This is a genomic window from Bacillus sp. 165 (assembly GCF_017742235.1).
Taxonomy (GTDB): Bacteria; Bacillota; Bacilli; order Bacillales; family Bacillaceae_G; genus JAGHKQ01.
The window spans coordinates 1-230,686 of the sequence record NZ_JAGHKQ010000004.1 but is presented as its reverse complement, the minus strand read 5'-3'; the positions used below and the strand labels follow the sequence as shown (position 1 = coordinate 230,686).

254 protein-coding genes, 4 tRNA genes, 4 pseudogenes, 4 riboswitches and 2 other annotated features (1 of these 268 cut by a window edge) are annotated in these 230,686 nt (G+C 37.9%); of the genes and pseudogenes, 56 read left to right on the top strand and 206 right to left on the bottom strand.

Annotated features, from left to right (window positions below; all coding sequences use genetic code 11):
- The 10 genes from corA to spoIIM all read right to left on the bottom strand — a co-directional run.
- Positions 1 to 372, bottom strand: partial view of a magnesium/cobalt transporter CorA gene (gene corA / locus J7Q84_RS08885; protein WP_209094163.1) — the 5' end (the start) only. Its footprint begins 579 nt before the window's first position; 372 of the gene's 951 nt are visible here — the first part of the coding sequence; its start codon is at positions 370 to 372; the stop codon falls past the left edge of the window.
- 162 nt (positions 373 to 534) lie between these two features.
- A complete protein-coding gene (locus J7Q84_RS08880) occupies positions 535 to 1,839 on the bottom strand; it encodes a pyrimidine-nucleoside phosphorylase (RefSeq protein ID WP_209094162.1) in 1,305 nt (434 codons plus the stop codon).
- 12 nt (positions 1,840 to 1,851) lie between these two features.
- Positions 1,852 to 2,679, bottom strand: a complete 828-nt coding sequence (locus J7Q84_RS08875; RefSeq protein WP_209094161.1) for a purine-nucleoside phosphorylase — start codon at positions 2,677 to 2,679, stop codon at positions 1,852 to 1,854.
- Positions 2,680 to 2,692: 13 nt separating this feature from the next.
- A complete protein-coding gene (gene deoB / locus J7Q84_RS08870) occupies positions 2,693 to 3,877 on the bottom strand; it encodes a phosphopentomutase (RefSeq protein ID WP_209094160.1) in 1,185 nt (394 codons plus the stop codon).
- 280 nt (positions 3,878 to 4,157) lie between these two features.
- Entirely contained in the window at positions 4,158 to 4,805 is a 648-nt protein-coding gene (locus tag J7Q84_RS08865; RefSeq protein ID WP_209094159.1) for an N-acetylmuramoyl-L-alanine amidase family protein, read from the bottom strand.
- 75 nt (positions 4,806 to 4,880) lie between these two features.
- Positions 4,881 to 5,606, bottom strand: coding sequence for a FixH family protein (locus J7Q84_RS08860; RefSeq protein ID WP_209094272.1), 726 nt, complete (start codon positions 5,604 to 5,606; stop codon positions 4,881 to 4,883).
- Positions 5,607 to 5,758: 152 nt separating this feature from the next.
- Positions 5,759 to 6,649, bottom strand: a complete 891-nt coding sequence (xerD, locus tag J7Q84_RS08855) for a site-specific tyrosine recombinase XerD (RefSeq protein ID WP_209094158.1) — start codon at positions 6,647 to 6,649, stop codon at positions 5,759 to 5,761.
- Between the two features lie 7 nt (positions 6,650 to 6,656).
- A complete protein-coding gene (locus J7Q84_RS08850; protein WP_209094157.1) occupies positions 6,657 to 6,887 on the bottom strand; it encodes a YqzK family protein in 231 nt (76 codons plus the stop codon).
- Between the two features lie 134 nt (positions 6,888 to 7,021).
- Positions 7,022 to 7,486 (bottom strand): ferric iron uptake transcriptional regulator, encoded by a 465-nt coding sequence (gene fur, locus J7Q84_RS08845; RefSeq protein WP_209094156.1) that lies wholly within the window; start codon positions 7,484 to 7,486, stop codon positions 7,022 to 7,024.
- An 83-nt stretch (positions 7,487 to 7,569) separates the two neighbouring features.
- Positions 7,570 to 8,220 carry a stage II sporulation protein M gene (gene spoIIM, locus J7Q84_RS08840; RefSeq protein WP_209094155.1) on the bottom strand — a complete coding sequence of 217 codons (651 nt, stop codon included), beginning with the start codon at positions 8,218 to 8,220 and terminating at the stop codon, positions 7,570 to 7,572.
- Between the two features lie 133 nt (positions 8,221 to 8,353).
- On the opposite strand from spoIIM, the gene J7Q84_RS08835 reads away from it, so the two are divergent.
- Positions 8,354 to 8,914 carry a GNAT family N-acetyltransferase gene (locus J7Q84_RS08835; protein ID WP_209094154.1) on the top strand — a complete coding sequence of 187 codons (561 nt, stop codon included), beginning with the start codon at positions 8,354 to 8,356 and terminating at the stop codon, positions 8,912 to 8,914.
- A 10-nt stretch (positions 8,915 to 8,924) separates the two neighbouring features.
- On the opposite strand, the gene J7Q84_RS08830 is transcribed toward J7Q84_RS08835, so the two are convergent.
- Positions 8,925 to 9,467: an NUDIX hydrolase gene (locus J7Q84_RS08830; RefSeq protein WP_209094153.1), complete on the bottom strand. Its 543-nt coding sequence runs from the start codon at positions 9,465 to 9,467 to the stop codon at positions 8,925 to 8,927.
- A gap of 74 nt (positions 9,468 to 9,541) precedes the next feature.
- Here J7Q84_RS08830 and mciZ point away from each other — a divergent pair, with 74 nt between their 5' ends.
- The 3 genes from mciZ to J7Q84_RS08815 all read left to right on the top strand — a co-directional run bounded on the left by mciZ (position 9,542) and on the right by J7Q84_RS08815 (position 11,695).
- On the top strand, positions 9,542 to 9,679 hold the full coding sequence (mciZ, locus tag J7Q84_RS08825) for a Z-ring formation inhibitor MciZ (RefSeq protein ID WP_209094152.1): 138 nt from the start codon (positions 9,542 to 9,544) through the stop codon (positions 9,677 to 9,679).
- 100 nt (positions 9,680 to 9,779) lie between these two features.
- Positions 9,780 to 10,685: an aldo/keto reductase gene (locus J7Q84_RS08820; protein ID WP_209094151.1), complete on the top strand. Its 906-nt coding sequence runs from the start codon at positions 9,780 to 9,782 to the stop codon at positions 10,683 to 10,685.
- 593 nt (positions 10,686 to 11,278) lie between these two features.
- On the top strand, positions 11,279 to 11,695 hold the full coding sequence (locus tag J7Q84_RS08815; RefSeq protein ID WP_209094150.1) for a RidA family protein: 417 nt from the start codon (positions 11,279 to 11,281) through the stop codon (positions 11,693 to 11,695).
- Positions 11,696 to 12,064: 369 nt separating this feature from the next.
- Here the strand turns inward: J7Q84_RS08815 and J7Q84_RS08810 are convergent, their stop codons facing one another.
- The 11 genes from J7Q84_RS08810 to J7Q84_RS08760 all read right to left on the bottom strand — a co-directional run bounded on the left by J7Q84_RS08810 (position 12,065) and on the right by J7Q84_RS08760 (position 20,809).
- On the bottom strand, positions 12,065 to 12,898 hold the full coding sequence (locus J7Q84_RS08810; protein WP_209094149.1) for an aldo/keto reductase: 834 nt from the start codon (positions 12,896 to 12,898) through the stop codon (positions 12,065 to 12,067).
- 69 nt (positions 12,899 to 12,967) lie between these two features.
- Positions 12,968 to 13,795 carry an aldo/keto reductase gene (locus J7Q84_RS08805; protein WP_209094148.1) on the bottom strand — a complete coding sequence of 276 codons (828 nt, stop codon included), beginning with the start codon at positions 13,793 to 13,795 and terminating at the stop codon, positions 12,968 to 12,970.
- Positions 13,796 to 13,957: 162 nt separating this feature from the next.
- A complete protein-coding gene (locus tag J7Q84_RS08800; RefSeq protein WP_209094271.1) occupies positions 13,958 to 14,476 on the bottom strand; it encodes a GrpB family protein in 519 nt (172 codons plus the stop codon).
- Between the two features lie 63 nt (positions 14,477 to 14,539).
- Positions 14,540 to 14,791, bottom strand: coding sequence for a YqkE family protein (locus tag J7Q84_RS08795; RefSeq protein ID WP_209094147.1), 252 nt, complete (start codon positions 14,789 to 14,791; stop codon positions 14,540 to 14,542).
- A gap of 256 nt (positions 14,792 to 15,047) precedes the next feature.
- A complete protein-coding gene (locus J7Q84_RS08790) occupies positions 15,048 to 15,494 on the bottom strand; it encodes a CopG family transcriptional regulator (protein WP_209094146.1) in 447 nt (148 codons plus the stop codon).
- A 57-nt stretch (positions 15,495 to 15,551) separates the two neighbouring features.
- Positions 15,552 to 16,355, bottom strand: a complete 804-nt coding sequence (locus tag J7Q84_RS08785) for a DUF6414 family protein (RefSeq protein WP_209094145.1) — start codon at positions 16,353 to 16,355, stop codon at positions 15,552 to 15,554.
- Positions 16,356 to 16,671: 316 nt separating this feature from the next.
- Positions 16,672 to 17,826, bottom strand: coding sequence for a phosphatidylglycerol lysyltransferase domain-containing protein (locus J7Q84_RS08780; protein WP_209094144.1), 1,155 nt, complete (start codon positions 17,824 to 17,826; stop codon positions 16,672 to 16,674).
- A gap of 168 nt (positions 17,827 to 17,994) precedes the next feature.
- Entirely contained in the window at positions 17,995 to 18,882 is an 888-nt protein-coding gene (gene rbsK / locus J7Q84_RS08775) for a ribokinase (RefSeq protein WP_209094143.1), read from the bottom strand.
- Positions 18,879 to 19,820, bottom strand: coding sequence for a LacI family DNA-binding transcriptional regulator (locus J7Q84_RS08770; RefSeq protein ID WP_209094142.1), 942 nt, complete (start codon positions 19,818 to 19,820; stop codon positions 18,879 to 18,881). The genes rbsK and J7Q84_RS08770 overlap by 4 nt, the downstream gene beginning before the upstream one ends.
- Positions 19,821 to 19,927: 107 nt before the next feature.
- A complete protein-coding gene (locus J7Q84_RS08765; protein WP_209094141.1) occupies positions 19,928 to 20,413 on the bottom strand; it encodes a DUF4352 domain-containing protein in 486 nt (161 codons plus the stop codon).
- Positions 20,414 to 20,566: 153 nt separating this feature from the next.
- Positions 20,567 to 20,809: a DUF2552 family protein gene (locus J7Q84_RS08760; protein ID WP_209094140.1), complete on the bottom strand. Its 243-nt coding sequence runs from the start codon at positions 20,807 to 20,809 to the stop codon at positions 20,567 to 20,569.
- 156 nt (positions 20,810 to 20,965) lie between these two features.
- Between J7Q84_RS08760 and J7Q84_RS08755 the strand changes: the two genes are divergently transcribed.
- The 6 genes from J7Q84_RS08755 (at position 20,966) to ribH (ending at position 24,887) form a co-directional block, all read left to right on the top strand.
- Positions 20,966 to 21,181, top strand: coding sequence for a CDGSH iron-sulfur domain-containing protein (locus J7Q84_RS08755; RefSeq protein ID WP_209094139.1), 216 nt, complete (start codon positions 20,966 to 20,968; stop codon positions 21,179 to 21,181).
- 52 nt (positions 21,182 to 21,233) lie between these two features.
- On the top strand, positions 21,234 to 21,620 hold the full coding sequence (crcB, locus tag J7Q84_RS08750) for a fluoride efflux transporter CrcB (protein WP_209094138.1): 387 nt from the start codon (positions 21,234 to 21,236) through the stop codon (positions 21,618 to 21,620).
- Complete coding sequence (gene crcB / locus J7Q84_RS08745; RefSeq protein WP_209094137.1) at positions 21,617 to 21,967, top strand: fluoride efflux transporter CrcB; 351 nt, start codon at positions 21,617 to 21,619, stop codon at positions 21,965 to 21,967. Before crcB (J7Q84_RS08750) ends, crcB (J7Q84_RS08745) begins: the two co-directional genes overlap by 4 nt.
- A gap of 115 nt (positions 21,968 to 22,082) precedes the next feature.
- A riboswitch (FMN riboswitch) is annotated at positions 22,083 to 22,221 on the top strand.
- 256 nt (positions 22,222 to 22,477) lie between these two features.
- On the top strand, positions 22,478 to 23,116 hold the full coding sequence (ribE, locus tag J7Q84_RS08740; protein WP_209094136.1) for a riboflavin synthase: 639 nt from the start codon (positions 22,478 to 22,480) through the stop codon (positions 23,114 to 23,116).
- Between the two features lie 75 nt (positions 23,117 to 23,191).
- Positions 23,192 to 24,385: a bifunctional 3,4-dihydroxy-2-butanone-4-phosphate synthase/GTP cyclohydrolase II gene (locus J7Q84_RS08735; RefSeq protein WP_209094135.1), complete on the top strand. Its 1,194-nt coding sequence runs from the start codon at positions 23,192 to 23,194 to the stop codon at positions 24,383 to 24,385.
- A gap of 16 nt (positions 24,386 to 24,401) precedes the next feature.
- Positions 24,402 to 24,887, top strand: a complete 486-nt coding sequence (ribH, locus tag J7Q84_RS08730) for a 6,7-dimethyl-8-ribityllumazine synthase (protein ID WP_209094134.1) — start codon at positions 24,402 to 24,404, stop codon at positions 24,885 to 24,887.
- Between the two features lie 201 nt (positions 24,888 to 25,088).
- Here the strand turns inward: ribH and J7Q84_RS08725 are convergent.
- From J7Q84_RS08725 to J7Q84_RS08710, 4 genes and pseudogenes are all read right to left on the bottom strand, one after another.
- Positions 25,089 to 25,394 (bottom strand): annotated as a pseudogene (locus J7Q84_RS08725) (hypothetical protein); the annotation flags it as partial.
- Between the two features lie 173 nt (positions 25,395 to 25,567).
- Positions 25,568 to 26,299, bottom strand: a complete 732-nt coding sequence (gene bioB / locus J7Q84_RS08720) for a biotin synthase BioB (protein ID WP_209094133.1) — start codon at positions 26,297 to 26,299, stop codon at positions 25,568 to 25,570.
- A 620-nt stretch (positions 26,300 to 26,919) separates the two neighbouring features.
- Positions 26,920 to 27,435, bottom strand: a complete 516-nt coding sequence (locus J7Q84_RS08715; protein WP_209094132.1) for a hypothetical protein — start codon at positions 27,433 to 27,435, stop codon at positions 26,920 to 26,922.
- 134 nt (positions 27,436 to 27,569) lie between these two features.
- Complete coding sequence (locus tag J7Q84_RS08710) at positions 27,570 to 28,274, bottom strand: DUF554 domain-containing protein (RefSeq protein WP_209094131.1); 705 nt, start codon at positions 28,272 to 28,274, stop codon at positions 27,570 to 27,572.
- A gap of 148 nt (positions 28,275 to 28,422) precedes the next feature.
- Positions 28,423 to 28,643 (top strand) — a binding site (T-box leader).
- Between the two features lie 46 nt (positions 28,644 to 28,689).
- Positions 28,690 to 28,912, top strand: a binding site (T-box leader).
- A gap of 149 nt (positions 28,913 to 29,061) precedes the next feature.
- Here J7Q84_RS08710 and nhaC point away from each other — a divergent pair.
- Positions 29,062 to 30,438, top strand: a complete 1,377-nt coding sequence (gene nhaC / locus J7Q84_RS08705) for a Na+/H+ antiporter NhaC (protein WP_209094270.1) — start codon at positions 29,062 to 29,064, stop codon at positions 30,436 to 30,438.
- 38 nt (positions 30,439 to 30,476) lie between these two features.
- Here the strand turns inward: nhaC and J7Q84_RS08700 are convergent, their stop codons facing one another.
- Both J7Q84_RS08700 and J7Q84_RS08695 read right to left on the bottom strand, forming a co-directional pair.
- A complete protein-coding gene (locus J7Q84_RS08700) occupies positions 30,477 to 31,601 on the bottom strand; it encodes a GerAB/ArcD/ProY family transporter (protein WP_209094130.1) in 1,125 nt (374 codons plus the stop codon).
- An 80-nt stretch (positions 31,602 to 31,681) separates the two neighbouring features.
- Positions 31,682 to 32,269 (bottom strand): class D sortase, encoded by a 588-nt coding sequence (locus J7Q84_RS08695; RefSeq protein WP_209094129.1) that lies wholly within the window; start codon positions 32,267 to 32,269, stop codon positions 31,682 to 31,684.
- A 276-nt stretch (positions 32,270 to 32,545) separates the two neighbouring features.
- Here J7Q84_RS08695 and J7Q84_RS08690 point away from each other — a divergent pair, with 276 nt between their 5' ends.
- The 4 genes from J7Q84_RS08690 (at position 32,546) to J7Q84_RS08675 (ending at position 35,692) form a co-directional block, all read left to right on the top strand.
- Entirely contained in the window at positions 32,546 to 33,322 is a 777-nt protein-coding gene (locus J7Q84_RS08690) for a GDSL-type esterase/lipase family protein (protein ID WP_209094128.1), read from the top strand.
- A 351-nt stretch (positions 33,323 to 33,673) separates the two neighbouring features.
- Positions 33,674 to 34,789 (top strand): CapA family protein, encoded by a 1,116-nt coding sequence (locus J7Q84_RS08685; protein WP_209094127.1) that lies wholly within the window; start codon positions 33,674 to 33,676, stop codon positions 34,787 to 34,789.
- Positions 34,786 to 35,097 carry a YbjQ family protein gene (locus tag J7Q84_RS08680; RefSeq protein WP_209094126.1) on the top strand — a complete coding sequence of 104 codons (312 nt, stop codon included), beginning with the start codon at positions 34,786 to 34,788 and terminating at the stop codon, positions 35,095 to 35,097. Before J7Q84_RS08685 ends, J7Q84_RS08680 begins: the two co-directional genes overlap by 4 nt.
- A 142-nt stretch (positions 35,098 to 35,239) precedes the next feature.
- Positions 35,240 to 35,692 carry a MarR family winged helix-turn-helix transcriptional regulator gene (locus J7Q84_RS08675; protein WP_209094125.1) on the top strand — a complete coding sequence of 151 codons (453 nt, stop codon included), beginning with the start codon at positions 35,240 to 35,242 and terminating at the stop codon, positions 35,690 to 35,692.
- A gap of 114 nt (positions 35,693 to 35,806) precedes the next feature.
- On the opposite strand, the gene J7Q84_RS08670 is transcribed toward J7Q84_RS08675, so the two are convergent.
- From J7Q84_RS08670 to argC, 7 genes are all read right to left on the bottom strand, one after another.
- Positions 35,807 to 35,995 carry a hypothetical protein gene (locus J7Q84_RS08670; RefSeq protein WP_209094124.1) on the bottom strand — a complete coding sequence of 63 codons (189 nt, stop codon included), beginning with the start codon at positions 35,993 to 35,995 and terminating at the stop codon, positions 35,807 to 35,809.
- 94 nt (positions 35,996 to 36,089) lie between these two features.
- The gene (locus J7Q84_RS08665) at positions 36,090 to 36,632 is read right to left on the bottom strand and encodes a DUF2062 domain-containing protein (protein WP_247739154.1); all 543 of its coding nucleotides are present in this window, start codon (positions 36,630 to 36,632) and stop codon (positions 36,090 to 36,092) included.
- Positions 36,633 to 36,783: 151 nt separating this feature from the next.
- Positions 36,784 to 37,722: an ornithine carbamoyltransferase gene (gene argF / locus J7Q84_RS08660; RefSeq protein WP_209094268.1), complete on the bottom strand. Its 939-nt coding sequence runs from the start codon at positions 37,720 to 37,722 to the stop codon at positions 36,784 to 36,786.
- 86 nt (positions 37,723 to 37,808) lie between these two features.
- The gene (locus J7Q84_RS08655) at positions 37,809 to 38,969 is read right to left on the bottom strand and encodes an acetylornithine transaminase (RefSeq protein WP_209094123.1); all 1,161 of its coding nucleotides are present in this window, start codon (positions 38,967 to 38,969) and stop codon (positions 37,809 to 37,811) included.
- The gene (argB, locus tag J7Q84_RS08650) at positions 38,966 to 39,739 is read right to left on the bottom strand and encodes an acetylglutamate kinase (RefSeq protein ID WP_209094122.1); all 774 of its coding nucleotides are present in this window, start codon (positions 39,737 to 39,739) and stop codon (positions 38,966 to 38,968) included. Before argB ends, J7Q84_RS08655 begins: the two co-directional genes overlap by 4 nt.
- 17 nt (positions 39,740 to 39,756) lie before the next feature.
- Positions 39,757 to 40,980 (bottom strand): bifunctional glutamate N-acetyltransferase/amino-acid acetyltransferase ArgJ, encoded by a 1,224-nt coding sequence (gene argJ, locus J7Q84_RS08645; protein WP_209094121.1) that lies wholly within the window; start codon positions 40,978 to 40,980, stop codon positions 39,757 to 39,759.
- Positions 40,981 to 40,994: 14 nt separating this feature from the next.
- Positions 40,995 to 42,032 carry an N-acetyl-gamma-glutamyl-phosphate reductase gene (gene argC, locus J7Q84_RS08640; protein WP_209094120.1) on the bottom strand — a complete coding sequence of 346 codons (1,038 nt, stop codon included), beginning with the start codon at positions 42,030 to 42,032 and terminating at the stop codon, positions 40,995 to 40,997.
- Positions 42,033 to 42,239: 207 nt separating this feature from the next.
- On the opposite strand from argC, the gene J7Q84_RS08635 reads away from it, so the two are divergent.
- Together J7Q84_RS08635 and J7Q84_RS08630 are read left to right on the top strand one after the other, a co-directional pair.
- A complete protein-coding gene (locus J7Q84_RS08635; RefSeq protein WP_209094119.1) occupies positions 42,240 to 42,434 on the top strand; it encodes a YqzH family protein in 195 nt (64 codons plus the stop codon).
- A 78-nt stretch (positions 42,435 to 42,512) separates the two neighbouring features.
- Positions 42,513 to 42,926 carry a hypothetical protein gene (locus tag J7Q84_RS08630; protein WP_209094118.1) on the top strand — a complete coding sequence of 138 codons (414 nt, stop codon included), beginning with the start codon at positions 42,513 to 42,515 and terminating at the stop codon, positions 42,924 to 42,926.
- Positions 42,927 to 43,012: 86 nt separating this feature from the next.
- Here J7Q84_RS08630 and J7Q84_RS08625 read toward each other — a convergent pair whose 3' ends face one another.
- Together J7Q84_RS08625 and J7Q84_RS08620 are read right to left on the bottom strand one after the other, a co-directional pair.
- Positions 43,013 to 43,804 carry an SDR family NAD(P)-dependent oxidoreductase gene (locus J7Q84_RS08625; RefSeq protein WP_209094117.1) on the bottom strand — a complete coding sequence of 264 codons (792 nt, stop codon included), beginning with the start codon at positions 43,802 to 43,804 and terminating at the stop codon, positions 43,013 to 43,015.
- A gap of 12 nt (positions 43,805 to 43,816) precedes the next feature.
- The gene (locus tag J7Q84_RS08620; RefSeq protein ID WP_209094116.1) at positions 43,817 to 44,764 is read right to left on the bottom strand and encodes an MBL fold metallo-hydrolase; all 948 of its coding nucleotides are present in this window, start codon (positions 44,762 to 44,764) and stop codon (positions 43,817 to 43,819) included.
- Positions 44,765 to 45,055: 291 nt separating this feature from the next.
- Here J7Q84_RS08620 and proI point away from each other — a divergent pair, with 291 nt between their 5' ends.
- On the top strand, positions 45,056 to 45,898 hold the full coding sequence (gene proI, locus J7Q84_RS08615) for a pyrroline-5-carboxylate reductase ProI (RefSeq protein WP_209094115.1): 843 nt from the start codon (positions 45,056 to 45,058) through the stop codon (positions 45,896 to 45,898).
- Positions 45,899 to 45,911: 13 nt separating this feature from the next.
- On the opposite strand, the gene rnz is transcribed toward proI, so the two are convergent.
- The gene (rnz, locus tag J7Q84_RS08610) at positions 45,912 to 46,847 is read right to left on the bottom strand and encodes a ribonuclease Z (protein WP_209094114.1); all 936 of its coding nucleotides are present in this window, start codon (positions 46,845 to 46,847) and stop codon (positions 45,912 to 45,914) included.
- Positions 46,848 to 47,115: 268 nt separating this feature from the next.
- Between rnz and J7Q84_RS08605 the strand changes: the two genes are divergently transcribed.
- Positions 47,116 to 47,367: a DUF3932 family protein gene (locus tag J7Q84_RS08605; protein WP_209094113.1), complete on the top strand. Its 252-nt coding sequence runs from the start codon at positions 47,116 to 47,118 to the stop codon at positions 47,365 to 47,367.
- 93 nt (positions 47,368 to 47,460) lie between these two features.
- On the opposite strand, the gene J7Q84_RS08600 is transcribed toward J7Q84_RS08605, so the two are convergent.
- The 3 genes from J7Q84_RS08600 to mce form a co-directional block, all read right to left on the bottom strand.
- Positions 47,461 to 48,579 (bottom strand): tripeptidase T, encoded by a 1,119-nt coding sequence (locus J7Q84_RS08600; protein WP_209094112.1) that lies wholly within the window; start codon positions 48,577 to 48,579, stop codon positions 47,461 to 47,463.
- Between the two features lie 113 nt (positions 48,580 to 48,692).
- Complete coding sequence (locus tag J7Q84_RS08595) at positions 48,693 to 50,243, bottom strand: acyl-CoA carboxylase subunit beta (RefSeq protein ID WP_209094111.1); 1,551 nt, start codon at positions 50,241 to 50,243, stop codon at positions 48,693 to 48,695.
- Positions 50,244 to 50,246: 3 nt separating this feature from the next.
- The gene (gene mce, locus J7Q84_RS08590) at positions 50,247 to 50,654 is read right to left on the bottom strand and encodes a methylmalonyl-CoA epimerase (protein ID WP_209094110.1); all 408 of its coding nucleotides are present in this window, start codon (positions 50,652 to 50,654) and stop codon (positions 50,247 to 50,249) included.
- Between the two features lie 191 nt (positions 50,655 to 50,845).
- Between mce and prli42 the strand changes: the two genes are divergently transcribed.
- Positions 50,846 to 50,935 carry a stressosome-associated protein Prli42 gene (gene prli42 / locus J7Q84_RS08585; protein WP_247739153.1) on the top strand — a complete coding sequence of 30 codons (90 nt, stop codon included), beginning with the start codon at positions 50,846 to 50,848 and terminating at the stop codon, positions 50,933 to 50,935.
- A 231-nt stretch (positions 50,936 to 51,166) separates the two neighbouring features.
- On the top strand, positions 51,167 to 52,063 hold the full coding sequence (locus J7Q84_RS08580; protein ID WP_209094108.1) for a DMT family transporter: 897 nt from the start codon (positions 51,167 to 51,169) through the stop codon (positions 52,061 to 52,063).
- Positions 52,064 to 52,088: 25 nt separating this feature from the next.
- On the opposite strand, the gene J7Q84_RS08575 is transcribed toward J7Q84_RS08580, so the two are convergent.
- From J7Q84_RS08575 to J7Q84_RS08475, 21 genes are all read right to left on the bottom strand, one after another.
- Positions 52,089 to 52,598 (bottom strand): L,D-transpeptidase, encoded by a 510-nt coding sequence (locus J7Q84_RS08575; RefSeq protein ID WP_209094267.1) that lies wholly within the window; start codon positions 52,596 to 52,598, stop codon positions 52,089 to 52,091.
- Between the two features lie 21 nt (positions 52,599 to 52,619).
- Positions 52,620 to 53,582 carry an aromatic acid exporter family protein gene (locus J7Q84_RS08570; RefSeq protein WP_209094107.1) on the bottom strand — a complete coding sequence of 321 codons (963 nt, stop codon included), beginning with the start codon at positions 53,580 to 53,582 and terminating at the stop codon, positions 52,620 to 52,622.
- 84 nt (positions 53,583 to 53,666) lie between these two features.
- On the bottom strand, positions 53,667 to 54,389 hold the full coding sequence (locus J7Q84_RS08565) for an amino acid ABC transporter ATP-binding protein (protein ID WP_209094106.1): 723 nt from the start codon (positions 54,387 to 54,389) through the stop codon (positions 53,667 to 53,669).
- Positions 54,382 to 55,041: an amino acid ABC transporter permease gene (locus J7Q84_RS08560; RefSeq protein WP_209094266.1), complete on the bottom strand. Its 660-nt coding sequence runs from the start codon at positions 55,039 to 55,041 to the stop codon at positions 54,382 to 54,384. Before J7Q84_RS08560 ends, J7Q84_RS08565 begins: the two co-directional genes overlap by 8 nt.
- Positions 55,042 to 55,136: 95 nt before the next feature.
- Positions 55,137 to 55,898: a transporter substrate-binding domain-containing protein gene (locus J7Q84_RS08555; protein ID WP_209094105.1), complete on the bottom strand. Its 762-nt coding sequence runs from the start codon at positions 55,896 to 55,898 to the stop codon at positions 55,137 to 55,139.
- A 388-nt stretch (positions 55,899 to 56,286) separates the two neighbouring features.
- Complete coding sequence (locus J7Q84_RS08550) at positions 56,287 to 57,210, bottom strand: anti-sigma factor domain-containing protein (protein WP_209094104.1); 924 nt, start codon at positions 57,208 to 57,210, stop codon at positions 56,287 to 56,289.
- The gene (sigI, locus tag J7Q84_RS08545; RefSeq protein ID WP_209094103.1) at positions 57,203 to 57,922 is read right to left on the bottom strand and encodes an RNA polymerase sigma-I factor; all 720 of its coding nucleotides are present in this window, start codon (positions 57,920 to 57,922) and stop codon (positions 57,203 to 57,205) included. Before sigI ends, J7Q84_RS08550 begins: the two co-directional genes overlap by 8 nt.
- Positions 57,923 to 57,998: 76 nt before the next feature.
- Complete coding sequence (locus J7Q84_RS08540) at positions 57,999 to 58,928, bottom strand: DUF5667 domain-containing protein (RefSeq protein WP_209094102.1); 930 nt, start codon at positions 58,926 to 58,928, stop codon at positions 57,999 to 58,001.
- Between the two features lie 98 nt (positions 58,929 to 59,026).
- On the bottom strand, positions 59,027 to 59,464 hold the full coding sequence (locus J7Q84_RS08535; RefSeq protein ID WP_209094101.1) for a BrxA/BrxB family bacilliredoxin: 438 nt from the start codon (positions 59,462 to 59,464) through the stop codon (positions 59,027 to 59,029).
- A 76-nt stretch (positions 59,465 to 59,540) separates the two neighbouring features.
- A complete protein-coding gene (meaB, locus tag J7Q84_RS08530) occupies positions 59,541 to 60,653 on the bottom strand; it encodes a methylmalonyl Co-A mutase-associated GTPase MeaB (RefSeq protein WP_209094100.1) in 1,113 nt (370 codons plus the stop codon).
- Positions 60,654 to 60,656: 3 nt separating this feature from the next.
- A complete protein-coding gene (gene scpA, locus J7Q84_RS08525; protein ID WP_209094099.1) occupies positions 60,657 to 62,807 on the bottom strand; it encodes a methylmalonyl-CoA mutase in 2,151 nt (716 codons plus the stop codon).
- Positions 62,804 to 64,831, bottom strand: a complete 2,028-nt coding sequence (locus J7Q84_RS08520; RefSeq protein ID WP_209094098.1) for an acyl-CoA mutase large subunit family protein — start codon at positions 64,829 to 64,831, stop codon at positions 62,804 to 62,806. The genes scpA and J7Q84_RS08520 overlap by 4 nt, the downstream gene beginning before the upstream one ends.
- A 220-nt stretch (positions 64,832 to 65,051) precedes the next feature.
- Complete coding sequence (locus J7Q84_RS08515; protein ID WP_209094097.1) at positions 65,052 to 65,516, bottom strand: NUDIX hydrolase; 465 nt, start codon at positions 65,514 to 65,516, stop codon at positions 65,052 to 65,054.
- Positions 65,517 to 65,721: 205 nt separating this feature from the next.
- The gene (locus J7Q84_RS08510) at positions 65,722 to 67,002 is read right to left on the bottom strand and encodes a dihydrolipoamide acetyltransferase family protein (RefSeq protein WP_209094096.1); all 1,281 of its coding nucleotides are present in this window, start codon (positions 67,000 to 67,002) and stop codon (positions 65,722 to 65,724) included.
- A gap of 18 nt (positions 67,003 to 67,020) precedes the next feature.
- Complete coding sequence (gene bfmBAB / locus J7Q84_RS08505; protein WP_209094095.1) at positions 67,021 to 68,004, bottom strand: 3-methyl-2-oxobutanoate dehydrogenase subunit beta; 984 nt, start codon at positions 68,002 to 68,004, stop codon at positions 67,021 to 67,023.
- Positions 68,005 to 68,017: 13 nt separating this feature from the next.
- Positions 68,018 to 69,022, bottom strand: a complete 1,005-nt coding sequence (locus tag J7Q84_RS08500; protein ID WP_209094094.1) for a thiamine pyrophosphate-dependent dehydrogenase E1 component subunit alpha — start codon at positions 69,020 to 69,022, stop codon at positions 68,018 to 68,020.
- A gap of 19 nt (positions 69,023 to 69,041) precedes the next feature.
- Positions 69,042 to 70,463: a dihydrolipoyl dehydrogenase gene (gene lpdA, locus J7Q84_RS08495; RefSeq protein WP_209094093.1), complete on the bottom strand. Its 1,422-nt coding sequence runs from the start codon at positions 70,461 to 70,463 to the stop codon at positions 69,042 to 69,044.
- A gap of 5 nt (positions 70,464 to 70,468) precedes the next feature.
- Positions 70,469 to 71,572, bottom strand: a complete 1,104-nt coding sequence (buk, locus tag J7Q84_RS08490; RefSeq protein ID WP_209094092.1) for a butyrate kinase — start codon at positions 71,570 to 71,572, stop codon at positions 70,469 to 70,471.
- A 64-nt stretch (positions 71,573 to 71,636) separates the two neighbouring features.
- On the bottom strand, positions 71,637 to 72,731 hold the full coding sequence (bcd, locus tag J7Q84_RS08485; protein WP_209094091.1) for a branched-chain amino acid dehydrogenase: 1,095 nt from the start codon (positions 72,729 to 72,731) through the stop codon (positions 71,637 to 71,639).
- 23 nt (positions 72,732 to 72,754) lie between these two features.
- On the bottom strand, positions 72,755 to 73,654 hold the full coding sequence (gene yqiS, locus J7Q84_RS08480) for a phosphate butyryltransferase (RefSeq protein ID WP_209094090.1): 900 nt from the start codon (positions 73,652 to 73,654) through the stop codon (positions 72,755 to 72,757).
- 196 nt (positions 73,655 to 73,850) lie between these two features.
- Entirely contained in the window at positions 73,851 to 75,926 is a 2,076-nt protein-coding gene (locus tag J7Q84_RS08475; protein WP_209094089.1) for a sigma-54 interaction domain-containing protein, read from the bottom strand.
- Positions 75,927 to 76,061: 135 nt separating this feature from the next.
- On the opposite strand from J7Q84_RS08475, the gene J7Q84_RS08470 reads away from it, so the two are divergent.
- On the top strand, positions 76,062 to 76,295 hold the full coding sequence (locus tag J7Q84_RS08470; protein ID WP_209094088.1) for a DUF2627 domain-containing protein: 234 nt from the start codon (positions 76,062 to 76,064) through the stop codon (positions 76,293 to 76,295).
- A gap of 25 nt (positions 76,296 to 76,320) precedes the next feature.
- Here J7Q84_RS08470 and J7Q84_RS08465 read toward each other — a convergent pair whose 3' ends face one another.
- Positions 76,321 to 77,049: a glycerophosphodiester phosphodiesterase gene (locus J7Q84_RS08465; protein ID WP_209094087.1), complete on the bottom strand. Its 729-nt coding sequence runs from the start codon at positions 77,047 to 77,049 to the stop codon at positions 76,321 to 76,323.
- 128 nt (positions 77,050 to 77,177) lie between these two features.
- On the opposite strand from J7Q84_RS08465, the gene J7Q84_RS08460 reads away from it, so the two are divergent.
- Entirely contained in the window at positions 77,178 to 77,324 is a 147-nt protein-coding gene (locus tag J7Q84_RS08460; RefSeq protein ID WP_209094086.1) for a YycC family protein, read from the top strand.
- Positions 77,325 to 77,496: 172 nt separating this feature from the next.
- On the opposite strand, the gene J7Q84_RS08455 is transcribed toward J7Q84_RS08460, so the two are convergent.
- From J7Q84_RS08455 to nusB, 12 genes are all read right to left on the bottom strand, one after another.
- Positions 77,497 to 78,006, bottom strand: coding sequence for a hypothetical protein (locus J7Q84_RS08455; RefSeq protein WP_209094085.1), 510 nt, complete (start codon positions 78,004 to 78,006; stop codon positions 77,497 to 77,499).
- Positions 78,007 to 78,164: 158 nt separating this feature from the next.
- A complete protein-coding gene (spo0A, locus tag J7Q84_RS08450; protein WP_209094084.1) occupies positions 78,165 to 78,956 on the bottom strand; it encodes a sporulation transcription factor Spo0A in 792 nt (263 codons plus the stop codon).
- Between the two features lie 383 nt (positions 78,957 to 79,339).
- Positions 79,340 to 80,653, bottom strand: a complete 1,314-nt coding sequence (gene spoIVB, locus J7Q84_RS08445; RefSeq protein ID WP_209094083.1) for a SpoIVB peptidase — start codon at positions 80,651 to 80,653, stop codon at positions 79,340 to 79,342.
- Positions 80,654 to 80,753: 100 nt separating this feature from the next.
- On the bottom strand, positions 80,754 to 82,493 hold the full coding sequence (recN, locus tag J7Q84_RS08440; protein ID WP_209094082.1) for a DNA repair protein RecN: 1,740 nt from the start codon (positions 82,491 to 82,493) through the stop codon (positions 80,754 to 80,756).
- A gap of 162 nt (positions 82,494 to 82,655) precedes the next feature.
- Positions 82,656 to 83,105 (bottom strand): transcriptional regulator AhrC/ArgR, encoded by a 450-nt coding sequence (gene ahrC / locus J7Q84_RS08435; RefSeq protein ID WP_209094081.1) that lies wholly within the window; start codon positions 83,103 to 83,105, stop codon positions 82,656 to 82,658.
- A 269-nt stretch (positions 83,106 to 83,374) separates the two neighbouring features.
- The gene (locus J7Q84_RS08430; protein ID WP_209094080.1) at positions 83,375 to 84,202 is read right to left on the bottom strand and encodes a TlyA family RNA methyltransferase; all 828 of its coding nucleotides are present in this window, start codon (positions 84,200 to 84,202) and stop codon (positions 83,375 to 83,377) included.
- Between the two features lie 3 nt (positions 84,203 to 84,205).
- Entirely contained in the window at positions 84,206 to 86,098 is a 1,893-nt protein-coding gene (gene dxs / locus J7Q84_RS08425; protein WP_209094079.1) for a 1-deoxy-D-xylulose-5-phosphate synthase, read from the bottom strand.
- Positions 86,099 to 86,637: 539 nt separating this feature from the next.
- Positions 86,638 to 87,531, bottom strand: a complete 894-nt coding sequence (locus J7Q84_RS08420) for a polyprenyl synthetase family protein (protein WP_209094078.1) — start codon at positions 87,529 to 87,531, stop codon at positions 86,638 to 86,640.
- Between the two features lie 2 nt (positions 87,532 to 87,533).
- On the bottom strand, positions 87,534 to 87,764 hold the full coding sequence (locus J7Q84_RS08415; RefSeq protein WP_209094077.1) for an exodeoxyribonuclease VII small subunit: 231 nt from the start codon (positions 87,762 to 87,764) through the stop codon (positions 87,534 to 87,536).
- The gene (gene xseA / locus J7Q84_RS08410) at positions 87,739 to 89,112 is read right to left on the bottom strand and encodes an exodeoxyribonuclease VII large subunit (protein ID WP_209094076.1); all 1,374 of its coding nucleotides are present in this window, start codon (positions 89,110 to 89,112) and stop codon (positions 87,739 to 87,741) included. The genes J7Q84_RS08415 and xseA overlap by 26 nt, the downstream gene beginning before the upstream one ends.
- A 78-nt stretch (positions 89,113 to 89,190) precedes the next feature.
- A complete protein-coding gene (gene folD / locus J7Q84_RS08405) occupies positions 89,191 to 90,054 on the bottom strand; it encodes a bifunctional methylenetetrahydrofolate dehydrogenase/methenyltetrahydrofolate cyclohydrolase FolD (RefSeq protein ID WP_209094075.1) in 864 nt (287 codons plus the stop codon).
- A 35-nt stretch (positions 90,055 to 90,089) separates the two neighbouring features.
- Positions 90,090 to 90,482: a transcription antitermination factor NusB gene (gene nusB / locus J7Q84_RS08400; RefSeq protein ID WP_209094074.1), complete on the bottom strand. Its 393-nt coding sequence runs from the start codon at positions 90,480 to 90,482 to the stop codon at positions 90,090 to 90,092.
- Positions 90,483 to 90,915: 433 nt separating this feature from the next.
- On the opposite strand from nusB, the gene J7Q84_RS08395 reads away from it, so the two are divergent.
- Entirely contained in the window at positions 90,916 to 91,419 is a 504-nt protein-coding gene (locus J7Q84_RS08395) for a GNAT family N-acetyltransferase (protein WP_209094073.1), read from the top strand.
- Positions 91,420 to 91,532: 113 nt separating this feature from the next.
- On the opposite strand, the gene J7Q84_RS08390 is transcribed toward J7Q84_RS08395, so the two are convergent.
- The 3 genes from J7Q84_RS08390 to accB form a co-directional block, all read right to left on the bottom strand.
- Positions 91,533 to 91,928 (bottom strand): Asp23/Gls24 family envelope stress response protein, encoded by a 396-nt coding sequence (locus J7Q84_RS08390; RefSeq protein WP_209094072.1) that lies wholly within the window; start codon positions 91,926 to 91,928, stop codon positions 91,533 to 91,535.
- A gap of 19 nt (positions 91,929 to 91,947) precedes the next feature.
- A complete protein-coding gene (gene accC / locus J7Q84_RS08385) occupies positions 91,948 to 93,300 on the bottom strand; it encodes an acetyl-CoA carboxylase biotin carboxylase subunit (RefSeq protein ID WP_209094071.1) in 1,353 nt (450 codons plus the stop codon).
- A gap of 77 nt (positions 93,301 to 93,377) precedes the next feature.
- Complete coding sequence (gene accB, locus J7Q84_RS08380) at positions 93,378 to 93,863, bottom strand: acetyl-CoA carboxylase biotin carboxyl carrier protein (RefSeq protein WP_209094070.1); 486 nt, start codon at positions 93,861 to 93,863, stop codon at positions 93,378 to 93,380.
- 310 nt (positions 93,864 to 94,173) lie between these two features.
- Between accB and J7Q84_RS08375 the strand changes: the two genes are divergently transcribed.
- The gene (locus J7Q84_RS08375; protein WP_209094069.1) at positions 94,174 to 94,365 is read left to right on the top strand and encodes a hypothetical protein; all 192 of its coding nucleotides are present in this window, start codon (positions 94,174 to 94,176) and stop codon (positions 94,363 to 94,365) included.
- Positions 94,366 to 94,631: 266 nt separating this feature from the next.
- On the opposite strand, the gene J7Q84_RS08370 is transcribed toward J7Q84_RS08375, so the two are convergent.
- The 13 genes from J7Q84_RS08370 to J7Q84_RS08310 form a co-directional block, all read right to left on the bottom strand.
- Positions 94,632 to 95,183, bottom strand: coding sequence for a SpoIIIAH-like family protein (locus tag J7Q84_RS08370; RefSeq protein WP_209094068.1), 552 nt, complete (start codon positions 95,181 to 95,183; stop codon positions 94,632 to 94,634).
- Between the two features lie 13 nt (positions 95,184 to 95,196).
- Positions 95,197 to 95,856 (bottom strand): stage III sporulation protein AG, encoded by a 660-nt coding sequence (spoIIIAG, locus tag J7Q84_RS08365; RefSeq protein WP_209094067.1) that lies wholly within the window; start codon positions 95,854 to 95,856, stop codon positions 95,197 to 95,199.
- Positions 95,849 to 96,484 carry a stage III sporulation protein AF gene (gene spoIIIAF, locus J7Q84_RS08360; RefSeq protein ID WP_209094066.1) on the bottom strand — a complete coding sequence of 212 codons (636 nt, stop codon included), beginning with the start codon at positions 96,482 to 96,484 and terminating at the stop codon, positions 95,849 to 95,851. Before spoIIIAF ends, spoIIIAG begins: the two co-directional genes overlap by 8 nt.
- A 12-nt stretch (positions 96,485 to 96,496) precedes the next feature.
- Positions 96,497 to 97,669, bottom strand: a complete 1,173-nt coding sequence (gene spoIIIAE / locus J7Q84_RS08355) for a stage III sporulation protein AE (protein ID WP_209094065.1) — start codon at positions 97,667 to 97,669, stop codon at positions 96,497 to 96,499.
- Positions 97,670 to 97,689: 20 nt separating this feature from the next.
- Positions 97,690 to 98,076, bottom strand: a complete 387-nt coding sequence (gene spoIIIAD, locus J7Q84_RS08350) for a stage III sporulation protein AD (protein WP_209094265.1) — start codon at positions 98,074 to 98,076, stop codon at positions 97,690 to 97,692.
- A 21-nt stretch (positions 98,077 to 98,097) separates the two neighbouring features.
- Entirely contained in the window at positions 98,098 to 98,301 is a 204-nt protein-coding gene (spoIIIAC, locus tag J7Q84_RS08345) for a stage III sporulation protein AC (RefSeq protein ID WP_209094064.1), read from the bottom strand.
- A 13-nt stretch (positions 98,302 to 98,314) separates the two neighbouring features.
- Complete coding sequence (gene spoIIIAB / locus J7Q84_RS08340) at positions 98,315 to 98,830, bottom strand: stage III sporulation protein SpoIIIAB (protein WP_209094063.1); 516 nt, start codon at positions 98,828 to 98,830, stop codon at positions 98,315 to 98,317.
- Positions 98,827 to 99,756, bottom strand: a complete 930-nt coding sequence (gene spoIIIAA / locus J7Q84_RS08335) for a stage III sporulation protein AA (protein WP_209094062.1) — start codon at positions 99,754 to 99,756, stop codon at positions 98,827 to 98,829. The genes spoIIIAB and spoIIIAA overlap by 4 nt, the downstream gene beginning before the upstream one ends.
- 22 nt (positions 99,757 to 99,778) lie before the next feature.
- A complete protein-coding gene (locus J7Q84_RS08330) occupies positions 99,779 to 100,060 on the bottom strand; it encodes a YqhV family protein (protein ID WP_209094061.1) in 282 nt (93 codons plus the stop codon).
- A 142-nt stretch (positions 100,061 to 100,202) separates the two neighbouring features.
- Entirely contained in the window at positions 100,203 to 100,760 is a 558-nt protein-coding gene (efp, locus tag J7Q84_RS08325; RefSeq protein WP_209094060.1) for an elongation factor P, read from the bottom strand.
- 21 nt (positions 100,761 to 100,781) lie between these two features.
- Positions 100,782 to 101,843, bottom strand: a complete 1,062-nt coding sequence (pepQ, locus tag J7Q84_RS08320; protein ID WP_209094059.1) for a Xaa-Pro dipeptidase — start codon at positions 101,841 to 101,843, stop codon at positions 100,782 to 100,784.
- A 2-nt stretch (positions 101,844 to 101,845) separates the two neighbouring features.
- Positions 101,846 to 102,289: a type II 3-dehydroquinate dehydratase gene (gene aroQ / locus J7Q84_RS08315; protein ID WP_209094058.1), complete on the bottom strand. Its 444-nt coding sequence runs from the start codon at positions 102,287 to 102,289 to the stop codon at positions 101,846 to 101,848.
- Positions 102,290 to 102,363: 74 nt separating this feature from the next.
- Entirely contained in the window at positions 102,364 to 102,858 is a 495-nt protein-coding gene (locus tag J7Q84_RS08310; RefSeq protein WP_209094057.1) for a YqhR family membrane protein, read from the bottom strand.
- A gap of 182 nt (positions 102,859 to 103,040) precedes the next feature.
- Between J7Q84_RS08310 and J7Q84_RS08305 the strand changes: the two genes are divergently transcribed.
- Both J7Q84_RS08305 and J7Q84_RS08300 read left to right on the top strand, forming a co-directional pair.
- A complete protein-coding gene (locus tag J7Q84_RS08305) occupies positions 103,041 to 103,964 on the top strand; it encodes a DUF1385 domain-containing protein (RefSeq protein WP_209094056.1) in 924 nt (307 codons plus the stop codon).
- An 81-nt stretch (positions 103,965 to 104,045) separates the two neighbouring features.
- Positions 104,046 to 104,450 (top strand): SA1362 family protein, encoded by a 405-nt coding sequence (locus J7Q84_RS08300; RefSeq protein WP_209094055.1) that lies wholly within the window; start codon positions 104,046 to 104,048, stop codon positions 104,448 to 104,450.
- An 18-nt stretch (positions 104,451 to 104,468) separates the two neighbouring features.
- On the opposite strand, the gene J7Q84_RS08295 is transcribed toward J7Q84_RS08300, so the two are convergent.
- Positions 104,469 to 104,657 carry a hypothetical protein gene (locus J7Q84_RS08295; protein ID WP_209094054.1) on the bottom strand — a complete coding sequence of 63 codons (189 nt, stop codon included), beginning with the start codon at positions 104,655 to 104,657 and terminating at the stop codon, positions 104,469 to 104,471.
- A gap of 435 nt (positions 104,658 to 105,092) precedes the next feature.
- Between J7Q84_RS08295 and J7Q84_RS08290 the strand changes: the two genes are divergently transcribed.
- A complete protein-coding gene (locus tag J7Q84_RS08290) occupies positions 105,093 to 105,356 on the top strand; it encodes a hypothetical protein (protein ID WP_209094053.1) in 264 nt (87 codons plus the stop codon).
- An 8-nt stretch (positions 105,357 to 105,364) separates the two neighbouring features.
- Here the strand turns inward: J7Q84_RS08290 and mntR are convergent, their stop codons facing one another.
- Together mntR and splB are read right to left on the bottom strand one after the other, a co-directional pair.
- Positions 105,365 to 105,793 (bottom strand): transcriptional regulator MntR, encoded by a 429-nt coding sequence (mntR, locus tag J7Q84_RS08285; protein ID WP_209094052.1) that lies wholly within the window; start codon positions 105,791 to 105,793, stop codon positions 105,365 to 105,367.
- A gap of 145 nt (positions 105,794 to 105,938) precedes the next feature.
- Positions 105,939 to 106,964, bottom strand: coding sequence for a spore photoproduct lyase (splB, locus tag J7Q84_RS08280; RefSeq protein ID WP_209094051.1), 1,026 nt, complete (start codon positions 106,962 to 106,964; stop codon positions 105,939 to 105,941).
- Between the two features lie 294 nt (positions 106,965 to 107,258).
- On the opposite strand from splB, the gene J7Q84_RS08275 reads away from it, so the two are divergent.
- A complete protein-coding gene (locus tag J7Q84_RS08275; protein ID WP_209094050.1) occupies positions 107,259 to 108,059 on the top strand; it encodes a hypothetical protein in 801 nt (266 codons plus the stop codon).
- Positions 108,060 to 108,092: 33 nt separating this feature from the next.
- Here the strand turns inward: J7Q84_RS08275 and J7Q84_RS08270 are convergent, their stop codons facing one another.
- Entirely contained in the window at positions 108,093 to 108,929 is an 837-nt protein-coding gene (locus tag J7Q84_RS08270) for a lipoate--protein ligase family protein (RefSeq protein WP_209094049.1), read from the bottom strand.
- 366 nt (positions 108,930 to 109,295) lie between these two features.
- On the opposite strand from J7Q84_RS08270, the gene J7Q84_RS08265 reads away from it, so the two are divergent.
- Complete coding sequence (locus J7Q84_RS08265) at positions 109,296 to 109,619, top strand: rhodanese-like domain-containing protein (protein ID WP_247739169.1); 324 nt, start codon at positions 109,296 to 109,298, stop codon at positions 109,617 to 109,619.
- Positions 109,620 to 109,744: 125 nt separating this feature from the next.
- Here J7Q84_RS08265 and J7Q84_RS08260 read toward each other — a convergent pair whose 3' ends face one another.
- The 8 genes from J7Q84_RS08260 to gcvT form a co-directional block, all read right to left on the bottom strand.
- Entirely contained in the window at positions 109,745 to 110,035 is a 291-nt protein-coding gene (locus tag J7Q84_RS08260) for a hypothetical protein (RefSeq protein WP_209094047.1), read from the bottom strand.
- 3 nt (positions 110,036 to 110,038) lie between these two features.
- Positions 110,039 to 110,566 (bottom strand): BsuPI-related putative proteinase inhibitor, encoded by a 528-nt coding sequence (locus J7Q84_RS08255; RefSeq protein WP_209094046.1) that lies wholly within the window; start codon positions 110,564 to 110,566, stop codon positions 110,039 to 110,041.
- Between the two features lie 460 nt (positions 110,567 to 111,026).
- Positions 111,027 to 111,596 carry a GNAT family N-acetyltransferase gene (locus J7Q84_RS08250; protein ID WP_209094045.1) on the bottom strand — a complete coding sequence of 190 codons (570 nt, stop codon included), beginning with the start codon at positions 111,594 to 111,596 and terminating at the stop codon, positions 111,027 to 111,029.
- Between the two features lie 378 nt (positions 111,597 to 111,974).
- Positions 111,975 to 112,166 carry a hypothetical protein gene (locus tag J7Q84_RS08245; RefSeq protein ID WP_209094044.1) on the bottom strand — a complete coding sequence of 64 codons (192 nt, stop codon included), beginning with the start codon at positions 112,164 to 112,166 and terminating at the stop codon, positions 111,975 to 111,977.
- 47 nt (positions 112,167 to 112,213) lie between these two features.
- Complete coding sequence (locus J7Q84_RS08240; protein WP_481747539.1) at positions 112,214 to 112,432, bottom strand: DUF3929 family protein; 219 nt, start codon at positions 112,430 to 112,432, stop codon at positions 112,214 to 112,216.
- A 368-nt stretch (positions 112,433 to 112,800) separates the two neighbouring features.
- Positions 112,801 to 114,261 (bottom strand): aminomethyl-transferring glycine dehydrogenase subunit GcvPB, encoded by a 1,461-nt coding sequence (gene gcvPB, locus J7Q84_RS08235; protein ID WP_209094043.1) that lies wholly within the window; start codon positions 114,259 to 114,261, stop codon positions 112,801 to 112,803.
- Positions 114,258 to 115,601, bottom strand: coding sequence for an aminomethyl-transferring glycine dehydrogenase subunit GcvPA (gene gcvPA / locus J7Q84_RS08230; protein ID WP_209094042.1), 1,344 nt, complete (start codon positions 115,599 to 115,601; stop codon positions 114,258 to 114,260). The genes gcvPB and gcvPA overlap by 4 nt, the downstream gene beginning before the upstream one ends.
- Positions 115,602 to 115,632: 31 nt before the next feature.
- A complete protein-coding gene (gcvT, locus tag J7Q84_RS08225; protein WP_209094041.1) occupies positions 115,633 to 116,733 on the bottom strand; it encodes a glycine cleavage system aminomethyltransferase GcvT in 1,101 nt (366 codons plus the stop codon).
- Positions 116,734 to 117,019: 286 nt separating this feature from the next.
- Here gcvT and J7Q84_RS08220 point away from each other — a divergent pair, with 286 nt between their 5' ends.
- Both J7Q84_RS08220 and J7Q84_RS08215 read left to right on the top strand, forming a co-directional pair.
- Complete coding sequence (locus tag J7Q84_RS08220; protein WP_209094040.1) at positions 117,020 to 118,702, top strand: DEAD/DEAH box helicase; 1,683 nt, start codon at positions 117,020 to 117,022, stop codon at positions 118,700 to 118,702.
- Positions 118,689 to 119,486: a YqhG family protein gene (locus J7Q84_RS08215; protein WP_209094039.1), complete on the top strand. Its 798-nt coding sequence runs from the start codon at positions 118,689 to 118,691 to the stop codon at positions 119,484 to 119,486. The genes J7Q84_RS08220 and J7Q84_RS08215 overlap by 14 nt, the downstream gene beginning before the upstream one ends.
- A 137-nt stretch (positions 119,487 to 119,623) precedes the next feature.
- Here the strand turns inward: J7Q84_RS08215 and J7Q84_RS08210 are convergent, their stop codons facing one another.
- The 11 genes from J7Q84_RS08210 to comGA all read right to left on the bottom strand — a co-directional run bounded on the left by J7Q84_RS08210 (position 119,624) and on the right by comGA (position 125,541).
- The gene (locus J7Q84_RS08210) at positions 119,624 to 119,770 is read right to left on the bottom strand and encodes a hypothetical protein (protein ID WP_209094038.1); all 147 of its coding nucleotides are present in this window, start codon (positions 119,768 to 119,770) and stop codon (positions 119,624 to 119,626) included.
- A gap of 120 nt (positions 119,771 to 119,890) precedes the next feature.
- Positions 119,891 to 120,118, bottom strand: coding sequence for a hypothetical protein (locus J7Q84_RS08205; protein WP_209094037.1), 228 nt, complete (start codon positions 120,116 to 120,118; stop codon positions 119,891 to 119,893).
- A gap of 690 nt (positions 120,119 to 120,808) precedes the next feature.
- A complete protein-coding gene (locus J7Q84_RS08200; protein WP_209094036.1) occupies positions 120,809 to 121,009 on the bottom strand; it encodes a YqzE family protein in 201 nt (66 codons plus the stop codon).
- A gap of 52 nt (positions 121,010 to 121,061) precedes the next feature.
- On the bottom strand, positions 121,062 to 121,559 hold the full coding sequence (locus J7Q84_RS08195; protein WP_209094035.1) for a shikimate kinase: 498 nt from the start codon (positions 121,557 to 121,559) through the stop codon (positions 121,062 to 121,064).
- Between the two features lie 4 nt (positions 121,560 to 121,563).
- Positions 121,564 to 121,944: a competence type IV pilus minor pilin ComGG gene (gene comGG / locus J7Q84_RS18345; RefSeq protein WP_209094034.1), complete on the bottom strand. Its 381-nt coding sequence runs from the start codon at positions 121,942 to 121,944 to the stop codon at positions 121,564 to 121,566.
- Positions 121,941 to 122,384: a competence type IV pilus minor pilin ComGF gene (gene comGF, locus J7Q84_RS08185; RefSeq protein ID WP_209094033.1), complete on the bottom strand. Its 444-nt coding sequence runs from the start codon at positions 122,382 to 122,384 to the stop codon at positions 121,941 to 121,943. The genes comGG and comGF overlap by 4 nt, the downstream gene beginning before the upstream one ends.
- Positions 122,368 to 122,706 carry a type II secretion system protein gene (locus J7Q84_RS08180; protein WP_209094032.1) on the bottom strand — a complete coding sequence of 113 codons (339 nt, stop codon included), beginning with the start codon at positions 122,704 to 122,706 and terminating at the stop codon, positions 122,368 to 122,370. The genes comGF and J7Q84_RS08180 overlap by 17 nt, the downstream gene beginning before the upstream one ends.
- Positions 122,696 to 123,142, bottom strand: a complete 447-nt coding sequence (gene comGD, locus J7Q84_RS08175) for a competence type IV pilus minor pilin ComGD (protein WP_209094031.1) — start codon at positions 123,140 to 123,142, stop codon at positions 122,696 to 122,698. Before comGD ends, J7Q84_RS08180 begins: the two co-directional genes overlap by 11 nt.
- Complete coding sequence (gene comGC / locus J7Q84_RS08170) at positions 123,139 to 123,450, bottom strand: competence type IV pilus major pilin ComGC (protein WP_209094030.1); 312 nt, start codon at positions 123,448 to 123,450, stop codon at positions 123,139 to 123,141. The genes comGD and comGC overlap by 4 nt, the downstream gene beginning before the upstream one ends.
- An 11-nt stretch (positions 123,451 to 123,461) precedes the next feature.
- Positions 123,462 to 124,502 carry a competence type IV pilus assembly protein ComGB gene (gene comGB / locus J7Q84_RS08165; RefSeq protein WP_209094029.1) on the bottom strand — a complete coding sequence of 347 codons (1,041 nt, stop codon included), beginning with the start codon at positions 124,500 to 124,502 and terminating at the stop codon, positions 123,462 to 123,464.
- Entirely contained in the window at positions 124,495 to 125,541 is a 1,047-nt protein-coding gene (gene comGA, locus J7Q84_RS08160) for a competence type IV pilus ATPase ComGA (protein WP_209094028.1), read from the bottom strand. The genes comGB and comGA overlap by 8 nt, the downstream gene beginning before the upstream one ends.
- Positions 125,542 to 125,941: 400 nt before the next feature.
- Here comGA and J7Q84_RS08155 point away from each other — a divergent pair, with 400 nt between their 5' ends.
- From J7Q84_RS08155 to J7Q84_RS08145, 3 genes are all read left to right on the top strand, one after another.
- The gene (locus J7Q84_RS08155) at positions 125,942 to 126,181 is read left to right on the top strand and encodes a DUF2626 domain-containing protein (protein WP_209094027.1); all 240 of its coding nucleotides are present in this window, start codon (positions 125,942 to 125,944) and stop codon (positions 126,179 to 126,181) included.
- 547 nt (positions 126,182 to 126,728) lie between these two features.
- On the top strand, positions 126,729 to 128,126 hold the full coding sequence (locus J7Q84_RS08150; protein WP_209094026.1) for an L-cystine transporter: 1,398 nt from the start codon (positions 126,729 to 126,731) through the stop codon (positions 128,124 to 128,126).
- Between the two features lie 332 nt (positions 128,127 to 128,458).
- The gene (locus J7Q84_RS08145; protein WP_209094025.1) at positions 128,459 to 128,785 is read left to right on the top strand and encodes a hypothetical protein; all 327 of its coding nucleotides are present in this window, start codon (positions 128,459 to 128,461) and stop codon (positions 128,783 to 128,785) included.
- 128 nt (positions 128,786 to 128,913) lie between these two features.
- On the opposite strand, the gene J7Q84_RS08140 is transcribed toward J7Q84_RS08145, so the two are convergent.
- The gene (locus J7Q84_RS08140) at positions 128,914 to 129,138 is read right to left on the bottom strand and encodes a DUF3912 family protein (protein WP_209094024.1); all 225 of its coding nucleotides are present in this window, start codon (positions 129,136 to 129,138) and stop codon (positions 128,914 to 128,916) included.
- A gap of 230 nt (positions 129,139 to 129,368) precedes the next feature.
- Between J7Q84_RS08140 and J7Q84_RS08135 the strand changes: the two genes are divergently transcribed.
- On the top strand, positions 129,369 to 129,680 hold the full coding sequence (locus J7Q84_RS08135; RefSeq protein WP_209094023.1) for a hypothetical protein: 312 nt from the start codon (positions 129,369 to 129,371) through the stop codon (positions 129,678 to 129,680).
- Positions 129,681 to 129,709: 29 nt separating this feature from the next.
- Here the strand turns inward: J7Q84_RS08135 and J7Q84_RS08130 are convergent, their stop codons facing one another.
- Together J7Q84_RS08130 and J7Q84_RS08125 are read right to left on the bottom strand one after the other, a co-directional pair.
- Complete coding sequence (locus J7Q84_RS08130; RefSeq protein WP_209094022.1) at positions 129,710 to 130,213, bottom strand: hypothetical protein; 504 nt, start codon at positions 130,211 to 130,213, stop codon at positions 129,710 to 129,712.
- 159 nt (positions 130,214 to 130,372) lie between these two features.
- Positions 130,373 to 130,903, bottom strand: a complete 531-nt coding sequence (locus tag J7Q84_RS08125; RefSeq protein WP_209094021.1) for a class I SAM-dependent methyltransferase — start codon at positions 130,901 to 130,903, stop codon at positions 130,373 to 130,375.
- Positions 130,904 to 131,148: 245 nt separating this feature from the next.
- On the opposite strand from J7Q84_RS08125, the gene J7Q84_RS08120 reads away from it, so the two are divergent.
- A complete protein-coding gene (locus J7Q84_RS08120; protein ID WP_209094020.1) occupies positions 131,149 to 131,586 on the top strand; it encodes a DUF4937 domain-containing protein in 438 nt (145 codons plus the stop codon).
- 83 nt (positions 131,587 to 131,669) lie between these two features.
- Here the strand turns inward: J7Q84_RS08120 and J7Q84_RS08115 are convergent, their stop codons facing one another.
- The 3 genes from J7Q84_RS08115 to J7Q84_RS08105 form a co-directional block, all read right to left on the bottom strand.
- The gene (locus J7Q84_RS08115) at positions 131,670 to 131,861 is read right to left on the bottom strand and encodes a DUF3966 domain-containing protein (protein ID WP_209094019.1); all 192 of its coding nucleotides are present in this window, start codon (positions 131,859 to 131,861) and stop codon (positions 131,670 to 131,672) included.
- Positions 131,862 to 131,996: 135 nt separating this feature from the next.
- Positions 131,997 to 132,482: an HIT family protein gene (locus J7Q84_RS08110; RefSeq protein ID WP_209094018.1), complete on the bottom strand. Its 486-nt coding sequence runs from the start codon at positions 132,480 to 132,482 to the stop codon at positions 131,997 to 131,999.
- A 90-nt stretch (positions 132,483 to 132,572) separates the two neighbouring features.
- Positions 132,573 to 133,577: an NADP-dependent oxidoreductase gene (locus tag J7Q84_RS08105; protein WP_209094017.1), complete on the bottom strand. Its 1,005-nt coding sequence runs from the start codon at positions 133,575 to 133,577 to the stop codon at positions 132,573 to 132,575.
- A gap of 117 nt (positions 133,578 to 133,694) precedes the next feature.
- Here J7Q84_RS08105 and J7Q84_RS18690 point away from each other — a divergent pair, with 117 nt between their 5' ends.
- Both J7Q84_RS18690 and J7Q84_RS18685 read left to right on the top strand, forming a co-directional pair.
- The gene (locus tag J7Q84_RS18690; protein ID WP_348519838.1) at positions 133,695 to 133,922 is read left to right on the top strand and encodes an HD domain-containing protein; all 228 of its coding nucleotides are present in this window, start codon (positions 133,695 to 133,697) and stop codon (positions 133,920 to 133,922) included.
- Positions 133,919 to 134,074, top strand: a complete 156-nt coding sequence (locus tag J7Q84_RS18685; protein WP_348519837.1) for a hypothetical protein — start codon at positions 133,919 to 133,921, stop codon at positions 134,072 to 134,074. The genes J7Q84_RS18690 and J7Q84_RS18685 overlap by 4 nt, the downstream gene beginning before the upstream one ends.
- Positions 134,075 to 134,096: 22 nt before the next feature.
- Here the strand turns inward: J7Q84_RS18685 and J7Q84_RS08095 are convergent, their stop codons facing one another.
- From J7Q84_RS08095 to J7Q84_RS08085, 3 genes are all read right to left on the bottom strand, one after another.
- Positions 134,097 to 135,155 carry an undecaprenyldiphospho-muramoylpentapeptide beta-N-acetylglucosaminyltransferase gene (locus J7Q84_RS08095; RefSeq protein ID WP_209094016.1) on the bottom strand — a complete coding sequence of 353 codons (1,059 nt, stop codon included), beginning with the start codon at positions 135,153 to 135,155 and terminating at the stop codon, positions 134,097 to 134,099.
- Positions 135,156 to 135,267: 112 nt separating this feature from the next.
- Positions 135,268 to 138,666 (bottom strand): methionine synthase, encoded by a 3,399-nt coding sequence (gene metH, locus J7Q84_RS08090; protein WP_209094015.1) that lies wholly within the window; start codon positions 138,664 to 138,666, stop codon positions 135,268 to 135,270.
- On the bottom strand, positions 138,663 to 140,498 hold the full coding sequence (locus J7Q84_RS08085) for a bifunctional homocysteine S-methyltransferase/methylenetetrahydrofolate reductase (protein WP_209094014.1): 1,836 nt from the start codon (positions 140,496 to 140,498) through the stop codon (positions 138,663 to 138,665). The genes metH and J7Q84_RS08085 overlap by 4 nt, the downstream gene beginning before the upstream one ends.
- A gap of 169 nt (positions 140,499 to 140,667) precedes the next feature.
- Positions 140,668 to 140,775: riboswitch (SAM riboswitch) on the bottom strand.
- 182 nt (positions 140,776 to 140,957) lie between these two features.
- Positions 140,958 to 141,068, top strand: a riboswitch (SAM riboswitch).
- Between the two features lie 64 nt (positions 141,069 to 141,132).
- Here J7Q84_RS08085 and J7Q84_RS08080 point away from each other — a divergent pair.
- Entirely contained in the window at positions 141,133 to 142,245 is a 1,113-nt protein-coding gene (locus J7Q84_RS08080) for a methionine biosynthesis PLP-dependent protein (protein WP_209094013.1), read from the top strand.
- Complete coding sequence (gene metC / locus J7Q84_RS08075; RefSeq protein ID WP_209094012.1) at positions 142,242 to 143,411, top strand: cystathionine beta-lyase; 1,170 nt, start codon at positions 142,242 to 142,244, stop codon at positions 143,409 to 143,411. Before J7Q84_RS08080 ends, metC begins: the two co-directional genes overlap by 4 nt.
- A gap of 46 nt (positions 143,412 to 143,457) precedes the next feature.
- Here the strand turns inward: metC and J7Q84_RS08070 are convergent, their stop codons facing one another.
- Positions 143,458 to 144,339, bottom strand: coding sequence for a sulfite exporter TauE/SafE family protein (locus J7Q84_RS08070; protein ID WP_209094011.1), 882 nt, complete (start codon positions 144,337 to 144,339; stop codon positions 143,458 to 143,460).
- A 129-nt stretch (positions 144,340 to 144,468) separates the two neighbouring features.
- Here J7Q84_RS08070 and J7Q84_RS08065 point away from each other — a divergent pair, with 129 nt between their 5' ends.
- The gene (locus tag J7Q84_RS08065; RefSeq protein ID WP_209094010.1) at positions 144,469 to 145,356 is read left to right on the top strand and encodes a LysR family transcriptional regulator; all 888 of its coding nucleotides are present in this window, start codon (positions 144,469 to 144,471) and stop codon (positions 145,354 to 145,356) included.
- Between the two features lie 160 nt (positions 145,357 to 145,516).
- Entirely contained in the window at positions 145,517 to 145,807 is a 291-nt protein-coding gene (locus tag J7Q84_RS08060; protein ID WP_209094009.1) for an ArsR/SmtB family transcription factor, read from the top strand.
- 70 nt (positions 145,808 to 145,877) lie between these two features.
- Here the strand turns inward: J7Q84_RS08060 and J7Q84_RS08055 are convergent, their stop codons facing one another.
- The 3 genes from J7Q84_RS08055 to J7Q84_RS08045 form a co-directional block, all read right to left on the bottom strand.
- Complete coding sequence (locus tag J7Q84_RS08055; protein WP_209094008.1) at positions 145,878 to 146,273, bottom strand: ferritin-like domain-containing protein; 396 nt, start codon at positions 146,271 to 146,273, stop codon at positions 145,878 to 145,880.
- Between the two features lie 119 nt (positions 146,274 to 146,392).
- Positions 146,393 to 147,511: a class I SAM-dependent methyltransferase gene (locus J7Q84_RS08050; protein WP_209094007.1), complete on the bottom strand. Its 1,119-nt coding sequence runs from the start codon at positions 147,509 to 147,511 to the stop codon at positions 146,393 to 146,395.
- A 10-nt stretch (positions 147,512 to 147,521) separates the two neighbouring features.
- Entirely contained in the window at positions 147,522 to 148,151 is a 630-nt protein-coding gene (locus J7Q84_RS08045) for an MBL fold metallo-hydrolase (RefSeq protein WP_209094006.1), read from the bottom strand.
- Between the two features lie 188 nt (positions 148,152 to 148,339).
- Between J7Q84_RS08045 and J7Q84_RS08040 the strand changes: the two genes are divergently transcribed.
- Positions 148,340 to 148,519 carry a DUF2759 domain-containing protein gene (locus J7Q84_RS08040; RefSeq protein ID WP_209094005.1) on the top strand — a complete coding sequence of 60 codons (180 nt, stop codon included), beginning with the start codon at positions 148,340 to 148,342 and terminating at the stop codon, positions 148,517 to 148,519.
- A gap of 230 nt (positions 148,520 to 148,749) precedes the next feature.
- Here J7Q84_RS08040 and J7Q84_RS18570 read toward each other — a convergent pair whose 3' ends face one another.
- The 21 genes from J7Q84_RS18570 to J7Q84_RS07940 all read right to left on the bottom strand — a co-directional run bounded on the left by J7Q84_RS18570 (position 148,750) and on the right by J7Q84_RS07940 (position 168,097).
- A complete protein-coding gene (locus J7Q84_RS18570) occupies positions 148,750 to 148,875 on the bottom strand; it encodes a hypothetical protein (RefSeq protein WP_280635574.1) in 126 nt (41 codons plus the stop codon).
- 346 nt (positions 148,876 to 149,221) lie between these two features.
- Entirely contained in the window at positions 149,222 to 150,196 is a 975-nt protein-coding gene (locus J7Q84_RS08035; RefSeq protein ID WP_209094004.1) for an ROK family glucokinase, read from the bottom strand.
- A gap of 25 nt (positions 150,197 to 150,221) precedes the next feature.
- Positions 150,222 to 150,428, bottom strand: coding sequence for a YqgQ family protein (locus J7Q84_RS08030; protein WP_209094003.1), 207 nt, complete (start codon positions 150,426 to 150,428; stop codon positions 150,222 to 150,224).
- A gap of 126 nt (positions 150,429 to 150,554) precedes the next feature.
- Positions 150,555 to 152,009 (bottom strand): spore germination protein, encoded by a 1,455-nt coding sequence (locus J7Q84_RS08025; protein ID WP_209094002.1) that lies wholly within the window; start codon positions 152,007 to 152,009, stop codon positions 150,555 to 150,557.
- A gap of 63 nt (positions 152,010 to 152,072) precedes the next feature.
- A complete protein-coding gene (locus J7Q84_RS08020; protein ID WP_209094001.1) occupies positions 152,073 to 153,626 on the bottom strand; it encodes a rhomboid family intramembrane serine protease in 1,554 nt (517 codons plus the stop codon).
- An 87-nt stretch (positions 153,627 to 153,713) separates the two neighbouring features.
- Positions 153,714 to 154,307: a 5-formyltetrahydrofolate cyclo-ligase gene (locus J7Q84_RS08015; RefSeq protein WP_348519836.1), complete on the bottom strand. Its 594-nt coding sequence runs from the start codon at positions 154,305 to 154,307 to the stop codon at positions 153,714 to 153,716.
- An 82-nt stretch (positions 154,308 to 154,389) separates the two neighbouring features.
- Entirely contained in the window at positions 154,390 to 154,539 is a 150-nt protein-coding gene (gene rpmG, locus J7Q84_RS08010; RefSeq protein ID WP_209093999.1) for a 50S ribosomal protein L33, read from the bottom strand.
- A 69-nt stretch (positions 154,540 to 154,608) separates the two neighbouring features.
- Positions 154,609 to 156,996 carry a sugar phosphate nucleotidyltransferase gene (locus tag J7Q84_RS08005; protein WP_209093998.1) on the bottom strand — a complete coding sequence of 796 codons (2,388 nt, stop codon included), beginning with the start codon at positions 156,994 to 156,996 and terminating at the stop codon, positions 154,609 to 154,611.
- A gap of 4 nt (positions 156,997 to 157,000) precedes the next feature.
- The gene (locus tag J7Q84_RS08000) at positions 157,001 to 158,194 is read right to left on the bottom strand and encodes a glycosyltransferase family 4 protein (RefSeq protein WP_209093997.1); all 1,194 of its coding nucleotides are present in this window, start codon (positions 158,192 to 158,194) and stop codon (positions 157,001 to 157,003) included.
- A gap of 261 nt (positions 158,195 to 158,455) precedes the next feature.
- Positions 158,456 to 159,112, bottom strand: coding sequence for a phosphate signaling complex protein PhoU (gene phoU, locus J7Q84_RS07995; RefSeq protein WP_209093996.1), 657 nt, complete (start codon positions 159,110 to 159,112; stop codon positions 158,456 to 158,458).
- A 27-nt stretch (positions 159,113 to 159,139) separates the two neighbouring features.
- Positions 159,140 to 159,961, bottom strand: coding sequence for a phosphate ABC transporter ATP-binding protein PstB (pstB, locus tag J7Q84_RS07990; RefSeq protein WP_209094263.1), 822 nt, complete (start codon positions 159,959 to 159,961; stop codon positions 159,140 to 159,142).
- A 37-nt stretch (positions 159,962 to 159,998) separates the two neighbouring features.
- The gene (gene pstA / locus J7Q84_RS07985) at positions 159,999 to 160,877 is read right to left on the bottom strand and encodes a phosphate ABC transporter permease PstA (protein ID WP_209093995.1); all 879 of its coding nucleotides are present in this window, start codon (positions 160,875 to 160,877) and stop codon (positions 159,999 to 160,001) included.
- Positions 160,877 to 161,785, bottom strand: a complete 909-nt coding sequence (gene pstC / locus J7Q84_RS07980) for a phosphate ABC transporter permease subunit PstC (protein WP_209094262.1) — start codon at positions 161,783 to 161,785, stop codon at positions 160,877 to 160,879. The genes pstA and pstC overlap by 1 nt, the downstream gene beginning before the upstream one ends.
- Before the next feature lie 121 nt (positions 161,786 to 161,906).
- On the bottom strand, positions 161,907 to 162,863 hold the full coding sequence (locus tag J7Q84_RS07975; RefSeq protein WP_209093994.1) for a PstS family phosphate ABC transporter substrate-binding protein: 957 nt from the start codon (positions 162,861 to 162,863) through the stop codon (positions 161,907 to 161,909).
- A 257-nt stretch (positions 162,864 to 163,120) separates the two neighbouring features.
- Positions 163,121 to 165,247 carry a peptidoglycan D,D-transpeptidase FtsI family protein gene (locus J7Q84_RS07970; RefSeq protein WP_209093993.1) on the bottom strand — a complete coding sequence of 709 codons (2,127 nt, stop codon included), beginning with the start codon at positions 165,245 to 165,247 and terminating at the stop codon, positions 163,121 to 163,123.
- A gap of 106 nt (positions 165,248 to 165,353) precedes the next feature.
- Positions 165,354 to 166,631, bottom strand: a complete 1,278-nt coding sequence (locus tag J7Q84_RS07965) for an MFS transporter (protein WP_209093992.1) — start codon at positions 166,629 to 166,631, stop codon at positions 165,354 to 165,356.
- A 263-nt stretch (positions 166,632 to 166,894) separates the two neighbouring features.
- Positions 166,895 to 167,506 (bottom strand): superoxide dismutase [Mn], encoded by a 612-nt coding sequence (gene sodA, locus J7Q84_RS07960; protein WP_209093991.1) that lies wholly within the window; start codon positions 167,504 to 167,506, stop codon positions 166,895 to 166,897.
- A gap of 265 nt (positions 167,507 to 167,771) precedes the next feature.
- Positions 167,772 to 167,864, bottom strand: a tRNA-Ser gene (locus J7Q84_RS07955).
- 2 nt (positions 167,865 to 167,866) lie between these two features.
- A tRNA-Ile gene (locus J7Q84_RS07950) sits at positions 167,867 to 167,940 on the bottom strand.
- A 7-nt stretch (positions 167,941 to 167,947) separates the two neighbouring features.
- A tRNA-Met gene (locus J7Q84_RS07945) sits at positions 167,948 to 168,021 on the bottom strand.
- A gap of 1 nt (position 168,022) precedes the next feature.
- Positions 168,023 to 168,097: transfer RNA gene (locus J7Q84_RS07940), tRNA-Asn, on the bottom strand.
- Positions 168,098 to 168,279: 182 nt separating this feature from the next.
- Here J7Q84_RS07940 and J7Q84_RS07935 point away from each other — a divergent pair.
- The 3 genes from J7Q84_RS07935 (at position 168,280) to ispG (ending at position 170,698) form a co-directional block, all read left to right on the top strand.
- Positions 168,280 to 169,056, top strand: coding sequence for a DUF1189 domain-containing protein (locus J7Q84_RS07935; RefSeq protein ID WP_209093990.1), 777 nt, complete (start codon positions 168,280 to 168,282; stop codon positions 169,054 to 169,056).
- 99 nt (positions 169,057 to 169,155) lie between these two features.
- A complete protein-coding gene (locus J7Q84_RS07930; RefSeq protein ID WP_209093989.1) occupies positions 169,156 to 169,485 on the top strand; it encodes a LysM peptidoglycan-binding domain-containing protein in 330 nt (109 codons plus the stop codon).
- A 121-nt stretch (positions 169,486 to 169,606) separates the two neighbouring features.
- Positions 169,607 to 170,698: a flavodoxin-dependent (E)-4-hydroxy-3-methylbut-2-enyl-diphosphate synthase gene (gene ispG, locus J7Q84_RS07925; RefSeq protein WP_481747538.1), complete on the top strand. Its 1,092-nt coding sequence runs from the start codon at positions 169,607 to 169,609 to the stop codon at positions 170,696 to 170,698.
- Positions 170,699 to 170,747: 49 nt separating this feature from the next.
- On the opposite strand, the gene J7Q84_RS07920 is transcribed toward ispG, so the two are convergent.
- The 4 genes from J7Q84_RS07920 to J7Q84_RS07905 form a co-directional block, all read right to left on the bottom strand.
- Positions 170,748 to 171,155, bottom strand: a complete 408-nt coding sequence (locus tag J7Q84_RS07920; protein ID WP_209093988.1) for a Fur family transcriptional regulator — start codon at positions 171,153 to 171,155, stop codon at positions 170,748 to 170,750.
- Positions 171,156 to 171,168: 13 nt separating this feature from the next.
- Complete coding sequence (locus J7Q84_RS07915) at positions 171,169 to 172,002, bottom strand: metal ABC transporter permease (RefSeq protein WP_209093987.1); 834 nt, start codon at positions 172,000 to 172,002, stop codon at positions 171,169 to 171,171.
- Positions 171,999 to 172,775 carry a metal ABC transporter ATP-binding protein gene (locus J7Q84_RS07910; protein WP_209094260.1) on the bottom strand — a complete coding sequence of 259 codons (777 nt, stop codon included), beginning with the start codon at positions 172,773 to 172,775 and terminating at the stop codon, positions 171,999 to 172,001. Before J7Q84_RS07910 ends, J7Q84_RS07915 begins: the two co-directional genes overlap by 4 nt.
- Before the next feature lie 220 nt (positions 172,776 to 172,995).
- Positions 172,996 to 173,811, bottom strand: a complete 816-nt coding sequence (locus J7Q84_RS07905; RefSeq protein ID WP_209094259.1) for a YitT family protein — start codon at positions 173,809 to 173,811, stop codon at positions 172,996 to 172,998.
- Positions 173,812 to 174,023: 212 nt separating this feature from the next.
- Between J7Q84_RS07905 and J7Q84_RS07900 the strand changes: the two genes are divergently transcribed.
- A complete protein-coding gene (locus tag J7Q84_RS07900; RefSeq protein WP_209093986.1) occupies positions 174,024 to 174,278 on the top strand; it encodes a DUF2624 domain-containing protein in 255 nt (84 codons plus the stop codon).
- 24 nt (positions 174,279 to 174,302) lie between these two features.
- Here J7Q84_RS07900 and J7Q84_RS07895 read toward each other — a convergent pair whose 3' ends face one another.
- Both J7Q84_RS07895 and J7Q84_RS07890 read right to left on the bottom strand, forming a co-directional pair.
- The gene (locus J7Q84_RS07895) at positions 174,303 to 175,196 is read right to left on the bottom strand and encodes a deoxyribonuclease IV (protein ID WP_209094258.1); all 894 of its coding nucleotides are present in this window, start codon (positions 175,194 to 175,196) and stop codon (positions 174,303 to 174,305) included.
- Positions 175,197 to 175,266: 70 nt separating this feature from the next.
- Positions 175,267 to 176,574 (bottom strand): DEAD/DEAH box helicase, encoded by a 1,308-nt coding sequence (locus J7Q84_RS07890; RefSeq protein WP_209093985.1) that lies wholly within the window; start codon positions 176,572 to 176,574, stop codon positions 175,267 to 175,269.
- A gap of 159 nt (positions 176,575 to 176,733) precedes the next feature.
- Between J7Q84_RS07890 and vrrA the strand changes: the two genes are divergently transcribed.
- Positions 176,734 to 177,462: a VrrA/YqfQ family protein gene (gene vrrA / locus J7Q84_RS07885; RefSeq protein ID WP_209093984.1), complete on the top strand. Its 729-nt coding sequence runs from the start codon at positions 176,734 to 176,736 to the stop codon at positions 177,460 to 177,462.
- A 259-nt stretch (positions 177,463 to 177,721) separates the two neighbouring features.
- Positions 177,722 to 178,663, top strand: coding sequence for a 4-hydroxy-3-methylbut-2-enyl diphosphate reductase (locus J7Q84_RS07880; RefSeq protein ID WP_209093983.1), 942 nt, complete (start codon positions 177,722 to 177,724; stop codon positions 178,661 to 178,663).
- A gap of 30 nt (positions 178,664 to 178,693) precedes the next feature.
- On the opposite strand, the gene J7Q84_RS07875 is transcribed toward J7Q84_RS07880, so the two are convergent.
- From J7Q84_RS07875 to gpr, 32 genes and pseudogenes are all read right to left on the bottom strand, one after another.
- Positions 178,694 to 179,815 (bottom strand): Nif3-like dinuclear metal center hexameric protein, encoded by a 1,122-nt coding sequence (locus tag J7Q84_RS07875; RefSeq protein WP_209093982.1) that lies wholly within the window; start codon positions 179,813 to 179,815, stop codon positions 178,694 to 178,696.
- Entirely contained in the window at positions 179,812 to 180,519 is a 708-nt protein-coding gene (locus J7Q84_RS07870; RefSeq protein ID WP_209093981.1) for a tRNA (adenine(22)-N(1))-methyltransferase, read from the bottom strand. Before J7Q84_RS07870 ends, J7Q84_RS07875 begins: the two co-directional genes overlap by 4 nt.
- Positions 180,520 to 180,645: 126 nt before the next feature.
- Positions 180,646 to 181,005 (bottom strand): cytochrome c550, encoded by a 360-nt coding sequence (gene cccA / locus J7Q84_RS07865; protein ID WP_209093980.1) that lies wholly within the window; start codon positions 181,003 to 181,005, stop codon positions 180,646 to 180,648.
- A 459-nt stretch (positions 181,006 to 181,464) separates the two neighbouring features.
- Entirely contained in the window at positions 181,465 to 182,583 is a 1,119-nt protein-coding gene (gene rpoD / locus J7Q84_RS07860) for an RNA polymerase sigma factor RpoD (RefSeq protein WP_209093979.1), read from the bottom strand.
- 34 nt (positions 182,584 to 182,617) lie between these two features.
- Positions 182,618 to 184,420, bottom strand: a complete 1,803-nt coding sequence (gene dnaG / locus J7Q84_RS07855) for a DNA primase (protein ID WP_209093978.1) — start codon at positions 184,418 to 184,420, stop codon at positions 182,618 to 182,620.
- Positions 184,421 to 184,461: 41 nt separating this feature from the next.
- The gene (locus J7Q84_RS07850) at positions 184,462 to 184,920 is read right to left on the bottom strand and encodes a YaiI/YqxD family protein (protein WP_209093977.1); all 459 of its coding nucleotides are present in this window, start codon (positions 184,918 to 184,920) and stop codon (positions 184,462 to 184,464) included.
- A 322-nt stretch (positions 184,921 to 185,242) separates the two neighbouring features.
- A complete protein-coding gene (locus J7Q84_RS07845; RefSeq protein ID WP_209093976.1) occupies positions 185,243 to 186,052 on the bottom strand; it encodes a pyruvate, water dikinase regulatory protein in 810 nt (269 codons plus the stop codon).
- A gap of 27 nt (positions 186,053 to 186,079) precedes the next feature.
- Entirely contained in the window at positions 186,080 to 186,718 is a 639-nt protein-coding gene (gene ccpN / locus J7Q84_RS07840) for a transcriptional regulator CcpN (protein WP_209093975.1), read from the bottom strand.
- A gap of 275 nt (positions 186,719 to 186,993) precedes the next feature.
- Positions 186,994 to 187,746, bottom strand: a complete 753-nt coding sequence (recO, locus tag J7Q84_RS07835) for a DNA repair protein RecO (RefSeq protein WP_209093974.1) — start codon at positions 187,744 to 187,746, stop codon at positions 186,994 to 186,996.
- Between the two features lie 31 nt (positions 187,747 to 187,777).
- Positions 187,778 to 187,921 (bottom strand): YqzL family protein, encoded by a 144-nt coding sequence (locus J7Q84_RS07830; protein WP_209093973.1) that lies wholly within the window; start codon positions 187,919 to 187,921, stop codon positions 187,778 to 187,780.
- Between the two features lie 103 nt (positions 187,922 to 188,024).
- On the bottom strand, positions 188,025 to 188,933 hold the full coding sequence (era, locus tag J7Q84_RS07825; protein WP_209093972.1) for a GTPase Era: 909 nt from the start codon (positions 188,931 to 188,933) through the stop codon (positions 188,025 to 188,027).
- Complete coding sequence (locus tag J7Q84_RS07820; protein ID WP_209093971.1) at positions 188,926 to 189,324, bottom strand: cytidine deaminase; 399 nt, start codon at positions 189,322 to 189,324, stop codon at positions 188,926 to 188,928. The genes era and J7Q84_RS07820 overlap by 8 nt, the downstream gene beginning before the upstream one ends.
- 29 nt (positions 189,325 to 189,353) lie before the next feature.
- Entirely contained in the window at positions 189,354 to 189,710 is a 357-nt protein-coding gene (locus J7Q84_RS07815; protein ID WP_209093970.1) for a diacylglycerol kinase family protein, read from the bottom strand.
- Positions 189,707 to 190,177 (bottom strand): rRNA maturation RNase YbeY, encoded by a 471-nt coding sequence (gene ybeY, locus J7Q84_RS07810; RefSeq protein ID WP_209093969.1) that lies wholly within the window; start codon positions 190,175 to 190,177, stop codon positions 189,707 to 189,709. Before ybeY ends, J7Q84_RS07815 begins: the two co-directional genes overlap by 4 nt.
- A pseudogene (locus J7Q84_RS07805) lies at positions 190,177 to 192,252 on the bottom strand (HD family phosphohydrolase); the annotation flags it as partial. The pseudogene J7Q84_RS07805 and the gene ybeY, both read right to left, overlap by 1 nt.
- Before the next feature lie 150 nt (positions 192,253 to 192,402).
- Complete coding sequence (locus tag J7Q84_RS07800; protein ID WP_209093967.1) at positions 192,403 to 193,365, bottom strand: PhoH family protein; 963 nt, start codon at positions 193,363 to 193,365, stop codon at positions 192,403 to 192,405.
- 3 nt (positions 193,366 to 193,368) lie between these two features.
- Entirely contained in the window at positions 193,369 to 194,568 is a 1,200-nt protein-coding gene (gene yqfD, locus J7Q84_RS07795; RefSeq protein ID WP_209093966.1) for a sporulation protein YqfD, read from the bottom strand.
- Positions 194,569 to 194,587: 19 nt separating this feature from the next.
- Positions 194,588 to 194,866: a sporulation protein YqfC gene (yqfC, locus tag J7Q84_RS07790; RefSeq protein ID WP_209093965.1), complete on the bottom strand. Its 279-nt coding sequence runs from the start codon at positions 194,864 to 194,866 to the stop codon at positions 194,588 to 194,590.
- Positions 194,867 to 194,971: 105 nt separating this feature from the next.
- A complete protein-coding gene (locus J7Q84_RS07785) occupies positions 194,972 to 195,418 on the bottom strand; it encodes a GatB/YqeY domain-containing protein (RefSeq protein WP_209093964.1) in 447 nt (148 codons plus the stop codon).
- Positions 195,419 to 195,432: 14 nt separating this feature from the next.
- A complete protein-coding gene (gene rpsU / locus J7Q84_RS07780) occupies positions 195,433 to 195,606 on the bottom strand; it encodes a 30S ribosomal protein S21 (protein WP_000048061.1) in 174 nt (57 codons plus the stop codon).
- Between the two features lie 259 nt (positions 195,607 to 195,865).
- Positions 195,866 to 196,531 (bottom strand): deoxyribose-phosphate aldolase, encoded by a 666-nt coding sequence (deoC, locus tag J7Q84_RS07775; RefSeq protein ID WP_209093963.1) that lies wholly within the window; start codon positions 196,529 to 196,531, stop codon positions 195,866 to 195,868.
- A gap of 179 nt (positions 196,532 to 196,710) precedes the next feature.
- Positions 196,711 to 198,048: a tRNA (N(6)-L-threonylcarbamoyladenosine(37)-C(2))-methylthiotransferase MtaB gene (gene mtaB / locus J7Q84_RS07770; RefSeq protein ID WP_209093962.1), complete on the bottom strand. Its 1,338-nt coding sequence runs from the start codon at positions 198,046 to 198,048 to the stop codon at positions 196,711 to 196,713.
- Positions 198,049 to 198,052: 4 nt separating this feature from the next.
- Entirely contained in the window at positions 198,053 to 198,802 is a 750-nt protein-coding gene (locus J7Q84_RS07765) for a 16S rRNA (uracil(1498)-N(3))-methyltransferase (protein ID WP_209093961.1), read from the bottom strand.
- A gap of 59 nt (positions 198,803 to 198,861) precedes the next feature.
- The gene (gene prmA, locus J7Q84_RS07760; protein ID WP_209094257.1) at positions 198,862 to 199,800 is read right to left on the bottom strand and encodes a 50S ribosomal protein L11 methyltransferase; all 939 of its coding nucleotides are present in this window, start codon (positions 199,798 to 199,800) and stop codon (positions 198,862 to 198,864) included.
- Positions 199,801 to 199,905: 105 nt separating this feature from the next.
- Complete coding sequence (gene dnaJ / locus J7Q84_RS07755; protein WP_209093960.1) at positions 199,906 to 201,015, bottom strand: molecular chaperone DnaJ; 1,110 nt, start codon at positions 201,013 to 201,015, stop codon at positions 199,906 to 199,908.
- Between the two features lie 200 nt (positions 201,016 to 201,215).
- Positions 201,216 to 203,042 carry a molecular chaperone DnaK gene (gene dnaK / locus J7Q84_RS07750; protein ID WP_209093959.1) on the bottom strand — a complete coding sequence of 609 codons (1,827 nt, stop codon included), beginning with the start codon at positions 203,040 to 203,042 and terminating at the stop codon, positions 201,216 to 201,218.
- Between the two features lie 29 nt (positions 203,043 to 203,071).
- Positions 203,072 to 203,650 carry a nucleotide exchange factor GrpE gene (gene grpE / locus J7Q84_RS07745; protein WP_209093958.1) on the bottom strand — a complete coding sequence of 193 codons (579 nt, stop codon included), beginning with the start codon at positions 203,648 to 203,650 and terminating at the stop codon, positions 203,072 to 203,074.
- A gap of 63 nt (positions 203,651 to 203,713) precedes the next feature.
- Positions 203,714 to 204,742, bottom strand: a complete 1,029-nt coding sequence (gene hrcA, locus J7Q84_RS07740; RefSeq protein ID WP_209093957.1) for a heat-inducible transcriptional repressor HrcA — start codon at positions 204,740 to 204,742, stop codon at positions 203,714 to 203,716.
- A gap of 97 nt (positions 204,743 to 204,839) precedes the next feature.
- A complete protein-coding gene (gene hemW, locus J7Q84_RS07735) occupies positions 204,840 to 205,979 on the bottom strand; it encodes a radical SAM family heme chaperone HemW (RefSeq protein WP_209093956.1) in 1,140 nt (379 codons plus the stop codon).
- A 113-nt stretch (positions 205,980 to 206,092) separates the two neighbouring features.
- On the bottom strand, positions 206,093 to 207,919 hold the full coding sequence (gene lepA / locus J7Q84_RS07730; RefSeq protein ID WP_209093955.1) for a translation elongation factor 4: 1,827 nt from the start codon (positions 207,917 to 207,919) through the stop codon (positions 206,093 to 206,095).
- A gap of 296 nt (positions 207,920 to 208,215) precedes the next feature.
- Positions 208,216 to 208,560 (bottom strand): YqxA family protein, encoded by a 345-nt coding sequence (locus J7Q84_RS07725; RefSeq protein WP_209093954.1) that lies wholly within the window; start codon positions 208,558 to 208,560, stop codon positions 208,216 to 208,218.
- Between the two features lie 45 nt (positions 208,561 to 208,605).
- Positions 208,606 to 209,709 (bottom strand): GPR endopeptidase, encoded by a 1,104-nt coding sequence (gene gpr, locus J7Q84_RS07720; RefSeq protein ID WP_209093953.1) that lies wholly within the window; start codon positions 209,707 to 209,709, stop codon positions 208,606 to 208,608.
- A 192-nt stretch (positions 209,710 to 209,901) separates the two neighbouring features.
- On the opposite strand from gpr, the gene rpsT reads away from it, so the two are divergent.
- Positions 209,902 to 210,168, top strand: coding sequence for a 30S ribosomal protein S20 (gene rpsT / locus J7Q84_RS07715; RefSeq protein WP_209093952.1), 267 nt, complete (start codon positions 209,902 to 209,904; stop codon positions 210,166 to 210,168).
- Between the two features lie 77 nt (positions 210,169 to 210,245).
- Here rpsT and holA read toward each other — a convergent pair whose 3' ends face one another.
- A complete protein-coding gene (gene holA / locus J7Q84_RS07710; RefSeq protein ID WP_209093951.1) occupies positions 210,246 to 211,262 on the bottom strand; it encodes a DNA polymerase III subunit delta in 1,017 nt (338 codons plus the stop codon).
- Between the two features lie 275 nt (positions 211,263 to 211,537).
- Here holA and J7Q84_RS07705 point away from each other — a divergent pair, with 275 nt between their 5' ends.
- Positions 211,538 to 211,672, top strand: coding sequence for a YqzM family protein (locus tag J7Q84_RS07705; protein WP_209093950.1), 135 nt, complete (start codon positions 211,538 to 211,540; stop codon positions 211,670 to 211,672).
- 29 nt (positions 211,673 to 211,701) lie between these two features.
- Here the strand turns inward: J7Q84_RS07705 and J7Q84_RS07700 are convergent, their stop codons facing one another.
- The 3 genes and pseudogenes from J7Q84_RS07700 to J7Q84_RS07690 form a co-directional block, all read right to left on the bottom strand.
- Positions 211,702 to 214,017, bottom strand: coding sequence for a DNA internalization-related competence protein ComEC/Rec2 (locus J7Q84_RS07700; RefSeq protein WP_209093949.1), 2,316 nt, complete (start codon positions 214,015 to 214,017; stop codon positions 211,702 to 211,704).
- Between the two features lie 161 nt (positions 214,018 to 214,178).
- Positions 214,179 to 214,596: pseudogene (locus tag J7Q84_RS07695) on the bottom strand (ComE operon protein 2); the annotation flags it as partial.
- Positions 214,597 to 214,659: 63 nt separating this feature from the next.
- Positions 214,660 to 215,241 (bottom strand): helix-hairpin-helix domain-containing protein, encoded by a 582-nt coding sequence (locus J7Q84_RS07690; RefSeq protein ID WP_209093947.1) that lies wholly within the window; start codon positions 215,239 to 215,241, stop codon positions 214,660 to 214,662.
- A 99-nt stretch (positions 215,242 to 215,340) separates the two neighbouring features.
- On the opposite strand from J7Q84_RS07690, the gene comER reads away from it, so the two are divergent.
- Positions 215,341 to 216,165 carry a late competence protein ComER gene (gene comER, locus J7Q84_RS07685; RefSeq protein ID WP_209093946.1) on the top strand — a complete coding sequence of 275 codons (825 nt, stop codon included), beginning with the start codon at positions 215,341 to 215,343 and terminating at the stop codon, positions 216,163 to 216,165.
- A 202-nt stretch (positions 216,166 to 216,367) separates the two neighbouring features.
- Here comER and J7Q84_RS07680 read toward each other — a convergent pair whose 3' ends face one another.
- Genes J7Q84_RS07680 through J7Q84_RS07645 form a run of 8 tightly spaced genes read right to left on the bottom strand, consistent with a single transcriptional unit; the run spans position 216,368 to position 221,383 of the window.
- A complete protein-coding gene (locus J7Q84_RS07680) occupies positions 216,368 to 217,111 on the bottom strand; it encodes a class I SAM-dependent DNA methyltransferase (protein ID WP_209093945.1) in 744 nt (247 codons plus the stop codon).
- The gene (rsfS, locus tag J7Q84_RS07675; RefSeq protein WP_209093944.1) at positions 217,108 to 217,464 is read right to left on the bottom strand and encodes a ribosome silencing factor; all 357 of its coding nucleotides are present in this window, start codon (positions 217,462 to 217,464) and stop codon (positions 217,108 to 217,110) included. The genes J7Q84_RS07680 and rsfS overlap by 4 nt, the downstream gene beginning before the upstream one ends.
- The gene (yqeK, locus tag J7Q84_RS07670) at positions 217,461 to 218,030 is read right to left on the bottom strand and encodes a bis(5'-nucleosyl)-tetraphosphatase (symmetrical) YqeK (RefSeq protein WP_209093943.1); all 570 of its coding nucleotides are present in this window, start codon (positions 218,028 to 218,030) and stop codon (positions 217,461 to 217,463) included. Before yqeK ends, rsfS begins: the two co-directional genes overlap by 4 nt.
- A complete protein-coding gene (locus J7Q84_RS07665) occupies positions 218,008 to 218,589 on the bottom strand; it encodes a nicotinate-nucleotide adenylyltransferase (RefSeq protein WP_209093942.1) in 582 nt (193 codons plus the stop codon). The genes yqeK and J7Q84_RS07665 overlap by 23 nt, the downstream gene beginning before the upstream one ends.
- 17 nt (positions 218,590 to 218,606) lie before the next feature.
- Complete coding sequence (gene yhbY / locus J7Q84_RS07660; RefSeq protein WP_209094256.1) at positions 218,607 to 218,900, bottom strand: ribosome assembly RNA-binding protein YhbY; 294 nt, start codon at positions 218,898 to 218,900, stop codon at positions 218,607 to 218,609.
- Positions 218,901 to 218,903: 3 nt separating this feature from the next.
- Entirely contained in the window at positions 218,904 to 219,737 is an 834-nt protein-coding gene (gene aroE / locus J7Q84_RS07655) for a shikimate dehydrogenase (RefSeq protein ID WP_209093941.1), read from the bottom strand.
- A 20-nt stretch (positions 219,738 to 219,757) separates the two neighbouring features.
- Entirely contained in the window at positions 219,758 to 220,864 is a 1,107-nt protein-coding gene (yqeH, locus tag J7Q84_RS07650) for a ribosome biogenesis GTPase YqeH (RefSeq protein ID WP_209093940.1), read from the bottom strand.
- A 3-nt stretch (positions 220,865 to 220,867) separates the two neighbouring features.
- Positions 220,868 to 221,383 carry a YqeG family HAD IIIA-type phosphatase gene (locus J7Q84_RS07645; protein WP_209093939.1) on the bottom strand — a complete coding sequence of 172 codons (516 nt, stop codon included), beginning with the start codon at positions 221,381 to 221,383 and terminating at the stop codon, positions 220,868 to 220,870.
- A 325-nt stretch (positions 221,384 to 221,708) separates the two neighbouring features.
- On the opposite strand from J7Q84_RS07645, the gene sda reads away from it, so the two are divergent.
- Positions 221,709 to 221,849 carry a sporulation histidine kinase inhibitor Sda gene (gene sda / locus J7Q84_RS07640; RefSeq protein ID WP_209093938.1) on the top strand — a complete coding sequence of 47 codons (141 nt, stop codon included), beginning with the start codon at positions 221,709 to 221,711 and terminating at the stop codon, positions 221,847 to 221,849.
- A 78-nt stretch (positions 221,850 to 221,927) separates the two neighbouring features.
- Here sda and J7Q84_RS07635 read toward each other — a convergent pair whose 3' ends face one another.
- Positions 221,928 to 222,707 carry a phosphatidylserine decarboxylase gene (locus tag J7Q84_RS07635; protein WP_209093937.1) on the bottom strand — a complete coding sequence of 260 codons (780 nt, stop codon included), beginning with the start codon at positions 222,705 to 222,707 and terminating at the stop codon, positions 221,928 to 221,930.
- Positions 222,708 to 222,817: 110 nt separating this feature from the next.
- On the opposite strand from J7Q84_RS07635, the gene pssA reads away from it, so the two are divergent.
- Positions 222,818 to 223,357 carry a CDP-diacylglycerol--serine O-phosphatidyltransferase gene (gene pssA, locus J7Q84_RS07630; protein ID WP_209093936.1) on the top strand — a complete coding sequence of 180 codons (540 nt, stop codon included), beginning with the start codon at positions 222,818 to 222,820 and terminating at the stop codon, positions 223,355 to 223,357.
- Between the two features lie 40 nt (positions 223,358 to 223,397).
- Here the strand turns inward: pssA and sigK are convergent, their stop codons facing one another.
- The 3 genes from sigK to J7Q84_RS07615 form a co-directional block, all read right to left on the bottom strand.
- On the bottom strand, positions 223,398 to 224,090 hold the full coding sequence (sigK, locus tag J7Q84_RS07625; RefSeq protein WP_481747544.1) for an RNA polymerase sporulation sigma factor SigK: 693 nt from the start codon (positions 224,088 to 224,090) through the stop codon (positions 223,398 to 223,400).
- Positions 224,091 to 224,308: 218 nt separating this feature from the next.
- Complete coding sequence (locus J7Q84_RS07620) at positions 224,309 to 224,584, bottom strand: DUF3986 family protein (RefSeq protein ID WP_209093934.1); 276 nt, start codon at positions 224,582 to 224,584, stop codon at positions 224,309 to 224,311.
- A 58-nt stretch (positions 224,585 to 224,642) separates the two neighbouring features.
- Entirely contained in the window at positions 224,643 to 225,515 is an 873-nt protein-coding gene (locus J7Q84_RS07615; protein ID WP_209093933.1) for a phosphotransferase, read from the bottom strand.
- A gap of 158 nt (positions 225,516 to 225,673) precedes the next feature.
- Between J7Q84_RS07615 and J7Q84_RS07610 the strand changes: the two genes are divergently transcribed.
- Positions 225,674 to 226,177 (top strand): DinB family protein, encoded by a 504-nt coding sequence (locus tag J7Q84_RS07610; RefSeq protein ID WP_209093932.1) that lies wholly within the window; start codon positions 225,674 to 225,676, stop codon positions 226,175 to 226,177.
- A gap of 279 nt (positions 226,178 to 226,456) precedes the next feature.
- Here J7Q84_RS07610 and J7Q84_RS07605 read toward each other — a convergent pair whose 3' ends face one another.
- From J7Q84_RS07605 to J7Q84_RS07590, 4 genes and pseudogenes are all read right to left on the bottom strand, one after another.
- Positions 226,457 to 227,542 carry a DUF3626 domain-containing protein gene (locus tag J7Q84_RS07605; protein ID WP_209094255.1) on the bottom strand — a complete coding sequence of 362 codons (1,086 nt, stop codon included), beginning with the start codon at positions 227,540 to 227,542 and terminating at the stop codon, positions 226,457 to 226,459.
- A gap of 327 nt (positions 227,543 to 227,869) precedes the next feature.
- Positions 227,870 to 228,316 carry a GNAT family N-acetyltransferase gene (locus J7Q84_RS07600; RefSeq protein ID WP_247739144.1) on the bottom strand — a complete coding sequence of 149 codons (447 nt, stop codon included), beginning with the start codon at positions 228,314 to 228,316 and terminating at the stop codon, positions 227,870 to 227,872.
- A 379-nt stretch (positions 228,317 to 228,695) separates the two neighbouring features.
- Positions 228,696 to 229,460, bottom strand: a pseudogene (locus J7Q84_RS07595) (5'-methylthioadenosine/S-adenosylhomocysteine nucleosidase); the annotation flags it as partial.
- 296 nt (positions 229,461 to 229,756) lie between these two features.
- Positions 229,757 to 229,860, bottom strand: a riboswitch (purine riboswitch).
- A gap of 482 nt (positions 229,861 to 230,342) precedes the next feature.
- Positions 230,343 to 230,686, bottom strand: a 344-nt coding sequence (locus tag J7Q84_RS07590; RefSeq protein WP_209093930.1) for a malate:quinone oxidoreductase, incomplete at its 5' end; no start/stop codon positions are given.

The following is a 230,686-nucleotide window of genomic DNA, read 5'->3' as shown; positions in this document are numbered from 1 at the left end:
GTCTCGTTCCTCAATTCTCTCCCACGTTCGTTCAATTCCTTTGTTTTCATGAAAATGAAACGAAACGACAAAGCGCTCTCCTATAAACAAATCAACTTCATGCGGCTCCATCTCTTCTCCGTCAATAGAATGGAGTACTAAAAAATGATATCCATTATAAAAATCTACCTTAGGCCGCTGTACGTATTCCAAGCAATCTTCAATCGTTAAAGGGTGAAACTGAAAATATTCTTTTAACACATATGTATACTCTTCTTCCGTCGGTGAGGCCAAATCGACCCAGTACCATTCTATATCTTCACGCTCCACATCTTCTAAACATAAATTATACAGCACTGTTTTATCTTTTCTTATCCCGCAAATCCGAATCATACGTGCCTCCTCCCTTTTTTCTTAGTATAGACTTCATACAAAAAGATTGATACCAAAAATGTTTTCTTCTCTTTTCGTAAAAAAGCACACCTGTAAAGCATGCGCATTGTCACCATAGAGTAAAAAAAGCCCCTTACATCAAGTGCAAGGAGCTTTGTATATTTATTCTGTTACCGTATCGTGCACTAACGGTGGTGCTTCAACATGATTTTTAGAAATTTTGATGTTTTCATAAATCTTATTCTTTACATTTTCAACATCTTGGCTGTTAGCATGCATCGTGACTAATGAATCACCCTTTTTCACAGCATCACCAATTTTCTTGCGAAGGAGTAATCCTACTGCTAAGTCAATCTCTGATTCTTTTGTAGCGCGCCCAGCTCCTAACAACATGGCTGCTGTACCTATTTCATCCGCTATAATTTCAGACACATACCCATCTTCCTTCGCTTCAACCTCTATAATATACTTTGCAGCTGGCAGCTTTTCTGGATTATTTACAACAGAGCCGTCTCCGCCTTGCGCTTCCAAAAATACTTTAAACTTCTCAAGCGCTTTACCATTGTTCATAACCTCGATAAGCTTTTGACGTGCGTCATCCAATGAAGACGCTTGTCCTGCTAAATACACCATCTTGCTCCCCAGTACTAAGCATAGCTCCTCTAAATCTTTCGGACCTTTTCCCTGCAATGTATCAATTGCTTCTTTCACTTCCAGTGCATTTCCGATTGCAAATCCAAGCGGTTGACTCATATCAGAAATAACAGCCATCGTTTTCCGTCCAACATTGTTTCCGATGCGTACCATTGCTTGTGCAAGCGCTCTAGCATCTTCTGTCGTTTTCATGAACGCACCTGCTCCTGTTTTTACATCCAAAACAATCGCATCAGCGCCAGCGGCAATTTTTTTACTCATAATAGAGCTTGCAATCAATGGAATGGAATCCACTGTTGCAGTAACATCACGAAGGGCATACAACTTTTTATCAGCTGGTGTCAAGTTTCCACTTTGTCCAATAACAGCAATTTTATTTTTGTTTACAAGATCGATAAATTGCTGATTTTCAATTTCAACATGAAAACCCTCAACTGCTTCTAATTTATCAATGGTCCCCCCTGTATGGCCTAATCCCCGTCCGGACATTTTTGCTACGGGCACATCAAGTGCAGCTACTAATGGACCCAACACCAAAGTAGTCGTATCTCCGACACCGCCAGTGGAGTGCTTATCCACTTTTATTCCTTCAATTGCAGATAAATCAATGGTATCGCCACTGTTGACCATGGCCATCGTTAAGTCTGCACGTTCTTGATCATTCATATCCTTGAAAAAAACAGCCATGGCAAATGAACTCATTTGATAATCCGGTATTTCTCCGTTCGTATAGCCTGTAATGATGAATTGAATTTCCTCTGTTGTCAATGCATGTCCGTCACGCTTTTTGGCAATTAAATCTACCATTCTCATCTGAAATCCCCCTTACTTCACACTTTTCATTTCGCTTATTATGCCTTTTACTAACGATAAAAAGTTGACTTTAACGCGTTCCGTCGTCTCTATTACCTCTTCATGATTTAACGGCTGATCTAAAATGCCTGCAGCCATGTTCGTAATACAAGAGATACCAAGCACCTTCATCCCAGCGTGACGAGCTACAATAACCTCTGGAACTGTAGACATACCTACCGCATCTGCTCCAAGCGTACGAGCCATGCGGATTTCAGCAGGAGTTTCATATGTAGGACCAGACATTGCAAGATAGACGCCTTCTTGCACTTTTAAATTTAAGCCTTCTGCAACCTTTCTTGCTTGCTGACGAAGATTTTTACAATATGCTTCTGACATATCTGGAAAGCGGAAACCAAGCTCTGAATCATTCGGTCCAATTAACGGATTGGCACTCATAAAATTAATATGATCAGAAATTAACATTAAGTCCCCAGTTTCAAAGGAAGTGTTCACTCCGCCAGCTGCATTTGTTACAACCAGCTTCTCTACCCCCAATGCTTTCATAACACGAACAGGGAAGGTTACTTTTTGCATAGCATACCCTTCATAGTAATGAAAGCGCCCTTGCATAGCCATTACCGTTACACCTTGCAATGTTCCAAACACCAATTGTCCTGCATGACCTTCAACCGTAGATACTGGAAACTCAGGAATTTCATTGTATGGTACTTTCACTGGATTCTCAATTTCATCAGCCAGTACACCAAGTCCTGATCCTAAAATTAAACCGACTTCAGGCGTCCGATCAAATTTTCCTTTTAAATAAGAAGCTGCTTTTTCAATTAACTGTTTATCCACTTTCAATTCCTCCTTACTCTAGCTCGTTTAAAAAGCTTTTGCCGTAATCTGGCATCTTTACGCCGAAATTTTCAGCAACAGTAGCACCTATATCAGCAAATGTTTGACGAAGCGGTAATTCTTTTCCGCCATTTCTCATACTTGGACTGTATGCCAATAGCGGTACATACTCGCGTGTATGATCCGTACCATGATGAATTGGGTCATTTCCATGATCTGCTGTAATAATAAGCAAATCATCATCCTTTAACTTTTCCATTACTTCAGGCAAACGGGCATCATATTCTTCTAAGGCTTCTCCATAGCCCTGCGGGTCACGGCGATGACCGAATAATGCATCAAAATCAACCAAGTTTACAAAGCTAATACCTGTAAAGTCCATATCTGCTGTATCAGCCATCTTATCCATTCCATCCATATTAGATTTGGTACGAAGGGACTTTGTGACACCCTCTTCATCATAAATATCGGATATTTTTCCAATGGCAATGACATCAAAATCTCCATCCTGTAATTCATTCATAACCGTCCGGCCGAATGGTTTCAACGCATAATCATGACGGTTTGGCGTACGCTGGAAATTACCCGGCTCTCCGACAAATGGACGCGCAATCACGCGGCCAACCATATACTTTTCATCTAAAGTCAATTCCCTGCATATTTTACAAATATCATACAATTCTTCAAGAGGAACTATTTCTTCATGAGCAGCAATTTGCAGTACAGAATCTGCAGAAGTGTATACAATCAACGCCCCTGTTTCCATATGTTCTTTTCCCAATTCATCAAGAATACCCGTTCCAGATGCTGGTTTGTTCCCAATTACTTTGCGACCTGTGCGACTTTCGATTTCATCAATTAATTCTTTCGGAAATCCTTCAGGGAATACTTGAAACGGTGTATCAATATACAACCCCATTATTTCCCAATGACCTGTCATCGTATCCTTTCCGGCTGATTTTTCTTGCATTTTTGTATAATAACCAAGCGGTTGATCTACCTTGGAAATGCCGTTCATTTCACGGATATTTCCAAGACCAAGCTTTGCCATATTAGGCATATGTAATCCCTTCATGTGATCTGCAATATGTCCAAGCGTATCAGCACCTATATCCCCATACTTCTCGGCGTCAGGTGCTTCCCCGATTCCAACAGAATCCATCACGATTAAAAAAATACGTTTATATTTCTGGCTCACAACTGTCCCTCCTACTTTATTCCATTACTAAAATAGTATGTCCTAAAAAAATACAAAAAGTTGCCATTTTATAAAGTCAGATGTCAGACTTTATAAAATGGTGTTAGCCTGCATTTTTAGTATAAGAAGCCACATAGAACTCTTTTCTTCTCCTCTATCATAATATACTAACCTGCATTTTTCCACAAACTATGAAGAGGCTTGTGAAAAAATACAGGCACCCTCTGTTGTTCTATAAAACAATCCTTTGACAAGCTCACTACGGCTGAACTGTTGACCATTATTTATGTAAAAATACTTCAATTCCCTTTGCAATGCCAATGGCGGTTTTTCGTTTAAACTCATCTATCTGCAGCAACTTTGCATCTTCTTCGTTCGTTAAATAACCAATTTCAATAAGAGTACTTGGTACAATGGATTCCCGCAGTACACGATAATTGGCGAATTTCGTAAATCGAATCGGCATTCCCGTTTCTTTAGATAATGAGCGGGCGATCGCATGCGCTGCTTCCTTATCCTGAAAAGGAGTAAAATAAAATGTTTCGATTCCTCGCACTTCTGAATTTTTTACAAATGCATTCGCATGAATGCTAACAAACAAATCCGCTCCCATTTTTCGAGCAAACTTAGGCCGGCATGTCAAATCCTCTTCATAGCCTTTTTTGCTGCACTCTGTATCTCCATCTCTCGTTACATATACTTTATATCCTTTTTTCTCTAGTTCTTCTTTGAGATACTGTGATACACCCCATACCACTTCTTTTTCTACAATTGTTTTATTAGAAAATCCCGGATATTTCCCCCCGTGCCCTGGATCAAGAACCACAACTGTCTCATCGGTATGCTTTTTCATTTTCACATAGCCAAAATAAAAAGCAACAGCAAGCAGGAAAAGTATTCCTGCAATAATAATAATCGTTCGTTTCATCTACGTCTCCTTTTGACATCAATCTCCTTTACAATATTCTATAGGCAAAAGAAAAAACCTTCACAAATGTGAAGGCTACTTAACCTGAACCGTTTCTTCTTGATGATCGTGAATATCACCCTTCATCACGTGTACCTTTACGTGATAAGTACCTGTGTCTTTAAATGTAGTCATAGCAGTATATTTACCGCTTTGTCCTTCTTTTGCCGGGACATATTCATGTTTCTCAGAAGAATCATTCCAAATTTCAAACTGTACATCAGCACCGGCTAATGCTGCATTATCATGTTGAATATGGGCCATCAGTTCTGTTTCAGCATTTGCTTGAATGTCTCCAGCCATGAAATGAATAGCCACCCCCCCATGCTCGTGCTCATCATGATGCTCATCTGACTCAGTAGAGTCCTCTATGTTTCCTACTTTTATTTCCACTTTCGGCATTACATGCATGCCACGCGCAGTCGTATGTGCAACTATATCATAAATACCATCTTCCGAAAAAGTTGTTTCAGCTGTATATACTCCTTTGCCTGCATGCTTCGCTTCAATCATTTGACTATCCTCTTCGCCTTGCTTCATTACTTCAAATTTCACTTCATCCGCATCAGTTACAGCTTCTTTCCCTTGCATCACAACTGCTTGCAGTTCCACTTTTTCATGCGGCTTCAATTCTTTCGGATTCGTTTTCACTTCTACTTTGACTTCTTGTGGAAGTTCATTTTTATCTGTATCTTTATTCTCGCTACATCCTGTGAATGCGAAAACCAACATTAATATTAGCATAAAAAATTTTTTCATTATAATTCCTCCTTCACTCTATTTAAGTATAGAGAATGATAGAGTGCACTGTCTATGTATTCTATTGCAAATTATATGCGAAGAATTTGTGAAGTTTCTGTGAAAAACAATTTGCACAGTTTCTCTCTCATTCAAACAAAAGAACCTAGATTTCTCTAGGCTCTCGGATGAAACTGCTTATACACATCTTTCAATCTTGCTTTTGAAACATGTGTGTAAATTTGAGTCGTTGAAATATCTGCATGTCCAAGCATCTCTTGTACAGCACGAAGATCTGCCCCATTTTCTAACAGATGTGTAGCAAAAGAATGACGCAAGGTATGCGGAGTTAACTCTTTTTGAATATTTGCTTCAGCAGCCAACTTCTTTAAGATTTTCCAAAAGCCTTGACGCGATAATCGCTGCCCTTGACGATTTAAAAAAAGCGCATCAGATGCTTTTTTCCCCATTAACTTCTTTCTTCCCAGTTGAATATACTTGTCCGTCGCTTCCATTGCCAGTCGCCCAAGAGGAATAATCCGCTCTTTGTTCCCCTTTCCGAGACAACGCACAAACCCCATGGTGAGATGCACGTCTGATAAATCAAGATTAATAAGTTCAGAGACACGAAGCCCAGTAGCATATAACATCTCCAGCATAGCCTTATCTCGAAGTCCGAATGCCGTATTTCCCTGGGGAGCTTGCAGCAAAGCTTCTACTTCAGCAATAGACAGCACCTTAGGCAATTTCCGTTCAGCCTGCGGTGTTTCAATATGTACAGACGGGTCGTGCTCTACCACGTGCTCACGCAATAAAAACTGATGAAACGAACGAATCGAAGCAATATGTCTAGCAAGTGTTTTCGATGACTTGTTGGCCTCTTTCAGATGATGAAGAAAATTAACAATATGTAGCCGTGTGACAGCGTGTAACGAGGAAAGCTGCTCAACCTTTTGTATATACTTTAAATAACTTTTTAAATCTCGTTCATACGATATAACTGTATTACGAGCTAATCCTTTTTCTACAATCAAATAATGAATAAAATCTTTAACTTGATCCTCCAATAGTCCTCTACTCCCCGTTTTCATAGAAAAAAATCATGCGCTGCATCCAATTGTCGACCGTCATCCCTTGCTCCTCAGTTGTAACTTTAACGGCTGAATCTTGTTTCGGTGCATCATAGCGATGATAGTTTTGATATTCCTCATTTATCCATAGTATAGCGAAATAAAACAAAACCGTACAACCCGTAAATAACAAAAATACTTTTACAACATCAAAGGTAAATTTGATTGCTCTCATAGCACTGCCTCCAAGTCTAAATAATAGTCTTAGTACAACATATGCCAGATAAGACAAACTTTATACATAGAAAAGCCTGTTATGCCTTCTCACTAAGATGAAACCAAATCATCCAAACAAAAAACCCTTTCCTTCTATACAGGAAAAGGTTGTTCGGCTTCTTTTTGTTGACATACTTGACATACTCCATAAAATGTCAATCTATGATCTTTTACTTTAAATTTCCAATTAGTTTCAACTGTTTTTTCAACCTCTCCAAGAAGATCTTCTTGGATTTCTTCAACAGAACCACATTGTGTGCATACAAGGTGGTGATGGAAACGAGCTGCTCCCTCTTGGCGTAGATCATAGCGCGATACACCGTCTCCAAAATTAATTTTATCAACGATTTTTAATTCGGTTAACAGTTCCAATGTGCGGTAGACTGTTGCTAATCCGATTTCTGGCGATTTTTCTTTCACAAGGAGGTATACATCTTCCGCGCTTAAATGATCTTCTTCATTTTCTAGAAGCACTCGAACTGTTGCCTCACGTTGTGGTGTTAATTTATAACTAGCTGAATGTAGTTGCTTCTTAATTCGATCGATTCTGCTTTCCATTTATTACCCTCCTCGCCACTCTTACACTATTATACCAAAAGAAGAGAGGGTGTCAAAAGAAAATAATGATTACTATATTATAATCATTTTTGGCTCATAGCCTCTACAACTATTTTCATCAGTTTCGGAGATGCATATGCTTCAAAAAACGAAGCGGCTGCCATTCCCAAGCCAACAATTAGAAAAAAGCAGGTATACCGAACAAAAAGCGGTAAAATGGGTTCATTGCTGCGCCGTATAAACTGGTGACGAATCATACGTAAAGAAAAATTGACCGATACCGTTGTCACAATAATAAAAGCTGGAATAACAATTAAATTTTGGGGCAGCACAGATACGAATGATAGAAGGAACCCTTGCCATCCCAGCTGATTGACTAAAAATCCAACCGTAAACCCTACTACGATTCCTTTTAAAAACAGAAGAACTAATATAATGGGCAAACCGATAATAGAAATGCCCAGAACCCATATAAAGCCGATATATTTTAAGTGAGAAAAATAGCTTTGTTCAAACATTTCGTTAGACGCAGCAAACTTGCCTTCTGATACTTGTCCGAAAAAGCGACTCAAATATGTATATAATTCTTGCTTTTGACCGCCCTGTAAGCTATTTACAGTCACAGCACCGAATATAACGCCCATAAGCAAAAGAATAGAAACAAATAAATAAACAGAAGAATGCTCTTGTATATGATAGGCAATGCGATCTTGCATCGTCGGTTTTCGCAACATTTCTTTCTCCCCCTATAACTCTCTTACTAGATTGTATGATGGGAATGAAATTCTATGACTCGGCTGTTTTGGAAATTGAAATTACTATTTTTAATTTGATACACTAGAGGTAGAGATGAGGGAGGGATATTTTATGAATCCATTACTGCTTGATTTTCCGACAATGTTTCAAACAAAACGTTTGCTCATCCGCAAACCGTTTCCTGGAGATGGGATGGAAGTATACGAGGCCATCCAATCTTCTAAATCAATTCTGGATCTTTGGATGCCTTCAGTATCAACCATTTCCTCTGAGGAACAAGCGGAAGCACTCATCAGAGAAGAGCATGCCCGGTTTTTATTGAGAGAACATCTCACATTCCATATGTATCACAGAGAAGAAGGTTTTTTTATAGGAGCTCTAACATTAATCCCTGCATGGAATATACCGAAATTCGAGCTACGTTTTTGGCTGCACAGTAAGCACCGCAGGCAAGGATTTATGAAAGAAGCTTTAGCAGGAGCTGTTAATTTTGCTTTTGAAAAACTGGATGCAAAGCGCGTAGAGATTCGTTGCGATGCCGCTAACGAACAGGCCCGGTCTACAGCGGAAAGTACAGAATTTGTATTAGAGGGTATTTTACAAAACGAAAGACTATCTGCTGATAATGAATTACGTGATACCTGCATATATGCAAAGGTAAAAAATCGATAGACACATCTGTCTATCGATTTTTTAATTGCAAGTATTGTACTGCTAGTATTGTTTTCGCATCATGAATACGCTTCTCTTGTATTAAGTGTAGCGCTTCCTCAAGCGAGACTTCCATTAACTCTACAAATTCATCTTCATCTAAAGCCGCTTTCTCTTCTTTCTTCTCCAATCCAGTCGCTTCATAAAGATAGACGATTTCATCACAAAAACCTGGTGCTGTATAAAATGAAGCGATAAGTTCCATATCTGCTGCTATGTAACCCGTTTCTTCCTCTAATTCACGATGCGCTGTCGATAAAGGTTCTTCACCAGGTTCCAATTTTCCTGCGGGCACCTCGATAATCGATTTTTCCATCGCCTTGCGATATTGCTCAACTAAAACCAGTTTATTTTCTTTTGTAACGGCTACTATTGCGACCGCGCCGGGGTGCTTTACAATCTCACGTTTGCTTGTATTTCCATTTGGCAGTGTCACTTCATCTACCTGAATAGTAATAACTTTCCCTTGAAAAACAGGTGTCGTAGAAATCGTTTTCTCTTCAAACTTTTTCAACACTCTCAGCTCCTTGTTCTAATTACAATTCTCTCTTCATACATTCTATCACAAACCATACCGGAGGGATTGTCATGAAAATATATATAGCAAAAGACCGGATTAGGCTTGTAGGGAAAGCATGGGAGGTACGCCGACAATTAAAAGAATACAGCAAGCAGTATGAAACGGTGCAAGACTGGATTCGGGGTGAACGCCGAAAATTCAAATAGAGGGAAAGAAAGGATTAATCCCCCATACAATTTGAATAAAACTATTTGAAAAAGACTCCCTTATAGCGTTACTATTAAAATAATACAAAGGGGGATTGCTATGAATCAACGTCAATTAGGTTGCTCTGATTTATACGTTAGTGAAATAGGGTTGGGCTGTATGTCACTCGGAACAACGGAAGCAGAAGCCATTCGCATCATTCATACTGCTATAGATCAAGGTATCAATTTCTTGGATACCGCCGATTTATACAATTATGGTTTGAATGAATCCTTCGTTGGTAAAGCATTAAAAGGCAAACGCAAAGATATAGTTCTCGCCACTAAAGCAGGCAATCGCTGGACCGAAGAAAAAAATGGCTGGTTTTGGGATCCATCTAAACAATACATAAAAGAAGCAGTAAAAAATAGCCTCCTTCGTCTTCAAACAGACTATATTGATCTATACCAGCTGCACGGGGGCACGATTGAAGACAATATAGAAGAAACCATCGAAGCATTTGACGAATTGCAGCAAGAAGGTCTCATTCGGTACTATGGGATTTCCTCGATTCGTCCAAATGTCATTAAGGAATACGCATCTCGTTCGAATATTGTCAGCGTGTTAATGGAATACAACATATTAAATCGCCGTCCAGAAGAATTATTTTCATACTTACAAGAATATAATATAAGCATCATTGCACGCGGACCATTAGCCAAAGGACTCTTAACACACGCAAATGAACGAAAGCTTGAAAAGGCAAGAGAGAAGGGATACCTCTCCTACTCCATTGAGGAACTGGAACGTACTCTTCATATGCTGCATTCCGATCGTCCCCTGCAAGACACCGCTATTCAATATTGTTTGCACAACCCTATTGTAGCTTCGGTCATACCAGGTGCAAGCTCTGAAAAGCAAGCTGTAGAAAATGCGAAAGCTGCCAACGCTGCTCCGCTTACAGAAGATGAATATGAATTTATTCAAGAGGTTACAAAACAAGATAAATATGAACAACACTGTTAGGAAAAAAGGCCGCATATGAAGTTTAAGTAGTTCAGTTATTATGGAGAAACATTAGAAATAACATACTAATTTTAAGACCAAATCGCATAGTGATTTGGTCTTTTATTTTTATTGATATATCAATGTTTTGAGTGTAAAAAGGTATAAAATAGCAATAGAAATAGAAATAGCATACTAAATAGCAGAGTGACAATAACTATCGACACATTGGAAATTAAGGTGCTAAAACAGTTGTTATTTTCTATGCTAATTGTATTACCGATTTAAGGAGTGAAAGTAAAATGCAATTCATATAACCTAAAAATAATAATGCAGATAATGTTGATTGGCTAATTTCAGAACAAGTCAGAGAAATAGTGAAGTATTACGCGGAATATTGTCAATATACCGAGAGTGAAGTAGTGGATATGGTCTTAAAAAACCTCTTAACTGATGACGGATTTCTTAAGTGGATTGATGGGGTACGAAATAATAAAAGAATGTTAAGGAAAATAGGTTTGGAAGAAGCAGCGGAGGGAAAAAACTTGGATTTAATAAGAAAAATTTGAAATTGTAATATAATAACTTTTTTTGAAAGGAAGGAAGGAATCAAAATGAATAAGAAAATATCTTTAATCCATTCTTCAAATTTAGCTTCCGTTGATTACGCTTACGCTAGTAGAATACCTTCTGGTATGGATATATTTTTTTTAGCTGGGGCATGTCCACTAAATAAAGAAGGTGAAGTCCAAAATTCAAATGATTATGAGTTTCAGGCTAAACTTTGTGTAGAGAACTTGAAAGAAGCATTAAAAGAATGTGGTGCATCATTAGAAAACGTAGTTTATACGAGAATTCTAGTTGCATCTCAAAATAGAGCGGACTTAGCCACTGCATGGAAAACAATAAGAAAAGAGTTTGGGAATCATGATGTCCCAAGTACCTTATCTGGTGTTACTGTATTAGGATATACAAATCAATTAGTGGAAATCGAAGCTGTAGCAGCAGTAAAAAACCAACATGACAATTAAAACTTGTACTTTCTAGTCTTAGGAGCATAAAGCGTGGAAAATGAATTCTATCCTGTAACAAGAATGGGATTCTTAAATAACTGGATATTTTACTTTCACTTTTATTGTCGAAATTTAAAATTGAGAACAAACGATTTATCATTTTAGGAGTTAAAGTTAGTAAATCTTTGTTGAACTAACACATACGTTAGTTCAACAAGGAAATATAGCTAATATAAAAACGCTTGGATTTGTTCCAAGCGTTTTTATATGCTAAATATACTTATAAATGAAATGCCAATCTTATTGCTAATTGGTATGGAATTTATACTGTTATTTTAAGTTTTCTCCACATTATCTGAACTACTTATATGAAGTTACGGCCTTTTTTTATAACGTATCATACTTTTCCGGATTCGTTCCAACCCTTTTGTTTTCGTTAACGGAATCTATTTTCTGCATATCCTCCTGAGAAATTGTAAAATCGAAAATATCACTGTTTTCTTTTATACGGGAAGGTGTAACCGATTTTGGAATGGTCACAATTCCACTTTGAATATCCCATCTCAAAATAACTTGAGCTGGTGTTTTTTCATACTTTTTCGACAACTGTTGAATAATTGGATGTTGAAATATCTCTCCGCCTCTCATCAAAGGGCTCCACGCTTCCATTTGGATGCCATTTTCCTTACAAAAATTACGCAAACCTACTTGTGCCAACATTGGATGTAGTTCTACTTGATTGACCATCGGCTTAATATTACAACTATCTAGCAATGCTTCTAAATGATGAATATGAAAGTTGGACACTCCTATCGCACGAACACGCCCGTTTTCATATAACTTTTCAAGAGCTCGATACGTTTCGATAAACTTACCTCGCACCGGCCAATGTACTAGATACAAATCTACATAATCCATTTGGAGCTTCTGCAAGCTTGTTTCAAAAGCCTTTAATGTGGATTCATATCCTTGGTCATCATTCCATACCTTCGTTGTAATAAATATGTCTTCACGAGAAATACCGACTTCCCGTATGGCTTCCCCGACTCCTTCTTCATTCTCATAAATGGCAGCCGTATCAATGGCACGGTATCCTGTTTCCAATGCAGCATGTACCGCACGCTTCACTTCATCGCCTTCTTGTGCTTTGTACACACCAAGGCCAAACCACGGCATGTTGACACCATTACTTAAGGTAACGGTAGATTGAATATCATACATAGTTCTCACCTCTTACACTAAAATTCAGAAACAACCAAAGAACTTATCCGGTTCTTTGGTTGTATACGATTAAAAATCAAAATTATCAGGATCTGGTCCAATGCGACGCTTCTCATTCAGTGCATTGATTTTTTCCATATCTTCAGCTGATAGCTCAAAATCAAATACTTGACAGTTTTCTTGAATACGAGACGGTGTAATTGATTTAGGAATAGTTACAATCCCGCTTTGGACATCCCAACGCAGAATAATTTGCGCCGGTGTCTTGCTATACTTTTTCGCAAGTTCGCAAATTATTTCGCTTTCAAAAATTTCACCGCCTTGCATTAGTGGGCTCCATGCTTCAATTTGGATATCATGCTTACGGCAAAACTCTCGAAGTTCTACCTGTGCCATTTTCGGATGAAGCTCCACTTGATTCACCATAGGCTTTACTTCACAACCATTCATCACATCTTCTAAATGATGGATGTTAAAATTTGATACACCAATAGCCCTTACTTTCCCATCTTTATATAATTTCTCTAATGCACGATATGTATCAACATATTTTCCCTTTACCGGCCAATGAACCAAGTATAAATCCAAGTAGTCCAATCCCAGCTTTTGCAGGCTTGTTTCAAACGCAGCCAATGTAGATTCATATCCTTGGTCACTGTTCCATACCTTTGTCGTAATAAACAAGTCTTCACGAGGAACACCAGCTTCTCGAATTGCTTCTCCCACACCTTCTTCGTTTTGATATACAGCAGCTGTATCAATAGCACGATAGCCTGCTTGTATCGCTGCCTTTACCGCCGTTTTTACTTCTTGTCCTTCTTTTACCCGCCATACTCCGAGTCCTAATATCGGCATCTCTACACCATTATGCAATGTAACAGTTGGAATGCTTATCATATATTCTCCTCCTTTTAGTAAAACAAATTAATCTTTTGTTCGCTCGTCAAGACCAGTTCGTATAAGTACTTTGTATTTAAAGATGCAGAAGCACATTGATACATACAATATTGCTTCATTTTATTTAACCAACTTTATCTATTACTAGTCAAAGAAATCGGCTTATCCTTGCTCCCTCAGCCACTCTTCTGTTTTTCGATCAACTTCTTTTATAAAAGCGTCTTTTCCTGCGATATAGCTTTCAATGTCATATGTAAACTTCATAGCAAGCTCCTCCTTTAAAGTTGCATATGCTTCCATTTCTTCACAATTTTCCATCATATAATCCCGAAACGCAAGATGTCTTTTAATTCGTGGGTCTCCACTTTGAAATACATGTAAATGATGGGTATGAGTACCTTGACTTTGCTTCACAAAGTATCGTCTGCCGCTAATGCCATTCTCTCCTCTTGGTTCATAGCCGACTCTCTCCAAAACACTGTCCCACTCATCCACTTTCAGGATACTTTCTACCTCCATAATCATGTCAATAATTGGTTTAGCCGCAAGACCTGGGACAGAAGTGCTGCCAATATGATGCATTTTTATTTTTTCTGGAATGATTTCCTTTAGCATTGCTGCTTCTTTCTGAAACAGCTCACACCATTTATTATCATACGGTACAACTTCTACTTTTCTCACATGCATTTTCATACCCCCTTTTTCTTTTATTGTATGAAAAAAAAAGCTGGCTACTCAGCCAGCTCATTTAAAATCCTTCCATGATATATTGCTTTCATTCAGAAGTTCTTCAAACGATTTATTTTTTTCGCGTTCGCGCTGCTCTTTGCGCTTCCGTTCTAACTCGTCTTGTTTCTTTTTTTCTTCCTGTTCTAAAAGAAGCTTCTGCTTTTGCTTCAATTGCTGCAAAATGCTGCTGTTTAAATAGTCTCCGAGACTAACACTTTCCTTTTCCTGCTTCTGAGGATTGGTTTTTGCATTCTTTTTCTTTGCCATACTGCTCACCCATCATTCATTTTTCCATCATTATATCATGAAAAAAGACCAAGGATAAACGCCTAACCCTATTATTTCACTATAAGAATCACCGCAGTTTTTGAACAAAAAAAGACTGATGCGATAAGCATCAGCTATACGGAAGGTCTAGTGTCTTTTTTATTTTAGCATATATAAATAGCATTTTCATCATTTTTTCTTAAATTTTCATAATATTTTAATAAAAATAAAGATTTTGTAAAATTTCCAACAATATTTAATACTCCTCATATTTGTTCAAAAATTCTACCATAGCTTGTTCAGCCAGCTTAGACTTCGTAATCCCTTGTTGCTTGGCAAATCTGTCCCATCTTTCCAATACTGCTTTGCTGATAGAGAACGTTCGTTTTGCTTTCTCGCCTTGCAAAACCGAAACAGGAAGCAATGTTTTTGTTTGGAACATTAAGCGAATGGCCCGCAACTCCTCATAAATAAGCTTATTATAATCCTCTTCTGCTGCAAAAGATTTCACTTCTGTAATATCTAACTCCCTAGGTTCATCCCCGTCCCCCAAATACACCCTTTTTTTCTGCACACTGTCGTATTCATACCCGATTATACGCAGCTTTTTTGATAAAGTATACGGCGTCATACCCAACTTTTTAGCAATGATGGAAAGCGGCTCTTTTTTATTCAACCTATCAATAATCTCTCCAACCAGCATATGCTCACCCTCAAAAAAATCTCTTTACTTCAACATAAGCAAAAGAGTAAAAATCTGTTACCGATATATAGCCAATACTTTGATTACAACGGCAGGAGCTGTAACAAAACAATCCTGTTCCGCTATCTTATCCGGATAAAAAAACGGAGCCATAGAATCGAAAATTGGGTATCTCTCTTCTGCTCCGATTAGATGCTCGATACGTGCTGTTATAGTATAGCTTCCATTTTGTAGATCAGAGAGGGCCGCTCCTAAAAAGAAAGATTGATGGAGAGGTGCTGTAAATAGGAATGGTTCTGGAGAACGAACAGGATGGAGCATTACATGATGCATTTGCTTTTCTAAGATTTTCTTTCCATATTTAACACCATGTTCTAATATAGTTTTATCTTGTACTGGAAGATGCAATTCTTTGGCAAATGTAAGAAAATCAGCTGCCTCATTCAACATGACGCTCATCGTATAAGCTGCCGGCAATTCAATCTTGCATGTACAAGTAATAAATTCACCAATAGTCAAGCTGTTCCATTCCTCTTGTGTGACTTCTGTGAGAGTATTCATAACTGGCTCCAAGTACTTGCAGAGCTTCATAAATTGTGACTCTACTGTAGGCTCCTTTGAAGCTTGAAAAGTCACAGTCGTATTCGCACTTTCTCTTTTATAAGCAAGGGCTGGAACTGGAAGTCCAAGTTTGCAAAGCAATTTTTGAAAATCACCTGCCGAAAACTCCAGGTGATGCTTTGGAGATACACCAGTTACTGATTGCTGAATTGTTTGTAAAACACCTTCTTCGATAACGGATAAATAATTAAGTAAGCTGCGCTGATCAATGTAATAGAAATCTCGCAATCTCTCTAACATAACATCACCCTTCATTTAATTATAAGAACGTTCGTTCTGATTATTTTACCATATTTACCCAAATGTATACAACATGTACATAAAACAAATCCCATTAAAAGGTTCACTTCTCCCCCTGTTAAACCATTAGCAAAGCGAGGAGTTTTATGTTACGTCTAAAGCCTATTTGATCACACTAAGTTCCTCACGTTTCACTGGAGCATCCAGCAAAAAAAGAACCCGCTATTTCGGATTCTTTTTTCTTACTGCCGCAAAAATACCCTAAGGTTTTTGGTTAACAGTACTTTATAAGTTTGTTTTATAACGCCACTTTCTTTTATCCTGCTTTTCGTTTAATTCTCTCCATAATTGGAAAGGATTGCTGCACACTTTTTGGTCCGGTTCGAATCAGAAATATTAATTGTATTACAATTATCGCTAACGGCAAGCCCCGGTAAGCTAAATATTTCGGCTCCCAATCGGTCGCGAATTTCCCTTTATATTCATGCAGTCCTTTAAATTTATAAAAATAATCTCCATACAAAAATGCTCTTCTAGCTAGCTTTTCACTCCATAAAGAATATGCAAATGTACCAACGTTCGATAGAGGCGACATACCTAAACTGCATTGACGGTAGCCTTTAGCCTTACCCCAGAAAAAAACAGACAAAAACAGCATGTCCATCGTTCCATGCTCTCTATCCTTACCATGTCTCATTAAATCGATGCTGATCGTATTTGTATTCTCATTCATATCATGTGCCAAAGTGGCAAATGCTGCAATATCTCCTTCTGGATTATAAAGAAGGGCAACTGGAAAATAAGATACATACTCTTCTCTAAAATGGCTTACAGAAAATCCTTTTTCCTTTCGATTATTGAGCCAGGAATCAGAAATGCGGCGCAATTCCCCTAACAAATGAGCGGAATGAGGAGGATTCCTCACTTCAAAATAGTATCCTTTTCTTTCAAACTTATTTTTTCTCGTTCGCAGTTTTGCTCCCTTCTTTCCATCAATAGAAAACTGCGGCAAATCAACTTTGGCTTCTTCTCCAAGCTTAAAAAACTTATATCCTGCTTCATGATAAAAAGACATATAATCTGGATTTACTTGATAAAAAACAGGCTTCATGCCATGTGATTCGCTAAAATGCTGAAACTCAACAATTGCCTTTTGAATATACTCTCTATGTCCAATTGGGTCCGCCAATACAACCAATGAGTTTCCTATCTTTTTATAGGAAATCAGCACTTGCTTCTTCACCGCCCAAAATAACTCTTTATCCTGTAAAAACAGCAAATGTGAGGAGGTATTTCCTCCTTGCTTCCGTAAAAATTCGTATACTTCATCATAATCTATCTCAACATTCGACATGCGTATTTGCTTCGGCTGCCTATTAAATCGTGCAGTAAAGACTGCGAGTAACAAATACCCAAACAAAGTAAATACATGATGCTCAGAAAATCCTACTCCTTGCCATGAATCAATCATAGTACTCTCCTTCCCAAAATGTAATTCCAAAAGTAAACGATACCATAGTTTAAAACCCAAGTCGACACGAACTTTATTCAACTATACACGGTGCTTCCTTCAACAGATGCCACAACTCATGCAACACCCTTTAAAGTAAAAAATGACAAACCTCAACGGCTTGTCATTTTACTTATCATGTTCACTTTCTTTTACTTCTTGCAGCAAAGGCATTCCGCCCTGAGCGCCTAATTTCGTTACGGACAATGCAGCCGCAATATTAGCAAAACGAATGGCTTCTCCTAATGAACGGCCTGATGATAACGCTACAGCAAGGGCACCGTTGAACGTATCTCCCGCACCTGTAGTATCCACTACACTTACCTTCTTAGTCGGAACTTGTATTACTCTTTCCCCATCATAAAAGCGAGCCCCTTTGTCCCCTTCTGTCATAATGAGTTTATTAGGATAACGCCATAATAGCGTATTGATATCCTCGGTATCGAACAGTAATTGACATTCATGTTCATTTGGAGTTATGTATGTTGCTTTTGCTATTATGTTATCGCTTAGCTTCTGTGCAGGTGCAGGATTAAGGATTATCGGCACTTGATGCTCATCACACAACTCCACAACATATTCTACTGTTTCAAGAGGTATTTCAAGCTGAATCAGCACTATATCCGCACTGACTACTTCATCCTTTATCTTGTCCACTAAAGAAACAGTGACTGCTTGATTTGCCCCCTGTACAATAATAATGCTGTTATCTCCTTCCGCTACAACAATATGAGCAATTCCTGTTACTCTATTCGATACTTCTGCTACATATTGTGTATTAACACCTTCATTTTGAAAATTTTCTAAAATGAAACGACCGTAATCATCCGTGCCAACAGCACCTATCATAGCAACATTTGCTCCAAGACGGGCAGCGGCAACAGCCTGATTCGCTCCTTTTCCGCCTGGAACAGACAAAAAGCTTTCTCCGATAACTGTTTCTCCCGCTTTAGGCCGTCTGTGGGACACGGCGACTAAATCTATAGAGCTGCTGCCAATCACAACAATTTTATTCATTTAGTTGACTCCCGCTCGATTATCTTCGTTGTAAGTACATATGAAAAGCTTCCTATCTCTTTTCCTTCAATCCGACGAATGAGCATCGTTGCGGCGACGCTTCCTTTTTGAAACAATTGCTGAGATACAGTTGTAAGCGATGGATACAGGATTTCCCCTTGCTTAATACCATCAAAACCAATTACCTGTAAATGCTCTGGCACCTGAATACCATGCTTCAGCGCAGCACGTATGACGTCTATTCCTGCTTCATCATTCCAAGCAAATATACCGTCTATATACGGTGCTTTCTCTAAAAAGCTATAAATCGCCTGCTCACCGCTTCCGGTAATGCGGTAAGAAATTCCTTCATCCAATACTGCATCTAAAAACCCTTCATATCGATCATTTGCTTCTTTGTACGTTTCCGGTCCGCGTATATGCGCTAGGAAGTTACAACCTTTTTCCATTAGTAACTGGACGGCTTGTTTTGCTCCTTCGTAACTATTACAGGAAACAGAAGGGACATCTGCTTTAACACTCTCTAACACCACGCATGGGATATTGTTTACCTTCATATGAACCTTGTCATATATTTCTTGCGTCACGAGCAGTCCCGCAACATTATTTTGCATCAAGATGTCTATATAATGATCTTTATCTTCCTGCATTTGACACAGGATAACTTGATACCCTGCTTGAAAGGCTGTTTGTTCTATTGCATGAGCTAGTTCAGAATACAATGGATGTGTGAAGTCTGGGAGGAGCAGTCCTAGGAGAGTTGAAGATTTTTTAAATAGTGATTTTGCGACCGCATTTGGTTTATATTGAAGCTTATCTATGGCGCTTCGTACTTGCTTAACTGTATCTTCATGAACATAGCCCTTTTGGTTTAACACGCGTGAAACCGTGGCGACTGATACACCTGCTAATTTCGCTACTTCTCGAATGGTTGCCATGCTGGTCCCCCTTTATTTGTAATCGGTTACACTTCTACCGTAAAACAAATATCGACCAGCGTCAAGATATCATTGCATCCTTTCTCAAAATAGAAACTATATTCAAATTATTCGAAATGAATGGTTATTTTTCTCTTTTTTGCAAAGCTTGGGACGTACGTCAATTCATTATAAGGTTCACTACTTAAAACCTCAAACACTATATCCCTTATTACGGATTGCCCTTGTGTTAATACTGTATAATGCAAGAACTTTTCACTTCCCTCAGTTTTAAACGCCCCCATAATTTTACCCGTTGCACTGCTTATATTAAATTCTGAAGGCGAAATCGCAATGCTTTCTCCTTGATGATTTGTTGCAGAAATATGAAATATAAAAAATTTATACCCTTGTTTCGCACGTAAGGTATGATAACGAGTGGAAGACTCTTCTTTTTTTATATTTATTTTTACATCGTCAATAATAAACGGTTCCCCAAAAGAATAACCGATGGTTCCTGTTCCTTTCGGCTTGCTCCCAATCTTTTTTATGCCTCCGCTGCAACTTGCAAGCAAACAAACTATAAAAAACAAACATAAGATCCGTTTGTACAAATATGCCTACCTTCTTTCTTCATTCGTACCTGTAGCGTTTGTCTCTTATTAATTTTTATTCAATACTCCTCTTGAATAGCAGCGGCTCTACCCCTTTTACCAGCCAAAAATGTATAATCTTAATAAAAAAGCTTGCACAATTCATGCAAGCTTTTACCCTAAAACATCAGTTACATCGTTCATATTCTTACCGATCCATTGAACAGCTTCATCCAAAGACGGAAACTCTGTAGTTTGAAATGTTACTTCATCTTGAAGAAGCCAAACATCCTTGGCATCCTGATTGATTCCCGCGATAGACCAATGAAGCAGGCTATATGGATGATTATTATTTAAAAATGACACCCAAGTACGATCTACAGCAATATTTTTGATTGACTTTAACTTTTTATTCATCTTTCTTCTCACCTAATTTTATGTACTATTCTTGTCGTCTTTTCATTATACCATTTTCCTACGAGATAAATACAAGCTTTTATGACTTAGGAGACATTGAAAACTGTTTCATTTAACTATATTATTAAAGATGATACTCGTATAGGAGGGATACATATGTCAAAAGTGCAAATCAAGGTGAATGACAATGGTTCGTTTCGCGTAACAGGGGACGTGGAACTAATTGATGCAGAGGGCAACGTATATCCTGCAAAGCCTGCATTCTCTCTCTGCCGCTGCGGTTTATCAACAAACATGCCGTATTGCAGCGGAGCTCACAAAGGAAAATTTGAATCCGTTGTAAGAGCGCCAAAGCCAGAAGAAACAGAGTAAACCAATTCCTTGTGAATTGGTTTTTCTATTTTTAGTACCGGAGGGATCTTGGATGAATTTTATTGCAGTAGCTTTAGGAGGGTTTTTAGGGGCTCTCTCCCGATTTATTATCTCACAAACAATTCCCACAGATGCAGGAGCTTTTCCTCTCTCAACTTTTCTCGTTAATATTACAGGGTGTTTTTTGCTTGGCTGGTTTTTTACAAAAACAAATAGGAAGTGGCATGTCCCTTCCTATATTCGGCTAGGATTAGGAACAGGTTTTACCGGATCATTTACAACTTTTTCCACGTTTTCTGTAGAAAGTGTCAGATTAATGGAGAGTGATAAAACGATGATTGCTGTATCTTACATTGCATCAAGTATACTCATTGGTATCGGTCTGTCTCTTTTAGGAGCACGGATTGCCGCTTCTTCTGTAAAGGAGGAAATGGAATGATGACCATCGGCATAGGTGGAGCCCTTGGTGCTCTTACAAGATTTCTTCTCAGTAAATGGATTGGCTCGAAAGTTAAAACATTTCCACTAGCAACTGGGCTAATTAATATCACAGGAGCTTTCCTGCTCGGATACATTACAATGCTTCATATGAACGAAGAGTTAAATAAATCACTGTATCTATTTTTAGGCTCTGGTTTTTTAGGTTCATATACAACTTTTTCCACTTTTGGCTTTGAAACGATTGGATTTCTCGAAAAAAAAGAATATAAAAAAGCAGCATGGTATGTAGGTACTACTTTAATTTTTGGAATTCCATTTGCTTACCTTGGCATGCTGCTAGCCTAGAAGAATAACGCAAACTATGCTGTTAAGCCCATCAAAGCCACATATATTTTTCTAGCAATCTGTTTTTTTGTGCTATAATGAAATCACTTTAACCGATATCGGTTAAATACAACACAATATCCTTCGGGGTCGGGTGAAAGTCCCAACCGGCGGTGATGAAGCAATTCTAAGTCCGTGACCCGGTTGCGCATGCAAACGGTGGATCTAGTGTGAATCTAGAACCGACAGTATAGTCTGGATGGGAGAAGGATGAGGTTTCTACAAATACATACGGGTTACGTCTGCCCACAGTATACTGATAAAAATTTTTTTCAGTATGCTTATTTCGTTATACTCTAATAAATATCCATGTTATTAGGTTTATTTCGTCATGCATTCGTAGCCATGTAGGTAATGAAACACGTCTCCCAACCCTCGAGGACATATTTCCTCGGGGGTTTTTTGAGTCTAGTAGGAGAGGTGAAAGTATGAGAAAAAAGAAGCACAGCTGTAAAGAAAGGAGTGAGGTTTATGTTTACAGGAATTATTGAAGAAATGGGTACCATTCAACACATCAACCAGACAGGACAAGCTATCGTACTGCACATTGCTGCTAAAACCATTCTAGCTGATGTTCATCTTGGGGATAGCATAGCTGTGAATGGTGTATGCTTAACCGTCACTTCTTTTACAAGCAGCTCCTTTACAGTTGATGTTATGCCAGAAACCGTGAAAGCCACTTCTTTACAATCGCTGAAACAAGGTTCAACTGTAAATCTTGAGCGGGCGATGAGCGCAAACGGACGATTTGGCGGTCATTTCGTCAGCGGTCATGTAGATGGTGTTGGCACCATTATCCAAAAGAAACAGCAGCATAATGCAGTTTATTATAAAATCCAACTGCCCAAATCACTCTTACACTATTGTATTTATAAAGGATCAATCGCCATCGACGGCACAAGCCTTACAATATTTGGAACAGATGAATCCTCCATCACAATTTCCTTGATTCCACATACGATGGAAGGCTCTGTTATCGGTACTAAAAATGTTGGAGATATCGTTAATATCGAATGCGATATGGTAGGAAAATACATTGAGCATTTCGTGAAAAAGCAGCCCTCTTCCAGCATCACGGAAGGGTTTTTATCAGAACATGGATTTATCTAACAAAACGATTAAGGAATCTATATCAGGAAGAAAAACACTGAGGAAGGCACCACTTTATGTGAAGGAGGAAAGACAATGTTCCATTCTATAGAAGGAGCTCTCGAAGATTTAAAAAACGGAAAGGTTATCATTGTGTGTGATGATGAGGATAGAGAAAACGAAGGTGACTTCATCGCGCTTGCAGAAACCATCACACCAGAAACGATAAACTTTATGGTCACACACGGCCGCGGCCTCGTTTGTGTTCCTATTACGGAAGAGTATGCAAACAGGCTACAACTTGAACCGATGGTGGGCAATAACACAGATGCACATGGTACAGCTTTCACTGTAAGCATTGACCATATTTCCACTACTACTGGCATCAGTGCTTTTGAGCGCGCTGCTACAGTACTAGAAATGATTCAGCCAGCTGCCAAGCCAAATGATTTCAAACGTCCAGGACATATTTTTCCGTTAATCGCAAAAGATGGCGGTGTCCTTCGCCGTGCGGGGCATACAGAGGCTGCCGTTGACTTAGCTCGTTTATGTAACACAAAGCCAGCTGGCGTCATTTGCGAAATCATGAATGAAGACGGAACAATGGCACGTGTATCTGATTTAGCCAAGATTGCTGAGCAATTTAATATAAAAATGATTACAATTCAGAGTCTAATTCAATATCGCCGCCAGCATGAAACATTAGTAAAACGAGAAGTGGAAATCACGCTCCCAACACAATTTGGTACTTTCCGCACGATTGGTTACTCGAACTCGCTTGATAAAAAAGAACATATCGCCCTGATCAAAGGCGAAGTCAACCCAAGCGAACCAATTCTTGTACGAGTTCATTCTGAATGCTTAACAGGTGATGTGTTCGGCTCCTTCCGATGCGATTGTGGTCCGCAGCTTCATGCCGCATTATCTCAAATGGAAGCAGCAAAAAACGGGGTTCTATTATATATGCGCCAAGAAGGAAGAGGAATCGGGCTGCTAAATAAACTGAAGGCCTATAAACTGCAAGAAGAAGGATACGATACAGTAGAAGCAAATCATAAGCTCGGATTCGTTGCTGATCTGCGTGATTACGGAATTGGCGCTCAAATATTACGCGACTTAGGTGTTCGCCAAATTCGACTGCTTACAAATAATCCGCGGAAAATTGCGGGATTGCAGGGCTATGACCTTGAAGTTATCGAACGTGTACCACTGCAGATGCCGGCGCATCAGGAAAATCAACAATATTTACAAACAAAATACGAAAAATTAGGGCATTTATTACACTTGTAAAAAGGGGAGAAATAAAATGATATTTGAAGGACATTTAGTTGGTACTGAGTTAAAAATTGGAGTAGTAGTAGGACGATTCAACGAATTTATTACAAGCAAACTATTGAGTGGCGCTTTAGATGCATTAAAACGTCACGGCGTAGAAGAGCAAGATATTGACGTAGCATGGGTGCCTGGTGCATTCGAAATTCCACTAATTGCAAAAAAAATGGCAGAGAGCGGAAAATATCATGCAATCATCACATTGGGCACCGTAATTCGAGGCGCAACAACTCACTATGATTATGTATGTAACGAAGTTGCAAAAGGAGTAGCATCTATCTCTCTGTCTTCAGACATACCAGTTATTTTCGGTGTATTAACAACAGAAACTATTGAACAAGCTATTGAGCGTGCCGGCACAAAAGCAGGCAATAAAGGATGGGAATGTGCAACTGCAGCGATTGAAATGGCAAACTTAAATCGACAATTCCAAAAAGAACCTTTTCTACTTTCAAAATAGACCATTGTTTTATCAACGAAAAGGAAGATCCTGAGCTGTTTATAAAAAACGCGGTCATATTTGACCGCGTTTTTAGTGCTTATTGATTTCTTCTTGCAAGCGCTCAATTTCTTCTAGCAGTCGCTTCGTTGTTTTTCCACGCGTATTAATCCCTACCTGCTCTGCGGCTTCACTTATGTATAGCTGTTCTTCTTCCTTCACTTGCCTTATTTCTTCTGCAAGTTCTTTCCATGACTTTCCATTTATATGCACATGGAATTTCTGCGCTTCTCGTATGATGTACTCTTGGCGCTTTCGTTCCTTTACAATATGAATCTCTTTTCGAACTTGTTTTAAATCCTTGCCCTCTGCTTGAATACCAAGCTCTTCTGCTTTTTGACGATAATGCTCCTCAATACGAATCTGCATCGCTTTTGGAGCCTGCTCTGTCTCTGCTTTTGCTGTATCACAGCTTAGAGCCTTAAATAAGATAAGTGCTATCATAGTAGCTAAGACATACTTTTTCATACCTTGCCTCCTGATGTGTTGTGTTGTCTTGTATTTACTATGCGCGATTCATTTATGGAAAATTCAACCATAACATATTTGTAATTATTTTTTATAAATAATGTAATACACACAACAATATTAGTTTCTATCCTTCCTCTCTAAAAGAAAGTAATTAGATAAAAAGCTTTTTATTACAACGCACATTCCTCAATCTCAAATCCTAAATCCTCAATCATATTCCAATCCGATGTAGGTTCCTGCCCAACAGTTGTTAAATAATCCCCTACAAAGATAGCCCCGGAGCATGGAGAAATGCCTGCTGCTTTCACTTGTTCCACAGTGTCAATACGATCATCATAGGTATGAGTTGAACAGATGCTTTCATAGTTTTCCACATGTGTATTTAAATTATGATTGTAACGGTGTATCCCTGCTTCACCTAATCGTGCCGCTTGTTCTTCCTTTAAAAAACCAAGGCATGCACAAATTTTTAAATCGGTTGTATCACGAATTTCTTTCACAGCTCCAATAACATGCTCGACTTCTTTATCAGTGGGTCGGCGCCCAGAGGCTACTATACAATAAGTACCCGCTTTTCGTCGAATAACTTCATGGGCCCCTTCTACAATTTTTTCTTTTGTTACCCACGCATACTTATCAATTGGTGCCTCAGACACAATCGATTGAGAGCAATATCCGCAGTCTTCCGGACATAAACCAGATTTTGTATTAATAATCATGTTAAGCTTTACTTTTTTGCCATAGAAATGATGACGAATTCTATAAGCTGCGTCCAGCAGCTCCAAAACCTCGTCATCAGATATTCGTAACATTGCCAATACCTGCTCTTTCGTTATATCAATACCTTCAAGCACTTGATTCGCCAATGCCTTCCAATTGTACTTGATTTGTATCTTATCCATTCATGTTCTCTCGCTCTTTTTGTAATGAAATAAACAATATTTGATATGTGGTCATGGTTTGATTTTCTTGATGAAAATCCCTATTGTAATTGTGTATCCTAGCCCTCATAATACTTGAGTTTTGATATTAGAAATCTGTAGTGCTGTTCGTTGTACCAATTTTTAAAATTGACTCAAAAATCCTCTTAAGCTTGCAGCTTCCCTTTGTGAAAAAGATGCCAGACATATTTTTCTTCGCCAATTCTTCATATGTAAACGAGAAATGCTTTTTCTTATTCATGTTCTACAGTCTTCAATGTTAACATTTTTTTATTAAAGGTTAACATTAAGAAAAAACCACTGTCAACATTATATAAATATATCTTTATGAATTTCTTTATTGTTAAATAGCTAAAACACTGAGAAGAGTCCTAAAACTGGATTCGCACAGTTCCTTAATCAGAAATAAACGTAAAAATTTAACCATATCCATAACACTACAAATTATAACAGTACGTATCTTAAGACAGATTCCCCCCGATTAAGACGCTTTGATTCCGAGAAATCTGGACGATTTGCATAAATTTGACTTGCAGATAACAAGTGTTAAAAAAACCTGCCTTTATCGACAGGTTCTCTTCTTATTTCGTTTCTGCTGCTTTTTTTAATTCATTCCAAATTTGTTCTCGTGTTTTTCCTTCTGTTTGAATACCAAGCTTTTTAGCAAGGCCCTTTAATACTTGCTCATGTTCTTTCTTCCATGCCTCACGAACCTCTTTCTGCAGTTCAAAATCATTTTTCCCTTCAACAGAAATACCAAATCGCTTTGCTTTCTCTAGTAAACGTTCATGTCTTTTTCCGAGTAGCTCCTTATGAATTTGCTCATCTGTTTTCCCTTTTGTATCGATACCTTGCTTTTGAGCAATATGTATCAGCATATCATGCTTCTTCGCTTGAAGCTCTTTCCGAATTTGGTCCTCTGTTTTCCCTTCTGTTTTAATGCCAAAGTGCTCTGCCATTCGAAATAAATGATCGTGATGATTATGCACAGCAGTCTGGCTCTTCATTGCATCTTCATTCGCAAACGCTTTACTTACACCTGTTGCTCCTCCCATTATCAACATGCCTGTTAATGCTGCTGCAATCATTTTTTTCATTGTTGTTCCTCCTTATTTGTAATAGATTACACTTTTATCATTTCCATATTTTGTGTATTCTTTGTGAATTCCATGTGTATTTATAGAAAAATTGGTAAGTTTTATCCATAAAAAATAAGGGAGACCTCTCTCCCTTATTTCGTAATATGTAATACTAGAACGAAGATGACTGTCAACAATAGACTGGGTAGCATATTAGCGACACGAATCGTAACTGCCTTTATAATGTTTAACCCGATTGCAATGATTAAGATACCTCCAGTTGCTGTCATTTCCACAATAATCTGATCCATAACCTCTTTTGGCACAAGGGTATGTATTTGCGTAGCAAACAGTGCAATGATTCCTTGATACAGCAACACAGGAACAGCAGAAAACGCAACTCCAATACCTAAAGCAGAAGTAAAGATAATCGCTGATATACCGTCTAACAAAGATTTTGTATATAAAACTGCATGGTCTTGACGCAGTCCGCTATCTAACGCCCCGACAATTGCCATGGCTCCTACTACATATACGAGCGTTGCTGTGACGAATCCCTTTGCGACGTTCCCCTTTTCCTTTGCTCCTACTCTTCTCTCTAGCCAAATTCCTAGTCTATTGAGCTTATCTTCAATATCCAAAAACTCTCCCAAGGCTGAACCAACAGCAATACTGATAATTACGACTAAAAACTGCTCACTTTTTAATCCCATTCCAATTCCAAGCACAATCACTGCAAGTCCAATCCCTTGCAGCACCGTTGTTTTCATATTTTCAGAAATATTCCGAAACACAAGCCCAAGCAAACTTCCTACAACAATTGCAACAGCATTTACAACAGTTCCTACGAGCGGCATCTCTATTCATTCCCCTCCAAACCTTTCATATTTTCTTATCATAGGAGATGAGATTCTTTATTTCAAGAATTATTTGTTATCTCTCACCAAAAAAATTATGTTGACATATTAATAACATCCATGTTAAAAATGTAACTATCAAATATATGAATCGGCAATGACAGGACACAGTAGCATTTCATGTTTTGCTTTCAGAGAGCTGATGGTCGGTGCGAATCAGTACAAACATAAATGTGAAATACACCCTCGAGCTTCTTTTGCAAACAGCACAAGCTTAGTAGTGAAAGACGGACTTTCCGTTATCTGAATGAAGTGGCAAAGCATATGCTTTGCAAGTGAGGGTGGTACCGCGTATTTTACGTCCCTGCAGTTTCTGCAGGGGCGTTTTTTATTTGCCTAAATAATAATTATATAACTATAAGTGATGACAGGGATTCAGTAATGTTTATTTTCTTGCTTTCAGAGAGCTGATGGTTGGTGTGAATCAGTACAGAAGTAAACATGAAATACACCCCTCGAGCTTCTTTTGCGAACGGCGCAAGCACAGTAGTGAAAGACGGACTTTCCGTTATCTGGTTAAAGCGGCAAAGCATATGCTTTGCAAGCGAGGGTGGTACCGCGTATATTACGTCCCTGCAATTTTTGCAGGGGCGTTTTTTATTTATAAAGGAGGGGTATGACATGAGAAAATTTCATGCTTATGGAGGAATCGCACGATATTGCAGTACACTGCTTCTGCTATGTAAAACGTAAAACACACACTGGAGGAAAAATAATGAAGCAATCAATAGCGTCAAAAACAGAATCGATAATTATAACCACAGTAATTTTACTTTTAATCGGGTCGTTTATTATAGGGCTGCAAGCACCTCCCCATATTCCAATTTTATTTGGCTTTATGCTCTTAATTGGATTTGCCTTCTGGAAGCGTGCACCTTGGACCATTGTCGAAAAAGGAATACGAGATGGCATTTCATCAGGGATTCCATCAATTTTTATCTTTATTCTTGTAGGAGTGCTCATCAGTATCTGGATGGCATCAGGTACGATTCCAACAATGATGGTATTTGGTTTTAGCATGGTCTCTGATAAATTTTTTCTGGCTACTGTATTTGTTGTTTGCACAATTGTCGGCACAAGTATCGGAAGTGCCTTTACAACAGCTGCAACAGTCGGTATTGCTTTTATTGGGATAGGTACTGCACTTGGATATGACCTTCCTCTTATTGCCGGCGCCATCATTTCTGGTGCATTTTTTGGAGATAAAATGTCGCCTTTATCCGATACTACAAACTTAGCTCCGGCCGTTTCCGGAGTGGATATGTTCGAACATATTCGGAACATGCTTTGGACAACATTGCCAGCATTTATTATCTCTTTTATATTATTTCTTATATTTGGTCATGAAACTAACAGCTCTGCTAATTTCCATGAATTTCAATCTGCTTTAGAAAAACAGACAACCATTTCCTGGGTAACACTGCTTCCAGTTGCAATCGTCCTAATCCTTGCGTTAAAACGAGTGCCTGCTATTCCAACACTGTTGGCAGGCATTGTATCAGGTATCGTACTACTATTCGTGTTTCACCCCGATACAACTATGCAAAGCTTAGTATCGATTATACAAGACGGGTTCAAATCAGATACAGGAATAAAAGAAATTGACAGGTTGCTGACACGCGGCGGTATCCAAAGCATGATGTGGTCTGTGTCGCTTATTCTTCTTTCTCTTGGAATGGGTGGTTTATTATATGAATTTGGAATGATAGAACAGCTTATTCAAGCAATCGCTCAACTTGTTCGCTCAACCGGCAAACTTATTTGCTCAACAGCATTTACTGCAATTGGAATCAACATTTTGCTTGGAGAGCAGTACCTATCTATTATTTTAACAGGTCGTGCTTTTGGGGAATCCTTTGATAAACTGGGACTAGAACGGAAGAATTTATCTCGTGTTCTTGAGGATGCAGGAACAGTTGTCAATCCATTAATTCCTTGGAGTGTAAGCGGGATCTTTCTATCAGGCATTCTTGGAGTTTCTGTAATGGAGTATCTTCCATTTACCTTCTTCTGCTTGTTATGCCCGGTTATTACGATGCTGTTAGGCTTTACTGGCATCGGCATTTCTAAAGTGAATCCACTTAAACAACAAAAAGCAGTTTAATATAAAAGCTCCTCTCTTTGCATGTACTGAGAGGAGCTTTATTGTATGAGTTGCTTATCTGATTTGTTATGTGTTTTTAGTTTGTCTATTACTGAGGAAAAAATAAATAATACATACGGATAAATAAATACTACATAAAAAGCTGCTTTATTAAAATAAGTTCCTGCCATGAATACTTCTGTCCGTGTTTGAAATAAAAAAGCAACAACGGATATAACGCCGCATATTACATATAATGCTGTTCTTTGCTTCATATAAAATAACTTTTTCATCCCCTTAGTCAAGCTCCATAAATACATGCACAAAATAGGTCCAACAGCAACCATGAAAACACAAAGCACAATCACTTGATATTGCTCCAAAAATGGAAAGCGAATCATATTAAACATCGTCAAAGTTGGCCAGGCTGCTTTGATTAAATCTTTCCCCCCAAAGAACCCAAGAGACAAAATAATTATATATAGAAAGATGCTGTTCGTAATTAAAATCCCCAGTTGTCCAAAACGCTGCGCTTTTTCAGGATTCCTCACATACGGATAATACACATAAATCAATTCAAAACCAGCTAAGGAAAGAGACATTTGATATGTAGATTTTAGCAGCTGCTTTGGCGACGCTTCCAGTAATGGAAAAAAGTGAGACATGTTAAAATAAGGGAATAATTGGTACAAAACAAATAAGATGCTTGTAGAAATAATTACGCTAAAAAAACATAACCCTATTATAACACGAATGCCCCCGACTATAGCATATATACATAGGGGAAAAAATATAGCCAACACAAACCACATAGGAGCATTTTCAAACAAATAAGAACAAAGCACCTCACGATATGTCACGATTACCATTAATACTGCATATGTACAATAGGTAATAAATATAGCATTTAATACTGTACCTAACCATTTTCCAAACAAAAGATGATGAATCTCATATAAATCTTTATTTTTATATTTTTGCAAGGTTTTTGTAATAACAAACATAGTAAGATGTGCATACAGCCCGGCTAGAATGACACCAATCCAAGCATCCTGCTTTGCTTCGATATACACAAATCGCTGAAAAACAAAAATGCCAATACCAAATTGAGTGGCTATAACAGCAAACATAATTAAATACCCTTCAAACCTGCAGTTGTTTGGAACAGGAACCGTCTGCTTCATTAAAACACTCTCCTTCTTCTCTTTACCATTTTTTACGATAAGAGTAAGAAGTATGTAACAAGAATAAAACAGTTCTCTTACTATGACTGCTTTACAACACTAGAAACAGGATATGCATAAATAATATAACGTTCAGGAGCAGAGCCTACGTATCGAAACGGGTAACATGTAGATAAAGTCAACACCTCATCCGGCTTGGTGGATTGAATAACCGTTGTATCATCGGCCTTTACAATTCTAGAATTTTTCATCTCATACTCAAATGTCCCATAAGGAAGTTCTACAATAAAGCGATCACCCGGCTTTAATTCTCCAAAGCGCTGAAACACTGTATCGCGATGACCCGATAACAAAATTTGATCCTGGTCTCCGGGAAAAGCAGTTGATGTATAATGACCAACCCCCTTTTTCAAATCCTCTGGATCTGTTCCTTCTATAATAGGAAGATTTGCATCAATTTTTGGAATGCGCAGAATCCCTAATGTTCCATTTTGCTTTGGCATAAATTCCGTTCGAGACATCTTTTTTTCTTTCGATACTGTTAATATTTCTTCAGCAATTTCTTTAGACTGGAACTGCTTTTGCTTTGTATCCCAAATTTGCCATCCGCTTATGCTGACTAAAATAATTCCTGTGATACACAAAAGTGTTGCTAGTAGCTTCCTCATTTTCTGCCCCCTAAGAACCTCAATCTTTCTTTTATCCTACTATAGAAAAGGGCAGTGAAACAATATTCTCCAATATTTTTCATCGTTCTTATTTTCTTTCTAAGTCTCGCTGTTAACTCTCTTGTTTGTTCTCCTTATGCATTGTGTGAAGATGGCATTGGCAGAGATTAACATTGAAACGTAAAAGTCTATTCTCCAGGCGTTTCCATTGCCTCTTCAACAGAATATGATACAATAAACATTTATTCAAATGCTGAAGAAAAGGAGGATGGGAGCATGAAAAAAGCATCCTTGCTTCTCGTTTTAATAACGCTGGTTGGCCTCATCATTTCTTACTTCATAATTTTGCATCCTTTTTCAAAATCGCCACCAAAAGAACAAGAAGCCACTGTACAACTAAAGTGGCTTGATACAATAAATCACCAACCGCTATATCACCTTGTACTGGGAGATTCTTTGGCCAAAGGATACGGCTCAAAACAAGGAGGCTACGCTGGTATCGCTTCACAGCAATTACAGGCTAAGACGAACAAAGAAGTTTATATCGATAACACCGCAGTTAGCGGGTTAACGACCGAAGGACTGCTATATATGCTGCAATCAGAGGAAATGCAAAATAAAATTGAAAAAGCTGATATTATTACAATCAGTATCGGTGGCAACAACTTATTGCGCTTGAACAAAAGTATGGGAATATTAGAGGCATTAAACGCAGTGAATGATGAGAAAAAAAAATATCAAGAAAACATGGAAGAAATTCTAGCAATCATTCGTTCTCACAATGATCATGCTATTATTGTTCTATCCGAGCTATATAACCCATTACAGCTTGAAGGCTCCGTTGCCTCTTATGCTAGTTTGTTTATTGACCGCTGGAATAAGCTTGTCTACACGTTGGCTGAAGAACATGAACACGCGATTGTATTGCCTATCCGTGATTTATTAAAAGATGATACACAAGATTTGCTGTATGACAAGGTACACCCAAACGACAAAGGTTACACACGCATTGCCGATGCATTTGTAAAAATGCTCCTTGCTTATAAAGCATAATAAGACCAAATTAAACTTTTTAGGAATAGACGACTCACTTCTATACCTTGTAATAAAAACTGAGCATGGGTTCCCACCCATGCTCTATTTGCATAAGAAGCTTTTAACCTTAGTACGCTTCCATCTTAATGTGCTTTCTTTTTTCATGATGTCGTACCACACGTTTTTTCTATGTATAAAAGGAGCATACTTCTATAAAGGATCATTTCCAACAGCATGGGAAAAATTCACCTTCATTTGGGATAAAAGAATCCCCCTCCTGCTCACACTATATTACCCTTTTTTCCAAATCTATTTTATTTTACTCTCCAGCTCTACATTTGCCGACACTTGAAGAAAGGATAGTCTATTATGAAAAAAACAATCGTACATTTTATATCACTCTTTCTATGTATTCCGCTTTCTTACCCGGCACAGAGTAAAAGCATTTCTGAGTATCCCCCGCAAGAAACTATTGTCCATCTGGCAGCAGCAGGTGATGTACTCATTCACGACCGCATTTATAACGATGCTCGCGTTGATACAAATCAATTTAATTTTTCACCTATGTTTGCAAAGGTGCGTAGCTATATCGAAAAAACAGATTTAGCATTAGTGAACCAAGAATCTGTAATAGGAGGAGTAGAAATAGGCCTTTCTTCTTATCCTGCCTTTAACAGTCCATTTGATATAGCCCAAGCCTTAAAAAATATCGGATTTGATGTTGTTACCCTCGCTAACAATCATGCTCTCGATCGCGGAGAAGCTGCTCTTCAAAATGCGCTCTCCTATTGGAATGAGCTAGGAATGGCTCACACTGGAGCATTTGCATCAAAAAAAGATAGAAATACAATTTGCCTTGTAAAGAAAAACGATATTACTTTTTCTATTTTATCTTATACATATGGAACGAATGGCATCCCAATCCCCAAAGGAAAAGACTATTTGGTGAATCTCATTGAAAAAACAAAAATAAAGCAGGATATACAAAAAGCAAAGCAACTATGCGACGTTGTTATTGTAGCCATGCATTTTGGAAATGAATACGAAACTATGCCCAACGAACAGCAAACAAAACTAAGTCAGTTTTTAGCTGATCAAGGTGCGGACATTGTAATCGGTCATCACCCGCATGTCTTGCAGCCCCCTGCTTTTCTAACTGGAAAGAATGGCAATCAAACCTTCGTTATGTACTCACTAGGAAATTTTTTCGCTGGACAGCGCAAAGAAGAAACATGGATAGGAGGAATTACTGCTATAAAAGTTAAAAAAATAACAACAGGGAATATAACTTCCATCAAACTAGAAGAACCATCATTTTTACCTACCTTTACTTATTCAAATAATGACCAAAATTTCATGGTACTCCCTCTTCATACTGTAACAAAGGAACAATATGCTAATATTGATACAAAATATAAACAAACGATAACACATATGAAGAGATTTATTCCTGACCTAAAAATTATAAAGGAGGAAATTAAATGATTATAGTAACAACAGATAACCTTACAGGAAAAAACATTACTGAAGTAAAAGGGTATGTAAGCGGACAAGTAGTACAATCGCGAAATATCGGCAGAGATATTATGGCTGGCTTAAAATCCGTTATAGGAGGCGAACTGAAAGGCTATACAGAAATGATACGTGATGCAGAGAAAATGGCTATAACACGAATGGTTGAAGAAGCAGAGAAGAAAGGAGCTAATGCAATTATTGGTATGAGATTACAATCCTCAGCCGGGCAAGGCACTTTTGAAATCATTGCATATGGTACAGCTGTACGTGGAGAATAGATTTTCTCTTCTATATGTTTCTTTTTATCAATGTATATCTATAGTGAAAATTATTACATTTTTATAACAATCCTTTAGTTTAAACACCAGCTGGGCAAGGTTTTTGCTACAATAAGGATAAGATAGGAAAGGAGGGTTTCGGATGAACAACCATGATGTTGAAACCATTGTTGAGCATATGCTTTCTGTAACTCCATTCTTTAATCGAAAGTTTATGCTTACTGGGGAATCCGTCTCCTTAAAGCACATGCCGCTTTCGCATATACAAGTTTTGCTGCTTGTAAATGAACTAGGAAGACTAACTGTTTCAGACATCGGAAGCCGTCTATCTATCTCCCGACCTAATATGACACCTCTTCTTAATAAATTAATTGAAGAAGGATATGTAGAACGGCAGTACAGCGAAAAAGATCGTCGAGTAATTTGGATTATATTAACAGAAAAAGGGGAAATTTTTATCCAAAAGCATAAACAACTCATCGCTGAAAAATTAAAAGAGCAAATATTAACCTTGTCAGAATCAGAATTAGAAACTTTGACTATTTCCTTACGCAATATAAAATCTATCTTCTCAAAATTATATCCAGAACTGTAAAAGCTGCTTAGAATAAGCAGCTTTTTTCAAAAGAGCAAACAAAACTCAGAATATACTACATAAATACAAATTACTGTGAACACGAAAAAAGCAATCTTCTAAAAACCAACCTTTTTAGGATTCAAAATAATTACCGTAATAATTATTTGCATATGGATCTGTCATTAAGTAAGGCTCTACGATAGGCGAGGAAAGCTGTTGGTTATAAAAATGATTCATAGCATAGTAGTTTCTAACCGCTGCTGTCCATTCACCATAGTATGGAAGTATATTTACCATTCTGTAATAGGGATACCAATACACTATTATCACGCTCCTTTATTAAACACTATGCACGTTACAAGCTATTGGCGTGGGCTAAGAACATAAAAGAGCAGTCCTGATCAGGACTGCTCTTTTATGTTCTCAAAACCGCTATTTTTGCTCTTCGTTTTTCTAAGCGGCGATGTTTTTGTTTTTCATACAAATGATAGATGATAAAATAAGAGGCAATACCAAGGATTACACCGAAAATGGACATTCCAATCAATGTGTACAGCCCATTATGCAGCAGATCCTTAAACACTCCTAAGTTACCTGAAAACAGCTCCATAAAAGAATGTTCATTCATTGGTCCTTCTTTGATTTTAAAGGGATAAATCAACTTTCCAAGCGCATGTGCAAACGGCAACAATACTACAGGCAGAAAAGTAAGCTTTCCGACAACATTTCCAATAATAGCCGCCGGAAGAGATCCTCCAGCTAACCGAACAATCGGATAAAATAAAATATAAATTAACGAAGCAGTTGCTAACACAACCATTTCTAATCCAAATCCAATTGCAAATCCTAATGCTACCTTTTTTACGCCTCCAGGGGAACGATACAGCTTATAAAAATTCAGCTTAAACGCCCGTTCTAGGCGCTGAACGATATGATACTTATTTTTTGTGCGTTTCAATTGTCCATCTCTCCTATAAAAACCTTAACAGTATATCTACTATAATATTTATTATAATGTATATGCACTCATTAGAGAATAACAAATCCTGCCACTTTAAAATATGGGCTCTCTATAAAAAAACAGCCTTCTCTCGAAGACTGCCTTTTTATTATCCTAATAAGCTTACAAGAAGCGCTTTTTGTATATGAAGACGATTACCTGCTTGTTCAAATACAACGGAGTTAGGACCATCTATCACTTCGGATGTCACTTCTTCACCACGGTGAGCTGGTAAACAATGAAGATAACGATACTGTTGTTTCGCATGCTCCACAAGTTGCTCATTTACCTGGTAAGGCTGAAATATTTGAAGACGTGATGCCTGTTCTGTCTCTTGCCCCATACTTGCCCATACATCGCTATAAATAAAATCTGCTTGCTTCACTGCTTCGATCGGATCCTCATAGATTTCAAGGGTAGAATTATAAGCAGCAGATTGCTTTGCAGCCTTTACAATTTCGGGATTTGGTACATGACCGGGCGGACAAGCAATTGCAATGTTCAATCCAACTTTGGCTGCTGCAAGTAAAAGCGAATGACAGACATTGTTCCCATCTCCCACATAAGCTAATTTTACTCCTTTAAATGTGCCTTTTATTTCATAAATTGTCATTAAATCCGCTAATGCTTGACATGGATGATGATCATCCGTCAATCCATTGATAATCGGAATCGTAGCGTGTTTTGCCAGTTCTTCCACTTTTTTATGCTCAAACGTACGAATCATAATCGCATCGACGTATTGCGACATCACCTTCGCTGTATCTTCTATCGTTTCCCCTCGACCAAGCTGCAATTCCTTACCGCTTAAAAACATACCGTGTCCGCCAAGTTGCAGCATCCCCGCCTCAAATGAAATACGAGTTCTAGTAGAATGCTTATCAAATATCATTCCTAGTATTTTCCCCTGTAATAAACCTTCATCTTGTCCTGCTAAGTGCTTATTTTTCAAATAGATTCCTAGTTCAATTAATGCATATATTTCTTCCGTACATAACTCCTGTAACGTTAAAACATCTTTAGTTTGTAAATGTGCTTTCTGCTTCATTTTAGGCATTGCACTCATATCCCCTATCCCCTTTTTGAATTATTATTTATATAAAAGAATAATTATTCATAGTCTACAAAAAAAATTTATAAGGACACCTTGCTTTCCTCTTTGATTACCTTAGCAATAGCTTTTACTGCAAAATCAATATCTTGCAGAGAAACTGTAAGCGGCGGCAATAATCGAAGTACATGTGTTCCTGCTGTTAATACAAGCAATCCTTCTTCCTGCAGCTTCTGTACTAACAGCGCGGCTTCCTGTTCACACTCAATCCCAATCATTAACCCCTTTCCCCGAATGTCCTTTACGATAGAAAAACGGCTCAGCTCTTCTTGCAATTTCTTTAACAAATAGCCTCCTTTAGATACAACCTGCTGTAAAAAACTTTCTTGCAATACTGTATATAAAACTGCTTTTGCAGCCGCCATCGCGAGCATATTGCCTCCGAATGTGGAACCGTGTGATCCTGCACCAAAAGCAGAGGATAATGCTTCCTTGCCAACCATTGCACCAACTGGAATACCGTTTCCAAGAGCTTTTGCAACTGTAATAATATCCGGTGAAACATTTGCCTGCTCGTAAGCAAACAACGTTCCTGTACGTCCAATACCTGTTTGCACCTCATCCACAATGAACAAGGCACCATATCGATTGCAAAGCTCTTCTATTTTTTGTAAAAATGCCGTCTCTGCTGAGATAACTCCTCCTTCTCCCTGAACAGCTTCCACCATTACCGCAGCAATGTCATCATCCATTACCTGTTCTAACGCCTCCATATCATTAAAAGGCAAATACACAAATTCTTTCAGAAGCGGCCCAAAGCCCTGATGGATTTTTTCCTGTCCTGTGGCACTCATGGCGGCGATCGTTCGACCATGAAAAGATTGTTGGAACGTAACAATTTTATGTTTTCCTGTATACTTTCGTGCTAGCTTAATAGCAGCTTCATTCGCTTCCGCCCCGCTGTTGCAAAAAAACACTCGATCTCCCGCGCTGTGCTTTGCAAGTAATGAAGCAACTTGCTCCTGCAATTCGTTTTCAAATAAATTTGACACATGCCATACCTTTTGTAACTGCTGTTCAATCGCTGCTTGGATAGCTTCATGACGATGACCGAGATTGCATACCGCAATACCTGAGGTAAAATCAATGAACTCATTCCCACTTACATCTGTTATACGATTCCCTGTTGCATGAGCAACACGAATGTTCCAGCGATTATACGTTGAAAATAATGCACTTTTCATCCGATTACCACCTCTTTTTTTATGGTCGTTCCCCTAATCTTTTCTCCCGATCCGATTAAAGACGCTGTTCCGTCCACAATAACCACACTTTCTACATTTCCTTGCAGCGAAGCAAGAGCCGCCTGTACCTTTGGAATCATTCCTCCTGTAATAGTTCCATTCTCCATTAATTCCAAGAGAAGTTTTTTTTCAGCTGTGTGTAATACAGAACCTTCACATAAAATTCCTGGAACATCCGTAACAAACAGCACATGCGCAGCATTTAACTCAGATGCAATAGCCCCTGCTGCTGTATCAGCATTAATGTTATACATTTGACACTGTTCATCTACCCCTATCGGTGAAATAACCGGAATCATATTGTGAGACAATAAACACTCCAGTACATGAATATTTACCTTTTTTACTTCTCCCACATAGCCCAATTCCTCATAATTCATCATCTCTGCTTCCAGTATCTTAGCATCACAGCCGGATATTCCAACTGCATTCATTCCTTCCTGTTGAAGACGTATTACTAAATCCTTATTAATTTTCCCGCAAAGAACCATTGCTGCTACATCGAGCACTTCTTTTGTCGTGATACGCAGTCCCTGTTTCTTTTTTGTTTGAATATGAAGCGTATCCAGCATTTCGTCAATTTCCGGACCTCCGCCATGAACAATTACAATCTCATATCTAGCTTGCAATATAGCCAAGCTTTTAAAAAAAGATGATGACAGCTTTTGTAAAACGCTTCCTCCGCACTTTATTACAATCCGTTCCTTCATGCTATCTTCTCCCCCTCTTATGTACGATAGCTGGCGTTAATTTTGACATAATCATAACTTAAATCGCATCCCCATGCTGTTCCGCTCTCACACCCCATATTTAAATTCACAGTGATTTTCACAAAAGGTTGTTGTAAGTATGCAATGGCTTCTTCTTCTAAAAACATGACCGGCTGACTTTGCTTCAAAACAGGAATTGACCCGATAAAAATATCTACACTATTCGGAGCCACCGCTGCTTTACTTTGTCCAAGAGAGCTAATAATTCTCCCCCAATTTGGATCTGTCCCGTACAATGCTGTTTTTACAAGGTTTGAGCCAACAATTTGTTTAGCTGCCATACGAGCATCGCTTTCATTCAACGCTCCTTCTACACATACTTCTACAAGCTTTGTTGCTCCTTCCCCATCCTTGGCAATTTGCTTTGCAAGATCTTCACATGTTTGCTTTAAAGCCTCAACAAACTTTTTCCAATCTGGATGATGCGGATGAAGCGTATCATTTTCTGCCAGCTTACTTGCTAAGACAAGAACCATGTCATTTGTAGAGGTTTCTCCATCTACTGTAATTTGATTAAACGTACAATTTGTTACTTCGCTAAGCACTTGCTGCAGCATATCACTTTCAATATTTGCATCCGTTGTTACAAAAGCCAGCATCGTCGCCATATTTGGATGAATCATTCCTGATCCTTTTGCTGCCCCTGCAATGGTTATTGTCTTTCCGTCAATTACCGTTTGATAGCATGCCTTCTTCGTTACCAAATCAGTTGTTAAAATCGCTTCATAGAAATTGTCTGCTTCTTCTATAGAAACGGAAGGTTCAAGTATCCCTATACCATTACGCACTTTCTGCATAGGTAAAGGTACACCAATGACACCCGTAGAAGCTACTGCTACAAGATGTTCTGCGATTCCAAGCTTATGCGCAGTCAACGCTCTCATTTCATACGCATCCTTTTCTCCTTGTTCTCCCGTACATGCATTTGCATTCGCGCTGTTTACTACAATAGCTTGCAGCTTTTGTTCCATACCGATACTGTTTTTCGTCACAGCAATTGGCGCTGCCTGCACTTGATTTAACGTATATACTGCTGCACAGCTAGCCGGCACTTCACAAAAAATAACGCCCATATCTTTTTTAACCTTACGTAAGCCAGCGTGCACACCTGCTGCTGAAAACCCTTTTGGCGTAACAATCGAGCCGCTTGCTAGTTTTATATTTTCATAGATTTCGATCATCAATATCCCTTCCCTTATGGATAAATTGGCATAAACTCCAGTCCCGATTCTTCGGGTAAGCCCAAAAGTATATTCATATTTTGAACCGCTTGCCCAGCAGCACCTTTCATTAAGTTATCAATTACAGATACAACGGTTACACGTCCTGTTCGTGCATCGTAAGCAAGCCCTATATCACAATAGTTGGAAGTATATACTTCCTTTGGACTCGGATATGAGCCCCGTTCACGTATTCTTACAAAAGCAGCCTGTTCATAGCTTTCTTTATATAACTCGTGTAGCCTTGCTTCTGTTATGTCAGACTTTAGTTGGGCATAGATAGTTGCCATAATTCCTCTCGTAATCGGCATTAAATGTGTACTGAAGGTAATAGGCTTTGCATTCTCATTCCATTCAAGCAATGTTTGCTCAATTTCCGGAATATGCTGATGCTCATTTACTTTATAAATTTTGAGATTTTCATTGATTTCAGCAAAGTGACTCATGCTTGTCGGTATCTTACCTGCTCCTGAAACACCGGACTTAGCGTCAATCACTATAGAATTCTCTTCTATCATTCCTGCTTGCATTAAAGGAGCCAGCCCCAGTAATGCTGCTGTCGCATAGCAGCCAGGATTGGCAATAAGCTGTGCACCCTGAACCTCATCCTTTTTCCATTCTGCTAAACCATATACTGCCTCCTGCAAATATATGGATTCCACCGCAGTTCGTTTATACCATCGTTCATATGTATCCGTCTCTTTTATACGAAAATCACCTGATAAATCGATAACCTTTACTCCCGCTTTAATCAAGTCTGGGCTTAGTTCCTTTGATACTCCAGGCGGCGTCGCTAAAAATACGATGTCATTATGCTTCGAAATTGCATCTATATCAATTTCTTGTAAAGATAAGTCCACATGATTTTTTAAATGAGGGTACAATCTTTGTATCGATTCTCCTGCTTGTGAAAAAGAATGGATAGATTGTATATCGACATGTGGGTGAAATGTCAACAGCCGCAGCAGCTCTACTCCCCCATAACCGGATGCTCCAATAATCGCAGCCTTCATAACTTCCTCTCCCATCGGTTCTTACAAATTTAGTTTGATTATAATATTGTATATTTATTTAGTCAATTAAATATTTATTAATTTTTAACTTTTCTATAATTAATAAAACAAGTGATCTGTCGCCACCGAACTTGCTTCCTCTTCTTCTACATGCTTATACTATTTTCATAAACATCTATACTAAATTTAAGAGAAAGGAAAAGTGCTATGGATGAGACCTTTGTTCGGAAAATGATTCGAAATTGTTTTTATCAATACAATCACACTGAAGAAAGCGTTCCTCTGTCTGATAAAGACTATGAGGTACTATTCACAAAAATTTTAGCTCTTCACAGACAATCTGCTGAAACCGAGCTGCACGAAATCATAGAAGATGTCGTATACGAATATTTAACAAAATAAAAATCCCTCGTGTTTCTGTTTTATTTTCTTATGCAATTGCATAAAATAATAAAACTGTAAACATTTGTGAGGGATAGCATGAAAATTATTCAATCAAGTCCACGTTTTACATACATGATTTTGACCATTGTCTTAAGCTTGTATACATATGGAGTGATTTCCTACCTTTCTAAAGGAACAGGTACGCTAACAAGCTGGATTGGCATTCTCTTTATCTATATTGTATTTTTGTTACTTTACGTTTATATAGGCAGTATGCGCATTATTATCTATGATGATAAGGTATCGTACACAACGTTATTTGAATCTTATGAAATAAATCTAAAACAACTTACTGCCATCGAATTTTCTTATTTGCATAAAAATGCGCACACCATGTTCCCCGTTCTCCATATCTATTCACTTAATGGCACAATTGAAATTCCAAGTATGATGTTTGAACGGGACATTCAAATGGTATATGACTTACTTATACAAAAAAAGAAGGATTAACTGTTAGAATTCAGGTAAAAAATCCTTCTACGCTACTTTAAGTATCTAAAAAAGGTCTCCTTTCCACATTGAAAAGGAGACCTTTTTTATTTTTTATTAACCGCTTTACCAGCTACTCTCTCAAATAGACGGGGAAATAATGAGAAAATAACAGGACCAGCACTCATCCAGCCAGGCAAATTCAATTCTCTTTTTTTCGTTCCGATAGTACCGACAATTTTATCGGCGACGTATTCTGGATTCAGCATATACTTTTCAACACTTTGTACATATGTACCAGATTGGTCGGCAATTTCAAAGAAATTTGTTTTAATAGGACCGGGATTAATCGCCGTCACTTGAATATCAGTCCCCTTAAGCTCCAGACGCAAGCTGTTTGTAAACCCTAATACTGCATGCTTTGTTGCTGCATAGGCACTTGATTTTGGCGTAGCAATTTTCCCTGCAAGGGATGCTATATTGATAATATGGCCGCAGTTTCGTTTTAGCATTACCGGAAGTACTGCTTTTGTACATGCAACTAGACCAAATACGTTCACCTCAAACATAGATTTCACTTCTGCCATAGACGCTTCATCAAAAGTTTTAAATATACCAAATCCCGCATTGTTAATAAGAACATCTATCGGCCCTGCTTCCTGTAAAATACGGGCAAATACCTCTTGCACCTTATCTTCATTACTAACATCCAGAGTATAATAATGACACGAAACATGAAATTGCTCTGCAATATTATGTGCCGTCGTTTTTAATTTTTCTTCGCTGCGTGCAATAAGGACAGGCACAGCGCCTAAAGCTGCTGCTTTGTAAGCGATTCTTTCTCCTATCCCGCTAGAAGCCCCTGTAATAACGACAATTTTGCCGTTTAATCTTTTCAATTACCTTCACCTCTATTTAGCATGATACACCCAGTAATTAGCTGATTTATCAATGAAGACCTGTTGATTATATTCTAAGTAGTCTAATTGTCCTACTGTTTCAGAAAGAGTGAGGGCAATTTGCTTATCATACAAAGTCGGGAACAGCTTTACACATACTTCAAATGCTGTCATCGGCTTCTCCTTTAGCATACCCAGAACTTTATATGCACGATTCTCTTGTTTTTTCAGCCTCTCTTCTACTAACGCCTTTACATTTATTACATCCTCACCGTGTCCCGTTAACACACGTGAAATATCCATACGAGCTAATTTGCGCAATGATTCATTATACTGCAAAAGAGGCTTTACCCGTTCTGTTTCTCCAAAGTACGGAGGTTCTAATAATGGGTTGGAGGAAATATGTCCTAGCAATACATCTCCACCAATTAATAAGCCATCACTCTCACGATATAGTGCTATATGAGTAGTTGCGTGTCCCGGTGTCTCCAATACCGTAAATCCCGGGAGCGCTTTGATAGTATCACCTTCTCGCACTGAGTGCGTCAAGGAACGTTTGCAAGAATAAATCAGTGTTTTTGTTAAAGTTGGACCTTGTTTTGCAAATTCATCCGGAAGACCCACCTGCGGGACAAGAGATAAAAAAAATTCATTATACCGCTCAATAAACTTCGGGTCTTGCGTAATCCATGCCTCATTCCAAGGGTGTCCCACAACTTCTATGTTCTCCGAAAAATAATCCAATAGGCCGCAATGATCGGCATGATGATGAGTAATAACAACCGTTTCAATATCTGAAGGGTGGTATCCAATCTCTTGGAGTTGGTTATTGAGGGCAGTCCACGATTCCTCTGTTTTTGTACCGGTATCAATGAGAGTTAACTTTTCTCCTTCTGCTAAAAACACATTAACTGCCTCCACTGCAAATGGGACAGGTATTTCCATACGGTGAATTTTCATGTCATATCCTCCTTATTCCAATCCTTATGTCCGAATCACCAAAAAATGAATATATATTCAGTTTACACTTTTACATAGTATTTGTCATTATTTTCAGATATCAGGAAGGATTACTGCATCGTATAGAGAATTAATCTACATTTATAAACTATCATTATTACCAAGAGATGTGAATGGGCTTTTTCGTCAATTCTAAACTGCTCTCATCTCGCTATTCCCCGGTACCGAATAAAACGCGGATTGGAATAGTTCCCATAAATATCAATATACCTAAAGTATAGGAGGATTTGCATGACTATTACTAAAATCGCGTTCGTCGGCGCAGGCTCTATTGCTGAAGCTATCATCGCCGGACTTCTAGAATCACGTTTTTTACAAGCAAAGCAAATTACCGTGAGCAACCGCTCCAATATGGACCGTCTATTCTATCTTCAACAAACCTATAATGTAACCGTAACACAAAACAAACAAGAACTTATAGAAGGAGCCGACCTCATTTTCTTTGTCATGAAACCAAAAGATGTAGTCGAGGCAGTTTCTTCTGTAAAAGAATATATTACGGAGCAGCAGCTTGTCGTCTCTCTTATGGCAGGAGTCTCAACTTCCTCCATTACAGGCTTGCTGCAAAAAAACACACCTATTATTCGTGCCATGCCCAACACTTCGGCAGCAATATTAAAATCTGCAACAGCCATCTCTCCCTCTATCTATGCAAAAAAACATCATGTCGAACTTGTAAAAAAAGTCTTTGAAACTGTAGGTTTGGTTACTGTTGTGGATGAAGAACAAATGCACGCCGTTACCGGATTATCAGGAAGTGGGCCGGCTTATATTTATTACGTCGTGGAAGCTATGGAGCAAGCTGCACGAGAAATTGGTTTAGATGAGAAAACCGGTAAGGCACTTATTTTACAAACAATGATTGGAGCAGCAGAGATGCTGAAATCCACAACAAAGCACCCTTCTGCGCTTCGCAAAGAGATTACCTCTCCAGGGGGCACTACCCAAGCAGGAATTGAAACCTTGCAAAGCTATGAGTTTCAACAAGCTCTAATTCAATGCATTGTAAAGGCTACAGAGAGATCTCGTGAACTTGGTCAAACATTAACAAATCTGGTTAAGCATAGAAAATAGAAAAAGACGATGATTAGCTATCGTCTTTTTCTTTTGAAACAGAAAATCTTTTTAAATCCTCTGCTATATATGTATTCGGAAAGATTTCTCTTGCTTCTTTTAGCAACGCTTCGCTATCAGCGCCTTGATAACGAGAGCTAATATGTGTCAAAATAAGCTGCTTTGCTTCTGCTTGCTTTGCGACTTTTGCAGCTTGATGGGTAGTAGAGTGATAGTAATCATATGCTTGCACTTCATCCTCAGCTGCAAAGGTAGCCTCATGGACAAGAACATCAGCCTGTTCTGCTAAGGATACAGCGGCCTTGCAATAACGGGTATCTCCTAAAACAGCAAGAATCCGTCCTTTTTGAGGAGAACCGATAAATTCTTTTCCATGAATAATCCTGCCATCCTCTAATGTAACGGTTTCTCCTGCTTTTAGCTGTTTAAAAATAGGGCCAGGCTTCACACCTACCTTATGAAGCTTTTCTACCAAAAGCGGACCCGCAATATCCTTCTCTACAATGCGATACCCAAACGATTCAACGCCATGAACTAGCCTCGCTGCTTCTACTCGAAACATATCATCTTCAAATACTATGCCTTCTTCTATCTCTTCAATTACAAGTTCGTATTTTATATGCGTTTTGCTTACAGAAAGAGAGACTTCAATAAAGTCACGAATGCCTTTTGGTCCATATACTGTTAATGAAGTAACTCCCCCTTGAAATGAGCGGCTTCCCAACAACCCTGGCAATCCGAAGATATGGTCTCCATGTAAATGAGTAATAAAAATCTTCTCTAGACGACGCGGCTTGATTGAAGTATATAAAATTTGATGCTGTGTGGCTTCACCGCAATCAAACATCCATGATACTCCCCGTTCCTCCAACAGCTGCAGCACGAGAGAGGAGACATTTCTTCCTTTTGATGGAACTCCTGCACCAGTTCCTAAAAATACAAATTCCAACTTTTACTCCTCCAAGCTCTTGTTCTATGTATTCATAGCTAATCTTACGAAATCTTGATTCTATACGCAAATGCTGTTTAATAAAATGCAAGCCCCATCAGCGAGCCGCTTAGTGCTCTTTAATGCGAAACACTTAAAAAAACCCGAACTTTATCGTCTTTAATCTGTATAGACAACTATATTCAACGAACATTACTGCATTTTTTCTTTATTTCATTCGTGTATTAATGTACAATATAAAAATAAATTTCATGGGAGGTTGATTATTATGAAAGAAATGTTTCGTTTACAAACAACACCACATTCCTCTTTTGACCGTTTGCTACAATCCATTGCAACTGATACACCGATCCCTGTACAATGGAGTACCTTAAAAGAAGTCATCAAGGAATATATGTCATCTCATCCTATTCATTGCCTTCCTGATTATATCTCGTCCTCTTTATCGTATTACGTACAGCGTATATGTACAAATGGCAATGCAGAAATAATTGTATACACAAAGGCCCATCAGATATAAAATCATGATGGGCTTTCTTTTAACTGCACGTCATACTTGATAATATGTCCCATCTGCAAAAAAAGGATGGCTCAGCACCACCCTCTCGTTGACTTATTTTGCTACTTCTTCAATAATCGCTACTACTGCTTCAGCTGTTTTTACTAATTCTTCGATTGGCATTTTTTCGTTAGTAGTATGAATTTCTTCATAGCCTACTGCTAAATTTACAGTTGGAATACCGTGACCTGCAATTACGTTTGCGTCACTTCCACCCCCGCTTTGATGTAAAGAAGGTGTACGTCCGATATTTGCAAGCGCTCGCTTTGCAACTTCTACTACATGATCGCCATCAGCAAATTTGAAGCCTGGATACATAATTTGTACCTCTACCTCTGCTTTACCACCCATTTCTTCTGCAGTAGCTTCGAATGCTTCTTTCATCTTGCTTACTTGCTCTTGCATCTTTTCTTCAACTAAAGAACGAGCTTCAGCTAAAATTTCCACATAGTCACATACGATGTTTGTTTGCGTACCACCCTCAAAACGACCGATGTTCGCAGTTGTTTCTTCATCGATACGGCCTAATGGCATTTTAGAAATAGATTTGGCTGCAATTGTTATAGCTGACACACCTTTTTCTGGAGCCACACCTGCATGAGCAGTTTTTCCACGGATTACTGTTTTTATCTTCGCTTGTGTTGGTGCTGCTACAATAATATCTCCAACTTTCCCATCACTGTCTAGAGCATACCCGTACTTTGCAGTAATGAGGGAAGCATCTAACGCCTTCGCACCGACAAGACCAGACTCCTCTCCAACAGTAATAATAAACTCAACTTTTCCATGCTCAATATTATTTTCCTTTAGAACACGAATCGCTTCTAACATAGCAGAAAGACCTGCTTTATCATCCGCTCCTAAAATTGTGGTACCGTCTGTTATAACATATCCTTCTTGAATGGAAGGTTTGATCCCTTTCCCAGGAACAACAGTGTCCATATGAGATGTAAAATAAATTGTATCCACGCCATCTTTCGTTGCAGGCAAAGTACAAATTAAATTCCCCGCTCCATGTCCTGTTTCTCCAATAGTATCATCTTCAAATACTTCTACTCCTAAAGAAGAAAACTTTTCCTTCAAGACTTTGCAAATTTCTGCTTCATATTTTGTTTCTGAATCAACTTGTACAAGCTCTAAAAACTCATTGACTAGACGTTCTTGATTAATCATTTTTGTTCCTCCATCTATATACAAAAAATATGTACCCCCCTCATTATAACAGAAATTGCAGATACTATCTAAACAACAAGAAAGCGAATACCAAAACTGGTATTCGCACGTGTTTACAATGGAATATTTCCATGCTTTTTCTTCGGTCTTTCTTCCCGCTTATTTTGCAGCATATCCAATGCTTGAACAAGTTTGATTCTTGTTTCACGAGGGTCGATGACATCATCTACAATGCCATGCTTTGCTGCTACATACGGATTTGCAAATTTTTCCCGGTATTCATCAATCAGCTGTGCACGCGTTGCATCTGGATTATCACTTCCCGCGATTTCTTTCGCAAAAATAATATTAACCGCTCCTTGCGGTCCCATAACCGCAATCTCTGCATTCGGCCAAGAGAACACTACATCCGCCCCAATAGCCTTGCTGTTTAATGCTACATAAGCTCCGCCGTATGCCTTTCGAAGAATAACAGTAATCTTTGGAACTGTCGCTTCAGAATATGCATATAAAATTTTTGCACCATGACGGATGATGCCCCCATGCTCTTGTTTAACTCCCGGAAAGAAACCCGTTACATCTTCAAATGTAATAATTGGGATATTAAATGAATCACATAAACGGATGAATCGAGCTGCTTTATCTGAGGAATCAATATCTAGGCTTCCTGCCATTACCTTCGGTTGATTGCACACTAATCCTACTGACTCTCCTTTAATACGTGCAAAGCCGATTACAATATTTTTAGCAAAATTCTTTTGTACTTCAAAAAAGGTTCCTTCGTCTACTACTTGCTCAATCACTTTACGCACATCGTATGGGCGCAGCGCATCAAACGGAATAGCATCTGTTAGGTCTGGTCGATAGTCATCCTCATCCGGCGTTCCATAAATAAGCGGTTTTTCTTCACAGCTTTGCGGCAAATAGCTGAGCAAATCTTTCACAATCTGTAATGCATCCTCTTCATCTTTTGCTGCGAAGTGAGCATTTCCGCTAATGGAGTTATGTACCTTTGCTCCACCTAAGTCTTCTGAGGAAATATTTTCTCCTGTTACAGTTTCAATTACCTTTGGACCTGTAATAAACATCTGACTTGTTTTTTCCACCATAACAACAAAGTCCGTTATAGCAGGAGAATACACTGCACCGCCCGCACAAGGCCCCATAATAACAGAAATTTGAGGAACGACCCCTGAATAAATAGCATTGCGATAAAAGATATGACCGTATCCATCAAGAGACAGCACACCCTCTTGAATGCGCGCTCCTCCTGAATCATTTAAACCGATAATTGGCGCGCCGTTTTTAGCTGCTAAATCCATTACATTAGCAATTTTTTTTGCATGCATTTCTCCCAATGCTCCGCCAAACACTGTAAAATCTTGCGAGAATAAATAAACAGGACGTCCGTTTACCTTACCGTACCCCGTTACCACACCATCTCCCGGGCCACTTTTTTCGGATAACCCAAAGTCAGAGCAACGATGCTCCATGAACGGATTTAACTCTACAAATGTCCCTGAATCCAGTAATAGTTCAATGCGTTCTCTAGCAGTCATTTTTCCTTTTTGATGCTGCTTCTCAATTTTATCGTCGCCGCCGCCAAGCTCAATATCACGGCGTTTGTCATACAATTCATTAATTTTTTCATATATATCCATCATGACTTATATCCCCCTTTTTTCACATAGCTCATACAGTACACCGTTAGCAGACCTTGGATGCATGAAAGCAATATGTGCACCGCCTGCGCCCAAGCGCGGGGTTTCATCGATCATGCGAATGCCGTTTTCCTTTATTTCATGAATTCTCTCTTCTATGGAAGTCACTCCGAGTGCCACATGGTGAATCCCTTCTCCTCTTTTACTGATAAAAGAGGCTACCGGGCTTTCACTTGACAGCGGTTCCAATAATTCAATCTTACTTTCACCAATTTGCAAAAAGGCCACTTTTACCCCTTGTGATGCCACTTCTTCCATCCCAAGCAATTCTAATCCTAACACGTTCGTATAAAACGGAAGTACGTCGTCAATGGATTGTACTGCAATCCCGATATGGTCTATTTTCTTAATCATCTACTTCACCCCTTGCTGTAACTTAAACAAACTTCTCCTTAAAACGACATATATCTTCTATATTCTCTATCTTTTTAAAATTTTCCTTCATTTCAGTGAATTAAATCAATAAATTTATAAATAGGTATTGCTTGTCCTCACCTGCATTTCTGACTACAATGAAAGTTAGAAATGAAAATAGGAGGCAAACGATGAAGAAAAAACAAAAATTCGTTGTCTATTTAATGCTGGGTTCTATGCTTGTTACAACGCTTTTAACAGGTCTTAGTATTTGGATGTAGCATATGAAAAAGCTTAGCTTTTGCAGCCAAGCTTTTTAGTTTTTCTGACTGTTTCTTTGCATTCATGTTTTCTCAATCATGATGTTACATTATATAGAACCATCACATGTCCACAGTCAAATTTGTACTGAAAAATACAACTAAATAAAAACATAAGTCTCCCATAATTTCTATATTATCTAATTTCCAGTATAATTTTAGATTAGAAATACATAGTAGGAGGACTGTTATATGAAATGGATTGGTCCATTTTATTTATCATTGGCTGCTGCGATTTGGGGCGGAACATATGTAGTAAGCAAAGCAGTGCTGGAATATCTTCATCCATGGGTACTGCTCGAAATACGCTTCCTTTTAGGACTTCTCGTATTGGGAATTATCGCTTGGAAGCAAAAATCATGGCATGTGAAACGACAGGATATTAAGATGCTGGCTCTAATCGCTTTCGTCGGTTATACAGGCTCAATCGGCATGCAGTTTGTGGGAACGCATTTATCCGGGGCAGCGATGGGGTCATTAATAACGGCAGCTTCTCCTGGACTCATTTCCATCTTTGCAATTTGGCTATTAAAAGAACGTCTGCAACTGGAAAAAGCCCTTTCGCTTTTTCTTTCTTCTTTGGGAGTTATTATCGTTGTCGGTTTACCCTCTAATGAAACTACCTTTTATGGAAACATCGTCTTATTTGGTGCCGCATTAACATGGGCATTGTATACTGTGTTAAGCAGGACGCAGACAAAGAAATACTCTTCTTTGACAGTAACAACATGGGCTAGCCTATTTGGGGTGGTATTCACAGCCCCTATCGCCATTTGGGAACAATCCGTTCTCCCTACAACGTTTCCAGCAAGTATATGGATTTGGTTTGGAATTGTATATTTAGGAGTGATATCGACAGCAGGAGCATTTTATTTTTGGAATAAAGGGTTTGAATATATAGATGCCGCAACAGGCTCCTTGTTCTTCTTCTTTCAGCCGATTGTCGGAAGTTTGCTTGGGTGGCTTATACTAGGTGAAGATTTAAACTGGAACTTCTTCATTGGTGCATTATGTATTTGTATGGGACTTATCCTCTCAACAAAAGAACGTACCGCGCCTCAACATGCCGATATAAATATTCAAAAATGAAAGGCAGCTCACATCGAACTGCCTTTCATTCTTTCCGTATTGCACCTTTTTCTTTTGCAAGCTGCTCAAATGATTTCGCAGATTTTACAATGAATACTTTCGTTCCAATCGGAATTCGATCATATAAAAATTCTACATCCTTATTATTCATACGAATACATCCTTGTGAAACATACTTTCCAATGGAACTAGGGTTATTTGTACCATGAATACCATATTTGTTTCCTGTTGTACCTAGTGCATTAAATCCCAGCCATCGTGAACCAAGAGGATTTTTCGGAGAGCCTCCAGGAATATTTTTCTTTATGTACCAAGGCTTAACTACTTTCATCACAATATCAAATTCACCTTCGGGTGTTAGCTCTTGCGTTTTTCCTGTCCCAACCGGAAATACTTTTTGAATCATGCCTTTATCAATATAAGCAAGCTTATTTGTTTGTTTATTTATAATGAGATAAGGGTCTCCTACCCTTGGATTCTCTCCAAGTGGCCATAGAGGAGAAAAAAACAATAAAAAAGAAAGAACATATGCCAGCATACAGACACCCGCTTTCATTTAAGCTGTATCCTTATGTTTCCCCTTAAACTTCCCTTTAATAATTAAAAATTGTTCCATTTCATAGACAAGCTGTGCCAGCGAAGCACGTATCTCAAACTCTTCCCTTGTTTGAGGAAGCGGCATTTCTCTAAACAGCTCTTTCATTTCTTGAAGCTGGTAAAGAGAAATAAGTCCTGTACTGCTTGGGCGTATTGCATTTGCAACGCTTTCAATAAAGGAAGCAAACATGCGGGCTTGTTGATATGAGCAAGATAACTCTGCCACAAGCGGCATGACACGCATTAATATTTCAAATTGCTGCTTTCTCATACGAAAGTAACGATAATACTCGTTATCTTGATATCGATATCGGTTCTCCATCTCCCGGAACGCAAGAGGCACAGCTTCTTCAAACAGCTTTTCTGTTTCAAGCAGTTCCCGTCCATCCCATACCCGATTTTGATTTCGTAAAAAAGCTGCCATTTCCAATAGTAGCTTTTTAAAATTTTCTTCAATATTCTGTTGATACCTCTTTAAATCTTTTTCCACACTTGGCATATATAGATTGACCAGTAGTGCCATACCAATCCCAATAGTAAGGATAAAAAATTCATTTAAGACAACAGCCCATGTAATACTTTTTAATGAGTAAAGATGCATAACTATTACAGAGCTCGTTGAAATTCCTTCTGGTATATGCAGCGTAACAGCTGTAGGAATAAAGAACAATAGAAGTAATCCGATTGCCAATGGGTTGTACCCGAAAGCCTCAAAAAAGACCCAGGAAAATACAATTACCAGAAGACAGCCTAAAAAGCGATGAATAGATGCTTCCAATGATTTTCGCTTTGTATTTTGTACACACAGTATGACCAAAATGCCAGCGGAACTTGAAAACTTTAGATGCAGCATCTCAGCAATCGTCATTGCCAGCATAGTGCCAATTGCTGTCTTTAATGTCCTATAACCAATTTTATACATGACGCATCTCCTCGTGCAGCATAATGCAAAAAGAGATGACTGTTTCGTCATCTCCGATTTTATTATTCACATTTGTGTTTTCAATTACAACATTTTTTGTAAAAATTCCTGTGCACGGGCACTCTTTGGAGCTGTAAAGAACTCGCTTGGAGACGCGTCATCCACCAGCTGCCCGCCATCAAGAAACAATACACGATCTGCGACTTCGCGGGCAAAGCCCATTTCGTGCGTTACAATCGCCATCGTCATGCCCGTATGAGCTAACGACTTCATAACCTCCAGTACTTCTTTTACCATTTCAGGATCTAGCGCTGAAGTGGGTTCATCAAACAATATCACTTCCGGTTCCATTGCTAGTGCACGAGCAATGGCTACACGCTGCTTTTGCCCACCTGATAAACGCCCCGGATACTCATTCGCCTTCTCGGACAACCCTACTTTCGCGAGCAATTCTTTCCCTTTTACCTCAGCATCCGCCTTACTAACTCCCCTTACGGTTATAGGAGCATATGTTAAATTTTCTAACACTGTCATATGAGGAAACAGATGAAAATGCTGGAACACCATACCTACATTTTGACGAACTTTCATAATATCGGTTTTCGGATTTGTAATCTCTTTCTCACCAATCCATATCTGCCCTTTTGTCGGTTCCTCCAACAAGTTCATACAGCGAAGAAACGTAGACTTTCCTGACCCAGAAGGACCAATAATGGCAACTACTTCTCCTTGCTGAATTGTTGTAGAAATATTTTTGAGCACCTGTAACTCTCCAAATGATTTATACAGCCCCTCTATCTTAATCACCTTTTCTCATTCTCCTTTCAATAGCTTTACCAAGCACTGTCAGCACCATAACTAAAATATAGTAAATGAAGCCTACAAATAGGAGCGGCTCAAAATAGGCGAATGTTTCTCCTCCTACAATATAAGCTCGGCGCATTAAATCCATTGCACCGATGACCGTTACTACAGCAGATTCTTTCGTTAATGTAATAAATTCATTCATAAGTGCTGGTAAAATATTTTTTAATGCTTGCGGAAAAATGATATTAGCCATCATTTTCGAATATGGGATACCAAGTGCTGCCGCGGCCTCCGATTGTCCTTTATCCACAGCTTGAATACCGGCGCGAATAATCTCTGACATATACGCACCCGAGTTTAATCCAAATGCCAATACTGCCGCTAAAAATGCGTTAATATCATACCCGATTAATTGAGGTAGTCCATAATAAATGATCATTAATTGCAGTACAAGCGGAGTACCTCTGAAAATGGATGTATATATATCTGCCAGCCACATCAAAGGTTTAATTCTTGAAATTTTTAATAATGCCAGCAGCGTACCTAATGTAAATCCTAATAAAGCAGACACAGCAACAATTTGCAGCGTTACCTTCAATCCTACTAATATATACGGCATTGACGGGACGATTTGCGAAAAATCGAGATTCATCTTTGCGACCATTCCTCTCCTGATTAAAAGTCAAGAAAGAATCCTCTGACATGATATTTTCTCTGTCAAAGGATTCCTTATTCTTGCGGGGATTATTATTGTTCTCCACCAAACCATTTCTTAATTAATTTTTCCATTTCCCCATTTTCTTGCATTTTCTTGATTACTTTATTGAACTCGTCTGTATACTTGCTTCCTTTCGGGAACGCAATAGCTGATCCTGCTTCATCAGATGCTTCTGGAATTTCAATGCTCTTTAGATCTTTGAATTTATCTAAGTATGCTTTTGCAACTGTATCTTCGATAATAGCAGCATCAAAACGACCAGCTTGAATTTCTTGTACTAATTGTGGTAGTTTATCTCTGCCCTGAATATCGAATGTAACGTTTTCTTGCAGTTCCTTCGCTTTTCCTTCTTGAATTGATCCAGTTTGTACCCCTACTGTTTTTCCCTTTAAATCTTCAAGCGTCTGAAGCGATCCGTCTTTGGAAACAATTAAATTTTTCGCTGTATAGTAGATATCCGTGAAATCTGCATTTTTCTGACGTTTTTCCGTAGGAGTCATACCTGCCATTACAAAATCTACTTTTCCAGCTTCCATCGCTGTTAGCAAACCGCTAAAGTCCATATCTTTTATTTTGATCTCATAGCCTAACTCTTTACCAATATACTTTGCAATATCAACATCAAAACCGATAACATCTTCGCTCTTTTGGGTTTCGATATACTCGTAAGGCTTATAATCAGCTGATGTTCCCATTATCAATACTTTGTTATTACCTTCTTTTTTGCTGCAAGCACCCAACATACCGATTACTAGAATGCTAGCCAACATAATGGATAGTAATTTCTTCATTTTCCATTCCCCCTATTATACATAATTCCCTAAATTTAATTGTTATTATCAGGAAAATACCCCTTATAATCCAGATGAAATTTTGTTGTTTTTATTCAACAAAATGAATTTTAACACATTTAAATAATTATGCAATAGTAAATTAGAAAAATTTTTTATTTATTTTCATCAATTAATAATAAAGTCAATTATATCAATAGTTTTTTAAACAAATATTTTTTACTATACTGAAAATACATTATGTTTGCATGCTATTCCTTTATATTTATTCAGTACTATACAGAAATTGTTTTTAATGCTTTTTAGAATTCTCTTAATAGTATGCGCAAAAAAACGGCTTTCACTTATGCCAATAGTGAAAACCGTTTTTTTAAATAGCTTACAAAGTTTATTTATTTTTTATATGCTCTTTTTCAGCTCCATGCTCCGGTTCATGTTTATGGTTTTCTTTTTCTTTTTCACTTTTCCTGTTTTCTTTATTTTGGGAATACGAGTGAGCTATGCTTGTCTTAACATGTTGTGTTGAAGCAGGCACCTGTTTTTCTTTTTGTTTTTCTTTTTCCTTTTTCTCTTCGAGCTTTGGTTCCTCATCCTTCTGTGGTGATGGCACTGGTTCAACTTTCTTTTCCGGAACCTCTCTTTGTATTTTTTCTTCCTGTTGCTTTTCTTTATACTGACTAGTTGTCATTCCTTCTTTTTCTGCTGCTTCACGTTCCTTCACTGTACTCTTCTGAACAGAAACTTCTATATTTTTCTTGTCATATTTTTTTTCTATCTCATTTATTTCTTGATCTAAAGCCTTCTGAACAGCTGCTTGTTTTTCCCCATCTTTAACAACCACAGTTAATACAACATCCTCTTCTTCTGTCCAGTAGCCATCTTTTTTACTTTGCTGGACTATATCTTGTACCACTTGATTGAGAGATTTATTTTTCCATTTAGTTATTTCTTGTACAACTTGTTTTCCTTCTTTGTTATACGCCTTTAGCTCCAATACATGAAGCTTTTCATCTACTGCTGCTTCCACACTCGGATTAACATCAATCGCAACATACGCCATTACTTTTTCAGGATGGCTCATATAAATACTCAAAGTAAGCCATATAATTGCACATGCTGCGGCAGCGGCTATATATTGCATTCGTAAAAAAGAGGGGAAAGTAAGTCTAGCTGCCACAATGTCGCTGTCAGCAAAAGCTATCTCCTCGCCAACTTCATATTTGTTCTTCTTCTTGCATGTCACGTACTGTCCAGTCGGCGTCAAAACTATAACACTTCGCACACTCTTGGATAGAATAATTCCTTTATTCATCACTCACACCTCCTTTTATATACTCCTTTATATACACATAATCATTTGTCAAAATAATGCACATCGCAATAATATATTTCCGGTGCCTTTCCAACGTTTTTCTGCTCACACGCACCATATCCTCAATCTGTTTTAACGGCAGTTTCTTTTTTTGAAACAGTTCATTTATTAGTTCTTCTCGTTGAGAAATTTGAACCGCAACTTCCATCATTGACGCTCTAGAATCGCGATGTTTAGGAGATTCTTTTACTAAATCTTGAAATGTAATTCTAAACGACTTTAACACTGTCTGAAAATGAAGTATTTCCTCTTTCCGCTCTGTATTTTCCATTTCCTTCAAGTATTCTGTGAGGGATACTTTCATTTCCTCTACCTCTTCTTGCTGTTCTTCTTTTAAAAAGACAAGATTATGTCTCATTTCCTTTCGTAAATAATCAATTACATCTCTTTTTATAAGAAGTGCAGCAAATGATAAAAAGGAAGCCCCTTTTTTGTAGGAATATCGTTCGACAGCCTCATGAAAAGCTAATAATCCGATGCTGAATTCATCGTCCTGTTCATAAATGTAGCGATTGCATACAGAAGAGACGGTTTTTTTGATAAATGGCTTGTACTTTGCAAGCAGTAACTCACTGTCTTCTTCCCCTTGCTGAATACGAGCAACAGTATCTTCAACAGCGTTTCGCTTTATATTGAATAGTAAACTAAACACAAGAACTACCTCATTTCCTGACAACCATATATGGTAATAGTCACTTCATCCCGAAGTGACTATTTTACCATATTTCTTATCGATCATGCTTTTCTTCAGATTTTTTTTCTGAATGTTTAGCAGATTTTTTTTCTTCTGTCTGGTTTTCTTGCATTTCTTTATGGTATTTATGCGTTTCTTTACGTTCAGTCTTTTCTTGTTGTTTCATTTCCTTATGCGCATCTTTTTGCTCATTGTGCAGCGCTACATGTTCTTTCACTTGATTTTTTACAGTAACAGAATCCTTCTCTGCTTCAGACTCTTGTACTGGTTGCACTTCTGTTACCTCAGATGGTTGTCCTTCAACAACTTGAAGTGTACCTTCTTGTTCCATATCTGCCGTTTCTTGTTGCTTCATTTCAATTTTTTCGATTCTTTGTGCGATTTTTGCAAAGCTTTTTTCGATATTTTTAGCTATAGCATACTTTGCCTTTGCATTTTTATGTTCAACTTTGTCTAATACTTTTGCTAATGCTTCGATATTGTGGCCAATATGCATTTTTACTTTAGATACTTCTTCTGTCTCTGCTTTTTCAGTGTCGGCAGCTGTATCTTCTGCTTCTACTTGTTCAGTGTCAGCATCTACATTTTCTACTTCTACTTGTTCAGTTTCTGATTTTTCTACAATATCATCCGCTTTGTCCAAGTTAGATACAGCTGCATTTAATGTCTCTTTTAAAAGATCCTCTTTTCCTTCTTTTAAAAGAACTTGCGCTTCAGCCATACGCTCCGCAGCAAATGTAGATAATAGCTTTGCTTTTTCTAAATCATTGTCCGCAAGAGCTAATTTAATTTTTTCAACCATTGTTTTCACAAAGTAGAAGAAATCTCCTTGTACTAAAGATGGTTGTTTTGTTTGTTCTGTTTTTACTTCGTCTGTTCCATCTGCATAAGCTGCTGTACCCACAACGAACGGACTGCAAACTAGCATTGCTGATAAAGTGGCCTTCATTACTGCATTTTTCATAAATTTTTCACCCCATTAATTTTTTCCACTATATTCATTCGCAGAGTTTGTCTGTTTTGTGGGGGTAAACAAAAAAAAGCTGATATTAGCATCAGCTTTTACACTTCCTCACAATATTGATCAAAATAGTTTTGAAGCTTCGTTACAACCTCCATAGGAGTATGCCCTTCAATCTCATGGCGTTCCACCATTGTTAAAATTTTTCCGTCTTTCATCAATGCAAAAGAAGGGGAAGAAGGCGGATACCCTTCAAAATATTGTCTTGCCTGCTGCGTTGCTTCTTTATCTTGGCCTGCAAAGACAGTTACAAAATGGTCTGGACGCTTATCATAATGAATGGCATGTGCTGCCGCCGGACGAGCTACTCCACCTGCACAGCCGCAAACAGAATTTATCATAACAAGCGTAACTCCATCCTTCTTAAATACCTCATCTACTTCTTCAATTGTTTTCAGTTCTGTATAACCAGCTGCTACAATCTCTTCGCGCGCTTGACGAACAACATCGTTCATAAAAAAATTAAAATCGATGTTCATATTTTCCCTCCTCAAAGTGGTCTAATACTATATTACCAACACAGAGGAATTCAATTCAACAAATACGATTAACTTCTTACTCTCCTCGTATTCTCCCTTGTTCGTAATGATTCATCAGTCTTTCAACAACATTTGTTACGGTTTGTGTTCCTTCCAATATATCCCGTTCACATAGAGGCAGCATTTCTTTCATGCTCGGATGAGAAAAAAAACGCATTTCCAGCTGTTCACGAATGGATGCATACAACCAATTCTTCTTCTGTGAATTTCGTCTCTTCTGAAACACTCCCGATTGTTTCGTTTGACCAGCAAACTCTTGTACCACATCCCAAAATATATGCAATCCCTCTTTATATAATGCAGAACAAGTACCCACATATGTACTCCAACCTTCTGTAACAGGCTGAAACAAATGAGACATTTGTTCGTAAAGGGACACTGTTTGCAAAGCACGGATTTTATTATCACCATCCGCTTTATTAATCAAAATGGCATCAGTAAGCTCTAAAATACCGCGTTTAATCCCCTGTAGCTCATCTCCAGCTCCCGTTAATGATAACAAAAGAAAAAAATCCACCATATCACGAACCATGCCTTCGCTCTGCCCAACTCCGACCGTTTCTACTAAAATCACATCATAACCAGCGGCTTCACAAAGTAATATAGTTTCTCGTGTTCTTCTGTTTACTCCTCCTAACGTCCTCCCAGACGGAGACGGCCTAATAAAAGCATTGGGTTGTTGTACAAGCTGTTCCATTCTTGTTTTATCGCCAAGAATGCTTCCACCCGTCAAAGAACTGCTCGGGTCTACAGCAAGAACAGCAACCTTATGCCCCTTCTCACAAAGCAGTGTGCCAAATGCTTCAATAAAGGTACTTTTCCCTGCTCCTGGTACGCCTGTAATACCGATTCGTATTGAATTTCCTGTATAAGGAAGAATATGCTGAATTAAAGTCTGTGCTTTTTGCTGATGCTTCGGAGCATTGCTTTCTACTAAAGTAATTGCTTGTGCCAATATGGTACGATTACTTTCCTTAACTCCCTCTGCTAACTCGTTTGCAGTCAATATTTTTTTTCTAACGGTCTGTTTCAAAGGAGCGGGCTCCCCCACTCCTTTCATGACCTTTGAAGCAAAAGCATCATCATGTTCATTTGGCACCCATTCTGGCCGCTTTTGTTCCTCTTTCATACTTTATTCCTCTTCCTCTATACGTCTCTCAATCTCTTCTACAATTGTTTCCGCTGCTTGTGGAATAACAGTACCAGGTCCAAAGATAGCGGCTGCACCTTGCTCATACAAATACTCATAATCTTGTACCGGAATAACTCCTCCAACAATGACAACAATATCTTCTCTTCCCAACTTTCGAAGCTCATCTATTAATTGTGGAAGCAAGGTTTTATGTCCTCCAGCCAAAGAACTCATTCCCACGCAGTGAACATCATTTTCGACAGCTTGTCGAGCCGCTTCTTCCGGTGTTTGGAATAGAGGTCCCATATCCACATCAAAGCCCATATCAGCGTAAGCGGTAGCTACTACCTTTGCTCCACGGTCATGACCGTCTTGTCCAAGCTTTACAATGAGAATACGCGGACGACGACCTTCACGCTCTGCAAAGGCATCGATTTTCTCTCGTACTCTTTGAATCTCATCTTGCTTTTCATATTCCGAGCGATACACGCCGCTTACCGATTGGATAACAGCTTTATGACGACCAGCTACTTTTTCAATCGCATCAGAAATTTCTCCTAATGTAGCACGTGCACGCGCTGCTTCGATTGAAAGCTCCAGCAAGTTTCCTTCTCCTGTTTGTGCCGCTGTAGTGATCGCCTCTAATGTTGTTTGAACGCTTTGTTCATCTCTTCCCTTCTTTAAATCTTCCAATCTTTGCAGCTGCTTCTTTAGAACTGTCGTGTTATCAATATCTAAAATTTCAAGCGGCTCTTCCTTATCTAGGCGATATTTATTTACCCCGATAATTGCTTCTTTTCCTGAGTCAATATGCGCCTGTCTTCTAGCTGATGCTTCCTCTATTCTTAATTTTGGTATCCCTTTTTCAATTGCTTTTGTCATGCCTCCGAGCGACTCAATCTCTTCAATGTGCTCCCACGCTCGTTTCATGAGCTGTGAGGTTAGTGATTCCACATAGTAAGAACCGCCCCATGGATCTATAACAGAAGTAATACCCGTCTCTTCTTGTAAATACAATTGCGTATTGCGAGCAATACGCGCAGAAAAGTCTGTTGGCAGTGCAATTGCTTCATCTAACGCATTAGTGTGAAGCGATTGCGTATGACCTAATGCAGCCGCTAATGCTTCCACACACGTTCGCGCAACATTATTGAATGGATCTTGCTCTGTCAGACTCCAGCCCGATGTTTGCGAATGTGTTCGCAAGGCAAGCGATTTTTCATTTTTTGGATGAAACTGCTTCATCAGCTTTGCCCACAATAAACGTCCCGCACGCATTTTTGCTACTTCCATAAAATAATTCATGCCAATCGCCCAGAAGAAAGAGAGCCGCGGAGCAAAGGCATCCACATTTAAACCGGCCTGCAAGCCCGTACGTACATATTCAACCCCATTTAACAGTGTGTAAGCTAATTCTAAGTCTGCTGGTGCTCCTGCTTCCTGTAAGTGATAGCCTGAAATACTGATGCTGTTAAACTTCGGCATATGTTTGGATGTATAAGCAAAAATATCAGAAATAATGCGCATTGACGTTTCTGGAGGATAAATATAAGTATTACGTACCATATATTCTTTTAAAATATCATTTTGAATTGTTCCTGTAAGCTGCTCCTGACGAACCCCTTGCTCTTCTGCCGTTACAATATAAAATGCCATAATCGGTAAGACAGCTCCGTTCATAGTCATGGATACAGACATCTGATCAAGCGGAATACCGTCAAATAAAACTTTCATATCTAAAATAGAGTCAATAGCCACACCGGCTTTTCCAACATCACCGATAACACGCGGATGATTGGAGTCATAGCCGCGATGCGTTGCTAAATCGAACGCGACCGATAACCCCTTTTGTCCGGCTGCTAAATTCCGTTTATAAAATGCGTTGCTTTCTTCAGCTGTTGAGAATCCAGCATACTGTCGCACTGTCCACGGACGGTTTGTGTACATCAATGGATACGGTCCGCGATGATACGGAGCAAGCCCTGGTTTAAAATCTAAGTAATCTAAATCTTCCACATCCTTTTTCGTATACACAGATTGAATATCAATTTTTTCATTAGATGTATAAACCGTCTTTGCTTCTGGTTCCTTCCAATCTTCTTTCGTAAAACTTGTCTGAAAATCCATTACTGTAAAATCCGGCATTTTCATCCAATCACCTCCAACTCGTTATGCAATGTATATAATAACGGCAGTAATTCACCTGATTCATGTATAAATCCAGTTATCCCTTGCTGCAATAATTCTTGTTCATGTTCTCCTTCCAAGGTACCAACGACAAATACTTTCACTTGTCCTGCTTTTTGCAGTACAGTTGAAATACTAACTCCCAGATTTTCACCATCTACAAAAATAGCATGTGCGTCTTCTGGAATAGCTATAGCCTCAATGGAAGAGGCACTTAATTTGAAAACCTCGAACCCGCAGGCTTCAAGAATACCTGTAAGATATGCGTCCTTATTTGTAGTTTGGACAACCACTAGTTGAGGCCGCTTTCCTTTTAACTCTTCGTATTGTTCAGCAGCTTCTCGCAGCACTTCAAACGGCTGAGCGTCTCGAATGGAAATTAACGGCTCGACTTCAAGCTCTTCACCGGTCATTCCTTGCATCATTTCTCCAAGAGTCACACCTAAAGAAGCTGCATGAATTAAAGTGTCTATTTTTCTTTCATTATACAGAGCAAGCTTTTTACTGAGTTCACCTAGCTGCAGCACCTGCTCGTGGCTCTGTTCTTTATACAGCTGTATGCCTTCGATGCGTTGTTGTTTCTCTTTTTGTTTTTGTACCTTTAAACGCTGTTCATCCTTTTTAATGTAAATATTTGTACCGATAATTTTTTGATGCAAACCCGTTACTTTTTCATAGCGCTTTTTAGCAGTCGATTTAATCTCCTCTTGAATAAATCCATCTTTCAGCGCCTTGCTCATCCCTCCGCGCTGTTCGATGGCCTGGAACAATTCCCAAGCCTTTTGTGCTAAGGTTTCCGTCAAAGCCTCAACATAATAAGAACCGCCAGCTGCATCTATCACCTTAGACACATGAGCTTCACCATGTAAAATATGCTGAATGTTTCGAGCCCAGCGATTCGAATGGTTCTCTGCAGTCTCATAGACTTCATCAAATGTACTCACATGTAAGCTGTCAGCACCTCCGACAATGGCTGAAAATGCTTCTGTTGTTGCGCGAAGCATATTGACATAAGGATCATATGCAGTTTTCGTACGGCTTGATGTACGAGCATGTAACAGCATCGTTTGTTTGTCTGCACTTGCTCCAAAAGCTTCGGCAATTTTTTTCCATACCACGCGTATTGCACGAAACTTAGAGATCTCAGTAAACAGATGATTCCCAGCAGATACAATAAAGGTGAACTGATCACATATATCATCAATCGCTATATTTCTTTTTAGACATTCCCGCACATACTCTGCAGCCGTCGCAATAGCAAACGCCACTTCTTGTACGGCATTTGCGCCAGCATTATGATATGTATCTGTTTTAATAAAAATAGTCCTTACATTTGGGGCATATTCTTTTGTCCATTTTACAGAAACAGCCATATCGTCATAGCATGTCTCTAAAGGCATCGGCAATTTCCCTTCACCGGCTAGATAAGCAAGCGGGTCGGCGCCTAGAGACCCAAACATATCAGAAAAAGCCACCCCACGCTCTTTTACATAAGAAAATAATAATGATAATAAAGGTACAGACGTAAAACCGGCGTATGCCATTAATGGATAGGCTGTAATTGGTATATTATTAAAAACGCTTTCAAAATCATTCTTACAATTTAAAGAGATTCCTTTGTTCACAACATGCTCTATTGCCACTTTGTCTGAATCCTTCCCTTGCAAAGTTGCATGGTCAAGTACAATGTGCAATACTGTTTGACCATGTTCAAGAGCGTCCCGAATAACACGATTTGCTGCTTCAGAATCCTTTCCCCATAGCTCTTGGGCAATACCTCTTGTTTCCTTAGGAAATAAGCCTGCTATGTTGTTTATTTTTTCAAGGCTTACATCCTCTTTTGTATACAAAGGCTTTAGCTGAATTTGCTCAATAAGTTCTGATACAATCGTATCGAATGGCCGCCCTTTTAGCGTTTTCTCTGCTAATGTCTCCCATTCTTGATAATCTGGCATCCTAAACTCCTGAAACGTATCTTTCACGCTCATCCACCTTGCTCCCCTTTCCTTATAGATTAAGCTCCCATCGCCAAAAGACATTGCTTTCTATTTCAGATGGTTTGTTAATCAAAAGATAATTATATCAATATAAAATTTTCTAAATATTTTACATATTAAGTGTATTATAAATTTGATGACTTGGCAAAGGGCAATCTTGCAGTAAAAGCAATAAAAATCACCTTGCAGCATAATTGCAAGGTGATTTTTATTATCCATTCCGTTGTTGTTGATTTATATATTCTTCAATCATTTTTTTATGTGAACCCACGATATAATCTGGAAGCTCCGTTACAGAAAAAAACTGCAAATCCAACGCTTCATTTTTATTTATAACCGGCGTTCCTTCATATTGCTTTGTATAATAAGCCATCGTTACCGTCTGAAACTCATCTCCGTTTGCAAGTTTTACAAAATAGTTTTTCCCAGAATATACGTTAATCAAGGACAAATTTTTCACTTGTAATCCTGACTCCTCGAGTACTTCACGTTGTGCCGTTTCTTCCGGAGATTCTCCAAGCTCCATTAATCCGCCAAGCAGTCCCCATTTTCCATGCGGTTCCCTTCGTTGCTGCAACAATACCCGCTCTTGTTCATCAAGCACTAAGACAACCGAACCAACAAGAATAAGCGGCCGGTGACCAACTATCTTGCGTAATTCCTCTACGTACCCCATAGTAACAAGCCCTTCTGTTAAATTTTCACTCTTTCTTACATAGCTTATGTACAACATAACAAGATGTGTGACAGGCTTCAAGTCGTTTTATGTAATTGTCCTTTATAAATAACTGTTCACGTCAGCTAATTCATGTGTAATTGTTTCCAATCTCTTTTTCCTATGTAAAAAGCCCATTCCTTTGAGGAACGGGCTTTTTTTCTAATTAATATACAGACGTATTCTCTTTTGACACGTTTTCTAAAATTTCTTTTACACGAGCCAAGAATTTGCCACAAATTAAGCCGTCAAGCACACGGTGATCTAAAGATAGGCAAAGATTTACCATATCACGAGCACCGAACATTCCGTTCTCCATAAATACAGGACGTTTTACAATAGATTCTACTTGTAAAATAGCTGCTTGCGGATGGTTGATGATACCCATAGATTGAACAGACCCGAAAGAACCAGTGTTATTCACGGTAAATGTTCCACCTTGCATATCTTCAGACTTCAGCTTCTTAGTTCTTACTTTTGTTGCAAGTTCAGTAATTTCACGCGCAATGCCTTTGATTGTTTTCTCATCTGCGTGCTTGATAACAGGTACAAATAATTCTGTTTCTGTTGCTACTGCAATAGAGATATTAATATCTTTCTTTTGGATAATCTTATCTCCAGCCCACATAGAATTAATTTGTGGGAACTCTTTTAATGCTTGGGCAATAGCTTTAACAAAGAATGCAAAGAAGGTTAAATTAAATCCTTCTGTCTTCTTGAATTCATTTTTAATGCTGTTACGGTACTCGACTAAGTTTGTTACGTCAACTTCGATTGTCATCCAAGCATGCGGAGCCTCATGCTTGCTGCGAAGCATATTGGCTGCGATTGCTTTACGTACACCTGTAACTGGAATTTCGATATCCCCAGGCATCGTCGGAATGGAAACTTCTTTAACAGGCGCTGCTTTCGCTTCTGCTTGCGGTGCTGGTGCCTCCTGTTGTACCGATACAGCTGGTTTTTCTTCTTTCTTAGCACCTGCAACCGGAATATTTCCAGACTCAACTATTTTCAAAATATCTTTACGAGTGATGCGACCATTGGCCCCTGTTCCCGTTACTTGATCAAGATCAATATTGTGCTCTCCTGCAAGCTTCAACACAGCTGGAGAATAACGAGGTTTATTAGCAGCCTTAGGCTCTTCTGCCTTTACTTCTGCCGCTGCTGGCTTCTCCTCTACAGCTGTAGCAGCTGCTTCATCTGCTCCTTCCACTTGGATTAAGCAGATAACTTCACCTACAGCCAATGTGTCTCCTTCTCCTGCTACAAGCTCTTTAATTACGCCTGTAAAAGAAGATGGCACTTCTGCATTTACTTTATCTGTCATAACCTCTGCAAGCGGATCGTATTTATTTACACGATCTCCCACAGATACAAGCCATTTGCTTATTGTACCTTCTGTTACGCTCTCACCTAACTGAGGCATTGTAATTTTTTCCATACCCATTATTCCACTCCTCCCCGACTAAAATTCCGCAAGCTCGCGCATTGCTTTTTCTACTTTATCTGGGTTCACCATGAAGTACTTCTCCATTGTCGGTGCATAAGGCATAGCAGGAACATCCGGACCTGCTAAACGAGCAATTGGAGCATCTAGATCAAATAAGCAATTTTCTGCAATGATTGCCGCAACCTCGCCCATTACACTTCCTTCTTTATTATCTTCTGTTACAAGAAGGACTTTACCCGTTTTAGATGCCGCTTCAATGATTGCTTCCTTATCTAAAGGATAGATTGTACGCAAATCTAAAATATGAGCGGAAATACCGTCCTGTGCTAATTTTTCAGCTGCTTGCAATGCAAAATGAACGCATAATCCGTAAGTGATAACTGTAATATCATCACCTTCACGTTTTACGTCTGCTTTACCGATTGGCAATACATAATCATCTTCAGGTACTTCACCTTTAATTAAACGATATGCACGCTTATGTTCAAAGAACAATACAGGATCTTCATCACGGATTGCCGCTTTCAATAACCCTTTTGCATCATAAGGAGTAGATGGAATTACGATCTTCAAACCAGGTTGATTTGCAAATACCGCTTCTACAGATTGAGAATGATACAGCGCTCCATGAACACCGCCGCCAAATGGCGCACGAACAGTCAGAGGACAAGTCCAGTCATTATTGGAACGATAGCGGACACGTGCCGCTTCAGAAATAATTTGGTTTACAGCTGGCATAATGAAATCCGCAAACTGCATTTCTGCGATTGGACGCATTCCATACATTGCAGCTCCAATTGCCACTCCTGCGATTGCAGATTCTGCAAGTGGAGTATCCATTACACGGTCTTCACCGAATTTATCATATAATCCTTGCGTCGCTTTAAATACGCCGCCTTTCAGTCCCACGTCTTCACCTAGAACAAACACGCGCTTGTCGCGTTCCATTTCTTCGCGCATCGCTAATGTAATAGCGTCAATATAAGACATTACAGCCATGAAAACTTCCCCCTTATTCCGCGTATACGTACTTCAATGCAGATTCCGGATCTGCATATGGTGCTTTTTCTGCGTAATCCGTTGCTTCGTTCACGATTTTCATTATATCGTCCAAGATTTGCTTTTCAAGCTCATCTGTCAGCACACCCGCTTCTTTTAAATACATAGCGAAAGTATACATTGGGTCTTTCTTTTTCGCCTCTTCTACTTCCTCACGGTTACGATATGCACGATCATCATCATCACTGGAGTGTGCAGTTAAACGATAAGAAACTGTTTCAATTAAAGTTGGACCTTCGCCGCGGCGGCCACGATCCGCAGCTTCTTTTACTGCCTTGTAGACTTCAAGCGGATCATTTCCATCTACTGTGTATCCCGGCATTCCGTAGCCGATTGCACGATCAGATACCTTTTCGCAAGCCAATTGCTTTTCAATCGGTACAGAAATCGCATATTTATTGTTTTCACACATGAAGATTACTGGAAGCTTGTGTACACCAGCAAAGTTCGCACCTTCATGGAAGTCACCTTGGTTTGAAGAACCTTCTCCAAACGTTACAAACGTCACAAGATCCTTACCTTCCATGCGACCCGCAAGCGCTACTCCTACAGCATGAGGTACTTGCGTTGTAACTGGTGAAGATCCTGTTACAATGCGGTTTTTCTTTTGTCCGAAGTGACCTGGCATTTGACGTCCGCCAGAGTTCGGATCTTCAGCTTTTGCGAATGCGGACAGCATTAACTCTTTCGCAGTCATTCCGAACGTTAATACAACGCCCATATCACGATAGTAAGGCAACACATAATCCTTTTCGCTGTCAAGAGCAAATGCCGCTCCTACTTGCGCAGCTTCTTGCCCCTGACAAGAAATTACAAACGGAATTTTACCGGCACGGTTTAAAAGCCACATACGCTCATCAATTTTACGAGCCATAAGCATTGTGCGATACATTTCTAATACTTGTCCGTCAGTTAAGCCAAGCTCAGCATGACGATTTACTTTTACATTTTCAGCCATTTAAAACCCTCCTAATCTTCTACGCATGCAACGCTTTGCCTTCTACAGCTAAAGCAGCTTCACCGATTGCTTCAGACAGAGATGGATGCGGGTGAATTGTTTTTGAAATTTCCCAAGGAGTTGCGTCTAACACTCTTGCAAGACCTGCTTCCGAAATCATATCTGTAACATGAGGTCCAATCATATGAACTCCAAGCAAATCATCCGTTTCTTCGTCCACTACAAGTTTGACAAAACCATCATGTTCTCCATATACTAAAGCTTTTCCGATTGCACGGAACGAGAATTTTCCAGTTTTTACGTTATAGCCTTTTTCTTTCGCTTCTTGTTCTGTATATCCAACAGAAGCTACTTCTGGATTACTGTATACGCATTTAGAGATCATAGAGTAGTCGATTGGTGACGGGTTATTTCCTACAATATGCTCTACTGCTGTCATTCCTTCATGAGAAGCCACATGAGCAAGCTGTAATCCGCCAATCACATCACCGATAGCATAAATATGAGACTCTTTCGTTTGGAAGAATTGGTTTGTTTGAATATAGCCTTTTTCCACAACGATATCCGTATTTTCTAAACCAATGTTTTCAATGTTAGCTTGACGCCCTACAGATACCAGCATTTTTTCTGCACGGAATTCTTTTTCTTCTTCTTTATACAATGCTTTGATCATTACGCCGTTATCTTTGACTAAAGTATCCGGCAGTACTTTTGCTCCCGTTACTACTTGAATACCTTTTTTCTTCAACAAACGTTGCATTTCTTTGGAAACTTCATGATCTTCTAACGGAAGAACTCGGTCAGCATATTCAATTACCGTTACCTTCACACCAAAATCTGCAAGCATGGATGCCCATTCGATACCGATAACACCGCCGCCAACAATGATGATAGACTCAGGAAGAGTTTCCATTTTCAAAGCATGGTCAGAAGACATTACATATTCTCCGTCTAAATCTAAACCTGGCAATGACTTCGGGCGAGAACCTGTTGCAAGCAGAACATTTTTTGGAATTAAAATTTCATTCTCTTCTCCGTTGTTCATTTCTACAGAAATAGTACCTGGCATAGGAGAGAAAATAGAAGGACCTAAAATACGACCATAGCCTTCATATATATCGATTTTCCCTTGCTTCATTAAATGTTGTACACCTTTATGAAGCTGCTCCACGATTTTTTCTTTTCTTCCTTGTACTTTTGAAAAATCTAATTCAACGCCGCTTGTCAGCACACCAAATTCTTCACTTTTCAATGTTGTTTTATATACTTCTGCACTGCGAAGTAACGCTTTACTAGGAATACACCCTGCATGAAGACATGTCCCACCAAGCTTTCCTTTTTCTACAAGAGCTGTTTTTAGACCTAACTGTGATGCACGGATTGCAGCGACGTATCCACCAGTACCGCCTCCGACAATGACTAAATCGTATTCTGTTGCCATTTAGCTCAACTCCTTACAGTTGTTTCCTTTTTACGAATGATATATTCTTTTGCTGCTTCTTCTTCACGAAGGACACGCAACGCCCCTTCAGCAAGCGCTTCTAGTTCATTTTCACCAGGTTGGACAATCACGTCAGCAATCCAATCGATACGGCTTGTAATTTCGTGTACGAGCATTTTGCTGTATGCAAGCCCCCCAGTCAATACAACAGCATCGATTTTCCCCTGTAAAACAGCACTTGCTGCACCGATTTCTTTTGAAACCTGATATGCCATAGCATTGTAAACCAGTTCCGCTTCCTTATCTCCTGCTTCAATCATGTGTTCCACTTTAATTGCATCATTTGTACCAAGCAGCCCTACAAGACCACCTTGTCCTACCAGCTTCTTCATTATTTCATCTCGGTAATAATCACCAGAGAAGCACATTTCAACAAGCTGTCCTGCTGGTACTGTTCCTGCACGCTCTGGGCTGAATGGACCGTCACCATGCAAACCATTGTTTACATCGATAACCTTACCTTTTTTATGAGCCCCGACTGTAATTCCGCCGCCCATATGAGTGACAATTAAATTTAGCTCTTCGTATTTATGTCCCAGCTCTTTTGCTACTTTTCGAGCTACAGCCTTTTGATTTAATGCATGAAAAATACTTTTTCTTTCAATATTAGCTACACCGCTGATACGGGCAACATCATCCAGTTCATCTACTACAACAGGGTCAACAATATATGCTGGTATATTCAAGCCAGTAGCAATTTCGTGTGCAAGAATACCTCCCAAGTTAGAAGCATGATGTCCGCTGTATCCCTTTTTTAAATCTTCCAGCATAGCTTCATTAACCGCATATGTACCGCCTTCGATTGGGCGAAGCAGTCCACCGCGTCCGCATACAGCATTTAGTTTAGAAATATTAATTCCGTGCGAATCTAGTACCTCTAAAATGGTATGCTTGCGAAACTCATACTGGTCAATAATTCGTTTATATTTGCTGATTTCTTCTTCGTCATGTCGAATCGTTTCTTCAAAGATTGGTCGTTCGTTATCAAATACTCCTATTTTTGTAGAAGTACTTCCTGGGTTGATTACAAGAATTCGAAAAACAGACAATGTCTATCCCTCCATAAATTAAACAAGGGAAAGAGGTGATTGTTCACCCCTTTCACACTTTAGATTAGCGACGGCTTAAAATGTGGTGGCCGTTTTGTAAAAATGTGCTTCTGGAATTTTTCATGCGTGCGATACGCTCTTCAGCAAGACGGTCAGCTGCTAAATATGTTGGAATGCCGTCACGCTTAGAGATTTCAATAACTTTTGCAATGTTATCATATACGCCTTCAACTTTCTTAAGAGCACGTTCTCTGTTGTAGCCGTATAATTCGTCAGCTACGTTAATTACACCGCCGGCATTGATTACATAGTCAGGTGCATATACAATACCCATTTCGTGAATGATGTCACCATGACGAACTTCTTTTAATTGGTTATTTGCAGCCCCTGCAATTACACGAGCTTTAATTTTTGTGATTGTATTGTCATTGATTGTTGCGCCTAATGCACATGGAGCATAAATATCACATTCTACACTGTAAATATCTTCTGGATCTACAGCTCTTGCTCCAAATTCTTCTACTGCACGTTGTACCGCTTCTTTGTTGATATCTGTAACGATCAACTGTGCACCTTCAGCATGTAAATATTTACATAAGTTATAAGCAACGTTACCTACACCTTGTACTGCTATTACTTTTCCTTCTAAGCTGTCTGTTCCAAATGCTTCCTTAGCAGCAGCTTTCATTCCGCGATATACACCGAATGCTGTTACTGGAGATGGATTACCAGATGAGCCGAATGAAGGAGAGATTCCTGTTACATAATCTGTTTCTTCATGGATAAGGTCCATATCATCCACAGTTGTACCCACATCTTCAGCTGTGATGTAACGACCGTTTAATCCTTGGATAAATCGACCAAACGCACGGAACATAGCCTCATTTTTATCTTTACGAGGGTCTCCGATGATAACCGTTTTTCCTCCACCTAAGTTTAAACCTGCTGCAGCGTTCTTGTAAGTCATTCCTTTTGCAAGGCGTAGCGCATCTTCAATAGCTGCTGCCTCAGATTCATAAGTCCACATTCTTGTACCGCCAAGCGCCGGTCCAAGAGTTGTATCGTGAATAGCGATGATAGCTTTTAAACCTGATTCTTTATCTTGGCAAAACACTAATTGTTCATAATCATAAGTTTCCATATATTTGAAGATTTCCATTGTAGTTCCCCCTAATGTTACGTTTATTTAGAAGCAGTAGAAACCGCTAATGCTAACGAGTATACTTTTGTCTCTGCTGAATCAGCACGAGACGTTAAAACTACAGGAGCTTTTGCTCCGGAAATAATTGCGCCTACTTTTGCATCCGCAAAGTATATAAGCGATTTGTATAATGCATTCCCAACTTCAATTGTCGGCACTAATAAAATATCAGCAACCCCTGCAACTTCGCTTTCAATTCCTTTGTGTTCTGCTGCAATTTTTGAAACAGCATTATCTAAAGCAAGTGGTCCATCTACTATACAATTCTTTATTTGTCCTCTGCGGTTCATTTGTGTTAATAACGCAGCGTCGACCGTCGCTTGCATTGCAGGATTTACGACTTCTACAGCCGCAATAGGTGCTACTTTTGGGTTTTCAATGCCGATAGAACGGGCTGTGTCTACTGCATTTTTCAGAATAGCTACTTTTTGCTCTAAGTCTGGTGCAATGTTCATAGCTGCATCGGTAACGATGATGAAACGATCATAATTCGGAACCTCAAACACCGCTACATGAGATAGAACTCCGCCCTTACGAAGACCATATTCTTTATTTAATACAGCCTTTAAAATGGATGCTGTCGCAATGTTTCCTTTCATCAACACATCTGCTTGACCGCTGCTCACAGCTTTAACTGCTAGCTCTGCTGCTTCTGCACCTGACGAAGCTGAAATAACGTTCACCGCTTCATGCTGTTCCATTTCATGCGCTGTTAACATACTGACGATAAGTTCTTCATTTCCGTATAGAAGAAAATTTGCCAATCCCATACGTACCGCCTCAGCTACAGCTTCAATTACTTCATGATCCTCTGCTGCTGCAACAGCTACTGTCTTACGAGGCTGTTCGCTGACTTGATCGATAAGCATTTTTAAGTTCATGTTTCTGAATCAATCCTTTCACATCATCCCTCGCTATTTTAATAATGCAAATGCCATGCCAACTTTTAAAAAAACCTTCAAAAAAATATTAAAATACCGTAAATAAAAGCGCTTTCCTACATTTTTTGTTTATTTCAGAATTTAATTACATTTTGCCGAACATAAAAACCACGCAATAAAATGCACATCATGCAGATTATTGCGTGCTATTTTTTGCATACTCGTATTTTTCAAGCTTATAATATAAATTACGCAAAGAAACTCCTAACGCTTTTGCCGTTTTTGTTTTGTTCCCTTGGTTTCGACTTAAGTATTCTTGTATTACTCGTCCCTCGAACTCGGTAACAAGCTCTTCTAACGACTTATCATGGTCTTCAGAAAGCTGAATTAATCCACGTGCTTGCTCTTGTTTTATTCCAATAGAAAACTCAGGCAAGTGCTCTACGTCTATATAGGATTCGTAATAATTCATAAAAATAATCGCACGCCCAAGTATATTCTCTAGCTCCCTTACATTCCCCGGCCAATTATACGATTGAAGATGCCGAACAGCAGCTTCTGTTAATCCTTCAACATTACGTCCGTAATCTTGATTTATTTTTTGAATCAAACGATCTGCAATAGCAACAATATCCTCTTTACGCTGTCGAAGAGCCGGTATATAAATCGGTATTTTATTTAATCGGTAATACAAATCTTCACGAAATTCCCCTTTTAAAATGGCTTTTTCTAAATTTACATGTGTCGCTGCAATTATACGGACATTCACTGGTACAGGTTTCGTTCCTCCCACGCGCACAATTTCATTCTCTTGTAGCACACGTAAAAGTTTTGCTTGCGTGTTAGCCGATAACTCTCCGATTTCATCAAGAAAAATACTTCCATTATTTGCTTCCTCAAAAAACCCTCTTTTCCCCCCGCGTTTGGCACCAGAGAAAGCTCCTTCTTCATAACCAAACAATTCACTTTCTAACAGAGACTCCGATATCGCTGCACAGTTTACCCTTATAAACTTGTTATACTTGCGATTACTCCCGTTATGAATGGCGTGAGCAAAAAGCTCTTTCCCTGTTCCTGATTCTCCGCGCAATAAAACTGTAGCTGGTGTTTTGGCACCAAGTTTCGCTTGTTCAATCGCTAAATTCATTCCGTCAGATGTCCCAATTATATCTTCAAATGAATACTTAGCTTCCAACGTACGGATAATTTGACGCGCTTGATGAAGTTCATTTGTCAACTTCTGAATCTCAGAAACATCACGAATAACCCCTACACTTCCTTTTAACACACCATCTACAATAACAGGAGCCACATTTACAATAACATCACGTTTTTTCTGCCCTACCTTCATCGGGATGCCACGCACAGGACGCCTTGTTTTCAGCACCCTCATATGCATACTTTCTCCTTCGGCAATATCAGCAGTGGCAGGCTTGCCAATAATGTCTGCTTCAGTAAGACCAGTCAATTTACTATAGGCCGAGTTTATCAAGATCCCCCGTCCTTGTTCATCCACCACCGAAATAGCTTCTTCGGAAGATTGAATAATCGCCTCAAGGAGTGATTGTGTTTCTTTGGAATTTGTCACTTCTTCAGCCAAATTCACAATCTCCGTAATATCTTTAAAAACAGAAAATGCCCCTTCTAACTCTCCTGTTTCACTTAATATTGGAATGCGTGTGGAAATTACTTTTTTCCCGTTTTGCAATTCCACCTCCTGATTCACTTCAATGTGGCGTGTACGAATTACACGGGGCAATTTACTTGCAGGAATGATATCTAATATATCTTTCCCTAGGATATCTTTTTGACGTTCCCCCGTTATTTTCTCCGCACTCTTGTTAAACAAAATGATTTTCCCTTCCTTATCTACTACAATCATTCCATCATGAGTGCTGTTTAATATAAGATCTCGACGGTGCGTTTGGTCTCTGAGCCGTGTGATTAAAGTATCCTTTTCACCCACAAGTCTCGCGATAATTTTCGCAACAGAACCTGGAATAACGAGCGATTTTCCACCGCACTCCTTTATAATATTTTGATACAGCTTACTATCTCCAGTAGTATCTATAATTACATCAATATCATCATCCTTAAACACCTTCCAATCTGCCGCAGTCGGAATATTATATTTTTTTGCCACTTGAATACCAAGCGCCTGACTTTTCAAATCCACAATCGCCACAACCTCTAACACATCGGTTTGTCGCAATAGATGAAGGATGGCAGTTCCTCCTTTTCCTCCCCCTATGATCATTACCCGTTGTTTCAAAGGACCATCTCCTAATCATCTGTAATTATGCAATTTTTTTCACACCTATATCTTACCCATAGTTTTCACTCTTGACAAACAAATCACACTTGTAAGATGCTGTTAGTAGACTAAATTAAAAGGCAGGGTTTAAACATGAGCCGTTATTTCGCTTTATTGCTTGCACTTATTCCTCTTATCTCAGCAGTTATGGGTATTAAGCTGATGCGCGATACTGTATTCGCCATACTTAATGCTCCTATTCCTTCATTGTGGCTCCAATTTCTAATTGGCGTTTTAGCTTTTACGCTTGGTATTTATATTTTTGGAGGCTTTGTATTGCATCGAGACCGTAAGAGAAACAAAGTACAAGCTAGATTTAAAAAATAAAAGATGCTCCCATCGGGAACATCTTTTATTTTCTGTTATCTAATATCCGCTTCGCTTTTTCAGGAAAATCCGTCACAATTGCAGAGATGTTTAAAGCTGTCAGTTCAAGCATCTTCTGTTCATCATTCACAGTGTACGGACGTACGGCAACTTGATTTTGCATCGACTGAAGAATAGTAGCATCACTGATATACTTATAATTCGGATGAATCGCACGAGCACCCATTTTTTTTGCATATGCCCAAGGCGTATGCAATCCTGTTTTATACAAAATAGCCGTTTCAATATCAGGTGCAAGCTGATGGCATTTCATCATACTAAAATGATTAAAAGACGATAAAATCACTCGCTTCTCCATCTCATATTTCCGAACCATTGTAAGAATCTCTTCCTCTAATCCCCGATAAGCAATTTTATCATTTTTCAATTCTATATTTAATACCATATCATTACTTTGCATCCATTCAAGTACTTCTTCTAGAGTAGGGATAGAACAGCTCCCTGTCTTATCCTTAAATTTATAACTTGCATCAAATTTTTTTAATTCCTCATATGTATAATCCTTGACCGCTCCTTTCCCATTTGTAGTGCGATCAATTGTTTCATCATGAATAACAACAACTCTTTTATCTTTGCTCATTTGCACGTCTAATTCCACACCATGGGCTCCCAGCTTTTCTGCTTGCATAAAAGAAATCATTGTATTTTCAGGGTACGTTCCTGCGGCACCCCGGTGTCCTAAAATAATCGTCACCTATACATCCCCCTAATCATTTATAATTCCTTTGTATCTGTTATACTAAAAATACAGTTACGTTTTATCAGCAAAACACCCGATTTCTACAGTGTTACTGATGATTCACAGAAAGAGGAGGCAGAAAAATGAGACCCTTACAAATTTCTCCAGAAACAGCAATTAAACTTGCCAAAGCATTAAATGTTCCCCTCGAACAATTGATGCATATGCCCCAGCACATATTAATACAAAAAATGGTAGAACTCGAAAAGAAAAAAGAAGCCTCAGAATAATATTCACTACCTATTAATGTTCCTTTAAAACCAAAAAAAGTCCTGCATAACAGCAGGACTTTTTCTCTATATTAACATATACACCCCAAAACTTCCCCTCCTGTATTATACAAAATAAGAAAACGTTTTCCTAGAGAATTTTTTATTTTTTATACTCATCTCCTAAAAAAAATCACAGCAAACCTACCTTCTGGAAAATATCCTCAATAACAAGGGAAGGCAAATCCATTACAGGGAGGTCATTTGATAGCAGCAAATCTTTTAACTGTCGTACAGTTTCATTTCTTTCTTTTTCATTCAATCCTCGAAGCATTTCATCCACTTTTTCATCACTATCTAAAATATACTGCAATAACGCCTCAATAAAATCATGATCAAGTACATCAAAATAGTAAACAAGAAATAAAATACCTTGCCTTTCCTTTTTCACTGAATAAACAAGCAATGATTCTGTTAATCCTGTCGTTTGTACTTTCACACTATTTTCCAAGGCATTATAATGTACCTCAACTTGATAGATTTGACGCCCTTTATCAAACGGACAATATGTAGAGCCGACAAAGCTTTTTATCACCTCTTTTGGTTCTACAGTGTGCTCATACTGCATTGAAAAGTTCTTTGTAGTAAGCGTATCTTTTAAATCCCGATAAAGATCTTGTAATCGGCTTCCCGTTTTATCCACAAAACTCACTCCTTACATCCCGCTTTATGCAAAAAGATCCAACTACAAAATATTTTAACCACCGAGACCATTATATAAGTCATCGGCTTCCAAAAAGAAAAAGCACTCCTATTTCACCAGTCATTTCCTGTTAAAATAGGAGTACTTTTCTATTTCTTTCATGAAGCCTTATGTTCTAAACGTAATTTATCAGCCACCATCGCGATAAATTCAGAATTCGTAGGCTTTGCTTTTGACATAGAAACCGTGTAACCGAAAAGCGAAGAAATGGATTCAATATTCCCTCTGCTCCATGCTACTTCAATAGCATGGCGAATTGCACGTTCTACGCGGCTAGCAGTAGTGTTATATTTTTTGGCTATATCTGGATACAATACTTTCGTAATAGAGCCTAACAGTTCAATATCATTGTACACCATAGAAATAGCTTCCCGAAGATACATATACCCTTTAATATGGGCAGGAACACCGATTTCATGAATAATACTTGTAATACTGGCATCCAAATTCTTCGGCTTTCCTTCTAAAGCAGCAGAGCGGAAGGATGGGAGCGGCCGCTTTACAAAAGCACTTGTTTTGCCGCTTACTTGGCGAATATGCCCTGTTAAGTTTTCCATATCGAATGGTTTTAAGATGAAGTAGGAAGCTCCGAGGTCAACAGCTTTTTTTGTTACATCTTCTTGGCCAAATGCCGTTAACATAATAACATTTGGCTGTTTCTCTCTTTCCATGAAACGAAGCTTTTCTAAGACAGCAAGTCCATCAAGATGCGGCATGATAATATCCAATACTAATACATCAGGGTCTTTATCCTTTAATAAATTCAAACATTCCTGTCCATTATAAGCAACCCCGATTACTTCCATATCATCCTGCTCAGATACATAGCTTTCTAACATGGATACCAATTCTCTATTGTCATCCGCCAGACACACCTTAATTTTCTCCACAGTTCTTCCTCCCCCATACCGATTCATCTTTTTTCATCTAAATGAGCTACTAACTAAAGTTTTCGACAATCGTTCGCTTTTTCCTTTTAAATTTTCTATAATTAGTAAAAAAACCTTTCAAACAGTGGTTTTCTCGTAATATTTTTTATTTTCGACTATTTTCTTTCGTTTTCGCTGTTCATTCTTTTTCATTTGTCGAATTCATTCTCTTTTACGCGCTTCTTTCTAACTTATATGCCCTTTTACCACACTCAAAATATGTAGTCACTCATAATTCTACAATAAAATAACCAACATGAGAAACATTTCTTTTGATTTTAATTAAAAAATTAAAAAATTCTTAAAATAAAAAATAAAATTAATAAAAAAGCAAGCCGATTTTGTCAGCTTGCCTTTTTGTTGTGGTTGTAATTTTCATAAATGTTGATTCCAGCTTCATTTAACATCCACTCAATATGAACGCCATATCCTGAGGTTGGATCATTCACGAAAACATGTGTAACTGCCCCAATTAGTTTTCCATCTTGAATAATCGGACTTCCGCTCATTCCTTGCACAATTCCACCTGTTTTTTCCAATAAGCGTTTATCAGTAATTTTGATAACCATACCTTTGGTCGCAGGAAATTTTTGCGGTACGCTGCTTACAACTTCTACATCAAATGCTTCTACTTTATCTTTATCAATTACCGTCAAAATTTGAGCAGGACCTTCTTTCACTTGATTCGATAATGCTATTGGCATTTCTTTATCCATAATTCCATTGGTCAAAGAAGTATTTAATTTACCAAAGATACCAAAGGGACTGTTTATAGTAATATTACCGATAATTTTATGATCGGGCGAAAAACGTGCTAATTTTTCACCAGGGTCCCCATTACTTCCTTTTTGAATAGAAGTTACAGTAGAACGTACAATTTGACCATTTTCCACTTGAATCGGCTTTCTTGTATCATTATCAGAAATAACATGACCAAGAGCACCGTATTTCATCGATTCTGAATGTATAAATGTCATTGTACCTATACCGGCTGCAGAATCACGAATATATAGACCAATTCGATATGATTCTTCATTTTTATCTCGAAGAGGAGTCAGCTTTGTGTGAATCGTTTTAGAATCTCGCAGCAATACAATATCCAATGCTTCTCCCGTTTTTCCGCTATGTTGAATAAAAGGAGCAACATCGCTCATTTTTTCAATCGTTTTGCCATTAATTTCAGTAATCATATCGCCTATTTTAATACCAGCAAGCTCTCCCGGTGACAGCTTTCCTTTTTCAGTTTGAATCAAATGATGACCTACAACTAGAACACCTTTTGTATTCAATTTAACTCCTATGGACTGTCCACCTGGAATTACTTTAAAATCCCTCAACACTTTAACATTCACTTTCTTTATAGGAAAACCTGCCAACTGCAAAATCATATCGGCTTCTCCGCTATCATGTGCGCTTAATGATAACTCTTCTTCTTTTGCAGCGCTTCCACCAACTGTAAATACAGCTGGATTACTGGATGTTACTTTAAACACAGGAGCCGATGAAGATATTTGAGATCGTTGTCCTTCGAATAATACAACTTGATTTGGAATAGAAAAAAATTCTCTGACGGGTTGACAGAACCCCATTAATACTAATGAAACAAGGAGAAATGCACCAAAAATTCTTCTAATTATATCTACTTTCAATCCTTTCACTCTCCTCGCTCCTACCCACATTCAGCCGAGTGGCTTCACCATTTAATTTCTCCTTTAATGATGGCATTTATAACCCGTCAGATATAAAAAAGCTATCCTTTTATTGGATAGCTTCAGATGTTTGTTTAATACGCTTGGCCTGCTGCAAAAGCTCCCGAGCATGTTCATTTGTTACCTCAGTAATTTCAACACCCGAAATCATTCGTGCAATCTCCGTTACTTTTTCAACTTCATTCAAAACTTTAACCGAGGTACTAGTACGGTCATTTATAATTTCTTTTTGAATAAATAAATGTGTGTCTGCCATAGAAGCAACCTGCGGTAAATGAGTAATACACAATACTTGCGAATCGACAGAAACCCGATAAATCTTTTCCGCAATAGACTGAGCAACGCGACCGCTGACTCCTGTATCTACTTCATCAAAAATAACAGAAGTAACGCCTTGATGTTTAGAAAATATACTCTTAAGCGCTAATATAATACGGGAAAGCTCTCCTCCAGATGCGACTTTTGAAAGGGGCTTTAACGGTTCTCCAGGGTTTGTGGAAATATAAAATTCAACGTTATCAAATCCATCCGCTGTCAACTTGACCGGCACACCTTCTACTACAGGATCATCTATCGATCCTTCTTTCTTCGTCATAACGACTTCAAATTTCGTTTTATCCATGTACAGCTCTTTTAACTCTTGCTGAATAGCATGAGTAAGCTGATTCGCCAATTTCCGGCGCATTGCCGATAACTCTATCGCTTCTTTGACAATAACACCTTCAAGTTCTTTGAGCCGTTTTTTGGTCTGTTCTATATGTACATCTTTATTTTCGATAGTCAGTATCTCTTGTTGAATTTTTTCAGCATATTCTAAAATTTCCTCCACAGTATTGCCATATTTCCGTTTTAATATACGAATTTCATTTAAACGAGTTTCGATATACTCTAAACGCTTCGGATCATATTCCATTGCATCCAGCTTCTCGCGCAGAGTGTAAGATACCTCTTCAAGCAAATAATAGCTATTGGCGATCGTATCATACGTATCTTTAAGAGATGTATCTATATCAGTTATAGTTTCAATTTGTCGCATGACATTTCCTATATGATCAAGACCACTTCCTTCGCCTCCTAAAGAACGGTAAGCATCTCCAAGTGCTTTAAAAATTTTTTCGAAATTAGAAATTTTCATTCGCTCTTCCATCAGACTTTGATCTTCGCCGATTTTCAAATCTGCTTTTCGGATTTCCTCGAACTGAAACTGTATTAAATCAAGACGGTGAGCCATTTGTTGCTCATTTTCCGTCAAGTTTCTAAAGTGTTTCTTCGCCTTTTCATATTGCACATAATACTGTTGATAGGCACCCATTCGCTGCGCTAGGTTTGCAACATCAAAATGATCTAGCATAAACAAGTGTCGTTCATCATTCATCAAATCTTGATGCTCATGTTGTCCATGAATATCTACAAGCGTCTTTCCTATATCTTTTAACGTACTAAGCGTCACAAGCTTGCCATTAATACGGCACACACTTTTTCCATTTGCATTGATGTCACGCTTTAAAATAATCATCCCGTCTTCTATAGCAATATCAAGGTCGGCTGCTTTTGCAACGCATGGATGATGTACATCTTCTATGTAAAACAATCCTTCAATTTCTGCTTTTTCTGTCCCGTATCGAACAAATTCATATGATCCCCTGCCTCCAACGAGGAGACCAATAGCATCAATAATAATCGATTTTCCGGCTCCTGTTTCGCCACTCAATACTGTAAGGCCTTTTTCAAACGAAACGGATAAAGATTCAATTATGGCAAAATTTTTAATAGATAGTTCCGATAACAAAACACCACTCACCTCGTTATCACAATATCATATTTGCATAAAAAGAGAAAGCGTGACCTATAAAAGATAAAAAGCCTTACATTCATTTTATCTTTCTGAACCCAGTAGAAAGACATAACAACAGACTTTTTCAGTCTGCTAATGAACGTAAAGCTTTATGCTTTATAACATATTGATAAATCTGTCACGAATCACTGCAGTATCTTCAGGGGTACGGCAGATAATCAAGGCCGTATCATCACCGCAAATCGTACCCAGAATTTCATCCCAATCTAAGTGATCTATTAACGCTCCAATAGCATTTGCGTTTCCTGGTAATGTTTTTAAAACAATCATATGTCCTGCAATATCGAGCTTTACAAATGCATCGACAAGATTTCGTTTTAATTTTTGAAGCGGATTAAAGCGTTGGTCGGCTGGCAAGGAATACTTATATCTTCCATCATGCAATGGCACTTTCACAAGATGCAGCTCTTTAATATCGCGTGAAACAGTCGCCTGCGTTACATTAAATCCTTCGTCTCTTAAGATATCAACTAGTTCATCTTGTGTTTCAATTTCTTTATTTGCAATAATTTCCCGAATTTTAATATGGCGCTGACCTTTATTCATAATTATGCACCTCACCACTATCTTCACAAAATTTTTAACTTTTACATGATATTACTTCATAATAATGTTAACTCATTCCATTGTCCTTGTATACATTTGTTTTGTAGAACAATCGTACTTTTAAGAGAACCAAGTCGGTTTTTTAGAGTTTTATTTTTCAAGCATCTAGTTATCATTTTCTCACTTTTTTACATTATTTCTTCATCTTTTCCTATGATTTATACTACGAACAATGCTAACAAAAAAGAGGAGCCCATTCTCCTCCTCTTTTACAGCGATTTTAATACTTCATGCGCTTCTTCTACGATTATACTCGGTTGCTTCTGACATAAGTTTTCACCAGTTTCCCGTTCTCCATTCCATTTCAAATGAACAAGAAATTCAATATTTCCATCGCCGCCGGTAATTGGAGAAAATGTTAGAGCTTGTACATCAAACCCTTCTTTCAAAGCAAAGTCTATAATGGTACCGATAACCGACTCATGCACTTTCCGATCGCGTACAATTCCCTTTTTCCCAACTTGCTCTCGTCCCGCTTCAAATTGGGGCTTAATTAAAGCTGCTACATCACTATTTGGAACAAGTAATGTTTTTAAAACAGGCAAAATCAGCCTAAGGGAAATAAACGACACATCAATACTTGCGAACTGCGGCATACCATACTGTAAATCTGCTGGAGTGACGTAACGAAAATTAGTACGCTCCATCACTACAACACGCTCATCTTGACGCAGCTTCCAAGCAAGCTGATTGTATCCTACATCCAATGCATATGATAACTTTGCTCCATTTTGCAATGCACAATCTGTAAATCCCCCTGTAGAGGCTCCTATATCCAGTACAATCTTATCTTGTAAATCAATATGAAATTCCTGCAGAGCCTTTTCCAGTTTAAAACCGCCACGGCTCACATATGGCATAATCTGCCCTTTGACTGTTAACATAGACTCCCGGTCAATCTTTTCTCCAGGCTTATCTAAGCGTTCTTCGTTTGCATAAACCAGCCCGGCCATGATTGCACGCTTTGCCTTTTCTCTTGTTTCTGCCAGTCCGCGTTCGACCAACAATATATCTACTCTTTCTTTCTTGCCGTTCATATATTACGCCCTTTTTTCTTTAATTGGAATTATTGATTGAATTCGTTCTACAACGTCTTTTTCCGTCATACCGATTTCTTCAAGCAACTTATTAACACTTCCATGTTCTATAAATCGATCTGGAATCCCCATTCTATCAATGACCGCATTATGATATCCCTTATCATGGGCAAATTCTAACACTCCACTCCCAAATCCTCCAGCCAAGACTGCCTCTTCGATTGTTAAAATTGGGATATTTCTTGATAATAATCCATGAAGGTATTTTTCATCCATCGGCTTAATAAAACGTGCATTAACTACTTGAACAGAAATACCTTTTTTCTCTAAAGATGCAGCAGCTTTCATCGCCATATCAATTGTTGTCCCAAATGTTAAAATCGCCGCATCTGTACCCTTGCGAAGAGTTTCCCAAGTGCCAATCGGTATCTTTTTCAGTTCAGTATCCATCGGTACTCCAAGACCGTTTCCTCGTGCATAGCGAAGAGCAATAGGACCCTCATCATAAGACAATGCTGTACATACCATATGCTGACCTTCGTTTTCATCTTTCGGCATCATTATTACAAGATTTGGAACATGACGTAAAAACGCTATATCAAACACTCCTTGATGTGTTTCTCCATCCGCTCCCACCAATCCCGAGCGGTCAATACCAAAAAATACATTTAGATTCTGACGGCATACATCATGAACAACTTGGTCATATGCACGTTGCAGAAATGTTGAATAAATAGCCAAGAACGGTTTCATTCCTTGCGTAGCTAAACCAGCCGCCATCGTTGTCGCATGCTGCTCCGCAATTCCTACATCAAACATTCGATCAGGAAATTCTTTAGCAAAATTTTCTAATTTCGATCCTACTGGCATTGCAGGTGTGACAGCTACAATACGAGGGTCTGTTTTCGCTAGTTTACGAACTGTTTCACTAACAACTTTACTCCATGCAGGCGGTGCCTTTTCCGGTTTAACAAAGTCACCAGACTCGATTTTGTATGGACCAGTACCATGCCACTCACCAATAATATCGCTTTCTGCAGGTTTGTATCCTTTTCCTTTTTTTGTAATAACATGAATAAGGACTGGACCCTTTGTTTTTTTAGCATAGTGTAAGTTTTCTAATAAATCCTCATAATTATGACCATCTACAGGCCCTAAATATGTAAATCCAAGCTCTTCAAAAAATACCCCGGACATCAACATATATTTCAAGCTGTCTTTTAGCTTTTCAGCAGTGGCCGCTAGTTTTCCTCCAACAGCTGGGATTTTCTTGAGCAAGTACTCGAGTTCATCTTTTACCCACTGATATTTTCCCGCGGTGCGCAATCTTCCAAGGACATTATGAAGGGCCCCCACGTTAGGAGCAATGGACATTTCATTATCATTCAAAATAACAATCATATCTGTTTTTTCATGACCGATGTGGTTTAATGCTTCTAATGCCATCCCTCCGGTCAAAGCACCGTCTCCAATAATAGGTATGACATACTCCTTCGTCTTTTTTAAATCACGCGCAATGGCCATCCCCATAGCAGCAGACAAAGACGTAGAACTATGACCAGTTTCCCATACATCATGCTCACTTTCACATCGCTTCGGAAACCCGCATAACCCTTTATATTGACGCAAAGTACCAAAATCTTTTGCACGCCCTGTTAAAATTTTATGTACATACGATTGATGTCCGACATCCCATAAAAATTTATCTTTCGGGCTGTTGAACACTTTATGAAGAGCAATGGTCAGTTCTACGACACCTAAATTCGGAGCAATATGGCCACCGGTGCTAGAAAGCTCTTCAATAAGAAATGTACGAATCTGTGCACTGAGCTCATTCAATTCTTCAATGGACATTTTTTTCAAAAAGTCAGGATTCTTAATTTCCGTAAGATCCATATGGATCACTCACTTTCATTTCGTAATCAATGCAGGTCTTCATGGCGGAATACAGCGAACCTTCTTTAATCAAGGAGTTTATTCCCCCGAAGTGCATAACTAAATCAAATAGGATGTTACAGATAGTGCATATCTAACAGTTCACTTCTCTAAAGCTGAAGGCGAAGCCCTCATGTATGCAGAAGTGGACCTCCATTTTCTCTTGAATTATTATAATGAATATTTCCTAAATATAGTAGTATATATTTTATGCACCATGTTCGTTTATACTCCTATTTTTGTTAAAGCGCTGTCATTACCATAAGGTGTGCTTTTTATCTGCTGAAGTTTTCCATTTTCTCACCTTGCCTGCTTCCACGTATCCAGGAGTCTTTGTCGGCTTACGTGATGAAAAAAGAGCCGCTAACACACAAGTGATAACGGCATCAGTCTCGCTTAAACAAACCTTTGTAAAATATTTATATCATAAAAATTGTATTTACTCAACAAAGGCGGCTTTTCACATAATAAATACAAAGCGGCTGTATCCTTACTATATATTAATGATTGCGTTTTGCCACCAAGTCACAAATAGCAAGTAAATATTCGTTCTGTAAACCAAGAGGAATAATTGCCTGTTGAGCTTTTTGAATGGTTTCATTTAAAATTCCCTTTGCTTCTTGTGCTGTAAACAAGGTCGTATACGTACTTTTCTCATTTTGTATATCACTTCCAACTGGCTTTCCAATCAGCTCTTCTGTTCCTTCTATATCCAGAATGTCGTCTTGAATTTGAAAAGCAAGGCCAAGGTACGCAGCAAATTGCATAAGAGCGCATAGTTGTTCTTCTGTGGCATTGGCTAAAATCGCACCAGCTAGAACCGAATATTCTAGCAATCGCCCCGTTTTATTTTTATGTATGTATTCCAATTCAGCCAGGGATAGCTTTTTTCCTTCTGCTTCCATATCTGCTACCTGCCCAGCTACCATTCCCTCTGGCCCTGCTGCTTTTGCAAGCTCTCTTACAAGACGCAGCTTCATACTGTCCGTAACGGACTCATGACGCGCCTCTGCAATAATTTGAAAAGCATAAGTCAAAAGCCCATCGCCAGCAAGGATGGCCATCGCTTCTCCAAAAACCTTATGATTCGTCGGTTTTCCTCGCCGTAAATCATCATTATCCATAGATGGTAAATCATCATGAATAAGAGAGTATGTATGGATCATTTCCAGTGCACAAGCTATAGGAAGACCAATGTCTTTCGTTTTACGGAATGCATGTAGCGTTGCAAACAATAACATTGGGCGAATGCGTTTTCCGCCTGCTTCTAGGGAATACATCATTGCCTCCCGTATAACAGAAGGACATTCCAGCCTCGCTGTATATTCTAACACTTTTTCATCAACCAGCTTTTTACTCTCTTTACTAAAAGCCTGAAACGTTACGCTCGACACAATTATTCCTCTCCCCCGATAGAAAACGGACGCAACTCCCCATTTTCTCCTAAAATAACGGTCATCTGTTTTTCAACATTTTGTAACTTCTCATGACAAATTTTTGAGAGCTCCATCCCTTCTTTGAAATAAGAAATGGCATCTTCAAGCGGAACATCACCTTGTTCCAGCTTGGTTACAATTTCCTCTAACTGCGCAATAGCTTCCTCAAAGCTCCTTTTCTGCTGTACCATTATTTATGTCACGCTCCTCTATTTCTGATACGTTACAATTTAGCATACCATCTTGCAACTGAACGCTTATTCTGTCACCAATCTCCACTTGCTGAATGCTTTTGATAATATGTTTCTCTTCACTATATACCGCACTGTAGCCTCGTTTCATAACATTGAGGGGACTTAAAGTCTCTAGCTTTGACAGTGCTCTTGTAAAGGTAAATTCTTTAACACGCAATACATTATGGAGCTCCTTTTTCAACTGTTTTTCTAATGTATTGAATGCCAGCTTTGCATGGTCAATTTTTTGCTGCGGATGATGGTTGTGTAAACTTAAAGTCAATTGTTCTATCTGTTTTTGTTTGTTTTCCATAACTCTTTGTTGTGCGCGGACTAATTCTTCTAACATACGATCAAACTGCTCTTCTTTTTGTCTATAAAGCTGGTGCGGATAGCGAAACGCATAAGCATTTTGCAAATTTGTCAGCTTATCCACCTTTCTTTGCAGCTGTTCATTCATTCGCCTTTGCAGACGAATTGTTCTCTGTATCACTTTTTCCTGCACATCCACTATATTTGGAACGGCTAACTCAGCTGCAGCTGTAGGTGTTGGCGCCCGCATATCAGCAACAAAATCAGCAATAGTAAAATCGGTTTCATGCCCCACTGCTGAAATAACTGGCACCTTACTTGAAAAAATAGCACGTGCAACCATCTCCTCATTAAACGCCCATAGCTCCTCAATAGATCCGCCACCTCGGCCAACAATTAAGACATCAATCCTATTCATTTTATTTGCGGTTTCTATTGCATTTACAATTGACGGCGCTGCAAACTCCCCTTGTACTAAGGCAGGAAAAACAACAATATGTGCAATAGGATATCGTCGTTTTAACGTGGTCAAAATGTCGCGTACGGCTGCACCTGTGGGAGATGTAACGACACCGATTGTTTTTGGATAGACAGGAACACGCTGCTTATAGCGTTCCGAAAACAATCCTTCCTCATGCAGGCGAGTTTTAAGTTGTTCATACGCTAAGTATAAATTTCCGATTCCATCTGGCTGCATCTCATTTACATATATTTGGTAAGTGCCGTTCGCCTCAAACACCGACACCTTTCCTTTCACAAGTACCTTCATACCATCTTCCGGCTGAAAAGCAATATTTCGGTTCTGATTAGAAAACATCACAGCAGAAATCCTTGCATTTTCATCCTTTAAGGTGAAATACATATGACCTCGGCTGTGATATTTAAAGTTTGAAATTTCTCCTTTTAACCAGACCGCTTGCAAATGAGGATCCCGATCTATTTTTGCCTTTATATACCGTGTCAGAGCTGTGACGGTTAAATATTGCTTTTCCATAACACAAAGCTCCCTCCTCACTTTAGCAGCGAGGGAAGCTCCCTCGCTGCTGATCTAAATTAATTGGACTTATATTCCCTATTTTGTACAAATCATCTGCTTTCGTTCTGCAGATAATACCGTATTATGCAACAACATTGTAATCGTCATCGGACCTACTCCCTTTGGAACAGGAGTAATGTAGCTTGCTATATTTTGTACTTCATCAAAATCAACGTCGCCGCACAGCTTCCCTGTTTCTAATCTATTTACCCCAACGTCGATAACAACTGTTCCTTCACTTACGTAATCAGCTGTTACAAATTTAGCACGCCCTACAGCTACAACTAAAATATCTGCCAGTTTTGAAATTTCTTTTAAATTTTGTGTTTTTGAATGACAGTATGTAACTGTTGCATCTTCATTTAAAAATAATTGTCCAACAGGCTTTCCGACAATATTACTTCTACCAATTACTACAACATGTTTGCCAGCAATATCGATATTTTTTGCTTTCACTAATTCAATAATCCCATGCGGAGTACACGGAAGGAAAGTATCTTGCCCTGTCATCATTTTACCGACACTAATCGGATGAAACCCGTCTACGTCTTTCTCAGGTGAAATGCTCTCAATAACGGCATCCTCATTAATATGCTTTGGCAATGGTAATTGAACTAAAATACCATGAATAGTATCATCAGAGTTTAAACGATTGATTTCTTGCAATAATTGTTCTTCCGTAATCGTTTCAGGTAGTTCGATCAATTCAGAATAAATGCCTACTTCTTCGCATCCTTTTTCTTTTCCTTTTACATATGATCGAGAAGCAGGGTTGTTTCCTACCAAAATAACAGCAAGACCAGGAGTAATACCCTCAGCTTTTAATTTCCCCACTTTTTCTTTAAGTTCTGAACGTTTTTGCTGTGCAATTTCCATGCCTTGAATTATTTCTGCCACCATTGCCTATTCCCCCTATTATATTATATCTTTATTTATTAAATGGATTGTTTTACCTTTGATAAAACTCCATTAATGAAACGTTTCGACTCCTCATCCCCAAATACTTTCGCTACTTCAATTGCCTCGTTCATTGTTACATTTTCAGGAATATCCTTCATAAACTTCATTTCATATACAGCTATACGTAAAATATTACGGTCGACAGTGCCAACACGTTCAAGCTTCCAATTTTCTAAATGTTTGCTTATTAATCCATCTAATTCTGCTTTATGTTGAACGCAACCTACCACAAGATCTTCGAGAAACTCGTCGCTGGTTTCGCCTTCTTCTAATGTATTTTCAATTGCGACCTTCGGTTCGATATCTCCACTTATATCTATTTGATACAGTGCCTGCATCGCTTTTTCTCTTGCCATCCTGCGCTTCATTTTCATTCTCCTTTATTGCTTCTTTTTTATAGTATAGTTTTTCAGTCATAATTTATCCCGCATTAATAGATAGTATATCCTACTCGAAAACTGCGTAAGAACACCAAAACCCATTAAAGGATAACAGCCGCTTACAAAGGCTCCATACTCTGCGGTAACGGTTAACATTACTTATATGTTATGCAGGAATAACTGCTCTATAGTTGCTCCTCAAATTATAAACAGCTGCTTCCGTGTCTGCAATATAATGATAATACCATACTTTTTTTATTTCTTACACGTTTTCCACAGCAACAAAACAGAAAAAGGTTAACTTCTAAGTCTATATCATACCATAATGTACGGATTTTATAAAATATTCTATCAATATGTATACTGTCTATACTCCTTTTAGATACTATAGTTGTTTAACTCATAATACGGGGGACAGAAAATGGAGTTTCGTGTTATTACAAAAGAAGAATTTGATATGTATTGGGAGCTGCGGCTTCACGGATTACGAGAGCACCCTGAACTCTTCAGCGGAAGCTACGAAGAATTTGTGAACCGCCCTTTAACAGAGGTTATGGAGATTTTTCCGAACGATGATCATCATTTCGTTCTGGGGGCATTCGATGAACAAAATATGTTGATGGGAATCGCTGGTTTTCGACAGGAAAAAGGACTGAAGATGAAACATAAAGCCTCTATTTGGGGAGTATATGTTAATCCGGATAGTCAAGGCGGAGGCGTTGGAAGACAGCTTATTCAAGCTATGATAGATAAAGCATCAACTATCTCCGGACTTGAACAACTGCTTCTTACAGTTGTAGCCGATAATGAAAAAGCAAAAAGTTTATATAAATCTATAGGTTTCAAAGAGTTCGGAACAGAACCACATTCTTTAAAAATTGGCAATGGCTACGTAGATGAAGAGCATATGGTGTTGTTTTTATAAAGTAATATTCTCGTTAGTAAAGCCATTCTTTACCCTCTTTTGATGGGAGCTTAATTTATTAGAATATTACTCATTAAAAAAGGCCAAAGGATTTCCCCTTCGGCCTTTCAATATTATAAAACAGGTTCGATGTCTGCTTTTGGAGCTTCGAACGTTACTCCAACAACATGAACGTTTACTTCTTTTAAGTCCAATCCCGTCATTGTTAACAATGCTTGACGGATATTATCCTGAATTTTTTGAGCAACAGCTGGAATAGATACGCCAAAGTACATTAGAACATAGATATCAACGATAATCCCATCGTTTGTAAGCTCTACTTTTACGCCTTTTCCGTGATTTTTCTTACCCAGCTTTTCCACAACACCGGCAGCGAAGTTACCGCGCATTGCGGCTACTCCTTCTACTTCTGTTGAAGCAATCCCCGCGATTACCTCTATTACTTCAGGAGCAATTTCCACTTTTCCAAGCGTTGTTTCTTGACCCATATCTAATATATTTTCAGCCATGCTTATGCCTCCTTTATAATTATTGTGTCACAAGCTCATGCTGTTCTAAAAACTTCGTATTGAACTCACCTTCAACAAAGTCTGGCTGTTCAAGAAGCTGCAAATGGAACGGAATTGTCGTATGTATACCTTCAATGACAAATTCGCTCAGCGCCCGCTTCATTCTTGCAATTGCTTCTTCTCTCGTTTTACCATACGTAATCAGCTTAGCGATCATGGAATCATAATACGGAGGAATCGTGTAGCCCGGATATACAGCTGAGTCAACACGGACGCCATATCCACCTGGAGGTAAGTACATTTGAATTTTCCCAGGAGATGGCATAAAGTTCTTTGCAGGGTTTTCAGCGTTAATGCGGCACTCCATTGCCCACCCATTAAACTGAACTTCCTCCTGTGTAAGAGAAAGCTTTTCACCTGATGCAACCCGAATTTGTTCTTTAATTAAATCTACACCAGTCACCATCTCAGTAACAGGATGCTCTACTTGAATTCGAGTGTTCATTTCCATGAAATAAAACTTTTTATCTTTATATTCGTAAATAAACTCAACTGTTCCTGCACCAGTATAGTTTACTGCCTCTGCCGCCTTGACTGCTGCTTGCCCCATTTCCTCACGTATAGAGGCATCCAGAGCTGGTGATGGCGTTTCTTCCAACAGCTTTTGCAATCTTCTTTGAATCGTACAATCACGTTCTCCTAGATGAATTACATTTCCATAGGAGTCTGCCATAACTTGAATTTCTACATGACGGAAATCTTGAATATACTTCTCGATATATACTCCTGGATTTCCAAATGCCGTACTTGCTTCTTGTTGAGTGATTTGAATACCCTTGATAAGCTCTTGCTCGGAATGTGCTACGCGAATACCTTTTCCTCCGCCTCCTGCAGTTGCTTTGATGATAACAGGATATCCCATCTCATTTGCAAGTTCGATAGCCTCTTCTGTACTTTTAATAATCCCTTGAGAACCCGGAACAATCGGGACTCCTGCTTCTTCCATTGTATCACGAGCCACGTCTTTTGTACCCATTTTTGAAATTGCTTCCGGACTCGGACCGATAAAAATAATATTACATTCACGGCATAATTCTGCAAAATCTGCATTTTCCGCCAAGAATCCATATCCTGGATGAATGGCATCACAAGCAGTAAGCTTAGCAACGCTAATAATATTAGTTAAATTCAAATAACTTTCCTTGGATAAAGTAGGACCTACACAGTATGCTTCGTCTGCCAATTGTACATGTAATGCTTCTTTGTCTGCTTCAGAGTAGACAGCCACTGTTTCAATATTCATTTCTTTACATGCGCGTATAATTCGAACAGCGATTTCTCCTCGATTTGCAATCAAGACTTTTTTAATCATATACATACCCCCTTATTATGCGGTAATGAAAAAAACGTAACTTGGGCACGCAACAGCCTCAGTTTTCAGGCGAGTATTTATTTTACAAGGAACAATGGCTGTCCATATTCAACAAGTTGTCCATTCTTCACAAGTACTTCTACGATTTCGCCAGTCACTTCTGCTTCGATTTCATTGAATAATTTCATAGCTTCTACAATACAAACCACTGTCTCTGCATTGATGCGGTCCCCTACATTAACATAAGAAGCGGCATCCGGAGATGGAGAAGCGTAAAATGTCCCTACCATTGGAGAAGTGATTTTTTGAAGATTTGCATCTTCTTTCTTAGGCGCTTCTTCTACTTGTGGCTGAGGAGCACTGACAGCTACTGGAGCCGCAACTTTTTCCTCAACAACTGGAGCAACTGCTACTGCCTGCTTAGGAGCTTCCTGGTATGTTACCACTGTATTTGCCTGCTTTTTCATTCGGATTGTTGCACCATCGTTTTCATATTCGAACTCATCAATATTTGAGCCGTCAATTAGTTTAATTAATTCTCGAACCTCTTGAATTTTGAACATGTTCATCCACTCCCACTTTGTTGTTTATACATTCATATTACGATAATATTTTGTAAAATTTCAATAATTTTTATAGCTCCGTTCACTTTTTAACAGAGTATAAGTGTTTTTTTAATAACTTTTACTACCTAGTAATAATAGCAAGTTATATGCAAAATTGGCAAGACCACTTTAAGTAGAGACACTTATAAATTTATACTTTATATATATTTTACCAAAACTTACTATTTTATTTACAGTTTATTTACGGTTTCTATAAGTCTCTATGATATGGTTAGTTCTGGAATATATTAAGAAGGGAGCCTATACTATGATTTGGTTATTATTACTTATACCTGTAGCTGCTGTGTGGTTAATTGTCCTTTTTATTCAGATGCGATGCGGAAAAAGCAACCGTCGTTTCCAAGAACCTTTGATTTACTATATGAAGCAACATCACTATATGGAAAGATTCGAAGCTGGCGGCAACGAGCCTGTCGTCCTAAAAAGGCTGCCCGTTTGAAAACTGTGTAGTATTTCGAAATTTACAATATAGATTCCCCTTTACTGAAGACGCTCCCTTTGCTTTACCGAGGGATAATATACTAGATTAAGTATAGCATTAAGCAAAAGAATGATTTTAAATGGATATAGTTATCCTGTTTCATTCTTTTCACCGCAAAGCTACTCTATTTTTATCTCATATTATGAGTGGGTGAAAGCAGCCCTAAAAATTCTATATTTGCTCTAACTAAAAAAGCTATCGGGCTGCGACCCGATAGCTTGCTTTTATTGTATTGGCTCAAACTGTACTGCCACATTCTTCGTTCCTAGCTCTCCTCTTACAAGCTGAATAATTTTATTGGCTTCCTTAGCAGATGATTTTTGTGCTTTTACAGTAATACGTACCTCTTCTCCATCCGCGCGAACTAAAACTTCTTTATATCCATTTGTTTTTATTAATGTTTCCAATACTGCTTCCTTGGCTTCAACATTGTCTAATTCTTGCAGCTGATCATACGCTTCGTTCTTTTTCTCAGCAGATACACTTGCAGAACCCATAACTTCTTGTAATCTTTCTTTCATTTCATCTCTTTTTTCTGTAAGATTTAAACGAAGCTGTGCAAAGTAGTCATCTCCTGTGCCAAATACTGTTTCTTTTTCCTCTTTCGCATTTGTTTTTTCAGAAGCTCCCTGTTCCTTCGCTGCTTCTTTTCCTTCTTTCATCGGAGTTGTTACCGGATTTGTTGGAGGGCTGTCCGGAGTTGTAACATAATAAACCGATAGCACCACCACTAAACTCAACATCGTTAATAACCAAACTGTTTGCTTTTTCACCAAATTACTCTCCTCCTCAATTCTTTTTAGGTAAAACTGACACGCGATGGCTGGATACCCCAAGCATCCTCGTAACAGCTTCCACAATCATTGTTTTTACTTTTATGTTATCAGCACCCTTTGCCACAATCAGAACGCCTCGAATATCCGGCTTTTCTGTTTGAATGACGATAGGTGTTTCTTGATCACCTTTACGTGTAATAACCACCTTTTTTTCTTCTGACTGATCTTCTACGTCACGCTTTCCTCCTTCTCGATCTGTTTCATGAGTTTGCTGTGAACGCGTTACAGTATCCTTTTCTAGTATTTTTAATTCTGAAGATTCTAGATTGACAACAACTGTCACATCTTTTACTCCCATAACCTTCTCAAGAGCTTCTTTCAACTGCCGTTCGTACTTTTCTTCATATTTGTCTATTTCGGAAGAACTTTTGCTCTTGGATGCAAATGCAGGAACATCGTTAGATTCTTGTTGTTGTGTTTGCTCTTGAAATACCGGGTTTACTGCTTCCTTTACTTTCTTTTCCGACAACATATTACTTGAGAGCATGAGCAAAATTCCTATTGCTAACAAAATAACCACAAGCTTAGGTGTTAATTTTTTACGAGTTTTCACGTCTTCCTCATTTCCACTAAACAGCTTGCTGAAAAAGGATTCTTTTTTATTGTCACTCATTCGTTCTTCCTGTCCCCCCTTCCACTACTACACTAATTTTCTTCTCTTCTAGCTGCCATTCCCTTGCGAGATAGTTTTGTATATCTGAAGATGTATTGTCCTCCAAACGGGATTGATACGGCGTATCGGTATTGATTTCAACCTTTTTTACTGTTTCTATTGTCGTTGACCGCTTTGACTCACCCTTTACAACGGTTACAGTTACTCCAGCAAGATCTTCAACAGATTGAACCTCCTGCCTTCCTTCTTTAACGGTCAACCTCACATCCGCCATTGTTACTCCATATTTCTTTTGCAAGTCTTCTGCAACTTGTTTTTCCATTTGGACAGCCATCTGTTTTAAAATATATGCACGTTGTGAGGCTTGTATTTCTTTTTTCTTTACATCTATTAAATTTTCTACATTTCCGTTTGCAACATAAGCTTTATCATTAAAACTTGAAATAACTTCATTGATGTCGGTATGCAGCAATTTAAACAAAGGATTTAAAATTAACACGATAAGAAGCAAACTCACGACAAACTTTACATATTTTTGCATACTTGAATTTGGAAGCAGCATCGTAATAACGGTTGCCAGAAGGATAAATACGATAATATTATGGATCCACTCCGTAATGAATTGCATATCTTCACCTCCTCACCGCATCATAAGTGTCAAGTTCCCTGCTGCAATGACGATAGTAATGCTTAAAAAAAACATAAATGAAACAATTGCTAAGCATGCAAAAACATAGATGACACTTTTTCCGATAATATCAATGCATTGAATGATAGAATTGCTTCCTATTGGCTGCAATACAGCGGCTGCAAATTTATAAATAAAAGCGATGGAAAAGATTTGAATAGCCGGAAAAGCAACAATTAAAAGCAAAATAATAACACCAGCAATACCTACTGTATTCTTTAATAGAGCTGAAGCAGTCAACACTGTATCTGCAGCATCAGTAAACATTCGTCCAACAACCGGAATAAAGTTACCCGTAATAAATTTTGCCGTTTTTACAGCAACCCCATCCGCTACTGCAGTCGCTGTCCCCTGCACCGAAAGTACCCCGAGGAATACTGTGAGAAATACTCCGATTAAACCAACGCTGACATTCTGCAGCAACTTGGCCAACTTGGTTACTTTATACTGATCGCTCATCGTACTCACAATGTTAAGCAGTGTTGCTAAAAATAAGAGCGGCAATACAATATAATTCATCAGCATTCCGCTTGTATTCATTAAAAATATTAGAATCGGGTGAAAAAAAGAGACAGACACAACTCCACCAGCGGTTGCAATCAAAGCCAAAATAATAGGCATAAGAGCCAAAATAAAATCAATCATGGTTTGAATTGCATCTTTGGCATAGGTTGTTGCAACATAAAAACTATTTAAAGCAAATACTATAAGTACCATGTATACAACTGCATCAGCTATTTTTCCCACACTGCTTTTATCAAAAGCTGATTGCAACGACTGTAAAAGTGCACTAAAAACCGTCAGTAAAATCAACGTGCCGAGCAACTTTCCATTTGCAATCAGAGCATGAAATAAAAATTTCATTAAACCTCCAAACCATTGCTTCAATGAAATCTGCTTATCACCTTTAATAAATTCTATAAAGCTCCCTTTCTGGCTTTCAGGAAGGTAGCCTCCATATCTAGTTACTAGATCATCCCAATACTTCTGTATATCTTCTACTCCTAATTGTTCCAGTTGTTGATTGACTATATTTTGCTGTGGGGGCGAAGCTTGTACAACTACTGGTAATGAAAAAAACAAAAGGAATAAGAAGAAGGCCCTGATGCTTGTCTTACGTATCATCTGCTCACCCCTTTTTCACCTTATGAATTCGGTAAAAATCCAAGAATCGTTTGAATGACCACTGTTAAAATCGGAATTGCCATCACAAGAATAAGAACTTTGCCCGCAAGCTCGATTTTAGAAGCCAGGGCACCTTGTCCGGCATCCTTTGTAATCTGCGCCCCAAATTCTGCTATATAGGCAATTCCGATAATTTTGAGCAGTGTCTCGACATATATCGTATTCACCTTGGCTTCACTAGCAATGCGTTCTACCATTTTTAATACTGCACTGATTTGATCAATCAAAATTAAAAACATAACACTGCTGACAAATACAATAAACATGGATGTAATACTCGATTTTTGCTGGTTCAACACCGCAGCCAAAAAGGTGGCAATCAACCCTAGTCCCACAATTTGTAAGATTTCGATGATAATACCCCCCTTTTATTGAAACAGGAACACACTTTTAATTTTTGCAAATAAATTATTGAGAAGAAAAGCAACTTGAAACAGGATCACAACAAATCCTACCAATATCACCCAGTTTGCAATATCCTCTCTTTTTAGCTCCTTTAGAACTGTATGAATAAAAGCGAGAATAATACCGATTCCTGCAATTTGAAAAATTAACCCTACGTCCATGGACATTTTGTTTCACTCCTTACAGAAGTAGAATAATAATAAGCAAACCTGTTAGAACACCTAGGCTTTTCATCATTTTTTCATAACGCAGCTGTATATCCTTGGCTTCACTTTCTTCCCTTTCGAGATGATTAATCGCTAAACGAATATGCTTTTGCTGCGAATCACGATCGTGTTGACCAAGAGTCTCACCGAATTGCTTCAGGATTTCATATTCCGTACTCTTAAGAGCCGTAAACTTCCAAACCTCGTCTAGACTAGCTTTCCATGCTGTTCTTACTGTTTTTTCACCTTGCTCTAAGTGTGTTTGAAAGCTTTGAAACATCCAAGACAGCGGCTTCGGAATTTGTTTGGCCAGCCGGCTTGCCGCCTCGCTTAAAGGAGTATGACCATACATGATTTCTGCTTCTAGAGATTGCAGTGCCGCTTTAAGATATCGAAGCTGGCGAGGACGATCACTGACCTTTTTCGCAAACTCAAATCCAATCCAGGATGTTGCTGCTAAAATAAAAACTGCCCCAAAAAGTTTTATCATTTCCTCCCCACGCTCACTTTTGACAATTGTTCTTTTCCATCTTTATTTTTAATATTCATAACGGTTCCTGGTCCTTTTGTTTTAGACAACTCAACAAACCTTTCAAATATACCAAGCTCCACTATTGCCTTTAAAGAAGGACGTTTAAATAAATCCTCATATTCATATCCATGAGCCGTTACAAACAACTGAACACCTGCATTAACCGCTTCTATAATGGCCTCGCTATCCTCCTGTCGTCCAATTTCATCAACGATTAAAATATCCGGGCTCATTGAACGAATGAGCATCATCATTCCCTCAGCTTTGGGGCAAGCATCTAAAATATCAACTCTTGTCCCTAATTGATACTGAGGTATTCCTTTGAGACACCCTGCAATTTCAGAACGCTCATCTACAATCCCTACCTTACAAGATGGAATTCGCTCCTCTTCCGCTCCAATACTCATTATCCTTGCAAAATCCCGTAGCAGCGTCGTTTTTCCTGTTTGTGGCGGCCCAATAATCATTGTATTAAGCCAACGCTCCTTATATAAATAGCGGACTAAGGGGTCAGCAATTCCAATTTTTTCACGAGCGATGCGAATATTGAAAGAAGCAACATCACGAATTATCTTGACCATTCCCCCCTCTGTTACTACCTTACCAGCAAGACCGACTCGATGACCGCCTCTCAATGTCACATAACCACGCTTCAACTCTTCCTCCATCGTGTAAATTGAGTACTGACTAAGCTTATTCAATAAATATATCCCGTCCTCACTTGTTGCTGTATATTGAAGAAATTGCGGTTTACCACTTATAACGCACTCAAGAGGACGGTGTATACGTATTCTAATTTCTTCCATCCTCTCTTTTAAAGAAGACGGTATTTGTTGAATAATAGCTCCCATCTCTTTTGGTAAAACATCTAATATTTCTTTCATGACTGTCCCTCACCATAATGTTTTATTTAAATACAGCAATCAAGATACACCCTACTCCTAAAAATAGAAAAAACAGCTTTAGAAACGAGATGTCATTGGAAATACTTAACACCCCGATAGTCATCGTAACTATTAACACTGTAGGTCCTACGAATGCTAATAAGCTATTGACGACAAGCGCTTTTTTTACATCGTTCAAATATAACATTACTAATGCTGCGCATACTTCAATGCTGCCAGATACCATGCGAAGTACTGCCATAGCCAAAACAGAAGTTTCAATCACCGCTAGCCATTGCTTCAAAATTCCACCTTCTATCTTCACTGTACAAAAGAACACGTTTGTACAACCATATGCCGAGGTTGTCTATTTCAGAAGCAAAAAATGTGCGGAAACAGAAAAAAGCACCCGTGAAAATCACGAGTGCTTTCGTAGACATATAATGTTATGCGCGAGAAACGTACCTAGCTTCTGATGTATTAATAATTAGTGTTTCACCTTCATTAATAAAGATTGGTACTTGTACAACAAGCCCCGTCTCCATTGTTGCAGGTTTTGTTACGTTAGATGCTGTATCTCCCTTGATACCAGGCTCTGTCTCCACTACTTTTAGCTCAACAGTGTTCGGAAGCTCAACACCAAGCGTTTCCCCTTGATAAGTCATGATATATATTTCCATATTTTCTTTCAAGAATTTCAATTCGTGCTCAATTTGCTTAGCAGGAAGCTCAAGCTGCTCATATGTTTCATTGTCCATAAAAATATGCACATCTCCGCTTGCATACAAGTACTGCATACGGCGATTTTCAATGTGAGCTTTTTCTACTTTCTCACCGGCACGGAATGTTTTTTCTTGAACAGAGCCTGTGCGAAGATTACGCAGCTTAGAGCGAACGAATGCTGCTCCTTTTCCCGGCTTTACATGTTGGAATTCCATTACTTGCCAAATCCCACCATCCGTTTCAATTGTTAAACCTGTACGAAAATCATTAACTGAAATCATGTAGTAGATCCTCCTGTATGATTATAAAATAATAAGTTCTTTTGGTGAATGCGTTAATACTTCATTACCTTCTTTGGTGATAACAATATCATCTTCGATACGTACGCCGCCAAGCCCTGCAACATAAATTCCAGGCTCACACGTCACAACCATCCCCGGCTCCAATACAACGTCAGAACGGGAAGATAGACCTGGACCCTCATGAATTTGAAGGCCAATACCATGTCCTGTGGAATGCCCAAAATACTCTCCATATCCTTGTTCTGTTATGTAATCACGAGTAAGATTATCTGCTTCACGGCCGGTAATTCCCGCCTTGATTCCCTTCACACCGAGAAGCTGTGCTTGTAATACGATATCATAGATGTTTTTAAGTTGAGGAGATGGCTCTCCTACAGCTACCGTCCGTGTAATATCGGAACAATACCCTTTGTAATATGCACCAAAATCCAATGTAACAAAATCTCCCGCTTCAATCAATTTTTCAGAAGCTACCCCGTGTGGCAATGCAGAGCGAAGCCCAGACGCTACAATAATATCAAAAGAAGAAGATGCTGCTCCTTCCTTTCTCATAAAGAACTCAAGCTCATTGGATACTGCAAGCTCAGAAACACCAGGGCGAATGAACGATAAAATATGATCGAATGCAGCATCAGCAATCTGTGCAGCTTCCTTTAATATCTTAATCTCAGAGCTTGTCTTAATCAAGCGTAATTTTTCTACAAGCCCAGATACCGGAACAAGTTCTGTCTGTACCTTTTCAGCATATGCCTGATAAGCACTGTATGTAAGATCGTCTTGCTCAAAGCCAAGTTTTTTAATTCCTAAAGCTTCTACCTGCTTAGCAATTTCAGCAGGAATAGTCTCTTTATGTTGAATAATTTCATAGCCTTCTGCTTGCTTAGCAGCCTGTTCCATATAGCGGAAATCAGTAATAAATAAAGCTTTTTCAGTTGTAATCAATGCTGCTCCGGCAGTTCCGGTAAAGTTCGTCATATATGTACGGTTATGGCTGTTAGTAATTAATAAAGCATCAATTCCAGCCGTCTGAAATGTATTTCTTAGCTTTTGCAGCTTTTCCATATTTATTCCTCCCGAAACTTCTCAATTAATCCTAACAATGCTAATTTGTATCCATAGAAGCCTAGACCGATAATTTGTGCGACAGTAACAGGCGCAGTAACTGATACATGACGGAATTCTTCGCGTTTATGAATATTTGTAAGGTGGACTTCCATGACTGGAACAGAAATACTTGCTATGGCATCTCGAATCGCATAGCTGTAATGAGTATATGCTCCCGGATTTATAATTACACCGTGAAACTCCTTGTCTTCAGCCTCGTGTAGCTTATCAATGATAGCTCCTTCATAATTGGATTGACAGCATACAAGCTCTATTCCTTTATTTCTAGCATATTCCTCTAGCTCTTTTTCGAGCATTTCCAAAGTTTTCTCTCCATACACACTTACTTCTCGCTTTCCTAATCGATTCAAATTAGGACCGTTGATGAGGAGTATTTTTTTCATATGTATAACTCCTTACGAAAAAAGAATGTTCATAGAACATTCTAACATAATCACTACTTATTTGAATAGTTTGACTAACTTCCTTGAGTTGCTCTGTTTTGTTCACTTGCCTCGTATGAAACGGAATAAGCAATAAAAACACCGTATAGTATATACAAACACCCTGTAGTAACCAGCGTTTCTTTTGTGAAATCTGTTATACCTTTCAGCGAAGGGATAAAGGAGCTCATTCCTAAAAATAAAGCAGCCCATATTGCTAATCCAAATATAATGCCTGGGGATATTCCTTGAAATTTCTTCAAAAATGCTCCATACAGAAGAGCAAGCAAAATAGAAATGACACTAAGAACCACTACACCTGCAAATTGTCCCCATACTCCGTTCTTCCAATTGCCGAAGGCGAATGGAAGAAGCAAATAATTTGGTCCAACTTGGGAAAATGAAAAGATATGAAAAACATACCACACAAGACTCCAAAAAACGCCTCCAAACAGCCCTATAATTACAACTTTCGTTATAAACGACTGTTGTCCTTCTTTCTTATTCTGCTCTAATTGCTCATTTCCCAATTTTCCCACCTCCGCTTAGTAGTATGTCCAAATTAAAATCTATTACACTAATTACGTTTAAAATCAGACAAATGTGTCTATAAAAGGAATATACACTGACCATGCAACCTTAGTAATACTTGTCAGAAGACGAGCATTACAGCTACAATAAAATAAAAAGATAGATACAGGTTGGTGTTCACATGAAAGAGGAGACAAAACAAATCTATGGAGGGCAAGCGGTTGTAGAAGGAGTTATGTTCGGCGGCAGAGAATATACTGTTACAGCCATTCGTAGAAAAGACAATTCTATCGACTATTTTCGCTTACCTCGCCATAATAACAAAATGTTAGACTTATTCAAACGAATTCCGTTTCTTCGCGGAATCGCAGCAATTCTATACGCCAGTTCAAACGGAGCTAAGCATCTGAATTTTTCCACAGAACGATTTGATACAGACCCAAACGATGATGAAGCAATCGGGCATAAAAAGGAGGAACAGTCTAAGCTGACCATGTGGCTTGGAGCAGCTACTGTCGGCATTCTCTCCTTTATTTTCGGAAAAGTCATTTTTACAGCTGTTCCAGCTGTATTAGCACATTTCACAAAACCCGTCTTCTCTTCCGATATGGCACAAATCTTGGTAGAGAGTGTAATCAAACTAATTTTATTATTAAGTTACATTTATTTCGTTTCCCTTACTCCCATTATTAAGCGGGTATTCCAATATCATGGCGCAGAGCATAAAGTTATAAATGCCTATGAAAACAATTTGCCTTTGACTGTAGAAAACGTACAAAAGCAAACAAGACTTCACTATCGTTGCGGCAGCAGCTTCATCTTATTTACTGTGATTGTTGGCATGTTTATTTACTTTCTTGTACCGACAGATCCGCTGTGGGTACGAGTTGGCTACCGAATTCTTTTAATTCCAGTTGTGCTAGGGATTTCATTTGAAGTGCTGCAGTTTACAAACAGGCTTCGCAACCTCCCTGTTTTACGCTTTTTGGGCTATCCAGGGCTTTGGCTTCAACTGTTAACAACTAAAGAGCCTTCTGACGACCAAGTAGAAGTTGCAATCGCTTCTTTTAACGAGCTTCTTCGCTTAGAAAACGCAAAAAATTAATTTTTTTGTATTTATTCATCAACTAAACAAGTCCTTTTTAATAAACTATTTAAAATCGTGTTCTTCTGGGAGGTGTTTCATATGAAAGGACGTTCTTTTGCTACAATGTTTTTCGTTTTTATTATTGGCTTGTCTTTGTTTGGAATTGTATACTACGGAGTAAATTTCCCAGCAGATTTACTTAAAAAAATTATCACTATTGTTATTGTGGCAGGTGCTATTTTTATTCTGTATAAGCTGTTTACAAACTCGAATTCCCCTGGCAAAAATCGCGCCTCATATGATCGTGCTGCAAAGCAGTCGAAAAAGAAATACGCAGGACAAAAACAAAATATCACTCCCCTTGCCAATAATATATTAAAAAAAGCGCCTTTAGATTTAAAAGGAAAAAAAGGCACTTCCTTTTTAAAAAAGAAACGAAAACAAACACACCTGACTGTTATTGAAGGAAAAAAGGGTAAAAAGAAAAACCGTGCATCTTTCTAGATACACGGTTTTTCTTTTTTATACAATCCTATATGGATTTCCTGATATATATTTATACATATCCTCAGATAAAACCAGTTCTTCACTAAAATAGTCATCTTGCAGCTTAAACAGCTCACCTTTGTTCTCATCGCTTAATTCGACGAATTCACCTTCAAACACGTATGGATTTCCACTCAAATATTTTCTCATCTCTTCTGTTATCATTCTGCTCCTCCTTTGCCTTATATTTATTATATCTATTTATAAAGATAATTAAAATACTTTACGGAATTTTCTTTATTAAATAAAAAAACAAAACAGATCAAAAAATATTATGTTTGTTCACTTATAAAAAGGAGTATTGTTTTGTGAAAACGAAATTATTAATTAATTAGCTAACAAATCTTTAAATGACTGCTGTATATATCTTGTATGCCCAGTTCAACTTTTTGATGACACCTCTTCTCAAAAAAGACAAAACATTCTAAATAGTATAATAAAGACTTCTCAAACCATCTGCATTCTGTTCCTAACCTCCATCCCAAGATATAAATTATCCAGTTTAAAACAAAGCTTTATTGCAAGAAGAAAAATAGAGCAAATCAAATAGACGCTGATTTTACAAAAGCACCTAATCAATAATAAAGGAGAGGAAACATCATGGGTTTCTTACTTTTTTTATTAGAATGTATGTGGACAGTTGGGTATTTAGGTATTATCACACTGCTGCTAAATGCAGAATGGGTATTATTGCAAGATCAATGGACACAGGTGTTAAATCCGCTCTTCCACATTTATATTCTCTTCAAAACATTAACTATTCCCCTTACATGGATATTGCTTTTTCTTTGTATAGTAAGCTTTCTTTTTCTGAACAAATTGGAACAGCACAAAGAAATAAATATGCAAAAAGGAAGCGCTTAGGCTTCCTTTTAGCTGTTTTGCTCTTCATTTGTTTTCTGAATGCCGCGCAACGTTTCCACACGCAAGGCATCTTCTTCAAAGTATTGAACTAAATCACCAATTCGATCGATTGCTTCCCAACTAAGGTGATGTTCAATTCCTTCAACGTCCTCATAAATCTTACTTTCATCCAGTCCAATAATACGCATAAACTGCTCTAACAGCTCATGACGGTCCACAAGACGTTTTCCAATCTTTTTCCCTTTCGATGTTAGCACTAATCCTCTATATTTTTCGTAGATGAGATATTGATCTTTATCAAGCTTTTGCACCATTTTTGTTACAGAGGATGGATGTACATTCAGAGCTTCTGCAATATCCGATACACGTGCGTATCCTTTTTCTTCAATAAGCATATATATTTGTTCTATATAATCTTCCATACTTGGGGTAGGCATCGGCTTCCTCCATCCATTTCTATTTATGTACGTAAACCAAATCATTAAAATCATACAATAGAAACGGTGTTGTGACAAGGGAGGATAATCGTACCTCCCTTTATCCATCACCTAAATTTAAAAATAAACTATCTTCTCAACTGCATTAAGTAAAATACTGGATTTCAGCATCCGGAAAAAATTCTTGAATATACGAACGTATTGTTTGCTCTAGCCGTGTGGCATCGTCTGTCTGATATACATATTTCCCGATTCCATAGCGCCCCCATTTATATTTTCTCTTTTCCTCATCCATTTCTAACTTTGTATTGGGGTACCGCTCTTGTATTACCTTCTTAGCAGGCTTAGTAAAACGGTGTTGAATGAGTTCAAAGGATAAATTCGGCAATGATACATCCTTTAAAGAGTTATGAAGACGCTCAAATAATTCATAGTATCCCTCTTCCCAATCATCATGCATATACAGCGGAGCAACAATAAATCCAAGCGGATAGTTAGCATGAGCTACTTTTTTTGCCGCCTCAATACGATCTTCAAACGGAGAAGTAGCCGGTTCAAAATTTTTAATTACATATCGAGAGTTAATACTAAAACGGAAACGTGTTTTTCCATTATGCTGAGCATCTAATAAATGATCCACATGGGAAAACTTTGTAACAAACCTTAAATTTCCATATTCAGTTTGCCCGATGAATTCAATTGTTTTTTTCAACGAATGGGTAAGATGATCAATTCCTACAATATCAGATGTACATGCTGCCTCAAAACGTGTAATCTCTGGTGCCCTCTCATCTATATATTTTTGGGCCTGGGCAAAAATGTCATCGAGATTTACATATACACGAACATACGGCTTGCTGCCGAGAGTCGTTTGCAAATAGCAATAATGGCAATGTCCCATACATCCCGTAGCAAGCGGAATAGCATATTCAGCTGAAGGCTTAGACGTATCGAACTTTAATGTTCGCCTTACCCCTATAACTAATGTAGATTTCGCATAACGATACTTTTGAAGTTCATTATCGCCCGGCAAATCTCGAATTTGATTATGAGAGGTTGTTTCTCGTACCTCTAACCCCATGCTTGTGAATTTATCATACAACTCTTTTCCTAGCGGATATTCTAATGCTTGCGGCTCAAAATACACCAATTTCGGAAGAAACGGCTTCAATAGCTACTCATCTCCTTCTCCTATTCCTCTCAACTGTAGTATGAACCTTTCGTAAGAAATGGATAAACTTAAAACTTTCCATAAAAATATAAGGTTTCATTGTATATTTCTATGCTTGAATGTTTTAAACCTAAAAATAACTGTGTAATTTTAGAAATCATAATTAAGATAAGAAAAATACAAAATAAAGAGGTAAAAGGTTGACTTACCTCTTTTTTTCTTTGTATTATATTTCTTCGTGAGATGAATTTTTATATACAAGGACTACACTGAGATATGAGAGGGGAAGAGCAAATGTCTGTGAAAAAACAAACGCAAGTTCGAACAGGAAAAATGGTTCGAGAGCTTATGCTTGATGATAAAGATGTAGCAGCTTCATTAATCATGGTATACAGCAACAACGGAAGAAACGAAGAAATCAAAATAGAAGGACTGACTCCTAAATCAAACGAAGAACTGTTTTTAAGCGGAAATGTAGATTGGAATCACAGTGTGATTTATAAGATTGTTGACTTCGCAGGAAAAGCAGAAGTAGGAAAAGTCACTATGGAATCCATGAATAAGAATAATTTAACACTTAAGATTGAACGTATTATGTGGAGCAAGGAAAAGAACGGCGAAAAGCAAGAAATGGAAGAAGAGCTTAAAGAAGAGCTTAAAGAAGAATTTGAAGAAGAAATTCAGCCTGTGGTCGAACTGGAAACTCCTCAAGAAAAACCCGTAGACAAGCAGGAAGAAAATAAACTTACGCTCGTACATAAAGAGCCGAAACAAGAACAGCCTGCTGTGAAAAAAGAAACAACGCCACTAATTAAGCAAAAAGCAGTCGCAACAACGGTTCCTCTACAAAAAGCAACACCTTTTTCTTCAAAAACAGAAGACCATTATCAATGCCTAGTATCCAAGGCAACTTCAGTATGTCATGATTATGATTTAGGAATGGATATTGACGACTCCATTGAACAACTAAAAAAAGAATTACAAACACAAAATGTGTATGTCCCCTTAGACAAAGATGTAATGGACGTTGTAAGCCAACTGCGTCAGCTAAAAGAAAAAGGGCTTAATCTCGATAGTATTTATAAACTTATTTAAATAAAAAAGATGGAGTGAAACTCTCCATCTTTTTTATTTTTTATAATTCCATTCATCGTTCTCATATTTTTCTTTAGCAAGAGTTTGTACTTCAGTCATTTGCTCGTCCGTTAGCTCATATGGTACTAGTTCCACATTCAACCCTTTTTCAAACCCTATTTTAAATGCTTCTGTAAGCTGATCAATCGTAAATGTTCTATCTGTAAGTTCATTAATTGCTACTGCTTTTGAAGAGAACATTTTTTTCATACGCTCTTTTACTTTTTCGTTCGGGAATAAAAATAAGTCATACAAAGTATCTAAATCTATATCTAATGGAATAGAACCATGCTGTAAAATAACACCTTTTTGTCTTGTTTGTGCACTTCCTGCAATTTTTCTTCCTTCCACCACAATTTCATACCACGAAGGTGCATCGAAGCACACAGCAGAGCGAGGATTCTTCAAGTCCTCCCTCTCTTCCTTTGTTTTTGGTACAGCATAATAAGCATCCAGACCTAATGTTTTAAATCCTTCTAAAATCCCCTCGGATATGACACGATACGCTTCTGTAACCGTACGGGGCATATCTGGGTGGTCTTCAGATACAATTACACTGTAGGTAAGTTCTTTATCATGAAGAACACTTCTGCCTCCTGTCGGTCTTCGTACAAATCCAAATCCTCTTTTAGACACTTCCTCCATATTAATTTCCTTTTCTACACGTTGAAAATATCCAATAGATAGAGTAGGAACTTCCCATTCATAAAATCGAACAATCGGAGATAATTTTTTTTCGCTTTGCCAATTGAGTAAGCATTCATCTAAAGCCATATTAAATGCTGGCGAGCATTTTCCAGAATTTATGTAGCACCATTTTTCTTTTTCCATTACGCACCTCTTATACTGTAATTCTCTCTATAACCAGGGCATTTTTAACAAATTGTTCTATGTTTCCAGACAATCATTTTTTCTTAATCAGTCTATACAAGGAGTACGGAGCTGTTTATTACTTAGATGAAAAGCATTTCCCTGCTTATAGAATCTGTACTCTATACATCAGTGTACCAAAATCGACACAATTTGTGAAAAAATATGAAATTCTCTTCTCCAAAATAGCTGAATATATTGCATTCATCTGTAACACCATTATAATATTTATGGTAGGATTACAAAAAAGGGGTCGATTTAATCGTGTCAAACAGTATAACTATCGCGTTATCTATCATTGTTGCGTTCATTGCATATTCTGTTGTTATGTACTTTTATCAACGCAAACTCATTAAAACGCTTACGGAAGAAGAGTTTCGTGCTGGCTATCGTAAAGCACAGCTTATCGATATTCGCGAGCCGGATGAATATAAAGCTGGTCACATTTTAGGAGCACGCAATATACCGTTATCACAACTTCGTATGCGCTACAAAGAAATCCGTGAAGATCAGCCTGTTTACCTATATTGCCAAAACGGCATGCGTACAGGTCGTGCAGCACAACTTCTAAAGCGTAAAGGTTATCGTAACCTTCACCAACTCAAAGGCGGATTTAAACTATGGAGTGGTAAAATCAAGAAAAAAGACTAATGAACAAAGGGCATGGAACTATTTTTCCATGCCCTATCATTTTTAACAACATAATTTATTCTAGTTCGCTGCTATTTAGTTACCTTGCATATAACACCTTTTCCCACTTTTATATACAAGAAAGATTATTCATTAAAATTTTGCAGCTGAACAGCCTGTGTTTGAGTTATCTGCCCGTTATCGTCCTTTATATATAACACCAAAGTGATAACTCCAAACGAGGGAAGGTCTTCTTTTGAAATGTGAACCTGCACTGACCAAGGCTTGCTCATATCGGTGCTTGTTTCTTCTACATATTGATTATGTCCATCTTCAACTGAATAGTACCCTTTACTCCATCCTTGAGCCGCATCCCCCGACAGTTTGTAGTTGCCGTCTTTTCCTTCTACTTTAATGTTCTGTGGAAGCTTGTCCATTTCTCAATTGGTTTCTTTTGATCGTTCTACAGTAAGGATTTTTGTATCAGTCAGCATACTTGGCTTTACTTCTTTTTCATTGATTGTTCTCGGAAGAAGCTGGAAAGTAATAATATAGGTTTTTTCGGGCTCTAATTGCCCCTTCCAAGTATCTTCCCATATTTTTGTTTCACCTGGTTCTACAGGTAAATCAATCAATGCTTGAGTAAACATTTTCCCGTTAGAGTAACGATAGATTTCTCCTTTTCCTTGTTCGCTTACAACAATTTCAAACTGATGCCCTGATGAAAATTGCAGGTAAGCTGGATTTTCTCCAGTGTTCTCTAATGATAATGTAAAATGAACTTGATTCTCTTGTACTTGGGCTTCTCCATGGAACTGTAAATCTGACGAAATAGGGATTATAACAGGCTCTGCCGGCTTCGCATCAGACTCTGCCGTTTTTTTGGTTTTTGCTTGATTGCTTTGTTCTTCTGCGCACCCTACTAACGCCAATACCGACACTAACATACATAGTGCTATCCGTCGCATAGTAAGCTCCCTTCTTGTGATTTTGTCACTATCCTTATTGTACCAAATTACATTTATATTGTTTACCATTTGAAGGATTATCTGTTTCATTGTTGTATGATTGTAAAAATCACATAACATAGCGAGTTAAAAATACAGTGACCCTTCATCAATTTTAGGACAATCCTATCATACGAGCAGAAGCCGCCCCAATTCTAGGGCGGCTTCTGCTCGTATGATATAAATTACTTTATATTCTATGTGGGATTATTATACCACGGCAGTCAATGAGTGTATGCATATAATCATCAGATAAAAAATGGTATTTATTTACAAAACCTTAAAAATATCCCCTTAAGCCTTTATCAGGGACTTCTAAATGTAGGAGAAAATATAACCTTTGTTTCTTTTGAAATGTTTTTACAAAATAATTTCCCTTTCTCTTGAGTACCCATTCTACAATATGAGATACCTTTTGTACCTATCTCTCCTCTCTTCTCCTATATCTACTTTTTACTAATCCATACATTAGTAAATCATAAAAATACCCAAGATAATATTGATATTCCTGCAATGCCCCTTCTTCTAAAAAATCCAGCTTTTCAAGCACTTTACGAGATGCATAATTTTCTTTTCTTACCGTCGCACCGATTCGATTTAAATTCATTTGTCGAAATCCATACGAAATAACAGGGTGAAGCACTTCGGTCATAATACCTTGTCCCCAATACTCTTTAGCAATTTCATACCCTATTTCAGCACGGTAATGCAGCTTGCTCCAGTTATGGAATCCAATGGTTCCCATTAAAATATCGTCTTCCTTTCGAGCAATTGCCCAACGAATAGCATTCCCTGTTTGGAATCCATTTTTCATTTGCATAATCAAGCTCTCGGCTTGCTCGCAGCTGGAAAAGGGTTCAAGACCATAAAAACGAACAACCTCTTCATCAGAAAAGTAGCGAAACATCAGAGGTGCATCTGTCAGTTTCAATTCTCGCAATACAAAACGGCTAGTATGTAATACTGGAAAATCTCTAAAAGTTAAATTCATCCTTCTCCCCTCCTTATTTATACCTTATCTGTTTTTACAAAAACTCCTTCTAATTCTATACTTTTCATTAATAAATACAGAAAGGAAAAAGACAGCACTTATGGAAACAAGTAACTGTCTTTTTCCTTTCTATATAACGTAACCTATAAGTAATAATTACAAAAGGAGAAACAAAGCTGTATGGAAAGCATTGTTCATAAACGTATCTTACTCTTCTTTTTGTTTCTTGTATCTTCCATACTCATTACAAGTACGTTGTATTATTGTATAAAGTTTATATATCTATCAGAAGAGGTCATGCCGCCTAACGAGTCAATAATCGAAATAAAGACAAATAGACAATGAACAAGTCAGCTTGTCAGCTGCTGACTTGTTTTGCTATTTTTCAAACTGATTTAACATTTCCTCTCTCATTCCAAAGCTGATAATACCTGTGCCTATGTACATCAATACTAATAAAACAGGATTGACAGATGTATACCAGCCTGTATCTAGAATGACACAAATAGTTAATGCCCCTACCGTTAAAAATAAGAAAACAAATAAATAAAAACTAATTTTCTCTCGCATAGTCTATTCCTTTCTTTTCATTCATTACTCACACTCATCCTCTTATCTCAGCCTAAGTAATTTAATTGAACCTTCACAATTTCCTTACAGCGTATAGGAATGAGTGATCCCGTACTGTCTATAGCCGTGATACGTTCATTTTTTGTAACGTGCTGAATCACTCGCTCTAGCATTTTTGATTTATCCTTATAGTAAAACTCTTTTATATCTCCTATTATACTTCCATTTGCTAAGTGATACGTCAACTGGTATCTCTTAAAGTTCACTCATGTCCCCTCCCGAAAAGTTCAAACATTCACATATCGAGTGTATATATACCTATCAAACCTATTGGAATTTGTCCCTCTCAGTATATAATAATAATAATTCTCATTCAATCACAAAAACCATCGCTTTTGTTATAGTTTTGTTAAAAATTTATGCTGCTGTGAACATGTATCCTATTATTTTATAATTGAGCTGCTTATTCACGAGTCTTTTAGCATCAGCCAATATCCATTGCACGATAAAAACCAACAGGAATAGAGTATAGATCTATAGTTAAGAAATCCTATTCCATTTTGATTCACCATGCAAGTTAATTTTTAAACAAAGTAAAAAAGCTCGCCTTAAAATAAGGCAAGCTTTTTTAAACTTATGCTTTTTGATAACGTAAAATCGGCTTACGTGCAGCCATTGTTTCATCCATACGATTTACAACTGTATTATAAGGAGCTTCTTGCACCACTTCTGGTGTTTCTTCTGCTTCTTTTGCAATTTGAATCATAGCCTCGATGAATGCATCCAGCGTTTCTTTTGATTCTGTCTCCGTCGGTTCAATCATCATACATTCTTCCACATTTAATGGGAAGTAAATTGTCGGTGGATGGTAACCAAAGTCTAACAGACGCTTCGCAATATCAAGAGCACGCACGCCAAGCTTCTTCTGACGACGTCCGGAAAGTACAAATTCATGCTTACAATGCCTGTTATAAGGAAGGTCAAAATAAGGCTCTAAACGTCTCATCATATAGTTAGCATTTAATACTGCATACTCGGTTACTTGTTTTAAACCGTCTGGTCCCATAGAACGGATATAAGTATACGCACGAACATTGATACCAAAGTTTCCATAGTATGGTTTTACTCGACCGATAGCTTGCGGACGATCATAGTTAAAGCGGTAGCCATTTTCTGTTTTTTCTAATACTGGTTTTGGCAAGAATGGAATTAAGTCTGCTTTCACACCTACTGGACCAGAACCTGGACCACCGCCTCCGTGCGGACCTGTAAATGTTTTATGAAGGTTTAAATGCACTACATCAAAGCCCATATCCCCAGGACGTGCTTTACTTAAAACGGCATTTAAATTCGCTCCATCATAATATAATTTACCGCCAGCTTCGTGGACAATTTTCGCCATTTCTAAAATGTTTTCTTCAAACAGACCAAGTGTATTAGGGTTAGTCAGCATTAACGCAGCTGTATCTTCCCCAACTACTCGTTTTAAATCCTCTAAATCTACTAATCCATTTTCATCGGATTTAACTGTGATTGTCTCAAGACCTGCTACTGTTGCAGATGCAGGATTTGTGCCGTGAGCAGAATCAGGAACGATAACCTTCGTACGTTTGTAATCATTATTAGCTTCATGATATGCACGAATTAACATTAAACCTGTCCACTCACCGTGAGCGCCAGCTGCTGGTTGAAGAGTTACTTCATCCATACCAGTGATTTCTTTTAAGTGCTCTTGCAAATCATACATTAATTCCAATGCACCTTGCACTGTACTTTCATCTTGCAACGGATGAATGTGCGCAAATCCTGGGAAGCGCGCCACATTCTCATTAATCTTTGGATTGTACTTCATTGTACAAGAGCCAAGCGGATAAAATCCAGAATCTACACCATGGTTACGCTTAGATAACGCTGTGTAATGACGCATAATGTCAAGCTCAGATACTTCTGGAAGTTCTGGCTCATCTTGACGAATATAATCTTGTTCAAACAAAGTATCCAACTGTACTTCTTCTACATCTAACGGAGGCAAGCTATATCCAATACGGCCTGGCTTGCTTACTTCAAAAATAAGCGACTGATCTTTATTCATCATTTGTTATCCCCCATTTCCTTCACAAGCATGTCAATTTCTTCTTTCGTACGAAGTTCTGTTACAGCAATTAACATATGATTTGTAAGCTCGGGGTAATATTCACCAAGATCATAGCCACCGATAATTCCAGTTTGCAACAATGCAGCATTTACTTCTTTTACAGAGCGTTTGCAATCTACAACGATTTCATTAAAGCATGGCCCGTTGAAAGCAACTGTGAAACCATTTTGCTCAAATTGCTTTTTCGCGTATTGTGTTTTTGCAATATTTTGCATTGCCATCTCTTTGACACCTTGTTTACCAAGCGCTGTCATTGCTACTGATGCAGCAAGGGCATTTAATGCCTGGTTAGAGCAAATGTTTGAAGTCGCTTTATCACGACGGATATGCTGTTCACGCGCTTGCAGTGTTAATACAAAGCCGCGGCGTCCATCTAAGTCTTTTGTTTCTCCTACAAGACGTCCTGGAATTTTACGCATAAGCGCCTTAGTAGTAGTAAAGTATCCGCAGTGCGGTCCTCCAAATTGAGTTGGGATACCGAACGGTTGAGCATCTCCTACTACAATATCAGCCCCTAATTTTCCTGGAGGAGTTAACACGCCTAGTGCAAGTGGGTTGCTTGATACAACAAATAATCCTTTATGCTGATGAGCAATCTTTTCAATATCAGCCAATTTCTCTACTTGACCAAAGAAGTTTGGATATTGAACAACTACACAAGCTACGTTTTCATTCATTTCATTTTGAAGCATTTCTAAATCTGTCATACCGTCTTTAGTATCAATTTCGACTACTTCCAAACGTTGACCTTTTGCATAAGTGTGTAAAACATCTCTTGTTTCCGGATGAACAGCTTTGGAAACTAAGATTTTGCTTTTGCGTGTATGTCCTGCTGCTAGCATAGCTGCTTCAGCAAGTGCAGTACCTCCATCATACATAGAGGAATTCGCAACATCCATACCAGTTAGCTCACAAATCATTGTTTGGTATTCAAAGATAGCTTGTAATTCTCCTTGAGAAATTTCTGGCTGATACGGCGTGTAAGCTGTATAAAACTCAGAACGAGAAAGTACATGATCTACAATGATTGGATTGTAATGGTCATATACACCTGCACCTAAAAAAGAAGCATATTCTTTGACATTTGCATTCTTGCTTGCCAACTCAGAAAGTTCTTTTGCAAGTTGCGGTTCAGATTTTGCCGGTTTGATATTTAATTCACCTTTAAACTTTACACTTTCGGGAATATCTGAAAACAGTTCCTCGATTGACTCTACACCAATTGTATTTAACATTTCTTTTTTGTCTTCTTCTGTCATAGGAAGATAACGATGCAACATGAATTTTACCCCTCTCCCACTACTCAGTATTTTACTTTGAACGCTTATAGAATGGTATTGGAACAACTACAGCTTTTAACTTTTTGTTACGAATTTGTACTTCTACTTCGGTACCAATTGCTGTGTATTCTTTATTCAACAAGGCAAGACCAATATTTTTCTTTAATGTAGGAGATTGAGTACCGCTTGTTACTTCTCCAATCTTTGTATCTCCAACAAATACTTCATAATGGCTTCTAGGAATACCGCGGTCGATCATTTCAATACCGACTAATTTACGAGAAGCACCGTTTTCCTTTTGGTCTTTTAATACTTCTTTCCCCATGAATGGCATTTCTTTATTTGTTTTTACAGCGAAACCAATACCTGCTTCAATTGGAGTAATATCTTTTGTCAATTCTTGTCCGTATAAAGCTAATGTCGCTTCAAAACGAAGAGTATCACGAGCTCCTAATCCGCATGGCTTTAATCCATCTTCCTTGCCAGCTTCAAGCAGCTTGTCCCAAAGTACGGGAGCATCTTCACTCTTACAGTAAATTTCAAATCCATCTTCTCCCGTATAACCCGTACGAGAAACAAGGGCAAAAATGCCATCAATATTTACATTTTCTTTAAATTTAAAGAATTTAATTTCGCTTAAATTTTCTGAAGTTAATTTCTGTAAAATCTCTTCAGCCTTCGGACCTTGCAAAGCAAGCTGTCCCATTTCAGAAGAAATGTTTGTTACTGTTACATTCCCTTTCACATGAGAAACAAGCCACTCATAATCTTTTTCAATATTAGAAGCATTTACAACTAATAAATAATCATTATCCGCTTTTTTGTAGACTAATAAATCATCTACTGTTCCCGCATTTTCATAACACATTGCGGTATACTGTGCACCGCCGTCTTTTAGTAGAGATACATCATTTGTCATCATTTCTTGTAAAAAAGCAAGGCTGTCTGCTCCTTTTACTTCGATTTCCCCCATATGCGATACATCAAATAATCCTGCAATAGTGCGGACAGCTTCATGTTCTTCCTTAATACTTGAAAATTGTACCGGAAGCTCCCACCCGCCAAAGTCAATTGTTTTTGCTCCATACTTCGCGTATGCATCGTATAAAGGTGTGCGATTCAACGTTATCATTTTGCCTTCCCCCTTATCTATGAAAAACTATAAAAATATAGTTTTTATACTAAAACAACTAAACATTCCCTAATAAAAATACTGGGATATACGGAATCATTCCGCATTTTTTTATGAAAGCGTAAATAAAAATGCTGAATTCGGGATAAAATACGAAAGATATATATCTTTCGTACAACATTATCCTAACATTTTTCATCATATTTCGGCAATATTCTAACATAAAAAATAATTAAAAAATTATATGGAAATTTTATATTTAACAGAAAAAGGCGGGATTTGGCACATGAACGTTGAAATTAATGTTGACCGTACGTGGCAGGATGACTTTTTAACACGAGTGCAAGATGATGGTCCATGGTCAAATTGGGAGCTATATAATCTGGCATTTGAAACCGAAAAACGCCTTCTCATCCCTAAATTCGAAGGATTACAAGCGCCAAAACATTTGCCTGATTTAACTCCATTGCCTCACCAATTGGAGGTAGCAACAACTGTAATTGAACAAATGAATGGAAAAGCTATTTTGGCAGATGAAGTAGGACTTGGGAAGACCATTGAAGCAGGATTGATTTTAAAAGAATATATGATTCGGGGTCTTGTAAAAAAAGTATTAATATTAGTTCCCGCTTCTCTCGTTTCTCAATGGGCATACGAACTGAACACAAAGTTTTATATTCCTGCCATTGCACAGCGAAAAAGCTATTCCTGGGAGCAATGTGATGTAATTGTTTCTTCTATTGATACAGCAAAACGGGCACCGCACCGAGATATTGTGTTAAATCAGGAATATGACTTAATTATCATCGATGAGGCACACAAACTGAAAAACAATAAAACAAAAAACTATGAATTTGCCCAACTACTAAAAAAGAAATTTTGTTTGTTATTAACAGCAACTCCTATTCAAAACCGAATTGATGAAATTTTCAACCTTGTATCTTTATTAAAACCCGGTCATCTTGGAAATCAATCTAACTTCGAAGAATATTACGCTTCTAAAAATCGTACGATTGAAACAGATCAGCATTTAAAAGAACTCATTAACAAAGTAATGGTACGAAACCGGCGCAATGATACGGGAATCGGTTGGCCAAAACGCCATGTTCATACGATGTTCGTTGAATTTAACGAGGAGGAAAAAGGATTATACGATGCAATTGAATCCTGGCAGGATGAAAATGCCTTTACTTCTGCTTTTTCCTCCTTAACATTGAAGCGAGAAGCCTGCAGCAGCAGAGAAGCTGTTTATTTCTCTTTAAAAAAGCTCGTGGAAAAAAGAATGCGAGAAAATGAACACTATAAAATGGAACCCCATATTGAACTTTTAATGGAAAAAATCAATGTAATCCCTTCTAACACTAAAGCAAATAAAGCACTTGAGATTATTAAGGAAATTGGAGATAAAGTCGTAATTTTTACCGAGTACCGCGCATCTCAAATGTATTTGCAATGGTTTTTAAAACAGCATGGGATTTCATCAGTTCCCTTTCGGGGCGGATTTAAACGCGGAAAAAAAGATTGGATGAAAGAATTATTCCAAAATCATGCTCAAGTTCTAATTGCAACAGAAGCAGGAGGTGAAGGAATTAACCTTCAGTTTTGTAACCATATGATTAATTACGATCTTCCTTGGAATCCGATGCGCCTGGAACAACGAATAGGGCGGATTCACCGATTAGGACAAAAACACGATGTACATATATACAATCTCGCAACAAAGCAAACAATTGAAGAGCATATACTAAAGCTTCTATACGAAAAAATTAATTTATTTGAACGAGTCATTGGGGAACTAGATGAAATTCTTACACGAATTGACATGAAAAATATTGAAAATCATATTCAAGAAATTTTTACAAATTCCAAAAGCGAAGGTGAAATTCGAATTAAAATGGATAATCTTACATCCATTATCGAATTTGCACAGCGCAATACAAAAGAGGTTGACCGTTATGCAGCAACATGAAATTCATGACTACTTAACTCGTTTTTTCGAAGCAAATCACTGTGAAATTTTTGAACGGAATCCTTTCTTTATTGATGTTCAGTTGACCGTAGAGATGGACAAAATGCTGATGAATCGCCCCTTTTACTGGCACTATCTTGAAAAAACGGGGGGAACCCCGAACCCTATGCGCTTGACCTTCATTACGGACCAAACTAAAGTTCCTGAAGAGGTAAAAGGGGACGTTATTCATTACGGATCCCCTCGTCTTCACCAAGTGTTTTCTGCTGTTCGTGAACTTGGCAGTTACATACGCTTATACGAAGATGTCCGGTCTAATGGTGGTATGCAAAACCTCCCCTTAGATCCTTGGCTCGGCGTCAATATGAAGGTTTCCTATCAATGCGACAGAAAAAAAGATATATTGTTCTCATACGGCTTACATTTAATCACCGGTACCATCATTGACAACTTTCATGAAACTGTCCGATCATTACCGCTTACACCAAAAATCCCAGACTTTTGCTTTACACTAGCTCCATTGATTAAACCGCAAAGCGGACTCATACGCATAGAACAAGCTGTAAAGGCAAACATAGCTGAGGATGATCATTCTTGGGCAGACGCTGCAAGAGAACGATGGAATCATGATTTAAAGCTTTTACAACAATTTTATGAAGATGTTGAGAAACTTCCTGAGAGTTATGAAACGGAGAAAGCAGCATTGCAAGAACAGTACGAACCAAAAATCAACATTACATTCATTAATAGCGGGCTTTTTTATTTAACGAGAGGCCGCATATAACTGAAACCCATAAGAGCATCACTATAAAAGCAAATTTTTTAGACTGCTCCTAATCGTGTACCAGACCTCATCTATTTCTTTAACTGTAAGTCTACTGGATAAAAATAAGAGCACGGGAATTTCCGTGCTCTTATTTTTTAGATTTTACCGTTATATTTCCGACCATCGTTATGATCTTCGTTGTTAATCTTGGACATCCTTTTTTGATAAGCTTTCGTATGGGCACTTACATGGTTGGCATCACTTGCTTTATTCTTTTTTGAACCGCCTGACCCTTCACTCATCATGACACCTCCTAGCAAATTGATATGCTTTTCTATCTTCTGCAGATGCATAGGATATAATACACATTTAATGCGACTGCTACTCATAAAAAAACAAGACACTTCGCCCGTGTCTCGCTTTTATTCTTCCACATATTTACTAAGCATGTCATGCAAACCTCTGTTTACTAAATAAGAAATTTGTTCCTCTGATTTATTAGGATACCGATCCTTCACTCGAATAGAAGCCTTCGCAATTAAATTTTCTAAGATTGATTTGCCGTTTTTTCCATATATAGCTTCAGCATATTTGATCAGCTTTTCATCCTCTACATAAATTCCTTTATGATTAGCAAAAAATTTACTCATCAATGCCTCACCTCCCACCTTTTGGTAACGTTTACATTTTTGCGTACGTACACAATATATTAACTTTTTTATAATAGTAAATTCAGGTTAGCTCTATTATAATGCAACATTGAGATAATCTTCACATGAAATTTAAGGAGATTTTGTGAACGATTTGCTCTAACAATCCCCTCTGACAATCGTTTGCACAAAAAAATGTTTGAACCATAAGTTATGTAGTATGTGTATTCTATAATCTCGTTCCCAATTCCTTCTTATTTACGTAAGAAATAAAAAAATCAAGTACATTTGTACTCAACTTTTTTCTATACCATAAATATGCTTGAACAGTATTTTCTCTAGTAATTAATTCCCTAGCAGTTGTAAAACCGTATACATAATATAGCTAAGTAACCCAGTGACTATACCCGCGCATAAACTGAATGTAACTAAAGCCCAAGCTGGAAGCTGTTTCTGTTTTCCCATCGTTTCACCTCAAGTTTTTTTATAAACTATAGACGTTTTTATTTAAAAATATACGTATAAAAAAATGAAATGAGGTTAAACTAAAAGAAACAACAAGCTGTTTCTTTTATGTCCTGCCGATTGCACATCGAGCAGGATTTTTTATTGCAAAAAAAATACGCCTCTCTTATAAATGAGTAAGCGTATTTTATCATATGCTTGCGTTCCACTTTTCCCAAAACATCCTTAAGCATCTTTCTTCTTTAGTGTGTGTATTTTACGGTAGTATAGAGCAACACTAAGAGGCAGCACGCCAAACCATCTCACCAGAAACGGTTCTTTTTCCATTCTCTTTTGCGCACGTTTTTGTTGCCGATCAGCTTTTGGACTATCCATATATGTGACAAATTGCTGCGTAACAAATTTAACATAATCATTTGTTGACATACTATATCACCACCAATAATAATCTTTCTAAGTGCTTAGTATACCCATCAGATTATATTTTAAACTTCTTCTCTATCTCATCAATGACCTCTGCTGGCTGTTTGTTTGTCGTATCAATACTAAAATGCGCGTCCTCATAAAAGGATTGCCTTGTATGAAATAATGTAATAAACGAGTCGATATCATCCTGATTAAAGAGCGGTCTTGTATTATCATGTTGTAGCCTTTTTGTAATTACAGCTGGATCACAGTATAGATAAATAACAATTCCATGTTCTTTCATCCACTTTCGGTTTTCCTCCTTGATGACTGTCCCCCCTCCTGTAGTAATGATTACATCTTGAGTAGGAAGCGAGTGAAGTATCGTGCTTTCGTATAGGCGAAACTGCTCTTCCCCCTCTTCTTGAAATATATCCACAATTTTCTTTTGCAGCTTTTGTTCTAAGTATTTATCCGTATCGATAACCGGTACTTGCCACTGTGCACTCAATGCTTTCCCAACAGTCGTTTTCCCTGCTCCCATGAATCCGGTTATATATATCGGTTGCATACCTTCACCTCATTTCTTTCCAGTTCATAATCTGATTCGTTGCCTGATTGTATTCAAATTGTATCTCATATTTTCTATTCTTCACAGTCGTACATTTAACAGTTACCTCTAAAATTTCTGAAATTGAGTTTGAAGAATGGAATACAGCAACTGTACCATCTTCATATTGAAATACCATTTCTTTTTTCGCTTCAAAGGAGTTTAGAGTACTTTTAAAATCCAGAATCGCATTATGCATGAGAATATCTAATGCTACTATCTCCTCGCTCTCAGCATAAAATCTTTTTTCCAGCAACAAAAGGTTTGTTTGGTGCATAAAGAAAGAGATAATAATCAATGAAAAAACAATGGTAACAGGCAACGAAAACCCTTTTTCATTTTTCACTCTCTCTCAACCCCATGAAATCTTGTGATAACTCTTGTGTATATCTTATTCTTAACATCAACAACGGTTATAGCTAGTCTATTGCCATGTGATTCAAACGTTGCACTTCTAATATTTTGAAGCAATATCTCATACCCTGAATTATTAATTTGACGAATCAATCTCATTCCATTCATACGGTATGTGATTAGTTCGTTAGTCTGGGAACGTAATTGAAGTTGTGTCGATTCCTTTTCTAAGGAGCGTGCCTCACGAAATTCAATTTCTGCCTGTTTCAGAAAAACATTCCATTCAAATACATTCATCCCGTTTTGATCATACATAGGGAATAAAAAAGGCTGTAGTCGCGGCGTAATGAGAAGTATCATACAAGAAATAGAGAGGGTTAGAAGGAGCTCAATCAATGTAAAAGCGGCTTGTTCTTTAAGAAGCTTTAACATCCTTACACCTCTTCATCTCCCGATTCTTTGCGTCTTGCCATTGAACACAGGCAGTAGTACCAGTTTCTTCGATTGTTCGTATCCATGTAAAGACAAACTCTTTATTCTCAACCATTCTTATTTTTGAAACAGGAAAATCAGTTGTTTCAGTTACAGAAAATACCTCTTCTTTAAGAAGAATGGTCGCCGTTTGCAAAAATTGTATGTTTTTACGTTCTTGAAGAATATATACCGTTTGCGGAAAGAGAACACAGCAAATAATTACTAAAATACCGAGAGCCGTTATCATCTCTACTAAAATATATCCCCTTTCATATCTCATTATAATAAAAACGACCCTTTCCTAATTGAAACACAATCTTATACGTTTTCTGTTTATAGTACACATAAATTGTGCCTCCTCGATTAATATTGCCCTTACCCGAATACGTCATAATGCTGGGAAAGGTGTGTAAGTCCACCCGAATCTTTTTATCATAATAGCGGCTAAGGAGAGGACCTTCTTCATAAGTTTGCTGAATAATATATCGATGAGATTGCGGAAACCATTGCAAATTTGTTCTTTCACTTGTACTCATCGCTAATTCCTGCATAAACAAAATATCCTCATTCAATTGTTCAAAAAATTGTTCGGCTTTCTTTCCTTCGTATAGCGGGATAAGATTAACGTAAGCTAGTCCGCTAAGCAAAGAAACAACAAATAAAACCAAAAGCATTTCAAGTAAGGTAAAGCCATCCTCACTCCTTATATAAATCATGGGGAGGTTGGACTTGTTGCAGATACAGCCCCGGTTGTTGTATCTACAACTAACTCTCTTCCATCAGGACATGTTTCTGTTGCAATATAATTGCCGTTTTTCAGTTCACCAATTGAAGGAAACTTATTATGCTCAAGTTCATATGCTTGTGCTTGCGCTTCAACAGATTTAATCAACGCTTCACAGCCTTTACTTTGGACCGCACTGCGTTGCGTAACAACATTTGGGATAATAAGCAGCAGCAGCACCGATATGACCAGCATCACTAGCAGCATTTCCAATAGCGTAAATCCCTTCTCATTCATCAAATTATTCCTCCTTATATCGAGTGAATCATTTTAAACATCGGGAGCATCATGGATAAATATAAAATCATAACCGTAATACCCACAGCAGCAAATATGATAGGCTGAATAACAGTAAATAACGTATTTATACTCCCTTCTAGCCTTTCAACTATTATTTCGCTATAATCCGATAATTCATTTGCCAAAGTGCCGTTAGCTTGTCCATGCATAATGACATAAGCTAACTGTGCTTCAAAGTATCCCCGAGCTTCTATTACAGTTTCTAACGCCTCTCCATTAATGAGCATTTGCTTAATGCAGCTTGCTTCATATTGAAAAAATGGGTGATGATTTTGCCTTTCTATAAGCGCCAATGCTTCTAATACAGACAAACCAGAAGACAGAAGAATACTTAATTGAGAAGCAAAATATTGTGAGTTAAGTGAAAGGCATAATCGTTTTATTCCGGGTATCTTTAAAAGGAAATTCATTTGCTTTATTGGAGACATTTTTTTGAAGTACCACCAATAACCAATGCTCATGAACAGGAACAGAAAAACCACAGCACCTAACAAAACAGGTACTAGTTTGATGAAAGTTAGGAGCAAAATTATAATAGGAGAGGGCTTTTCCTGAAACCCTGTATACAAGGCTGTAAATTGAGGAAGTAAAACCGTATGAAAGATAATGAAAATAAAAAGCAAAAATATGCTTAAAAAAATAGGGTACCGCAGTATTTTCTTTAATTCTTCTTTCCTTTTTTGCTTTCTGCTTAATAACACGCTCCCTTTTTGCAATGCAAAAGCAATATCACCGTGACGCTCAGAAAAATATAAATAGCTCAATAAGTCAGAATGCATTTGCATTCTGCAAAAAACTTTATACAAACTGTCTCCGTTTTTCAAAGCATCAATCGCCACTTGAATATCCTGTTGTTTTTCTTGGGATAATTGAATTTGTAAAAATTCTAATGCATGTAAAAAAGCATATCCTTTTTCAAGCAATTGACCAAGTTGTTTCAAAAATACAGCTTGTTCTTTTATGCACCACCTCCTTCCCTTGTGTTTAAACACCTATATCATCTTCTTTGATAAACCCAAGTACATAGCCCTTTTTCAATACTTTTTCTAAAGTGACATATCGATAGACTGCTTGCTCTCCTTTTACTTCTTTTATAGCCTGATGTAACGAATGACCAAAGAGTAACTCATAAACACTTAACCGGTGAATCTTTCGAAACTTTTGACATAAAGGCGAGCATTTTTCTTTACAAAACGGACATTTCAATTCCACAAGCCTTTGAGCTGCGACCCCTAATAGAGATTGTTCGATTTCTTGCATTGAAATGTTAAAATCGATTAAACGAAGAATCGCTCCTTTTGCATCTTTCGTATGCAATGTTGTTAATACTAAATGTCCCGTTAAGCTTGCCCGCACCGCTGCTTTTGCTGTTTCTTCATCACGTATTTCTCCGACCAGGATAATATCAGGATCGTGTCGTAAGATTGCCTTCAAACCAGTCGCATAGGTAATGCCTGCTTTTTCGTTGATTTGAATTTGCAATATTCCATCATTTCTTTTCTCAATGGGATCTTCCAACGTCACAATCCTTCGGTTAAATTGTTTCCGCGCTGTTTCCAACAAAGAATACAATGTCGTCGTTTTACCACTTCCTGTTGGCCCTGTAAAAATAACAAGTCCATGAGAATGGTTGATGAAAGAGAGAAGGGTTTTCGCTGAGCTTGGAAACAAGGACAATTGTGAGAGAGGCTGCGTCTCACTCTGAGGGTGAATCCGGATAACAAGGCTTTCGTTATTAATAGTCGGGAGTGTTGACATACGCAAGCTTACGCTCCGATTTGAAGCATCTAATACCAATGCTCCATTTTGCGGCTTACGCTTTTCTCCAATATCCATAGCAGCTAAAAACTTGAAATGAGAAACCAGCTTTTCGCATTGTTCCTTCGTAATTACCTCAACATTAATCAAATCTTTTCCAATTCGCAGCTGAATGACTGCGTCTTGCCTCCTCGGTACAATATGAATATCCGATGCTTTTAACTCAAAGGCTTCATCCAACACTTCATTTGCAAGCTTTTCGATAGTGTCCACTATGCATCTCCTCCTTCTCTTTATGTATATCAAAAAAAAAATCCTATACGCAAACTAGTGTTTTTTTATTTTCAGTGTATAAAAACACTGTTTTTTTCTAATGTTAAACTTATGAATATCAGAGGAATCTCGTCTATTTTCATCACCATAGAACATTCTGATACTTTACTAGTTCATTCAAAAGCAGCGTTAGCAATAAAATTAAGGCTCACATTTGTAAGCTTTCATACCCAGTGCACTTACTATGCAATCAAACATTGTTTTCACTTCGTCTCCATTTTTTAGAAGTGAATTGTCCTTTTTTCAGGTCAAGTTTTCTTCGTGTAAATGTTTACAATGGGAAGAAATTTAATTTATAATATATGAGAATAGAAAATACGTCCAAAAGGGAGGGGAAATTATGGATCGTATGTTTCGCGTGTTAGGCTTCTGGACAGGTATTTTCGCCGTGATGTTCTATCTAGGTCACATGCATGCTACTGCTTTATTATTCTTAGGTCAAACAGGCTTCTTTGTTTTATTAGGCTACTTAAAATTAACAGAACGCATGTACATTTATATCTTCGGCGCATATTTAACTGTGTTCTTTGTCGGATTTACATACTACACCACTTTCCTAATGGTTCCTGGTATGGAATAAAATAAAAAGAATCCCATATATCTATGGGATTCTTTTTATTTTGCTTAAAACGTTCTTCTCCTTACAAGATAGACTGTGTTAAATAGTTGTGTTGTTCAAGATATTGAATACCTTGAAGAGCTGCGCTTGTAAGATTACTAAATGTTTTGTTACAATCCTTGCATTTATATTGCTAACGACCATTATATTTGCAACACCTAACAGCAAAACCATTGACAATGGATAGATTTAAAACCTTTTGAGAAACGTTTATTACGATTACACGAATCCAAATTGATAAAGGTAAAATTTTATATTTTACATTATATACGTTCTTAAAACGGCTTGCCTAACGTAGATATATATTGAAGCAAGCTATGGAAACCTTAGGCACTCATGAAGAAACGACCAGTACTTGCATTGATTACAACATCAAACATAAAGGAGGATAACTATCAATACAGTTAATTAACAAAATCTAAAGATAAATGAAGAATATAACACTTTTATAACCAAGTAAAACCATATGTTTTATTATGTTCACATTTATTAATTAAGGGGGAAGAAAATGGACTCATTTTTGATTGGACTCAACGTATTTTTTATGCTGATAAGTGTAGGCCTCTTGTATTATATGCAAAAAAAGCACGTGTCCTTTACAAAAAGAGTATTTGCGGGTCTCGGAATTGGAATTTTATTTGGTTTTTTGCTGCAAGTATTTTACAAGCCTGACTCAGAAGTCATTATTCAATCCAATAGTTGGTTTAGTTTAATCGGCAGCGGATATGTTAAACTGCTGCAAATGGTTGTTATCCCGTTAATCTTGGTGTCCATTATTTCAGCCTTTACAAAGCTTAAGTTTTCTAATAATCTTGGAAAAATAAGCGGCTTCATCATCGGCATTTTGTTACTGACAACTGCTGTTTCTGCTGCTATAGGAATCGCTACCAGTCTTGGTTTTGACCTGAAAGCTGTTGACATTCAAGCAGGTAATGCAGAAACAATACGAGGACAACAATTAGAGGAAAGGCTTCCAACAATCGAAAATATGCCGCTACCGCAAAAGGTGCTAGAATTGATTCCGTCTAATCCCTTCTTAGACATGACAGGAGCCCGCTCAACTTCGACTATTGCTGTTGTGATTTTCGCTGCTTTTATTGGTGTTGCTTATTTAGGTGTCCAAAAGAAAAATCCGGAGCAAGCAGCCCTTTTCCGTAACATACTGGAATCCGTATATGCTGTTGTGATGCGTGTGGTAACCCTTGTATTACGTTTAACTCCCTATGGTATTCTTGCATTAATGACAAAAACCATTGCGGAGAGCGACCTTAATGCAATTTTAAAACTAGGCAATTTTGTAATAGCGTCGTATGTAGCACTTATCATTATGTTCGGAATTCACTTATTGCTCATTCTGTTAGTAGGCTTAAATCCACTTCAATATGTAAAAAAGGTATTTCCAGTTCTCTCCTTCGCCTTCACTTCACGTACAAGTGCTGGGACAATGCCTTTAAATATTAGTACGCAAACAAAAAAGCTTGGTGTATCTGAAGGAATTGCCAATTTTGCAGCGTCATTTGGGGTATCGATTGGTCAAAATGGCTGCGCCGGTATTTATCCAGCCATGCTTGCTGTTATGATTGCACCAACAGCAGGCATGGACCCTACAAAACCTGGGTTTATTCTGATGTTAATAGCAGTGGTTGCCATCAGTTCTTTTGGAGTTGCAGGTGTAGGCGGGGGGGCAACTTTCGCTGCATTAATTGTTCTTTCTACGATGAATCTGCCAGTAGCTTTAGCTGGATTATTAATTTCTGTAGAACCATTAATTGATATGGGAAGAACTGCATTAAATGTGAGCGGGTCCATGACATCTGGACTAATTTCTAGTAAATTATTAGGGGAATTGGATGCGGATATATACAATGCCCCAAATCTAGATTTAGAACAAGGTGACATAGCGTAAGATACAGCTTTTTATTTGATAGCACTTTGCATCATTCGACCAAGGCAAATGAAACAGACCACAATATAGTGGTCTGTTTTTTACTAACGCTCCCTTTTTCCATACTCTCGTTCTTTACTATCACTTTGATTCTAACTAATAAACATACGTATTTTTCATTTCACTACTTGACCATATTATAAAATAATAAAAGGATGTTCTTTATCAGAAGAATGTTCATTCAACATCAAATATGTAAAACTGTTATTCTGTTCCCTTTATTAAAAAAATGTATATACGTTACCTTAATATGGGAAGCTATATAATATACTACATGTGAAAGGAGGAAAACTATGAACTTTTGGGGACCTAGTGCATATGAAAATGTTCGGACACTTGATATGAGAGCAGAATTAGAGAACCTTATAAATTTGGGCTATAGTAACGAACAAGCCATAAGTATGTTACAAAAGCAATATTCTCCTCAAGCTGACAGCACCCCGGCAACAATGGCTGAAACATATATGCCTCTTTCTGCACTTCAGACACAATATGGTGTATTACACGAGGACGCACTTTCCTTATTAGAGGATACATCTGAACTGCCCGTTAGTGATTATGAAACCAACAAAACCTCCTTCGAAAAGCTCAAGCAAGACCTCGAATCATTTAATGGTTAAACAGCACTAAAAAGCCCGTGTTTCGTCTTCTTAAATGGAACACGGGCACAATGACTTATCGAGAAGCGTATTCGCAGACTGATAAAAATTTATCATAAGATAATTAAAAAACTCCATGCTGAGTCTAATTAATATCTCATATACCCATTTTTTTCACACCAATCATGAAAATCTTTAAAACTCACATCAACTAGTACAAGTTCCTTCAATTCTACTTCAATATGAATCACATCATCAATGGTTAATGAATACTCTGTAGAATTCCCTTGTTTATTTCGCCCAATGATTCCAAGTTGATAACTGTGAGGTCCATACTTCAGATATGCTTTTTTCCCTACAATGTCAAATTCCAAATCCCGTCACCTCTTTATTTTTATATCTGTATGTATATTTTCGTTCTCTCAAAAATATGAAAAGTACATCTAATGTTTATATTACGATTGATTACAATATCATTTATTATGTTTCTTCTCTTTAAAAATACTGTAAAAAGAAGATGGATTTCTTGAATTTAGCTAGTTAAGTCACTACAATTAAGTATGAAACAATGTTATTGGAAAAAATTTCTTTATGAGGGGTTTAAATGACAGAAAAAACAGCTCTTAAGATAATACATGAATTAAACAAATTTGGATTTGACAATGTGGAATATCATAAAGGATTTAAGAATTTTTATTTTCAAAATGACTCAGACTTTATGAATAACTATGTGACAATTACCTACAGTGATCATTTCAAAAGATTCAACGTACAAGTTCATCCAATGGAAACTGCTAACATAACAGAACTAGAAGAAGTAACAAAGCGAATTTATAAACTGACTCAATGTATCGCAAAACTAAATACTATACTTGAGCAAGACGAAACACAGGGAGATTCTAAGCTTGTTATCTAAAGAATAAAGAACGTGAGCATTCACGTTCTTTATTTTATGTATTCTTCTAATAAAATGTGCAAATTCAATTCTCCATCTGTCACACGGTTTAGTACATCTGCAACCTCACCTAATGTCAGATCAAAGATCGTTGTTTCATTTTGAACATATGGAAAATCACGAAGCCTCTTTTCGACTTTTTTAATTATGTCCTTTGTAAAGTATTCACTCTCTATGTTAAACATAGTTTCGAACACCACTATACAATCTAGAAAATGAAAGCCTAAGCCGTTGATAAACGTAATAAGTTTCTCACGTGAAGGAGCGGCAAATACATAAGTCTCCATTTCCGCAAACAACTGATTTCCCATCACCTCTCGTAATTCTTCATCGTACTCTCTTGTCAAAATTTCGTCAAAATCGTAATCGTCTACTATCTCTTCAACTTCTTCTCCTTCTCCAAACAATAATTGGGTTCGAGAAGCACCTTGTTTAAACTCGCTTTGTTGTACAATTTGAAGGAAACTGGTTTCCCATCCATGTTGTAAATTCATTATTTTCTCCTTTCTATTCATCCTTGAATTGTTGATTGCATTCTTCTTTCTACAAAGGTTTTTATTCTTTAGAACTTGTTTCAATTTTCCAGCTGGAAACAACATAGTATTTCATTATACTTCCCTCCCCAGTCTATACAATCACAAATTTGAGGCTCTTTACTGACAGTGATACACAAAGGCAGGAGGAAAATTGATTGGCTGAAAGGAAATTATAACATGCTTGAAACGTTTCTCTAACTTCTTTCTTAGCTGAAGAGAATATTGATAGGTTACAAATACACCTCCCTGTTTTAAGCAAGATTGAATCTCATCTAATAATTGATTTTGCAGTTCTTCGGAGAAATTTGCAAATGGTAACCCGCTAATAATATAATCAGCTTTTCTCCCTTCCAATGCAGAAGCAAGGTTACGTGCGTCATGAAAATATAATAATCGCGGATATTGCTTTTTCAGTTTTTCATACATCTCTTGGTCATTCTCAAAAATAAGGGCTTCTCCCTTTATTTTATCATTAATAATTGTTGTAAATACTCCTGTCCCCGCCCCTAATTCCACAAGGGTACCACAGTTTTCCCAATCTATATCTTTTAGCATCGTACGTGCTAAGTATGAAGAGCTTGGCGCCACACTTCCGGTTGCACGAGGCGAAGTAATGAACTTACGCAAAAATAATAACTGGTCTAGCATCTCTTTTCTCTCTCCTATTTATTATCCCTTATAATTCCTATGTTATTTGTAGGATATTAACAAATAGAACAATGGTGACAAAAAGAGCATATTCCAAACTACCTATTTTTCACATGTAAAAGAAACATATTGTTAATAATTCAAACATGCCTGTAATTTACTTGTATACCGGCAAAGGACAAGCATTTACGAATTTTATGATAAAATGGGAGGGGCTTTGAAAAGTACAAGTACGAAGGATGATATTGAAATGGATTGTTTGTTCAGTGCCTAATGAACAAACAGAAACCTTTTCTGCTGCTCAGGAGAGGTGGAAGGAATTAGAAAACATCGCAGGTTTCCAGTGGCAAATAGGAGGATGGACGAAAATTGGAGAAGCTTGTATTTTAGCGTGCTGGAAAAATCAAAATAGCTACGACAACTTTATGAAGCAAATTCATGATCAAACTTATTTACAAAGCAACCACCAGAACACATATGATAGTATCTCCGTTACTCTTTACGAAGGAATTACTTCACCAACCAATATTATTCCTTTACTTCAAACAAAAATACAGTTATTTGCAGAAGAGATAACAAGGATTCCAGAAAAGCACACTTATCTCATTGCAGGAAAAAATATACTGCATTACCTTATAGCCTTTCTAGAACCACCTTCCAGCGGGAAACACATTATAATCTAACCCAGCTGGTGTGTTTATGGAAAAAGTAAAGAGAAACATTTTGATTGATTAAACAACTAGTATTATAAAAAAGCTAGGAGGGATTAAAAACCAATTTCTTTTTCTTTCTCTTTTTGTAAGCTTTTTTTACTCAATATATCAATTTCTGCTTTAAATTCAGTTCGTTTTAAATCTCTCTCTTGTACAAAGGGCCTAATAAAAAAATATAAAAAACAGCCTAGATACAATATTATACATATAATTAGTACAATATCTTCAGTCATATTAAAGTACATGTTATACCTCCAAACCCTCTCCCACTGTTTTTATTAAACTAAAAACACCCTCTTAAACTCTGTTATTGTAGCACACTTTACAAGCTCCAACGACTATTGCTGATTAAAATTTAAATATTTATAATTTATGAATATTTAATATATTAAACTTTTTCTTAGCTTGTGAATCGTTTCCATCACTTTCTTACGATTCTCTTCTGTATTTTCTTTATGTCTTGCATGAAGAAGTACAGGACGAACAGACTCTACGGACCGGCCAAACTTATACATCCATTCGTATCGTGGAACCATCCACGTATGAAAATGATGACTCGTATCTTCGTTATAGAAATAATACACATACTCAATACCCAATATTTCTCTCTGCGCTTTTTTGATGGACGTCAAAACCTCTATATACTCTGCTCTTTCTTCTTTTATTAATTCATCTAAACTCTTAATATGCCTTTTAGATGCTAATATGACTAAACCTTCAATAGGGTATGCAACGTCTTGATGAGCATGAAAATATTCTGTTTCTATAATAATACCGCCGTCCGGTTCAATCAATCCACTCGTGATGGCACAGCTTAAACACTCAACTTCAACGGTTTGTCCGTTTGCTAAAGTAATCACTCTCACTCTTTCACTCCCCTTCTTTTAGCTATTATAATCAAAAATTTAGAACACTCTATGAAAAAGACGCATTATTTCAATGCGTCTTCGCTCTCTTTAATCTGTTACCTCTACAAGTTGTTTTCCAAGATTATCTCCAGTAAACAATCCTAAGAAAGCTTGTGGTATATTTTCAAAGCCCTGTACAATATTTTCTTTATATTTTATTTTTCCTTCTGCTACCCATTGGGCTAATTGGGAAGCACCTTCTTTAAAACGAGGTGCGTAATCATTGATAATAAACCCTTTCATCAATGCGCTGTTGATCACCAATTGTGTTTGTACACGGGGACCTAAATCCGCTTGCTGTAAGTTATACGATGCGATTTGTCCGCAAACGACAATACGAGCTCCTTTATTAATATTGCGGATTACATAATCTGAAATATTTCCGCCCACATTATCAAAATATACATCAACTCCGTTTGGACATGCTTCTTTTAACAAAGCTTTCACGTTATCTGTTTTATAATTAATTACTGCATCAAATCCAAGTTCTTCTTGCAAATATGTAATCTTTTCTGCTGAACCGGCTATTCCTACAACACGGCACCCTTTAATTTTTGCAATCTGTCCGACTACCATGCCAACAGCTCCTGCTGCTCCACTTACAACAATGGTTTCACCTTCTTTAGGCTGCCCGATATCCAATAAACCGAAATAAGCTGTTAAACCAGGCATACCAAGTACTCCAAGAGAAGTTGTTACAGGTGCTACTCCTGTATTAATTTTACGAATTTGAGAGGCATTTGCTACACAATACCGCTGCCATCCTAACTCACCGATCACAATGTCTCCTCCTACAAAACGATCTGACTTAGATTCGACAACTTCCCCCACTATTCCCCCGGTAATAACTTCGTTGACAGCATAAGGAGCGACATAAGATTTTCTATCACTCATCCTTCCCCTCATATAAGGATCAACGGAAATATACTTTGTGCGAATTAATACCTGTCCATCCTTCAATTCAGGAACAGGAACCTCAACAAATTGAAAATTCTCTTCCGTTGGCATGCCTGCGGGACGGCTTGCCAATACAACTTGTTCATTTTTTCTCATATCTTTCCCTCCTCTTTTTCTTAAGCCACAATCTTATTCTATCATTTTCTTATAATTCTGAAAAATCTTAAAATCTTCATTTATTATGTATGATTGAACTAAAATGCAGAGGAAATAGTGAAAGGACTGACTAACCATGCTTTACAAAAACAAATGGAGTTTCTGATTGAAATCGACAAACTGAAACATATTTACAGACGTTCTGTTTTAGTGGATAGATCTAGACATGAAAATGATGCAGAACATTCCCGGTACTTAGCAATAATGGCACTTATTTTATCTGACTATGCTAACGAAAAAAAACATCTCTTTGCTTCATGTTATCAAGATGCTGCTCATACATGATATCGTGGAAAAAGAATAACGTTACGGAGGATAAAGTACTTCAACGTAATACTATCATAGGTGGAGGCTCAAAAGCGTTATGGGAATACGTACAAATACTTATTGAAGATGTTGTAGAAAAAGGTTATTTACCAAAAAAAGAAGCCGATTGAACTAAGTTCAATCGGCTTCTTTTTAGGAACGTTCAATATAGGAAAGAATTTCATCTAGAGTGCTCTCAGCAGAGTAGTGCTTCATATTTTGGATGTAGCCCTGACGATTCGCATATAACTCCTGGATAGAGCGAGCAAGGGTCTCCTTTGTCAAATCTTCTTCGTATAACACTTGACAATACCCAAGTTTCTCAAAAGATTGCGCGTTCAATATTTGGTCACCTCTGCTAGATGCTTTCGACAGGGGAATTAACAGCATCGGCTTTTGCAGCGTCAAAAACTCAAAAATAGCGTTCGATCCTGCACGAGAAATAAACATATCTGTTGCGGCAAACACATCCGCCAATTCTTCATTTATATACTCAAACTGTCTATACCCAAGGCGGCCTTCATACTTTTCATCCTTATTGCCTTTCCCGCAAATATGGACAATTTGATACGTTTGCAGCAGGTTATCAAGCAGCTCACGTACGGCGCTGTTGACACGAACAGATCCCAAGCTTCCCCCCATCACCGTAATAACAGGCTTAGCATTCGTAAATCCAAGAAAATGCAGCCCTTTTTCTTTGTTGCCCTTTAAAATCGCTTCACGAATAGGTGATCCTGTATGAACTGCTTTATCCTGCGGCAAATGACGTTTTGCTTCTGCAAATGTTACGAAAATTTTAGAAGCAAATTTTACCGAAATACGATTGGCAAGCCCTGGTGTAATGTCAGATTCATGTATGTACACAGGTACTTTATTCAACCATCCACCAATAACTACAGGTACTGATACGAAGCCTCCTTTGGAAAAAATCACATCTGGTTGCAGCTTACGAATCTTCACATACGCTTCCATGACACCTTTTGCTACGTTAAATGGATCCTTGAAATTTTTCAAATCAAAATATCTGCGCAGCTTACCGCTCGAAATACCATGATACGGAATGCCTTCCTTCTCAATAATCGTTTTTTCAATTCCGTTCTTAGAACCAATATATTGAATGTCCCACCCGCGTTCTTCTAGCTTCGGAATAAGCGCTAAATTTGGTGTTACATGTCCGGCGGATCCCCCACCTGTAAATACGATTCTCTTCACGATTTTATCTCCTTTATTATGGACTCTTCTATTATTATACTGCGGAAATGTAAATTATTGTACTTTAAGCATTATAAGGACAAAAAAAGACAAATGCAATACACTGCATTTGTCAAACACTAAAATAGCGGGCTTCCGGGTGAGCAAATACCATCGCTGTAACAGAAGCTTCCGGTTCCATCATAAATCCTTCTGTCAATCTAATTCCAATTTCTTCTGGCTGGATTAAACCGAATAATTTTTGTTGGTCGGCTAATTCCGGACAAGCCGGATAACCGTAAGAAACTCGGATTCCTCTGTACTTAGCACGAAACCTTTCTTCCATTGTCATTTCAGGCGCATCTGGAAATCCCCATCGATCTCGCATAAGCATATGTGTTTTCTCCGCCAATGCCTCTGCCATTTCCAACGCTAAGGATTGAAGAGCATGGCTGCGCAAATAATCTCCCTCGTTCTTCAACTTCTCTGCTATTTCTCGTATACCGTTTCCTACTGTTACGGATAAAAACCCCACATAGTCCATCTCATCTCCTACCGGACGCAAATAGTCTCCTAGTGTACGGTACGGCGGTTTGTTCTGGCGCGGAAATGTGAAGGTTTCAATCACACGTTCCTGATTGTTCGGATCATAAATAAGAATATCCTTACCAGAACTTTGGGCAGGGAAGAATTGATATACGGATTTTGGACGAAGTACTTCTTGTTCATCCCGCAACAGTTCATGAATCAAATCATAGAGCTCCTGCGCACGTGGATCTCCCTCCTGCAATAGTTTATGAACGTTTCCTTTTAGACCAAGATGGTGCCCAAGCAGCATTTGCATGTTTATAAACGGAACAATATGCGATACTGGAATATCCCGCAATACTATTCGCTTTGTAGAAGACGGAATTCGAACTTCTGCTTTTGCTAAAGGTACCCGTTCATTTACAAGTACAGGAGTGTTTTTGGGCATTTCCACTTTGACTTTTGCTTGTTTCCTTACTTTGTCTTCTTCCAATTTTTGACGCTCCTCTTCGTGTTGAAGACGGTTGGCTAAATCTAACCCATTCATTGCATCACTTGCATATAACACTAATCCATCATAAGCAGACGAAATTTTTGTTTCTGTAAACTTCCTTGTTAAGGCAGCGCCCCCTACCAAAATCGGAACATGAATATCGGCAGATTTCAAGTCTCCTGCTGTTAACACCATCTGCTGAGCAGACTTTACTAGCAGTCCTGATAATCCTATAATATCAGGTTTATACTGACGAACTTGTTCAATCAATGTGTCAGAGCGAATATTGATGCCAAGATTAATAATTTCAAATCCATTGTTTGTCAAAATAATCTCGACCAAATTTTTACCGATATCATGTACATCTCCTTTAACGGTCGCTAAGAGTACTTTCCCTTTCTTAGCTGTATCCGTTGCTTCCATGAATGGTTCTAAATAGGCGACTGCTGCCTTCATAGCCTCTGCACTTTGAAGTACTTCTGCCACAATCAATTCATTATTGTTAAATAGACGCCCAACTTCATCCATTCCTGCCATTAGCGGACCATTAATAATGGTAAGAGGTGCACGACCTTCATCCAAAGCTAGCTGCAAATCATCATGCAGCCCTTTCTTTGTTCCTTCAATAATGTAACGGGCTAACCGCTCATCCAAAGTTAAAGTTTCTTCCGGCTTCTCCTCTTTTCTTTGCGCCGTTCTATAAAAGCTTGTGAATTGTTCTAATACTTCATTACTCGTTTCAAAAAGAAGCTGGTCTGCCAACTGTTTTTCTTTTTCCGGAATGGATGCATAGCGCTCCAGTTTTTCTGTATTGACAATGGCATAGTCGAGCCCGGCTTTTGTAGCATGGTGCAAATAAACAGAATTTAATACTTCTCGTCCTGCAGGAGGTAAACCAAAGGAAACATTGCTTACTCCCAATATCGTCAAGCATTCCGGAAACATTTCTTTAATCAGCTGAACTCCCTCTACAGTAGCAGCCGCAGCGCCAATATACGCTTCATCTCCCGTTCCAACTGGAAATACGAGCGGATCAAAAATAATATCAGATGCTCGAATTCCATATTTTTCAGTTAGTAAGGTGTAGCTCCGTTTAGCAATTTCCAGCTTTCGCTCTGCCGTTACCGCCATTCCTTTTTCATCAATTGTACCGACAACTACTGCAGCACCATAGCGTTTCGCCAACGGGACTACCTTTTGAAATCGTTCTTCTCCATCTTCAAGATTAATAGAATTAATGATTGCTTTTCCTTGAGAGTACGTAAGCGCTCGCTCAATCACTTCTTCATCAGTAGAATCTATCATAAGAGGAACTTTAATTTTCTTTGTTACCTCCTGTAAAAACTGCTCCATGTCTGCTAGTTCATCTCTGTCTGGATCGGCCATACATACGTCAATCACATGTGCATTCCGTTTCACTTGTGTTCTTGCAATCTCAGATGCTTCTTCAAAATTTCCGGCTGCAATCATTCTCTTAAAAGCACGAGATCCTATAACATTAGTTCGCTCTCCAACAAATAACGGACGCATTGATTCCTCATAGTTTAATGCTTCAAGTCCACTCACAGCATGACCTTCACGAATTCTTTTACAGCGTGGCTGAATTCCTGCCAATGCTTTCTTTATCGCTTGAATATGCTCAGGTGTTGTCCCGCAGCAGCCCCCTACAATATTCACCCAGCCCTGTTCTCCAAATACTTTCACTTTAGCAGCTAAGGATGCGGGAGACTCATGGTAATGCCCCTCTTCATCAGGCAACCCTGCATTTGGATAAACGGAGGTGTACGTTTCAGCCAATTCAGATAGAGTACGTAAATGTTCACGCATAAATTCCGGCCCTGTAGCACAGTTAAGACCTACAGAGAGCGGCTTCACATGTTCTACTGATAAATAAAAGGCCTCTATAGTTTGACCAGCTAGCGTCGTTCCCATCGGTTCGATAGTCCCGGAAATCATTAAAGGAACTTCTGTTTGCAATTCTTTTGCTGCTTTTTCAATTCCTAAACACGCTGCTTTTACATTTCGCATATCCTGACTCGTTTCTACAAGAAGAAGATCCACTCCACCTCTAAGCAGCCCTCTTGCTTGCCGGTAATACGCCTCCACCAACTTCTCAAATGTTACTCCTCCCGTCACACTGATAGCTTTTGTAGTTGGTCCCATCGCTCCAGCTACATATACTTCTTTACCAGTATCTGCTACGGCCTGTTTAGCTATCTGGGCAGCAATCTCGTTTAACTCTTCATCCAAATGCTCTAATCCATAATCACTTAATACGATATTCGTTGCACCAAAGGTATTTGTTTCAATAATATCGGCCCCCGCCTCTATATAAGCCTTATGGATATTTAAAATAACATCCGGTCGTGTCTTTACTAAATATTCATTACATCCTTCATATTGTTCTCCTCCAAAATCGGAAAAGGTCAAATCTTCTCGTTGAATCATCGTTCCCATGGCTCCGTCTAAAATTAGAACCCGTTCCTGCAGCGCTGCTTCTATCCCTTTCATATACTTGCTCCCTCTCTTTGATTTTGTTTTTGTTTAACATAGCGGACAAGTGCTTCTGTCATTTCATATTTTAAAAATGGTGTAATCAGATAAATTCCCTTAAACAAATCCATCGCTGTATCGAGCAATTCTTTTGCAATACTTATCCCTTCCTCCACAGCTTGGTTAGGGTGTTCCTGACCCTCCATTCTATTTCGTACATCCTCCGGCAAAGTGATTCCCGGTACTTCATAGTGCAAGAAATCCGCATTTTTCTTGCTGACAAGCGGCATAATACCAACGAAAATTGGCTGTTCAATATGTTTTGTTGCTTCGTATGTCTTCAATAATGTTTCATTATCATAAATTGGTTGCGTCAGAAAATAATCTGCACCTGCTTCAATTTTTTTCTCCATTCTCCTAACAGCAGCATCTAAATGCCGGACATTCGGATTAAAAGCGGCTCCTACCATAAATGATGTTTTTTGTCCGATACTCTTTCCTGAAAATGAGCGCCCTTCATTCATTTCTTTTATTAAACGAATAAGCTCGAAGGAGGAAATATCATAAACGGAAGTAGCACCTGGAAAATCCCCCACCCTTGCCGGATCTCCGGTTAATGCTAGCACATCATGAATTCCGAGCGATGATAAACCAAGTAAATGCGATTGCAGACCGATAATATTATGATCCCGGCATGTTAAATGAGCAAGAACAGGGACCTCTGAACGTGTTAACAACGCTCCCATGGCCATATTAGAAATACGGGGGGAAGCAAGAGAATTATCTGCAAGTGTGATAGAATCTGCTCCCGCTCGCTTTAATGCTTTAGCTCCCTCAAAAAAACGTTGTGTATGTAATGTTTTAGGAGGATCCAATTCTACTATGACTGTTGTCTTCTTTTTTGCCTTATGAGCTACTGAAGATACAGATGCTGCAGTTTCAGATGAAACAATGATAGGTGATTTTCGTTTTATGACTGCCTTTGAAATAACTGGTTGCATGTAGGCTACCGCCTTCTTCATCGCTTCAATATGCTCCGGTGTTGTCCCGCAGCAGCCTCCTATCAGACGTACCCCTTGTTCTGCAATGCGTTTTGCCATCACCTCAAAGTATTCACAGCTCGCTTCATAGATGTAACGTCCATCTGCATATCTAGGGAGACCTGCATTTGGATAAGCTGATAAAAATCTATTTTCTGGAATTTTCACAGTTTGCAAAGACTCAATCATATGAAGGGGTCCAAGCCGGCAATTTAGTCCGGCTACATTGGCACCGACAGAAAGCAATTCATCCAACACAGCTTCAACTGGTCTTCCGCTTTGGGTCAAGCCAACTTCATGCAAAGCAAGCTGCGCAATAATAGGAATATTCGTACGTGGACGTAAAATACGGACTGCGTCTAACAGTTCTTTTTCATCATAAAATGTTTCCAATAATAAACCATCCACATCTTCCTCCATAAGCGCATTGGCTTGTTCCAAAAGCATAAATTCACGCTCGACTGAAGTAGTTGTGATGCTGCCAAAATGCTTCATGCCACCTATTGTTCCTAAAATGATAGTATCCTCATTTGCTGCTTCTCTTGCATTTCTAACAGCAGCTCGATTGATGGCAGTTACCTGATCATCTAATCCATGCATACGCAATTTACCTTCATTTGCTCCGTATGTATTAGTTTGAATAGCATCAGCACCTGCCTCTACATACTGTTGATGAATAGAAATAATCCGCTCAGGATCTGTAATATTCAATTCTTCAAAACAGCTTTGTAACCCGTAAGTATAAAGCAGCGTCCCCATAGCTCCATCTCCAATCACGAGCCCTTCTTTTAATCGCTTTAATAATTTCATATTTTACCTCCTCTAATAAGAAATACGTATCGAGTCCACCTTCCCCATTGGTTATCTTTCTCTTAATCAGGCAAGGAGGTTTTCACAAATATAAGTACGTAGCAGCAGATAAATAAAGAATATAATCAACTATAAAAACCCCCTCTGATATGAAGAGGGGGTTCGCCTCATCTTATCATTCAGAACTCTGTTCTGCAGGTAGTAGCACCGTTTCAAACAAATGTTTGAAGGTTGCCGGGCTTCATCGGGCCTTTCCCTCCGCCGCTCTTGATAAGAGTATTTAATTTAGAACTAAATTTCTTTAGGTTTACAGTTAATTGTGTTCATCCTTAGTAACGCGCAATTTTTCTCTAAAATTATCATGCTCTGACTCACAAGTCAATTAATTTATTTTAAATTTCAAAATATTGTTGCATTTCAAAATAGTTTTGTTATACAGTATAAAGAACAGTTGCATATATCTTATCCAGAGAGGTTGAGGGACTGGCCCGTCGATACCTCAGCAACCATTAACGCTATGTTAAAAAGGTGCTAATTCCAGCAAATTCATTTGAATTTGACAGATAAGAAGAAGACCGTGAAATCAAAAGCCTTCTTCAAGAAGGCTTTTCTTTATGAAAGGGAGGAAAAAGAAATGTTTAATACAGAAACAAAATTAGCCCAAATCGGTAACCGAAGTGAAACAGCAACAGGGACAGTCAATCCGCCTGTTTATTTTTCAACTGCCTATCGGCATGAAGGGATTGGACAGTCAACTGGGTATGACTACATACGGACTGGGAATCCAACTCGACAGTTACTAGAGCAAGCTATCGCTGATTTAGAGGAAGGCGATCAGGGGTACGCATGCAGTTCCGGAATGGCTGCCATTTTGACCGTTCTATCTTTATTTCAAACAGGGGATGAATTAATCGTTTCACGTGATCTGTACGGTGGAACATACCGCTTATTTGAGGAAATATATAAGAAATGGGGATTGTGTTGTAAGTATGTAGATACAAATCGTATAGAAGATTTACATCAAGCTGTTTCTCCAAAAACAAAGGCTATCTTTCTTGAAACACCAACCAATCCGTTAATGCAAGAAACTGATATTGAAGCAGTTTCTTCTGTAGCTAAACGTCATAATCTTCTACTCATTGTCGATAACACATTCTATACTCCATTTTTACAAAAACCGATTCCTCTCGGTGCAGATATTGTTATTCATAGCGCTACAAAATATTTAGGCGGACATAATGATGTGTTAAGCGGACTTATTGTAGCTAAAGGAAAAGTACTCTGTGAATCACTTTCCCGTTATCATAATGCTTCAGGTGCAGTCTTAAGTCCATTTGACTCTTGGCTTCTTATGCGCGGCATGAAAACTTTGGCATTGCGAATGAAAAAACATGAAGAAAATGCTAAAATAATGGCTGCTTACTTAGCAAATCATCCGAATATCACAGATGTTCTTTATCCAGGTAAAGGGGGAATGTTATCCTTCCGTGTACAAAAAGAACATTGGGTAAATCCATTTTTACAATCTTTAAAACTCATTACCTTTGCTGAAAGTCTAGGAGGATTAGAAAGCTTTATCACCTACCCTGCAACACAAACACACGCCGATATTCCAGAAGAAATTAGAATTGCAAACGGAGTATGTAATCGTTTGTTACGTTTTTCTGTAGGTATTGAAGATGCAAACGATTTAATAGAAGATTTACAACAAGCACTCACGGTCGTTCAAAAGGAGGCTGTATTGTGACAAACTACCAATTTGATACACTTCTTCTGCACAACAAATACAAATATGATGAGACTACTGGTGCAGTAAGCGTACCAATCTATAATGCTTCCACTTATCATCAATATGATATAGATCATTTTGGAAAGTATGATTACAGCAGAAGCCTAAATCCTACACGTGAAGCATTAGAAGAAACCATTGCTCTCTTAGAAGAAGGAACTCGTGGCTTTGCATTTGCATCCGGTATGGCAGCTATTTCCACAGCATTTCTTCTTCTATCTCAAGGTGATCATGTTATTATTTCTGAAGATGTGTACGGAGGGACCTATCGTGTTGTAACAGAAATTTTGAGTCGATATGGAATTGAATACACATTCGCTGATATGACAAAGCTAGCTGAGGTGCAAAACGCCATCCGTTCAAATACAAAATTGTTTTACATTGAAACACCTTCCAATCCTTTACTAAAGGTAACTGACATTCGAGCAATTACTAAAATAGCTAAAAAACAAAAAGCTTTGACCTTTGTTGATAACACATTCTTAACTCCAATGCTGCAAAAGCCGCTTACCCTCGGGGCTGATATCGTTCTTCACAGTGCAACAAAGTTTTTGTCTGGTCACAGTGACGTTACTGCCGGACTAGCGGTTGTCAAAGATGAAGCTTTAGGGCAAAGACTTGGATTTTTACAAAATGCGCTGGGGTCCATTTTAGGACCTCATGATGCTTGGCTTGTATTGAGGGGCTTAAAAACACTACAGGTTCGACTTAACCAATCTGTAGCATCTGCTTCTGTTCTTGCTTCTTTCTTAGCAGAACAGCCTCAAGTAAAAAAAGTATATTATCCAGGTCTCCAATATCATTCAGGACATATGCTGCAAAATGAACAGGCTTTGGGCCATGGAGCCGTCCTATCCTTTGAATTAGAAGATGAACAGTCACTGCGCAGCTTTCTATCTCATCTGAAACTACCTGTCTTTGCAGTAAGCTTGGGAGCTGTAGAATCTATCCTTTCTTATCCAGCAAAAATGTCGCACGCTTCCATGCCTCAGCACGAAAGAGAAAAACGAGGAATCTCGAACTCCCTCCTTCGTTTATCAGTGGGACTGGAGAATACAGAAGATTTGATTAATGATTTTTATCAGGCTCTTCGCCTTGTAGATACAAAACAACACATAAAATAACGGAAAAAGAACCTGCCTGTGCAGGTTCTTTTTCTATTCGTATTTACTATCCAGCATGACGCATCTGTTCCTTTTTTTGCTGCTTCCGATCCACAAAAACTCGTCGAGCTAAAATCCCAAGGAAACCCACTGTCACACTTAATAGAATAATAAGCGACACTTCTTTTAATTTCATTTGTTCAAAAATTACACTTACTGCAATCGCAATATAAAACCAGCCCAAATATTTTTTAACTGTTGCATTTTCAAACCCATTTAACAAGTTCGCTCCTACCGGTGCTCCCATAAATGCTCCTACAATCAGTAAAATTCCTAATATATAATTGACATCAGAATTAAGGCTGTAATTCACTATACCAGAAAATACAATTAAGAATGCTGCGGCCACACTTGTACCCACCGCCTTCTTCAAATCATATCCTGCAGCGCTTACTAAAAGCGGTGTAATAATAAAGCCGCCGCTTACCCCCATTAAAGAAGAAATAAAACCAGCGAATAGTCCAATCAACACTAACGTGAAAAACTGGTTTTGATTGATAGAAGCACGCATATTCTTCTTTTCTTTCTTGAATAAAAATCCGTATGCAAAGTATCCTAATAATAGGATGTAAGAAATTGAAATCACTATGTCAGCTGCGCTGTTCCCTTCTAGATATAAGACAAGCGGTACAGCAACCTGTGAACCAACAATACCTGCAATTCCAATTGTGAAACTTGCCTTCCACTTGACATTTTTATTTTTAGAATGAGATATAGATGAGCTTATTGTAGAACCTAACGTTAACATTAAACTAGTTGCAATGGCTACACTGGGCTGAAACCCCAGAATCAGTAAAAGAGGCGTTAAAATAATGCCACCTCCGATTCCAAAGAAGCCGGATAAAATTCCAATGAAAAATCCTAATGGCAAAAACCAAATGATATTCATATTTTTTATTCCTTCCGCATTTAAATTTCCGTTCTGTAGTTACTTTTACTATAATAAAAGAAAGACGAAATATGAAATACAGAGTTATAATAGGGAGTATTAAGAAAATTAATAAGGAGTATTCCGATCATGTTAGAACTATTTAAAATTTTTATAGCTGTTGCGGAAGAGCGGAATTTTACAAAAGCAGGTGAAAGATTAAACTTATCTCAACCAAGCGTCAGTCTCCATATTAAGCATTTAGAACAGGAATTTGATACCTTGTTAGTAGACCGTTCTCCAAAGTATAAACATATTCGTCTTACTCCTGCAGGTGAATTACTATATAAGCGTGCAAGACAGATGTTATCTTATTATGAAGAAACAAAAGCCACAGTGATTAATTTTTATAATGAACTAAAAGGCACTCTTCGCATTGCGGCTAGTTTCACAGTAGGAGAATACGTACTGCCTGCTCTCTTAGCTCAATTTCAAAAACAATTTCCGCAAGTTGAGTTTGATGTAATCGTTCAGAATACGGAAGCTGTTGCTCAATCTGTTCGCTCCTTGCAAGTCGATATTGGACTCATTGAAGGGCCGATTCATTATGCAGATTTATCTGTAACCCCTTTTATGAAAGATGAAATGGTGCTTGCGGTTCCTGCAAACCACCCTTGTGCTTATAAGCCCTTCCAGCGAGATGCATTTCATAATCAAAATTGGGTAGCACGAGAAGCTGGTTCTGCCACTCGCCACTACATGGATGACTTTTTGCAATCATACGATTTGCGTATAAACAAGGTCATCTCTATCAGCAGCAATCAAAGTGTAAAAGAAGCTGTTGTAAATGGGTTAGGGATCACCATGTTATCCTTATGGGTTGTAAAGAGAGCAGCGGAACAACAAGATTTAAGCATTATCTACCTCCCAGATTCTTACATACGACATTTTTCATATGTATTACCCGCTCACTTGGAACAAACTAAACTATTAGAAGCGTTTTTGAATACTATTAATACCTATTCACTTACAATTTGACCCAAACATATTACTAAATGTGCTATTGTTTTACAAATATTATAAAAAGTTTATAGTTCTATGAAATTTACGCAACGTTTTCTCTATTTATTAAAAATCCAATTGTTTCTGTGTTATCTTGTTTATACGATAGGCTGTTACTGTACGGAGGTGTGGAAAAATGATGGAAGCCTTTCAAGAAGAATTAGATTTATATGAAAATAATGCTGATTTATTAAAAGTTCTTGCTCACCCAGTTCGCTTATGTCTTGTAAAAGGACTTATTGAAAAAGGGTCATGTAACGTATCAACTATGTATACAGGCTTAAATATGCCTCAATCGACTGTTTCTCAACATTTAGCTAAACTCAAAAGTGCTAAGATTGTTGCGAGCGAACGAAAAGGATTAGAAATTTACTATAAAGTAGAAAATGAAAAGGTCATTCAAATTATGAAGGATCTGTTTCTATAGACCTTAAAAGAACTAAGATGTATTCTTATTCTCTTAAAATAAAAACACAGAGAACGAGTTCTCTGTGTTTTTATTTTAAACTCCCATAGATTGCCGCAAACCGAGTAGCATGCTCCATCTCATCAGTCATTGCCACAAACAAGGGGTAATACGCATCATTTGTCGGCATTTCAAACAGCATATCCCGATACAATTCTCCTGCTTCCAATTCATCTTTCAATGCCATTTCAATACCTTCCTGAAATGTTTTAAATTCCTTTTTATTTTTCTTATTTTCATAATAAGACCCTGTAAGTTTGTGATAAAGCTGCTGAAAAAGCTGAAAGTGTTTTTTTTCATCTTCTCTGGCATGTTCAATGAATTCTTGATACAGCGGATCTTTTGTTGCTTTCTTTAATTGCCCGTAAAATATGGCAGCCTCATACTCAGCATCAATTGCTTGTTTCAGCTTGTCTAAAAAATCCATCGACTATTCTCTCCTTTTTCTTGGTTTCTTCAGAATATATAGGTCATAAACACCCTTCTACCAAAAGGTTCCCTTTACTACAACCTATGAAGAAAAAAGAGATTTCATGCCATGAGAACTTAACGCATTACCATCGTGGTATCTAAGTATGACTCTATTTCTATCAAAAGTCCCTTTTGTTGTACCACCACATCAAAAAACGGACTCATACTCTCACTAAGAATCATAGATCGAATAGCTCGATTCTGCTTGTTGTTCTCTGAAAAAGGGTTAGGATCTTTGTGATCTACAAGATCCTGCAGCACACCGGCCGCCAGTAAAAATTCATGTTGTTTGGAATGCCAAATTAACTCGAATCCATTTTTTATACCTTCTAATAGAAGTTCATCCCAATGAATATGTGTTGTTATATCCATTTCACCTGGATAATCTAATGGATTCGTAACTAAGCTATGCTTGTAATATCCACGTAAACTTCCTTGTTGATGAAAAGGCAGCATCCACTCTCTATTTGTATAGCCATAATCCACTGTTACCAGCAATCCCTGTTTCATACGTTCTCCTAATTTTTTAATATATTGACCCATAAACAGCGGGACTTCGAAGCGCTGTCCGTTGTGTAAAAACAGGTTATGCTTATCCAAGTACGTGTAGATTTGCTGATTTTGAAGCGGGAAAAGTGCTTCGCTTAGCTGGTCTGTTTCATCAAGAGTAATATATACTTCAAAAAGCCTATTATTTTGTTTTTCTATAACATGAACAGGAAACGCGTCGAACAGTTCATTTGAAAAGGTAATACCTATAAAATCTTCTGTTAAATCGATAGAATTTATTTGTCGTACGGATACAAATTTTTCGAGTATTTGCTTTTGTAATGCCCTATGATAAGGGCTTGCTTCAATTATTTCATATCGTAATTCTGAAAAAGATTGAGGAGACTGTTTCTTCCATTCTTGCAGTATGTCATGGGCAAACTTTCCGCTTCCTCCCCCAACTTCACGAATATGAGCTGGAACGACCCCGCTTTCAACCAATTGAATAAAAAAATGGGCAAACTTCTTAGCCAATATGTTAGAAACATTGGCACTCGTATAAAAATCACCTTGTTTGCCAATTTTTCTCTGTTCTTTCATATAATAGCCCTTGTTAGGATAGTACAGTACAGTCTCTATATAGTCATGGTATGTAATCGCTGTTTGTTCAGATTCTCTTATTTTTTGTTTTACGATTTCAAGCATAGCTTCCACCTTAGCTTAAAAATGGATTATTTGCCTTTTCTAATGCAATAGTCGTCTCTGGTCCATGGCCGCAAAGCACAGCTGTGTCATCAGGTAAAGTAAAGAGCTTTTCTTCAATACTCTCAATAAGCTCGTTAAAGCTTCCGCCGGGTAAATCAGTTCGACCAATACTCATTTGAAATAAAACATCTCCTGAAATCACCGCTTCTGCTTCCTTACAATAATAAGACACACTTCCTGGAGAATGCCCCGGCGTTTCTAAGACTGTAAAATGAAAACTGCCAATTTCTAGCTGCTCCTCTCCTGAAATAACATAATCTGCTGGTTTCACTCGAATACTTTCACTCATCATAAAAAGCTCTGATCCATTTAAAGAAGGATCTGTAAGCCATTCTTTTTCATCCTTGTGAATATAAACGGGGATCGTATACGTATCTCTTACTGCATCTACAGCCCCTATATGATCAAAATGAGCATGTGTCAGTAATACGGCCAGTGGTTTTAATTGTCGGTCTTGCAGATAAGAAATTAACTTGTCTCCTTCTTCCCCTGGATCAAATATAACGCATTCGTTTTGTTCATTTTCCAATATATAAGCATTTGTTTGTAAAGGCCCTAATGGCAGTTGTATCCACTTCATATAAATCCCTCCGAATTAATTAATTTCCTTTATGATACACTAAGAAAGAAACAAAAGCACAGAGTTATGTATTCGCTTTCGTTTGTATCTCGACATTTTGTTGTAAACCATGTAAAATTGTATGGGAGTAAATATAATTACATATGGTTTACTTCGTTCAAATACCTGATAACAAAGGGGGGTATGTTATGTACGGTCTTGTAATTATTTTTGGACTAGTTACTCTTTTAGCTGTATATGCTACATTAAAAGCAATTCAATCTAAAAATATTTTAGGTACTGTTCTTGCTTTAGCCACTCTCGGTATATTCGGCTTTTTTACTGTAATGACAGTATTGGAGCACGGTTATCCACCAGTAATACACTAATAAAAAGAGCCTGTTGAGGGCTCTTTTTATTATACAAACTCATTCTGAAAATATTATCATCCACTTATTAGATTTTTTTCGCTGAAGATTATGAATAATGCTTCAAGTACTCTGACGCGTTCAGTAGACAATTTAGTATACTTGTGTTTTGATTTCTCCACTTTTTAACTTGTTGCCTTCAAAAAAACGCAGCAAGTCACCTTAAATTGGCCTATCAGAGTACTGAAGCTCTATTTTTGCTTTTTCGTTATATGGCTTACAGGCAATGATACTGCCTCTTCTATCGTTTTATCATAGCATTTATCACGTGGTAGTATATAGTTATCAGTAATGATGCTACCATCACGTAATATCATAAATTCTTCCTTTTCTGGTGAAAATAAATCTGTACCAAACTGACTGCAATACATTAATATATTTTGGATTGTCCATAAATAGATTACACATCCAAAATTCTACTTTTCATTTACAAATAATGTTAAATGTATTGTAATGAAAAATCAATAACCTTTCCACAGACCCCTTACTATGCCTTGCTTTTTTCAGCCGCTCAGTATTCCTGCTTTTTCTCGCTCTTAAAACACACCCTTCTAATCAATATGTAATGCATACTAAAATTAAATCCTATTCTAAAAAATGATAAGTGATAAGCTTGTATAAAATAAAAAAACCTGCAACACCGTGCAGGCCTCTTATTTCATATTAATTCTTATTAATCATTGCTTTGACCATCCATGCTCCACCTATAACTCCTGCGTCATTTCCAAGAGTAGCAATCGCAAGCTTTGTACTTTTAGCTACACGTACAAATGTAAATTGCTCAAAATAGCGCTGCACAGCGCCTAAAAGAACATCACCCGCTTTAGACACACCTCCACCAATGACCACTTTTTCAGGATTAAGAGCATTAGAAACATTTGCAATGGATAATCCTAGATAGAATGCCACCTTATCAAGGATTCTTACAGCTAAAACATCTCCAGTACGAGCAGCATCAAATATGTCCTTTGCAGTAATAGCTCCCTGTTCTTCCTTCATTTGGCGAAGAACACTTCCATCTTTCGTGCTATTTAATTCTTCCAAAGCAATACGCACTATTCCTGTAGCAGATGCAACTGTTTCTAAACAGCCTGTTTTTCCACAATTACATGGCGCTCCATTTTCAGGTATAACAGTTAGATGACCAATTTCACCCGCAGCGCCGCTGACTCCATGAATAATCTCGCCATTGGCAATCACGCCACCGCCAACTCCAGTGCCAAGCGTTACACACACTAAATCCTTGGCCCCGTCTCCGGCACCTTTCCACATTTCTCCCAATGCTGCAATATTCGCATCATTATCTACTATAACAGGAAGTCCTGTTTCTACTTCTAATAAATCCTTTAATGGATAATCCTTCCACCCTAAGTTTACTGCTTCGTATACAAGTCCCGTTACTACATTTACCGGCCCAGGTGCTCCCATACCGATTCCTGCTAATTTACTTTTTGTTTCGCCTAGTTCTTCTAATTTGAAATCAATCGCTTTAGCAATATCAAGTGTAATATGTTTTCCTTGTTCACTGATATTCGTTGGAATCTCCCACTTATGAAGAATTTCACCGTACATAGTAATAAAAGCTAGTTTAATTGTTGTACCACCTAAATCCACACCAACTAACCATTTTTCTTCCATACCGTTCTTCTCCTTCCTCTTTTAGCTACTTTTCTTTTGTTTGTCTTTCTTTCTGCACCTCTTGTTTAAGCAAAAACAGAGCCGTTTGATAATCATTTTCTTCTACAAGCTGTGAGCGATGCAGCTCTCGAAGCTCTTCTTCCATTAGCTCAAGATCAGCTTCTCGGTCCCCTGTATAAATGATTGTTCCGAATCGCTTCAGCAGCTGCTGGATATCGTATATAGATTTCATACATTCACCTTCTATACAATGAAAAGTAATCTTTTCATTGTGAATTTACTATAAGCAAACGTTCACATACTCCATTATAAAAAGAACGGAGTATACCGTCAATTTGTCTCGAGGGCGATGTGAATGCTACCGATCAGGATCTTGTGGATGTAAGGCTGTTGGGCGCCGATTTTTTAACGGAAGAGGAGAACGTATTATCACATCCCGAAGCGCTCGATAGGAAAATGGCAAAAATGGCCATAAATACGGCATTTTAAATGAACGTATTCCTGCAAGCCATAAAATCCAAATAGTAATTCCAATTATGTAGCCTATTACTCCAAATGCTGCAGATAATGTAAGCAACGCTAAGCGAGTCAGACGATTCGCAAGCCCTAATTCATAACTTGGTGTGGCAAACGTGCCCACTGCCGCAATAGCTAAATACACAATAACCTCGTTTATGAAGAAACCTACTTCTACAGCCCCTTGTCCAATTACAATTGCAGCCACTAATCCTAATGAACTGGATAAAGAAGATGGAGTATGAATAGTAGCCATTCGCAGAGCATCAATACCAATTTCAATTAATAAGAATTGGACAAAGAGCGGAATACTCCCTAATTTGTCCGGTCCGATAAAGGAAAGTCCAGAAGGAAGAAGCCCTTGGTTAACTGATAGTAAATACCAAAACGGAAGCAAAAAAACAGAGCTCCATACAGCTAGAAAACGAACTAAACGTAAATATGCCCCTACTACTGGTTTATTACGGTATTCCTCAGCATGCTGCAAATGATTCCAGTACGTAGACGGTGTAATCATCACACTTGGGGAACCATCAGTAATCACTAATACATGCCCATCATATAAATGAGCGGCTGCAGTATCTGGACGTTCAGTATAGCGTACAACTGGATACGGGTTCCAATGCCTGCCTGAAATAAACTCTTCTAACGTTTTTTCCCCCATTGGAAGTCCATCCGTATCAATTTTCTTTAAAGATTCTTTAACCATTTCCACTTGTTTTGGATCTGCAATATCTTCAATATAGCAAATACAGATATCAGTTTGGGAACGTCGGCCTATTTGCATGTAATCCATTCGCAAGGAACGGTCTCTCACACGTCTTCTTGTTAGAGACGTATTAAAGACGATGGTTTCTACATATCCATCTCGCGCTCCTCTTACCACTTTTTCCGTATCTGGTTCCTGCGGGCCTCGTACGGGATATGTACGAGCGTCAATAAGGATAACATGCTCTTCACCGTCCACGATAAGAGCTGTTTGACCTGCAAGAACATTTCTAATTGCCGTTTCCAAATCATCGGTTTGCTCTACCTCTACATATGGAATATACGAATTTATCAAACCTTCTATTGTATGGCCCTGCAGACTCGATTCCTCCAGCTTAGATAGATACTGCATGATATAGAGAAGCATATCGTCTTTTACGAAGCCATCGATGTAAAAAAAGGACATCCGTTTATGCGCATACTCAACATTTTTTTGTATAACATCAAAGTTTTCATCAACTCTTAGCTGTTTATTCATATAAACGATGTTAGGATCTATGCTTTTCGATGCTAAGTGTTTTTTTTCCATAGTTCGATTTCTCTCCTTCCTAAAACTCAAAAAAAGTAAGCAGATTCTCTTCTGCTTACTTTTCTATAAATTGGAATTTATTATACGTGTTAGTTCATCTTTTAGTTTTTTATAATCATTGTTTTCAGGATTAATTTTGATAGCTTCATTTATATATTGAAGTGCTTCATCGATTTTGTTTTCATGACCTGAAACTATAGCTAAAAAATATAGTGCCCGATCATCATGCCGATTTTGCTGAATTACCATTTCTAACTGTTTTCTAGCCTCCACTGTATCTCCTTGCTTAGCATATATATACCCTAATAGAAACCTTGCCTCTAAAGGAGGGTTCTCATTCGATACAATTTCCTTCAGTAGCTTTTTTGCTTTTTCATCATGCTTCGCATTTAGTGCTTGTTGTACTTCGTATAAGGAATATAGAGTATCCGTTTCATTTTTATGAATAGTATACCCGTACATCAATGCTCCTATAGTCAGAATAAGGGATAGGAGAATAGCCCCTGCACGTTTCGTAACAGATAGTTTCCTTTTTGGAACATGAACAATTGCAGCAGCTAAAAACCCTCCTATAAGTCCTCCTATATGGCCTGCGTTATCAATCCCTGGTGTAACCAAACCAAACACAAGGTTAACCCCTATTAAAGTCAATGTACTTTGTATCATTGTTTTGGAAAATAGTTTAGAATACGTTAGTCCAATGTAAAGCAAAGCTCCAAAGCAGCCAAAAATAGCCCCGGATGCTCCAGCTGACACATTGTCAGAAAATACAAAGCTTGCCACACTTCCTAAAAATCCAGCAAATAAATAAACAAACAAAAATCGCAAGTTACCTACAATTTTTTCCACCTGGCTTCCGATAAAATAAAGAGCTACGGAATTCATAGCCAAGTGAAGAAACCCAATATGTAGAAAAATAGGTGTGAAGAATCGCCACCATTCTCCCTGTACAATAAACGGGTTATACTTAGCACCAAATTTTATAAGATTAACAGTATTGGTACTTTTTCCGTAAATTTCTAACAAAGCAAACATGGCAATTTGGATTGCTAAAAATAATATTGTAAATATTGGCTTAGCATAGTTTAAAATATGTTGTTGCTGCTGTTTTTTCATCTGTATAAGCTGAGCAACTTGCAATCGCACCAATTCAGGTTCTTGCTCCTGTAAGGCAGCGATGGAGATAAAATTCTCATATTTCATTTCAAACGTTTCTTCTAAGAACTTTCGTTGCTCTTTTCCGTTTTCCTCTGTGAACAAAACCGTATCTACTTGTATTGATTTTTCAATACGATCCGTCAGAGATTCTATCATATCTCTCCAATCATCTATTGGATCTAATTTAGATATATAGATATTAATTACTTTCTGCTGCTTACGTAATTTCCTTTTTATAAGTTGTTTAGTTATTTCCTGTACACGTACGACATCGTTACGAAGCCAATTACTCCAATCAATATCCTGGCGTTTTAAACGAATAAGCGTACTATTCTTCCAATCATTTACCTCTAACCATACTTCCCCATCGGTTTCTGAGTAATAAATCATCTCATAATTATGAGTAGAAAGAAAATGATATAGAAGCGCCCAGTACAGCGATTCTTGTTTATTATGCAAGTTCTCCCCTCCGCCTCTTTAAACTTATACCTTCTATTATAAAGCGTATTCACAAACCTGCATAATAATGGGCATAAAAATCAGATGTCATTGTCCGCTTTTAAAAATATTATTAAGGCAATCATATACTTGCCGATTCGTAATAATTTTTCGAACTTTTTGATCAAATTCTTCTATAGGCAATGAAGAAACCATTTGAAATTCAAATGCTAATGCAATAACGTTACCCTTGTAATTCTCTAAATAACGATCATAATACCCGCCGCCATATCCTAAACGGTCCCCTGCTGCAGTAAATGCTAGACCTGGACAAATAATTAAATCAACCTGTTCTTTATTTACTATCTTTGTTTGTTCTATTATAGGCTCTTTCAAATTCATATACACTGTTTCTAATTGTTCAAAATCGTTAATCTCCCGAAATGACATGGCTCTCGTTTCGCGTATGCATTTGGGAACCATGATTCGTTTTCCTTCCACCCATGCCTGTTGAATAATACTATATGTATCCACTTCATGATCTACAGATATAGTAATCGCTATCGTTTTTGCCTCTTTCCATTCAGGCTGTTTATATAATTTTTCTGCAATGGTTGTTGAATAAGTTATATGCTCTTCCTCTGAAAGAGACAGCAGTTGTTTTTTTATTTGTGCTCGTATTTCAGTCTTCACACTATTCACAGTATCCCCCCTCCATTTCATTAAAAATAGCATACCATATATATTTACAAAAAAAAGAAGCAGTAGGAAAAAATCCTACTGCTTACTTTGTTTCACGGTGTAATGTAACTTTCTTCTCTCTTGAGCAGTATTTTTTAAGCTCAAGGCGTTCAGGATTATTACGCTTGTTTTTCTTTGAGATATAGTTACGATCTCCGCAATCAGTACATGCTATAGTAATATTTACGCGCATTATTATTTCCCTCCAGTCTTAAAAAACTAAATCAGACTTTACTATGATACCACTTTTAAAATAAAAATTCTACACCTTTTGATATTGTCTAATTTTTTCTATAAAATATGAAATATTTTCCTTTGCATTAGAAGGATTTAACGATTGTGAATACACGATAAATTTCGGTTGGCTAATATCAGACACAATATAAGACCATTCTCCATCCTGATGTTCAAATTTAATTCCATCTACTATTTCAAATTGCTTTTGTTTAAAATCATCTAGAAGCTTTCGCATCACTTTTCCTTTTTCCTTCCATGGACAAATGACCTCGTCACGGAGTAAATGAAACTGGGTATATTTCTTAAAAAGAGTGTATAAAGGTAATTTTTCAATAGAGATAATTTCTAATAATTTAGAAATACGATATAAAGCATCATTCTTGAATTTGTCATATTGGTTTTTTTGCAAAGATAAATGAGGAATTATTTCTTCTAAATAAGAGATGATATAGTTTGGTCCATGTTTTAACGATAGCGGATAACATGAATTACCCTTTTTATTGATAACAGAATGAGGGATGTAAATAGTCTCATTGTCTACGTACGTATATACATTTCCATACTTATCATAAATCTCAAATGTGTTTCCCTGATCATTAAAAATAATGCCCATATCAGCTCCGCTTGTTTTTATAATAGCTTTAATATGCTCCTCATTGTTGTGTGAATACACCCAAGTCAATGAGCAGCCTAACATCTGAAAGAAAGCAAGCACCGTTTCTTGAAATGGGCTATCCACTTGATTAACAAGTAAATGAAACCTCTCACTTTGAATCAGTTCTACTTGGATGTGCTCTAAAAGCGAATGTACATACTGACCTTCATATAATCCACCTTGCATATTCCGCCCAATTCGCATTGGCTCTACATGCCGAAATGCCTCTGCTGTATAAATAGTCTGGATTTCTTTCTCTGTCCTTGATGAGATACTTTCACCATGTTCATTATAAAATCGGATTGTAATTTGTTCACTTTCTTCTCCTTTATTCATTGAAACAAATATTCCGCCTGCTACTTGTTCCTTCGAAATTACGTATCGAAAGCACGCATCACTAATTTCTGGACACTCTAATGTATGAATCCCAGCAGAGTGTAATCCATTCATACACACTTGCTTTAAAAAGGCAGCATAAATGTTGGAATTACTAGCAATTAATACTTTTGATTCAATTGGGAAAGTCGCCCCATAAGCTGCCGCAATTCGAACTGTTTGCTCGGGAACAATATCTACGTTAGCCCTTCCTGTTATACAACCTCTTTTGAATAAGGAAGATGAAATCTCCTGAGCTGCCACAATAGATGATGTAACAACTGAGCTCGCATTAATAATTTTCCCTGGCCACACTTTCACTGCTGATTTAATCACTGTATTTTTCCCAATTTTACAATGATCTGCAACAACTGCTTTTTCATATATAGTGGCTCCATCTTCAATAGAAGTACCATGAGCGATAGTAGTACCTGTTAGCTCGCATTGTTTTCCAATGTATACCTCATTCCATAAAATAGACTTTTTTATATTCACGTTTTCACAAATGATACTATTCTGTCCAATGATAGTATACGGTTCAATGACCGTACCTGCCTTAATAATTGCTCCGTCTCCAATCAATACAGGACCTCTTACAGCCGTTTCTTGTTCAATAGTGACTCCTTTTCCAATCCAGACACTTGGTAAAATTTCAGTATAATTTACTGGAACTTTCACTTTTTTTGTAAGTAAATCAAAATGAGCTTGCCGATATTGAGGAAATGTTCCGATATCGAGCCAATACCCCTCGCACAAATACCCATAAACATTTTCATCCTTACCGATTAATAAAGGGAAAACATCGTGGCTAAAATCAGTAAATACCCCTTCCTTTATGTATGAAAAAATACTGGGATTCATCATATAAATACCTGTATTGACAGTATTAGAAAATACTTCATTCCAATTAGGCTTTTCAATATATTTTTGAATATGCTGATCCTCATCAGTCACAATCAACCCAAATTCTAACGGATTGGATACTTCCTTCATAAAGATAGTCAATAATCGATCCTCACTTGTATGAAAATCGATCCCTTTTGATAAATTAAAGTCCGTTAAAGCATCTCCGCTCATAACAAGGAACGGTTCATCTAAAAATTCTTCTGCCTGTTTAATACTGCCCGCAGTACCTAAAGGAGGAGAGTCTTCAAAATAATATAGCTTCACTCCCCACCTGCTTCCATCTCCAAAATAATTTTTGATGGAAGAGCTCATATATTGAACTGTAACAGCAATCTCTTCAATCCCGTGCTTTTTTAACAACTCAATACTATATTCCATGACAGGTTTATTAAGCAGAGGTAGCATAGGCTTGGGGAGATTGCATGTTAAAGGTCTTAAGCGTGTGCCTTTCCCTCCTGCTAAAATAACGCCTTTCATCCCCTCACCCCCTACATTTTCCATATGAAGTCATGATTTTTCTATACACTCCTCCTGTTTGTTGTGCAATTCTCAGCCAAGAATAATGCTCCAATACATACCGTTGCCCTTCTTGAGCTATTTTTTCCGCTTCTTTCTTTTCATCTAACACTGCGGTAATTTGCTGAACTAAACTATGTGAATTTCCAGGCTCCATTTTATATCCCGTTCTTCCATGACTGATAATTTCACTTAATCCCCCTACATCAGAAACAATAGTCGGTTTCTTAGCCAGCATGCCTTCTAAAGCAACGATTCCAAATGGCTCATAAAGACTTGGAACTAAGACGATATCACTTTGCTGCAAAAAAGCTCTTTGCTCTTCTTCTGTTATGTGCCCAAGAAACTTAATTGTTTTCGATAGTCCCCTATCATTCACAAGCCTGCGATAATACTCGAGCATCGGCCCCTTTCCTGCAATTATGAAAAAAACATTACGGCATTTGGCAATAACAGATGGTGCCGCATCAACAATAGTTTGAAAACCTTTCTCATTCACAATTCTTCCTATAGAAAAAACTAACTTTTGATTTTCAAGCTGATATTTCGTACGAATATCGGTGCTGCCTGTAACCTGTTCAAAAAACTTATCATCAATTCCATTTGGAAATACAAATATAGATTGTTGAGAGGCATTAAGTATTTCAGCAACCTCAACTTTCATATACTGACTACAAACCACAATCGCATCAGAAGCTTGAGTTAATTCTTTTTCTTTCATATGTATTTCATATTGGAGTTTTGTATGAATCCCATTATTACGTCCGTGTTCTGTAGCGTGAATTGTTGTTATTAGAGGAATGTTATACTTTTGTTTTATTGCAATTGCTGATGTACAAACCAGCCAATCGTGGGCATGAATGAGATCAAATTCGTTTTTGGAAAAAAAACAATTTACATACTGCAGCATAGCTTCATTTAATCCATTTATCCATTTATAAAAATGGTCTTTATTTTCATATAAGCTTTTAACTCTATGAATGTGAACATTGTGCTTACACTCATACACACTTTCCCCTTCTATAAAGGTTGTAATGACGTGTACACTATGTCCTTCTTTAGCAAGCGATTTCGATAACTCATATACATGTCTACCTAATCCACCAACAATCATAGGAGGATACTCCCAAGCTAACATTAAGATTCGCAGCGCTTTCATTTTTCACTCCTTTTCTGTCTCGATACAAGTAGAGACTGGTATAAAGTGAAGCTTACAGCTATGTTGTTCGCTTTCCACACTAAAAGTTAATCATACTTAAAAAAGAAAGAATATTCAATCTTTTTAAATCATATCATTCCTGCTCCTCTCCTTCAACGAGCCTATTTTGTCTAATGTTGTAGTATAGCATTATTTTCTATTCATTTATATACCAAAGAAAAAAGCATGCTGGCTAAAGTTGCCCCATGCTTCTATGTTATTCTATTCATTTAATAAGTAGTGCTTGCCTTTTACAAGGTAAAACACACTTTCTGCTACGTTCGTAACATGATCAGCAATCCGTTCAATATACCGTACAATAAACATTAACTGCGTGATTTGACTGCTTTCCTCAGGCTTATTTGGAATGTATGAAATATATTCTTTAATTGCTTCCCCATATAAAACATCTACTTCATCATCCATTTCTGCAATTTTCTTGGCAATTGTTAAATCTTCTTCATTATATGCCGTTATAGCCAAGCTAAGCATTTCAATAGCCAATTTGTACATTTCTTCAATGTATCGTAATGAAGTAGATAATTCTTTTTCACCAATTCGGATAGTAGATTTAGCAATATTTACTGCATGATCAGAAATACGTTCTAAATCCGCAGCAATTTTAATCGATACAAATACCCTTCTCAAATCAACAGCTACAGGTTGTTGCCTTGTAATCAACATAAGCGCAAAGTCATTAATTTCTTCTTCTAAATCATCCATCCGTTGGTCGCCCTCGATGACCTTTAAAGCCACTTCAACGTTCTTAGAATATAATCCATCCATGGCTACACTTAAAGCTTGTTGTGACAGCTCGCCTAATTCCAGTACTTTTGCTTGTAATGAGTTTAAATCAAATTGAAATTGTTCACGAACCATTATTTGTACCCTCCCAGATGATGAAAATCAACCAAATCTTCCAGTAATATAATCTTCTGTTCTTTTATCTGTCGGAGTCGTAAATAAGCGATTTGTTTCTGTAAACTCCACAACTTCACCATTTAGGAAAAATGCTGTCCGATCAGAGATACGAGCTGCCTGTTGCATATTATGAGTTACAATGATGATACTGAAGTTTTTCTTCAACTCTTGAATTAACTCTTCTACTTTAAGTGTAGAAATTGGATCAAGGGCCGATGTTGGTTCATCCATCAAAATAACATCTGGCTCAATCGCTAAGCAGCGAGCGATACATAAGCGTTGCTGTTGGCCACCCGAAAGTCCATAAGCATTGTCGTGCAAACGATCCTTTAACTCATCCCAAATTGCTGCTCCTCTTAAGCTTTTTTCTACAATTTCATCTAATACTTTTTTATCACGAATACCATGGATTTTAGGACCATAAGCTACATTTTCATAAATAGATTTTGGGAACGGGTTAGGCTTTTGAAATACCATTCCCACTTGTGTACGAAGTTCTTCTACACGATATGACTTATCAAAAATGTTTCGGCCGTTGTATTCAATTGCACCCGTAGTACGGACGATTGGGACTAATTCCACCATTCTGTTTAATGTTTTTAAATACGTAGATTTACCGCATCCGCTCGGTCCGATAATAGCTGTTACTTCTTTTTCACGGATGCTTAAGTTAATGTCTTTTAATGCGTGGTCTTCACCGTACCATAGATTTAAATTTTTCGTATCGAATACAATATTTTTTGCGACTTCATTTTTTGTTTCTTGATTTTGTCCACCCAAATTTACTTTCACAACAGTAGCTGTCATCATTTACTGCCCCCTTCATCCAATTACAAACAATTATTTAATATCTCTTTTGAAATTTATTTCGAATTAATACAGCAATAGAGTTCATGACGATTAATAGAGCCAACAATATAATGATTCCAGTTGCAGCCAAATCATGAAAGGCTTCTTGCGGACGACTCGTCCAGTTATAAATTTGAATCGGTAGAACTGTAAAGCTGTCCATAATGCTTTTTGGCAAGAAATTTACGAATGCTAGAGCTCCGACCACCAGCAATGGAGCAGTTTCCCCTATTGCACGTGATAATGCTAAAATACTGCCTGTCAGCACACCCGGCACTGCCGCTGGAAGCACAACACGGAGAATCGTTTGCCATTTTGTTGCACCCATTCCGTATGACGCCTCACGCAAAGACTTCGGAACTGCCCGAATAGCTTCTTGTGACGATACTACAATAACCGGCAAAATCATTAGACTCATGGTTAATCCGCCTGCTAAGATGCTGCCTCCAAGATTTAAGGCACGAGCAAAAACAGTAAGTCCTAGAAGGCCGAACACAATAGACGGGACACCTGCTAAGTTCTGAATATTGATTTGAATAAATTGCGTAAATCTATTTTGCTTCGCATACTCTTCCAGATAAAGCGCTGTTCCTACACCAAGTATTAACGATACTGGAGCAACAACGGCTACAAGCCAAATCGATCCCCAAAGAGCTGCACTGATTCCAGCACGCTCTGGTCTTCTTGATGCAAAGTTCGTTATGAAGTCCCAATTTAAATAGCCAATTCCTTGAGTGAATATCCGATATAACAATATAACAAGCATCAATAATGCAAATCCTGTTGCAGCAATGAACAATCCTTTATATATATTGTTTTTTTGCAAGCGCAATGATATCTTTCTTGCCACTTGCTTTTGATCGATTAATTTCATTAATACTCCTCCTTAAAGCGACGAGAAATATATTGTGCGAGTAAGTTCATAATTAGAGTAAATACAAACAGCGTCATGCCAACCGCATAAATACTGTAATAAATTGTAGTTCCATATCCTGCGTCACCTAAACTTACTTGTACAATATATGCTGTCATCGTTTGGATTGAGTGGGTAGGGTCAAAGGAGAATACTGGTGTAGCCCCCCCAGCGACCGTAACAATCATTGTTTCCCCAATTGCACGAGAGATAGCCAATACGACTGAAGCAATGATGCCCGATAATGCTGCTGGCAAGACAACCTTTAATGCCACTTCCAAACGAGTAGACCCTAAGCCTAATGCTCCTTCGCGCATCGCATTAGGAACAGCCGTCATCGCATCTTCTGATAAGGAGGCGATCATCGGAATAATCATAATTCCTACTACAATTCCCGGGCTTAAAGCATTGAAAAATTGCAGACCTGGAATTAGGTTTTGAAGCAGCGGCGTTACAAACGTTAGAGCAAAATAGCCATATACAATTGTAGGAACACCAGCAAGCACTTCTAAAACCGGTTTGACAATGCGTCGAGTTTTATCTGACGCATACTCACTCAAAAATATAGCACTTGCCAAACCTATCGGTACGGCAACTAACATTGCAATGAAAGCAATCTGCAATGTTCCTGAGATCAATGGCAGAATACCATATTTAGGATCGCTGCTGAAGAACGGCAGCCATTCCTTTGCGGTTAAAAATTCTACAATAGATACTCTCTTAAAGAATGTCATTGTTTCAAAGATTAAAGTAAATACAATACCCAGCGTTGTTAAAACGGAAATAACAGCAATTACTAAAAGAATGCTCGGTACTGCTTTTTCTATTAATTGTCCGGTCGAATTTTTTGCTTTTTTTTCTTGAATCATTTCCTTGACAGATAGCTTCGTTTCAATATTTTTCCCTAAAGCCAATGGTGAAAACCCCTTTCCATTCCATGGCAAGATAAGAAGCAGAAACCTTTCTGCCTCTCATCCCCTTATCTCTTTATTATTTTTTTAATCCTTCAAGCTTTTTCATTTGTTCATCATATTTATTTTGCGGTAATTTTACATAACCAACTTCTTCTGCAAGAGCACCAGCATTTTCTAAAGCAAACTTCATATAGTCATATACATAGTCTTTTTCTTTTATAGAAGCGTTGTTAACATATACGAACAATGGACGAGAAAGCGGGCTGTACTCACCAGACTCAACTGTTTTATTATTCGGTTCTACACCGTTAATTTTCACAGCATTAATTTTATCTTTGTTTTCTAAATAGTAAGCATAACCGAAGAATCCAATTGCATACTTATCGCCAGAAACACCTGTTACAAGAACATTATCATCTTCAGATAATGTTGCAGTTTTAACTAAAGGCTTTTCTTCAAGAATTACTTCATCAAAATAATCATATGTTCCAGAATCAGTACCAGGAGAATAAAACTTGATTTCTTCATTCGGCCACTTTGGATTGATATCTGACCATTTTTTAGTTGTTCCGTCTTCTAACCACATTTTCTGAAGATCTTCCACTGTTAAATCTTTAGCCCAATCGTTGTCTTTATTTACTACGACAGTTAAGCCGTCTTTTGCAATTTCAAATTCTGTAAATTCAACTTTATTTTGCTCAGCAAGCTGTTTTTCTTCATCTTTGATTGGACGGGATGCGTTGCTTAAATCTGTTTCACCAACAACGAATTTCTTAAAACCGCCGCCAGTACCAGATACACCTACAGGAGCTTTTACGTCCGGCTGCTCTGCTGCATACTCTTCAGATACAGCTTCCATGATTGGAAATACGGTAGAAGACCCATCTATTGCCACTTCACCAGATAATTGTTTTTGTTCTTCTGATGTTTTCTCAGTGCCATTTTTATCTGCACCATTTCCGCAAGCTGTAGAAAATGCTAGTAAAGAACCAGCCATTACTGATAATGCAACATATTTAAAGCCTTTCTTCATTTCTTGTTCCCCCTAAGGTTTATATTGTATTGTTTTGTCCTACAGGTATAAGAATACTGCTCAACTATTAATTCGGTTTTAATCAAATGTTAAGCTTTTGTAAATATCGACATTATTCGCTAATTATCATTAAGGGTTCCACATAATGTTTCATACTATTCCGGATGGCTTGTACAAAAAGCCTTTAGAAAATAGGTATGTTTATTGTGTAAAAAAAAGCACCTATCTTAAAAGATAGTGTGCTCTTTTTGCAATCTTTATTGTTGAGATCCCGTTTCAGAATCTGTGGTATGCGAATTTGTACTCTCTTCAGATTTGAGTAACTCAAAATAGGCATCTAATACTCTTCTGCCAATTTTCTTATTTACCGGATTGGTATCATTACGCAGCCAAGGAACAACTACAGAAAATGCCACTTGCGGATCATCATAAGGAGCGTATCCTATTAGTGTTAAATTATACACTGCGGGAGGAGCTCCATTTGGCCCGCTCTTCCTCTTTTCCTGATCAGGCCCATCATAAAATGTCTGCGCTGTACCAGTTTTACCTGCAGGCAAATACGGAGCCGTCCCGAAATATGGATTCCCCGTACCTCCTTTTACTTGCATAACTTGGCGAAATCCTTCCTGCACCCTTGCAATATAGTCTTCCTCCATATCGATTCTATTTAATACAACCGGCTCAGCAGATTCGGTCACTTTTCCAAGTTCTTCTGGCTTCGCAGTCGGTTCTCGTACTTCCTTTACAATTTGCGGTTTAATACGATATCCCCCATTCGCAATGGCAGATACATATTGCACCAATTGCAAAGGAGTATACGTATCATACTGACCAATCGCTAAGTCGAGCAGGAAACCAGGCTTATCGCTTGGCCCTTTATATCCAGAAAATTCGTTAGGCAAATCGATTCCCGTTGGCACCCCAAGCCCAAATTGACTATAATAATAGCGCATTGTATCAAAAGCTTCCGATTTTACTGGCAACGGTGCGTACGGTTTATACGTTACACCTGCTAAGTTCATCGCTGTTTTAAACATATAAACGTTCGAAGACATGCGTAATGCGTCTAAATCATTAATTGCACCCATTGTTTTATAAGAAGCCTTTACAGGTGTCCCTTTAATTCTAATAGGCTCATCCACTAGTACCGTTCCCGGTTCAATTGCCCCTGTTTGATACCCTGTAAGCACTGTAGCTCCTTTAACTACAGAACCTGCCGGATACGAACTGGTAAATGTCCCCAGTGCATAGTCTTGTATTTCTTGCCCTTTGTCGTTCTTATTTAACTTTTTCCCAGCTATAGAGAGTACTTCACCATTTTTTGGATTCATTAATACAACAAAGGCACGGTCTAATAAATCTGCTCCTGCTGTTCCTTTTGCTGCGAGCAGCTCTTCTTCAATAATCTGCTCTACCTTTTTCTGAAGCTCCATATCAATAGTGAGAACTAAATCATTGCCACGCTGTCCTTTAGATAGGTACTTTGTTTCTAAAATATTACCTTCTTTATCTGTTACGTTCTTTACTTTAGCTTTTGTTCCATGCAAAACATCTTCATATTTTTGTTCTATATAACTCTTCCCAACACGGTCATTGCGATTATAGTCCCTAACCAAATAATAGTCGAGACGCTCTCTCGGCAGCCCTTCATCTGAGGTTGTAATCTTTCCTAAAATACTTCTGAACATGTTCTCATATACATACTTTCTGTTCCAATCAGTTGTGGTATCTACACCGGGAAGTTTATCTAAATTCTCGCTAATGACAGCATATTCAGTAGGACTTACATCTTGATTTTTGACAATTTGCGGAGTCATCGCATACCCGCTGTCCATTTTTATTTTAATTGCTAACATATTTAAATCTTGGGATGTCAGCTCTTTCAGTTCCGTTTTTGTAATTCTGTCCAATTTTAAGTTATAAATATCTTTATCCGTCAGCTTTTCCTGTTTAAACAATGTTTTTTCTTTTTTTGTTATTTTGGCTTCTGCTCTTTTTGGGTATAAAGTCATCCAAAAATCCTTTTTATCACGATCTGTAATTTTATCGGTAGGCATCGTGATAAGTTTAGAAAGCTCTTTTGCAATATCCATCCGCTGATCTGCTTTAGAACTTTTTAATCTTGTATATGTAATGGTTCGTAAAGGCTCGTTATCCACTACAATTCTATGATATCGGTCATATATTTTCCCTCGCGGCACAGGGGTACTGACTGTTAAGTTTTCTGTTCGCTCTACTTCCTTCTTATAATCCTCACCATAAACAATTTGCACAACACCTAATCGAAGAATCAAAGTCGAAAACATAATGAACACAGCAAAAAATAACATATTTAACCGAAAAGGCACATGACTTTTTTTCTTCTTTTGCTTTTTCTTTTTCATGTTGATCCCCCCTCTGCAACAATACTAAGACATATTAAAAGGGACATCTTGCAAGATGCCCTTTGGTCGTGACAGAGTTATATTCTAACATAAATCCAATAATAAGTTAACCTTCGCCTTCTGTAAGCTCTTGTCTTGTTCGAGAAACCTCCAGACCTGGCTGTTCCTTTTTTTCAGCCTTATATCTGACGTTCCGTACAGCAAAATAAATAAGAGAATGTCCCATTCCTAATATTCCGAGTAAGACCGGCAAACTATTTTGAGGGTTAAAGACACTAACTGCAAATAAAAAAGAAAGAATGGATATAATTCTGCCTGAGTTTAAGTACAATTCCCTCACCACAATATACTCTACCCTCAGTTCCTTGATTCTGTTTGCTTTTCCGATTACATCATAGGTCATTGAATTGTAAGGAACAAGCAGAATAGGATATGCTATAGAAATGCCGACAGCATATAAAATCAGCTTTTTATATGTAACATCTAGTATAACAAGATAAACAACAATATATAAAAGAATACCTCCAAATAAAATAGCTTTTTTCCGATATTTATCTTTAATTAGCCTAGTCGCTAAATAATAGCAAATAAATGATACGCTAGAACTTACTAGACCAAATTTCCCAATTGCAAATTCACTTCCTGTAGTGATATAAACATAAACGGAAATAACAAAGATAAACGTCCCTTCACGCAGTCCTTGGAAAAAGTGCGCAATTGTAATCCGCTTCCAATTTTCATTTTGTTTTCTTTCCCTCATCGCTTCCATTAGCTCATATCTTCCATCACATTCCCGTTTTGATAAAAAGAAGCTCAAAATGACTGCAATAGTAAATAAGGTTAAAGAAAGAAAGAAAATAAAAGTATATCCATTCCACTTTATCATATGAGAAATAACATAACCCGAAAAAATAGGGCCTATCATTCCAGCAAAAGAGGTCAATAACCCTAAAAACCCATTAAAAAAGTCCCGTGTATCCGGTTCAGTAATTTCAAATGTTAACAAATTGAATGCCAGCCAATAAAACCCATAACCTACTCCTAGCATTCCTCCAATCAGTAAGATGTACTTTGAAGCGCTTGTTCCTGCCAGTAAAACCGTAATAAAAAATATGGCTAATGCACTGACACCCAAACGTAAAATAATAATTCTGTCTATTTTTTTGGCTAATTTTCCTGCAAATGCAAATGTAATGGGCTGGAGTATAACAATTGATAAGTTGTAGAGGCCAATATTAAAAAAATTTTTGGTTTGCTTCCATAAATAGATATTTACAAATGTGTTTGATAACGATATGGCTAATGTGTACAAACCTCCTATCACTAAAAGCAGCACCATATCCTTATTTACTTCTACATCACCGATTAAATGCTTCATCTTCATAATAAAACTCCCCTTTACTTCACGCTTTAGTTTTCCTATCCTTGGCGTGATTATGTAAAAAAGTTCTATGTTTCAGAAGCAGATGCGGTGCTAACGAAGATATCATAAGGAGTACATAATTTATACATTTTTACCAATAACGGTGGATTACCCTTTGCTAAAACAACAAACTAAGAAGGAAAGTATTGATGACAGGCTTTCTTTTTAGAGTATTCTTCAGTAAAAAAGACCGAGCCAATACGCTCGGTCTTTCATGTACACTATTATTTTGCTTCTTGATAGCGTTTTTCAACTGCGTTCCAATCTACTACATTCCAGAATGCAGAAATGTAGTCTGGACGACGGTTTTGATAATGCAGGTAGTAAGCATGCTCCCAAACATCTAAACCTAAAACAGGTGTCTTACCTTCCATTAAAGGAGAATCTTGGTTTGCAGTGCTCATTACTTCTAATTCACCATTGTTGACAGCAAGCCAAGCCCAGCCAGAGCCGAAACGAGTTGTAGCAGCTTTTGCAAATTCTTCTTTAAACGCATCATAGCTTCCAAATTTTGCATCAATTGCTGCTGCAAGTTCGCCAACAGGAGCGCCACCGCCGTTTGGAGAAAGGATAGTCCAAAACAGGCTGTGGTTAGCATGTCCACCGCCATTGTTACGAACAGCTGTGCGAATTGCTTCTGGAACTTCGTTCAAGTCAGAAATTAAAGCTTCTACGCTTTTTTCTGCTAATTCCGGATAGCTTTCAAGAGCCACGTTTACGTTCGTAATATAAGTGTTGTGATGCTTTGTGTGGTGGATATTCATTGTTTCCTTATCAAAATGTGGTTCTAATGCATCGTATGCATAAGGTAATTGAGGTAGTTCATATTTCGCCATTAAAAATTCCTCCTTGAATATGTAGTTACAAGCTTATAAGCTCATATAGTTGTACAGATTCATTTTACAATATTTTCTGAATAATGGAAAACAAATCTGTCTCTTTATGTATCAATATCCTTAAAATATCAAAAATTATTTCTGATTTCAAATAATCTGTTTATAAAACTTTGAAGAGAAATAAAAAGTAAAGCTGTGCTGCAAAATATTATCTTCTTAATAAATAAAAGCTTCTTCAAATGAAGAAGCTTGCATTTATGTATTATGGCGGAGGAAGAGGGATTCGAACCCCCGCGGGCTGTTACACCCCTGTCGGTTTTCAAGACCGATCCCTTCAGCCGGACTTGGGTATTCCTCCAATGGACCCTGTAGGACTCGAACCTACGACCGGACGGTTATGAGCCGTCTGCTCTAACCAGCTGAGCTAAGGGTCCTTATAAATAGCGGCGGAGGGGATCGAACCCCCGACCTCACGGGTATGAACCGTACGCTCTAGCCAGCTGAGCTACACCGCCATGGCTCCACAGGTAGGACTCGAACCTACGACCGATCGGTTAACAGCCGATTGCTCTACCACTGAGCTACTGTGGAATATTCAAAATTATGAAGACATTTATAAATTTACCATATGCCCTAACAGCTGTCAATCAGTTTTTTAAGCAGTTTTTTATTCATTTTTATTTTATTTTTTCTGTAAATCAAAAGACGTTCTTGTGAGACATTATTATGTAATGTACAATGATAATGCTTAGTATTCAGAAGGATGTGAAAGTATGTCATTTATAAAACAACTATATAAAAGCCTATACTCTACTAAAGAGATTGCGCGCTATCGGTTTCAAAAAATTGGTCGCACGATTGTTTACATATTTCTCCTTTCGTTTCTTACAATCATTCCTAAAAGCGTTCATTTACACACTATTATTAAGGAGGAGTTCACTTTCATTGGAGAGTCTGTAAAAGCAGACATACCCGATTTTACAATTGCAGAAGGGCAATTACAAACAGAGAAAATAGAGCCGCTTATAAAAGAAAGCGATAACTTTATCTTTATGTTTAATCCTAATGAAACAACCATTCACAACTCACCTTTACAGGATAGTGATGGGATATTTTTCTTAAAGGATAAGGTGATTTCTAATATACAAGGGCAGCAAGAAGTCGTTCCTTATTCTTCACTCGACAATATTACAATTACCAAACAAGATATAGTGAACTTCATTCAAACAGCGGAAAAGATTTATCCTATCGTACTACTTATTATTATTGTTGTTCTTTTCTTATCCGGCAGCTTTACAAACTTTTTGGGCATCACAATTTTAGGGTTAATTGGCATTTTTCTCGCTAAGGAAATGAACCGAAACTTAAATTATAAACAAACATGGACCTTATCTGCCTACAGTATCACGATTCCGACTATATTTTTTATGATTATGGACTCTTTAAACACAATGGTTCCTCAATCATTTGTCATTTTTACCGTTGTTTCTATGCTTATTTTGTACTTAACAATCAAAGAAGTTCCTGCTTCTAAAAAATTAACAAAATAGACACACTAAACCGTGTACACAATGTATGCGGTTTTTCTTTTTATTTTGGTCTAAAACAAGTGGACAAGCATATATTTCTCTACATAAGGAGGGAGAAATATGAAAAGACTTGCCATTACTATGATTGCTTTATTGATAGGCTACGCCCTATTTTATGATATAACTGTTGGCACTCTTCCTTTACTGCATACATATTCAAGCCAGAAACAAACAACTACAAAGTCTGTCGCCAACGAAACCATCTCAAAGCTATACAAAAACCTTGAAGTCAAGAGCGGAGACACTGTATTGTCTGTAGTAGAACAAATTAATGAAAAAGGTATTCCTTCTATTGAGAAGGTGGTAACAGATTTTCGCAAGCTTAACCCTAACTCTTCTCCCAATAAGCTGAGAGTAGGACAAACATATAAATTCCCTTTATATAAGTGATGGTATCATTATTCTTGTCAATGTCCTATGTCCATTGTTACAATAATTGAGAAACGGGCTTTGGGCTCTAAAAATAGATATAGATCATTCAAATATAGATTTTAAGGAGAGCGATTTATTCGTGAATGAAATAACGCATCGTACACAAACACGTCCTGTTAAGGTTGGTAATTTAACAATTGGCGGAAGCAATGAATTGATTATACAAAGCATGACCACAACAAAAACCCATGATGTAGAAGCAACAGTAGCAGAAATTAAACGCTTAGAAGAAGCTGGTTGTCAAATCGTACGTGTGGCGGTACCAGATGAACGAGCTGCAAATGCAATACCAGAGATTAAAAAGCGTATTAATATCCCGTTAGTAGCAGATATTCATTTTGATTATCGTCTTGCATTAAAAGCAATCGAAGGCGGGATTGATAAAATTCGTATTAACCCCGGTAATATTGGTCGTCGTGAAAAAGTAGAAGCTGTTGTAAATGCGGCAAAAGCAAAGGGTATTCCAATTCGTATCGGGGTGAACGCAGGGTCCTTGGAGCGCAAAATTCTTGAGAAATACGGATATCCAACTGCAGATGGTATGGTGGAAAGTGCATTGCATCATATAAAGATTCTAGAGGATTTAGACTTCCACGATATTATCGTGTCTATGAAAGCTTCTGATGTAAACCTCGCTATTGAAGCTTATGAAAAAGCAGCTCGTGCCTTTAAATATCCACTGCATCTTGGTATTACAGAATCTGGAACATTGTTTGCCGGAACTGTAAAAAGCGCTGCTGGCTTAGGGGCAATTTTGAGTAAAGGGATTGGAAACACATTGCGTATTTCCTTAAGTGCCGATCCTGTAGAAGAAATCAAAGTAGCAAGAGAATTATTAAAATCCTTTGGGCTCTCTTCCAATGCAGCTACATTAATTTCCTGCCCGACATGTGGCCGTATCGAAATTGATTTAATCAGTATCGCCAACGAAGTTGAAGAATATATTCAAAAAATCAAAGCTCCTATTAAGGTTGCCGTACTGGGATGTGCCGTTAACGGTCCAGGCGAAGCACGTGAAGCGGATATCGGGATTGCAGGTGCACGCGGAGAAGGGTTATTATTCCGTAAAGGTGAAATCGTCCGTAAAGTACCGGAAGAAACTATGGTAGAAGAACTGAAAAAAGAAATCGATAAAATTGCAGAAGAATATCTTGCAAAACAAGAAAAGTAATCGCAGAACATAAAAAACGTGTCATTCTACATATGACACGTTTTTGCTTCTATATACAATCCGGACATTTTCCATACACTTCAAATTTATGACCTGTAATATTAAACCCCTTCATAGTCTCCTGCACTTCTTTCATAGGGCAAACTGTAATTTCTTTTGTTTTTCCGCAATCCAGGCATATAAAATGATGATGATGCAGAGCTGCGCACGTAAAACGGAAGTTTTTCTCTCCCCCAAGTTCTGTTTGCTCTAAAACACCAAGTTCCACAAATAAAGATAAATTTCGGTAAATTGTGTCAAAGCTGAGCCCCGGATAATCATCCCTCATATACTCTAACACATCTTTTGCTGTTAAATATCTATTATAAGAAGCAAATAAACGAAGCATTTCTTCACGTTTTCCTGTGTGTTTATAGCCTTTTTCCTTCATAAGGTGTAACGCCTGTTCAAGATTCATCTGCACCCCTACTTTACGCCGTTTTTTTCTTTTTCCAAACAATTGCTCCAATTAAAATGATAACCGCAATCATCACGATTGTACCGCCTGGTGCTAAATCTAAATGGTACGAAGTCATCATACCACCAATAACAGCCGCCTCTCCAAAAATAACAGAATATAAGAGAGTTTGTTTAAATCCTCTAGCTATGCGAATACTTGCCGCTACGGGTAATGTCATAAGAGAAGATACGAGTAAAATCCCAACGACTCTCATAGAAGCAGCAATAACAAGCGCAACCATAATAATAAACACTAAATGAATCCACTTAGCACGCAGACCTGTAGCTGTTGCATACTCCTCATCAAAGGAAAGCAAAAACAATTCTTTATAAAGAAAAATAATGACAATAACAACAAGAGCTGCAATCGCAATAATTGTATATAAGTCCGAACTGCTCACAGCACTCACACTGCCAAACAAATAATTAAATAAATCGGTATTAAACCCGTTTGCCAAAGAAATAAAAATAACGCCAATTCCTATCCCGGCAGATAAGATAATAGGAATGGCAAGTTCTTGATAATGCTTGTACACGCCGCGAAGTTTTTCAATTAGCAAGGCACCGCTTACTGAAAACATAATTCCCATATATAACGGATTTATAAATCCTCCTGTAAAGACGGTTTTTTCTAACAGTAAACTGGCTGCAATTCCTGATAATGTAACATGGCTCAGTGCATCTGCAATTAATGACAGTCTGCGTATAACCACAAATACACCTAAAAGAGGAGCGACAAAACCTATCAAAATCCCTGCATATAAGGAATTTCGTAAAAAATCAAACTGCAAAAAATCCTGTATCATTGTATCCCTCCATGACTATGATCATGATTATGGTTCAAAACATGTATATGATGACCATAGACTAGCGCCAAATCCCGTTCTTCTAACTGTTGGAATGTTTCTGTCTCTCCGTGAAAATGCAAATATTTATTCAAACATGCCACATGAGTTACTTTATCTGTGATGGTGCCAATGTCGTGTGTTACAAGCAATAATGTCAGGTTTAAATTCTTGTTTAATTCTGCCAGCATTGTATAGAAGTTTTCTACGTTGCCTGCGTCAACTCCAACTGTCGGTTCATCTAAAATCAAAAGCTCAGGGTTGCTGACAAGCGCTCGTGCAATAAATACACGTTGCTGCTGACCGCCGGATAATTCCCCAATATTACGATTCATAAATTCAGCCATTCCAACATCTTGGAGGGCTTTATATACTTTTTGTTTATGACTTTTATTTAAAAAGCGGAATAATCCTACCTTTGAGACAAGTCCCATAGATACCACTTCAAATACAGTAGCTGGAAATCCTGAATTAAAGCTGTTGGCTTTTTGTGACACATAACCGATTTTGTTCCAATCCTTAAATTTCCTAATATCCGTACCGAATAAATGAATTGTCCCCTCTTTTGGCTTTAAAATCCCAAGAATACATTTTAATAATGTCGATTTACCGGAACCATTTGGCCCAACAAGACCTAAAAATGCTCCCCTTGGTATAGATAAATTAATGTTTTCTAACACATTTCGATTTTCGTACCGAAATGACACATTGTCTATTTCAATGATATGTTCTATTTCATGGTTCATTTTCTTCACCCAACATTCTAATTAAGAATCATTACGATTTATATACATGCAAATTATAATATGCCTCTCCTTATTTGTAAACCAATTTATTGTAAAATAAACCGTAATATCCGTCAAATATTTCATCTAACTGTTGCTACCGAGTCACTTGAAACAATCTGCTGTTCTTTGCACAATATAAAAACAGAGACGAACCCTCTCATCTCTGTTAATGGATAGCCGACTTAAACTTTGCTCCTTTTGTTTCCTGAGTATTCATAATAGTAATGAATGCATTGGGATCTATCTCGTGAACAATGGATTTTAATTTCGTTACTTCTAATCGTGTAATTACAGCATAAATTACCTCTTTTTCATTATCCGTGTAACCGCCTTTACCTGCAAGCTTCGTTGTTCCACGCCCTAAGCGATGCAGTATTGCATCTGATACATCTTCATAAAAGTCTGATACAATGAGAACAGCCTTCGTTTCATCTAAGCCTTGGATGACGGTATCAATTGTTTTAAAGGCAATATAATATGCCATAACAGAATACATAGCTTGCTCTACTCCAAACACGAACGCTGCCCATCCAAAAATAAAAATATTTATAAACATGACAAATTCTCCTACAGAAAACGGAAGTTTTTTTGTCAATAAAATACCCATAATTTCAGTACCATCTAATGAGCCGCCGTGACGAATCACCAGCCCGACACCTATACCTAAAATAAGCCCACCGAATACTGTAGCTAAAATTGGTTCATTCGTGAACGGCTTCACATGATGAAGTGTACTTTCAATTAAAGCCAAACAAATAATACCAAATATTGAAGAAATCATAAATGTTTTTCCAATTTGCTTATATCCAAAATACATAAATGGAAGATTCAAAATAACAACCAACATTGCAAAGCTAATCCAAGAGGGAGTCAAATAATCTACAATAAGTGAAATACCAATAATTCCCCCGTCAATAATTTGATTAGGTATTAAAAACAATTCAATAGAAACAGCTGCCAGTCCCGCTCCAAAGACAATCATAATGAGACGATACAATAAATGTCCAAGGCTTTCTTTTTTATGCTGTTTTTTACTCACCCCTATGCCCCCCTTATTTAATTTTCATATCATTTTACTAGCCTAATTATACAACTTATTCCTTTTTCTATACAATGAATGCCCTTCTCTCGGAATATGTACAAACAGGTGGTTCATATATTGACGTAGAGGAAACTGAAAAGGAAGGTGCAGCTATGAATATCATCCAACAAATCGTAAATAAAAAATTAAACAATATTACTGTAGGAGAACTACTTAAGTTTAGCAAAGACTACCAAATCCCCATAACTGTCGATCAAGCACAACAAGTTGTTTCTTTAATAAAGGGACAAAATATCAATATCTATAACGATGCAGAACGGCTTGAATTAATTAAAAAAATCGCTCAGGTTACGTCCCCTGTAACTGCCCAACAAGTAAATATTTTACTTCAAAACTTATTAAAATAAAATGAGGGCTACAGCCCTCATTTCCTATTTCATCAGTTTTTCTTGCAGCAATGGATCAAACTGCTGTCTGCGAAGCATTTCAATCTCCAGTTTATAGGGAGGTTTTTTATTATTTTTGTCTTCTCCTACATACGGTGTTTCTAAAATCTTAGGCACCTCTGCAAAAACAGGATGATGCACAATATAATTAAGCGCTTCAAAGCCAATATTTCCAAAGCCAATGTTTTCATGTCTGTCTTTTCTAGCACCGCATGAATTTTTACTGTCATTTAGGTGAAGCACTTTAATACGATCGAGGCCCACAATTTTATCAAATGATTCTAATACGCTATCAAAATCGTTAATAATGTCATATCCCGCATCATGTACATGGCATGTATCAAAACATACAGACAACTTTTCATTATAAGTAACTCCATCGATAATCCTTGCAATTTCTTCAAAGCTGCGTCCACATTCGGTTCCTTTGCCAGCCATTGTTTCTAACGCAATCTGAACCGTTTGGTCTTGTGTAAGAACCTCATTCAAGCCTTCAATGATTTTTTGAATGCCTGCTTCTGTACCTGCACCTACATGCGCTCCCGGATGTAATACAATTTGTTTGGCAGCTTTTAATGCTTGTGTACGTTCAATTTCCATGCGCAAAAACTCTACTCCAAGTTCAAAAGTAGAAGGGTTTTGTGAATTTCCAATATTAATTATATAAGGGGCATGGACTACAATTTCTTCAATACCATGCTGAAGCATATGTGTAAGCCCAGCTTCTATATTTAAATCTTCTATAGGCTTTCTTCTTGTATTTTGCGGTGCACCTGTATAAACCATAAATGTCGATGCTCCGTAAGAAACCGCTTCTTCACTCGCTGCAAGAAGCATATGTTTCCCGCTCATTGATACATGTGACCCAATTTTCAACATCACTTCCACCTCGTTTTCTCCAAATCCAGCTTTATCTATAATACAAGAAAAAGGGAGTTATAAAGCTCCCTTATCTAGTTCTTCGCTTCTGACGTTGCTTAATCTTTTCAATTTCTGCCGTCATTTTCTTTTTATACCCTGGTTTTACCTTTGTTGGTTTTTTAACAAATTTCTTCGCTACCACATCTGCTTCCGTTACTTGTTTTTTACGGCTTTGGCGTCTTGAGCGTGGACCTAGCTCTACCCATTCTCCGTCTTTTAAGTCTACATGACGCAATACAATATTTCTTTTTTCTAATTTATCTAAAGCTTCTTCGTCTTGTTGCTCATATATAGTAATTGCCACACCGGAATGTCCTGCTCGTGCCGTACGCCCTACACGATGTACATAAAAATCTAAATCGTCAGGCAGTTCGTAGTTAATAACATGACTTACCCCTTCGATATCAATGCCACGCGCAGCCAAATCGGTCGCAACAATATATTGATATTCGAGCTCTTGAATTTGCTTCATCATTTTTTTGCGCTCACGCGGTGTCAAATCCCCATGAACACGTCCTACCTTAATCCCACGCTCAGCAAGCCCTTGCGCCACTTCTTCCGCACGTTTCTTTGTATTAGTAAACACAATGGCTAAATAAGGTTGATATACCGTTAACATATCCTTTAATAAGTTTATCTTGTTTCGATGACGTAAAGGAATGATATTGTGCTCTAAATTCTCTGCTGCTGTTTGCTTTGGGTTAATATGAACATGCTCAGGATTTTCCATATATTTTTTCAAAAACGGCTTTAGCTTTTCCGGTATAGTCGCAGAAAACACCAGCATCTGCAATTCCTTCGGCATACGAGAAGCGATCTGGTCCACTTCTTTTATAAAGCCCATATCTAGCATTAAATCTGCTTCATCAACTACAATAATAGAAGCAGTGTGTACAAACAGAGCCTGTTCTTCTACTAAATCACGAATACGTCCCGGTGTTCCTACTACAACATGAGGCTGTTTGTTTAACTTTTCAATTGTTCTCTTCTTATCCGTACCACCAATGAAGCATCTGGCCGTAATCTCCTTGCCTTCCTGACAAAACTTAGTGATTTTTAAAATTTCTTGATATATTTGTTGTGCCAGCTCTCTTGTTGGTGCTGTAATTACCGTCTGAACTTCTTCACGTGAAGTATTGATTGCATTTAAAACCGGCATTAAATACGCATGTGTTTTACCCGAACCCGTTTGAGATTGTCCAATAACACTGCGTCCTTTTCCTGTAATTGCAAACATCTTCTGTTGAATCTCCGTTGGAGATGTAAATCCCAATGTTTGAATTGCTTCTATAATGAATGGTTGAAAATTGTATTGTTCAAAAGTAACACTTTTCATAACTCCACCTGCTTTCCTATTTAACTCACTTCGACCAAAATTATATTATAACGAATTATCTCTTTAAAATCTATGATAACCTTCTTTTTCTTACTATACACTAACCTAATTTCTATATGCTGCATACTCTAATACGAGTATAGAGAAAGGAGGATGCATATGTATCACCAACAAATCCCTCCCTACCAACAATTTCAGCCACAAATGAATCCAAATTTTATGATGTACCAGCAGCAGCAGGGGCAAAAAAAATCTGGATTGTTAGCCAGACTTTTAAGCGGGAAAAATCGCAATCAGCAAATGATCAATATCAGACCGATGCAACAAGCACTGACGATGGAGATGAACCCCTATATGAACGATCATTATAGAATGTTTGCTCATCAACAGCCGTATACAAGTTCCAATATACCTCCTGCACAACCATTTCAACACGAATTTCAAATAAGAAATCCACATACAATGAGCTCTGATACAAGAGCAGCCGGAACAACTGGAGCAGCTAGCGCCACAAGCGGAATAGGCAGCTGGTTTTCTAACATTCTGTCTAACCCTTCTTCGCTTATGGGCAACATGGAAAAGGTTATGCAGGTAGCCAATACAGTAGGACCCATGGTACAGCAATACGGTCCTGCAGTAAAGAACATCCCATCATTACTTAAAATGTTCACCTCTGCTAACAGCAATAACACAGACCAAGCAGAAACAGCTGTAGACAATACTGCCAAAGAACACACCGACGAAAAGCAAAAACCAAGAAAAACCCCAAACCAAAAACGAAATTTCGTTGAAGGGGAAATTATGGAAGATAAAACAGAAACAAGGAACAAACAGACTGAAACAAGTTCAACTCGTCCTGCCTTTGCCGGACCTAAGTTGTACGTATAAGGTGCATTCTTTTTGTCAACCTTCCTCTCCTCCTTTATAATAAGAAAGACGAAGATAGTCCGTACTTGCTTCGCAGGCAGAACACTCCGCACATAAAAGGTGCAGGTATGCTGATTCCTAGGCTTTACTTGAGAAATCAGACGAAGCAACGCCTCGGATTTAAAAGATTATAATTTCTTATCTTTCAAAAAAGGAACGGAACTTCAAAAATAGGAAATGCTAATAAAGAGTTCCCTCTAAAAAGGAGAGGTTACATTTCATGGAAATAATTAAAATTGCTCCTCGCGGTTATTGCTACGGTGTGGTAGATGCGATGGTAATCGCTCGCAATGCAGCTTTAGATAAAACATTACCAAGGCCCATTTATATTTTAGGTATGATTGTTCACAACAAACATGTTACCGACGCATTTGAAGAAGAAGGAATTATTACATTAGACGGTCCAAATCGTTTGGACATTTTAAGTAAAATTGATTCCGGAACCGTTATTTTCACAGCGCATGGTGTATCTCCGGAAGTAAAAGAGCTTGCTCGAAAAAAAGGCTTAACAACAATTGATGCAACATGTCCTGATGTAACCAAGACCCATGATTTAATTCGAGAAAGAAAAGAAGCAGGCTACCATGTTATTTATATCGGAAAAAAAGGACATCCCGAACCAGAAGGAGCAATAGGAATTGCACCTGATATTGTTCATTTAATCGAAAACGAAGCCGACTTAGAGAGCTTGCAAATCCCAACAGATAAAATCCTTGTGACAAATCAAACAACGATGAGTCAGTGGGATGTATTGAAAATTATGGATAAAATTCAAGGGAAATACCCAACAGCCGAATTTCATAAAGAAATTTGCATGGCCACGCAAGTACGACAAGAAGCTGTTGCAAAGCAAGCTCCAGCAGCAGATTTGACAATTGTAGTAGGAGATCCGAAAAGCAATAACTCCAACCGCTTGGCACAGGTTTCTGAAGAAATTGCTTCTACAAAAGCCTATCGTGTTTCCGATGTAAGTGAAATTCAACTAGAATGGCTGCAAGGGGTAAGGACTGTTGCAGTTACAGCAGGCGCCTCTACTCCTACACCTATTACAAAAGAGGTTATCGCCTTTTTGGAGCAATACGACCCAAATAACCCGACTACTTGGGAGCGAAAACGCCAAGTGCCTCTAAATAAAATTTTACCTAAAGTAAAAACAAAATAAAAAGCGGAAGAGCATGCTCCTCCGCTTTTTTTACATAAATGTGAATGGATCGGTGTTTATAGCAGATGCATGTATGGCAGTTTTAAATTTCTTGTCTGCAACTTTTTTCTGTAACTGCTTCTGTACACCTAGCTTCATTATTTTTTCTACGTTATGCCCCGGGTCTACAACATTCAATCCAAGCATCAGCGCGTCATGCGCTACATGATAATATAAATCTCCAGTAACATACACATCTGCACCTTGAAATTTAGCCTGATTAATATATTTGTTGCCGTCTCCCCCAACTACTGCAACTTTTTGCACCTTTGCCTCGGGGCTTCCAACAACACGCACCGCGGGTACATCAAAACAAGTTTTTACATGATGAGCAAATTGCTCTAAGGACATTTCCTCATGCAAACGTCCTATTTTTCCTAATCCCAGCTCTTTTCCTTTATTATCAAGAGGATAAATATCGTAAGCAACCTCTTCATAAGGGTGAGCTTCAAGCACAGCCCGAATGATTTTACGCTGCATCGATGCTGGGAAAATCGTTTCTATTCGTACTTCTTCCACTTTCTCCAACTTTCCTTGCACGCCAATAAATGGCTTTGTTCCTTCTTGCGGACAAAATGTTCCTGTCCCATCACTGTTAAAGGTACAATGACTATAATTCCCGATAAATCCAGCACCGCTGTTTCCCACAGCTTGCCGAACACTATCAGCATGGGAAGCAGGAACAAATACTACAAGCTTCTTCATTTGTTCAGCATAGGTTGGGATAAGCACTTCTGTATCGAGGAGCCCAAGAGCATCAGCTAATAAATCATTCACACCGCCCTCAGCAATATCCATATTCGTATGTGCCGCATATACAGCAATTTCATTTTTAATACACTTTTCAATAATCCGACCCTGCGCTTTATCCGTCTGAATACTTTTTAGCGGGTGAAAAATAAGAGGATGATGAGCAATAATTAACTTTGCTTCATGCCTAATCGCTTCTTCTACCACATCTTCTGTTACGTCTAGCGCAATTAAAACATGCTCCACAGGCTGAGCAAGAGAGCCGATTTGCAGCCCAATCTTATCGCCTTCCATCGCTAAAAACTTTGGATACATACTCTCGAACAAATTGATGATTTCATATCCATTTGGTATTTTGCTCACCCTAGTACCTCCTCTACCATTCGGATTTTATTTTCAATTTCTTTACGTTTCACACTTGCTTCTTCTGTCTCGTTTGCGTTCTGAAGCTGTTCATAAATATGCTTTAAATTTTTCAGCTCATGCGTCCATTTTTCCTTGAAGACTTCGCTTTTTTCTTTCATTAAAAATGGTCCTAAAAACAAACCGTTCTCTCGTTTTATTTCATACGGCATCATAGGGTTTCCTTTTTCAGCTACTAATATTTCATAAATTTTCCCGTCTTCTTTTAGTATCTTTTCCTTAATAAGCTCCCAACTGTTAGCTATGAGCCATTCGCGAATATTATGAGCCCCAATGTTCGGTTGTAAGATTAAACGCGTAACACCTTCGAGCTTTGTTTTTCCTGCTTCCAATATATCACGAATCAATGCCCCGCCCATTCCTGCGATAGTGATGGCATCAACTTCACCTTGGGAAATAACCGTTAGTCCATCACCTTTACGCACCTCAATTTTCTCTTGCAAACCATATTGATTTACTTTCGATTTTGCAGACTGTAAGGGGCCTTCTGTGATCTCTCCAGCAATTGCATATGTAATCTTATTCTGTAACACGGCGTAGCAAGGCAAATATGCATGATCAGAGCCAATATCCGCCAATTTCGCACCTTGCGGAATTTCTTTTGCTACTTCCTCTAGCCGTTTAGAAAGTTTAATTTCATTCATTTTCTTCACCACATATTCTATAAAGTTACGTTATCATCATAAAGATTTTCACTTTAAGTTGCAAGCGACCATAGTACTAGTATAACAAAAAAACCCTTTGTACTTTCCACAAAGGGTTTTTTTTGCTTATTTCTTCTCAGACAACCATTTTGCCATTTTTGCAGCCTGTTCAGCTTGAAGCAAACCTGCCGGCATGTTTCCTTTACCATTCATGATTGTATTTTTAATTTCTTCTTCAGATAATGTAGCGCCAATTTTATTTAACGCTGGACCTACGGCACCTTGCATCTGATCACCGTGACAGCCGATACAAGTTTGCTTGTAAATATCTTCCGGCTTGGAAGCGGTTTGTGCTTCATTCCCACCATTTTTCTTAGCATCAGCAAGCTCTTCTGCTTTGTTTAAGCCTTGAAATGAAAGTAAAAACATTAAACCGATTCCTAATACTGCAATCAATGCGAATGGAATTAATGGGTTTCGTTTCATTCTCTTTTCCCCCTCTATGTACCCCATTATAAAGTGAATATTGTTTCGACATTTTCTATTTTACTTGAAAACGCTCTATTGGAAAAGTCCAAAGTACAATACTGGTTAAAAATATTTAAGAAAAATGTTATTTCTTTAAATAACGCCCTTTTGAATTTCACTCGCAAAATCTCATAAATACTTCAAAAATACGTCAACAACCTGCATAATACCCAAAGTTCATTGCGGTATTATGCAAGATGGGCTCGAAAAATATAAAAATGAGCATTTGCAAATCAATAGACAATTCTGTAAAATAAATTACAAGCGTTATGTATATTTATCTTACCCAATACAGCAGTAAACTAATTATACGGCTTTTAAGTAAAAATGATAACGGTCTCATTTTCAAGAAAATTAAAGTAATTTAACAAAAGAAAAAAGTTTACTTCATATTCATGAAGTAAACTAATATAGGGTCTATTCTAAAAAGTCTTTCAGTCGTTTGCTGCGGCTCGGATGACGTAGCTTACGAAGTGCTTTTGCTTCAATTTGTCGGATACGTTCTCTTGTTACACCGAACACTTTCCCAACTTCTTCCAGAGTACGAGTTCGACCATCATCTAATCCGAAACGAAGACGAAGTACATTTTCTTCACGATCTGTTAGAGTATCTAACACATCTTCTAGCTGCTCTTTTAACAGCTCATAAGCCGCATGCTCAGCAGGAGAAGTTGCTTCTTGGTCTTCAATGAAATCCCCAAGGTGAGAGTCGTCTTCTTCACCAATTGGTGTTTCAAGAGAAACAGGTTCTTGAGCAATCTTTAATATTTCACGAACTTTTTCCGGTGCAAGATCCATTTCCTCGCCTATCTCTTCAGGTGAAGGCTCACGACCTAAATCTTGCAGCAATTGGCGCTGTACGCGAATCAATTTATTAATTGTTTCGACCATATGCACAGGAATACGAATCGTTCTAGCTTGATCGGCAATAGCACGTGTAATCGCTTGACGAATCCACCAAGTTGCATACGTACTGAACTTAAAACCTTTACGGTAATTAAATTTTTCAACCGCTTTAATCAGTCCCATATTTCCTTCTTGGATAAGGTCTAAGAATAACATGCCACGCCCTACATAACGCTTTGCAATACTAACTACAAGACGAAGGTTTGCCTCTGCTAAGCGGCGTTTTGCTTCTTCATCACCATCTTCAATTCGTTTAGCAAGATTAATTTCTTCTTCTGCTGATAGTAAATCGACGCGCCCTATTTCTTTTAAGTACATACGAACAGGGTCGTTAATTTTCACACCTGGAGGAACACTTAAATCGTTAAGATCGAATTCCTCTTCTTTTGCTAATTGATGAATATTCGGGTCTTCATCAGAATCTCCGATTAATTCAATACCTTGTTCACCTAAAAATTCATAATATTCATCCATTTGATCGGATTCAATATCAAATCCATTCATACGTTCTGCAATTTCTTCGTATGTAAGAACACCTCGTTTTTTACCTAACTCTGTAAGTTGTTCTTTCACTTGTTCAAATGTTACATCTGTTTCCACTTCTTTAGAACGAGCTGATTTTTCAGCCATTTGTTCCCCTCCTTACGTGAGATACAAATACTTGCTACGATTTCATAGACAATCGGATTTCTAAAATTCCCTTTAAAATTTCAGCCGCCAATCGATAATCCTTTCGATGCTCAGCTGCTTTCATTTCATGTTCTTTTTCCTTGATTTCGAGTTCCTTGCTTCGATTTTGAATTGCCCTTATATAATCTTGAAACTCCTTATCAGATAAATGAGGACTTATTAGTATATTTGCAATGTCAGTAACTTTGCTGCGAAGCTCATCATTAGGAAGCCAATCTAAAAATTTACTTACATCAGGTTCATTGCCCTCTTCATAATATGCATGTAAATGAACGATAATTTCTGAATGTTTCTCAATGTGAAAAAAACTTTGAAGCACTTCTTGCACTTTACGTGCGACATCTCTATCCTGGAGCATATGAGCCAATAGATGACGCTCTGCATTTTCAAACGCAGACAAGGGTTTAATTTTAACCTCACGCTTTGGAGTTGCAGTTCTTTGCTTTTCTTGGAAATGGTGCCCTTTATTTTTTCGATAGATATCTGCTAGTTCCTGCTTTAAAGCTTCAATCGGCATCGAAAAATCTTTGGATATTTGTTGCAAATAATGTTCTCGTTCAATAGGCTTGGCAAGTTTAGCAATTTCTTTAAGAACATCATGGATATATTGAATTTTTATTGATTCGTCTTGTAAATTTTTCCCCAAACGAAGAAAGTTTATTTTAAAATTTGTAAGACTGACACTTTGTTCAATAACTTCCTGTTTGAATTTTTCAGGCCCAAGTTTTCGAACATATTCATCTGGATCAAGCCCTTCAGGAACCATAGCTATTCTAACCTTACATCCAGCAGCGATAAGCATATCCGCTGCTTTAGAAGAGGCTTCGGTGCCTGCCTTATCACCGTCATAACAAATAATAACTTCTTCTACATTGCGCCGTATTATTCTCGCCTGTTCTTCTGTCAATGCAGTTCCCATCGTAGCAATAGATTCTCCTATGCCAGCATGAACAGCAGCGATTACATCAGCATAGCCTTCAAATAATACTGTTCTTTGTTCTTTGCGAATATGCAGACGAGCTTGATGAAAATTATAAAGTGTGCGGCCTTTATTAAAAATAGGAGTTTCAGGGCTGTTCAAATACTTAGGTGAACCATCCCCTAAGGTCCTGCCGCTGAAGGCAATAATTTTACCTTGCGTATTAGCGATCGGAAACATGATACGATTGCGAAAGCGGTCATAAAATGAGCCATCCTTGTCACTGCGAATCACAAGGCCGGCTTCCTCCATAACAGGTAATTTAAAACCTCGTTTTTGCAAAACTTTTGTTGCCGTATCGCGTGACTCGGCAGCATATCCGATTTCAAATTTTATTATGAGTTCTTTTGTAAAGCCTCTATTTAGCAAATATTCAAGCGCATGCTTTCCATCTTGCGTATTTAAGAGGAGATGATGATAATACTTTTTTAGAAGTTCATGTGCTTCTGTCATAAGTGAGTTATGATTAGATTCATTTACTGCACCGCTGTCAGTAATATAGCTTTGCACATGAATTCCTGTTTTATTTGCTAACTTTTCTACTGCCTGAACAAACGAAGCTCCTTCCATTTGCATAACGAATGAGAGGGCGTTTCCTCCAGCTCCGCAGCCGAAGCAATGAAATATTTGTTTTTCAGGAGAAACTGAAAAGGAAGGTGTATTCTCTCCATGAAAAGGGCACAAGCCCAAATAATTCCTTCCTTGCTTTTTCAACTGAACGTATTCGCTAATTACATCAACAATGTCAACAGAATGACGAACCTGTTCAACGATTTCCTCGGGAATTCTGTTCCCCATAACTACAGCTCCGTGTCCTAATGTTATTTATTCGGCATAAACTAAGTTATTCCTTCATGATTCGACAATATTTTTTTCAATTCACTTGCAAAACGCTTTCGATCCTCTAAAGAGAATGCTTTTGGACCCTTCGTATAAGTCCCACTTCTGCGCAGCTTGGCAGACATGTATCGATTGTATAAAATTGTATCCATTTGTTCATCTTTAAGTGGAATCCCTCTTGGGGATAACACCTGCACACCTTTTTTAACAAGCAAGCTTGCAAATCCCATATCTTGTGTAACGACTATGTCTCCTTTTTCCGCAAGTTTGTAGATATGAAAATCTACCTGATCTTTAAAGGAATCGACATAAATCCAATTACCGACTTGAGATTCAGATTTATGTGCATAAGATGCAACAAAGTAAATGTCGACATGAAATTCTGTTCCCGCCTGGATAATTTCTTGCTTCACTGGGCATGCATCCGCATCAACAAAAATCTTCATTAAATTTTGCATATTTCTCTATTCTACATCCCTTCAACGAATCCTTCAAGAATGCATGTTTTCTTATTTAGATTTTTGTCGATTTTTTACAAAAAATCTTCTCTTTGTATATGAAATTTCCCAAAGCAAATCCTATCCCTAGTTTATTCGGAAAAAACAAAGTCTAAACCTAAAATGAAAGGTTTTTATCACAATTTTTTATTATAATATAATTTATAAAACTTAGCTACATTTCAAACATAATTTTTGAAAATAAAAACGTTCCTGCCTTTTCATATCAGATGTTTCTATATTTCTCCATTTAAAAAGACGCATTTACCTTTAGTAAATACGTCTAGAACGAACGATAATTTTGTACAGCATTTAAAATTATGTTTGCAGACTCTTCTATTGCTTTATCTGAAACATCAATAATTTGGCACCCGATTTTGTCTACTACCTTTTCAAAATGAGTGAGTTCTTCTTTAATACGTTCTATATTAGCATAACTTGCTCCATCACTTAAGCCGAGTGCTTTTAATCGTTCTTTTCGAATGTTATTCAATTTTTCAGGTACAATTTTTAAGCCGAAGCATTTTTCTTTCGGTACAAGATACAATTCTTCAGGAGGGTCCACTTCTGGCACAAGAGGAACATTTGCTACCTTCAGACGTTTATGAGCAAGGTATTGTGATAATGGCGTTTTAGATGTTCGGGATACCCCAATTAAAATAATATCAGCTTTTAAAATACCTCGCGGATCTCTCCCATCATCATATTTGACCGCGAATTCAATTGCTTCAATCTTTTTAAAATAGTCTTCATCTAGTTTACGGACAACTCCAGGCTCGTAACGCGGTGTAGCATTTGTCACCGATTGAATCTTGTCAATTAGCGGACCGATAATATCAAAGATTACTACTCCTTCCCGTTCCGCTTCTTCTACCAAGTATCGTCTCATATTGGGCTTAACAAGCGTATAACATATGATGGCATGATTGCTCTTCGCAATTGAAATTACTTCTTTTAATATACTGGTATCCTCTACATAGGGTACCCTGCGAATATCAGGGTTCAGTGCAAATTGTCCCATCGCAGCACGCACAACTAAGTCTGCTGTCTCTCCAACAGAATCGGATACAACATAGACGATTTGATTGCTCATTTCATTACCTCGCTTTTAACTATACTCTTACAGAAGTTCATCCTCCACTAAATCAACCAACACTTTCGTTAAATTTGTTTTTGTAAGGCGTCCAATCACTTCTAAACCTTTCTCTGTTTCTTTAACGACAGGCATGGCGTCAATCTGCTTTTCTATTAATTTTTTAGCTACATCATACAAACTATCATCTTTTTGACATGTTGTGATATTAGGCATTCTCGTCATAATAATATTCACTGGTACCGACGTCAAATCCTGATTTCCCATACTTGCGCGCAATAAATCTTTTCGAGATACAACGCCGACAAGCAATGCATTTTGATCCACAATAAACAGCGTTCCTATATCTTCTAAAAACATTGTGCAAATTGCATCATACACTGATACATTTTTATCCACCACTACTGGAAGAGATTGACAATCTTGTATCCTTAACTTTTTTATGGTTTCAGATAAAAGCTGTCCTCCTGTTTTACCGGTATAAAAATAACCGACTCTCGGACGAGCATCTAAGTACCCGGCCATCGTTAGAATTGCTAAATCCGGACGCAGCGTAGCACGAGTTAAATTTAATTTATCTGCTATCGCTTCTCCAGTAATAGGACCATGCTCTTTCACAATTTGTATTATTTGTTCCTGACGTTTATTGAGTTCTATGATACTCACCACCCTTACTAATCGAAAAAAGAGTTATACTATCTTTTAAATATTATATACTAAATATACTATTCGAAAAAGAAAGGATATAAAAAAGAAAACGTTTTTGTTCTTAATTATCTCATTTCCTTCTTTATACAAAGGGAAATTTAAAATAAACATACTAAGTTTAGAACAAAATTGCGCCCTTCTTAATTCATATTGTACACTTAATCGTTATTCAGCGTTAACAAGTAACAAATTCGATAGTTTTAAGTAATCTGAGCATCGATAAAGATTTTTCTTTATGTATCAGGAGTTAGTTTTTCAAGTTGCTGCAAAAATCGGCGTGACTTTAGGTAAATTCCACAATATTCATCATAATAAGCATTTAAAATCGTACGCAGCTGTTTTTTTGTTTCGGCCTTTACGGAGACATTTCCAAGACGATTCAAATGGAAATGATGGAATAACCGTAACAGCTTACCCGCAGCCTCATTAATGGGAAGACGGTATGGGTCTTGTTCTGCATGTTTTGCACATAGAAAGCCGCCTTCCCTAATGGAGAAGGCGACAAAAGCATCTGATTGGTGACAAACAGAGCATGTATCAAATTCCGGATACATTCCCAAAACGGGCATCATTTTTGTTTGATAAATATATGCCAAAACCTCAGGGTCTACCCCTTCATTCATATAATGCAACGTTTGATACATTAATTCAAATAAAAAGGGGTTACTCTTTTTCTCTTCTAGTGCCTTATCTGTCAATTCTATAACAAGAGAAGCGTACGCTGTGATAAAAATATCCTCACGTATATCACGCATGGAAGAAATTACCTCTCCTTGTTGCAGCGTTCCTAAGCCTGTCCCTACTTGCACAAGAAAATATCCATAAGTAAAAGGCTGGGAAACGGAGGAGAGTCGGCTATTCGGCTTTTTTGCTCCTCTTGCAACAACACCAACTTTCCCAAGTTCTCGGGAAAAAATGGTCACAATTTTATTTGTTTCTCCATAATTAATTGCTTTAAGTACTATTCCCTCAATTTTTTGAAACACGTTCATCACCATCCAAGGCGGAACAATAAGATCAAGAAATCGGAGAATCTATTTCTGCTAGCTCGTCATTAGACTCATTCGGCCATTCTCGCCCCTCTTTTTCCAACTCTTTGTAGATAAGGTATGTTTCTACGCTTCCAGTTTGAGAAAAGACACTCCAGGTAAAATTCAACATAAGAACCCACCTTCCTATTTTGATAAGCCTAGCATGATTCCAATTTCCTTTGTTATTAAAGTGACCTTATTTGTTCCTTTTCATGTGAGAAAAATTTTTCTAATTAATATTCGTCTTCCCTAAATCCAAGATCCCTTAACTGAGATGCCTTATTCCGCCAATCCTTTTGTACTTTTACCCACAACTCCAAAAATACTTTGGAGCCAAGGAGGGCTTCGATGTCTACACGCGCGCGCTTGCCAACTTCTTTTAGCATACTTCCCTGTTTTCCAATAACAATCCCTTTTTGAGAGTCACGTTCTACAATGATAGTAGCATTGACATACACAGCATTTCCGCTTTCTCTTTTCTGAATCGCATCGATACCGACTGCAATTGAATGAGGAATTTCTTCCCTTGTTAAGTGCAGTACCTTTTCCCGAATTAATTCTGCAATGATAAATCGTTCTGGATGGTCAGTAACTTGGTCAGCAGGGTAATACTGAGGTCCTTCTGGCAAATATTTTTTTAACGTTTCCAACAACGTCTCCACATTATTTCCTTCTAATGCAGAAATCGGTACAATTTCTTTAAAATCATATAATGAGCGATATTTGTCTATGAAAAGGAGCAGTTCATCAGGGTGAACTTGATCAATTTTATTTACTACTAAAAAAACCGGGGTATTCGTTTGCTTAAGCTTTTCAATAATAAACTCATCGCCGCGTCCCCATCCCTCTACTGCATTAACCATAAACATAATTATATCGACTTCTTTTAATGTATTTTGAGCAATTTTCATCATAAAATCGCCAAGTTTATGTTTAGGCTTATGTATACCTGGTGTATCAATAAAAACAATTTGCGCTTCGTTTTCCGTATACACCCCTTGAATTTTATTACGTGTCGTTTGCGGCTTATCACTCATAATAGCAATTTTTTGCCCGATTACACGATTTAAAAATGTAGATTTTCCTACATTAGGGCGTCCAATAATGGACACAAAACCTGATTTAAAACCTTTATTATTCATTTAAATCCTCCGGTGAAAATGCTCCGGGCAATAATTCTCCGACTGTCGTCTCTTGAACATCGCCTTTTAAATTTGAAAGATACACTTTTGTATCAGACTTACATAATTCTACCATAACTTGACGGCACGCTCCACAAGGTGGTACTGGACGTGTTGTATCCGCTACCACAGCAATAGCATCAAATTCTCTATCTCCTTCTGAGTATGCTTTAAACAATGCTGTTCTTTCAGCACAATTACATAGTCCGTACGAAGCGTTTTCAACATTACAGCCTTCATACACCTTACCTTCTTTAGTTAAAAGAGCTGCCCCAACCTTAAATTTTGAATAAGGAACATATGCTTGTTCACGAGCATGAATCGCTTTTTGAATTAATTCTTGGATGTTCAATATTGTCTCTTCCCTTCCAAATTAATAGTTTACTGAATGAGATACGGTGCAAAGATAACGCCTCCAATAATGACAGCAATGATAGAAAATACCAATACTGCACCAGCAGCGACATCTTTTGCAATCTTTGCGAGCGGATGAATATCTTCAGTTGCTACATCAACTGCTTTTTCTATTGCTGTATTAATCATTTCCAAGCTGATTACCACACCAATGGTTAACAAAACAATAAGCCATTCTATTCTAGTTATGCGCAAATACAAACCGCACACTGTAACAATTATTGTTACCCAAAAGTGAATTTGCACATTCCTCTCATGCTGTATTGCATAGCAGATACCCCAAACAGCATACACAAAGCTCATTATTATGCTTCCCTTTTTCATCTCTCTAGTCCAAAAGAATCTAAAATTTCCTTTTGTTTTGTAAACATCTCTTCTTCTTCTTCTTCTGTCATATGGTCATAACCTAACAAATGCAAAAATCCGTGCACAGCCAAAAAACCAAGTTCTCTCGTGAAGGAATGTCCATACTCCTGTGCTTGTTCTTTTGCTTTTGGTATAGAAATGATAATATCTCCGAGAACTCGCGGCATGTCCGCTCCAACAACTTGCAATTCTCCTTCCACTTCATCCTCTAGCGCGAAAGAAATCACATCAGTCGGTTGATCCTTATCTCTATATTCACGGTTAATCTCTTGAATTCGTTGATTGTCTACAAACGTCATAGACATTTCCGCTTGTTCTTGAATATTTTCAATATCAGCAGCAAGATACAATAATTTTTGTATTTCTGTAATCTGCTCATCTGTTAATTCACTTGTCTCATCAAAAAAGTCAATAATAATACTCATCATTTCACCTGCTCTTTTTTCATTTCGGGATATTGAATTCTTGAATGAAAAGTTCCTTTTAGCATTTCACATAATATTTTTTTAACAATGGCAAGCTCTCGAAACGTTAAATCACAATTGCTAAATTGCTCATCCTGCAAACGATCCTTAATAATTCTCGCAACCAGCTGTTCAATTTGTTCTGGCGTAGGTGCATTTAAAGAGCGAACCGCTGCCTCTACGCTGTCTGCAATTCCAACAATAGCAGCCTCTTTCGTAGAAGCTTTTGGCCCCGGATACCGGAACATATCTTCTGTATATGCTTCATCATTTTGCTGAATAGCTTTATAATAAAAATACTTTAGTAGGGTCGTTCCATGATGCTGCGCCGCAATATCTACTATTTCCTTAGGAATTTTATGTCTCTCTAATAATTTTACACCTTCACTGACATGAGCAATAATAATATCTCGACTTTGCTCGGGTGTCAAATTATCATGAGGATTTCTAATTCCCATTTGATTTTCTATAAAGAAATGCGGTCGAAGCGTTTTACCAATATCATGATAATAAGCTCCTACACGAGCCAGCAAGCCATTAGCACCTACAGCTTCACAGGCAGCCTCTGACAGATTAGCCACCATAATGCTGTGATGATAAGTACCAGGGGCTTCTAATAAAATTTTTCGAAGTAATGGATGATTCGGGCTTGCGAGCTCCATCAACTTCATAGAAGATACCAGTCTTAAACCGCTCTCTAAATACGGTAACACCCCTAGCGTCAACACAGAAGAAACAATCCCAGATGCAGCCGCCATTAGTAAATACATACCAACTTCAAACGGTGAAAAATTGGCATTTCGTATGAGTAAAATAGCAGATAGTACTGCAACGTTTAAGATAGATACAAACATCCCGGCTTGCAAAATCATGGTACGCTTCTGCTTCTCCCGTAAAAATACACTTACAGACCAGGAACTTAGTAGATAATACACTGCAACTGTATAATTGAGGGTTGTTACACCTTCATTAAAAATAACACTTCCACAAATGGAAAAAATCATACTTGTTATAAAAACAAAGCGATCTCCAATCATAAGCTTGACCAACATAGCCCCTAGTGCAACAGGCACTACAAATCCCAAACCGGTAAATTCAATTGTTTGGAAGAAGCTGATGGTTTTCATAATTAAAATAACAAGTGCCACAATAAGCGCGTAAGCAAGAACATACGGCTTCCCCTCTGTTCTTCGCTTTAAAAATATATCAAATTGATGTTGTACAAAATAAACAAGAATCACAACAAGGATAAACAAGCCAACAAAAGGTTGCAAAGATTTCCCATCATCAAGTAAGCCTACGAGCTTCAATTGCTCATAAATCTCTCTTGTAATGGTATCTCCTTCTTTTACAAGAATTTGCCCCTGTAATATGTACACTGGCTCGACAGCATCTCTTTCCATCTGCTTTCGTTCCTTGGTTGTTACAGGATCATAGAAATAATTGGCTACTACTGCGTATTTTCCAAGTACAACGATTGCCTCTTTTAAATCACTAGTTACATTCGCATTGTTCAATTCTGGTTGAATTCGATCCTTAAACCCGTTAACTTCATTAATTTTAATGTGTTTACTCATGATAGTGTTAACAGCAGTCACTGTTGAATATCGAGCTACATCAAGCTGATCAGACCCCGCATTCAACAATTCAATAAGAACCTTATCCTTTAGACTTTTGGTTAAGTCACTAGGAAGCTTTTTCTTTAGTTTTTCTAATTTTTCATCTATGGTAAGAAACTCGCGTACTTCTCCTTCTGCAAGAGGTTCATTCGTCGCTTCATCCTGTACCTCTTTCACTGCATCAAATACAGAATTTACGATATCCACTCGATTTTGCTTATATTCTCCGCGATATGTATACTGATCTTCTACACTCTGCTCTGCTTCACGCCTTTTCTTCTCTGTGGTTACTTTATCTTCAATTGTTATCGGAGAGTGCACAGTATTCTTTGAAATAGACAACATTTTTACATTTACTTCATTTGGTTTTACGTTGCTCATCAATGCTACAAAAAGAACACAACCTAAAAGTACATATAAAGCAGCCTCAGCTATTTTATATTGTTTCAGCAGCTTAATCATTCTTTGTGAGTTTTTCATAACTGCAGAACCTTCTCCTCCCTTACAAGAGTCCGTCCATAAACAATGATAACAAAAAACGACCCTTTAAGTGAAGGGTCTTATGTGTTATGCTTCTACTTTATCATAAGCCTCAATAATCTTGCGAACCAAAGGATGACGAACTACATCAGATTGTTCAAGAGTTACAAATGATATAGCAGAAACGCTGTTCAATGTTTGATTCGCTATTTTCAGACCAGATTTTACTCCCTTTGGCAAGTCAATCTGAGATGGATCACCGGTAATAACCATTTTCGAGCCAAAGCCTAGCCGCGTCAAAAACATTTTCATTTGTGCCCCTGTCGTATTTTGCGCCTCGTCCAATATTACAAAAGAATCATCAAGTGTTCTTCCTCTCATGTAAGCAAGGGGAGCAATCTCAATCACGCCTCTTTCTATCATACGTTGTGTATGCTCTTGACCAAGCACATCATGAAGCGCATCATAAAGCGGACGCAAGTAAGGGTCAACCTTCTCTTTTAAATCACCTGGCAAGAATCCAAGGCTCTCTCCCGCCTCTACAGCAGGTCTTGTCAAAATAATACGTTTCACAGAGCCGTTCTTTAATGCACGGACTGCCATTACAACAGCTAGATATGTTTTTCCTGTTCCAGCAGGACCAATTCCAAAAACAAGGTCATGTTTTTTTATCGCATGAATATAATGCCGTTGTCCAATTGTTTTAATGCGAATAGATTTCCCTTTTACATTTTTAAAAATTTCTTCTTCATATAAATCTACAAAATTCTGGATTTTCCCACTTAAGCCTAACTGCACTGCATATACTACATCACGCTCAGAAATGGTAATCCCTTTTCGCACTACGGCAAGCAGGCTGTTTAAAATCTGCTCTACAAGCGCAACAGCTTCACTGTCTCCAGAGACACGGACAGCCTCTCCTCTTGTAACAATAGATACATTCAATTCTCGTTCAATCAATTTTAGATTTGTATCATTAACTCCAAACAAAGCTACTGCTTCATTTATATTTTCTAACTGTTGATTCATCTCTGTTAATTGTTCGGCCATTACTCAATCTCCTTGAATTTCGGACTCAGATATTGGTTGTTCCGTTGCAATATTCTCTATTACCTTAAAATGTAATTCTAATTTTACTTTACCATCCTTAGTACTCTTTCGCAAAACTTTTTCTCCAATAATCCTTGCATGCTCATCAAGTTTTTTCTTGAGCTCACTTCTTGCTATGTCTATACCGGTTTTTACCGCCTGCTTTTGTGTATAATCACGATGCGCTTCTTCTTCCTCTCTCACCGTAACTTTTTCGTATGAAATGGGGAGCGTCCATCGTAAAAAATGAACATCATATTTCATAGAATCTTCTTTATATGCTTTATACTTATTTTTTTCAAATCCCCATACTTTTATCTGTAATTTGCCGACATTTATGTAATACTTTTTAAAAAAAGAGCCTGTGTATACTTGAAACTTCGTACTCAGCGGGATTTCAACTGATGACTTGTACCATGTTTCTCCAAAAATGACTCCTTTCGCTGGTACAATAGTAGGATTTTCTTCGTTTCCATATATACCAGAAACAAGAAGTTGTCCTTTTTCAACGTGATCATTCTCCTGTACCATGTTCTTTCCTTGCTCTACAAAGGTACGGGTAATCACAGCTTCTTTTTTTGCGATTAAATTGCGGGGTTGTAATGCTTCTTCTTTCTTAGGCTCGTTTTTCTCCACCACTTGAAAGTGATATGTTGTCCCTCTAAGTTCGACGCCTACCCATGTAATCGAATTTACATTATTGGTCAAATACCTTTGCAGAGACTCTACATCTTTAAGCTGGAATTGCAGTTTGCCACGCTTTACTCCTAACGCATCTAGCTCTTTCATGATGAGATACTCAGTTTCCGGCTTCGCTCCGTCTATTTCGATGCTCCATACCATATTAGACAAGAGAATCAAACAAACAAAAAAAGTAATGAAACCGATAAGAAATCCACTGTTTTTCAAAAGTTTTTTTCGGAAAAATGGTAAGCCATATCGACCAATAAATCTTATGTCACATTCATTCTTCCTATATATGATCCTCAATTTCGGAACATCTCTCAGCATTACATAACACGTTATCGTTTCTGTCCCTACTTTTTTCACGTTCCACACATAAATGCCTCTTCGGACACACTCGTTAACAAAGCGTTCTGTTCCACGCCCACTCAAACGAACTTTCACATGTCCCCCAAAGAGGATTACCCATTGGTTTTTCATGCTTCTCCCCCGCTCCTTATTAATCTAGAAACAGTACTTGTTCAATTGTTCCTTCAAGCAGCAATTCCTCTGGAAGTATGGTTTTGATAACAAAGGAGTTTCCTTTAATCAACAGCTGACCTTGCTTTAACAGTAAACGTACCTCAGTATCGGAGAATGCAAGCAGTCCCCTATGATTTTCTATATAAATATGAATCTGACCAACCATAGTGATTCGAGGCAGATCCATAAGCACATCAGCAGGCAGGTCCATCTTCTTTGTAATCCAACTCTTCACTTGCTGTTGCAGCTTTTTCATCGAAGAACCCCCTCTCCATTCATATGTATGAAAAAAATGCTTGTACTAGCACCGGAGAAAAGAATAAAAAAGCATAAAAAAACGTCTCGTGAACGAGACGTTTTTTTATGCTAATAATTGTGAAACAAGCTTGTTAACTAAAGAGCCATCCGCTTTACCTTTTACTTTCGGCATAAGGGCGCCCATTACTTTACCCATATCAGCTTTGGAAGCTGCACCTACTTCTTCGATAACTTGCGCAACGATATTTTTCAGTTCTTCTTCTGTTAGCTGTTTAGGCAAATATGTTTCCAAAATCTGAAATTCATTCTTGATTTTATCAACAAGGTCTTCGCGACCAGCTTTTTCAAATTCAAGGAGGGAGTCTTTACGCTGCTTTGCTTCACGCATCAATACTGTCAACTCCTCTTCTTCTGTTAAAGAAGAATTGCCGACTTTGATAGCTTCATTCTGTATAGCAGCTTTAACCATACGGATTACACTTAATTTCTCTTTTTCTTTGTTTCTCATTGCTTGTTTCATATCATCATTTAGACGATCGAGAAGACTCATAAATACACCCTCTCTTAGAATTTGCGCTTTCTAGCTGCTTCAGACTTTTTCTTACGTTTTACGCTTGGCTTTTCGTAGAACTCGCGCTTTCTTGCCTCTGCAAGCGTACCAGTTTTAGAAACTGATCTCTTAAAACGACGAAGTGCATCCTCCAAAGATTCGTTTTTACGAACGACTGTTTTAGACATCCTACTTTCCCTCCCTCCGAACGTTCACTTACATCATAAACTTATGCATGCAAAAGGAAGACCTTTTCAGCATGTCTTTTACGATTATAATATATTGCATCCTACTTGGTCAACTGTCTGACGAGAATTTCACTGATAGAAAAGTGATTTCATACCGTTTAAAATATTAAATGAATTCCTTACAAATCAGTCTGTTTAGTCATTTATTTTTAACAGTTACTAATAAAAAAAGAAGACTGAATCCAGTCTTCTTTTTTTATTAGTAACTTGTAGTTGATGTTTTTCCACTTACTAAAGCAACACCAGAGCTTGTACCGATACGAGTCGCTCCCGCTTGTACCATTTCTTCCATACCTTTTAAATCACGCACTCCACCAGAAGCTTTCACACCGATATCCGGTCCAACTGTCTTTCTCATCAACGCAACGTCCTCTATTGTTGCACCGCCAGTGGAGAAGCCTGTAGAAGTTTTGACAAAATCTGCACCAGCTTTTACAGATAATTTACAAGCACGCACTTTTTCTTCTTCTGTTAGTAAACAAGTTTCAATAATAACTTTTACTATGGCCTTCCCTTTTGCAGCTTCCACCACAGCACGTACGTCACGCTCTACAAGCTCATCATTTTTATCTTGTAAAGCACCAATATTAATAACCATATCAACTTCTGTCGCGCCTTTTTTGATCGCATCAGTTGTTTCAAATGCCTTTGTTTCCGGTGTTGTTGCTCCCAATGGGAAGCCAATAACCGTACACACCTTTACTTCAGAGCCTTTCAAAAGCTCTGCTGCTGTTTCAACCCAAGTCGGGTTAACACAAACAGAAGCGAAACTATGCTGCTTTGCTTCTTCGCATAATGTAACAATTGCATCTTTTTTTGTATCCGCTTTTAACAATGTGTGGTCAATTAATTTAGCATATTCCATGCACAATATCCCCTTCCATAATGACTATGTACTGATTCTTCAGTTGTCTGACGACTAACCATTACTTTGATTATACCATAAACAAATAACAATATGGAGAATTTCTAACTCCTTTTTTACTTTTCACTTATTAGTATCTTTTCATTCAAAAAAAGCATACAAACATGTTGTTTGTATGCTTAGGCGCTTGCGCTTTCTTCTAATACTTCATCCAGTATGCGAACAAATTGTCCCTCGTTATATGGATAACCAGCTTTTATAATTTTTATTTTTACCAGTTTGCCAATCATATCTTCTGTTCCCTCAAACACTACTTTTAAGTAGTTATCTGTATAACCAACAAGTTGGCCTTCATTAAATTCTTCTTCTGGAATAACCTCTAACACTTCTCCTTCAAATGCACAGGCGTACTCTTTTGCCAATTGATCAGAAAGAGCAATTAAACGATGTACTCGTTCGTTTTTTACTGCTTCATCCACTTGATCATCCATTCGTGCTGCCGGAGTTCCAGTACGTTTTGAATACGGAAATACATGCAACTCAGAAAAACGGTTATCCTTAATGAAATTGAACGTTTCCATAAACTCTTCTTCCGTTTCACTAGGGAAACCAACAATTACATCAGATGTAATTGCCAAGCCTGGAAGAGCTTCTTTCAAACGATCCAATCGCTCTTTGAAAAATTCCATTGTATACTTGCGGCGCATACGTTTCAATACTGTATTAGAGCCAGATTGAAGCGGAATATGCAGATGACGTACTATTACTTTAGATTCGCGTAGTACTTCAATTACCTCATCTGTAATTTGACTAGCCTCAATGGAAGAAATACGAAGGCGTTTTAACCCTTTTATCTCTCTCTCCATATCTCGCAACAGCATAGCCAGATTATAATCCTTCATATCTTCTCCATAGCCACCTGTATGAATGCCAGTCAAGACAATCTCTTTGTAACCCGCATCTACTAACTGCTGAGCTTGACGAATGACTTCCTTTGGATCGCGAGAACGCATTAAGCCACGTGCCCATGGGATAATGCAAAATGTACAAAAATTATTGCACCCTTCTTGAATTTTGAGAGAAGCGCGAGTACGGTCTGTGAAATAAGGAACATCTAACTCTTCATATACACGTGTTTTCATAATGTTCCTTACACCATTAATCGGCTGGCGTTCTTCTTTATATTGCTCAATATATTCAAGCATTTTCGTGCGATCTTGCGTCCCCACAACAATATCTACACCTGGAATAGCCATAATTTCCGCAGGCGAGGTTTGAGCGTAGCATCCTGTTACACATATAACAGCATCAGGATTTTGACGAACGGCACGACGAATGATTTGACGGCTCTTCTTATCCCCTGTATTTGTTACAGTACATGTATTAATAACGTAAACATCGGCTCTACGTTCAAATTCTGTACGCTCATAGCCTGCTTGTTTAAATAGTTGCCAAATTGCTTCTGTTTCGTAATGATTGACTTTACAACCTAACGTATGAAATGCAACGTGCGGCATAGTATCACCCCATCAGTTCAAAATAATAAGAAACAGCAGATAGTACATACAGAGGAGCTGTTTCCGTGCGTAAAATCCTTGGGCCTAAGCTGCAGCTTACAAATTTATGTTCACGTAAGAGCTGGATTTCCTCTTCACACCATCCACCCTCCGGACCAAATACGATCAATAAACGTGCACCTAACGGCAAACTTTCCAGTGTTTTGACAAAGTTTGCTTTTTCTCCTTGTTTTGCATCTTCTTCATATGCAACAATACACGTATCATACTCTTTGCTAAGGTGAAGAAGCTGTTTAAATGAAACAGGAGTTTCTATCGTTGGTATTGCACTGCGGTGTGATTGCTCCGCAGCCTCCTTGGCAATTTTCGTCCAGCGCTCCACTTTTTTACTGCCCTTTTTTGTATCCCACTTCACAATCGAACGTGACGCTTGAAAAGGGAGAAATGCCTTTGCGCCCAGCTCCGTTCCCTTTTGGATAATAAGCTCAAGCTTATCCCCTTTTGGCAAGCCGCTTGCAATCGTCACTTCAATAGGCAATTCATTGGATTCCTCTACCCATTTTACAACAGTAGCTTTTACAAATTCATTGGTAATTTCATCAATTATACAAAGAGCTGTTTTTTGATTATAACAGCATATAATTTCTTGACCATGTTTCATGCGCATCACTTTTGCAATGTGATGTGCATCGTCACCCGTAATTATAATATTGTTATTTTCTACTGCGCTTTCTTCTATAAAATATCGCTGCATCGTATCACCCTATGATGATTGAGCTCTATTCCCTCACTTACGAATAGAGCTCAATCAGACTAATTATTTCGAGCAATAATTGCTACCCAATCTTCAATCTTCAGTACTTCTTCAATTGTAAAGCCGGATTTCTCTAATGCATCTATTACCTCTTGCTGCTTTGCTTCAATAATTCCCGAGGTAATAAATAAGCCGCCTTGTTTGACAACCTGAGCTGCCTCTTTCGGGAATAAAAGAATAATTTCTGCTAATAGGTTGGCTACAATAACGTCTACAGGGCCTGTAATGCCATTTAGTAAGTTATTTTGATTTACAGCCACAACATGCTGAACATTGTTTAATTCAATATTCATTCTCGCACTCTCTACAGCAACCTCATCTAAATCATATGCTTGGACCGAGGAAGCACCAAGTTTAGCGGCCGCAATACTTAAAATGCCAGATCCTGTTCCAACATCAATTACTGTATCGCCGTGTTTAACCATTTTTTCTAATGCACGAATACACATTACTGTCGTAGGATGGGTTCCTGTCCCAAACGCCATACCCGGATCCAGTTCAATAATACGTTCTCCTTCATGTTCAGCTTTATATTCTTCCCATGTCGGAACGATCGTGAACGTTTCAGATACTTGGATAGGATGATAATATTTCTTCCAAGCTGTAGCCCATTCTTCTTCATCAACTTCACTTACAGTCACTTCATTTTTCCCCAAATCGATATCGTATTGACTAAGGCTGGAAATCGCCGATTTGATTTGTTCTACATTAGCTTCAAAAGAATCATTGATCGGAAGATATGCCTTTACAATGACTCCTTCACTTGGATAATCATCAGGGTTGAGTTGGTAGATTTCTCCGAATCGATTTTCTCGTTCTTTTACTAAATCCAGGGGGTCCTCAATAACAACGCCGCTTGCACCCACTTCATGCAAAATATGAGAAACAGGCTCCACAGCTTCTTGTGTTATATGAACACTGATTTCTGACCATTTCAATTCTACCAACTCCATTTTCTATTCATCTTATTAATTTGCATCCATAGAAACAAGCCCTATGCTGCTAAGCATGGGCAAGAATCCATTTCATAATCACTATCAGTATTACCCTTTAAACGCTCTTTTAAGCTTCGCAAACAAGCCGTCTTCTTTATGAAGCTCATCCTCTGCAAGCTCCTTTAATACTTCTTTTTGGCGAGTAGATAATTTTGTTGGTGTTACTACCCGAACAATAACATATTGATCTCCTTGGCCATATCCTCTGACATTTGGCGCTCCTTTTCCTTTTAAACGGAACTCTGTACCTGTTTGAGTGCCAGCAGGTATTTTCAATTTCACTTTCCCATGCACTGTAGGTACTTCCACTTCATCACCAAGAGCAGCTTGCGCAAACGTTAATGGCATTTCACAGATGATATCATCGCCTTGACGCTCAAAAAACTCATGAGCTTTGACATGGAATACAACATATAAATCTCCCGCAGGGCCGCCGTTTACCCCTGGTTCCCCTTTGCCAGATACACGAATTTGTTGACCATCATCAATTCCCGCTGGAATTTTCACATGAATTTTCTTTCTCTTGCGTACTTTTCCAGAACCGTGACATGTATTACATTTTTCTTTTATGAATTGTCCAGTACCGCTGCAATGCTGACATGTTCGACGATTAACAATACGGCCAAATGGAGTATTTTGCTCAACGTTCACTTGACCGCTTCCCTTACAGTGAGAACATGTTTCCTTGGAAGTTCCTGTTTTTGCGCCTGACCCCTGACATGTATCGCACTCTTCTTCAGTTGGAATTTCAATATCTGTTTCTTTTCCAAAAATGGCTTCTTCAAATTCTAAGGCCATTGAATATTGCAAATCAGCTCCTTGACGAGGTGCGTTTGGATCCCGTCTTCTTCCGCCACCGCCGAAAAAAGTACTAAAGATATCTTCAAAACCAAAGCCGCCAAAATCCCCGCCGCCAAAACCGCCATCAAATCCTTGGTTCGCTCCAGCATGGCCAAATTGATCGTACTGCGTACGTTTTGTATCATCACTTAATACATCATATGCTTCCTGTACTTCTTTAAATTTTTCTGTCGCATCCGCTTCCGTACTTACGTCTGGATGGTACTTTTTCGCAAGTCGACGGTAAGCTTTCTTAATTTCATCTTTAGAGGCCGACTTGCTGACACCAAGCACCTCATAATAATCTCGTTTACTCATAGTATCCAACCCCGACTCCTTTCACATAAAGGTAATTTTATCATTTGAAGAAATACCTTTGCAACAATTACTGTCATACGCACCAACTGTTGAGCAAGCAGGCTCCCCGCTATTCTTTATATTACGACAGTAAAGATATTTTTCATTAGTATTTAAAAAAGCCAAAGTCAAGGCACGCTTGACTTTGACTTTTGTAGTTCTTACTTATCGTCTTTTACTTCTTCAAACTCGGCATCCACTACGTTATCGTTTTTGTTGCCTGCATTTTCAGCGCCTTGAGCTTGCTGAGCTGCTTGTTGCGCTTGCTCATACAGCTTAACGGATAGACTTTGTACAATTTCTTGAAGTGCATCTTTTTTCGCTCGTACTTCTTCAAGATCGTTCTTTTCAATCGCAGCCTTTAATGCATCTTTCGCTTCTTGAGCTTTTGCTGTTTCAGCTGCATCTACTTTACCTTCTAAATCTTTTAATACTTTATCTGTTTGGAAAACAAGCTGGTCTGCTTCATTGCGCAATTCTGCTTCTTCTCTAAGCTTTTTATCTGCCTCAGCATTTAATTCAGCTTCTTTGACCATACGGTCGATTTCTTCATCAGAAAGACCAGAAGAAGATTTAATTGTAATTGTTTGTTCTTTATTTGTTCCTAAGTCTTTTGCACGTACGTTTACAATACCATTTGCATCAATATCAAACGATACTTCAATTTGCGGAATTCCGCGCGGTGCCGGTGGAATGTCAGCTAATTGGAAACGGCCTAGAGTTTTATTATCCGCAGCCATTTGACGTTCCCCTTGTAGCACGTGAATATCTACAGCTGTTTGGTTGTCTGCTGCTGTAGAAAATACTTGGGATTTACTTGTTGGAATTGTTGTGTTACGCTCAATCAATTTTGTAAATACGCCGCCCATTGTTTCAATACCTAAAGAAAGCGGAGTAACGTCTAGTAATAAAACGCCTTTTACATCCCCTGTCAACACGCCGCCTTGGATTGCTGCACCTAACGCTACTACTTCATCAGGATTTACACCTTTGTATGGCTCTTTACCTGTTTCACGCTTAATAGCTTCTTGTACCGCTGGAATACGTGTAGATCCACCAACAAGAATAACTTTATCAAGCTCACTCGCAGAGAAACCTGCATCACGAAGAGCACGACGCGTTGGCTCTAATGTTCTTTCTACTAATGTTGCAGAAAGCTCTTCAAATTTTGCACGAGTTAATGTTACTTCTAAGTGCAGCGGACCTGCTGCGCCCGCGCTGATAAACGGTAAAGAAATTTGCGTTTGTGCTACACCAGAAAGATCTTTTTTTGCTTTTTCTGCAGCGTCTTTTAAGCGCTGAAGAGCCATTTTATCTTGAGAAAGGTCGATGCCATTTTCTTTCTTAAACTCTGCTACTAAGTAGTCAATGATAACTTGGTCAAAATCATCGCCGCCAAGTTTATTGTCTCCTGCAGTTGCAATTACTTCAAACGTGCCTTCTGCCAACTCTAAAATAGATACATCAAACGTACCGCCGCCAAGATCGTATACTAAAATCTTTTGTTCTTGTTCTGTTTTATCTAGTCCATATGCAAGAGCTGCTGCTGTAGGTTCGTTAATGATACGTTCTACTTCCAAACCTGCAACGCGTCCAGCATCTTTTGTTGCTTGGCGCTGCGCATCGTTAAAATAAGCTGGCACAGTGATAACAGCTTTTGTTACTGTCTCGCCTAAATATTCTTCTGCATAAGATTTTAAATGTTGAAGAATGATAGCAGAGATTTCTTGAGGAGTATATTCCTTACCTTCTGCTTCTACTTTATAATCTGTACCCATATGACGCTTGATGGAGATGATTGTATTAGGATTCGTAATTGCCTGACGCTTTGCTACATCTCCAACTTGACGATCTCCGTTTTTAAATGCTACGACAGATGGAGTGGTACGATTTCCTTCCGCATTTGCAATAACTTTTGGCTCTCCGCCTTCCATTACTGCTACACAAGAGTTTGTTGTCCCTAGATCAATACCGATGATTTTACTCATGGTTGTACTTACCCCCTTAATTTATGTAGTTATTGATTTACTTTTACCATAGATGGTCGAATCACTCGATCCTTTAGTTTATATCCCTTTTGAAATTCCTCTACAACCGTATTGGTTTCAAATTCACTGTCTTCTACTTGCATTACTGCTTGGTGCTGATAAGGATCAAACGGCTTTCCTACCGCTTCGATCACTTCTACTCCTTCTTTTGTCAACGCTTCTAAAAGTTGACGATGCACCATCTCCATCCCTTGCAAAATAGAAGATGTTTGCTCATCTTTCGCTTCCATTTTCACCGCTCTTTCAAAGTTATCCAGAGCAGGTAAAATATCAAGCACTAAGCTTTGCGCTCTATACTTTTCAGCTGCCTCTCTATCCAATAGAGTGCGGCGGCGATAATTGTCAAAATCAGCTTGTAAACGAAGCAAACGGTTTTCGGTCTCAGCAAGCTTACCTTCCAGCTCGGTTACTTTTTCTTGTAATACACCAGCATCCTCAAGCTGAACCTCTTCTGCCGAATTCTCTCCCGTTGTATCTTCAGAAGCAGCTACTTCCTCTTCTGACAGCTCCGTCATTTCTTCAATTATTTGTTCGTTGCGCTCTTCCATATTGTTCACCTCCCTCAAAAGCAGAGGATTAGCAGTATTCGCTTCCCCTCTAGGTTCAATCTATTACTTCAAATACATTTGATAAAACGCATCAGACAATTGCTTTGTCACAACCTGCAGCAGGCTAATAACACGCGAATACTGCATTCTTGTAGGACCTAACATAGCAATGGTTCCCAGGTGCTCCTCTCCTACTGAGTAAGTCGCCGTTATTAAGCTGCAATTTTCCATTGCAGAAGATTCATTTTCACGACCAATTTTCACCTGAATACCTACCGTCTTATCACGAAGCATATTATAAACTTGTTCTTCATGCTCAATCATTCTTAACAAAGAAGCTATTTTATGAATATCATGAAATTCTGGCTGAGAGAGCATATTCGTTTTCCCGCCAAAGTACACCTTTTCTGATAACGGAAATTGCAGTGTACCATCCAATAATTTCATCACATCATCATAATCTTGAACGTGAACACGCAATAAAGTCACAATTTCTTTAAACATTTTGTTGTTTAACTCTGATATTGGCACTCCATTAAGTTTGCTGTTTAAAATATTAACCATTTTTTCAATATCCGAAGGCTTGATGGATTCCGGAATTGTAATAGTTTTATTTTGAACATGGCCGGTATCTGTTACGATAATTGCGACTGCCGTATGAGGACCAATTGGAACTACTTGAATGCTTTTCACTCTGTTTTCTTTCATTTTCGGTCCAAGCACGATAGATGTGTAATTTGTTAAGTCAGATAAAATTTGAGCAGATTTTTGAACGACCTTTTCTAATTCAAAGATTCTTTCTGCAAATAAATCCTTAATTTGTATAAGTTCCCTCTCAGGTAAATGTTGCGGTGCAAGAAGATGGTCTACATAAAAGCGATAGCCCTTTTCAGAAGGAACACGTCCGGATGAGCTATGCGTTTTCTCAATATAACCGAGCTCTTCTAAATCTGCCATTTCATTGCGAATAGTAGCAGAACTAAACGTAATCTCTTCTTTTTTTGACAACGTTCTTGAACCAACAGGCTGCGCAGAACCAATAAAATCATCAATGATAATTTGTAGAATTAAGAGCTGACGTTCTGTTAGCATGATATCATCACCTCTGTTAGCACTCTATAGTTTCGAGTGCTAAATCTAATAATAAATTACCAAACTAACTCCGATATGTCAACGCAAACATCTCTTCTTAATCAAGTAAAAAAGATTGGAACACTTCATTTCCAAGTAATTTCCCTTGACGGGTTAGCTTCACACCTTCTCCAGTTTCTTCAATCAAGCCCGATTGTATTTGTTTACTTATCTGCTTGCCAAATACAGAATATAGATCTTGTCCAAATTTATTCAAAAAGTGTTCTTTATTAATACCAGATATTTTTCGCAAGCCAAGAAACATTTCTTCTTCCATTTGCTCTTGTACAGTTACTTCATGAACATTGAGATAAGGAAGTCCTGTTTCCTCGATCTTAGAGAAGTATTTTTTAAGCGGACCGATGTTTGTGATGCGTTTTCCATTTATATAACTGTGGGCTCCCGCGCCAAATCCATAATATGCTTCATTATTCCAGTATGTCAGGTTGTGTTTGCTTTCATAGCCTGGCTTTGCAAAATTGCTGATTTCGTACTGCCCATATTTATGCATTTCCATTTTATCCATTACTAATTCATACATTTTCGCTTCATTTTCTTCTGGAGGAAGGGATAACTTTCCTTTTTGCATCATGATATAAAAGATGGTTTTCGGTTCAATGATAAGTGAATAAGCAGAAAAGTGCGGAATATCCAGTATAAAAGCCATGTCCAATGTTTGCTTTACATCATCTACTGTTTGCTTTGGCAGAGCATAAATCACATCGGCATTAATATTATGAAAGCCGACTTCTTTTGCATCATAAATCGCTTCAAATACATCTTTTGCCGTATGTCTTCTCCCAATTGATTTAAGAAGGTTATCATTAAAGGACTGTACCCCAAAGCTAATGCGATTGACCCCGCCGCTTAAAAGAAGTTTCAACTTTTCCTTCGGCAAATCTCCTGGATTTGCTTCAAATGTTATTTCACAAGTTTCATCTATAGGCTGTAAATGCCTGTGGATGATCTCTAACAACCTTTCTGTTTGCCCCATATTAAGCGAAGTTGGTGTTCCTCCGCCTACAAAAATCGTCTTTAGCTTTTGAAAAGGAGTCGTCTCTACCGTATGTTGTATTTCCTTCTCCAAATAATTTAAATATTCGTCTACCGGCTGTCTTTCAATTAACACTTTGTTGAAATCACAATAATGACAAATATGCTGACAAAACGGAATATGGATATAAGCTGATTCAATCAAATATGTTCACTACCTTTTTACTAAATTACGTACTGTTTTTTACATTTTACCCAAATGCTATTGTCCTGTTCCAAGCTATGCAAAAATGCCGCAGAGCATTCTGCGGCATTTTTTTACTTATTTTCATCCATACGAAGAACAGCCATAAATGCTTCTTGTGGTACTTCTACAGAACCAATAGATTTCATGCGTTTTTTTCCTTCTTTTTGCTTTTCAAGAAGTTTACGCTTACGTGAAATATCACCGCCGTAACACTTCGCTAAAACGTTTTTCCGCATTGCTTTAATAGTAGAACGTGCCACAATTTTATTTCCAATTGCAGCCTGTACCGGAACCTCAAACTGCTGTCTCGGAATAAGCTCTTTCAGTTTTTCTACAATTATCTTTCCGCGATCATATGCTGAATCACGGTGAACGATAAAGGACAAGGCATCTACTGTTTCTGCGTTCAAAAGAATGTCCATCTTCACAAGCTTGGATGGCCTATACCCAATCAGCTCATAATCGAAAGATGCATACCCTTTTGTACTGGATTTTAACTGATCAAAGAAATCGTATACGATTTCAGAAAGCGGAATTTCATAGGTTAAGGTTACGCGTGATTGATCAAGGTACTGCATATCTATAAAGGTTCCGCGTTTTCCTTGACATATTTCCATTACTGCCCCTACATAGTCATTTGGCACCATAATAGTCGCTTTTACATAAGGCTCTTCTACACGATCAATTGTCTGTGGATCCGGCATATTGGACGGATTATCGACAATTAGTTCTTGTCCGTTTGTTAAATAAACTGTATAGATTACGCTCGGAGCCGTTGTAATTAAGTCAATTTTAAACTCACGCTCAATGCGCTCTTGAATGATTTCCATGTGCAATAGCCCTAAGAAGCCGCAACGGAATCCAAAACCAAGCGCCTGAGAAGTTTCTGGTTCAAATTGTAAAGCAGAATCGTTAAGTTGCAGTTTTTCCAATGCTTCACGAAGGTCGTTATAGCGTACATTATCAATTGGATAGAGACCACAAAATACCATTGGATTCATCTTTCTGTATCCAGGAAGCGGCTCTGAAGCTGGACGTTTTGCATGCGTGATTGTATCCCCCACACGCGTATCTCCAACATTTTTAATAGAGGCTGTTAAAAACCCTACATCCCCTACGGTTAACTCATCACAAAGCACAGGTCTTGGAGTATGAACACCAACCTCTGTTACTTCAAACTCCTTGCCTGTTGCCATCATGCGTATTTTATCGCCAACTCTTACCGTTCCATTTACCACACGAATAGAAGCAATAACACCGCGATATGCATCGTATAACGAATCGAATATCAACGCCTGTAAAGGTGCTTCTGGATCACCCTCCGGTGCAGGAACCTTTTCCACGATTTGCTCTAAAATTTCCTCTATACCAATACCAGCCTTGGCAGAAGCAAGAACAGCCTCGGACGCATCCAAACCAATTACGTCTTCAACCTCTTGACGAACACGTTCAGGGTCGGCACTTGGCAAATCAATTTTGTTAATAACTGGCAAAATTTCCAGATTGTTATCTAATGCAAGATAGACGTTTGCTAACGTTTGGGCTTCAATCCCTTGTGCAGCATCAACTACAAGGATAGCTCCTTCACATGCCGCTAAACTGCGTGATACTTCATACGTAAAGTCTACGTGTCCTGGTGTATCAATCAGGTGCATAATATACGTTTCGCCGTCTTTTGCCTTATAGTGCAGTTGAACAGCATTTAATTTAATTGTGATTCCACGCTCACGTTCCAAGTCCATAGAATCCAATAATTGATCCTTCATCTCGCGTTGTGTTAATGCGTTTGTTTTTTCTAAGATACGGTCTGCCAACGTAGACTTTCCGTGGTCAATATGTGCAATAATAGAAAAGTTTCGAATTTTAGATTGCCTGTTTGCTCTTTCTTCTATGTTCATTCTTTTATTCACTCCTAGTAATCTCGCCAACATACACTAGCATTGATTATATCAATACAGCACCGAACATTCAATCAAAACTGATGAAAAGAAAGTCCTTGTATTTACTCTCATAGTATATACTTGTTTGCTCAGACACAATAGTGGAAAAAATACGCTATCACTGCGTACGTCTTCTGCAAGCAGCTGTATAGCTCGTAAGTCTTCTGTACTTGTATCTGTAGAACAAAAATTATGATTTCTTATACATCAATATGTCTAAAATAAAAAATACATTGAAGGTCTTCAATGTATTTTCATATTTTGTTCAATTCCACAAAAATATCTTTAATTTTCCCTACTACTGTGTTAGTCGAAATTTGCACTACTTTTTCTACTCCACCAGCCAATGCATCGCCCATTTTGGAAAATAAATTAAAGCTTTTCAATTTCTCTAACTTTTTTTGTTTCTCTTCAATAGTGATGTTTTTTCCTAAAAAAGAGGCTTTCATGTCTCCGCTCTCAGTTCCACTTATTTTTGCCACTTGTTCAAATGTTGGATCATCATAACCCTTCATCTTCTTTAAACCATCGTTTGCGAGCTGCATACCTAACAATACTCCAATAAATAAAACAGTCAAAAGCAACAAACATCGTATCATGAACCTCTTCACGTTCTCTTTTCCTTTCTTCGCAAAACTACAAAGTTAATGTGTATAAGCTCCTGCATTATCTTGATTTACTTCATTATGCAATGCTGCATTAAGTCCGCTGGCAATAATATTAGCCATATCTTCAATAAATGCGTCCACTTCTTTTGGAGTCACCATTAAATTATGTCCTAATGGCGCCAATACTTCTTGAATTAACTTTCGTTTTTCTGTCTCTTCCAAAGTACCCACGATTCCCATAAAAGTATTCCGTTGTTTTTCGTTAGGCATATCCTCTTCTGTTAATTTTTTCTTTTCACCAAAGGAAAATCCAGCCGGCAATAACGAGCGAGACGGCTTTCCTCCTTCTTTCATCTCTCGTCCAAAGTGCTTTAAAATAAAATCAATTGTATCGCTTGTAATAGATACTGCGTCTACCACTGTAGGAACACCGATTGCAATGACTGGAACACCCAATGTCTCCTTGCTCAGTTCTTTACGCTTATTACCAATTCCCGAACCAGGATGAATGCCTGTATCCGAAATCTGAATCGTGCTGTTAACTCTCTCAATAGAACGTGAAGCCAACGCATCGATCGCAATAACAAAATCAGGCTTCACCTTTTCCACTACTCCAAAAATAATGTCACTTGTCTCAATTCCTGTAATCCCCATAACACCCGGACTCAAAGCACTCACTGGACGAAACCCTTCTTCTACGCTCTCAGGCTGCAGTTGAAATAAATGACGGGTAACGAGTAAATTCTCAACAACAGCAGGCCCGAGTGCGTCAGGTGTAACATTCCAGTTTCCCAATCCTACAACGAGACAGCTCGCATCCTCAGAAATACCTGCTTCCTGTAAAAAATAGTGAAATTCTCGTGCAAAAACACTTTCTACTTTTTGCTGGAGTTCTGTATCTTGCTGCCGCACTCCTTGCACCTCTAGCGTTAAATAATTTCCAGGCTTTTTCCCCATGGATTCAGACGCCGCATCTTGAATAACTACTTTTGTAATCTTAATAGTGTCCTCTTCCCGTTCCTTCACAATTACACCATTAATAGCTCTTGGTATTTCCTGCTTCTCTTCCAACATTTGATGCGCTTCTACAGCTAAATCAGTACGAATAGCATATTTACTCAAATCTAATGATTCGCTCATGCAATCTCCTCCACCAGTCGTATATTGTACAATTTAGGGTTCCCAAAATTTAACTCTTTCATTCTAAATGCTGGATTCATGAAAATTCACCTCACATCACTATTGCAATTCTTCTGTTCGTTTGATAGAATATCTCTTGTTCTATGTAAGTATCGAGTTCTATTTCTCGATGGCACCAGGGAGGTGAAAGAAATGGCAAACATTAAATCTGCTATCAAACGCGCTAAAGTTAGCGAAGAGCGTCGTGCACATAATGCTTCTCTAAAATCTGACATGCGTACAGCTGTTAAGAATGCTGAAGCTGTAATCAACAATAATGATGTAGAAAACGCAAAAGAAGCTTTACTTGCAGCTTCTAAGAAACTTGACAAAGCGGTAAGCAAAGGCTTAGTCCACAAAAACGCTGCTGCTCGTAAAAAATCTCGTTTAGCAAAAAGATTAAACGGAATTAACGCTTAATTTGCCATAAAACGATCCGGCCGGGTCGTTTTTTTCTTTTTATAAAAAAGCTCATGCAGGTGGCTGCATGAGCTTTTTTATTCTTTAAGGTGGTTTAAACGCATAATAAAAAATTCCAAAATTAATTTTTTTTCCATTTTCCCCGTTTTCATTTCATAATCTGCTTCTGCTAACAAGTTCAAGATTTTTTTTAACTCCTCAGGTAAAAATAACTTTGTTTGATTCATAGCGAGTTTGACTCGATACGGATGCACAGACAAATGGCTAGCAATTTGATTTTGATTATATCCCCTGCCCTGCAATTCTTTTACTTGATAGAGCAAACGAAATTGAGTTACGAGCAGAGCCAAAATTTTAATTGGTTCTTCCTGCTTCGTTAAAAGCTCATATAAAATCTTTAATGCTCCTCCTATATCACGCTTAACCACTTTTTCCGTTAAAGCAAATACATTTTGCTCTGCTGATTTTGGAACAATAGAGGAAACTGTCTCCTCAGTAATGAGCCTCTCTTCATCAATATATAAAAATAACTTATTCATTTCTTGAGATAGCATCATAATATTACTTCCTACAAGCTCCACCAACAAAGATATTGCTTTTCCTTCTATTTGGACTCCCTGCTCTTTCACGCGTTCTTGAATCCATTTCTCTATATCTTGAGTTTGTAATACGTTAGCCTCCACTACTTCGGCAGACTTCTTAACAAGCTTGGTAATTTTTTTACGTTCATCCAGCTTTTCAAACGGAGCAATTAATACCAAAACGGTGAACGGGGACGGCTCCTTAATATATTCCTCCAACACCTTTACATTTTGTTCCATTTTCTCTTTTTGAGCTGTTAAGAATAAAGGGGATTTAATGAGGATTACTTTGCGCTCACCGAAGAATGGGAGCGTTCTGGCATCTTCTACTACTTCCTCCAAATATACTTCATCTAAATCGTAAACCACCGCGTTGAAATCCCTGTTTTCTTCCTCTAGGGCGTGCTTTATAAGCAACTCAATCGTTTCATTTATAAAATAAGACTCTGTACCGTACACTAGATACAAGGGGGCAAACTGTTTTTGTTTTATTTTTTTATGTATGGCATTCATGTGTTCTCTCCCTAACTTGTCCAATATGGCATCTCTATTGTTTCACATAAATAGGGGAATAGGCAATGCCTATTCCCAATCTATATTAAACGTTAACGAATAAGTCCCGGGTGTCTTGTTCATTAACGGGTAAGCAAAGCTGTATCCTTATTTTTTGTACAGGCTTACAAAGTATGAATGACAAGTGTTGTCATGTTTGGAAAAGAAACGACTAATTGTAGCTTTTTTTCTGACATTATCTTATACTAATAATGAAAAGTTGGGAGGGGTATTTTGTGAATGAATTTGAAGCAAATGTTCAAAGCAAACGAAATGACGCAGTGGATTCTGGAATAGGTTTTGCTGCTTCTTTTGGCTTCTTTACAATTCTTTTTATTGTTGCGACAGCAATTAAAGTTATCGCTTCTTAAGACTGCAGCTTCTGCAGTCTTATTTCTTTTTAGTTGTTTTCATCATATGTAATCGCGCTTTGAAAAGTTCCTTTTTCTCCCAGAAAATTATAGGCAATTGCGCCGTTCTGATCTGTTCTCAATATAATAATTCCCTGACTCTTAAGACGAGTAAGTACTTCTTCATGGGGATGACCGTAGCGATTGCGTTCTCCTGCAGAAATTACAGCAATTTTAGGTTGAACTCTTTGTAAAAAAACATCTGTTGTAGAGCTTTTACTCCCATGATGACCTACCTTCAAGACATCGGCTCTTAGGTAAGCAGACCGCTCTAGAGTATTTCGCTCTCCTGCCTCTTCTAAATCTCCTGTGAATAACCATGTTAACCCTCCAATAACTGCATGCAATACAATAGAGCTGTCATTTCCTTCTGCTTCATTTCCTGATGGCGATATAACAGTGAATACAGCTTCTCCAGCCTTCCATTGTTCACCGGCTCCTACAGTGGCTATATTTATCTTTTTTCGCACCGCTTTCTGTACAATCTCCTGTTCCAATTCTGAATAGCCTTCTTTTTTTCCAATGAGGATTTCTTTAATAGGGATTTGTTCTAAAAGCTCTTTTGTCCCTCCAACATGATCCATATCTCCATGGGTCAAAATAAGCTTATCTAACACTTTAATCCCTTCTGCTTTTAAATACGGAAGAACTGTATCCCTTCCTACTGTATATTCCTTCTTTCTTTGCTGCCATTCTTCTTTTGGAAATGAAAAAACTCCACCTGTATCAATCAAGTATGTTCCCCTTCCAAAGGGCAATTGAATTAAAATAGAATCCCCCTGACCAACATCTATAAAAGTGACCTTTCCATACGGGCTCCAAAGATAAGAATAGTAATGGGAGCATATAAGCAGCAGCAACATGCTTAAAACAACTCTCGCATATCTTCGCAAAGCCTCACCCTCCCATGTTATAAACAAACAAATTATTACAATAAAATACAGAAACATAATCCATATTGACGGATTCTCAAAAGTTAAGCTGGAAAAAGGAAGCTTGGCACTAAAGTCCAATAGTTTATTGGAGTACACAATAACAAAAGAAAGCATCTGAGCTAATACTTTTGCTGCCATTGGAAATAAAAAAGAGAGAACAAATGCACATAGGCACAGAGGAAGAATGAAAAAGGAGATAAGGGGAACATAAATCATGTTTAATACTAAGCTGTACGGAGAAAATTGGTGAAAATGATACAGAATAATCGGCAATGCAATGAGCTGAGCAATAATCGTGACCTTCCACATCGTTTTCCAGCTGTTCTCTTCCTTTGACAATATCGTTTTGGAGGAAAGTATGAGCGCAAAGCTGACGAGAAACGATAATTGAAACCCCGCATCAAATAAAACGTACGGGTTGTACAGCAGCATCAGCATACATACTATACCTATGACATCTATAGCCATGATTGTTGAAGCAAACAAAAAACAGCAAAGTACAATACAAGCAGTCACACATGCCCGTATAACAGAAGGAGAAGCACCCGCCAGAACCATGTAAACAGGGAGAATTAAAAGAATCGTCACTGTAGCGGTTTCTCTTGTCATACCAAGACGCAGCAAAATATAGTAGCACATAGCAGTCAATAAACTAATGTGTGACCCAGAGATCGCCAGCAGGTGAACTAATCCTAATGCTTGATATTGCGTTTCAACTTTCTCTGTCATTTGGGCACGATCTCCAAAAATAAGAGCGTTCATAAAACCTACTGCTTGTTCTGGAAAAGTGAGCTGCACATGCGAAAGGGCAGCTTGTCGAAGAGAATAAAGAGAGGAAAGGATATTGATATGTGTGTTAGTACATCTTTCGATAGAAATTGTATCAGGAATAAGCTGATAATGAATATGACGCTGAAATAAATACTGCTTATAATCGAATGCATAAAAATTGCGGGCAGGCGACGGCATCCTCAGTGTCCCGCGCAAACTGCATCTCATCCCTGGATGGAGATACTGCAGTTGTTTTTTCTCTATACTATTGGGAATTCTATAGAACACTTGGAGTGTTTCTTTTGTTTGAAATTGAAATGATAACCTGTCTCCATCAAATACTGGTGAAGAAGTAAGCGTTCCTGTGAAAGTCGTTTCCATTCCAGTATAAATGGACTTATTTGTTTCGTTTACTTGGAAAGCATAAAAAGAGGATACGAGAAAAGTCACCATACATAATACCCCTGCATAAACCGAAAGCTTTATGCAATAACATAAATATAAAAATCCAATCATGAGAACCCCAATATGAAAATTAGAGTGAGCCGCCGCAATTCCAAGCATCATTGCAATCGCAGCGTACCCGGACTGTCCTCGCAAAATACTATCACCTCACAATGGTTAGAGCAGCTTCTGTATATCTGTTAACAAACGACGGATATCTTGCTCTTGAATACTCTCAATGTTCGGACTCCCAAGAAGCTCACGTATCTTCCTTACATTTTCGTCCTGTTCAATAGAAGCTATGGAATATTGCAGCGGCACATGGTTGACTTTCACATTCGCTTGTTGAAACAGTTCAATGGCATATGGATGATTTTTATAATCTTCAGCATAGTATACTGCTGTAATGCCACTTTGAATAATCGCTTTACAGCAATTCAAACAAGGAAAATGCGTAACATATATTTCTGCTCCTTCGGTTTTCACACCAAATTTAGCACATTGCAGCAATGCATTTACTTCTGCATGAATGGTTCTTACGCAATGATTGTCGATAACATAACAGCCTTCGTCTGCACAATGAGTTCCCCCGGCAATAGATCCATTATATCCCCCGGCAATAATACGTTTGTCCCGTACAATGGTTGCTCCTACCGCTAAACGTGTACATGTGCTCCTCAATGATAATAAATGACTTTGCGTCATAAAATATTGGTCCCACGAAATTCGTTCCATGCTGCACCCCCATTTTCTCTCCTTTCAGTGTAGCCAGTTTATAGCACAAGCGTCAAACCTCTTTTACGGTACAATGATATAATCTTTCATTTTTTCAAGCGATTTTTCTCCTATACCGTCTACTTCCAGTAAATCTTCCAGTTTTTGAAATGCCCCTTGCTCTTCTCTGTAGCGAATAATATTGGCGGCTTTAGAAGGTCCCACTCCCGGTATCTCTTGTAATTGTTCTGCTGTCGCTTGATTTATAGCTATTTTCCCTTCTCCTGATACAGATGGAGGGACAACTCCTGCTTCTTGTAGTTCTCCTTGCACAGGTACGTAAATCACCATTTCATCTCTTGCTAACGAAGCTAAGTTTACCTTTGCTTTATCCGCCTTTTCCAAGAAGCCTCCTGCCTTTGCAATCGCATCTATAACCCTAGCTCCTTGCGGCAGCTCATACACACCTTCTTTGGCAACCGCTCCTTTCACGTCCACCATAACAAATCCAGGTGCCTTAAAATCCTCCTCTTCTTTTTCTTTTAATATGGGCGGTGGGATATTTTCAGTTTCTTCGGCTTGGTTAGTCAAAGTATAAATGAAGAGCAGTATCCCTACTGCTGCTACACCCAGCAATAACCATTTTTTAGAGATAGAAAGATTCATTTTAGGTACACTCCTTTTTTGATACTATAGAAAATCATAAATCGGAAAAGACATTCATATTGTTTAGGAGAAAGATTTTACAAAGGAGGGGATGGAACATTGAACATAGGAATTATAGGTACAGGTAATATGGGGAAAATTCTGATTGACGCATTCATTGAAGCAAATGCCGTACAACCCTCGCGCTTAACAATTGTGAATCGTACATTAGCAAAGGCATATAACATTAAAGAGCAATATCCAGGTATTAATGTGGGAAAAACGATACAGGAAGTAGTGAAAAAATCAGATTTGATTTTTTTGTGTGTGAAACCACTTGATATGCATCCTTTATTACAACAACACCATTCACTATTTACACAAGAAAAATGTCTTGTTTCCATTACGAGCCCTGTTAGTGTAAAGCAGTTAGAATCGATTGTAAATTGCAATGTGGCACGTATGATCCCCAGTATAACAAACCGCGCATTAGCCGGTATTTCTCTTTGTACATTTGGAGACCGTTGCTCACAAGAGTGGCAAAAAAAACTCCTTGCCCTCTTTTCACATATCTCTACCCCTATTCACATTGAAGAGAACATTACAAGGGTAGCATCAGATATCGTCAGCTGCGGACCAGCTTTTTTCAGCTATTTACTACAGCGCTTCATTGATGCGACTGTAAAAGAAACTGAAATCACCGAGCGTGAAGCAACAGAATTAGCAAGCGGTATGCTGATCGGAATGGGAAAATTGTTGGAAAAAGAAATTTTCACTTTGCGTACATTACAGGAAAAGGTGTGTGTCAAAGGCGGGATTACCGGAGAAGGAATTAAAGTGTTGGATACCGAATTAGGGGATGTATTTGAACACTTACTCCAAAGAACTCATGAAAAATACAACGAAGATCTTGAAAAAGTAAGTGAACAGTTTAGAGGCTGTTAACATACAGAATACGACAAGAAATAATAAAAAACCTTCTACATTATAAAAAAAGAGCACGGAAATTTCCGTGCTCTAACTATTTGAACCAAATGATTGTATGATTATCTAATCAGCCCTGTGAGGCCTCCGTCTATATGCTCTTTAATATATAGAATTTCATCCTATCAAAGTATTATGCATTCAAAAATCTAAAGCTCTGAGATTATTTTTTGGCGGCAAAAAATATGCGTTCAGTTGTATCGAATACCTCTGTTTGTTCAAAACCATCAGTGATGCTTTGAACTGAGAATCCCGCTTCTTCTAACCAATCCTTTAATTCTTGAATGGAATATGTACGCTGTACATGAAACTCGTCAAATCGACGATACATGTCCTTCTCTATGTCTTGAGTAAAAAAAGTCAACTCATGTTCCACGCTATTTGGAAGCTCACCCGGAAAACAATTCCAAATCAATGCGACAGAGTCTTCATTTACTGCAAAGGTTTCATTTATGAATACTTCATTGACCTTGTAAACAGAATGAACATCAAATAAAAAAAGACCCCCGGTATTTAAGTGCTCATATACTCTCTGAAATGTCCTCTGTACTCCTTGTTCTTCCAATACATAATTCAGCGAATCACAAAAAATCGTGATGCAATCAAATCTCTCAGGAAGTTCCAACTCTGTCATATCTTGCTGATAAAATGGGATAGACAAGCCTTCACCCGTTGCTTTTTGCTGCGCTACAGCTAACATATCCTCTGACAAATCGGCACCTGTTATAGTATATCCTTTTTTAGCCAGCGGCAATGTAATATTCCCTGTACCACAAGCTAAGTCTAAAATTTTATGTGCACGTACCTGTTGTTTTTGCAGCTGCTGCTCTACAAAATCCACCCATTTTTCATAGGGAACATCACTCATCAATTCATCATACAAAAAGGCAAATTGCTCATAGCTCATTGGCTCAACACTTCAGCCATGTCTTCTATTGGAGCGTCCCCCCAAAGTCTCTCAAGATTGTAGTAATCTCTTTCATCTTTATGGAAAATGTGAGCTACTACGTCTCCCATATCTACAAGAACCCATCGCCCTTCATCGAAGCCCTCTATACGTTTTACATCAAACGTGTATTCCTGTACTTTTTCCTTCATTTCACGCACAATCGCTTGTACTTGCTTATCAGAATTACCATGGCAAATCAGAAAATAATCTGCTACCGCTGAAATCCCTCTCATATTTAATACCACGATATCTTCAGCTTTTTTATCGTCTGCCGCTCTCACAGCAACCGTTAACAATTCTTTTTCTGTCATTCAACTGCTTCCTCCTTTATTAGTGCATTATATGTTTGAAACGTCAATGGGTACACAGCTTGATCTTTCTCCATTAAAAATGCAATCGTATTCTTAATGGCCTGCAGTAACGCTTTATTTAAATCTAGCCGCGCAAGTTCTCGTACTTCGTCCACTCCCGGAAATTTCCTCCCCGGTTCAATATAATCTGCTACATATATTACTTTATCAAGCATGGTCATGCATTCATGTCCACTTGTATGATAGGCTATCGCCTGCAGAATTTCGGGATCTGTAACCCCTGCTTCTTTTTCTACTAAATAAGCACCTACAGGCGCATGCCATAATTCTTTATTATATTCCAATAAACCTGCGGGCATTTGTTCCCGCTTTATAATCTCTTCCATCTCTTGAATTGGACGACATTTTGCATAGTCATGAAAAATAGCCGCCAGCTCTGCTTTTTTTTTATCTACTTTGTACCTCTCCGCTAACTCTATCGCTGTTTCCATTACGCCCACTGTATGGAGATAGCGTTTTTCATGCAGTTGCTTTCGTACGATATCAAGTGCTTGCTGACGTTCCATAGAGTCCATTCCTTTCAATATACTCTCGAATTTTCTCAGGGAGTAAATGCTTTGTATTGCCATTTGTACGAAAACGATCCCGAATGAGACTGGAAGAAACTGCAAATTCAGGAATTTCTAATGGTAATATCGGATATAAGGAACGGAGAGTATACCCTGGACGAGTCACACCTACAAAGGTGATAAGCTTTAAAAGTTCATCTACCTTATGCCATTTAGGCAAATACTCTACCATGTCGCCGCCGATAATAAAAAAGAATTCACAGTCAAGATAGCACTCTTGCAGACGCAAGATAGTATCATACGTATACGAGGGGCCCTCCCGCTCTAACTCAATCAGACAGACAGAACAAAACGGTTCGTCTTCAAGTGCTAATTGTAACATGTCTATACGCCTTTTTACACTTGTGATATCTTTCCCCATCTTATGAGGCGGAATTTGATTAGGCATAAACCATACTTCATCCAATTCCAAACGACTGTATACCTCATTTGCAATAAGCAAATGGCCATTATGGGGCGGATCGAATGTTCCGCCGATAATTCCGACTTTTTTCAATATAGACGCTCCTCCGATTATGATGGAAGTACGATTTGTTTATTTTCCTTTGACTCCTTATATAAAACAATCGTGTTACCAATTACTTGAACTAATTCAGCCCCTGCACCTGTGCTTAGCTCTTCTGCCACTTCACTGCGATCAAATTCACAATTCTGCAGCACACTTACTTTGATTAGTTCTCGTACCTCAAGTACATCGTCAATTTGCTTTACCATATTTTCATTTACTCCACCTTTTCCTACTTGAAAAATCGGACTAAGGTGATGTGCTTTCGCACGAAGAAATCGTTTTTGTTTTCCAGTTAACATCATTTATCCTCCAAGCTTTGTTGTGACTAATTTTTTCATTCGTTCTATATTAGGCAAAATACCTGTCCATAACTCAAATGCAAGAGCTCCTTGATAAACGAACATATCCACTCCATTTTGTGTGATAGCTCCTTGCTGCCTGCCTACTCGCAATAATTTCGTTTCTAAGGGGTTATAAATAATATCTGATACAATACAGTCTTCCTTTAAGTGTCCAAGTGAAAAGGGGCTTTCCTCCGTATTTGGATGCATACCTACTGTTGTTGTGTGAATGATAACATCATATAGATTTTGTACTGCTTCAGCTTCTTGTATACTGAACGCATTCGCATTGACCTCATCGTTATAAAACCTAATCAGCTCTTTCGCACGCTCCTTTGTACGATTCGCTATATCCACACGCTTTACCCCCATAGATGCTAATGTAACGAAAATTGCACGGGCTGCGCCTCCTGCACCTAATACGAGAATATTTTTTTCTTTTAAGGGACCCTTACTAATAGACTGCAACGAACGAACATACCCTATTCCATCCGTATTATAACCAATCAACTTTCCATCTCTGCTTACAACCGTATTCACTGCTCCAATTTCCTTTGCCAGCTCGTCCACTTCGTCCAAATATTGCATAATCTCTACCTTATGTGGAGTAGTAACATTAAACCCAGAAATACCGATAGCTTTAAATCCTTTTACTGCATCACCTAGATCTTTTTCTTTGATTCGAAACGCATGATAATAAGCATTAATACCTAGATACACAAATGCATCATTGTGTATAAGCGGCGACATAGAATGTTCGATTGGATTGCCAATCACACCATATAATTGCTTCATGCCCCTCTCCCCTTTTGTCTTTAAATTAAAGACTTCCGCAGTGATGCCCCTACTCCTTTTGGAACATGAACGACTACTTTTGCTCCCGGTTCGTTGACTGTCACCCAGCCAAGTCCAGAAAACACGATGTCTGTTTTTGGTTCTTTTATTGTAAACTCATGCTTTACAAGTTCCGGAAATTCCTTCAGTTCATCTCCTGAAGGAGGCTGCAGCAATTCTCCAAGGTGATTTTTATAAAGGTCATCGGCTTTTTCCAGCTTTGTTCGATGAATCACTAGCTGGTTGGACATATGACATACAAGTGAACGTCGTCCTCCGCTAATATAGTCTAAGCGAGACAACCCTCCAAAAAATAATGTTTGCTGTTCATTTAATTGAAACACCATTGGCTTCACTTCTTTATTCGGCGTAATTATCTTCAAGCTTTTTTTATCAACAAAGTGTGCCATTTGATGATGATTGATAATACCAGGCGTATCATACAAGGACGATTGCTCGTCTAATGGAATGTCGATTAAATCTAACGTAGTTCCTGGGAAATGAGACGTTGTAATTACATTTTCAGTTTCCTCGCTGAACTGTTTAATAATTCGATTAATGAACGTAGACTTCCCTACATTTGTACATCCTACCACATAGACGTCTCTTCCTTCACGATAATGTTCAATAGCTTCTGCAAGCTCCTTAATTCCATGTCCTTTCGAAGCACTAATGAGAAATACATCTTCAGGCTTTAGCCCAAGCTGTTTGGCACTGTTTTTCATCCAGTTGATAAGTTTGGCAGCTTTTACAGATTTCGGAATAAGGTCTGCTTTATTTCCAACGAGAAGGACTTTATTATTGCCAACAAATCGATGCAAGCCCGGCAGCCAGCTTCCTGTAAAGTCAAAGAGATCAACAATTTTAACCACTAATGCATCAGTTTCTCCAATACCGTTTAAGATGCGCAAGAAATCATCATCCGTTAACGATACATCCTGAATTTCATTATAATTTTTCAAGCGAAAACATCGCTGACATACAACTTGCTCTTTTTCTAATGATGAAGGCGGTGCATAACCTAGTTTATGCTTATCCTCTGTTTGAATTGTCACACCGCAGCCTATACATTTAATCGCATCACTCAATCTTTATTCCTCCCAATGAATTAAGCCTTTTCGCTTCATATTCTTCATTAATCTGCGCTCTATTTTGCGATTAAATCGCGTCATAAACCCATCCGATTGCGCCACTGGTACCACTAAAATTGTATGTAGCCCCAAACGATTGCCACCTAATACATCAGTTAAAAGCTGGTCTCCGATCACTACTACCTCTTCTTCTGTATAGTTCATGCTGTTCAGCGCTTGTTTAAATGCACGTGTCATGGGTTTGCGTGCACTATGAATAAACGGGATACCCAGAGGGTCACAAAATGCTTTGACTCTTCTTTCATTATTATTTGATACAACAGTCACTTGAATTCCGCTCTCCTTAATCGTTCGAAACCATTCTTCAAGTTCAGGAGTTGCGTTAGCACGATCCCATTCAATCAGCGTATTATCTAAATCAGTAATAATCCCTTTTACCCCTCGTTCTTTCAATAAATCGGGAGTGATATAGTAAACATTTTTGACATATTCACTTGGTAAAAACAACTTTAACATCTTTCCACCTCATTTTCATTTCCACTATATCTAAAAAAGTCCTATAAAAGTTTTCGACACTTTTTTTAAAGTGCTCGTCTGTGGATAACCTTGTACACAATTTCCATGCTATTTTTTCAGTATATTTGAAATTTTACACACAATTAATCAACAAGTTATTCACTGTATTTTGTGGATAAAGCGCGGATTGTACAGCAAGGAAATTTTTGGTACAGTAGATTCAACAGATAGATTAACTCACACTTATAATCCAATTTGTATAATCTTAGTTTCTCTATTCTTCTAACATTCAAACCGGAGGTGACAAGCCTTACTGGCGGAAGACATGGAAAAATTATCCGATAAATTGTTAACTGAATCTTATTATAAAGCAAAAGAGCTGAAATTGAACCCTGAGTTTATTTTGTTAATCAAACAAGAAATTATCCGACGATCCCTTGAGCATAATTTAAAGCAAACGTCTTAACTCTATATAGCTGGAAAAAGAGCCGTCCTAGAAAGACAGCTCTTTTTTTCTATCATAAAAGACTGGTTTTTACAATAGTTAATTCCATGTACCCAGCTGTTGACCAACACGAACACCCGTCCTTTTTCGTAACGAAGCTGCTGGTTGGAATGCTCCTTTTTGGAATAAAAGAATGACAGTCGAGCCAAAAGTAAAATAGGCTATCTCTTCTCCTTTATTGACTTGTTCGTTCTGATTCGTTACTTCAATGCTGTTGACAAACATAGCCCCCACCTTCACAAGCATCATACGCTTGCTGTCATGCTCCATTTCTGTAACGACACGATAATTTTTAGAAAGAGGCTCCTTTCCAAATTTCAAGCCCAGCTGATTAACAGGATACGACTTTCTGCCAAGCACAAAGCGCTGCAGCACCTTACCTGCAATCGGACTATGAATCCGATGATAATGGCTTGGGCTTAAATACAAAATAATATATGTACCTCCTATATACGGAACAGCATTTTCATGACTGCCAAGCATCTCTTCAATCGAGTATGTTTTCCCTTTGACAACAAATTCTTTCGATTCACTAATAGGGCCGTAATCTTCAAGTACACCATCTACTGGACAAATCACCGCATCTTCCGAACCATCAATCGGCCTGACTCCCTCTTTTAGCTTACGTGTAAACAAATCATGCAACGTACGATAGCTTTTTAATCCCTTCTCCATTTCTTCCTGTTGTATATTAAAAACTCGTGCATATGATGGTATTATGGCTGCACTTAAACGTGACTGCGAAAACCTTTTTAATAAAAAGGACGTAAACCGCCCATTTGTCAGCTCAATAAAAAATCTATACAATGACTGCCGCAATTGATGATCCTCCTAAAAATTGTCTTTACTATTCGCATCTTTCTCCATACAATATTGTTATTATATTCTAAATCGTATCCTCAATCCACTTTTTAAGGAGGGAAGCCCCTTTGTTTCTATTGAACTACTTAGACCACACCTTCAGAAAACTCAAATCACAAATTGCTAATATCTTTACCCTTATAAATTTATCTTTAGGCGGACTCGCTATCCTATTCACGGTCAAAAACGAACTGCAATTGGCACTTATTTTTATTTTTTCAGCTGCATTATCTGATCGATTTGACGGTATGGTCGCCCGTAAGCTCGGTATTGAATCAGAGCTCGGAAAACAACTAGATTCTTTATGTGATTTAATCTCCTTTGGTGTTGCCCCTGCATTGCTGTTATACCAAGCCCTTTTGTTTGAATACAGTGCGCCTGCTGCCTTTTTTACTATCTTGTATATCGCATGCGGAGCCATTCGTTTAGCACGTTTCAACGTGACAGAATCCACTGGATATTTCCAAGGCGTGCCCATTACAGCTGCAGGCTGTTTGCTCACTCTCAGTTACTTTTTAATCCCTCACATCCCAGCCAGCGCATTCATGTTTCTTTTATTGTTCCTCTCATTTATGATGATTAGCAACATCACTATAAGAAAAATATAATCGGATATAAAATTAACCCCTAACCAAGAAACTTTAGGGGTTAATTTTTATTGCTTTTTTTTTCTTTTTCCGAACGTACAAACTCATGAAACATCTTCATCAATGCTCGTTTTTCAATCCTTGAAACGTAGCTTCTAGAAATACCGAGACTTTTTGCAATTTCACGCTGTGTTTTTTCTTTTTCCAGTCCCAATCCAAAACGGTTCACAATCACTTCTTTTTCCCGTTCATCTAAAATATCGATATATTCCCTGATTTTTTCAAGCTCCATAGTAAGTTGAATTGTATCTATAACATCCTCTGATTCCGATTTCAAGATGTCAATTAAGGAAATTTCATTTCCTTCCTTATCCTGCCCAATCGGATCATGCAAGGAGACATCTTTCTTCGTTTTCTTCAATGCGCGTAGATGCATTAAAATTTCGTTCTCTATACAACGCGCTGCATATGTGGCAAGCTTTGTCCCTTTCCCTTGTGAATAGCTTTCAATTGCCTTAATCAATCCAATTGTACCAATAGAAATCAAATCTTCCGCATCTTCCCCCGTATTTTCAAATTTCTTTACTATATGCGCAACTAATCGAAGATTGTGTTCTATCAACAAATTCCGAGCATTTGTGTCACCTTGCGCCATCAACTCTAAGTATCGTTTTTCATCCTCTGGTGATAGCGGCTGCGGAAACGCATTGTTTTTGACATAAGATACAAACAAAATAAGCTCCCGAATGAACATGCCTAATGCGCCCAATACACTCAATCCCTATTCACCTCCACGATAAAATAGGTGTTCTCTACTATGTGTATGTCAGGGACTGGGCGTCTGTGTCTGTACAAATGGGAGGACGAGGAGGAAAATAAATTCACGCTGTTCAAGTGTTCATAGAATAAATTTTACGGCAATACAAAGTAGAGGTGCAGGCAGCATTATAATCGTGATGAACAGCTAACTGTTCAATCAATAAGTTCTACATCACGTAACCATTTTTCTAGGAAAGCTGATCCTTCTTCAAAAGAAAGGTCGTTAGCATATACAACTCCCAGTTTATATCCGTAATCAGGCACATAAGGAAAATTTTGAGGGATACTAATATTTTTGTAATGCTTTGGTTCAAAAAATATATCCCATTCATCTATACCTTCTTTTTTGTAGCCTATTGCTTCTAGATCATATCCATTTTCATAATAGCCAAGGTGCGCGTGTTGATGCTGTTCATATATATTTTTCATAAAACCTCTCTCCTCTTATGATAAATTCATTGCAAGTATTATAAAACTGGGATTCCAGTTATTTCAGTTGATTGTACTCATATTTCCAACGGTTCCATGCAGAAAGATATTGAGGTAAATCCTGTTGGTGCCAGCGAATACAAGTAGCAATACGACAATATAAACCAAGTAATACCTCTTTATATAGCTCTATTTCATTTTTAGGTCTCCAAGTGTGCAGCAAAGCTACTGCTGGTTGAATCACTTCTAAGTGTAAATCGTCTGGAGAGGAACAGAATGCATATATTAAATCATATACAGGTTCTCCTGAAACTGGCGTTGGATCAATAACACTCACTAATTGCTCACCGTCGAAAAGGAAATTATGGACACCGAAATCACCATGTATAAGGTAAGGACCCTTTTCGCTTCTTATTTCCTTCGACCTTTGAGCCAACTCGTAAATAAGCTTATAATCCTCTTCACTTAGATAAGAACCAATCGTTTCATGTGCTTCTATAACACGAGAAACTAAAAATGACTCCCATGAATCCTTAGGTTCCTCAAGCCATCCCCATGTGTTTATGTTGGGTATAGACCGATAGTTATTAATGATATGACATGAAAGGAAAGAGAGCATGGAACATTTATTTTTTCTCTGGTAATTGATTTGTCCCGGCATATACTTGTAAACAATATAGCGATAGTAAGGATCTACATAGCATAGCTTTGGAAACAAAGGTTCAGCCTGATACATGGTTAAAAACTCTGATTCAGCTGCTAATACCTCGCGTCCGTTGATTTTTACTACATATTTTGGTTTTCCATTATATTCTATAGCACCTACTGTACTCGTGGTTCCTCCAGAAAGCTTTCTGTATTGACCATGCTTTTTAATAATTTCTTTATCTTGTAGTTCTTCCATTATTTGTTCAATATTTAAAGACTGCATGTGGTGTCACCTTCCATTAAGCTTATTTATGTAGAGATTGTAAATCAATGTACTTAACCTAAAATCGGTTGATAAAGAAAATTGAATTACACGAACAAATGTTTTATAATATATTTTCTCAACTATTAATTGAAATATGGATTATGGAGGCATTATACATGTACATAACGATTGCAGACTTTATTAAAGAATGGAATCGGGAAGCAATGCTTACTCAAAAAGTTTTGGATAGATTGACAGACGATTCATTACATCAACAAGTTTATCTAGAAGGTCGTACTTTAGGAAGAATTGCTTGGCATTTTACCACAAATATCCCAGAATATTTAGGACATTTCGGATTGAAGATAGATAGGGTAGAAAACACAGGAAAGGTCCCAGATTCAGCAAAAGAAGTGGCTGAAACCTTCAAAAAAGTAAGTTCTTATGCTGCCCAAGTTATTGAACAACAATGGACAAATGAATCTTTGCAGGAAGTACAAAAGACATTTGGAAGGGAAGAAACAAATGCTCAAATTTTAATGGGGCTAATCAAGCATATTGTTCATCATCGCGGGCAGGTAACAGTTCTTATGCGTCAAGCTGGGATTAAGCCTTTTGGAGTATATGGACCGCCTAAAGAAGATTGGATTCATTTCGGTGTAGACATCCCACCACTTTAATAATGTGCTAATGGATGCTTTAGTGGTATAAGACTTTTACATGAGAGACAAACAAGCTGGGTTATCTAAGCTTGTTTGTCTGTTAATTCTATTGTTATGTTACCTGCCAACTTGTAAGCAAGGGTCTCTTTGTCTGTAACAGTACCTCTATATGAATATATCAAAAACTTCTCTAATAAACCAAAAAATACCAATCAAGGTTAAACAGTTTCTTTACATAATGAATTATTATTCAAAAGTAAGGAACTATAGCTTATTTAACGATAACATCCTTTCCTTTCATTCCGAATGTACCTTTCCATACTTTACTAAAACATGCCACATTAGTTTTAATTCTTGAAGTACCTCCTCATAAGTTCCACGATCACTCCAAGATGCTGGATTAAGTTTCAAATCCATCGCAGCACACCCAATTATGTTCGCATTAATATACTTCTTCTGTGCAATGCGGCTTGCTAATGAAGGCATTGTTGGACCTCGAAAATCCCTAGGAGTCTCCTCTGCTATGAGTGTAAAACCTGGACGCCAATACAGATCAATGGAATACGTAAAACACATTTGTTCTAAAATTCCCCCTACATGAGTACCCCGAAAAGAAGAATCTGCAACGAGCACTTCCACATCTTCTTTAAGAGAAATATCTCCATGAATCTGAGCTTCGATATAGTGATTAAGATTGCGGCTTGGCTCTTGCTCGGCTGGATCTGCAAATGGCTGTTTCAGGTTAACCAACAAATGACTGATTAGCCTTACTGGTGTTAGATTCCTTTCACCAATTGCAAAATCCCGCAAAAATGCCTCTTCTAAGAGTGCAGCCAAAATCATGTCCAACTCTTTATAAGTACCTTTTTCTTTTGGATCTTGATGTGAGTCTAAATACGTGTATGTAGAACGATGCGAAACTTTAGGGGATAGAAGAAAATAGCATGACCCAAAACGTGGAGCAGGTCCATCTGGATGTAACATCAGATTTAGTGCCCCGTATTTAGGCCGTTGATCATTAGTTGCACCCTCCAGTTGATATGCTCCTCCAAAGATTCGCTCTTCCCAAAGGTCGCGTGCGCCACCAGGATACGCGGATACGCTGCCATTTGATAAAAGTGTTTCAAACTGACTCTTATATATTCCCTGCTCAAGCAGTGCTTCAGCAATGCTTTTCATAGTTGAATCAGGCCGATCCGGATGAAAATGCAACCCAATTCGGGCATGAGACTTTACATTACCAACAGCATTTTCAAATACTTCATCTGAGATATTTGACATTTTCAGTATGTGATTGATAGTATCTTTAGCTTTTTGTTTATGATTCCTTGCATACTTTGTAATATGTTCTAAAGCCAATAGTTGAGACTTTGATAATTCCATAACCAGGTGTTTCTCCCCTTTCATGAAACCACCTCTAATAAGTTCAATAAAAAGTTGGTCCTTCCTTCTTGTTCAACTAGTTAGCTAAATAGAGAACAAGGAATACTCCATGCGTGCTCTGTTAGCATAGCCTATCATTATCAGAAGTAAACTAATGTAACATTAGCGTCTTGTACGGGTTATTTTAAAACAATGTTACTTTTCACATTGCCTATATTTCAAAAGTAATATATCAATTCGCTCAATTAACTTGGCCTTCTTTGCAGAAAGAATGAGACATAGTGTATACGTAGCTCATTGGTAGAAGCTGCTTCGCTAAAGCGCTCATTAGCTAAATAAGTTCTTTTCAAGTATTATTTTATGAAGTCCTTTATCATCAGTATAAGTCTCGATCACATCAAATCCATTTTTGATATTTAACACTAACATACTGCGCCATCTATTCATTGTTTTTGTTTGTACAACTTTATAACCATGTTCCTTTAAATATTGATGTTGTTGTTCCATTAGCATTGAAGCAATGCCATGTTTTCTATAATGAGGATCTACTCCGCCTAACCAGCTATAAAATTTATTATTATTAAGTTCATATCCAATTTTAAACCCAACAACTTTTTGATTATCTAATGCAATGTTTAACAATAATTTAGGTTTATCTTTCATTTTTATAATCAAATCATCTTCACTATCGAATACCGAGTTATACAGCTTGGTTATCCTCTCCATTAAATCCACATTAGGAATACTTTCAAAAACAAGGTATTTAATGTCCAACGATATTTCTCCTTTCAAGCAACATCATCCTTATATTACTATACTGTTTCCAAACTTTTATAAAGAAAAGCTGAAGAATACAAACTCTCTCTTCAGCCCCCACTCCTTTAACTCGACTTGGAGAAAGACGTATGAACGATACCTTCATACTCCGTTTACATAAAACATCATTATCAAATTTTGTATTTTGCGAACGCTACCTCTACAACAAAAGACCACTGTATCGTGGTCTTTTGTTTTCCTTATTCAATTATCTACCCAACAGCTTAGATCTACTTCAAAAAAACAGAGCTATTTCTTCCTGAATCCGAGGTAGAGATTAGAAATTAATTGTTGTTCAGATTACACATAAAGCTGATGTAAATATAGTTTCACTCTATTATTTACTTTGTATATTGGAGATATATTTTTTCACTACTTCATAAACATACTCTTGATTTGCTGCTGCTGTATCAGGAGTGTATTTACCACCGTTTGTTTTATTATTAGATAGTATTCGAATACCTAAGAATGCTACATCATAAGCTTTGGCAATTTGTGCTGCTGCTGCACCTTCCATTTCTTCTACAGATGAGCCATAATTCGTATGGAACCATTTAATTCGATCAACTTCATTATTCCAAACATCTGCTGAACCGATAGTACCCTCAACAACTTTACCCTTAGTGTATGTATCTTTTACTGCATTAGCAGCTGCAAGTAAACCCTTATCGCCCTCGTAGTAACGAATTTTCTCAGCATTCGGATCTTCTCCTGCACTTCCTTCAGAAGCCATTAAGTCCATTGGAATCCATGTAGTTGGGTCAATTCCTTGGTTTTCATCCTTACTTGTTGTTTTTAATGAACCTAGGTTTGTAGTTCTTTTTCCTAAAACAATATCATATACGTTTAAATTCGGATCATGTCCGCCTGATGTACCTTGGTTGATGATTGCGATAGGGTTATATTTTTCAATCGCCACTGCTGTAGCAGCTGCTGTATTTTCCATTCCCTTACCTGTTTTAGCAACAATAACAGGATAACCGTTCAGCTTTCCTTTATAAAAAACAAAAGTTCCTGATTTTTCTTCTTTAACTTTCTCTAATCTTTGTGCAAACTTTTCAGCTTCAATTGGCATTGGACCTTGAATAATTATAGGTCTTTGTGCAGCTTCTACTTTTGTTTCATGCAGCAAAGTTGAATTACGTCCTCCAAACATCAATAAAACCAGGATGGCACTGATTGCCAACAAAGCGTTTTTCTTTAACATTTTGTTTTTCATAAATAAACTTCCCCTTTTTTTCTCTTGTTGTTTGATACACTCGAAAATTAGGCCATGAAAAAAGTCTAGAAAATGTAGAATGATTTCTACTTTCTAGACCTACGAAAGTCAAAGTATCGATAATTTAGCAAAAAATGAAGCTAATGCTAAATAAAAGAGCAGTGGCAAAAAAAGCCAAGCAGCCGAATACTTTAATCCGTAGTCTAGTTCTTTCAATGGGAACCAAGTAGAAACACTCAGACCATATTACCGAGTATATACGAGAATAGTATGTAAGATTATTGCTTTTTCAATATATCAAACTTACCATAGATGCGCAAGAAAAATATGAACATTTTAACAAAAAAATAAATAAATGTTCGTTTTATGAATAAAAAACCCCAAAAAACAACTGAATAAATTCTTTATTTCTCCCATTTTTTTATAAGCTGTTTCAGTCCCAATGCAAACGTTACCCATTTTTAAAAAATATAACTCCCTTACTGATTACGGGCAACCTCGTTCTTCCATCATTTCCACCAAATCACTAGAACGGCAGTTTGTGCCACCTCTCCAAATTACCTCTGCATTCCTTATCTATTAGATTATTGAATGTCTGAAAATCAAACATGTTTTGCCATAATACAGGTTATCAAAAGCGAAATTTTTTATGTAGAATTGTAATTCACATTAATTAAACCTATACGTTTATCCTTTTCACATTTTACTCCATTAAATAGTAAAAAAGCACACTCCTTGAAGAGCGTGCTTTTTTACTAGAAAGAATTAACAACAGACAATTTCATTTTCATTTAGACCAAGCGACTTCGCTGTGGAAGTATGAATTTCTTGGAAAAGCTCTGGGTGTTCCATCAGTGACACGCCATAAGAAGGAATCATGTCTTTTATTTTCGGCTCCCACTCTTTCATATGCTGCGGGAAACATTTTTCTAATACCTCAAGCATAACGTGCACGGCAGTAGAAGCACCTGGAGAAGCGCCGAGTAAGGCAGCTATCGAACCATCAGCGGCACTAATAACTTCCGTACCAAATTGAAGTGTTCCTTTACCGCCGGCCTCCGTATCTTTGATAACTTGCACACGTTGACCCGCTACCACGATATCCCAAT

Coding starts and splice junctions, on each gene's coding strand:
- J7Q84_RS08880 (WP_209094162.1), bottom strand. CDS start 1,839: ATGAGAATGGTAGATTTAATTGCCAAAAAGCGTGACGGACATGCATTG.
- J7Q84_RS08865 (WP_209094159.1), bottom strand. CDS start 4,805: ATGAAACGAACGATTATTATTATTGCAGGAATACTTTTCCTGCTTGCT.
- J7Q84_RS08850 (WP_209094157.1), bottom strand. CDS start 6,887: ATGAGAGCAATCAAATTTACCTTTGATGTTGTAAAAGTATTTTTGTTA.
- fur (WP_209094156.1), bottom strand. CDS start 7,486: ATGGAAAGCAGAATCGATCGAATTAAGAAGCAACTACATTCAGCTAGT.
- spoIIM (WP_209094155.1), bottom strand. CDS start 8,220: ATGTTGCGAAAACCGACGATGCAAGATCGCATTGCCTATCATATACAA.
- J7Q84_RS08835 (WP_209094154.1), top strand. CDS start 8,354: ATGAATCCATTACTGCTTGATTTTCCGACAATGTTTCAAACAAAACGT.
- mciZ (WP_209094152.1), top strand. CDS start 9,542: ATGAAAATATATATAGCAAAAGACCGGATTAGGCTTGTAGGGAAAGCA.
- J7Q84_RS08820 (WP_209094151.1), top strand. CDS start 9,780: ATGAATCAACGTCAATTAGGTTGCTCTGATTTATACGTTAGTGAAATA.
- J7Q84_RS08815 (WP_209094150.1), top strand. CDS start 11,279: ATGAATAAGAAAATATCTTTAATCCATTCTTCAAATTTAGCTTCCGTT.
- J7Q84_RS08810 (WP_209094149.1), bottom strand. CDS start 12,898: ATGTATGATATTCAATCTACCGTTACCTTAAGTAATGGTGTCAACATG.
- J7Q84_RS08805 (WP_209094148.1), bottom strand. CDS start 13,795: ATGATAAGCATTCCAACTGTTACATTGCATAATGGTGTAGAGATGCCG.
- J7Q84_RS08795 (WP_209094147.1), bottom strand. CDS start 14,791: ATGGCAAAGAAAAAGAATGCAAAAACCAATCCTCAGAAGCAGGAAAAG.
- J7Q84_RS08790 (WP_209094146.1), bottom strand. CDS start 15,494: ATGCTGGTTGGAGAGATTATTGATAGGTTGAATAAAAAAGAGCCGCTT.
- J7Q84_RS08785 (WP_209094145.1), bottom strand. CDS start 16,355: ATGTTAGAGAGATTGCGAGATTTCTATTACATTGATCAGCGCAGCTTA.
- J7Q84_RS08780 (WP_209094144.1), bottom strand. CDS start 17,826: ATGATTGATTCATGGCAAGGAGTAGGATTTTCTGAGCATCATGTATTT.
- rbsK (WP_209094143.1), bottom strand. CDS start 18,882: ATGAATAAAATTGTTGTGATTGGCAGCAGCTCTATAGATTTAGTCGCC.
- J7Q84_RS08770 (WP_209094142.1), bottom strand. CDS start 19,820: ATGGCAACCATTCGAGAAGTAGCGAAATTAGCAGGTGTATCAGTCGCC.
- J7Q84_RS08760 (WP_209094140.1), bottom strand. CDS start 20,809: ATGAATAAAAAGTTAAAGTCAATCAAAAATATTGCTGTAGATCGTACT.
- J7Q84_RS08755 (WP_209094139.1), top strand. CDS start 20,966: ATGTCAAAAGTGCAAATCAAGGTGAATGACAATGGTTCGTTTCGCGTA.
- crcB (WP_209094138.1), top strand. CDS start 21,234: ATGAATTTTATTGCAGTAGCTTTAGGAGGGTTTTTAGGGGCTCTCTCC.
- crcB (WP_209094137.1), top strand. CDS start 21,617: ATGATGACCATCGGCATAGGTGGAGCCCTTGGTGCTCTTACAAGATTT.
- ribE (WP_209094136.1), top strand. CDS start 22,478: ATGTTTACAGGAATTATTGAAGAAATGGGTACCATTCAACACATCAAC.
- J7Q84_RS08735 (WP_209094135.1), top strand. CDS start 23,192: ATGTTCCATTCTATAGAAGGAGCTCTCGAAGATTTAAAAAACGGAAAG.
- ribH (WP_209094134.1), top strand. CDS start 24,402: ATGATATTTGAAGGACATTTAGTTGGTACTGAGTTAAAAATTGGAGTA.
- bioB (WP_209094133.1), bottom strand. CDS start 26,299: ATGGATAAGATACAAATCAAGTACAATTGGAAGGCATTGGCGAATCAA.
- J7Q84_RS08715 (WP_209094132.1), bottom strand. CDS start 27,435: ATGAAAAAAATGATTGCAGCAGCATTAACAGGCATGTTGATAATGGGA.
- J7Q84_RS08710 (WP_209094131.1), bottom strand. CDS start 28,274: ATGCCGCTCGTAGGAACTGTTGTAAATGCTGTTGCAATTGTTGTAGGA.
- J7Q84_RS08700 (WP_209094130.1), bottom strand. CDS start 31,601: ATGAAGCAGACGGTTCCTGTTCCAAACAACTGCAGGTTTGAAGGGTAT.
- J7Q84_RS08695 (WP_209094129.1), bottom strand. CDS start 32,269: ATGAGGAAGCTACTAGCAACACTTTTGTGTATCACAGGAATTATTTTA.
- J7Q84_RS08690 (WP_209094128.1), top strand. CDS start 32,546: ATGAAAAAAGCATCCTTGCTTCTCGTTTTAATAACGCTGGTTGGCCTC.
- J7Q84_RS08685 (WP_209094127.1), top strand. CDS start 33,674: ATGAAAAAAACAATCGTACATTTTATATCACTCTTTCTATGTATTCCG.
- J7Q84_RS08680 (WP_209094126.1), top strand. CDS start 34,786: ATGATTATAGTAACAACAGATAACCTTACAGGAAAAAACATTACTGAA.
- J7Q84_RS08675 (WP_209094125.1), top strand. CDS start 35,240: ATGAACAACCATGATGTTGAAACCATTGTTGAGCATATGCTTTCTGTA.
- argF (WP_209094268.1), bottom strand. CDS start 37,722: ATGAAGCAGAAAGCACATTTACAAACTAAAGATGTTTTAACGTTACAG.
- J7Q84_RS08655 (WP_209094123.1), bottom strand. CDS start 38,969: ATGAAAAGTGCATTATTTTCAACGTATAATCGCTGGAACATTCGTGTT.
- argB (WP_209094122.1), bottom strand. CDS start 39,739: ATGAAGGAACGGATTGTAATAAAGTGCGGAGGAAGCGTTTTACAAAAG.
- argJ (WP_209094121.1), bottom strand. CDS start 40,980: ATGATCGAAATCTATGAAAATATAAAACTAGCAAGCGGCTCGATTGTT.
- argC (WP_209094120.1), bottom strand. CDS start 42,032: ATGAAGGCTGCGATTATTGGAGCATCCGGTTATGGGGGAGTAGAGCTG.
- J7Q84_RS08635 (WP_209094119.1), top strand. CDS start 42,240: ATGGATGAGACCTTTGTTCGGAAAATGATTCGAAATTGTTTTTATCAA.
- J7Q84_RS08630 (WP_209094118.1), top strand. CDS start 42,513: ATGAAAATTATTCAATCAAGTCCACGTTTTACATACATGATTTTGACC.
- J7Q84_RS08620 (WP_209094116.1), bottom strand. CDS start 44,764: ATGAAAATTCACCGTATGGAAATACCTGTCCCATTTGCAGTGGAGGCA.
- proI (WP_209094115.1), top strand. CDS start 45,056: ATGACTATTACTAAAATCGCGTTCGTCGGCGCAGGCTCTATTGCTGAA.
- J7Q84_RS08605 (WP_209094113.1), top strand. CDS start 47,116: ATGAAAGAAATGTTTCGTTTACAAACAACACCACATTCCTCTTTTGAC.
- J7Q84_RS08600 (WP_209094112.1), bottom strand. CDS start 48,579: ATGATTAATCAAGAACGTCTAGTCAATGAGTTTTTAGAGCTTGTACAA.
- J7Q84_RS08595 (WP_209094111.1), bottom strand. CDS start 50,243: ATGATGGATATATATGAAAAAATTAATGAATTGTATGACAAACGCCGT.
- mce (WP_209094110.1), bottom strand. CDS start 50,654: ATGATTAAGAAAATAGACCATATCGGGATTGCAGTACAATCCATTGAC.
- prli42 (WP_247739153.1), top strand. CDS start 50,846: ATGAAGAAAAAACAAAAATTCGTTGTCTATTTAATGCTGGGTTCTATG.
- J7Q84_RS08580 (WP_209094108.1), top strand. CDS start 51,167: ATGAAATGGATTGGTCCATTTTATTTATCATTGGCTGCTGCGATTTGG.
- J7Q84_RS08570 (WP_209094107.1), bottom strand. CDS start 53,582: ATGTATAAAATTGGTTATAGGACATTAAAGACAGCAATTGGCACTATG.
- J7Q84_RS08560 (WP_209094266.1), bottom strand. CDS start 55,041: ATGAATCTCGATTTTTCGCAAATCGTCCCGTCAATGCCGTATATATTA.
- J7Q84_RS08555 (WP_209094105.1), bottom strand. CDS start 55,898: ATGAAGAAATTACTATCCATTATGTTGGCTAGCATTCTAGTAATCGGT.
- J7Q84_RS08550 (WP_209094104.1), bottom strand. CDS start 57,210: ATGAATAAAGGAATTATTCTATCCAAGAGTGTGCGAAGTGTTATAGTT.
- J7Q84_RS08540 (WP_209094102.1), bottom strand. CDS start 58,928: ATGAAAAATGCAGTAATGAAGGCCACTTTATCAGCAATGCTAGTTTGC.
- J7Q84_RS08535 (WP_209094101.1), bottom strand. CDS start 59,464: ATGAACATCGATTTTAATTTTTTTATGAACGATGTTGTTCGTCAAGCG.
- meaB (WP_209094100.1), bottom strand. CDS start 60,653: ATGAAAGAGGAACAAAAGCGGCCAGAATGGGTGCCAAATGAACATGAT.
- scpA (WP_209094099.1), bottom strand. CDS start 62,807: ATGAAAATGCCGGATTTTACAGTAATGGATTTTCAGACAAGTTTTACG.
- J7Q84_RS08520 (WP_209094098.1), bottom strand. CDS start 64,831: ATGAGCGTGAAAGATACGTTTCAGGAGTTTAGGATGCCAGATTATCAA.
- J7Q84_RS08515 (WP_209094097.1), bottom strand. CDS start 65,516: ATGGGGTACGTAGAGGAATTACGCAAGATAGTTGGTCACCGGCCGCTT.
- J7Q84_RS08510 (WP_209094096.1), bottom strand. CDS start 67,002: ATGGGTATGGAAAAAATTACAATGCCTCAGTTAGGTGAGAGCGTAACA.
- bfmBAB (WP_209094095.1), bottom strand. CDS start 68,004: ATGGCTGTAATGTCTTATATTGACGCTATTACATTAGCGATGCGCGAA.
- J7Q84_RS08500 (WP_209094094.1), bottom strand. CDS start 69,022: ATGGCTGAAAATGTAAAAGTAAATCGTCATGCTGAGCTTGGCTTAACT.
- lpdA (WP_209094093.1), bottom strand. CDS start 70,463: ATGGCAACAGAATACGATTTAGTCATTGTCGGAGGCGGTACTGGTGGA.
- bcd (WP_209094091.1), bottom strand. CDS start 72,731: ATGGAAATCTTCAAATATATGGAAACTTATGATTATGAACAATTAGTG.
- yqiS (WP_209094090.1), bottom strand. CDS start 73,654: ATGAACTTAAAAATGCTTATCGATCAAGTCAGCGAACAGCCTCGTAAG.
- J7Q84_RS08470 (WP_209094088.1), top strand. CDS start 76,062: ATGAGCCGTTATTTCGCTTTATTGCTTGCACTTATTCCTCTTATCTCA.
- J7Q84_RS08460 (WP_209094086.1), top strand. CDS start 77,178: ATGAGACCCTTACAAATTTCTCCAGAAACAGCAATTAAACTTGCCAAA.
- ahrC (WP_209094081.1), bottom strand. CDS start 83,105: ATGAATAAAGGTCAGCGCCATATTAAAATTCGGGAAATTATTGCAAAT.
- J7Q84_RS08430 (WP_209094080.1), bottom strand. CDS start 84,202: ATGAACGGCAAGAAAGAAAGAGTAGATATATTGTTGGTCGAACGCGGA.
- dxs (WP_209094079.1), bottom strand. CDS start 86,098: ATGGATCTTACGGAAATTAAGAATCCTGACTTTTTGAAAAAAATGTCC.
- J7Q84_RS08415 (WP_209094077.1), bottom strand. CDS start 87,764: ATGGTACAGCAGAAAAGGAGCTTTGAGGAAGCTATTGCGCAGTTAGAG.
- xseA (WP_209094076.1), bottom strand. CDS start 89,112: ATGGAAAAGCAATATTTAACCGTCACAGCTCTGACACGGTATATAAAG.
- folD (WP_209094075.1), bottom strand. CDS start 90,054: ATGGTGGCAGAAATAATTCAAGGCATGGAAATTGCACAGCAAAAACGT.
- nusB (WP_209094074.1), bottom strand. CDS start 90,482: ATGAAGCGCAGGATGGCAAGAGAAAAAGCGATGCAGGCACTGTATCAA.
- J7Q84_RS08395 (WP_209094073.1), top strand. CDS start 90,916: ATGGAGTTTCGTGTTATTACAAAAGAAGAATTTGATATGTATTGGGAG.
- J7Q84_RS08390 (WP_209094072.1), bottom strand. CDS start 91,928: ATGGCTGAAAATATATTAGATATGGGTCAAGAAACAACGCTTGGAAAA.
- accC (WP_209094071.1), bottom strand. CDS start 93,300: ATGATTAAAAAAGTCTTGATTGCAAATCGAGGAGAAATCGCTGTTCGA.
- accB (WP_209094070.1), bottom strand. CDS start 93,863: ATGTTCAAAATTCAAGAGGTTCGAGAATTAATTAAACTAATTGACGGC.
- J7Q84_RS08375 (WP_209094069.1), top strand. CDS start 94,174: ATGATTTGGTTATTATTACTTATACCTGTAGCTGCTGTGTGGTTAATT.
- spoIIIAG (WP_209094067.1), bottom strand. CDS start 95,856: ATGAGTGACAATAAAAAAGAATCCTTTTTCAGCAAGCTGTTTAGTGGA.
- spoIIIAF (WP_209094066.1), bottom strand. CDS start 96,484: ATGCAATTCATTACGGAGTGGATCCATAATATTATCGTATTTATCCTT.
- spoIIIAE (WP_209094065.1), bottom strand. CDS start 97,669: ATGATACGTAAGACAAGCATCAGGGCCTTCTTCTTATTCCTTTTGTTT.
- spoIIIAC (WP_209094064.1), bottom strand. CDS start 98,301: ATGTCCATGGACGTAGGGTTAATTTTTCAAATTGCAGGAATCGGTATT.
- spoIIIAB (WP_209094063.1), bottom strand. CDS start 98,830: ATGATAAAACTTTTTGGGGCAGTTTTTATTTTAGCAGCAACATCCTGG.
- spoIIIAA (WP_209094062.1), bottom strand. CDS start 99,756: ATGAAAGAAATATTAGATGTTTTACCAAAAGAGATGGGAGCTATTATT.
- efp (WP_209094060.1), bottom strand. CDS start 100,760: ATGATTTCAGTTAATGATTTTCGTACAGGTTTAACAATTGAAACGGAT.
- pepQ (WP_209094059.1), bottom strand. CDS start 101,843: ATGGAAAAGCTGCAAAAGCTAAGAAATACATTTCAGACGGCTGGAATT.
- aroQ (WP_209094058.1), bottom strand. CDS start 102,289: ATGAAAAAAATACTCCTCATCAACGGTCCTAATTTGAATCGATTAGGA.
- J7Q84_RS08305 (WP_209094056.1), top strand. CDS start 103,041: ATGAAAGAGGAGACAAAACAAATCTATGGAGGGCAAGCGGTTGTAGAA.
- J7Q84_RS08300 (WP_209094055.1), top strand. CDS start 104,046: ATGAAAGGACGTTCTTTTGCTACAATGTTTTTCGTTTTTATTATTGGC.
- J7Q84_RS08295 (WP_209094054.1), bottom strand. CDS start 104,657: ATGATAACAGAAGAGATGAGAAAATATTTGAGTGGAAATCCATACGTG.
- J7Q84_RS08290 (WP_209094053.1), top strand. CDS start 105,093: ATGGGTTTCTTACTTTTTTTATTAGAATGTATGTGGACAGTTGGGTAT.
- mntR (WP_209094052.1), bottom strand. CDS start 105,793: ATGCCTACCCCAAGTATGGAAGATTATATAGAACAAATATATATGCTT.
- J7Q84_RS08275 (WP_209094050.1), top strand. CDS start 107,259: ATGTCTGTGAAAAAACAAACGCAAGTTCGAACAGGAAAAATGGTTCGA.
- J7Q84_RS08270 (WP_209094049.1), bottom strand. CDS start 108,929: ATGGAAAAAGAAAAATGGTGCTACATAAATTCTGGAAAATGCTCGCCA.
- J7Q84_RS08265 (WP_247739169.1), top strand. CDS start 109,296: ATGTACTTTTATCAACGCAAACTCATTAAAACGCTTACGGAAGAAGAG.
- J7Q84_RS08260 (WP_209094047.1), bottom strand. CDS start 110,035: ATGGACAAGCTTCCACAGAACATTAAAGTAGAAGGAAAAGACGGCAAC.
- J7Q84_RS08255 (WP_209094046.1), bottom strand. CDS start 110,566: ATGCGACGGATAGCACTATGTATGTTAGTGTCGGTATTGGCGTTAGTA.
- J7Q84_RS08250 (WP_209094045.1), bottom strand. CDS start 111,596: ATGAATTTAACTTTTAGAGATTTTCCAGTATTACATACTAGCCGTTTT.
- J7Q84_RS08245 (WP_209094044.1), bottom strand. CDS start 112,166: ATGCGAGAGAAAATTAGTTTTTATTTATTTGTTTTCTTATTTTTAACG.
- gcvPB (WP_209094043.1), bottom strand. CDS start 114,261: ATGATGAATAAAGATCAGTCGCTTATTTTTGAAGTAAGCAAGCCAGGC.
- gcvPA (WP_209094042.1), bottom strand. CDS start 115,601: ATGTTGCATCGTTATCTTCCTATGACAGAAGAAGACAAAAAAGAAATG.
- gcvT (WP_209094041.1), bottom strand. CDS start 116,733: ATGATAACGTTGAATCGCACACCTTTATACGATGCATACGCGAAGTAT.
- J7Q84_RS08220 (WP_209094040.1), top strand. CDS start 117,020: ATGAACGTTGAAATTAATGTTGACCGTACGTGGCAGGATGACTTTTTA.
- J7Q84_RS08215 (WP_209094039.1), top strand. CDS start 118,689: ATGCAGCAACATGAAATTCATGACTACTTAACTCGTTTTTTCGAAGCA.
- J7Q84_RS08210 (WP_209094038.1), bottom strand. CDS start 119,770: ATGAGTGAAGGGTCAGGCGGTTCAAAAAAGAATAAAGCAAGTGATGCC.
- J7Q84_RS08205 (WP_209094037.1), bottom strand. CDS start 120,118: ATGAGTAAATTTTTTGCTAATCATAAAGGAATTTATGTAGAGGATGAA.
- J7Q84_RS08200 (WP_209094036.1), bottom strand. CDS start 121,009: ATGTCAACAAATGATTATGTTAAATTTGTTACGCAGCAATTTGTCACA.
- J7Q84_RS08195 (WP_209094035.1), bottom strand. CDS start 121,559: ATGCAACCGATATATATAACCGGATTCATGGGAGCAGGGAAAACGACT.
- comGF (WP_209094033.1), bottom strand. CDS start 122,384: ATGTTAAAGCTTCTTAAAGAACAAGCCGCTTTTACATTGATTGAGCTC.
- J7Q84_RS08180 (WP_209094032.1), bottom strand. CDS start 122,706: ATGAGATATGAAAGGGGATATATTTTAGTAGAGATGATAACGGCTCTC.
- comGD (WP_209094031.1), bottom strand. CDS start 123,142: ATGATTTATATAAGGAGTGAGGATGGCTTTACCTTACTTGAAATGCTT.
- J7Q84_RS08155 (WP_209094027.1), top strand. CDS start 125,942: ATGGATCGTATGTTTCGCGTGTTAGGCTTCTGGACAGGTATTTTCGCC.
- J7Q84_RS08150 (WP_209094026.1), top strand. CDS start 126,729: ATGGACTCATTTTTGATTGGACTCAACGTATTTTTTATGCTGATAAGT.
- J7Q84_RS08145 (WP_209094025.1), top strand. CDS start 128,459: ATGAACTTTTGGGGACCTAGTGCATATGAAAATGTTCGGACACTTGAT.
- J7Q84_RS08135 (WP_209094023.1), top strand. CDS start 129,369: ATGACAGAAAAAACAGCTCTTAAGATAATACATGAATTAAACAAATTT.
- J7Q84_RS08130 (WP_209094022.1), bottom strand. CDS start 130,213: ATGAATTTACAACATGGATGGGAAACCAGTTTCCTTCAAATTGTACAA.
- J7Q84_RS08125 (WP_209094021.1), bottom strand. CDS start 130,903: ATGCTAGACCAGTTATTATTTTTGCGTAAGTTCATTACTTCGCCTCGT.
- J7Q84_RS08115 (WP_209094019.1), bottom strand. CDS start 131,861: ATGTACTTTAATATGACTGAAGATATTGTACTAATTATATGTATAATA.
- J7Q84_RS08105 (WP_209094017.1), bottom strand. CDS start 133,577: ATGAGAAAAAATGAACAAGTTGTATTGGCAAGCCGTCCCGCAGGCATG.
- J7Q84_RS18685 (WP_348519837.1), top strand. CDS start 133,919: ATGATATCGTGGAAAAAGAATAACGTTACGGAGGATAAAGTACTTCAA.
- metH (WP_209094015.1), bottom strand. CDS start 138,666: ATGAAAGGGATAGAAGCAGCGCTGCAGGAACGGGTTCTAATTTTAGAC.
- J7Q84_RS08085 (WP_209094014.1), bottom strand. CDS start 140,498: ATGAAATTATTAAAGCGATTAAAAGAAGGGCTCGTGATTGGAGATGGA.
- J7Q84_RS08080 (WP_209094013.1), top strand. CDS start 141,133: ATGTTTAATACAGAAACAAAATTAGCCCAAATCGGTAACCGAAGTGAA.
- J7Q84_RS08070 (WP_209094011.1), bottom strand. CDS start 144,339: ATGAATATCATTTGGTTTTTGCCATTAGGATTTTTCATTGGAATTTTA.
- J7Q84_RS08065 (WP_209094010.1), top strand. CDS start 144,469: ATGTTAGAACTATTTAAAATTTTTATAGCTGTTGCGGAAGAGCGGAAT.
- J7Q84_RS08060 (WP_209094009.1), top strand. CDS start 145,517: ATGATGGAAGCCTTTCAAGAAGAATTAGATTTATATGAAAATAATGCT.
- J7Q84_RS08055 (WP_209094008.1), bottom strand. CDS start 146,273: ATGGATTTTTTAGACAAGCTGAAACAAGCAATTGATGCTGAGTATGAG.
- J7Q84_RS08050 (WP_209094007.1), bottom strand. CDS start 147,511: ATGCTTGAAATCGTAAAACAAAAAATAAGAGAATCTGAACAAACAGCG.
- J7Q84_RS08045 (WP_209094006.1), bottom strand. CDS start 148,151: ATGAAGTGGATACAACTGCCATTAGGGCCTTTACAAACAAATGCTTAT.
- J7Q84_RS08040 (WP_209094005.1), top strand. CDS start 148,340: ATGTACGGTCTTGTAATTATTTTTGGACTAGTTACTCTTTTAGCTGTA.
- J7Q84_RS18570 (WP_280635574.1), bottom strand. CDS start 148,875: ATGATATTACGTGATGGTAGCATCATTACTGATAACTATATACTACCA.
- J7Q84_RS08035 (WP_209094004.1), bottom strand. CDS start 150,196: ATGGAAGAAAAATGGTTAGTTGGTGTGGATTTAGGTGGTACAACAATT.
- J7Q84_RS08030 (WP_209094003.1), bottom strand. CDS start 150,428: ATGAAATCTATATACGATATCCAGCAGCTGCTGAAGCGATTCGGAACA.
- J7Q84_RS08025 (WP_209094002.1), bottom strand. CDS start 152,009: ATGGAAAAAAAACACTTAGCATCGAAAAGCATAGATCCTAACATCGTT.
- rpmG (WP_209093999.1), bottom strand. CDS start 154,539: ATGCGCGTAAATATTACTATAGCATGTACTGATTGCGGAGATCGTAAC.
- J7Q84_RS08005 (WP_209093998.1), bottom strand. CDS start 156,996: ATGAAAGGCGTTATTTTAGCAGGAGGGAAAGGCACACGCTTAAGACCT.
- J7Q84_RS08000 (WP_209093997.1), bottom strand. CDS start 158,194: ATGAAAGCGCTGCGAATCTTAATGTTAGCTTGGGAGTATCCTCCTATG.
- phoU (WP_209093996.1), bottom strand. CDS start 159,112: ATGGTTCGTGAACAATTTCAATTTGATTTAAACTCATTACAAGCAAAA.
- pstB (WP_209094263.1), bottom strand. CDS start 159,961: ATGACAGCTACTGTTGTGAAAGTAAATTTGGGTGGACAAAATCAAGAA.
- pstA (WP_209093995.1), bottom strand. CDS start 160,877: ATGAAATTAATCGATCAAAAGCAAGTGGCAAGAAAGATATCATTGCGC.
- pstC (WP_209094262.1), bottom strand. CDS start 161,785: ATGATTCAAGAAAAAAAAGCAAAAAATTCGACCGGACAATTAATAGAA.
- J7Q84_RS07975 (WP_209093994.1), bottom strand. CDS start 162,863: ATGAAGAAAGGCTTTAAATATGTTGCATTATCAGTAATGGCTGGTTCT.
- J7Q84_RS07970 (WP_209093993.1), bottom strand. CDS start 165,247: ATGAAAAAGAAAAAGCAAAAGAAGAAAAAAAGTCATGTGCCTTTTCGG.
- J7Q84_RS07965 (WP_209093992.1), bottom strand. CDS start 166,631: ATGAAGATGAAGCATTTAATCGGTGATGTAGAAGTAAATAAGGATATG.
- sodA (WP_209093991.1), bottom strand. CDS start 167,506: ATGGCGAAATATGAACTACCTCAATTACCTTATGCATACGATGCATTA.
- J7Q84_RS07935 (WP_209093990.1), top strand. CDS start 168,280: ATGTCATTTATAAAACAACTATATAAAAGCCTATACTCTACTAAAGAG.
- J7Q84_RS07930 (WP_209093989.1), top strand. CDS start 169,156: ATGAAAAGACTTGCCATTACTATGATTGCTTTATTGATAGGCTACGCC.
- J7Q84_RS07920 (WP_209093988.1), bottom strand. CDS start 171,155: ATGAATCTTGAACAGGCGTTACACCTTATGAAGGAAAAAGGCTATAAA.
- J7Q84_RS07915 (WP_209093987.1), bottom strand. CDS start 172,002: ATGATACAGGATTTTTTGCAGTTTGATTTTTTACGAAATTCCTTATAT.
- J7Q84_RS07905 (WP_209094259.1), bottom strand. CDS start 173,811: ATGATTGTCTTTGGAGCGGGACTGGCAGCTGTTTCTATTGAATTGTTT.
- J7Q84_RS07900 (WP_209093986.1), top strand. CDS start 174,024: ATGAATATCATCCAACAAATCGTAAATAAAAAATTAAACAATATTACT.
- J7Q84_RS07895 (WP_209094258.1), bottom strand. CDS start 175,196: ATGTTGAAAATTGGGTCACATGTATCAATGAGCGGGAAACATATGCTT.
- J7Q84_RS07890 (WP_209093985.1), bottom strand. CDS start 176,574: ATGAAAAGTGTTACTTTTGAACAATACAATTTTCAACCATTCATTATA.
- vrrA (WP_209093984.1), top strand. CDS start 176,734: ATGTATCACCAACAAATCCCTCCCTACCAACAATTTCAGCCACAAATG.
- J7Q84_RS07880 (WP_209093983.1), top strand. CDS start 177,722: ATGGAAATAATTAAAATTGCTCCTCGCGGTTATTGCTACGGTGTGGTA.
- J7Q84_RS07870 (WP_209093981.1), bottom strand. CDS start 180,519: ATGAATGAAATTAAACTTTCTAAACGGCTAGAGGAAGTAGCAAAAGAA.
- cccA (WP_209093980.1), bottom strand. CDS start 181,005: ATGAAACGAAACCCATTAATTCCATTCGCATTGATTGCAGTATTAGGA.
- rpoD (WP_209093979.1), bottom strand. CDS start 182,583: ATGGCTGAAAAATCAGCTCGTTCTAAAGAAGTGGAAACAGATGTAACA.
- dnaG (WP_209093978.1), bottom strand. CDS start 184,420: ATGGGGAACAGAATTCCCGAGGAAATCGTTGAACAGGTTCGTCATTCT.
- J7Q84_RS07850 (WP_209093977.1), bottom strand. CDS start 184,920: ATGCAAAATTTAATGAAGATTTTTGTTGATGCGGATGCATGCCCAGTG.
- J7Q84_RS07845 (WP_209093976.1), bottom strand. CDS start 186,052: ATGAGCAATCAAATCGTCTATGTTGTATCCGATTCTGTTGGAGAGACA.
- J7Q84_RS07830 (WP_209093973.1), bottom strand. CDS start 187,921: ATGTTGAATTTTACCTGGAGTGTCTTTTCTCAAACTGGAAGCGTAGAA.
- era (WP_209093972.1), bottom strand. CDS start 188,933: ATGAATAATAAAGGTTTTAAATCAGGTTTTGTGTCCATTATTGGACGC.
- J7Q84_RS07815 (WP_209093970.1), bottom strand. CDS start 189,710: ATGAAAAAGGGAAGCATAATAATGAGCTTTGTGTATGCTGTTTGGGGT.
- ybeY (WP_209093969.1), bottom strand. CDS start 190,177: ATGAGTATTATTATTGACTTTTTTGATGAGACAAGTGAATTAACAGAT.
- J7Q84_RS07800 (WP_209093967.1), bottom strand. CDS start 193,365: ATGGCCGAACAATTAACAGAGATGAATCAACAGTTAGAAAATATAAAT.
- yqfD (WP_209093966.1), bottom strand. CDS start 194,568: ATGAAAAACCAATGGGTAATCCTCTTTGGGGGACATGTGAAAGTTCGT.
- yqfC (WP_209093965.1), bottom strand. CDS start 194,866: ATGAAAAAGCTGCAACAGCAAGTGAAGAGTTGGATTACAAAGAAGATG.
- J7Q84_RS07785 (WP_209093964.1), bottom strand. CDS start 195,418: ATGAGTCTTCTCGATCGTCTAAATGATGATATGAAACAAGCAATGAGA.
- rpsU (WP_000048061.1), bottom strand. CDS start 195,606: ATGTCTAAAACAGTCGTTCGTAAAAACGAATCTTTGGAGGATGCACTT.
- deoC (WP_209093963.1), bottom strand. CDS start 196,531: ATGGAATATGCTAAATTAATTGACCACACATTGTTAAAAGCGGATACA.
- mtaB (WP_209093962.1), bottom strand. CDS start 198,048: ATGCCGCACGTTGCATTTCATACGTTAGGTTGTAAAGTCAATCATTAC.
- J7Q84_RS07765 (WP_209093961.1), bottom strand. CDS start 198,802: ATGCAGCGATATTTTATAGAAGAAAGCGCAGTAGAAAATAACAATATT.
- dnaJ (WP_209093960.1), bottom strand. CDS start 201,015: ATGAGTAAACGAGATTATTATGAGGTGCTTGGTGTCAGCAAGTCGGCC.
- dnaK (WP_209093959.1), bottom strand. CDS start 203,042: ATGAGTAAAATCATCGGTATTGATCTAGGGACAACAAACTCTTGTGTA.
- grpE (WP_209093958.1), bottom strand. CDS start 203,650: ATGGAAGAGCGCAACGAACAAATAATTGAAGAAATGACGGAGCTGTCA.
- hrcA (WP_209093957.1), bottom strand. CDS start 204,742: ATGCTAACAGAACGTCAGCTCTTAATTCTACAAATTATCATTGATGAT.
- lepA (WP_209093955.1), bottom strand. CDS start 207,919: ATGAACATAGAAGAAAGAGCAAACAGGCAATCTAAAATTCGAAACTTT.
- J7Q84_RS07725 (WP_209093954.1), bottom strand. CDS start 208,560: ATGATACGATGTTTGTTGCTTTTGACTGTTTTATTTATTGGAGTATTG.
- gpr (WP_209093953.1), bottom strand. CDS start 209,709: ATGAGCGAATCATTAGATTTGAGTAAATATGCTATTCGTACTGATTTA.
- rpsT (WP_209093952.1), top strand. CDS start 209,902: ATGGCAAACATTAAATCTGCTATCAAACGCGCTAAAGTTAGCGAAGAG.
- holA (WP_209093951.1), bottom strand. CDS start 211,262: ATGAATGCCATACATAAAAAAATAAAACAAAAACAGTTTGCCCCCTTG.
- J7Q84_RS07690 (WP_209093947.1), bottom strand. CDS start 215,241: ATGAATCTTTCTATCTCTAAAAAATGGTTATTGCTGGGTGTAGCAGCA.
- J7Q84_RS07680 (WP_209093945.1), bottom strand. CDS start 217,111: ATGAGCTATGAGCAATTTGCCTTTTTGTATGATGAATTGATGAGTGAT.
- rsfS (WP_209093944.1), bottom strand. CDS start 217,464: ATGACAGAAAAAGAATTGTTAACGGTTGCTGTGAGAGCGGCAGACGAT.
- yqeK (WP_209093943.1), bottom strand. CDS start 218,030: ATGGAACGTCAGCAAGCACTTGATATCGTACGAAAGCAACTGCATGAA.
- yhbY (WP_209094256.1), bottom strand. CDS start 218,900: ATGTTAACTGGAAAACAAAAACGATTTCTTCGTGCGAAAGCACATCAC.
- aroE (WP_209093941.1), bottom strand. CDS start 219,737: ATGAAGCAATTATATGGTGTGATTGGCAATCCAATCGAACATTCTATG.
- J7Q84_RS07645 (WP_209093939.1), bottom strand. CDS start 221,383: ATGTTAAAGTTGTTTTTACCAAGTGAATATGTCAAAAATGTTTACTAT.
- sda (WP_209093938.1), top strand. CDS start 221,709: ATGGAAAAATTATCCGATAAATTGTTAACTGAATCTTATTATAAAGCA.
- sigK (WP_481747544.1), bottom strand. CDS start 224,090: ATGTTCATTCGGGAGCTTATTTTGTTTGTATCTTATGTCAAAAACAAT.
- J7Q84_RS07620 (WP_209093934.1), bottom strand. CDS start 224,584: ATGAAAAATATATATGAACAGCATCAACACGCGCACCTTGGCTATTAT.
- J7Q84_RS07615 (WP_209093933.1), bottom strand. CDS start 225,515: ATGCAGTCTTTAAATATTGAACAAATAATGGAAGAACTACAAGATAAA.
- J7Q84_RS07610 (WP_209093932.1), top strand. CDS start 225,674: ATGTACATAACGATTGCAGACTTTATTAAAGAATGGAATCGGGAAGCA.
- J7Q84_RS07605 (WP_209094255.1), bottom strand. CDS start 227,542: ATGGAATTATCAAAGTCTCAACTATTGGCTTTAGAACATATTACAAAG.